This window comes from Streptomyces cyaneofuscatus (assembly GCF_000718135.1).
In the GTDB taxonomy this organism is placed as follows: domain Bacteria; phylum Actinomycetota; class Actinomycetes; order Streptomycetales; family Streptomycetaceae; genus Streptomyces; species Streptomyces cyaneofuscatus.
In genome coordinates this window covers 1-226460 of the sequence record NZ_JOEM01000001.1, presented here as the reverse complement: position 1 = coordinate 226460, position 226460 = coordinate 1, and the positions used below count along the sequence as shown (strand labels likewise).

The 226460-nt window shown below is 72.1% G+C and carries 208 protein-coding genes, 2 tRNA genes, 3 pseudogenes and 1 riboswitch (1 of these 214 running past the window's edge); of the genes and pseudogenes, 118 read left to right on the top strand and 95 right to left on the bottom strand.

Annotated elements, in window-relative coordinates:
* Window positions 1-1137: the 3' portion of a hypothetical protein gene (locus IF17_RS0101115; protein ID WP_032771578.1), read on the top strand. It extends 1074 nt beyond the left edge of the window; the window shows 1137 of its 2211 coding nt (coding positions 1075-2211); its start codon lies beyond the left edge, outside the window; the stop codon is at window positions 1135-1137.
* Window positions 1138-1494: 357 nt separating this feature from the next.
* Here the strand turns inward: IF17_RS0101115 and IF17_RS01000000136050 are convergent.
* A pseudogene (locus IF17_RS01000000136050) lies at window positions 1495-3101 on the bottom strand (coagulation factor 5/8 type domain-containing protein).
* Between the two features lie 320 nt (window positions 3102-3421).
* On the opposite strand from IF17_RS01000000136050, the gene IF17_RS0101105 reads away from it, so the two are divergent.
* Complete coding sequence (locus IF17_RS0101105; RefSeq protein WP_030561180.1) at window positions 3422-3967, top strand: DUF4265 domain-containing protein; 546 nt, start codon at window positions 3422-3424, stop codon at window positions 3965-3967.
* 58 nt (window positions 3968-4025) lie between these two features.
* Here IF17_RS0101105 and IF17_RS0101100 read toward each other — a convergent pair whose 3' ends face one another.
* On the bottom strand, window positions 4026-4592 hold the full coding sequence (locus IF17_RS0101100) for a sugar O-acetyltransferase (protein WP_032771689.1): 567 nt from the start codon (window positions 4590-4592) through the stop codon (window positions 4026-4028).
* Window positions 4593-4660: 68 nt separating this feature from the next.
* Window positions 4661-5920, bottom strand: a complete 1260-nt coding sequence (locus IF17_RS0101095; RefSeq protein ID WP_030561176.1) for an MFS transporter — start codon at window positions 5918-5920, stop codon at window positions 4661-4663.
* 106 nt (window positions 5921-6026) lie between these two features.
* On the opposite strand from IF17_RS0101095, the gene IF17_RS0101090 reads away from it, so the two are divergent.
* From IF17_RS0101090 to IF17_RS0101070, 5 genes are all read left to right on the top strand, one after another.
* Window positions 6027-7004, top strand: coding sequence for an ArsR/SmtB family transcription factor (locus IF17_RS0101090; protein WP_030561175.1), 978 nt, complete (start codon window positions 6027-6029; stop codon window positions 7002-7004).
* A gap of 209 nt (window positions 7005-7213) precedes the next feature.
* Window positions 7214-9850, top strand: coding sequence for a class III lanthionine synthetase LanKC (gene lanKC, locus IF17_RS0101085; RefSeq protein ID WP_030561173.1), 2637 nt, complete (start codon window positions 7214-7216; stop codon window positions 9848-9850).
* A 69-nt stretch (window positions 9851-9919) separates the two neighbouring features.
* Entirely contained in the window at window positions 9920-10051 is a 132-nt protein-coding gene (locus IF17_RS0101080) for a SapB/AmfS family lanthipeptide (RefSeq protein WP_030561171.1), read from the top strand.
* Window positions 10052-10310: 259 nt separating this feature from the next.
* Window positions 10311-12071, top strand: coding sequence for an ATP-binding cassette domain-containing protein (locus tag IF17_RS0101075; RefSeq protein ID WP_030561169.1), 1761 nt, complete (start codon window positions 10311-10313; stop codon window positions 12069-12071).
* On the top strand, window positions 12068-13900 hold the full coding sequence (locus IF17_RS0101070; protein ID WP_030561167.1) for an ATP-binding cassette domain-containing protein: 1833 nt from the start codon (window positions 12068-12070) through the stop codon (window positions 13898-13900). The genes IF17_RS0101075 and IF17_RS0101070 overlap by 4 nt, the downstream gene beginning before the upstream one ends.
* Here IF17_RS0101070 and IF17_RS0101065 read toward each other — a convergent pair.
* From IF17_RS0101065 to IF17_RS0101055, 3 genes are all read right to left on the bottom strand, one after another.
* On the bottom strand, window positions 13869-14486 hold the full coding sequence (locus IF17_RS0101065; protein ID WP_030561164.1) for a response regulator transcription factor: 618 nt from the start codon (window positions 14484-14486) through the stop codon (window positions 13869-13871). The two genes, IF17_RS0101070 and IF17_RS0101065, sit on opposite strands and share 32 nt — an antisense overlap.
* Before the next feature lie 214 nt (window positions 14487-14700).
* Complete coding sequence (locus IF17_RS0101060) at window positions 14701-15582, bottom strand: transglutaminase family protein (RefSeq protein WP_030561162.1); 882 nt, start codon at window positions 15580-15582, stop codon at window positions 14701-14703.
* Window positions 15583-15650: 68 nt separating this feature from the next.
* The gene (locus IF17_RS0101055) at window positions 15651-16664 is read right to left on the bottom strand and encodes a GNAT family N-acetyltransferase (RefSeq protein WP_030561160.1); all 1014 of its coding nucleotides are present in this window, start codon (window positions 16662-16664) and stop codon (window positions 15651-15653) included.
* Window positions 16665-16781: 117 nt separating this feature from the next.
* Here IF17_RS0101055 and fdxA point away from each other — a divergent pair, with 117 nt between their 5' ends.
* Complete coding sequence (gene fdxA, locus IF17_RS0101050) at window positions 16782-17102, top strand: ferredoxin (protein WP_003966501.1); 321 nt, start codon at window positions 16782-16784, stop codon at window positions 17100-17102.
* Window positions 17103-17238: 136 nt separating this feature from the next.
* On the top strand, window positions 17239-18333 hold the full coding sequence (gene dapC / locus IF17_RS0101045) for a succinyldiaminopimelate transaminase (protein ID WP_030561153.1): 1095 nt from the start codon (window positions 17239-17241) through the stop codon (window positions 18331-18333).
* An 80-nt stretch (window positions 18334-18413) separates the two neighbouring features.
* Here dapC and IF17_RS0101040 read toward each other — a convergent pair whose 3' ends face one another.
* Both IF17_RS0101040 and IF17_RS0101035 read right to left on the bottom strand, forming a co-directional pair.
* The gene (locus IF17_RS0101040; protein WP_030561152.1) at window positions 18414-18851 is read right to left on the bottom strand and encodes a hypothetical protein; all 438 of its coding nucleotides are present in this window, start codon (window positions 18849-18851) and stop codon (window positions 18414-18416) included.
* Window positions 18852-19140: 289 nt separating this feature from the next.
* The gene (locus tag IF17_RS0101035; RefSeq protein WP_030561150.1) at window positions 19141-20064 is read right to left on the bottom strand and encodes a hypothetical protein; all 924 of its coding nucleotides are present in this window, start codon (window positions 20062-20064) and stop codon (window positions 19141-19143) included.
* 162 nt (window positions 20065-20226) lie between these two features.
* Here IF17_RS0101035 and dapE point away from each other — a divergent pair, with 162 nt between their 5' ends.
* On the top strand, window positions 20227-21306 hold the full coding sequence (gene dapE, locus IF17_RS0101030) for a succinyl-diaminopimelate desuccinylase (protein WP_030561148.1): 1080 nt from the start codon (window positions 20227-20229) through the stop codon (window positions 21304-21306).
* Window positions 21307-21426: 120 nt separating this feature from the next.
* On the top strand, window positions 21427-22212 hold the full coding sequence (locus IF17_RS0101025) for an LOG family protein (RefSeq protein WP_030561146.1): 786 nt from the start codon (window positions 21427-21429) through the stop codon (window positions 22210-22212).
* A 149-nt stretch (window positions 22213-22361) separates the two neighbouring features.
* On the opposite strand, the gene folP is transcribed toward IF17_RS0101025, so the two are convergent.
* On the bottom strand, window positions 22362-23234 hold the full coding sequence (gene folP / locus IF17_RS0101020) for a dihydropteroate synthase (RefSeq protein ID WP_030561144.1): 873 nt from the start codon (window positions 23232-23234) through the stop codon (window positions 22362-22364).
* Window positions 23235-23299: 65 nt separating this feature from the next.
* Here folP and IF17_RS0101015 point away from each other — a divergent pair, with 65 nt between their 5' ends.
* Together IF17_RS0101015 and IF17_RS0101010 are read left to right on the top strand one after the other, a co-directional pair.
* Window positions 23300-23755, top strand: a complete 456-nt coding sequence (locus IF17_RS0101015; protein ID WP_051883845.1) for a cell division protein DivIVA — start codon at window positions 23300-23302, stop codon at window positions 23753-23755.
* On the top strand, window positions 23752-24345 hold the full coding sequence (locus IF17_RS0101010) for a DNA-3-methyladenine glycosylase I (RefSeq protein ID WP_030561140.1): 594 nt from the start codon (window positions 23752-23754) through the stop codon (window positions 24343-24345). The genes IF17_RS0101015 and IF17_RS0101010 overlap by 4 nt, the downstream gene beginning before the upstream one ends.
* Window positions 24346-24349: 4 nt before the next feature.
* Here the strand turns inward: IF17_RS0101010 and chcB are convergent, their stop codons facing one another.
* Window positions 24350-25162 (bottom strand): 2-cyclohexenylcarbonyl CoA isomerase, encoded by an 813-nt coding sequence (gene chcB, locus IF17_RS0101005; RefSeq protein ID WP_030561138.1) that lies wholly within the window; start codon window positions 25160-25162, stop codon window positions 24350-24352.
* A 317-nt stretch (window positions 25163-25479) separates the two neighbouring features.
* Here chcB and IF17_RS1000000137430 point away from each other — a divergent pair, with 317 nt between their 5' ends.
* Window positions 25480-25647, top strand: a complete 168-nt coding sequence (locus IF17_RS1000000137430; protein WP_003966491.1) for a DUF3117 domain-containing protein — start codon at window positions 25480-25482, stop codon at window positions 25645-25647.
* A gap of 89 nt (window positions 25648-25736) precedes the next feature.
* Here the strand turns inward: IF17_RS1000000137430 and IF17_RS0100995 are convergent, their stop codons facing one another.
* Complete coding sequence (locus IF17_RS0100995) at window positions 25737-26402, bottom strand: O-methyltransferase (RefSeq protein WP_030561136.1); 666 nt, start codon at window positions 26400-26402, stop codon at window positions 25737-25739.
* 177 nt (window positions 26403-26579) lie between these two features.
* Between IF17_RS0100995 and sigE the strand changes: the two genes are divergently transcribed.
* The 5 genes from sigE to IF17_RS0100970 all read left to right on the top strand — a co-directional run bounded on the left by sigE (window position 26580) and on the right by IF17_RS0100970 (window position 31596).
* Window positions 26580-27338 (top strand): RNA polymerase sigma factor SigE, encoded by a 759-nt coding sequence (gene sigE / locus IF17_RS0100990; protein ID WP_179115456.1) that lies wholly within the window; start codon window positions 26580-26582, stop codon window positions 27336-27338.
* On the top strand, window positions 27335-28402 hold the full coding sequence (locus IF17_RS0100985) for an anti-sigma factor family protein (protein WP_030561134.1): 1068 nt from the start codon (window positions 27335-27337) through the stop codon (window positions 28400-28402). Before sigE ends, IF17_RS0100985 begins: the two co-directional genes overlap by 4 nt.
* Before the next feature lie 140 nt (window positions 28403-28542).
* The gene (locus tag IF17_RS0100980; RefSeq protein ID WP_030561132.1) at window positions 28543-30159 is read left to right on the top strand and encodes a S1C family serine protease; all 1617 of its coding nucleotides are present in this window, start codon (window positions 28543-28545) and stop codon (window positions 30157-30159) included.
* 147 nt (window positions 30160-30306) lie between these two features.
* Complete coding sequence (locus IF17_RS0100975) at window positions 30307-30804, top strand: sec-independent translocase (protein WP_030561130.1); 498 nt, start codon at window positions 30307-30309, stop codon at window positions 30802-30804.
* Window positions 30805-30930: 126 nt separating this feature from the next.
* Entirely contained in the window at window positions 30931-31596 is a 666-nt protein-coding gene (locus IF17_RS0100970) for a hypothetical protein (RefSeq protein WP_030561127.1), read from the top strand.
* A 124-nt stretch (window positions 31597-31720) separates the two neighbouring features.
* On the opposite strand, the gene IF17_RS0100965 is transcribed toward IF17_RS0100970, so the two are convergent.
* Genes IF17_RS0100965 through IF17_RS0100955 form a run of 3 tightly spaced genes read right to left on the bottom strand, consistent with a single transcriptional unit; the run spans window position 31721 to window position 34728 of the window.
* A complete protein-coding gene (locus IF17_RS0100965) occupies window positions 31721-32854 on the bottom strand; it encodes an Mrp/NBP35 family ATP-binding protein (protein ID WP_030561125.1) in 1134 nt (377 codons plus the stop codon).
* A gap of 43 nt (window positions 32855-32897) precedes the next feature.
* Window positions 32898-33464 carry a DUF1003 domain-containing protein gene (locus tag IF17_RS0100960; RefSeq protein WP_030561124.1) on the bottom strand — a complete coding sequence of 189 codons (567 nt, stop codon included), beginning with the start codon at window positions 33462-33464 and terminating at the stop codon, window positions 32898-32900.
* Window positions 33454-34728, bottom strand: coding sequence for a magnesium transporter MgtE N-terminal domain-containing protein (locus IF17_RS0100955; RefSeq protein WP_030561121.1), 1275 nt, complete (start codon window positions 34726-34728; stop codon window positions 33454-33456). The genes IF17_RS0100960 and IF17_RS0100955 overlap by 11 nt, the downstream gene beginning before the upstream one ends.
* A 163-nt stretch (window positions 34729-34891) precedes the next feature.
* On the opposite strand from IF17_RS0100955, the gene IF17_RS0100950 reads away from it, so the two are divergent.
* Entirely contained in the window at window positions 34892-35653 is a 762-nt protein-coding gene (locus IF17_RS0100950) for a hypothetical protein (protein WP_030561119.1), read from the top strand.
* 60 nt (window positions 35654-35713) lie between these two features.
* On the opposite strand, the gene IF17_RS0100945 is transcribed toward IF17_RS0100950, so the two are convergent.
* Window positions 35714-36235, bottom strand: a complete 522-nt coding sequence (locus IF17_RS0100945) for a hypothetical protein (RefSeq protein ID WP_030561117.1) — start codon at window positions 36233-36235, stop codon at window positions 35714-35716.
* Window positions 36236-36264: 29 nt separating this feature from the next.
* The gene (locus IF17_RS0100940; protein WP_030561115.1) at window positions 36265-37392 is read right to left on the bottom strand and encodes a magnesium and cobalt transport protein CorA; all 1128 of its coding nucleotides are present in this window, start codon (window positions 37390-37392) and stop codon (window positions 36265-36267) included.
* A gap of 455 nt (window positions 37393-37847) precedes the next feature.
* Here IF17_RS0100940 and IF17_RS0100935 point away from each other — a divergent pair, with 455 nt between their 5' ends.
* Window positions 37848-38432 (top strand): suppressor of fused domain protein, encoded by a 585-nt coding sequence (locus IF17_RS0100935; protein WP_030561113.1) that lies wholly within the window; start codon window positions 37848-37850, stop codon window positions 38430-38432.
* Between the two features lie 19 nt (window positions 38433-38451).
* On the opposite strand, the gene IF17_RS0100930 is transcribed toward IF17_RS0100935, so the two are convergent.
* Window positions 38452-39693, bottom strand: coding sequence for an MFS transporter (locus IF17_RS0100930; RefSeq protein ID WP_030561111.1), 1242 nt, complete (start codon window positions 39691-39693; stop codon window positions 38452-38454).
* Between the two features lie 171 nt (window positions 39694-39864).
* On the opposite strand from IF17_RS0100930, the gene IF17_RS0100925 reads away from it, so the two are divergent.
* The 3 genes from IF17_RS0100925 to IF17_RS0100915 all read left to right on the top strand — a co-directional run bounded on the left by IF17_RS0100925 (window position 39865) and on the right by IF17_RS0100915 (window position 42249).
* The gene (locus IF17_RS0100925; protein WP_030561109.1) at window positions 39865-40542 is read left to right on the top strand and encodes a DUF6758 family protein; all 678 of its coding nucleotides are present in this window, start codon (window positions 39865-39867) and stop codon (window positions 40540-40542) included.
* Window positions 40543-40641: 99 nt separating this feature from the next.
* A complete protein-coding gene (locus tag IF17_RS0100920) occupies window positions 40642-41508 on the top strand; it encodes a PHP domain-containing protein (protein WP_030561106.1) in 867 nt (288 codons plus the stop codon).
* A gap of 135 nt (window positions 41509-41643) precedes the next feature.
* Window positions 41644-42249, top strand: coding sequence for a MarC family protein (locus tag IF17_RS0100915; RefSeq protein ID WP_026241124.1), 606 nt, complete (start codon window positions 41644-41646; stop codon window positions 42247-42249).
* A gap of 125 nt (window positions 42250-42374) precedes the next feature.
* On the opposite strand, the gene IF17_RS1000000139170 is transcribed toward IF17_RS0100915, so the two are convergent.
* The gene (locus tag IF17_RS1000000139170) at window positions 42375-42512 is read right to left on the bottom strand and encodes a hypothetical protein (RefSeq protein WP_167344499.1); all 138 of its coding nucleotides are present in this window, start codon (window positions 42510-42512) and stop codon (window positions 42375-42377) included.
* Between the two features lie 172 nt (window positions 42513-42684).
* On the opposite strand from IF17_RS1000000139170, the gene IF17_RS0100905 reads away from it, so the two are divergent.
* Complete coding sequence (locus IF17_RS0100905; protein WP_018510131.1) at window positions 42685-43578, top strand: NYN domain-containing protein; 894 nt, start codon at window positions 42685-42687, stop codon at window positions 43576-43578.
* A gap of 3 nt (window positions 43579-43581) precedes the next feature.
* Here IF17_RS0100905 and IF17_RS0100900 read toward each other — a convergent pair whose 3' ends face one another.
* The gene (locus tag IF17_RS0100900; RefSeq protein WP_030561104.1) at window positions 43582-44439 is read right to left on the bottom strand and encodes an alpha/beta fold hydrolase; all 858 of its coding nucleotides are present in this window, start codon (window positions 44437-44439) and stop codon (window positions 43582-43584) included.
* Between the two features lie 106 nt (window positions 44440-44545).
* Window positions 44546-46753 (bottom strand): DEAD/DEAH box helicase, encoded by a 2208-nt coding sequence (locus IF17_RS0100895; RefSeq protein ID WP_030561103.1) that lies wholly within the window; start codon window positions 46751-46753, stop codon window positions 44546-44548.
* A gap of 451 nt (window positions 46754-47204) precedes the next feature.
* On the opposite strand from IF17_RS0100895, the gene IF17_RS0100890 reads away from it, so the two are divergent.
* Window positions 47205-47951, top strand: a complete 747-nt coding sequence (locus tag IF17_RS0100890) for a ferritin-like fold-containing protein (RefSeq protein ID WP_032771684.1) — start codon at window positions 47205-47207, stop codon at window positions 47949-47951.
* A gap of 25 nt (window positions 47952-47976) precedes the next feature.
* Here the strand turns inward: IF17_RS0100890 and IF17_RS0100885 are convergent, their stop codons facing one another.
* The 4 genes from IF17_RS0100885 to IF17_RS0100870 all read right to left on the bottom strand — a co-directional run bounded on the left by IF17_RS0100885 (window position 47977) and on the right by IF17_RS0100870 (window position 49853).
* Window positions 47977-48249, bottom strand: coding sequence for a hypothetical protein (locus IF17_RS0100885; RefSeq protein WP_030561101.1), 273 nt, complete (start codon window positions 48247-48249; stop codon window positions 47977-47979).
* A 189-nt stretch (window positions 48250-48438) separates the two neighbouring features.
* Complete coding sequence (locus tag IF17_RS0100880) at window positions 48439-48666, bottom strand: DUF3107 domain-containing protein (RefSeq protein ID WP_018489160.1); 228 nt, start codon at window positions 48664-48666, stop codon at window positions 48439-48441.
* Between the two features lie 159 nt (window positions 48667-48825).
* Window positions 48826-49470: a TetR/AcrR family transcriptional regulator gene (locus IF17_RS0100875; protein WP_030561100.1), complete on the bottom strand. Its 645-nt coding sequence runs from the start codon at window positions 49468-49470 to the stop codon at window positions 48826-48828.
* A gap of 167 nt (window positions 49471-49637) precedes the next feature.
* On the bottom strand, window positions 49638-49853 hold the full coding sequence (locus IF17_RS0100870; RefSeq protein WP_030561099.1) for a hypothetical protein: 216 nt from the start codon (window positions 49851-49853) through the stop codon (window positions 49638-49640).
* 125 nt (window positions 49854-49978) lie between these two features.
* Between IF17_RS0100870 and IF17_RS0100865 the strand changes: the two genes are divergently transcribed.
* The 12 genes from IF17_RS0100865 (at window position 49979) to moeZ (ending at window position 64816) form a co-directional block, all read left to right on the top strand.
* On the top strand, window positions 49979-50944 hold the full coding sequence (locus IF17_RS0100865; RefSeq protein ID WP_030561098.1) for an alpha/beta fold hydrolase: 966 nt from the start codon (window positions 49979-49981) through the stop codon (window positions 50942-50944).
* An 8-nt stretch (window positions 50945-50952) separates the two neighbouring features.
* Entirely contained in the window at window positions 50953-52443 is a 1491-nt protein-coding gene (locus IF17_RS0100860; protein ID WP_030561097.1) for a DUF3152 domain-containing protein, read from the top strand.
* Between the two features lie 78 nt (window positions 52444-52521).
* A complete protein-coding gene (locus tag IF17_RS1000000140195; RefSeq protein WP_309544399.1) occupies window positions 52522-52617 on the top strand; it encodes an Ms4533A family Cys-rich leader peptide in 96 nt (31 codons plus the stop codon).
* 247 nt (window positions 52618-52864) lie between these two features.
* Window positions 52865-54589: an ABC transporter substrate-binding protein gene (locus IF17_RS0100855; RefSeq protein WP_030561096.1), complete on the top strand. Its 1725-nt coding sequence runs from the start codon at window positions 52865-52867 to the stop codon at window positions 54587-54589.
* Between the two features lie 20 nt (window positions 54590-54609).
* Window positions 54610-55641, top strand: coding sequence for an ABC transporter permease (locus tag IF17_RS0100850; protein WP_051883844.1), 1032 nt, complete (start codon window positions 54610-54612; stop codon window positions 55639-55641).
* A complete protein-coding gene (locus IF17_RS0100845; RefSeq protein ID WP_030561094.1) occupies window positions 55638-56627 on the top strand; it encodes an ABC transporter permease in 990 nt (329 codons plus the stop codon). The genes IF17_RS0100850 and IF17_RS0100845 overlap by 4 nt, the downstream gene beginning before the upstream one ends.
* Window positions 56624-58264 (top strand): dipeptide ABC transporter ATP-binding protein, encoded by a 1641-nt coding sequence (locus IF17_RS0100840; RefSeq protein WP_030561093.1) that lies wholly within the window; start codon window positions 56624-56626, stop codon window positions 58262-58264. The genes IF17_RS0100845 and IF17_RS0100840 overlap by 4 nt, the downstream gene beginning before the upstream one ends.
* A 190-nt stretch (window positions 58265-58454) precedes the next feature.
* Window positions 58455-60251: a DUF3492 domain-containing protein gene (locus IF17_RS0100835; RefSeq protein ID WP_030561092.1), complete on the top strand. Its 1797-nt coding sequence runs from the start codon at window positions 58455-58457 to the stop codon at window positions 60249-60251.
* A gap of 37 nt (window positions 60252-60288) precedes the next feature.
* Window positions 60289-61521 (top strand): hypothetical protein, encoded by a 1233-nt coding sequence (locus IF17_RS0100830; RefSeq protein WP_202591665.1) that lies wholly within the window; start codon window positions 60289-60291, stop codon window positions 61519-61521.
* Between the two features lie 194 nt (window positions 61522-61715).
* Window positions 61716-62681 (top strand): NAD-dependent epimerase/dehydratase family protein, encoded by a 966-nt coding sequence (locus tag IF17_RS0100825; RefSeq protein ID WP_018510116.1) that lies wholly within the window; start codon window positions 61716-61718, stop codon window positions 62679-62681.
* Entirely contained in the window at window positions 62669-63538 is an 870-nt protein-coding gene (locus IF17_RS0100820; RefSeq protein ID WP_030561089.1) for a spherulation-specific family 4 protein, read from the top strand. The genes IF17_RS0100825 and IF17_RS0100820 overlap by 13 nt, the downstream gene beginning before the upstream one ends.
* A 99-nt stretch (window positions 63539-63637) precedes the next feature.
* Window positions 63638-64816, top strand: coding sequence for an adenylyltransferase/sulfurtransferase MoeZ (moeZ, locus tag IF17_RS0100815; protein ID WP_030561087.1), 1179 nt, complete (start codon window positions 63638-63640; stop codon window positions 64814-64816).
* A 69-nt stretch (window positions 64817-64885) separates the two neighbouring features.
* Here the strand turns inward: moeZ and IF17_RS0100810 are convergent, their stop codons facing one another.
* From IF17_RS0100810 to IF17_RS0100800, 3 genes are all read right to left on the bottom strand, one after another.
* Complete coding sequence (locus IF17_RS0100810) at window positions 64886-66466, bottom strand: alpha/beta hydrolase (protein ID WP_030561085.1); 1581 nt, start codon at window positions 66464-66466, stop codon at window positions 64886-64888.
* 98 nt (window positions 66467-66564) lie between these two features.
* Entirely contained in the window at window positions 66565-68157 is a 1593-nt protein-coding gene (locus IF17_RS0100805; RefSeq protein WP_030561083.1) for an alpha/beta hydrolase, read from the bottom strand.
* Between the two features lie 75 nt (window positions 68158-68232).
* Window positions 68233-71124 (bottom strand): lysylphosphatidylglycerol synthase domain-containing protein, encoded by a 2892-nt coding sequence (locus IF17_RS0100800; RefSeq protein WP_030561081.1) that lies wholly within the window; start codon window positions 71122-71124, stop codon window positions 68233-68235.
* 221 nt (window positions 71125-71345) lie between these two features.
* Between IF17_RS0100800 and IF17_RS0100795 the strand changes: the two genes are divergently transcribed.
* The 5 genes from IF17_RS0100795 (at window position 71346) to nudC (ending at window position 81266) form a co-directional block, all read left to right on the top strand.
* On the top strand, window positions 71346-71744 hold the full coding sequence (locus tag IF17_RS0100795; RefSeq protein ID WP_030561079.1) for an MGMT family protein: 399 nt from the start codon (window positions 71346-71348) through the stop codon (window positions 71742-71744).
* A 204-nt stretch (window positions 71745-71948) separates the two neighbouring features.
* A complete protein-coding gene (locus IF17_RS0100790) occupies window positions 71949-75308 on the top strand; it encodes an ATP-dependent helicase (protein WP_030561077.1) in 3360 nt (1119 codons plus the stop codon).
* A 54-nt stretch (window positions 75309-75362) separates the two neighbouring features.
* Window positions 75363-78827, top strand: coding sequence for an ATP-dependent helicase (locus IF17_RS0100785; protein ID WP_030561075.1), 3465 nt, complete (start codon window positions 75363-75365; stop codon window positions 78825-78827).
* A gap of 10 nt (window positions 78828-78837) precedes the next feature.
* Complete coding sequence (locus tag IF17_RS0100780; protein ID WP_030561073.1) at window positions 78838-80229, top strand: dipeptidase; 1392 nt, start codon at window positions 78838-78840, stop codon at window positions 80227-80229.
* Between the two features lie 80 nt (window positions 80230-80309).
* Window positions 80310-81266 (top strand): NAD(+) diphosphatase, encoded by a 957-nt coding sequence (nudC, locus tag IF17_RS0100775; protein ID WP_018510106.1) that lies wholly within the window; start codon window positions 80310-80312, stop codon window positions 81264-81266.
* Between the two features lie 57 nt (window positions 81267-81323).
* Here the strand turns inward: nudC and IF17_RS0100770 are convergent, their stop codons facing one another.
* Entirely contained in the window at window positions 81324-81578 is a 255-nt protein-coding gene (locus IF17_RS0100770) for a glutaredoxin domain-containing protein (protein ID WP_030561071.1), read from the bottom strand.
* A gap of 246 nt (window positions 81579-81824) precedes the next feature.
* On the opposite strand from IF17_RS0100770, the gene IF17_RS0100765 reads away from it, so the two are divergent.
* The 5 genes from IF17_RS0100765 to IF17_RS0100745 all read left to right on the top strand — a co-directional run bounded on the left by IF17_RS0100765 (window position 81825) and on the right by IF17_RS0100745 (window position 85776).
* Window positions 81825-84050: an ATP-dependent DNA helicase UvrD2 gene (locus IF17_RS0100765; protein WP_030561069.1), complete on the top strand. Its 2226-nt coding sequence runs from the start codon at window positions 81825-81827 to the stop codon at window positions 84048-84050.
* Window positions 84051-84216: 166 nt separating this feature from the next.
* The gene (locus IF17_RS0100760; protein WP_030561067.1) at window positions 84217-84546 is read left to right on the top strand and encodes a hypothetical protein; all 330 of its coding nucleotides are present in this window, start codon (window positions 84217-84219) and stop codon (window positions 84544-84546) included.
* 164 nt (window positions 84547-84710) lie between these two features.
* On the top strand, window positions 84711-85079 hold the full coding sequence (locus IF17_RS0100755) for a WhiB family transcriptional regulator (protein WP_015611216.1): 369 nt from the start codon (window positions 84711-84713) through the stop codon (window positions 85077-85079).
* Window positions 85076-85435: a hypothetical protein gene (locus tag IF17_RS0100750; protein WP_030561065.1), complete on the top strand. Its 360-nt coding sequence runs from the start codon at window positions 85076-85078 to the stop codon at window positions 85433-85435. Before IF17_RS0100755 ends, IF17_RS0100750 begins: the two co-directional genes overlap by 4 nt.
* 137 nt (window positions 85436-85572) lie before the next feature.
* Window positions 85573-85776, top strand: a complete 204-nt coding sequence (locus IF17_RS0100745; RefSeq protein WP_030561063.1) for a hypothetical protein — start codon at window positions 85573-85575, stop codon at window positions 85774-85776.
* A gap of 7 nt (window positions 85777-85783) precedes the next feature.
* Here IF17_RS0100745 and IF17_RS0100740 read toward each other — a convergent pair whose 3' ends face one another.
* Window positions 85784-87235 (bottom strand): ABC1 kinase family protein, encoded by a 1452-nt coding sequence (locus IF17_RS0100740; RefSeq protein WP_030561061.1) that lies wholly within the window; start codon window positions 87233-87235, stop codon window positions 85784-85786.
* Window positions 87236-87299: 64 nt separating this feature from the next.
* On the bottom strand, window positions 87300-88445 hold the full coding sequence (locus tag IF17_RS0100735) for a ThiF family adenylyltransferase (protein ID WP_030561059.1): 1146 nt from the start codon (window positions 88443-88445) through the stop codon (window positions 87300-87302).
* A 296-nt stretch (window positions 88446-88741) separates the two neighbouring features.
* On the opposite strand from IF17_RS0100735, the gene IF17_RS0100730 reads away from it, so the two are divergent.
* From IF17_RS0100730 to IF17_RS0100715, 4 genes are all read left to right on the top strand, one after another.
* Window positions 88742-89365: a M48 metallopeptidase family protein gene (locus IF17_RS0100730; protein WP_030561057.1), complete on the top strand. Its 624-nt coding sequence runs from the start codon at window positions 88742-88744 to the stop codon at window positions 89363-89365.
* Window positions 89366-89503: 138 nt separating this feature from the next.
* The gene (locus IF17_RS0100725; RefSeq protein WP_030561055.1) at window positions 89504-91153 is read left to right on the top strand and encodes a TerD family protein; all 1650 of its coding nucleotides are present in this window, start codon (window positions 89504-89506) and stop codon (window positions 91151-91153) included.
* 11 nt (window positions 91154-91164) lie between these two features.
* Window positions 91165-91845: an AIM24 family protein gene (locus IF17_RS0100720; RefSeq protein WP_018510096.1), complete on the top strand. Its 681-nt coding sequence runs from the start codon at window positions 91165-91167 to the stop codon at window positions 91843-91845.
* A 17-nt stretch (window positions 91846-91862) separates the two neighbouring features.
* Complete coding sequence (locus tag IF17_RS0100715) at window positions 91863-92618, top strand: AIM24 family protein (protein WP_030561053.1); 756 nt, start codon at window positions 91863-91865, stop codon at window positions 92616-92618.
* A 69-nt stretch (window positions 92619-92687) separates the two neighbouring features.
* Here the strand turns inward: IF17_RS0100715 and IF17_RS0100710 are convergent, their stop codons facing one another.
* Together IF17_RS0100710 and IF17_RS0100705 are read right to left on the bottom strand one after the other, a co-directional pair.
* Window positions 92688-93230, bottom strand: a complete 543-nt coding sequence (locus IF17_RS0100710; protein ID WP_030561051.1) for an NUDIX hydrolase — start codon at window positions 93228-93230, stop codon at window positions 92688-92690.
* Complete coding sequence (locus tag IF17_RS0100705; protein WP_030561049.1) at window positions 93227-94675, bottom strand: zinc-dependent metalloprotease; 1449 nt, start codon at window positions 94673-94675, stop codon at window positions 93227-93229. Before IF17_RS0100705 ends, IF17_RS0100710 begins: the two co-directional genes overlap by 4 nt.
* Before the next feature lie 190 nt (window positions 94676-94865).
* Here IF17_RS0100705 and IF17_RS0100700 point away from each other — a divergent pair, with 190 nt between their 5' ends.
* The 3 genes from IF17_RS0100700 (at window position 94866) to IF17_RS0100690 (ending at window position 98101) form a co-directional block, all read left to right on the top strand.
* Window positions 94866-96023, top strand: coding sequence for an SDR family oxidoreductase (locus IF17_RS0100700; RefSeq protein ID WP_030561047.1), 1158 nt, complete (start codon window positions 94866-94868; stop codon window positions 96021-96023).
* Between the two features lie 111 nt (window positions 96024-96134).
* Window positions 96135-96596: a molybdenum cofactor biosynthesis protein MoaE gene (locus IF17_RS0100695; protein ID WP_018510091.1), complete on the top strand. Its 462-nt coding sequence runs from the start codon at window positions 96135-96137 to the stop codon at window positions 96594-96596.
* Window positions 96597-96997: 401 nt separating this feature from the next.
* On the top strand, window positions 96998-98101 hold the full coding sequence (locus IF17_RS0100690) for a YlbL family protein (RefSeq protein WP_030561044.1): 1104 nt from the start codon (window positions 96998-97000) through the stop codon (window positions 98099-98101).
* Between the two features lie 100 nt (window positions 98102-98201).
* On the opposite strand, the gene IF17_RS0100685 is transcribed toward IF17_RS0100690, so the two are convergent.
* The gene (locus IF17_RS0100685) at window positions 98202-98762 is read right to left on the bottom strand and encodes a PPA1309 family protein (RefSeq protein ID WP_237667184.1); all 561 of its coding nucleotides are present in this window, start codon (window positions 98760-98762) and stop codon (window positions 98202-98204) included.
* A 136-nt stretch (window positions 98763-98898) separates the two neighbouring features.
* Between IF17_RS0100685 and IF17_RS1000000140320 the strand changes: the two are divergent.
* Window positions 98899-101259, top strand: a pseudogene (locus IF17_RS1000000140320) (UPF0182 family membrane protein); the annotation flags it as partial.
* 548 nt (window positions 101260-101807) lie between these two features.
* A tRNA-Met gene (locus tag IF17_RS0100635) sits at window positions 101808-101881 on the top strand.
* A gap of 22 nt (window positions 101882-101903) precedes the next feature.
* Here IF17_RS0100635 and IF17_RS1000000139565 read toward each other — a convergent pair.
* Window positions 101904-104084: a hypothetical protein gene (locus IF17_RS1000000139565; RefSeq protein WP_063830212.1), complete on the bottom strand. Its 2181-nt coding sequence runs from the start codon at window positions 104082-104084 to the stop codon at window positions 101904-101906.
* Window positions 104085-104197: 113 nt separating this feature from the next.
* Here IF17_RS1000000139565 and IF17_RS0100625 point away from each other — a divergent pair.
* Window positions 104198-104271: transfer RNA gene (locus IF17_RS0100625), tRNA-Met, on the top strand.
* A 108-nt stretch (window positions 104272-104379) separates the two neighbouring features.
* Here the strand turns inward: IF17_RS0100625 and IF17_RS0100620 are convergent.
* Window positions 104380-104799, bottom strand: a complete 420-nt coding sequence (locus IF17_RS0100620) for a Fur family transcriptional regulator (protein WP_076965855.1) — start codon at window positions 104797-104799, stop codon at window positions 104380-104382.
* Window positions 104800-104945: 146 nt separating this feature from the next.
* Between IF17_RS0100620 and IF17_RS0100615 the strand changes: the two genes are divergently transcribed.
* On the top strand, window positions 104946-106415 hold the full coding sequence (locus IF17_RS0100615) for a catalase (RefSeq protein WP_030561037.1): 1470 nt from the start codon (window positions 104946-104948) through the stop codon (window positions 106413-106415).
* 91 nt (window positions 106416-106506) lie between these two features.
* Here IF17_RS0100615 and IF17_RS0100610 read toward each other — a convergent pair whose 3' ends face one another.
* Both IF17_RS0100610 and hisN read right to left on the bottom strand, forming a co-directional pair.
* A complete protein-coding gene (locus IF17_RS0100610) occupies window positions 106507-106914 on the bottom strand; it encodes a CBS domain-containing protein (protein WP_030561035.1) in 408 nt (135 codons plus the stop codon).
* A gap of 166 nt (window positions 106915-107080) precedes the next feature.
* Window positions 107081-107881, bottom strand: a complete 801-nt coding sequence (gene hisN / locus IF17_RS0100605) for a histidinol-phosphatase (protein ID WP_030561033.1) — start codon at window positions 107879-107881, stop codon at window positions 107081-107083.
* A 144-nt stretch (window positions 107882-108025) separates the two neighbouring features.
* On the opposite strand from hisN, the gene IF17_RS1000000137410 reads away from it, so the two are divergent.
* Window positions 108026-108634 (top strand): TetR/AcrR family transcriptional regulator, encoded by a 609-nt coding sequence (locus IF17_RS1000000137410; RefSeq protein WP_237667186.1) that lies wholly within the window; start codon window positions 108026-108028, stop codon window positions 108632-108634.
* Here IF17_RS1000000137410 and IF17_RS0100595 read toward each other — a convergent pair.
* From IF17_RS0100595 to IF17_RS0100580, 4 genes are all read right to left on the bottom strand, one after another.
* Window positions 108526-108849 carry a DMT family transporter gene (locus IF17_RS0100595; protein WP_030561029.1) on the bottom strand — a complete coding sequence of 108 codons (324 nt, stop codon included), beginning with the start codon at window positions 108847-108849 and terminating at the stop codon, window positions 108526-108528. The genes IF17_RS1000000137410 and IF17_RS0100595 overlap by 109 nt on opposite strands.
* 124 nt (window positions 108850-108973) lie before the next feature.
* Window positions 108974-109990, bottom strand: coding sequence for a ribosome small subunit-dependent GTPase A (gene rsgA, locus IF17_RS0100590; RefSeq protein WP_030561028.1), 1017 nt, complete (start codon window positions 109988-109990; stop codon window positions 108974-108976).
* 3 nt (window positions 109991-109993) lie between these two features.
* Window positions 109994-111334 (bottom strand): 3-phosphoshikimate 1-carboxyvinyltransferase, encoded by a 1341-nt coding sequence (gene aroA / locus IF17_RS0100585; RefSeq protein ID WP_030561026.1) that lies wholly within the window; start codon window positions 111332-111334, stop codon window positions 109994-109996.
* A gap of 129 nt (window positions 111335-111463) precedes the next feature.
* The gene (locus IF17_RS0100580) at window positions 111464-112177 is read right to left on the bottom strand and encodes a M50 family metallopeptidase (protein ID WP_030561025.1); all 714 of its coding nucleotides are present in this window, start codon (window positions 112175-112177) and stop codon (window positions 111464-111466) included.
* Window positions 112178-112230: 53 nt separating this feature from the next.
* Between IF17_RS0100580 and IF17_RS0100575 the strand changes: the two genes are divergently transcribed.
* The 6 genes from IF17_RS0100575 (at window position 112231) to def (ending at window position 117009) form a co-directional block, all read left to right on the top strand.
* A complete protein-coding gene (locus IF17_RS0100575) occupies window positions 112231-113046 on the top strand; it encodes an SOS response-associated peptidase (RefSeq protein WP_030561023.1) in 816 nt (271 codons plus the stop codon).
* A gap of 45 nt (window positions 113047-113091) precedes the next feature.
* Entirely contained in the window at window positions 113092-113757 is a 666-nt protein-coding gene (locus tag IF17_RS0100570; protein ID WP_030561021.1) for an alpha/beta hydrolase family protein, read from the top strand.
* A 273-nt stretch (window positions 113758-114030) separates the two neighbouring features.
* Entirely contained in the window at window positions 114031-114687 is a 657-nt protein-coding gene (locus IF17_RS0100565; protein WP_018510075.1) for a sigma-70 family RNA polymerase sigma factor, read from the top strand.
* Window positions 114684-115004, top strand: a complete 321-nt coding sequence (gene rsrA / locus IF17_RS0100560) for a mycothiol system anti-sigma-R factor (protein WP_018510074.1) — start codon at window positions 114684-114686, stop codon at window positions 115002-115004. The genes IF17_RS0100565 and rsrA overlap by 4 nt, the downstream gene beginning before the upstream one ends.
* A 296-nt stretch (window positions 115005-115300) precedes the next feature.
* Complete coding sequence (locus IF17_RS0100555; protein ID WP_030561019.1) at window positions 115301-116296, top strand: tetratricopeptide repeat protein; 996 nt, start codon at window positions 115301-115303, stop codon at window positions 116294-116296.
* 74 nt (window positions 116297-116370) lie between these two features.
* Entirely contained in the window at window positions 116371-117009 is a 639-nt protein-coding gene (gene def / locus IF17_RS0100550) for a peptide deformylase (protein ID WP_030561017.1), read from the top strand.
* Window positions 117010-117015: 6 nt separating this feature from the next.
* Here the strand turns inward: def and IF17_RS0100545 are convergent, their stop codons facing one another.
* The gene (locus IF17_RS0100545; RefSeq protein ID WP_030561015.1) at window positions 117016-117993 is read right to left on the bottom strand and encodes a GlxA family transcriptional regulator; all 978 of its coding nucleotides are present in this window, start codon (window positions 117991-117993) and stop codon (window positions 117016-117018) included.
* Between the two features lie 92 nt (window positions 117994-118085).
* Between IF17_RS0100545 and IF17_RS0100540 the strand changes: the two genes are divergently transcribed.
* The 3 genes from IF17_RS0100540 (at window position 118086) to IF17_RS0100530 (ending at window position 119598) form a co-directional block, all read left to right on the top strand.
* Window positions 118086-118295 carry a hypothetical protein gene (locus IF17_RS0100540; protein ID WP_030561012.1) on the top strand — a complete coding sequence of 70 codons (210 nt, stop codon included), beginning with the start codon at window positions 118086-118088 and terminating at the stop codon, window positions 118293-118295.
* Between the two features lie 53 nt (window positions 118296-118348).
* Window positions 118349-119218 (top strand): IS5 family transposase, encoded by an 870-nt coding sequence (locus IF17_RS0100535; RefSeq protein WP_030561010.1) that lies wholly within the window; start codon window positions 118349-118351, stop codon window positions 119216-119218.
* Window positions 119219-119292: 74 nt separating this feature from the next.
* Entirely contained in the window at window positions 119293-119598 is a 306-nt protein-coding gene (locus IF17_RS0100530; protein ID WP_030561008.1) for a hypothetical protein, read from the top strand.
* Window positions 119599-119935: 337 nt separating this feature from the next.
* Here the strand turns inward: IF17_RS0100530 and IF17_RS0100520 are convergent, their stop codons facing one another.
* From IF17_RS0100520 to IF17_RS1000000140085, 7 genes are all read right to left on the bottom strand, one after another.
* Window positions 119936-120589 carry a DUF7691 family protein gene (locus IF17_RS0100520; RefSeq protein ID WP_030561005.1) on the bottom strand — a complete coding sequence of 218 codons (654 nt, stop codon included), beginning with the start codon at window positions 120587-120589 and terminating at the stop codon, window positions 119936-119938.
* Between the two features lie 22 nt (window positions 120590-120611).
* The gene (locus IF17_RS0100515) at window positions 120612-120989 is read right to left on the bottom strand and encodes a hypothetical protein (RefSeq protein WP_030561003.1); all 378 of its coding nucleotides are present in this window, start codon (window positions 120987-120989) and stop codon (window positions 120612-120614) included.
* Window positions 120986-121420 carry a hypothetical protein gene (locus tag IF17_RS1000000138375; protein WP_030561001.1) on the bottom strand — a complete coding sequence of 145 codons (435 nt, stop codon included), beginning with the start codon at window positions 121418-121420 and terminating at the stop codon, window positions 120986-120988. Before IF17_RS1000000138375 ends, IF17_RS0100515 begins: the two co-directional genes overlap by 4 nt.
* A 23-nt stretch (window positions 121421-121443) precedes the next feature.
* Window positions 121444-121812, bottom strand: coding sequence for a hypothetical protein (locus IF17_RS0100505; protein ID WP_030560999.1), 369 nt, complete (start codon window positions 121810-121812; stop codon window positions 121444-121446).
* Window positions 121809-122123 carry a hypothetical protein gene (locus tag IF17_RS01000000136040; RefSeq protein ID WP_030560997.1) on the bottom strand — a complete coding sequence of 105 codons (315 nt, stop codon included), beginning with the start codon at window positions 122121-122123 and terminating at the stop codon, window positions 121809-121811. The genes IF17_RS0100505 and IF17_RS01000000136040 overlap by 4 nt, the downstream gene beginning before the upstream one ends.
* Window positions 122120-122359 (bottom strand): hypothetical protein, encoded by a 240-nt coding sequence (locus IF17_RS0100495; RefSeq protein WP_051883842.1) that lies wholly within the window; start codon window positions 122357-122359, stop codon window positions 122120-122122. Before IF17_RS0100495 ends, IF17_RS01000000136040 begins: the two co-directional genes overlap by 4 nt.
* A gap of 141 nt (window positions 122360-122500) precedes the next feature.
* Complete coding sequence (locus IF17_RS1000000140085) at window positions 122501-122623, bottom strand: hypothetical protein (RefSeq protein WP_256859059.1); 123 nt, start codon at window positions 122621-122623, stop codon at window positions 122501-122503.
* 191 nt (window positions 122624-122814) lie between these two features.
* Here IF17_RS1000000140085 and IF17_RS0100485 point away from each other — a divergent pair, with 191 nt between their 5' ends.
* Window positions 122815-124185 (top strand): NsdA family TPR-like regulatory protein, encoded by a 1371-nt coding sequence (locus IF17_RS0100485; RefSeq protein WP_030560993.1) that lies wholly within the window; start codon window positions 122815-122817, stop codon window positions 124183-124185.
* Between the two features lie 105 nt (window positions 124186-124290).
* On the opposite strand, the gene IF17_RS0100480 is transcribed toward IF17_RS0100485, so the two are convergent.
* From IF17_RS0100480 to IF17_RS0100460, 5 genes are all read right to left on the bottom strand, one after another.
* Window positions 124291-125310 carry a ribonucleotide-diphosphate reductase subunit beta gene (locus IF17_RS0100480; RefSeq protein ID WP_018510062.1) on the bottom strand — a complete coding sequence of 340 codons (1020 nt, stop codon included), beginning with the start codon at window positions 125308-125310 and terminating at the stop codon, window positions 124291-124293.
* A complete protein-coding gene (locus tag IF17_RS0100475; RefSeq protein ID WP_030560991.1) occupies window positions 125310-127724 on the bottom strand; it encodes a ribonucleoside-diphosphate reductase subunit alpha in 2415 nt (804 codons plus the stop codon). Before IF17_RS0100475 ends, IF17_RS0100480 begins: the two co-directional genes overlap by 1 nt.
* A 134-nt stretch (window positions 127725-127858) precedes the next feature.
* A riboswitch (cobalamin riboswitch) is annotated at window positions 127859-127981 on the bottom strand.
* Between the two features lie 191 nt (window positions 127982-128172).
* On the bottom strand, window positions 128173-128376 hold the full coding sequence (locus tag IF17_RS0100470; RefSeq protein ID WP_018510060.1) for a YbdD/YjiX family protein: 204 nt from the start codon (window positions 128374-128376) through the stop codon (window positions 128173-128175).
* On the bottom strand, window positions 128373-130598 hold the full coding sequence (locus tag IF17_RS0100465; protein WP_030560988.1) for a carbon starvation CstA family protein: 2226 nt from the start codon (window positions 130596-130598) through the stop codon (window positions 128373-128375). The genes IF17_RS0100470 and IF17_RS0100465 overlap by 4 nt, the downstream gene beginning before the upstream one ends.
* A 244-nt stretch (window positions 130599-130842) precedes the next feature.
* Window positions 130843-131838, bottom strand: a complete 996-nt coding sequence (locus IF17_RS0100460; RefSeq protein ID WP_018510058.1) for a helix-turn-helix transcriptional regulator — start codon at window positions 131836-131838, stop codon at window positions 130843-130845.
* An 866-nt stretch (window positions 131839-132704) separates the two neighbouring features.
* On the opposite strand from IF17_RS0100460, the gene IF17_RS0100445 reads away from it, so the two are divergent.
* From IF17_RS0100445 to IF17_RS0100400, 10 genes are all read left to right on the top strand, one after another.
* The gene (locus tag IF17_RS0100445; protein WP_030560986.1) at window positions 132705-133733 is read left to right on the top strand and encodes a glycosyltransferase family 2 protein; all 1029 of its coding nucleotides are present in this window, start codon (window positions 132705-132707) and stop codon (window positions 133731-133733) included.
* Window positions 133730-134824 (top strand): lysylphosphatidylglycerol synthase domain-containing protein, encoded by a 1095-nt coding sequence (locus IF17_RS0100440; protein WP_030560985.1) that lies wholly within the window; start codon window positions 133730-133732, stop codon window positions 134822-134824. The genes IF17_RS0100445 and IF17_RS0100440 overlap by 4 nt, the downstream gene beginning before the upstream one ends.
* A gap of 107 nt (window positions 134825-134931) precedes the next feature.
* Window positions 134932-136332, top strand: a complete 1401-nt coding sequence (locus tag IF17_RS0100435; protein ID WP_051883863.1) for an aspartate aminotransferase family protein — start codon at window positions 134932-134934, stop codon at window positions 136330-136332.
* Window positions 136320-137366 (top strand): NAD-dependent epimerase/dehydratase family protein, encoded by a 1047-nt coding sequence (locus IF17_RS0100430; RefSeq protein WP_030560981.1) that lies wholly within the window; start codon window positions 136320-136322, stop codon window positions 137364-137366. The genes IF17_RS0100435 and IF17_RS0100430 overlap by 13 nt, the downstream gene beginning before the upstream one ends.
* A gap of 17 nt (window positions 137367-137383) precedes the next feature.
* Complete coding sequence (locus IF17_RS0100425; protein WP_030560978.1) at window positions 137384-138505, top strand: UbiA prenyltransferase family protein; 1122 nt, start codon at window positions 137384-137386, stop codon at window positions 138503-138505.
* Between the two features lie 52 nt (window positions 138506-138557).
* Complete coding sequence (locus IF17_RS0100420) at window positions 138558-139592, top strand: glycosyltransferase family 2 protein (protein ID WP_030560977.1); 1035 nt, start codon at window positions 138558-138560, stop codon at window positions 139590-139592.
* The gene (locus tag IF17_RS0100415; RefSeq protein WP_030560974.1) at window positions 139589-140695 is read left to right on the top strand and encodes an endonuclease/exonuclease/phosphatase family protein; all 1107 of its coding nucleotides are present in this window, start codon (window positions 139589-139591) and stop codon (window positions 140693-140695) included. The genes IF17_RS0100420 and IF17_RS0100415 overlap by 4 nt, the downstream gene beginning before the upstream one ends.
* The gene (locus IF17_RS0100410) at window positions 140692-141849 is read left to right on the top strand and encodes a glycosyltransferase family 4 protein (protein ID WP_030560972.1); all 1158 of its coding nucleotides are present in this window, start codon (window positions 140692-140694) and stop codon (window positions 141847-141849) included. The genes IF17_RS0100415 and IF17_RS0100410 overlap by 4 nt, the downstream gene beginning before the upstream one ends.
* Window positions 141846-142895 (top strand): endonuclease/exonuclease/phosphatase family protein, encoded by a 1050-nt coding sequence (locus IF17_RS01000000136035; protein WP_106980138.1) that lies wholly within the window; start codon window positions 141846-141848, stop codon window positions 142893-142895. The genes IF17_RS0100410 and IF17_RS01000000136035 overlap by 4 nt, the downstream gene beginning before the upstream one ends.
* Before the next feature lie 2 nt (window positions 142896-142897).
* Window positions 142898-143908 carry an aldo/keto reductase gene (locus IF17_RS0100400; RefSeq protein ID WP_030560970.1) on the top strand — a complete coding sequence of 337 codons (1011 nt, stop codon included), beginning with the start codon at window positions 142898-142900 and terminating at the stop codon, window positions 143906-143908.
* A 182-nt stretch (window positions 143909-144090) separates the two neighbouring features.
* On the opposite strand, the gene IF17_RS0100395 is transcribed toward IF17_RS0100400, so the two are convergent.
* Window positions 144091-144855, bottom strand: coding sequence for a GntR family transcriptional regulator (locus IF17_RS0100395; protein ID WP_018510045.1), 765 nt, complete (start codon window positions 144853-144855; stop codon window positions 144091-144093).
* 279 nt (window positions 144856-145134) lie between these two features.
* Here IF17_RS0100395 and IF17_RS0100390 point away from each other — a divergent pair, with 279 nt between their 5' ends.
* From IF17_RS0100390 to IF17_RS0100375, 4 genes are all read left to right on the top strand, one after another.
* The gene (locus IF17_RS0100390; protein WP_030560968.1) at window positions 145135-146433 is read left to right on the top strand and encodes a sugar ABC transporter substrate-binding protein; all 1299 of its coding nucleotides are present in this window, start codon (window positions 145135-145137) and stop codon (window positions 146431-146433) included.
* A 115-nt stretch (window positions 146434-146548) separates the two neighbouring features.
* Window positions 146549-147556: a carbohydrate ABC transporter permease gene (locus IF17_RS0100385; protein ID WP_030560966.1), complete on the top strand. Its 1008-nt coding sequence runs from the start codon at window positions 146549-146551 to the stop codon at window positions 147554-147556.
* Window positions 147553-148413, top strand: a complete 861-nt coding sequence (locus IF17_RS0100380; RefSeq protein WP_030560964.1) for a carbohydrate ABC transporter permease — start codon at window positions 147553-147555, stop codon at window positions 148411-148413. The genes IF17_RS0100385 and IF17_RS0100380 overlap by 4 nt, the downstream gene beginning before the upstream one ends.
* A gap of 9 nt (window positions 148414-148422) precedes the next feature.
* Window positions 148423-149958 (top strand): glycoside hydrolase family 3 protein, encoded by a 1536-nt coding sequence (locus IF17_RS0100375; RefSeq protein ID WP_030560962.1) that lies wholly within the window; start codon window positions 148423-148425, stop codon window positions 149956-149958.
* Window positions 149959-150094: 136 nt separating this feature from the next.
* Here IF17_RS0100375 and nagB read toward each other — a convergent pair whose 3' ends face one another.
* Window positions 150095-150880 carry a glucosamine-6-phosphate deaminase gene (gene nagB / locus IF17_RS0100370; protein WP_030560960.1) on the bottom strand — a complete coding sequence of 262 codons (786 nt, stop codon included), beginning with the start codon at window positions 150878-150880 and terminating at the stop codon, window positions 150095-150097.
* A 185-nt stretch (window positions 150881-151065) separates the two neighbouring features.
* On the opposite strand from nagB, the gene IF17_RS0100365 reads away from it, so the two are divergent.
* Both IF17_RS0100365 and IF17_RS0100360 read left to right on the top strand, forming a co-directional pair.
* The gene (locus tag IF17_RS0100365; protein ID WP_030560958.1) at window positions 151066-152148 is read left to right on the top strand and encodes an SIS domain-containing protein; all 1083 of its coding nucleotides are present in this window, start codon (window positions 151066-151068) and stop codon (window positions 152146-152148) included.
* A 403-nt stretch (window positions 152149-152551) separates the two neighbouring features.
* Complete coding sequence (locus IF17_RS0100360; RefSeq protein WP_030560955.1) at window positions 152552-154018, top strand: sensor histidine kinase; 1467 nt, start codon at window positions 152552-152554, stop codon at window positions 154016-154018.
* 170 nt (window positions 154019-154188) lie between these two features.
* On the opposite strand, the gene IF17_RS0100355 is transcribed toward IF17_RS0100360, so the two are convergent.
* Together IF17_RS0100355 and IF17_RS0100350 are read right to left on the bottom strand one after the other, a co-directional pair.
* On the bottom strand, window positions 154189-154446 hold the full coding sequence (locus IF17_RS0100355) for a WhiB family transcriptional regulator (RefSeq protein ID WP_003953983.1): 258 nt from the start codon (window positions 154444-154446) through the stop codon (window positions 154189-154191).
* A 320-nt stretch (window positions 154447-154766) separates the two neighbouring features.
* Window positions 154767-155735, bottom strand: a complete 969-nt coding sequence (locus tag IF17_RS0100350) for a diacylglycerol/lipid kinase family protein (RefSeq protein ID WP_030560953.1) — start codon at window positions 155733-155735, stop codon at window positions 154767-154769.
* Window positions 155736-155880: 145 nt separating this feature from the next.
* Here IF17_RS0100350 and IF17_RS0100345 point away from each other — a divergent pair, with 145 nt between their 5' ends.
* Entirely contained in the window at window positions 155881-156330 is a 450-nt protein-coding gene (locus tag IF17_RS0100345; protein WP_030560952.1) for a hypothetical protein, read from the top strand.
* A gap of 44 nt (window positions 156331-156374) precedes the next feature.
* Here the strand turns inward: IF17_RS0100345 and IF17_RS0100340 are convergent, their stop codons facing one another.
* The 3 genes from IF17_RS0100340 to IF17_RS0100330 form a co-directional block, all read right to left on the bottom strand.
* Window positions 156375-157298 carry an RNA polymerase sigma factor SigF gene (locus IF17_RS0100340; RefSeq protein ID WP_026241107.1) on the bottom strand — a complete coding sequence of 308 codons (924 nt, stop codon included), beginning with the start codon at window positions 157296-157298 and terminating at the stop codon, window positions 156375-156377.
* Between the two features lie 23 nt (window positions 157299-157321).
* Window positions 157322-157735, bottom strand: coding sequence for an ATP-binding protein (locus IF17_RS0100335; RefSeq protein WP_018510034.1), 414 nt, complete (start codon window positions 157733-157735; stop codon window positions 157322-157324).
* Between the two features lie 231 nt (window positions 157736-157966).
* A complete protein-coding gene (locus IF17_RS0100330) occupies window positions 157967-158227 on the bottom strand; it encodes a UBP-type zinc finger domain-containing protein (protein ID WP_030560950.1) in 261 nt (86 codons plus the stop codon).
* A gap of 35 nt (window positions 158228-158262) precedes the next feature.
* On the opposite strand from IF17_RS0100330, the gene IF17_RS0100325 reads away from it, so the two are divergent.
* Window positions 158263-159864, top strand: a complete 1602-nt coding sequence (locus IF17_RS0100325) for a Na+/H+ antiporter (protein WP_030560948.1) — start codon at window positions 158263-158265, stop codon at window positions 159862-159864.
* Here IF17_RS0100325 and IF17_RS0100320 read toward each other — a convergent pair.
* From IF17_RS0100320 to IF17_RS0100310, 3 genes are all read right to left on the bottom strand, one after another.
* Window positions 159840-160760, bottom strand: coding sequence for a 1-aminocyclopropane-1-carboxylate deaminase/D-cysteine desulfhydrase (locus IF17_RS0100320; RefSeq protein ID WP_030560946.1), 921 nt, complete (start codon window positions 160758-160760; stop codon window positions 159840-159842). The two genes, IF17_RS0100325 and IF17_RS0100320, sit on opposite strands and share 25 nt — an antisense overlap.
* 41 nt (window positions 160761-160801) lie before the next feature.
* Window positions 160802-161998, bottom strand: a complete 1197-nt coding sequence (locus tag IF17_RS0100315) for a globin domain-containing protein (protein ID WP_030560944.1) — start codon at window positions 161996-161998, stop codon at window positions 160802-160804.
* Between the two features lie 106 nt (window positions 161999-162104).
* The gene (locus IF17_RS0100310) at window positions 162105-162551 is read right to left on the bottom strand and encodes an RrF2 family transcriptional regulator (RefSeq protein ID WP_030560942.1); all 447 of its coding nucleotides are present in this window, start codon (window positions 162549-162551) and stop codon (window positions 162105-162107) included.
* A gap of 175 nt (window positions 162552-162726) precedes the next feature.
* On the opposite strand from IF17_RS0100310, the gene IF17_RS0100305 reads away from it, so the two are divergent.
* The 6 genes from IF17_RS0100305 (at window position 162727) to IF17_RS0100280 (ending at window position 168260) form a co-directional block, all read left to right on the top strand.
* Window positions 162727-164133, top strand: coding sequence for a family 2B encapsulin nanocompartment shell protein (locus tag IF17_RS0100305; RefSeq protein WP_030560940.1), 1407 nt, complete (start codon window positions 162727-162729; stop codon window positions 164131-164133).
* 92 nt (window positions 164134-164225) lie between these two features.
* Window positions 164226-165269 carry a family 2 encapsulin nanocompartment cargo protein polyprenyl transferase gene (locus tag IF17_RS0100300; RefSeq protein WP_030560937.1) on the top strand — a complete coding sequence of 348 codons (1044 nt, stop codon included), beginning with the start codon at window positions 164226-164228 and terminating at the stop codon, window positions 165267-165269.
* Between the two features lie 101 nt (window positions 165270-165370).
* Window positions 165371-165967: a GNAT family N-acetyltransferase gene (locus IF17_RS0100295; RefSeq protein ID WP_030560935.1), complete on the top strand. Its 597-nt coding sequence runs from the start codon at window positions 165371-165373 to the stop codon at window positions 165965-165967.
* 76 nt (window positions 165968-166043) lie between these two features.
* On the top strand, window positions 166044-166784 hold the full coding sequence (locus IF17_RS0100290) for a DUF6304 family protein (protein ID WP_030560933.1): 741 nt from the start codon (window positions 166044-166046) through the stop codon (window positions 166782-166784).
* A gap of 145 nt (window positions 166785-166929) precedes the next feature.
* Complete coding sequence (locus tag IF17_RS0100285) at window positions 166930-167901, top strand: DUF1648 domain-containing protein (protein WP_030560931.1); 972 nt, start codon at window positions 166930-166932, stop codon at window positions 167899-167901.
* Between the two features lie 2 nt (window positions 167902-167903).
* Entirely contained in the window at window positions 167904-168260 is a 357-nt protein-coding gene (locus IF17_RS0100280) for a GntR family transcriptional regulator (RefSeq protein ID WP_030560929.1), read from the top strand.
* 102 nt (window positions 168261-168362) lie between these two features.
* Here the strand turns inward: IF17_RS0100280 and snpA are convergent, their stop codons facing one another.
* Window positions 168363-169019 carry a snapalysin gene (gene snpA, locus IF17_RS0100275; RefSeq protein WP_030560928.1) on the bottom strand — a complete coding sequence of 219 codons (657 nt, stop codon included), beginning with the start codon at window positions 169017-169019 and terminating at the stop codon, window positions 168363-168365.
* Between the two features lie 312 nt (window positions 169020-169331).
* On the opposite strand from snpA, the gene IF17_RS0100270 reads away from it, so the two are divergent.
* From IF17_RS0100270 to IF17_RS0100250, 5 genes are all read left to right on the top strand, one after another.
* A complete protein-coding gene (locus IF17_RS0100270) occupies window positions 169332-170279 on the top strand; it encodes a LysR family transcriptional regulator (protein WP_030560925.1) in 948 nt (315 codons plus the stop codon).
* Window positions 170280-170388: 109 nt separating this feature from the next.
* Window positions 170389-171387, top strand: coding sequence for an NAD-dependent epimerase/dehydratase family protein (locus IF17_RS0100265; RefSeq protein ID WP_030560923.1), 999 nt, complete (start codon window positions 170389-170391; stop codon window positions 171385-171387).
* A gap of 132 nt (window positions 171388-171519) precedes the next feature.
* Window positions 171520-173049 (top strand): choice-of-anchor A family protein, encoded by a 1530-nt coding sequence (locus IF17_RS0100260; RefSeq protein ID WP_244890395.1) that lies wholly within the window; start codon window positions 171520-171522, stop codon window positions 173047-173049.
* Between the two features lie 22 nt (window positions 173050-173071).
* Window positions 173072-173473 carry a DUF952 domain-containing protein gene (locus IF17_RS0100255; protein ID WP_030560919.1) on the top strand — a complete coding sequence of 134 codons (402 nt, stop codon included), beginning with the start codon at window positions 173072-173074 and terminating at the stop codon, window positions 173471-173473.
* Window positions 173470-174351: an NAD(P)H-binding protein gene (locus tag IF17_RS0100250; RefSeq protein WP_030560918.1), complete on the top strand. Its 882-nt coding sequence runs from the start codon at window positions 173470-173472 to the stop codon at window positions 174349-174351. Before IF17_RS0100255 ends, IF17_RS0100250 begins: the two co-directional genes overlap by 4 nt.
* 21 nt (window positions 174352-174372) lie before the next feature.
* Here IF17_RS0100250 and IF17_RS0100245 read toward each other — a convergent pair whose 3' ends face one another.
* The 8 genes from IF17_RS0100245 to IF17_RS0100210 form a co-directional block, all read right to left on the bottom strand.
* Window positions 174373-175563: a DUF1266 domain-containing protein gene (locus IF17_RS0100245; RefSeq protein WP_030560916.1), complete on the bottom strand. Its 1191-nt coding sequence runs from the start codon at window positions 175561-175563 to the stop codon at window positions 174373-174375.
* Window positions 175560-176834, bottom strand: a complete 1275-nt coding sequence (locus IF17_RS0100240) for a DUF1266 domain-containing protein (protein WP_078615755.1) — start codon at window positions 176832-176834, stop codon at window positions 175560-175562. The genes IF17_RS0100245 and IF17_RS0100240 overlap by 4 nt, the downstream gene beginning before the upstream one ends.
* 69 nt (window positions 176835-176903) lie before the next feature.
* Window positions 176904-177578, bottom strand: coding sequence for a response regulator (locus IF17_RS0100235; protein ID WP_030560912.1), 675 nt, complete (start codon window positions 177576-177578; stop codon window positions 176904-176906).
* Window positions 177575-178939: a sensor histidine kinase gene (locus IF17_RS0100230; protein ID WP_051883840.1), complete on the bottom strand. Its 1365-nt coding sequence runs from the start codon at window positions 178937-178939 to the stop codon at window positions 177575-177577. The genes IF17_RS0100235 and IF17_RS0100230 overlap by 4 nt, the downstream gene beginning before the upstream one ends.
* A gap of 37 nt (window positions 178940-178976) precedes the next feature.
* The gene (locus IF17_RS0100225; protein ID WP_030560908.1) at window positions 178977-180182 is read right to left on the bottom strand and encodes an acyltransferase family protein; all 1206 of its coding nucleotides are present in this window, start codon (window positions 180180-180182) and stop codon (window positions 178977-178979) included.
* Window positions 180175-181143 (bottom strand): alpha/beta hydrolase, encoded by a 969-nt coding sequence (locus IF17_RS0100220; RefSeq protein ID WP_030560906.1) that lies wholly within the window; start codon window positions 181141-181143, stop codon window positions 180175-180177. The genes IF17_RS0100225 and IF17_RS0100220 overlap by 8 nt, the downstream gene beginning before the upstream one ends.
* A gap of 140 nt (window positions 181144-181283) precedes the next feature.
* Window positions 181284-182192 carry an alpha/beta fold hydrolase gene (locus tag IF17_RS0100215; RefSeq protein WP_051883862.1) on the bottom strand — a complete coding sequence of 303 codons (909 nt, stop codon included), beginning with the start codon at window positions 182190-182192 and terminating at the stop codon, window positions 181284-181286.
* 102 nt (window positions 182193-182294) lie between these two features.
* Window positions 182295-182768: a MerR family transcriptional regulator gene (locus tag IF17_RS0100210; RefSeq protein ID WP_030560902.1), complete on the bottom strand. Its 474-nt coding sequence runs from the start codon at window positions 182766-182768 to the stop codon at window positions 182295-182297.
* 114 nt (window positions 182769-182882) lie between these two features.
* On the opposite strand from IF17_RS0100210, the gene IF17_RS0100205 reads away from it, so the two are divergent.
* Complete coding sequence (locus tag IF17_RS0100205; protein ID WP_030560901.1) at window positions 182883-183932, top strand: aldo/keto reductase; 1050 nt, start codon at window positions 182883-182885, stop codon at window positions 183930-183932.
* A gap of 184 nt (window positions 183933-184116) precedes the next feature.
* Here IF17_RS0100205 and sodN read toward each other — a convergent pair whose 3' ends face one another.
* On the bottom strand, window positions 184117-184512 hold the full coding sequence (sodN, locus tag IF17_RS0100200; RefSeq protein ID WP_015611295.1) for a superoxide dismutase, Ni: 396 nt from the start codon (window positions 184510-184512) through the stop codon (window positions 184117-184119).
* A 121-nt stretch (window positions 184513-184633) separates the two neighbouring features.
* Between sodN and sodX the strand changes: the two genes are divergently transcribed.
* Window positions 184634-185146: a nickel-type superoxide dismutase maturation protease gene (gene sodX, locus IF17_RS0100195; protein WP_030560898.1), complete on the top strand. Its 513-nt coding sequence runs from the start codon at window positions 184634-184636 to the stop codon at window positions 185144-185146.
* Here sodX and IF17_RS0100190 read toward each other — a convergent pair.
* Complete coding sequence (locus tag IF17_RS0100190) at window positions 185059-185679, bottom strand: CGNR zinc finger domain-containing protein (protein WP_030560896.1); 621 nt, start codon at window positions 185677-185679, stop codon at window positions 185059-185061. The two genes, sodX and IF17_RS0100190, sit on opposite strands and share 88 nt — an antisense overlap.
* Window positions 185680-185767: 88 nt before the next feature.
* Here IF17_RS0100190 and IF17_RS0100185 point away from each other — a divergent pair, with 88 nt between their 5' ends.
* The 3 genes from IF17_RS0100185 to IF17_RS0100175 all read left to right on the top strand — a co-directional run bounded on the left by IF17_RS0100185 (window position 185768) and on the right by IF17_RS0100175 (window position 188027).
* Window positions 185768-186529 carry a class I SAM-dependent methyltransferase gene (locus tag IF17_RS0100185; protein ID WP_030560894.1) on the top strand — a complete coding sequence of 254 codons (762 nt, stop codon included), beginning with the start codon at window positions 185768-185770 and terminating at the stop codon, window positions 186527-186529.
* A 203-nt stretch (window positions 186530-186732) separates the two neighbouring features.
* Window positions 186733-187221, top strand: a complete 489-nt coding sequence (locus IF17_RS0100180; RefSeq protein WP_018509993.1) for a SigE family RNA polymerase sigma factor — start codon at window positions 186733-186735, stop codon at window positions 187219-187221.
* Window positions 187218-188027, top strand: coding sequence for a hypothetical protein (locus IF17_RS0100175; RefSeq protein WP_030560892.1), 810 nt, complete (start codon window positions 187218-187220; stop codon window positions 188025-188027). Before IF17_RS0100180 ends, IF17_RS0100175 begins: the two co-directional genes overlap by 4 nt.
* Before the next feature lie 131 nt (window positions 188028-188158).
* Here the strand turns inward: IF17_RS0100175 and IF17_RS0100170 are convergent, their stop codons facing one another.
* Genes IF17_RS0100170 through IF17_RS0100160 form a run of 3 tightly spaced genes read right to left on the bottom strand, consistent with a single transcriptional unit; the run spans window position 188159 to window position 190879 of the window.
* Window positions 188159-188923 carry an amino acid ABC transporter ATP-binding protein gene (locus IF17_RS0100170; protein ID WP_018509991.1) on the bottom strand — a complete coding sequence of 255 codons (765 nt, stop codon included), beginning with the start codon at window positions 188921-188923 and terminating at the stop codon, window positions 188159-188161.
* Complete coding sequence (locus IF17_RS0100165) at window positions 188920-189888, bottom strand: amino acid ABC transporter permease (RefSeq protein WP_030560890.1); 969 nt, start codon at window positions 189886-189888, stop codon at window positions 188920-188922. Before IF17_RS0100165 ends, IF17_RS0100170 begins: the two co-directional genes overlap by 4 nt.
* Window positions 189889-189916: 28 nt before the next feature.
* Entirely contained in the window at window positions 189917-190879 is a 963-nt protein-coding gene (locus tag IF17_RS0100160; RefSeq protein ID WP_030560888.1) for an ABC transporter substrate-binding protein, read from the bottom strand.
* Between the two features lie 525 nt (window positions 190880-191404).
* On the opposite strand from IF17_RS0100160, the pseudogene IF17_RS0100155 reads away from it, so the two are divergent.
* The 6 genes and pseudogenes from IF17_RS0100155 to IF17_RS0100130 form a co-directional block, all read left to right on the top strand.
* Window positions 191405-192454 (top strand): annotated as a pseudogene (locus tag IF17_RS0100155) (NAD(P)-dependent malic enzyme); the annotation flags it as partial.
* Window positions 192455-192717: 263 nt separating this feature from the next.
* On the top strand, window positions 192718-193686 hold the full coding sequence (locus tag IF17_RS0100150; protein ID WP_030560884.1) for a zinc-binding dehydrogenase: 969 nt from the start codon (window positions 192718-192720) through the stop codon (window positions 193684-193686).
* Between the two features lie 65 nt (window positions 193687-193751).
* Window positions 193752-195200, top strand: coding sequence for a cellulase family glycosylhydrolase (locus tag IF17_RS0100145; protein ID WP_051883839.1), 1449 nt, complete (start codon window positions 193752-193754; stop codon window positions 195198-195200).
* Window positions 195178-195717, top strand: coding sequence for a GNAT family N-acetyltransferase (locus IF17_RS0100140; protein ID WP_030560881.1), 540 nt, complete (start codon window positions 195178-195180; stop codon window positions 195715-195717). Before IF17_RS0100145 ends, IF17_RS0100140 begins: the two co-directional genes overlap by 23 nt.
* A 31-nt stretch (window positions 195718-195748) precedes the next feature.
* Window positions 195749-195958 carry a sigma factor-like helix-turn-helix DNA-binding protein gene (locus tag IF17_RS0100135; protein ID WP_006127526.1) on the top strand — a complete coding sequence of 70 codons (210 nt, stop codon included), beginning with the start codon at window positions 195749-195751 and terminating at the stop codon, window positions 195956-195958.
* Window positions 195958-196536 (top strand): Clp protease N-terminal domain-containing protein, encoded by a 579-nt coding sequence (locus IF17_RS0100130; RefSeq protein WP_030560879.1) that lies wholly within the window; start codon window positions 195958-195960, stop codon window positions 196534-196536. The genes IF17_RS0100135 and IF17_RS0100130 overlap by 1 nt, the downstream gene beginning before the upstream one ends.
* Window positions 196537-196590: 54 nt before the next feature.
* On the opposite strand, the gene IF17_RS0100125 is transcribed toward IF17_RS0100130, so the two are convergent.
* Both IF17_RS0100125 and IF17_RS0100120 read right to left on the bottom strand, forming a co-directional pair.
* A complete protein-coding gene (locus IF17_RS0100125; protein WP_030560877.1) occupies window positions 196591-197625 on the bottom strand; it encodes a PadR family transcriptional regulator in 1035 nt (344 codons plus the stop codon).
* A 1-nt stretch (window position 197626) separates the two neighbouring features.
* Window positions 197627-198484 carry a DUF4097 family beta strand repeat-containing protein gene (locus IF17_RS0100120; RefSeq protein WP_030560875.1) on the bottom strand — a complete coding sequence of 286 codons (858 nt, stop codon included), beginning with the start codon at window positions 198482-198484 and terminating at the stop codon, window positions 197627-197629.
* A 165-nt stretch (window positions 198485-198649) separates the two neighbouring features.
* Here IF17_RS0100120 and IF17_RS0100115 point away from each other — a divergent pair, with 165 nt between their 5' ends.
* Complete coding sequence (locus IF17_RS0100115; RefSeq protein WP_030560873.1) at window positions 198650-199480, top strand: hypothetical protein; 831 nt, start codon at window positions 198650-198652, stop codon at window positions 199478-199480.
* A gap of 12 nt (window positions 199481-199492) precedes the next feature.
* Here IF17_RS0100115 and IF17_RS0100110 read toward each other — a convergent pair whose 3' ends face one another.
* The 10 genes from IF17_RS0100110 to IF17_RS0100065 all read right to left on the bottom strand — a co-directional run bounded on the left by IF17_RS0100110 (window position 199493) and on the right by IF17_RS0100065 (window position 211069).
* Window positions 199493-199678 carry a DUF6104 family protein gene (locus tag IF17_RS0100110; RefSeq protein WP_003966321.1) on the bottom strand — a complete coding sequence of 62 codons (186 nt, stop codon included), beginning with the start codon at window positions 199676-199678 and terminating at the stop codon, window positions 199493-199495.
* A 115-nt stretch (window positions 199679-199793) separates the two neighbouring features.
* Entirely contained in the window at window positions 199794-203618 is a 3825-nt protein-coding gene (locus IF17_RS0100105; RefSeq protein ID WP_030560871.1) for a multifunctional oxoglutarate decarboxylase/oxoglutarate dehydrogenase thiamine pyrophosphate-binding subunit/dihydrolipoyllysine-residue succinyltransferase subunit, read from the bottom strand.
* 291 nt (window positions 203619-203909) lie between these two features.
* Window positions 203910-204986, bottom strand: a complete 1077-nt coding sequence (locus IF17_RS0100100) for a HAMP domain-containing sensor histidine kinase (protein ID WP_026241093.1) — start codon at window positions 204984-204986, stop codon at window positions 203910-203912.
* Window positions 204983-205720, bottom strand: a complete 738-nt coding sequence (locus IF17_RS0100095; RefSeq protein WP_018509977.1) for a response regulator transcription factor — start codon at window positions 205718-205720, stop codon at window positions 204983-204985. Before IF17_RS0100095 ends, IF17_RS0100100 begins: the two co-directional genes overlap by 4 nt.
* Before the next feature lie 258 nt (window positions 205721-205978).
* Window positions 205979-206686 (bottom strand): spermidine synthase family protein, encoded by a 708-nt coding sequence (locus tag IF17_RS0100090; RefSeq protein ID WP_030560869.1) that lies wholly within the window; start codon window positions 206684-206686, stop codon window positions 205979-205981.
* 10 nt (window positions 206687-206696) lie between these two features.
* Window positions 206697-207335 carry a hypothetical protein gene (locus IF17_RS0100085; protein ID WP_244890394.1) on the bottom strand — a complete coding sequence of 213 codons (639 nt, stop codon included), beginning with the start codon at window positions 207333-207335 and terminating at the stop codon, window positions 206697-206699.
* A complete protein-coding gene (locus IF17_RS0100080; RefSeq protein WP_032771539.1) occupies window positions 207332-208681 on the bottom strand; it encodes an ABC transporter permease in 1350 nt (449 codons plus the stop codon). The genes IF17_RS0100085 and IF17_RS0100080 overlap by 4 nt, the downstream gene beginning before the upstream one ends.
* Window positions 208678-209445 (bottom strand): ABC transporter ATP-binding protein, encoded by a 768-nt coding sequence (locus IF17_RS0100075; protein ID WP_030560864.1) that lies wholly within the window; start codon window positions 209443-209445, stop codon window positions 208678-208680. Before IF17_RS0100075 ends, IF17_RS0100080 begins: the two co-directional genes overlap by 4 nt.
* Window positions 209442-210464: a hypothetical protein gene (locus tag IF17_RS0100070; protein ID WP_032771536.1), complete on the bottom strand. Its 1023-nt coding sequence runs from the start codon at window positions 210462-210464 to the stop codon at window positions 209442-209444. Before IF17_RS0100070 ends, IF17_RS0100075 begins: the two co-directional genes overlap by 4 nt.
* Entirely contained in the window at window positions 210461-211069 is a 609-nt protein-coding gene (locus tag IF17_RS0100065; RefSeq protein ID WP_030560860.1) for an RNA polymerase sigma factor, read from the bottom strand. The genes IF17_RS0100070 and IF17_RS0100065 overlap by 4 nt, the downstream gene beginning before the upstream one ends.
* A gap of 264 nt (window positions 211070-211333) precedes the next feature.
* On the opposite strand from IF17_RS0100065, the gene lon reads away from it, so the two are divergent.
* On the top strand, window positions 211334-213751 hold the full coding sequence (gene lon, locus IF17_RS0100060; protein WP_030560858.1) for an endopeptidase La: 2418 nt from the start codon (window positions 211334-211336) through the stop codon (window positions 213749-213751).
* Window positions 213752-213891: 140 nt separating this feature from the next.
* Here lon and IF17_RS0100055 read toward each other — a convergent pair whose 3' ends face one another.
* Complete coding sequence (locus IF17_RS0100055; RefSeq protein ID WP_030560856.1) at window positions 213892-214644, bottom strand: polysaccharide deacetylase family protein; 753 nt, start codon at window positions 214642-214644, stop codon at window positions 213892-213894.
* Between the two features lie 166 nt (window positions 214645-214810).
* Window positions 214811-215656, bottom strand: coding sequence for a lysozyme (locus tag IF17_RS0100050; RefSeq protein ID WP_030560854.1), 846 nt, complete (start codon window positions 215654-215656; stop codon window positions 214811-214813).
* Window positions 215657-215874: 218 nt separating this feature from the next.
* Between IF17_RS0100050 and IF17_RS0100045 the strand changes: the two genes are divergently transcribed.
* Window positions 215875-216357, top strand: coding sequence for a MarR family winged helix-turn-helix transcriptional regulator (locus IF17_RS0100045; RefSeq protein ID WP_030560852.1), 483 nt, complete (start codon window positions 215875-215877; stop codon window positions 216355-216357).
* A 19-nt stretch (window positions 216358-216376) separates the two neighbouring features.
* Here the strand turns inward: IF17_RS0100045 and IF17_RS0100040 are convergent, their stop codons facing one another.
* Complete coding sequence (locus IF17_RS0100040) at window positions 216377-217168, bottom strand: protein phosphatase 2C domain-containing protein (protein ID WP_030560850.1); 792 nt, start codon at window positions 217166-217168, stop codon at window positions 216377-216379.
* A 363-nt stretch (window positions 217169-217531) separates the two neighbouring features.
* On the opposite strand from IF17_RS0100040, the gene IF17_RS0100035 reads away from it, so the two are divergent.
* Genes IF17_RS0100035 through IF17_RS0100015 form a run of 5 tightly spaced genes read left to right on the top strand, consistent with a single transcriptional unit; the run spans window position 217532 to window position 223496 of the window.
* Window positions 217532-220684: a sensor histidine kinase gene (locus IF17_RS0100035; RefSeq protein ID WP_030560848.1), complete on the top strand. Its 3153-nt coding sequence runs from the start codon at window positions 217532-217534 to the stop codon at window positions 220682-220684.
* Entirely contained in the window at window positions 220681-221160 is a 480-nt protein-coding gene (locus tag IF17_RS0100030; protein WP_026241085.1) for a roadblock/LC7 domain-containing protein, read from the top strand. The genes IF17_RS0100035 and IF17_RS0100030 overlap by 4 nt, the downstream gene beginning before the upstream one ends.
* Window positions 221157-221573: a DUF742 domain-containing protein gene (locus IF17_RS0100025; RefSeq protein ID WP_030560845.1), complete on the top strand. Its 417-nt coding sequence runs from the start codon at window positions 221157-221159 to the stop codon at window positions 221571-221573. The genes IF17_RS0100030 and IF17_RS0100025 overlap by 4 nt, the downstream gene beginning before the upstream one ends.
* Window positions 221554-222228 carry a GTP-binding protein gene (locus IF17_RS0100020; protein WP_030560843.1) on the top strand — a complete coding sequence of 225 codons (675 nt, stop codon included), beginning with the start codon at window positions 221554-221556 and terminating at the stop codon, window positions 222226-222228. Before IF17_RS0100025 ends, IF17_RS0100020 begins: the two co-directional genes overlap by 20 nt.
* Before the next feature lie 32 nt (window positions 222229-222260).
* Complete coding sequence (locus tag IF17_RS0100015; protein ID WP_018509954.1) at window positions 222261-223496, top strand: styrene monooxygenase/indole monooxygenase family protein; 1236 nt, start codon at window positions 222261-222263, stop codon at window positions 223494-223496.
* A 41-nt stretch (window positions 223497-223537) separates the two neighbouring features.
* Here the strand turns inward: IF17_RS0100015 and IF17_RS0100010 are convergent, their stop codons facing one another.
* Both IF17_RS0100010 and IF17_RS0100005 read right to left on the bottom strand, forming a co-directional pair.
* On the bottom strand, window positions 223538-224770 hold the full coding sequence (locus IF17_RS0100010) for a C40 family peptidase (RefSeq protein ID WP_030560839.1): 1233 nt from the start codon (window positions 224768-224770) through the stop codon (window positions 223538-223540).
* A gap of 169 nt (window positions 224771-224939) precedes the next feature.
* The coding region (locus tag IF17_RS0100005) for an outer membrane protein assembly factor BamB family protein (RefSeq protein WP_030560837.1) at window positions 224940-226460 on the bottom strand (1521 nt) is incomplete at its 5' end.

The window sequence follows — 226460 nt, the reverse complement described above, 5'->3', positions numbered from 1 at the left end:
CCGGGCGGCCCCGGCGGCCCGTTCCCGGCCGGTCCCTTCCCCGGCGGCCCGGGCGGCCCGGGTGCCTCCGGCGGCTCCGGTGATCCGTTCGCCGGCGGCCCCGACGGACCCGGCGGCCCGGGTGCGCCCGTGCCCGGCCGCTCCGCCGCGCGCCCCGCGCCGACGCCTCCCGCACCCGCCCCCGCGAAGAAGGGCCGCTCCAAGCTGGTCCTCCTCGGCGTGGCCGCGATCGTGCTGCTCGGCATCGCCTACGGCGCCGGGCTCCTGCTGAACCACTCCGAGGTCCCCAAGGGCACCACGGTGCTCGGCGTCGACATCGGCGGCGGCACGAAGGAGGAGGCGGTCACCAAGCTGGAGGCCGCTCTCGGCGAGCGTTCCCAGGCGCCGCTGACGCTGTCGGTGGACGGCAAGGAGCAGAAGCTGGACCCGGCAAAGGCCGGTCTGGTCCTGGACAGCCAGGAGACCGTGCGCGGCGCCGCGGGCAGCGACTACAACCCGGTCTCCGTGATCGGCTCGCTGTTCGGCGGGGCGCGCACGGCCGACCCGGTGATCCCGGTCGACGAGGAGAAGCTCGGCGTCGCGCTGACCGATCTGGCGGGTGTTGCCGGTTCGTCCCAGGACGGCACGGTCCGGTTCGAGCCGAACAAGGCGGTCGCGGTGCCGGGCAAGCCCGGCAAGACCCTCGACGTCGGCCAGTCGCTGATCTCCGTCCGCGACGCCTACCGTGCCCAGGTGCAGACCGGTCAGGCGCGGGTGGTCGAACTGCCCGTCGCCACCCGGGAGCCCACCATCACCCAGGCCGAACTGACCCGGGCGATGAAGGAGTTCGCGGAGCCCGCGATGTCCGACCTGATCACCATCAAGGCGGGCCCGAAGCAGATCCAGTTCGGCCCGGCGCGTTCGCTGCCGCAGATCCTCTCCATGAAGGCCGTCGACGGCCGGCTGGTCGACGTCTACGACAAGGAAGCGATCAACACCCTCCTGGACGGTGTCTTCGACGGCATCGAGGCGGTCAAGGCCGACGGCACGAAGCACCAGGTCGACGCCGACGACGTGGCCCAGGCGATGAAGACGGCGCTGACCGGCAAGACCCCGGCGGAGCGCACGGTCACCATCAACCTGACCGGCGAGGGCTGAGCCTCCCGGCCATGAACACCCTCGACGGCCCCCGCCCGGACACCCCGGGCGGGGGCCGCGGCCGTTCCTCGCCGACGCCAGCGAGGGGTTCACCCCCGCCGACATCAAGCAGGCCGCCCGGACCGTCGCCCAGGCCGTCTTCGAGCGCACCCTCGACACCGGGACCCGGGCGCAGCCCACCACCGAGGACTTCCTGCGCACCATCAGCCGCACCCGGCCCACCGTCACCAAGTTCGCCGATCACACCATCCGGTACGGACGGACCTGAGGGCACGGGGGGAGGCGCGGCGGAGCGGGGCCCGGCGCTCATCAGCAGCCGGACCCCGCTCCCGTACATGTCCCGCACAGGTCCCGCGATTACGGGAAGTTCACCACCTGCGAGGGGGTGGTCTCCGTGCCGGACGTCGGGGATCCGGTCTCGTTGATCACGTGCTCGTACTGGCCGTTGCCGCCCAGCGAGACCACGATCAGGCTGTGGAACTTCACTCCGGGCTTCACCGGTGCCTTGAAGCCGTGCCCCTGCACGATGGGTGTTCGACGAACAGCCCGGTCGCCAGCACGTCGTCACCGTTGACGCGGACGCCGTAGTCGGCCCGGTTGGTCTCCCAGCCCCAGCCCTCGCCGTGGTCCGCGCGCCACACCCAGGTGTGGTCGATGATCACGTCGTCGCTGTTGACGACGATGCTCGTGGTCGCCTTGCCGGGGCCCGCGCCGCCGATCCGTACGAACACGTCCTGGAGCGAGGTGGGGTCGGCCGCGTGGTCGGCCGAGGCGTTCTCCGGGCCGACCTCGATCAGCGTCTCGGAGTTCACCGGGCCCGCGTCGACCAGGAGGCCCGCGAGCTTCACACCGGATACGTCACCGACCTTGATCGCCGTCACCCCGTTGTCCGGGATGATCGTCGCGAGGCCGATGCCGAGGGCCACCGTGTCGGGGCGGTCGATGTTGATGGTCTCGTCGATGTGGTAGACGCCGGGTGTGAAGAGCAGGTGCAGGCCTTGTTCCACGGCCGCGTTGATGGTGGCGGCGTCCGCCCCCTCCTTCACCACGTAGAACTGGTCCAGCGGGATCGACTCGCCCGCCGGCGTGCCGTTCGCCCAGGACGTGCCGCGGGCGTTCTCCCGCTTCTCCGGGACAAAGACCTTGTAGTCGGCACCGTCGAGGTAGAGGAAGGGCTTCTCGCGGGAGATGGGGGTGGTGTCGAGCGTCGTGTACGGCGGCTCCGGGAAGCTGTTGGCCGGGGCGCCCTCGACGCCGGAGAACGTCATGTTCCAGACGCCGTTGCCCCAGCCGCCCACCGAGCTGTCGCGGGTGTACCACTGCTGCTGGGAGTACGGCCCGACCTGGCCGTCGATCCTGCTGTCCGCGATGTAGCCGCCGCTGGCCCAGCCGTACCCGTCGGGCGCCAGGTTCAGCCCGCCCTTGACGTGCATCCGGCGGAAGGGCGCGGCCTGGGAGACCGCCCAGCGGTTGGTGCCGGAGACCGGGTTCAGCGTCAGGTTCTCCGCCGAGCGCCAGAAGTTCTGCGTGGCGTTCCCGTCGAACCAGCCCGCGTCGACCGTCACATCGCCGTTGAACGTGGTGTCGTTCGGGTTGAGCCCGAGGCCCGCGATCGAGGTGTAGAACCCGATCTGCGCGTTGATGTTGTCGTACGTGCCCGGCTTGAACAGCAGCGCGTAGCGGTCGAGGCCGAACTGCGCGGACTCCTGCTTCTTGAAGATCTCGTCGACCTTGCCCTGGATGTCGGGCGTGGACGGGTCGAAGACGTGGACGTTGGGTCCGAGGTCACCGCCGCCGGGGACGGCGGCCTGGACCTTTCTGTCCTTCTGGGACTCTTCGCCGAACGCTGTCTGGGCGGTGGGGACGGCCATGAGCAGTGATACGGCGAGCGCGGCGAACCCGAGAGCTCTGGAGCGGCGGTGCCTGCGGGGTGCGGAGCGCGGTGCGGTGGGGGGAGCATGCATGAAGGTACGTCTCCTGGGTCGTGGTACGCGTGCACGACGGACGGGCGGGAGAGCGCCTGTGGGGAGAATGCGAGAGAGCGCTCTCTCGTTACGGTGATGTTTCCCCGGTGGGCCTGTACGCGTCAAGAGTTGTGCGTGATGCGTCTCGCGCGAGGGGCCTGTTTCGCAACAACTGACGTCAGCGGTGCGGCGATTGACCGATTTCGCGGGCAGTTGGGGCGCTCGTTGACTTCATGAACTGATGTCCCGCGTGGGTGCCGTGGCCCCGGCGGCGCGGTGCCGGACGAGCGGGTGTCCGGCGCAGGGGGGACCATGGGGCCATGAGCTCGCCCGACGCCGGTCCGCCGCGCCCGTCCCGAGACGAGCGCCCGCCCCGCGATGAGCGCCCGTCTCCTGACGCCGGCCGGCGGATCAAGGTCTGGTTCCGCTTCGTCCCGCGCGAGGACTGGCTGCCGTACGAGACCGAGGGGCTGTGGGCGACCCGGCTGAGCGCCGACACCGCCCGGGTCGACAACGTGCCCTTCCTCCAGGACGGGGTCGCCGAGGGCGAGACCGTACGGTTCACGACCGACGCGGACGGGGTGCACTGGTCCACCGGACGGGTGGCCGACTCGGGGAACTGCACGGTACGGGTGCTGCCCCTGCCGGACGGTCCGCTCGGGCGGGACGCCCGCGCCGTGCACGAGCGGCTCGCTCCGTTCGGGCTGGGTGGCGAGGTCTTCAGCGCGGACTTCCCGCTGGTCGCGTTCACCGTGCCGGGCGGTGCGGACCTCCGGGCGATCAAGGAGCTGCTCGTCCGGGGCGAGGAGGAGGGGTGGTGGCACTTCGAGGTCTCGTGCGCCACGGAGGCTTGGCGGGCGGCTTAGGGGCCCGGGGTCGTGGACCCGGCTCGGTCCGGCCCGGTCCACGACTCCGGCTTTACGGTTACGAAGCCCCCGGCCCCGCCTCCGTCCCCTCGCCGATCTTCCGGATCACCCGGGCCGGATTGCCCACCGCGACCACGTTCGCCGGCAGGTCCTTCGCGACCACCGCGCCCGCCCCGACCACCGTGTTCTCCCCGATGGACACCCCCGGGCAGACGATCGCCCCGCCGCCCAGCCACACGTTGTCCCCGATCGTGATCGGCTGCGCGGCCTCCCACTTGGCGCGGCGCGGTTCCGGGTCGATGGGGTGGGTCGGGGTGAGGAGCTGGACGTTCGGGCCCATCTGGACGTCGGCGCCGATCGTGATGCGGGCGACGTCCAGGAACACCGCCCCGAAGTTCACGAACGTGCGCGGGCCCACCGTGGTCCGGTGCCCGTAGTCCACCCGCAGCGGCGGGCGGATCTCGGCGCCCTCGCCCAGCTCGCCCAGCAGCTCGGCCAGCGCGGCGCGGCGGGCCTCGGGGTCGCCGGCCGACGTGGCGTTGAAGCGCTCGTTCAGCAGCGCCGAGCGCAGGGCGTCCGCCGCGATCTCCGGGTCGTCGGCGAGGTAGAGCTCGCCCGCGAGCATGGCCTCGCGCTGGCTGCGCGGCGTCTTCTTCGCTGCGTTCTCGGGGGAGTTGGGGGTGTCCTGGCTGGTCACGAGGTCGTCGTCTCCTTCGTTTCCTTCGTACGGGGTGGTGCGTCGGGTGTTCCGTCGGGTGATCCGTCCCCCTGCAGTCTGCCTGCCGCCTCCGGCCCGCGTCCCGCCCGCAGCCCCGGCGCCAGGGCCACCGTCACCGCCAGCGAGAGCACCGCGACCGCCGCCATCCCGGTCCCGGGCGAGGTCAGCTGGGCGACGGACCCCGCGAGGGCCGCGCCCACGCCCTGCATCGCCAGCATCCCCGAGGAGCTCAGCCCCAGCGCGTGCCCGCTCAGCTCCTCCGGTGTCAGGGCCATCAGCCGTTCCTGGAGCAGCAGGCTCGCGCTGAACCCGACGCTCGCCAGCACCACCGCGACCACCGCCGCCGGCACCCCGGGGTCCAGGGCGAACAGCAGGTACGGGGCGGCCAGCAGCAGCCGCAGCGGAGCGCCGAGCCGGGCGCGCCACCGCCCCGGTACGAACCGGCCCACCAGCGTGTCCCCGGCCAGCATCCCCAGGGCCCCGCAGGCGAAGAGGAGCCCCGCGTGCCCGGGCGCGTAGGCGATGTAGAGGGACTCGCATCCCACCACCAGCCCGTTGGGCACCCACAGGGCGAGGTAGACGGAGCGGCGGGGTGCGGACGACCAGAGGAGCGCGTTGGTCCGCCAGGTCTCCCGGACCGAGGCCCGGCCGGTGGCGCGGGGCGGCCGGGCGGTGAGCCCGAAGCGGGCGAGGGCGGCCGCGACGACGTACAGCCCCGCCCCCACCAGCAGCGTGCCGCGTGCCGAGAGCGCGGTCACCAGCACCCCGCCCACCGCGAACCCGGCGATCTGCATGGTGCCGACGGACATGTTGAGCACCGAGCGGCCGAGCAGGAAGCCGTGCCGGGGCAGGATCTCGTTGAGCAGCCCGTACCGCACCCCGCCGCCCAGCGAGGAGGCCACCCCGAGGGTCAGCAGGACCGCGAAGGCGGCCCACAGCGGCAGCCCGGGGACGGCCTGTACGCCGGTGCCGAGCGCGAACAGCAGCGCCAGGCCGGTCAGCGTGGCGCGCGGCGGCAGCCGGTCCGCCGCCGACAGCAGCGTGAGCGCCCCGGCGACCTGCGCCAGGGACGGGCCGAACATGGCCAGCGCCGACAGCAGCGGTGAGCCGGTCGAGGCGTACACGAGGGTGCCGAGGGCGAGGCCGGTCGCGGTCTGCGCCGCCACCTGCACGGAGACGGTCGTGAAGAAGGGGAGGAACTCCGGGGTGCGGAAGAGTTCGCGGTAGGTGCGCATCAGCGGAGTGTGCGGGGGCGCTCTCCGGGCTCGTTACTCTTTCGCGAGCAGGCGAAACATCACTCTTTCGCGGGCAGGCGAAACACCGAGGATCCGGGGGCGGGCCGTGGGCTGGTGGCAGATCAGCACGGACACCCTCGCCACCAGCCGCTTCGTCGTCTCGCCGCTGGCCGAGACGGTGGCGAGCCTGCGCACCCTGGAGCGGGCCGTCGCCGCGCATCCGCGCGAGCGCGCCTGGCTGGAGCGGTGGCTGCCCGCCTACCGGCGCCGGCAGTCCGAGGAGCCGCTCTCCGCCCGGATCGTCCGCGCCGCCCTCACCCCCCGCTGGAGCGCCGACTTCCTCACCCCCGCCCCCGTGCCCCCGCCCGCCGGACAGGAGCCGGACACCTTCGCCCAGGAGCTGGCGCGGGTCCGGGCGACCCCGCCCGAGCGGGCCCGCGCCGAGCTCGCCGTGGCGCTGCGCCGGCCGCTGCCCGCCGCGCTGGACCGGGACGACCTGGCGGGGCGCAGCGCCGATGTCCTGGAGTGGGTGTGGACGCGTGCCGTGGAGCCGGAGTGGCCCGCCCGGCGCCGGGTCCTGGAGGCCGATGTGATCGCCCGGGCCGCCCAGTTGAGCCGGGGCGGCTGGGCGCAGGCGCTCGACGGGATGCGGCCGGGGATGCGGTGGCTGGGGGAGAGCCGGCTCCAGATCAACACGTACGACAACCCGCCGCGCGAACTGGGCGGCGCCCAGCTGGTGTTCACCCCCGTCACCGCCGACGTGGGCTGGGTCTGCTGGGACATCCCGCACCGCTACGGCGTCGTCTACCCGTGCGCGGGCGTGCTCGCCGACACCGGGCGTGCCCCCGTACCGCAGGCGCTCGGCGCGCTGATCGGCCCGGCGCGGGCGGGCGTCCTGGTCCTGCTGGCCTCGCCGCTCAACACGACCCAGCTCGTGGCGCTGACCGGCCAGGGGCTGGGGTCCGTCGGGCGCCACCTGCGGGTTCTGCTGGACGCGGGACTGGTGCGCCGCCGCAGGGACGGACGGTCCGTGCTCTATTTCCGTACCGCCGCGGGGGACGGGCTGGTGCGCGCGGCAGGCTGATTCCGTACCTGGACGGGGACGGGCTGTTGTGCGCCGCGGGCCGAACACGCCCCGCGCGCGCCCCTGCCCGCACCAGGGAAATCACCGATCGGCGGTGCGGTCCGCATGGATCGCGCGCATGTATGAGTCATGACATCGGTGACTATTGGCGATGCTCATCGTTGTGACAATTTCTCTCTCGCCAGCAACGACCGAGCGGGGGGAATGTCGTGAATCCGGAGTACGCCGCGTACTGCCAGGCGGACCGCCGCTTCTACGACGCCCCCCACCGCTCCCTTCAGGACGGCGCTGAGGAGGGTTCGTTCTACGCACCGGTCCGGGGCGCCGCCCCCCAGGGGTGGACCCGCTCCCGGCGCGGTGACTGGCTCTCCTTCAGTCCGGACGGGCTCCGGCTGCCGGCCCAGGGCTGGAAGATCCACATATCGGCCGCCGCCGACAACGCCGCGTCCGTGCTGGAGCGGGTCGCCGGACACTGTCTGGACCACCGGCTGCCCTTCAAGTGCGTACCGTCGCCCGGCCTGTTGAACCTGCGGAACGCCAAGTACGCGGACCGGGCGGGGAGCGGCAAGTTCATCACCGTCTACCCGCACTCCGAGGACACGTTCCCCGAGGTGTGCGCCGCGCTGATGAAGCTGCTGGAGGGCGAGCACGGCCCGTACATCCTCAGCGATCTGCGCTGCGGGAACGGTCCGGTGCACACCCGGTACGGGGCGTTCGCCGCCCGCTTCTGTACGGGCCCCGACGGGCGGCCCGTGCCCGCCGTCGCCGACCCGCAGGGGCGCCTGGTCCCCGACGACCGGGGCCCGGCCTTCCGGATACCCGCCTGGGTGACGCCGCCCGACTTCCTGCGCCCGCACCTCGAAGCCCGCGCCGCCGTCGGCCTCGGCGATGTGCCGTACACCGTCGAGAAGGCGCTGCACTTCTCCAACGGCGGCGGGGTCTACCTCGGCCGCGACACCCGTACCGGCGAGCAGGTCGTCCTGAAGGAGGCCCGCCCCTACGCCGGGCTCGCCGCCGACGGGGCCGACGCCGTGGCCCGGCTGGAGCGGGAGCGGGCCGCGCTGGAGCAGCTGGCCGGACTCGACTGCGTACCGGCCGTGCACGACGCGTTCGAGGTCGGCGGCCACCACTTCCTCGTCCTCCAGTACCTTCCGGGCACCACCCTCAACACCGTCTTCGCCCGCCGCTTCCCGCTCGCCCGGCAGAACCCGGCCCCCGAACTGCTCGCCGAACACGCGGCATGGGCCGAGGAGTTGTACGGAAAGGTCGAGCGCGCCGTCGGGGCCGTCCACGGCCGTGGCATCGTCATCAGCGACCTGCACATGAGCAACGTCATGGTCGACGAGGAGACCTCCCGGATCTTCCTCCTCGACTTCGAGGCCGCCTCCCCAGCCGGTGACCGGCGCCGCCAGATCGTCGCCAACCCGGCCTTCGTGGCCCCGTCCGACCGGCGCGGCACCGAGATCGACCGGTACGCGCTGGCCTGTCTGCGGCTCGCCCTGTATCTGCCGCTCACCACGCTGTTCGGCATCGACCGCTCGAAGGCCGCCGGTCTCGCCCGCGAGATCGCCCGCGTCTTCCCGGTGGCGGAGGAGAGCCTGCGGCCGGCGGTGGAGGAGATCCGGCGGGGGTCGGAGGAGATCCGGCGGGGTGCGGAACCGCTTGCCGCCCCGGTGCCCGATCCCGGTGACTGGCCGGAGAGCCGCGCCGCGATGGCCCGCGCCATCGCCGCCTCCTGTACGCCCGACCGCGAGGACCGATGTTTCCCGGGCGACATCGCCCAGTTCGCCACGGCGACCGGCGGCCAGTCCTTCGCCTACGGGGCGGCCGGCGTGCTCTACGCCCTGCACGAGACCGGCGCCCCGCGCTGCGAGCCGGCCGAGGAATGGCTGCTGCGGCAGGCCAAGGCCCCGGCCTCCGGCTCCCCCCTCGGCTTCTACGACGGCCTCACCGGCATCGCCTGGACGCTCCACAGGACCGGCCGCACCGCCGAGGCCGCCGACCTCATCCGGATCGTCCTCGACCAGCCCCTGGAGGGCCTGACACCGGGCCTGCACAGCGGGTACGCCGGTATCGGCCTCGCCCTCGACGACCTGGCCCGCACCGCCTCCGCCACCGAAGCCCCGGCGCTCGCCGCAGCCGCGGGCCGGGCCACCGCCCTCGCCGTACGCGCCCTGGTCGACGGCCCGCCGTCACCCCGCACCGGCTTCCTGCACGGTGCGACCGGCGTCGCCCTGCTGCTGGTCCGCCGGTACGAGACCACCGGCGACCCCGCCCTCCTCGACCTGGCGGCCGCCGCGCTGCGGCGCGACCTGGACCGGTGCCGGGCGGGCGACGACGGCGAACTCCTCGTCGTCGAGGGCAAGCGGCTGATGCCCTACCTCGGAGCGGGCAGCGCCGGCATCGCGGCCGTCATCGACGCCTACCTGGCCCACCGCCCCGATCCCGACCTGGAGGCCAAGGGCCGCGCCCTGCTCCCGGCCGCGCTCTCCGCCTTCTACGTCCAGCCCGGACTGCTGCGCGGCTCGGCCGGACTCCTCATGCACCTGGCGGCCACGCCCCTGTGCGACGAGGAGACCCGGCAGCGGGCCGTCCGTCTCCACACCCGCCTCCTGGCCGGCCACGCACTCGCGTACGAGGGCGGACTCGCCTTCGCCGGTGAGCAGTTGATGCGGATGTCGATGGACCTGGCCACCGGGACCGCCGGCTGCCTGCTCGCCCTGGGCGGCGCGCTGGACACCGCGCCGGGCCCGCCCACCACACTTCCCTTCCTCGCCGCCGCTCCACGGGCGGCGCACCCCGGCCGCGCGAGCGGCCCCACGGACCGGCTCCTTCAGGAGTCGTAGCACCACAACCGCTCAACACCCAGCCGGAGCAACGGGTTCCGGTTACCGTCCCAGAAAGGAAACACCATCATGGCGCTTCTTGACCTTCAGGCGATGGAGACCCCGGCCGAGGAGAACTTCGGCGAGCTCGCCACGGGCAGCCAGGTCTCGCTGCTGGTCTGTGAGTTCAGCTCGCTGAGCGTGGTCCTCTGCACCCCGTGACGCCTCGCCGCCCGCTCCGCCGGTGACCGTACCGGCGGACCGGGCGGCCCGTCCGCCGGTCCCGCGCGGTTCGTCCGCCCGGGACCGGCGGCGTCCGTACGTCCGCCCGGAACCCGGGCGTCCGTACCTCCGTACGCGAACGACCCTCCGTACGCGAACGACCCTGCGTACGCGAACGCCCCTCTGTACGCGATCGACGCGGGTCCGGAAAGGGAGACCACGTGCGGACCGACCGCCGCGAGCCGAAAGGCAGGAACACGTGCGGCTGAAACCCCGCCCCCCGACCGCAGCCGGCACCCGGCGGCTCGCCCGCCGCCACCCCGCCGCCCTCCTGGCCCTGTTCCTCTGCTCCACCGGCGGCGCGCTCGCCGCCCTCGCCCTGCCCGCCGCCCTCGGCCACACCGTCGACGGGCTCATCGACGACGGGCCCGTGCCCTGGTCCGGGCTGCTGCTCTGCGCCGTACTGACCCTCGCCGAGACCGGGTTCGACGCCGGCGCGGCCGTCCTCGGCACCAGCACCACCGCCCGGCTCACCGCCCACCTGCGCACCCGCACCACCGCCCGGGTCCTGGCCGCCGAACCGCGCGACGCCCTCGCCGTACCGACCGGCGACCTCACCGCCCGGCTCACCGCCCGCACCGCAGACGCGGCGGCCGCACCCGTCACCGCCGCCGGAGCCGTCGCGGGCGTCCTGCTGCCGCTCGGCGCGGTCACCGGCCTCTTCCTCATCGACCCGTGGACAGCGGCCGCGTTCCTGCTCGGCGCGCCCCTCCTCGTCGCCCTCCTGCACACCTTCACCCGCCGCACCGCCGACGCCGGGGCCGACTACCAGCGCGCCCAGTCCGTCATCGCCCACCGCCTCACCGAGGCCCTCGACGGCGCCGACACCATCCGCGCCGCCCGCACCGGAGCCCGCGAGTACCGCCGCATCCTCGAACCGCTCGGCACCCTGGCCGACCACGGCCGCCGCACCTGGACCGTGTACGGGCGGGCCGCCGGCCAGAGCGCCCTCCTGCTGCCCCTCCTCATGCTGCTGGTCCTCGCGGTCGCCGGACTCCGGCTCCACGCGGGCGCGATCGGCGTCGGCGACCTCGTCGCCGCCTCCCGGTACGCGGCCCTCGCCGTCGGCATCGGCGCCCTCACCGGAGCCCTCGGCGCCCTCGCCCGCAGCCGCGCCGCCGCCCGCACCCTGGACCCGCTCCTCACCCTGGACCCGCTGCCGCACGAAGGCCTCGGCCCGCTCCCCGGCGGCCCCGGCCACCTCGAACTCCGGGACGTGGGCGTCGTACAGGACGGGCAGCCGCTCCTCACCGGCGTACGCCTGACCGTCCCCGGCGGCACGTCACTCGCCGTCGTCGGCCGCTCGGGCTCGGGCAAGTCGGTGTTCGCATCGGTGGCCGGACGGCTGCTCGACCCGGACACCGGGACCGTCCTGCTGGACGGCGTCCCGCTCACCGCGATGGACCCCGCCCTCCTGCGCCCCGAGGTCGCCTACGCCTTCGCCCGCCCCGCCCTGCCCGGCACCACGGTCGAGGACACGATCGCCTTCGGGCCGTGGACCGCGGACCCCGAGGCGGTACGGGCCGCCGCCCGGGCCGCCCGCGCCGACGGGTTCATCGGGCTCCTCCCGTACGGCTACGCCACCCCGCTCACCGACGCCCCGCTCTCCGGCGGCGAACGGCAACGCCTGGGCCTGGCCCGCGCGTTCGCCCACCCCGGCCGCCTGCTGATCCTGGACGACGCGCTCTCCGGCCTCGACACCGTCACCGAGCACCACGTCCGCCGCGCCCTCGACGAGCGGGCCGGGCGCTGCACCCGGGTGATCGTGGCCCACCGGCTCTCCTCGGCCGCCCGCGCGGACCGGGTCCTCTGGCTGGAGGACGGCCGGGTCCGGGCGACGGGGCCGCACGAGGAGCTCTGGACGGATCCGGAGTACCGGGCGGTGTTCCGTACGGAGGCGGCGGAGGTGGCGGAGACGGGGGCGCTTCCCCCGGCCCGTACGGAGGTGGAGGCCCGGTGAAAGCACCCCGCACGGCCCGCCGCGACGGCGCCCTCACCCGCGTCACGCACGACGCCCGCCCCTTCCTCCGCGCCCGCACCGGAACCGTCCTGCGGCTGGCCGGCTGGTCCCTGCTGGAGTTCGTCCAGACCTTCCTGGGCGGATTCGGCGTCGCCAGGGCGCTGGACCACGGCTTCCTCGCCGGACGCCCGCTCACCGGCCTCCTCTGGCTGGCCGTCGCCGCCGTCGCCGTACTCCCCGCCCAGCTCGCCACCCGCGGGGTCTTCGGACGCCTCGCGGACCTGGTGGAGCCGCTGCGCGACGGACTCGTGCGGCGCGCCGTCTCCCGCGCGCTGTCCGGCGCCCTCGCGCACCCCGCCGGCACCACCGCCCGCTCCCTCTCCCAGGTCACCCATCAGAGTGAGATCGCCCGGGACGGCTGGGCCGGACTCGTCCTGACGCTGCGGTCGTTCGTATTCACGGTGGCCGGGGCGGTGGCGGGGCTGCTGGCCCTGGAGCCGAGGCTCCTGCTGATCGTCCTGCCCCCGCTGATCCTGGGCGCCGCCCTCTTCCTGGCCACCCTGCTGCCGATGGCCGCCCGCCAGCGCGACTACCTCACCGCCGACGAGGCGTACGCGGCCCACGCGGGCAAGGCCGCCGCCGATCTGCGGGACCTCGCCGCCGCCGGGGCCGCCGACCGCACGGTGGCGGACTCCCGGGACCTGGCCGACGACCAGGTCCGCGCGGCCCGTTCACTGGCCCGCTGGTCCGGCGTACGGGTGGTGGCCCTGGCGGTCTGCGGCCGCTTCCCGCCCCTGCTGCTGCTCCTCGGCGCTCCCTGGCTGCTCCGCAACGGCCTCACACCCGGCGCCCTGGTGGGCGCGCTGACGTATCTCACCCAGGCGCTCGCCCCGGCGGTCCAGGCGCTGATGACCATGCTCTCCACGGTCGGCGGCCGCCTGCTGGTGGTCCTGGACCGCTTCACGGACGCGCCGCCGCCACCGGCCGAGGACGAGAGCGGCAGCCAGGGACCACCCCCGCGGGACCACGCCCTTGTCGCCGAACTCCGCGCCGTCACCTTCGCGTACGGGCCCGCCGCGCACCCCGTCCTGGACCGGCTCTCCCTCTCTGTCGCCCCCGGCGAGCACCTGGTCGTCGTCGGGCCGAGCGGCAGCGGCAAATCGACGCTCGCCGCCGTCCTCGCCGGGGTGGAGGCGCCCACCGGAGGCACGGTGCTGTGGCGCGGGCGGCCGGTGCGCGGGGCCGACGCCACCTCCGTACGCGTCCTGCTGCCCCAGCACGCCTACGTGTTCACCGGCTCGCTGCGCGACAACCTCCGCTACCTCCGCCCCGACGCGAGCGACCGGTCCATCGCCACCATGATCGACGCGCTCGGCCTGGACCCCCTGCTCTCCCGGCTCGGATCGCTCGACGCGACCCTGGAACCGGACCGGCTCTCGCAGGGGGAGCGCCAGTTGGTCGCCCTCGGCCGCGCCTACCTGGCGGCCCCGCCCCTCACCGTCCTCGACGAGGCGACCAGCCGCCTCGATCCGGCCGCCGAGACCCGCGCCGAACGCGCCTTCGCCGCGCTGCCCGGCGCCCTGGTGGTCGTCGCCCACCGCCTCAGCTCGGCCCGACGCGCCGACCGGATCCTGGTGATGGACGGCCCCCGCACCCGCTGCGGCACCTCCGCCGAGCTGCTGCGCACCTCGGCCCTCTACCGGGACCTGGCCGGACTCTGGGAACCGGATGAGGAGCCCCACCGTGAGAACGGTGAACCGGACCAGGAGCCCCACAAGAGCGGCCGTGGGAACGGGGTCATATCCACCCCGCCTCCTTCGCTCTTCTGATCGCATCGACCCGATTGCGCGCCCCCGACTTCCGAATGGCGGCGGCGAGGTAATTGCGCACCGTCCCCGGCGTCAGATGCAGCCGCTGCGCGATTCCGGAGACGGTTTCCCCGCCCTCGGCAAGGGAGAGCACACTCAATTCCCTGGGAGATAAGGGCATGTCGGCCACCTGTAACAGGCTGAAGGCAAGTGACTCGTCGATATGCCGCCCGCCGTCGGCCAGTTTGTGCATGACTTCGGAGAGGTCGTCCACCGGCCGGTACTTGTCGATATAGCCGCGGGCGCCCGCCTCGTAGGCCCGGCGCAGCCCGCGCGGCCGGTCGCTGCGGGTGAGAACCGCCAGCGGACAGCCCCTGCCGTGCGGTTCGGCCAGCGACCTCACCTCCTCCAGGACGTCCAGCGCGTCCGGACAGTCGAGGTCGGTGAGCAGCACATCCGGTCCTGGTCCCGGCCCGATGCCGGCGAGCGCCGAACGTATCGCGCCCCGGTCGGCGGTCGTCACGTCTATTCCCTGCCCCGCACCGAGCAGGGAGGCCAGCGAAGCGCGCCACAGCGGCACGGTGTGGACCAGCAGAACGGTTGTCATCAAGCTGCCCTCGGCATTTCTCTCCTGGCGCGCGCACTACAGGCGTATCGCAGAATGCGATGGTGTGTGCGCGTCGGGTGACGGGTCTCCAGTGGAGCGCATGAGCATTCGGGTACGCCGACGAATTGGCGGATTCCCGTGCCTGATGGGCGCGGATGGGGGCGTTCGGATGTACAGCGGGAGCGCACGGCCTGGCGGAATGGCCGGATCCGGCTCAGTTCAGCAGGGCCCGGGCCGCCTGGGCCTTGTGCCGGATCGCCTCGGCCGTGGTCGGCTCGATGGCGTCGAGCACCTCCGCGTACTCCTCCATCTCCGCCGCCCCGCGCTGGAACTCCCCTCGCTGGACCAGGAGTTGGGCCCGCTCGTAGCGCAGCCGCGCCGGGTGCGAGGGCAGCAGCAGCGAGAGCTCCACCGCCCAGAGGGCGACATCCGTGCGCTCGGGGCGGGCGGCGGCCCAGGCCCTGATGTTGTTCAGGATCCGCAGCACGATCTCCAGCGGCCGCGCGGGCGTCAGCATGGACGGCTCCAGCGGCGCCCCCGTCGCCGCGGTGACCAGGAGGTCCGCGTCCTGGCCGGTCAGCGGCCCGCCCCCGGTGAACGGATCGACGAGCACCGGCTGTGCCGGGTCCCCGAAGCCGACCACGAAGTGGCCGGGCAGCGCCACCCCGAACACCGGGGCGCCGGCCCGCCGGGCGACCTCGATCCAGACCACCGAGAGCAGGATCGGCAGCCCCCGGCGGCGCCGCAGCACCTGCTGGAGGAGCGAGGACTCCAGCCGTTGGTAGTCCGCCGACGACCCGCAGAACTCGTGCCGCTCACCGAGCAGTTCGGCCAGCGCCGAGGCCCAGGCGACGGGGGAGCGGGCGCCGTAGGGCAACAGCCCGGCGAGCCGGTCCAGTTCGATCTGCGCCGCGTCGATCCCGTACGGGTCGGGGGAGGTCTCCGCCGGATCGACCGGGCGCGGTTCCTCGGGGCCGACCGGGCCTGCCTCCGCACCCACCAGCAGGCAGAGCAGCGCCAGATCCGGCCGCTCGGACCGGGCCTCATCGGCGAACTGCCGCCGGCGGTCGGCCGTACCGGAATCCTGCGCGCTCATATGTGACCCATGCCCCTGCTCGTCCCTGCTGCCGGCTGCACCCGCCCGGCCGGCGGGTCCGGACTCCGCTACGCGGGCCGGAAGTGGTGGTAGCGGTGGTGCGCCGCGAACCCCATGCCGTCGTACAGCGCCCGCGCCCCTTCATTGTCCTCCTCCACCTGGAGCCAGGCCGCCGAGGCGCCCTCCTCCAAAGCCTGCCGGGCCAGGGCCGCCATCACCGAGGTGGCCAGCCCGCGCCGCCGGTGCTCGGGGGCGACCTCGACGGCCATGAACCCGGCCCACCGCCCGTCCACGACACACCGGCCGATCGCCGCGGGCGCCTCCCCGCCGGCCTCCCCGTCGCCCGCGCCCGCCACCGTGGCGAACCAGACCGACGGGCCGCCGCCCAGCACCCGCAGCACATGGGGGCCGGGGGTGGAGAAGCGCTGGTAGCGCGAGAGCCACGCCTCGTCCGGCGCACGGCTCAGCCGCACCGCCGACACGTCCGCGTCCAGGTCACCGACCGGCGCCAGCGCGGCGATCCGCACTTCCGCGGTGACCTCGCGCCGCCAGCCGTGCCGCTCCAGCTCCGCGCAGAGGGCCTCCTGCGTCCCCTCGGCCCCGGTCGCCGTCTGGATGTACGGGGGCAGGCCCCGCTCCTCGTACCAGCGCTCGACCCGCCCGAACGCCTCGCCGAGCGGTAGACCCGGATCGCCGAGCGGCAGCGCGGAGTTGGCGCGCCGGGTGAAACCGCCGGCGGCGCGCAGCCGCCACTCGCCGAGCGGCTCGCTCTCCACCGGCTGCCAGGCGCGGGCGGTGACGGCGGCCAGCTCCGGGAAGGAGGCCGCCGGGCCCCTCCTGCGGGCCGGGGCGGCGGGGACGACCTTGCCCGCGACCAGGGCGGATTCCACGATGTGGACGGACTCCCCGCTCTTCGGTGTGATCGCCACCACACCGTCGTCCCATGATGTGAGAACACCGACCGTATCGGTGAACTCCACGCCCGCGCCGCCCCCTGCGGAGCGCCGTCGCACGGAGACGCGTTTGCCCACGTCAGCCGGTGTGATGCGGACCTCCAGCCGTCCGCCCATGGTGAATTCCACAGCTCAGTTCGCCCCTCCTGTTCGGATCGTGCCCGAGAACGGAGATACTAGGGGCGGGCATCGACGACGCCGCGCTCCCGCGCGAGAGCCAACGCCCTACCGAGGAGGAACGACAGCGTGACCTACGTCATCGCGCAGCCTTGTGTCGACGTGAAGGACAAGGCCTGCATCGAAGAGTGCCCCGTCGACTGCATCTACGAGGGCCAGCGGTCCTTGTACATCCACCCGGACGAATGCGTCGACTGCGGAGCCTGTGAGCCGGTCTGCCCGGTCGAGGCCATCTTCTACGAGGACGACACTCCGGAGGAGTGGAAGGACTACTACAAGGCGAACGTCGAGTTCTTCGACGACCTCGGCTCCCCGGGTGGTGCTTCGAAGCTCGGTCTCATCGAGCGCGACCACGCGTTCGTCGCCGGACTGCCGCCGCAGAACCAGTAAGCGGCAGCGGCACCCTGTGCGCAGCCCGGTCCCGTACGGCTTGTCGCCGTGCGGGACCGAGGCGTTTCCCCGTACCGCTGCCGGTGACCGAACAGTCCGAGAAAGCCCTGAGAAAGCCCCGAGAAAGCAGAGCTCCGTGTCCGCAGTCTCCTCCCGCCTCCCGGTCTTCCCCTGGGACAGGCTCACGCCGTACAAGACGACGGCCCAGGCCCACCCGGACGGCATCGTGGACCTCTCCGTCGGTACGCCGGTCGACCCGGTGCCCGAGGTGATCCGGCGGGCGCTCGTCGCCGCCGCCGACAGCCCCGGCTATCCGACGGTGTGGGGCACCGAGGCCCTGCGCGACGCGCTCACCGGCTGGGTGGAGGGCCGCCTCGGCGCGGTCGGCGTGACCCACGCCAACGTGCTGCCGGTCGTCGGCTCCAAGGAGCTGGTGGCCTGGCTGCCGACGCAGCTCGGGCTCGGCCCGGGCGACAAGGTCGCCTACCCGCGGCTCGCCTACCCGACGTACGAGGTCGGCGCCCGGCTCTGCGGCGCGGAGCCCGTCGTCTACGACGACCCGACCGAGCTGGACCCGGCCGGGCTGAAGCTGCTCTGGCTCAACTCGCCGTCCAACCCGACCGGCAAGGTGCTGTCCCAGGACGAGCTGACCCGGATCGTCGCCTGGGCCCGCGAGCACGGCGTCCTCGTCTTCAGCGACGAGTGCTACCTGGAGCTGGGCTGGGAGGCCGAGCCGGTCTCCGTGCTCCACCCGGACGTCTGCGGCGGCCACTACGACGGGATCGTGGCCGTCCACTCGCTCTCCAAGCGCTCCAACCTGGCCGGCTACCGGGCCGCCTTCATCGCGGGCGACGCGGCCGTCCTCGGCGAGCTGCTGCTGATCCGCAAGCACGGCGGGATGATGACGCCCGCCCCCGTCCAGGCCGCCGCCGTCGCCGCCCTCGGCGACGACGTGCACGTGGCCGAGCAGCGCGCCCGGTACGCGGACCGCCGGCTGGCCCTGCGCGCCGCTCTGGAGGCGCACGGCTTCCGCATCGAGCACAGCGAGGCGAGCCTCTACCTCTGGGCGACCCGCGACGAGCCCTGCTGGGAGACCGTGGCGTACCTGGCCCAGCTGGGCATCCTGGTGGCGCCCGGCGACTTCTACGGCCCGGCGGGCGAGCGCTTCGTCCGGGTGGCCTTCACCGCGACCGACGAGCGGGTGGCGGCGGCGGTCAAGCGCCTGTCCTGATCTCCTGATGTGAACGTACGGGAGGGCCCGGGGAGTGCGCACTCCCCGGGCCCCCCGCATGTACGGCGTACGGCGGTGGGTCAGCCGATCGGCAGACCGCCCAGCGGCAGGCCACCGGTGGGCAGGCCGCCCGCGAGCGCGTCGGTCGGCAGGCCGCCACCGGCCGCACCGGCGATGCCGCCGACGGCCTCGCCCGCGCTGCCCGCGGTCTGGCCCGCGGTGTCCTGGACGGCCGGGGCGGCCACCTTGGCGGTCTGGCCCACGGTCTTGCCCGCGGCCGGAAGCGCGGTGCCGACGAGACGGCCGCCGGTCTCACCGGCAGCCTGGGTGCCCTGCTGGGCGGCGCTGTCCACGGTGTTGCCGAGACCGGCACCGTCCAGCGCGGTCAGACCGCCGAGGTCCGGGGTCTGCGGGAGCTCTGCGGCGCTCGCGGCGCCGGCCGCACCGACCACGGGGGCCGCACCCGCGGCGATCAGCAGCGCGGTACGAGCGATCCGACGGGTCAGGGGGAGGGACATGGTGCTCCTTCGACGGGATGGTCAGTGATCCGGATCCGGTGAGCCGGACGCACTGACAACAGGGCCGAGGGGAGGGAAAGTTGCGGCGAGCAAAGGTAAAGAGTGAGCAATGCGTCCGATAATCCGCAGTGGAGGAACCCGGGCAAACGATCCATTCCGGAGCCGTTCGATGAACCGTCACTTCCCTTGAGCGGCAAGGGAAGCGGTGCGGGATGAACGGACCGGCGAAGAGGCGGCCCGGGAGCCCCGGAGCGGCAGGCTCCAGGGTCCGTACGGGTGACGGGCCGAACTACTGGACGACCCGGATTCCGACGGCGGTCGTGTCCGGTTCCTTATCCTTCGTACGTTCCGTCCGCCAGCCGGAACCGGCCTCCCACACCCGGTCGGCATAGCTCACGCGCTCGATCAGCAGCTCATCGGAGTGCGCGACCGCCCAGGCCGCCAGCTCCCAGCCGCGCTGCGGCGCGCGGTCCTCCGCCGAGGCCCGGGCCGACGCCGGCACGGGCACCGAGACGGTGGCGGCGGCCGACGCGCCCGCCGCCTTCGTCGCGGGCAGGACGTCCTTGCCGAAGGTGCGGATCAGCTCGGCCCGCACCTGCGCCGCGTCCCCCGGGCTCCCGGCGGTCCTCTTCGGCGGCGTGCAGTTCAGCGAGGCGGGCTCGCGCCCGGTCAGCGCGGCGGCCAGCAGTGCGGCGTCCGGCTCGTGCTTCGCGTACGCCTGCGGGAAGCCGCTGCGCTGCACGCGCTGCGCCGCCACGGTCAGCGGCAGCCGCGAGTAGCCCGGGACCTTGGCCAGATGGTCGTAGAACTCCCCGGCCGAGTACACCGGGTCCATGATCTCCGCCACGGTGCCCCAGCCCTGCGAGGGCCGCTGCTGGAACAGGCCCACCGAGTCCCGGTCCCCGTAGTCGATGTTGCGGAGCGTGGACTCCTGGATCGCCGTCGCGATCGCGATGGTCACCGCCCGCTCCGGCATCCCGCGGGTGGTCCCCACGGCGGAGATCGTCGCCGCGTTCGCCGCCTGGTGCAGGCTCATCTCGTAGGTGTGGTCCCCCTCGGGGGCCCGGACCACGCAGCGTGGCGCGGACTCGGTGGTGGAGGAGTCGTACTGAACGGCCAGATAACCGCCCAGCGCGGCGAGCACGGTGAAGCCGGCCGCGTAGCGGAGAAGGCGGCTGCGGCGGCGACGGGCGGGGCTGGCTGTCCGGGACACGGGGCCCACCGTACTGGAGGGTACGGCCGGGGGCCGATACCCAGGTGCCCCGGGACCGATGCCCGGGTCCTGGGGCACCGATGCTCAGGCCCTCCGGGACCGGCGCCCGGGTCCCCCGGGGGCGCTACCAGCCCCTCACCTCGGTCCTCTAGGGTCGTGGCCATGTCCGACAGCACGCTTGACCTGACCCTGGACGGCCCGGCGCTCACCGCCCGGCTCGTCGACATCCCCTCGGTCAGCGGGGAGGAGAAGGCACTCGCCGACGCGATCGAGACAGCGCTGCGCGGCCTGCCCCATCTCACCGTCGACCGCCACGGCAACAACGTCGTCGCCCGCACGGACCTCGGCCGCGCCGAGCGTGTCGTCCTCGCCGGGCACATCGACACCGTGCCGATCGCCGACAACGTCCCCTCCCGCCTCGACGCGGACGGCATCCTCTGGGGCTGCGGGACCACCGACATGAAGGCCGGCGTCGCCGTCCAGCTCCGGATCGCCGCGACGGTCCCCGAGCCCAACCGCGACCTGACCTTCATCTTCTACGACAACGAAGAGGTCGCCGCCGACCTCAACGGCCTCGGCCACATCGCCACCGCCCACCCCGACTGGCTCGCCGGAGACTTCGCCGTCCTCCTGGAGCCCTCCGACGGCGAGGTGGAGGGCGGCTGCCAGGGCACGCTCCGGGTCCACCTCCGTACGGCAGGGGAGCGGGCGCACTCCGCGCGCAGCTGGATGGGGTCCAACGCCGTCCACGCGGCCGCCCCGATCCTGGCGAAGCTGGCGGCGTACGAGCCCCGCCGCCCGGTCATCGACGGCCTCGAATACCACGAGGGGCTCAACGCCGTCGGCATCGAGGGCGGCGTCGCCACCAACGTCATCCCGGACGCCTGCACCGTCGTCGTCAACTACCGGTACGCCCCCGACCGCACCGAAGAGGAGGCCGTCGCCCACGTCCGCGAGGTCTTCGCCGACTGCGGGGTGGCCGAGATGATCATCGACGACCACTCCGGCGCGGCCATGCCCGGCCTCTCCCACCCCGCCGCGAAGGCCTTCATGGAGGCGGTCGGCGGCACCGCCCGGCCCAAGTTCGGCTGGACCGACGTCTCCCGCTTCGGCGGCCTCGGCGTCCCCGCGGTGAACTACGGCCCCGGCGACCCGATCTACGCCCACAAGCGCGACGAGCACGTGGTCGTCGAGAAGATCACCCACTGTGAGGACCGCCTCCGCTCCTGGCTGACCGCCTGACCTCCCGACCGCCCGACGCACGGCATTCCCCCGTACGTAACCTCCGTCGATCTACGCTGGCCGGACGCAGCACGACACAGCCCGGCCCAGGACGACGCGGGTCGGTGGAGGGAGCGGAACATGGGCAACGCCGAGGACGCACGAATCCCTGAGGGTGCGGAGGTCCCCGAGGGCGCGGTCGCCCCGGAGGAACAGTGGCTGGGTCCGGTGGTCCGCCGCAGGGAGCAGGTCCAGCCCGGCACGACCGATCAGCGGCTGCTGGACTCCGAGGGCGACTCCGAGTGGGTGCACACCGACCCGTGGCGGGTCATGCGCATCCAGTCGGAGTTCGTCGAGGGCTTCGGAGCCCTCGCGGAGCTGCCGAGCGCGATCAGCGTCTTCGGCTCGGCCCGCACCCCGGCCGGATCGGCGGAGTACGAGGCCGGCGTCCGGATCGGCAAGGCACTGGTCGACGCGGGCTTCGCGGTGATCACCGGCGGCGGCCCGGGCGCGATGGAGGCCGCCAACAAGGGGGCCCGGGAGGCGAAGGGCGTCTCGGTCGGCCTCGGCATCGAGCTGCCCTTCGAGTCGGGGCTGAACCCGCACGTCGACATCGGCGTCAACTTCCGCTACTTCTTCGTCCGCAAGACGATGTTCGTGAAGTACGCGCAGGGCTTCGTGGTCCTGCCCGGCGGCCTCGGCACCCTGGACGAGCTCTTCGAGGCGCTCACCCTCGTCCAGACCGGCAAGGTCACCCGCTTCCCGATCGTCCTCTTCGGCACCGCCTACTGGGGCGGCCTGGTCGACTGGCTCCGCGAAACGGTGGTCGCGGGCGGCAAGGCCTCGGAGAAGGACCTGCTGCTGTTCCACGTGACGGACGACGTGGACGAAGCGGTGACCCTGGTGACGAAGGAGGTCGGGCGCTAGCCGATCGAGCCCGTCCGGCACAATCCAGCCCGTCCGGCGTTTGAGGACATCTTTTCCGGCCGGACCGGCCGCACTCAGCCCCTCCGGCGCTTGAGGAGCGGGGCCCGGGGGCAGCGCCCCAGGCCCCGCCCGCCGGGCAGGCGGCAGAACTACGCCAGCCCCCGCCGCGCCACGGCCGGAGGCCGATGCCCGGCGATCGACGCCACCATGTCCAGAACCTGCCGCGTCTCCGCCACCTCGTGCACCCGGTACACCCGCGCCCCCAGCCACGCCGACACCGCCGTCGTGGCCAGCGTCCCGATGACCCGCTCCTTCACCGGCCGGTCCAGCGTCTCGCCCACGAAGTCCTTGTTGGACAGGGACACCAGCACCGGCCACCCCGTCTCCGCCATCTCCTCAAGACGACGCGTCGCCTCAAGAGAGTGCCGCGTGTTCTTACCGAAGTCGTGACCCGGATCGATCATGATCCCGTCCGTCCGTACCCCGAGCGCCACCGCCCGCTCCGCCAGCCCCACCGTCACCCGCAGGATGTCCGCCATCACATCCTCGTACGCGATCCGGTGCGGCCGCGTCCGCGGCTCCGCGCCTCCCGCGTGCGTACACACGAGCCCCGCCCCGTACCGCGCGGCGACCTCCGCCAGCTTCGGGTCGACCCCGCCCCACGCGTCGTTCAGGACGTCCGCCCCGGCCTCGCAGACCGCCTCGCCCACGTCGTGCCGCCAGGTGTCCACGCTGATCACCACATCCGGGTGGCGGCGGCGGACCTCGGCGACGAACCCGACCGTGCGGCGCGCCTCCTCCTCGGCGCTCACCTCCTCGCCGGGGCCGGCCTTCACCCCGCCGATGTCGATGATCGCGGCGCCCTCGGCCACCGCCTGCTCGACCCGGGCGAGCGCCGGCTCGTCCCTGAAGGTGGCGCCCTGGTCGTAGAAGGAGTCCGGGGTCCGGTTCACGATCGCCATGATCACCGGCTCGTGCGGACCGAATTCCCGCCGCCCCAGCCTGAGTGCACCGCTTCGCATCCCGTGTTTCCTCCTCGATAGCCCGCCTGCGACCCTAACGTCCCCGCCCTGACTGTCCGTGCCGCATGGCACCATCGGAGCCGGTCGAGGTTTCCACCCCCGGGGAGATGCGCGTGTTCTGGTTCTTGCTGCTCACGATGGTCGTGGTCGTCACGGCGGTCACCCTCGCGGTGGTCGGCGGTGGCGGGAGCGCCGTGCTCCAGGATGTGGAGCCCCAGCGGTTCACCGACCCCCTGCCCACGACCCGCCCGGTCGGCCGGGCGGACGTCGAGGCGCTGCGCCTGCCGATGGCCGCCCGGGGCTACCGGATGGCGGACGTCGACGAGGCGCTGTCCCGGCTCGGCGCGGAGCTGGCCGAGCGTGACGCCCGGATCGCGGAGCTGGAGTCCGCCCTCGCCGGGGCGCAGGCGTCCGCGGTGACGACCGGGACCGACCTCTTCAAGCAGCCCGGGGACCGGCCCACCGGGCCCGGTGACCGGCAGACCGGCGGCCCGGCCCGCGGCGAGGACGACGGCCGATGAGCGGCGGAGCCGTGGCCGCCCCCGACGGCGGGCTGCGCTGCCCCTGGGGCCTGTCCACCGAGGACTACCTCACCTACCACGACACCGAGTGGGGCCGCCCGGTCCACGGGGACGACGCCCTCTTCGAGCGGCTCTGCCTGGAGGCGTTCCAGTCCGGGCTCTCCTGGCTGACGATCCTGCGCCGCCGCGAGACCTTCCGTACGGCGTTCGCCGGGTTCGAGATCGCCGCGGTCGCGAAGTTCACCGACGCCGACCGGGAGCGGCTCCTCGCCGACCCCGGCATCATCCGCAACCGGGCCAAGGTCGACGCCACCCTCGCCAACGCGAAGGTGCTCGCCGACTGGCCGGCCGGGGAGCTGGACGAGCTGATCTGGTCCTACGCCCCCGACCCGGCCGGCCGGACCGCCCCGCGCGAGCTGGGCGATGTCCCCGCCGTCACCCCGGAGTCCACCGCGCTGGCCAAGGAGCTGAAGAAGCGCTCGATCCGCTTCGTCGGCCCGACCACGGCCTACGCCCTGATGCAGGCGTGCGGCCTCGTCGACGACCACCTCGCGGACTGCGTGGCCCGGGGCGATGCCACCGTCGCGTGAGCGGCTACTTCCCCAGGTAGACCGGCTTCTCCTTCGCGAGGAACGCCTCCACCGCGATGGTGTGGTCCTGCGACGCGCCCGCCCGGGTCTGGAGTTCGTCCTCCTTCTCCAGCGTCTCGGCGAGCGTGTGCCCGGCGCCGTACGCCAGGGACTCCTTCAGCGCCGCGTACGCCACCGTCGGACCGTCGGCCAGCGCCCGGGCCACCGCGGCGGCCTCCTCGGCCAGCTTGTCCGCCGGGACCACCCGGTTGACCAGGCCCAGCTCCAGGGCGTCCTGCGCGGAGATCGAGCGCGGGAAGAACAGCAGATCGGCGGCGCGGCTCGGGCCGATCAGCCGCGGCAGCGTCCAGGAGACGCCCGAGTCGGCGGTCAGGGCGACGCCCGCGAACGAGGTGTTGAACGAGGCCGTCTCGGCGACCACCCGGTAGTCGGCCGCCAGCGCGAAACCGAACCCGGCCCCGGCCGCGACGCCGTTCACCCCGGCGACGACCGGCTTGGCCATCTCCGTGATGGCCCGCACGATCGGGTTGTAGTGCTCCCGTACCGTGCTCAGCGCGTTGCCGTCGCCCGCCTCACGCGTCGCCGTCAGCGTGGCGACATGCTCCTTGAGGTCCTGGCCGACACAGAAGGCGCGCCCGGTGGCCGTGAGCAGAACCGCCCGTACGGCGGGGTCCGCGGCCGCCGCCCGCAGGGAGTCCCGGAGCGCGACCTTCGCCGCGGTGTTCATGGCGTTCATCGCGTCGGGTCGGTTGATCGTGATCGTCGCGAGACCCTCGCTGACGTCGTACAGCACGGTGTTCGCCGGCTCGTCGGCCATTGCTGTCCATCCCCTCACTGCTCGGGCATCGTTGCCCCTGGAGGCAAGCATGGCCGACGCGGCGCGGGGCATGGATGTGACCTGCGTCTAACAATTGGCTCTCACCTGGGGCCCCGGGGCGGCGCAGTATCGCAGCCGGATCGCCGAATTAGACGGTTTTGGGGGAGCGCGTTGCGCAAGCGATGCAGAGCGATGTTGGTCATCGGGGTCCCTGATGCGGGATAATGGCGAAGAAGCAATGTGTTCGATGCCGGTGAGGCAGCGCCTGTCATGGGGCCGCCGGTTGCGATGAGCTGGTTTCAGGAAGGGGAACGAGCATGGCGGCCATGAAGCCGCGGACGGGCGACGGCCCGCTCGAGGTGACAAAGGAGGGGCGGGGCATCGTCATGCGCGTTCCGCTCGAAGGCGGCGGTCGGCTTGTTGTCGAGCTGACTCCGGACGAGGCCGATGCCCTCGGCGACGCGCTGAAGAAGGTCGTCGGCTGACGCGGAACGCCCATCACCTTCACCACTGCCCGGTACGGATCTCCGTGCCGGGCAGTGGTGCGTTCACCGGCGTTGTTACGGGTACGGGCTCAGCCGCGCCGGACCGCGCAGAGCAGCCCGTCGCCGACCGGCAGCAGCGTCGGCATCAGCTCCTGGCTCTCGCGCACCGCCCGCAGCAGCTCCCGCAGCCGCAGCACCTCGGCGGGCTGCGCGGCGGAGTCGACGGTACGGCCGTCGGCGAAGACGCCCTCGAAGCAGACCAGCCCGCCGGGGCGCAGCAGGCGCAACGATTCAGCGAGGCAGTCCAGGCTCTCCAGCCGGTCGCCGTCGCAGAAGACGAGGTCGTAACCGCCGTCCGCGAGCCGGGGCAGCACGTCCAGCGCGCGGCCGGGGATGAAGCGGGACCGGTTGGAGGCGAAGCCCGCCTCGCGGAACGCCTCGCGGGCGAACTGCTGGCGCTCGGGCTCCGGGTCCACCGTGGTCAGCACACCGTCGGCACGCATCCCGTGCAGCAGATAGATGCCGGACACGCCCGTGCCCGTGCCGATCTCCGCCACCGCCTTGGCATCTGCCGCGCCGGCCAGCAGGCGCAGCGCGGCACCGGTGCCCGGGGAGACCGAGCGGATCCCCAGCTCACGGGAGTGCTCCCTGGCCCGGTGCAGAGCTTCGTCCTCGGCGACAAAGGCGTCGGCGAGGCCCCAGCTCGTCTGCCGGTTGGCGGTAATGACCCTCTCCTGTCCCCGTAGTTGGCGCAACGGTGACTGTATCCGCTGGACCCGGGAACCCGCAGATGGGACCGGGCGTTGTGCAAGGAGTGGGGAAAGCGCAGTGCCCCGGCCCGCGGATCGGACCGGTGAGCTGCGAGGACGTCCCGGGCGACGCCCGGCCCCAGCAGGGAAAAGTCTTATCCGGAGCTAACGGGCGAGGTGGCTATGGTAGGGGCTCCACTGGACACCACCAGAGCCGATAGGGGAGGTGCGGCTGCGCCTGTGGATCGGGGCGGGGTGCTGCGGCGCCTTCTCAGGTCGGCCGGTGAGCCGAAATCCGTGACCAACATTGCTGACCGTTCTTCCGAAAACTCCGCACCGACCGCGACCTTCGCCTCCGATGCGGACCAGGCGTGGACCCCGCCCTCATGGGAAGAGATCGTCAGCACGCACAGCGGTCGCGTGTACCGCCTTGCCTACCGGCTGACGGGTAACCAGCACGACGCCGAGGACCTCACGCAGGAGGTCTTCGTCAGAGTCTTCCGCTCGCTGTCGACGTACACGCCCGGCACCTTCGAGGGCTGGCTGCACCGCATCACCACCAATCTCTTCCTGGACATGGTCCGGCGCAAGCAGCGGATCCGCTTCGACTCGCTCGGCGACGACGCGGCCGAGCGGCTGCCCAGCCGGGAGCCGTCCCCGCAGCAGGTCTTCAACGACACCCACTTCGACGCCGACGTGCAGCAGGCGCTGGACACCCTCGCGCCCGAGTTCCGCGCCGCCGTCGTCCTCTGCGACATCGAGGGCCTCAGCTACGAGGAGATCGCCGCCACCCTCGGCGTGAAGCTCGGCACCGTGCGCAGCCGCATCCACCGCGGCCGCTCGCACCTGCGCAAGGCGCTCAAGCACCGTTCGCCCGAAGCCCGCGCCGAGCAGCGCTCCCTGGCGGACGCGGTCCTCGCAGGGGAGGGCGGAACGGCGTGAGCGGCACAGGTCTGACCGGTCCCACCCCTGCCGAAGCGCACCTGGGGGACCGGCTCGCCGCGCTGGTCGACGGCGAGCTGAATCATGACGCCCGCGAGCGGGTGCTGGCCCATCTGGCGACCTGCTCCCGGTGCAAGGTCGAGGCCGACGCCCAGCGCCGCCTCAAGAGCGCCTTCGCCATGTCCGCCGCACCCTCGCCCTCCGAGGGGTTCCTGGCCCGCCTGCAGGGCCTTCCCGGGGGTCCTGGCGGCGACGACACCGGCGCCGGCAGACCGTTCGGCTCCGGCGGCCCGTTCGCCGACGAGTTCTTCCCCCCGCTGCGGTCCTCCGGCGCCACCCGCCGCGACCCCGCCGCGTCCCCCGCCCCGCTGGACGACTTCGGGTACTTCCCCGCGGCCCACGGCTCCACCGCCGTCCTCCCCGGCGGCTCCCGCTCCGCCTTCCGCATCCACGAGGTGGCCCGGGACGCCGAGCGCTCGCCCTGGCGCGGCCGGCGCTTCGCCTTCGCCGCGGCCGGCGCCGTGTCCCTGGCGGCCATCGCGCTCGGCGGCACCCTGCCGCTGGACTCAGGCCCCGACCCCCTCCTGCGCGCCGAGGGCAGCGGCAACAGCGTGACGCCGCTCGACGCGGAGACCCGCGCCGGGGGCTCCGAGACGGCGGTCAGCCGCCGCGGCGGCGCCCAGTCGGTGGGCAGTGACCGCCTCGCCGTCAACCGGTCGGCGGCCGATGTGTCCTCGACCGGTGCGCACCGGCCCTCGCCCGCGCTCACCGCACCCCCGGCATCCGCCGCTCCCGTGGTGAAGCCACCCCTGTCCCTGCGGCCGCAGACGACGGCCCCGCCGCTGTTCTCCACCTCGGCCCTGGGCGGACACCCCTTCACGTTCCCCGCGCTGAACGTGTCCGTGCCGCCGCTGATACGCCCGGCCGGTGGCTCCACGCCGCTGCTCGCGGCCGTGCTGGGCAGCGGCTCGACGACGAAGGCGCTCACCCCGCCGACGCCCTCGGGGCCGGGGCGGCCCGCCCCGACCAACGACCTGGCGAGCCCGCTCTCCCCCCGGCGCTGACGGGAATCCGGCCGAACCCCGGCCGGACCCGGACCCTGGCCGAACCACGACGGGACCCCTGCGCGGGGATTCGCAAACCTGGTTGAATCCGGGGAGGGACGCCCCCGGTGGGGCGTGCAGAGGCCAGTGGCGGGGAGAGCATGGACGACGGTAGGCAGGCGAAGTGGTGGAGCCGCCCCGCGACGGGGCGGCCCGGCCGCGACGAGCCGGAGAGCCGGGGCGGCGGCGAGGGCGACGCCCCCTCGGTGCGGCCCGACAGCCCGGCCCCGACCGGTGGAGCCGCGCCCGCGGACGGCCCCGCGCCCCTCGTCGGCCAGGAGCCGCAGGAGCCCGCCCCGACCCGCCCGGCCGGGCCGCCGCTGCACGAGCCCGATGTGTACAGCACCCCGCCGTACGGCGGCCCCGGACCGTGGGCGCCCGCGCCGCCGGTCCAGCGGCCGACCCCGGCCCACGGCACCCCCGTACCGCCGCAAGCCGTACCCCCGCAGGCCGTACCCTTGCCGCCGCAGCCGTCCCCGGTGACCCCGCAGGCCACCCCCGTACCCTCCTCGTCCTCGCAGTGGCTCCAGTACGACCCCTGGGGCGCGCCGGGGCAGCCGCTGACCCAGGTCGGGCCGCCGGCCGGCACCGAGCCGGGGAGCCGGAAGAACCGCCGCGGCGGCGCCTTCGCCGGAATGCTGCTGCTGGCCCTGGTCGCCAGCGGCATCGGCGGCGGCGTCGGCGCGTACGTCGAGCGCACCGGCGGCCTGACCACCGTCGAGCTGCCCCAGGCGAGCCACGACAACGGCGACCGGGCCCCCGAGAGCGTCGCGGGCATCGCCGCCAGCGCCCTGCCCAGCGTGGTCACCCTGCACGTCAGCGGCACCGCCGAGTCCGGCACCGGCACCGGCTTCGTCCTCGACGCCCGGGGCCACATCCTCACCAACAACCACGTCGTCGCCCCGGCCGGATCCAGCGGCGACATCACCGTGACGTTCAGCAGCGGTGAGACGGCCGCCGCCGAACTCGTCGGCAAGGACAGCGGCTACGACCTCGCCGTCGTCCGGGTCAAGGGCGTCTCGGGCCTCAAGCCCCTGCCGCTCGGCAACTCCGACAACGTCCGGGTGGGCGACCCGGTGGTGGCCATCGGCGCCCCCTTCGACCTGTCCAACACGGTCACCTCCGGCATCATCAGCGCCAAGCAGCGCCCGATCACCGCGGGCGGCGAGAAGGGCGACGGCAGCGACATCAGCTATGTCGACGCCCTCCAGACCGACGCCCCGATCAACCCCGGCAACTCCGGCGGCCCGCTCGTCGACACCCAGGCTCATGTCATCGGCATCAACAGCGCCATCCGCGCCGCCGACAGCGGCAAGGGCACCGAGCGCGGCGGCCAGTCCGGCTCCATCGGCCTCGGCTTCGCGATACCGATCAACCAGGGCAAGCGCGTCGCCGAGGAGCTGATCAACACCGGCAAGGCCACCCACCCGGTGATCGGCGTCACGCTGGACATGAAGTTCACCGGCGACGGCGCCAAGGTCGGCGAGAAGGGCCCCGAGGACGGGCCTGCGGTCACCAAGGGCGGCCCGGCCGCCAAGGCGGGCATCAGGTCCGGCGACGTGATCACCGAGGTCCAGGGCCAGCGCGTGCACAGCGGGGAGGAGCTGATCGTGAAGATCCGCGCCCACCGTCCCGGCGACCGGCTGGAGCTGCGGCTGACCCGAGGTGGCGAGGAGCGGTCCGTCACGTTGACGCTCGGCTCGGCGAGCGGCACGTGAGCGACACGGCAAGGTACCGCCCGGACAGGTCGGCCAGGTACCGTTGACGGGTCCGCGCACCCGTCCCACCTGGCCGGGCCGGGCGGAGAAGCCGGGGATCGGTCCGGGACCAGTCGGGATCAGGCGGAGAACACGAGGAGCAGCTAGGTGTTCAATGACATAGGCGCACTGGAGCTGCTGACGCTCGGGGTGCTGGCCGTGCTGGTCTTCGGCCCCGACAAGCTGCCCAAGCTCATCCAGGACGTCACGCGCACCATCCGCAAGATCCGTGAGTTCTCGGACAGCGCCAAGGAAGACATCCGTACGGAGCTCGGCCCGCAGTTCAAGGACTTCGAGTTCGAGGACCTCAACCCCAAGACGTTCGTCCGTAAGCAGCTGATGGACGGCAACGACGACCTGGGGCTGAAGGAGATCCGCGAGAGCTTCGATCTGCGCAAGGAGATCGCCGACGTCACCGACGCGGTCAACGGGCGCACGCCGGCGCCCGATTCCGCCGACAGTGCGGCGAACGGGTCGGCGGGCGCGCCGGGCACCACCACCTCGCCCAGCCTCACCAAGACCGGCGACACCACCCCTGACCTGCTGAAGAAGACCCCGCAGCAGGCGCAGCCCGAGCGTCCGCCGTTCGACGCCGACGCCACCTGACGCCAGGTCAATCCCGACTCGTCCGGACGGTATGGCTATTCTCCATCTGTCCGGTTGCGAGGACGCCCACGCCCGCGGGGGGCGGGCCGCTCCGGATCAGGACTGATCGAGGAGGCGGCCGCTCAGATGGAGACGACGAGTCGGGTGGATACGGACGGTGCCCCTGGCACGGTCACGGCGGAGGAGGTGCCGGCGGCCCGGCGGCGTACCGTCGACGGCTACCTGGAGGCCTCTTTCCCCTGGTACGGGCTGGACGAGGCCTTCACGGGCCCGCGCTGGCTGATGCAGGTCGGCACGGCGGCGGACGGCACCGTGCAGCACGGCTCCACCGGACACGGTGACGAGCCCTCGGTGAAGACGGACGGTTCCGCCGCCGAGAAGGAACGGTTCGCGGCCGTCATCACGGTCGCCGCCAGCCCCGTCAGACGCAGCGGAGACGGTACGGGGGTGCTGGACGCCACCACGGTCTCCTCGGCCGCCTGGCTGGCCGGCTCGGGCCTGCTGGCGTACACGTGGCCGCCGCAGATGGACCACACCCTGCGCGACGACTGGCTCGACCAGCAGACCGAGACGGCGTTCACCCTCGCCGACGACCTCGGCTCCGCGCCCTGGTCGACGCTCTCGCTGCCGGTGGACGGGGTCCCGGTGGAGTTCCACTACCGGGAGTCCGAGTTCGGCTGGGTGCTGGCCGGGTCCGCGCACGAGGGCGTGCACATCGGGGCGTACGGGCGGGGGATGAGCGCGTACGGGCTGGGGTTCGCGGTGATCAAGGACATCACGACGTACGAGTAGGGCCGGGGGCGTCCGGCGGGCCGCCTTCGTCCTCAGGCGCCGGACGGGCTGGAATTGCCCGGCCTCGTCCGGCGCCGGGGACGGGAAAGATGTCCTCAAGCGCCGGACGGGCTGGTCCTGTCTGTCAGAACTTGTTGCGCGGGGTGATCCCCAGCGACATGCCCGACAGGCCGCGCTGGCGGCCGCCCAGCTTCTCCGCGATTCCGCGCAGCGCCTTGCCGGCCGGGGAGTCCGGGTCCGACAGGACCACCGGCTTGCCCTCGTCGCCGCCCTCGCGCAGCCGTACGTCGATCGGGATCGAGCCCAGCACCGGCACCTCGGCGCCGACCGTCCGGGTCAGGCCCTCGGCGACCCGGGCGCCGCCGCCCGAGCCGAAGACGTCGACCATCTCGTCGCAGTGCGGACACGGCATGCCCGACATGTTCTCCACGACGCCGACGATCTTCTGGTGGGTCTGTACGGCGATGGAACCGGCCCGCTCGGCCACCTCGGCCGCCGCTTGCTGCGGGGTCGTGACGACCAGGATCTCCGCGTTCGGCACGAGCTGCGCCACGGAGATCGCGATGTCACCGGTGCCCGGCGGCAGGTCCAGGAGCAGGACGTCCAGGTCACCCCAGTACACATCGGCGAGGAACTGCTGGAGTGCCCGGTGCAGCATCGGGCCGCGCCAGACCACGGGCGCGTTGCCCGGGGTGAACATGCCGATGGAGATGACCTTCACGCCGTGTGCGGACGGCGGCATGATCATGTTCTCGACCTGGGTGGGCTTGCCGTCCGCGCCGAGCATCCGGGGCACGCTGTGCCCGTAGATGTCCGCGTCCACGACGCCCACCTTCAGCCCGTCGGCCGCCATCGCCGCCGCGAGGTTGACCGTCACCGACGACTTGCCGACGCCGCCCTTGCCGGAGGCGACCGCGTACACCCGGGTCAGCGAGCCGGGCTTGGCGAAGGGCACCTCGCGCTCGGCGGTGCCGCCGCGCAGCGAGCTCGCCAGCTCCTTGCGCTGCTCGTCGCTCATGACGTCGAGGGTGACCTCCACGCGGGAGACGCCCTCCACCCGGGAGACGGCCTCCGTCACGTTCCTGGTGATCGTGTCGCGCATCGGGCAGCCGGAGACCGTGAGATACACCGTGACAGCGACTACACCGTCAGGATCGATCTCGACCGATTTCACCATGCCCAGCTCGGTGATCGGGCGGTGGATCTCCGGGTCGTTCACTGTCGCCAGTGCCTCAAGCACCGCGTCTTCCGTAGCCATACAGACGATGTTACGGCGCCGGGCCCTACGGGCGGGTAGCGCGTCAGCGGTCGCCTTCGTCACTCTCGGACGTGAGGAGGATCCGGCGGTCCTCCATGTCTCTCACCATGTCCTGGAGTTCCGAGCGGATCCAGTCCCGGGTGGCGACCTCGCCGAGGCCCATCCGCAGCGCCGCGATCTCCCGGCTGAGGTACTCGGTGTCGGCGATGGAGCGCTCGTTCTGCTTGCGGTCCTGCTCGTGGGTGACCCGGTCCCGGTCGTCCTGCCGGTTCTGGGCCAGCAGGATCAGCGGGGCCGCGTACGAGGCCTGGAGCGAGAGCATCAGGGTCAGGAAGATGAACGGGTACTCGTCCCAGCGCAGATCCTTGGGTGCGTAGATGTTCCACAGCACCCAGACGATGATGATCAGCGTCATCCAGACGATGAACCGTCCGGTCCCCAGGAACCGCGCGATCCGCTCGGAGAACCGGCCGAACGCCTCCGGGTCGTACTCCGGCAGCAGCCGGCGCCGCGGCGACTTCGGCTGGTCGAGCCGGGTGCGCGGCGGGCGCATCAGCCCGGAGGCGCCCGTGGAGGCGGCCTTCGACCGCTCCTCCCGGTCAGCGGCCATGGCGGATACCCCCCTCGCCGTGGAAGTCGGTCTCGCGCCAGTCGTCGGGCAGCAGGTGGTCCAGGACGTCGTCCACGGTCACCGCGCCCAGCAGGGACCCGCTCTCGTCCACCACGGGCGCGGAGACCAGGTTGTACGCGGCCAGATAGCTGGTCACGGTCGGCAGCGGGGTGTCCGGCGGCAGCGGCACCAAGTCGCTGTCGACGATGGAGCTGACCAGCGTGAACGGCGGATCGCGCAGCAGCCGCTGGAAGTGCACGGTGCCCAGGTACTTGCCGGTCGGCGTCTCGTCGGGCGAGCGGCACACGTACACCTGTGCGGCGAGGGCGGGGGAGAGGTCCGACTGACGGACCCGGGCGAGCGCGTCGGCCACCGTGGCGTCCGGGCGCAGCACGATCGGCTCGGTCGTCATCAGACCGCCCGCCGTCCGCTCCTCGTACGCCATCAGACGCCGTACGTCGGCGGCGTCGTCCGGCCGCATCAGGGTCAGCAGCCGCTCCTTGTCCTCCTCGGGCAGCTCCGAGAGCAGGTCGGCCGCGTCGTCCGGGTCCATCGCCTCCAGGACGTCGGCGGCCCGCTCCTCCTTGAGCTTGCCGAGGATCTCCACCTGGTCGTCCTCGGGCAGCTCCTCCAGGACGTCGGCCAGCCGGTCGTCGTCCAGCGCGGCGGCCACCTCGACGCGGCGCTTGGGGGAGAGGTGGTGCAGGGCGTTGGCGACGTCGGCGGGGCGGAGCCGTTCGAAGGTGGCGACCAGGTTCTCGGCGCCCTGCCCGTGCTCCTCCAGCGAGAAGCCGCTGACCGCCGACCACTCCACCGTCAACGTCTCGCCCTTGCGGCGCAGCGCACCGCCGCGCCCCTTGCGGACGAAGTACTTGTCGATCTCCCAGTCCCGGCGGGCGGGCAGCTGCTGGATCGCCACGTCCAGGACGGTGACCTCCTCGTCGCTCTCCACCAGCCGCACGCGCCGGTCGAGGAACTCGCCGAGGACGAGCCGCTCGGTGGGCCGCTGTTCGAAGCGCCGCATGTTGACCACGCCGGTCGTGATGACCTGGCCGGACTCGACGCCCGTCACCCGGGTCATCGGTAGGAAGATCCGCCGTCGGCTGACCACCTCGACGACCAGACCCAGGATGCGCGGCGGCCGTCCGCCGACCCGCAACATCGCCACCAGGTCACGGACCCGGCCGACCTGGTCCCCGTTCGGGTCGAACACGGGCACCCCGGACAGGTGCGAGACGAAGACCCTGGGGGCTCCTGCCGCCATGCTCCGCCTCCTTCCGTGAACAGCCGTACGCCATGATCAGGCTAGCCCCTGCCGTGGTGGCGCGCCCCGGCGGACCCGTCCGTACGGCTGGCTGCCGGACGGTGCGCGGAGCCCGGGTACGCTGCGCTCTGCCCCCCGATCGCAGTTGAGAGGCAGTACGCCCGTGACGTCTTTTGCCCCGGCCGTCCGGAATCATCGCCGGACCGCGCTCGCCGTCGTGCTCTGCGGCGGGCTCATCGCGGCCCTCACCGCCTGCGCGGGCGAGGACCCGGACAAGGGGACCAACGGGGTCGGCAAACTCTCGGCCGAGCAGATCGACACGAAGACCAGAGCGGCGGCCGACAGCGCCGACGGTGTACGGCTGGCGGGCACCCTGGTCAGCAAGGGCGGCACCTACATGCTGAACATGAAGCTCAGCGACAAGGGCGGCACGGGGTCGGTCTCCTCCAAGAAGCGCAGCTTCGTGCTCCTGCGGATCGAGGACGAGCTCTTCATCAAGGCCGACGCCGACTTCTGGCTGCACGAGGAGGACGGCAGGGCGGGCCGCTCCGACCAGGAGGCCGCCGAGAAGCTGGGCGGCAAGTACGTGAAGGTCCCCGAGGACGATCCCAGCTACCGCCAGCTGCGCGGCTTCACCGACAAGAAGGTCCTGCTGGACGGCCTGCTGACGCTGCACGGCACCCTCAACAAGGGCGCCCGGGACACCGTCACCGGCCGCCGCACCATCCAGCTCCTCGGCGGCAAGGGCGAGGGCGGCGCGCTGGACGTGTCGCTGGAAGGCAAGCCGTACCCGGTGCGGGTGGCCCGCGGCGGCGGCGGAGGCACCGTCACCCTGGCCGACTGGGGACGCGCGGTCGCGCTGGAGGCCCCGCAGGACGACGACACCGTCGACTACGGCGGCCAGCTCCCGAAGTCCTCCGGCTGACCCTTTTACGGACCGGCCTCAGCGAGTTTACGGACCGGCCTCAGCGAGCCCGCCGCCTGCTCAGCCCTTCCGCCGCCGCTTCAGCAGCAGCCGGGGAAGCCCGGCCGGTACGGGCTGCCGCGTGGTCGCCCCGGTCGGCAGCGGGGCGGCGGCCAGCGAGGTGTCCGGCAGCTCCGTGCTGACCGCCTCGGGCGTCAGGCGCACCACCGCGCACTCCCGCGCCCACCGCTCCGTCACCACCTCGGCGTCCGGCGCGTTCAGCCGCTTGCCCTTCAGCTCGGCGACGGCCGCCTCCCACTCATCGGAGTGCGGCGCCAGCACCCGTACCGCCGCCGTCCAGGCGACGAGCCGGCCGCCCTTGTCCTTGCTGCGTACGGTGACCTCGGCGCTCCCGCCGTCGGTCAGGCCCTCGGGCAGCGGCTGCTCGCCCGGGCCGTCCCCGACGAGGTGGGCCGCGCCCTCGTGCCAGACGTGCCACACCGCGCGGGCGGGCCCGGCGGCCCGGACCCAGATGAGGCCGGACTTCTTCGTTGCCTCCTCGACGAGGGCCTTCTCCAGCAGGGCGGCGGCAGCATCAGTCATGGGCGGGAGCTTAGACCGGCCGCCGACGCTCAGAGCCAGCCGTTGCGCTTCAGGATGCGGTGGATGGAGAAACAGACCGCGCCGATGAGGCCGAGCACCAGCGGATAGCCGTACTTCCACTCCAGCTCCGGCATGTAGTCGAAGTTCATGCCGTAGACCCCGCAGATCATCGTGGGAACGGCGATGATCGCCGCCCAGGAGGTGATCTTGCGCATGTCCTCGTTCTGGGTGACGGTCGCCTGCGCCAGATTGGCCTGGAGGATCGAGTTCAGCAGCTCGTCGAAGCCGATGACCTCCTCCTGGACCCGGGCGAGGTGGTCGGCGACGTCCCGGAAGTACTTCTGGATGTCGGGGTCGATCAGCCGCATCGGCCGCTCGCTGAGCAGCTGCATCGGGCGCAGCAGGGGCGAGACGGCCCGCTTGAACTCCAGCACCTCACGCTTGAGCTGGTAGATCCGCCCCGCGTCCGAACCGCGCCGGCCGCCCTTGGCCGGGGTGGAGAAGACATCGATCTCCACCTCGTCGATGTCGTCCTGTACCGCCTCCGCCACCGCGATGTACCCGTCGACCACATGGTCGGCGATGGCGTGCAGCACGGCGGACGGGCCCTTGGCGAGCAGCTCCGGATCGTCCTGAAGGCGGTGGCGCAGCGCGCGCAGCGAACCCTGCCCGCCGTGCCGGACGGTGATGACGAAGTCCCGGCCGGTGAAGCACATCACCTCGCCGGTCTCCACGACCTCGCTGGTCGCGGTCAGCTCGGCGTGCTCCACGTAGTGGATGGTCTTGAAGACGGTGAACAGCGTGTCGTCGTACCGCTCCAGCTTCGGCCGCTGGTGGGCGTGGACGGCGTCCTCCACGGCGAGCGGGTGGAGCCCGAACTCCCGGGCGATGCCCGCGAACTCCTCCTCCGTCGGCTCGTGCAGGCCGATCCAGGCGAAGCCGCCCTTCTCGCGCACCTCCAGCATCGCCTCGTGCGGCGTCGGGGTCGCGGACCCCTCCAGGCGGCTGCCGTCGCGGTAGACCGCGCAGTCGACGACGGCGCTGGAGGCGGACGGGTCACGGGTGGTGTCGTACGCGTTGTGGGGGGCGCTGTTCTTACGGAGGGAGGGACGCAGGGAGGGGCGCACGGCAGCGCGCAGGTCACGGATCATCGACATGGCTGGCTCCTTCACGGAGGGCCGTCGGCGAGGGCGTGGAACAGCCCGGAATGGGGACGTGCGCTCACGTCCGCAAAGCGGGCTCCACCGCGCGGGCGCGATGACGGCGTTCGCAACAGACAGGCAAGAGAACGGGAGACTCTTCCGCGGATTCCTGGTGCTCTTCCGGGGGCGAACGACCGTCAGGAGGCCATCCGTGATGGCCGACGAGGCGTCAGTTCAGCGGGAAGTTCAGTGGGAACAACGGTGCGCGGAAGGGTGATCGGTACTGCACGGTCGACTTGGATCCATAGCAGTCCCCACCTCCTCCGGCCGGTCCCCCGTGGGGGACGACGTGTCGTCGGGACGAAGAGAGCGACGCTTCTGCGTGCTGTCCCGACCGGCGGCCAGGCTATCAGCCGTCCCGGACCGAATCCCTTACTTTGCCCACTCCACACGCACTCTATGCTCGCCGGATGGCAGAAATTCTCGCTCTGGTCGAAGCCCGGCTCCGCTCGGCCCTCGGGGAACCGGACGCCCGCGCCGATGTGACGTTCCTCGGTACGGACCGTATCGAGGTGCTCCGCTTCCTCGACGGCGACGTGGTGCGCTACGCCACGCTCGGCATGTCCGGGCAGCCGATGGCCGACCCCACCTCGCCGCTCGCCGACCCGGTGAAGGGCCCCCGCGCCGAGCTGGTCCTCTCGGTACGGGTGGGGCTCGCCGACACCGACCAGGTGCTGCGCCCCCTCGCCGTGCTGGCCGCCTCCCCGCAGGTCGAGGGGCTCATCGTGGCGCCGGGGGCCTCACTGGACCTGGGCGATCCGCTGTGGCCCGGCGCGCCGTTCACCTCGGTGCTGGTGGCGGAGTCCGGGGGTCTGGTGGAGGACCTGGAGCTGGACGAGCCGATGGACCCGGTCCGCTTCCTGCCGCTGCTGCCGATGACCCCCAACGAGGCCGCCTGGAAGCGGGTGCGCGGGGCGCAGGAGCTCCAGGAGCGGTGGCTCACGCACGGCACGGACCTGCGCGACCCGCTGCGCACATCCGTACCGCTGGACTGAGCCCCTTTCCTGCCGGCCCTCACCGGTCGGCGAAGACGCTCACGCTGTCCTCCAGGGCGTGGACCGGCTCCAGCTCCTCGGCCTCGTGGGTCAGCGCCGTACGCCGTACGCCCACGACGGCCGCTCCGACCAGGGCGGCGAGCGCGGCCACCACGAACGGGATGTGGATGTCGGTCCACTCCTCGATCTTCGGGGCGAGGAAGGGGGCGGCCGCCGCGGCGAACCAGCGGACGAAGTTGTATCCGGCGCTCGCCACCGGGCGCGGCGCGTCCGAGACGCCGAGGGCCAGCTCGGTGTAGAGGGTGTTGTTCATACCGATGAAGGCACCGGAGACGATCGTGGCGACGACCGCCGTGGTGTGGTTCCCGTACCCGAGGACCAGCAGGTCGACGGCGAGCAGGACGAGCGAGGCCCCGAGCACCTTGAGCGAGCCGAAGCGGCGCTGGAGGCGCGGGGCGACCAACACGGAGAAGACCGCGAGCAGCAGGCCCCAGGCGAAGAAGACCGCGCCGGACTTGTACGGGGTCATGTCCAGCACGAACGGCGTGAACGCCAGGATCGTGAAGAAGGCGTAGTTGTAGAAGAAGGCCGAGGCCGCCACCGAGGCCAGTCCGCCGTGGCCGAGCGCCTTCACCGGGTCCAGCAGCGAGGTCTTACGGGCGGGCTTCGGCTGCTCCTTGAGGAACGCGGCGATGCAGAGGAAGCCGATCGCCATCAGCGCCGCCGTACCGAAGAACGGGTAGCGCCAGCTGGCGTTCCCGAGGAGCGCGCCGAGCAGCGGCCCGCACGCCATGCCGAGGCCGAGCGCCGACTCGTACAGCAGGATCGCGGCGGAGCTGCCGCCCGCCGCCGCTCCGACGATCACCGCGAGCGCGGTGGAGACGAAGAGGGCGTTGCCCAGGCCCCAGCCCGCCCGGAAGCCGACGAGTTCGGCGACGGAGGACGAGGTGCCGGAGAGCGCGGCGAAGACGACCACGAGCGCGAGGCCGGCGAGCAGGGTCCTGCGGCCGCCGATGCGGCTGGAGACGAAGCCGGTGACGAGCATGGCGACGGCGGTGATCAGGAAGTACGAGGTGAACAGCAGCGACACCTGACTGGGTGTGGCGTCCAGACCCTGGGCGATGGACGGCAGGATCGGGTCCACCAGGCCGATCCCCATGAAGGCGACCACCGAGGCGCCCGCCGTGGCCCAGACGGCCTTCGGCTGGCGCAGGATGCTGGTGGCCGTGGCCCCTTCGTCGAACGGGTCCTCTCCTGGCATGGGTGCTGGCATGGGCCGACTCCTTCTCTCCTCCAGATCGATGTGTCCTCCACAGATTAAGTTAGACGAACTAATAAATGCAAGTTACATCTATTTTCCGGGATGATGGCCACGCTGCGGACGGGTGATCGTCCTTGACGCGGCGACCGGCGGGGAGGACCGTTGGGCTCTATGAGGGGCGAACCCAGTTGCCCGAAGTGCGGTGGCCGGGTCAGGGCGCCCGGTCTCTTCGCCGACGCCTGGCAGTGCTCCGTGCACGGCCAGGTGCACCCGATGCAGCCGGTCGTTCCGCCGAGCGTCGAGGCGCTCGGCGTCGTGGTGCACCGCTCGCAGGTGCCCGTCTGGATGCCCTGGCCACTCCCCGTGGGCTGGCTGTTCACCGGGGTGGCCGGCGCGGGTGACGACCGCAGCGGCGGCCGCGCGACCGTCGTCGCCTGCTCGGGTCCCGGACCGCTGGGCGGCATGGGTGAGCTGCTGCTCGTCGCCGAGGAGCTCGGTGTCGGACTCGGTGCCCGGTACGCCGGGATCGACGGCCTCGACCCCGGCCCCCACCTGAACGTCGACTCCGCCCCCGACGCCAAGGTCCACGCGGCCGGCCGCCCCACCCCGCTCTGGCACGTCCGCAACGCCCCGGAGGACCGGGCCGTCTTCGCGGGCGAGGCGCGCGGCCTGTGGCTGTGGGCGATCCTGTGGCCCGAGCAGTCGGGGCTGCTGATGTACGACGAGCTGGTCCTGACCGACCTGCGCGACGCCGGGGGAGAGGTGGACCTCGTACCGTGCGGGGCCCTGACTCCGCGCCTGCTCGCAGCCCCGGATGCGCCGCCCCGGCAGGCGACGGGCGAGCGCTAGATCACGCCGGACGGGGCGTGATCCCGGCCGGGGGCCTGGTGTGCGGCGGTTATCCTTGAGCGGTCCCCCGTCCGCCCGCGAGCCCTGGAGTCACGCGTCGTGCGCATCGACCTGCACACCCACTCCACCGCATCGGACGGTACGGACACCCCCGCCGAGCTGGTCGCCAACGCCGTCGCCGCGGGCCTGGACGTCGTCGCGCTCACCGACCACGACACCGTCGGCGGCCACAAGCAGGCCATCGACGCGCTGCCCGAAGGGCTGACCCTCGTCACGGGCGCCGAGCTCTCCTGCCGGGTCGACGGCGTGAGCATGCACATGCTGGCGTACCTCTTCGACCCCGCCGACGCCGAGTTCGAGCGCGCCCGGGAACTGGTCCGCGACGACCGGGTGCCGCGCGCCCAGGAGATGGTCCGCAAGCTCCGCGCCCTCGACGTCCCCATCACCTGGGAGCAGGTCGCCCGGATCGCCGGGGACGGCTCGGTCGGCCGCCCGCACGTCGCCGCCGCCCTCGTCGAGCTGGGCGTCGTGGACACGGTCTCCGACGCCTTCACGCCCGACTGGCTGGGCAACGGCGGACGGGCCTTCGCCGCGAAGCACGAGTTCGACCCCTTCGAGGCGGTCCGGCTCGTCAAGGCGGCGGGCGGCGTCACCGTCTTCGCCCACCCGGCCGCCTCGAAGCGCGGTGCAACGGTCCCCGAGGCCACGATCGCCGCGCTCGCCGCCGCGGGCCTGGACGGCATCGAGGTCGACCACATGGACCACGACGAGCCGACCAGGGCCCGGCTGCGCGGTCTCGCCCGGGAGCTGGGGCTCCTGCCCACCGGCTCCAGCGACTACCACGGCAGCCGAAAAACCGTCGGGCTCGGCGAGTACACCACCGACCCCGAGATCTACGGCGAGATCACCCGGCGCGCCACGGGAGCCTTCCCGGTGCCGGGCGCGGGCGGAACCGGCCGCCGCTAGGGCCTGGCCTCCTCGCCTCCACCGCCTCACCGTTCCACTCCTCGCGCCCCTTCACCCCTGCCGTCGTGCGCCGACGGCAGACCGACCGGGCCCGCGCGCCCCCGTACCGCCCGCTCATCTCTCGCAAGGCTCACTGTGTTCGACGTCGCTGTCTTCGGATCCCTTTTTCTCACCCTTTTTGTGATTATGGACCCGCCCGGGATCACCCCGATCTTCCTGGCCCTCACCGCGGGCCGCCCTGCCAAGGTGCAGCGCAGGATGGCGCTCCAGGCCGTCGCGGTCGCCTTCGGCGTGATCGCCGTCTTCGGTCTGCTCGGCCAGCAGATCCTCGACTACCTGCATGTCTCCGTGCCCGCCCTGATGATCGCGGGCGGTCTCCTGCTGCTGCTCATCGCACTGGACCTGCTGACCGGCAAGACCGACGAGCCGACGCAGACCAAGGACGTCAACGTAGCGCTCGTACCGCTGGGCATGCCGCTGCTGGCCGGTCCCGGCGCGATCGTCTCGGTCATCCTGGCCGTGCAGCACGCCGACGGCTTCGGCGGCCAGCTCTCGGTGTGGTCGGCGATCGCGGCCATGCACGTGGTGCTCTGGCTGGCGATGCGCTATTCGCTGGTGATCATCCGCATCATCAAGGACGGCGGGGTGGTCCTGGTGACCCGGCTCGCCGGAATGATGCTCTCGGCCATCGCCGTACAGCAGATCATCAACGGCGTCACCCAGGTCATCCAGACCTCCTGACCCGCGCGGGTGCCCTCCGGACACCACAGCGCCCCCGCACGGTCCTTCCGTGCGGGGGCGCTTCGTCTTTAGCGGCGCAATGCGTGATCAGGCGTCAGTTCACCGAAGCCAAGACCCTTGAAGCGTTACGAAGCCGAGCTGTCGGCCGGCCGGATGTAGATGCGCTGGCCTATGGCTGCGGCCTGCTGCACGATCCGGTTGACGGAGGCGGCGTCCACGACGGTGCTGTCCACGGCGGTACCGTCGACGTCGTCGAGTCGCATGATCTCGAAGCGCATATGGCTTCCCTTCGTCTGATCCTCCTGCTGGAGAACTACTGGCGCGGGCGATACGGCCTACCCGCGAGGATAGGAACGCGAGGCTTCCCTCGCGTTCCACGAGTGTTACAACGGCTTGCCCGGTACAAACATTCCCTACGCTAAGGAAATTTTTTGGATGTCTAAGTACCCGGCGGATATCGTTGAGCGTCTGGACCGCACCAACGAGCTGCTCCAGCGCGTGCTCGGGGAGGTCTCCAAGACCCCTTCCACGCACGCGATCTTCGTGGACGCGGGCTATGTGTACGCCGCGGCCGGGCTGCTCGTCACCGGTACCGAGGACCGCCGCTCGTTCGACCTCGACGCCGAAGGGCTGATCGAGGCCTTCATCGACAAGGCCCGCACGATCTTCGCGGACAGCCGGCTGCTGCGCGTGTACTGGTACGACGGGGCCAGGCGCCGCATCCACACCACCGAGCAGCAGGCCATCGCCGAACTCCCCGACGTCAAGGTGCGGCTCGGCAACCTCAACGCCAACAATCAGCAGAAGGGCGTCGACTCCCTCATCCGCACCGACCTCGAATCGCTGGCCCGGCACCGCGCCATCAGCGACGCGGCCCTCATCGGCGGCGACGAGGACCTGGTCTCGGCGGTCGAGGCGGCCCAGGGCTACGGGGCGCGCGTCCACCTCTGGGGCATCGAGGCCGGCGAGGGCCGCAACCAGGCCGAACCGCTGCTCTGGGAGGTCGACAGCCAGCGCACCTTCGACCTGGACTTCTGCCGCCCGTACGTCACCCGGCGCCCGGTCACCACGTACGAGGACGACACCCCGGCCCCCTCCCGGGAGGACGTCCGCTTCGTCGGCGCCCAGATCGCCGCCGCCTGGCTCGCCGCCCGAGGCCGCGAGTCCCTCGCCGACCTGCTGCCCGGCCACCCCTATCTGCCGGGCTCGGTCGACCAGGACCTGCTGGTGGAGGCCGAACGCCTGCTCCAGCACTCGCTGCGCGGCCACGCGCACCTGCGCCGGGCGCTGCGGGACGGGTTCTGGCAGCACCTTCAGTCGCAGTACTGATCCCTAGAGGGTGACGGTGTCCCAGAACGCGGCGAGCGCCTCGGCGGTCTCGTGCGGGCGGGCGGTGTTGGGGGAGTGCTCGGCCCCGGCGATCGTGGTGCGGTGGGCGCCGAGCCGCCGGGCCATCGCGTCGAACCGCTCCACCGGCCATACGTCGTCGCGCTCGCCGGACAGGACGTGGACGGGCAGCCCGAGGGCGGCCAGCTCGTCCACCCGGTCCGGTTCGGCGGAGAGCTGGGCGCCGGTGGCGATCAGCTGTGCCGGGTTATGGCGCAGCCAGCGGCGGCGCATGTCCTCGCCGTCGCCGGTGTCCGCGTCCTGCGGCGGGTCCAGGGCCCGCATCGCCTCCCACACCTCGTCCATGGTGAGCACGGAGAGCGCGTCGCTCAGCATCTTCACCTTGTCCCGCTGGGCGGCGACGACCTCGGCGGGGCCGGAGGACATCAGCGTCAGCGAGCGGAACGGGGTGGCGTCGAGCAGGACGGCGGCGCGGGCGATCTGGCCGCCGAGCGAGTGCCCGAGCAGGTGCAGCGTCCCCTCACCACCGGTCAGGGCCGCCGCCTGGGCGAGCACATCGCGGGCCAACTCCCCCTGGGCGTAAGCCTCTTGGCGGTCCGTTCCCTCCGACTCGTACTGCCCGCGGCCGTCGACGGCGACCACCCGGTACCCGGCCGCGCACAGCGGTTCGAGCAGCGCGACGAAGTCCTCCTTGCTGCCGGTGTACCCGGGCAGCAGGAGGGCGGTGGCGCGTGCGGGAGCGTTCGCCGGTACGGCGTCCAGGACGGCGAAGTCGCCGCGCGCGGTGTGCAGGACGCGGGAGGTGGCGCAGGCGGGCGGCGTGAAGGTGGGCGGGCGGCTCATGGGCCCGAGGCTATCGCCGGGACGGGGCGGGGGCATCACCGGGCAGCGAGAAGGCCCCGGCCCTCGCATCTGCGGGGGCCGGGGCCTGATGGGTCTCGCGGGACCGTCAGCTCTCGGTCGTCACCGTGGCCTGGCCCGCGGCGCGGGTGGCGCGGCGGCGGCGGGGCTTCGCCTCGGCGGCGGCCTCGCTCACCACGGCCTCGGCCTCGGAGACCACAGCGGCCTCCTGGGTCGCGGTCGAGGTGACGCTGCGGGTCGCCCGGCGGCGGCGCGGCTTGGCCTCGGCCTCCACGGCGGCGGGAGCCTCCGGCGCGACGGCCTCGGCGGGGGCCGCGGCCTTCGCCCTCGATGCCCTCTTCGGCTTGGTCTCGGCCTTGGGCGTCGACTCGGCAGCCGTAGCGGCGTCGGCCTTGGGCCGGGTCACCGTCTTCGGCTTGGTCTCGGCCTTGGGCTTCGACTCCGCCTTCGGCCGGCTCGTGGCGCGGGCCGGGCGGCGGGTCTTCGACTGCGGCTCCGGCTCGGAGGCCGGGGCGATCTGGAAGTCCACCTCGTCGGCGGGCTTCACGATCCGGGTGCGGCGGCGCGGCTTGGTCGGGGCCGGCTCGGCGGCCGGCTCCGCGATGCCCGCGGCGACGGCCACGGTCTGGAACCCGGCCTCGACCGGCGCGGCGACGGGAACCTGCGCCACGGCCTCGGCCACCGGCTTGGCGGCGGCGCGGCTGCGACGGCGGCGCGGCTTGGTCTCCGCGACGGCCTCGGCGACCGGCTCGGCCTCGACGACGGCCACGGTCTCGGCGACGGCAGCCACCGGGGCAGCGGCCGGAGCCTCGGCGACCGCCACGGCGGCCGTCTCGGTCACGGCGTCGGCAGCGCTGACCCGCGTACGGCGACGGCGGCGCGGCGTACGGGGACCCTCGGGGGCCTCGTCACCGGCCGGAGTGACCGGCGTGGCCTCCTTAGCGGGTGCGGGCACCGTCGCGGCGCCGCCCTCCTCGGAGGTCCCGCCACGGGTGCGGCGGCGCTGACGCGGCGTACGCGTCCGGGGCTCGCGCTCCTCACGGGCCGGGGCCGGGGCGGCGGACTTGCGGCCGCGACCGCCGGTCTCGCCGAGGTCCTCGACCTCCTCCGCGCGCAGACCGGCACGGGTCCGCTCGCCCCGCGGCAGCACACCCTTGGTGCCCGCCGGGATGCCGAGCTCCTCGAAGAGGTGCGGCGAGGTGGAGTACGTCTCCGGCGGGTCCGGGAACTTCAGGTCCAGCGCCTTGTTGATCAGCTGCCAGCGCGGGATGTCGTCCCAGTCGACCAGCGTGATCGCGATGCCCTTGGCGCCCGCGCGGCCGGTGCGGCCGATGCGGTGGAGGTAGGTCTTCTCGTCCTCCGGCGACTGGTAGTTGATGACGTGGGTCACACCCTCGACGTCGATGCCGCGCGCGGCGACATCGGTGCAGACGAGGACGTCGACCTTGCCGTTGCGGAAGGCGCGCAGCGCCTGCTCGCGGGCGCCCTGGCCGAGGTCGCCGTGGACCGCGCCGGAGGCGAAGCCGCGCTTCTCCAGCTGCTCGGCGATGTCGGCGGCCGTCCGCTTCGTACGGCAGAAGATCATCGCGAGCCCGCGGCCCTCGGCCTGGAGGATGCGGGAGAGCATCTCCGGCTTGTCCATGTTGTGCGCGCGGTAGACGTGCTGGACCGTGTTCTTCACGGTCGTGCCCTCGTCGTCGGGCGAGGTGGCGTTGATGTGCGTCGGCTGCGACATGTAGCGGCGGGCGAGGCTGATGACGGCACCGGGCATGGTGGCCGAGAACAGCATCGTCTGGCGCTTGGGCGGCAGCATCGTGATGATGCGCTCGACGTCGGGCAGGAAGCCCAGGTCCAGCATCTCGTCGGCCTCGTCCAGGACGAGCCCGCGGATGTGGGAGAGGTCGAGCTTGCGCTGGCCCGCCAGGTCCAGCAGACGGCCCGGGGTGCCGACGATCACGTCGACGCCCTTCTTGAGGGCCTCGACCTGGGGCTCGTAGGCCCGGCCGCCGTAGATCGCGAGAACGCGGACGTTACGGACCTTGCCGGCGGTCAGGAGGTCGTTGGTGACCTGCTGGCACAGCTCACGGGTGGGGACGACGACGAGCGCCTGCGGCGCGTCGGTCAGCTGCTCGGGCGTGGCGCGCCCCGCCTCGACGTCGGCGGGGACGGTCACGCGCTCCAGGAGGGGGAGTCCGAAGCCGAGCGTCTTGCCGGTGCCGGTCTTGGCCTGGCCGATGACGTCGGAGCCGGAGAGCGCCACGGGGAGCGTCAGCTCCTGGATGGGGAAGGGGGACATGATGCCGACTGCCTCAAGGGCTTCGGCCGTCTCGGAAAGAATGCCGAGGTCTCGGAACGTAGTCAGGGTGCTGCCTCTTCTGTGAGACGCGGTCCGAGGCGAACGCTGGGGGTCGTACCGTGCCGGGGTTGGTCATCCGGCCGTGGATGGGCCGGGTGGCGCGGGACCACTGCCGTCGCTCGAGCGCTCGTGCCGCTGAGGGGGCCCCTCATCTGCAGTCGTACGTGTCGTACGCACCGCGTGGAGGGCTGTCGGGTCGGAGCCGATCGGGCCACCGACCGGGCATCCTCATTCAAAGGACGCGCCCCTGGCACAGGAAAATGCTCAGTAAGCGCAATACCACTGTACCCCGGATTCGCGCATGTGTGTTGGACGAATTCATCGGAACGGTGTGATGTCCCCTCCCCACCGGACCCTTCCGCCCCTCGTCGGGCGGGCTATTGTGCGGTTCATGGAGACGCCTGACAACGCCACTGACCACCCCGAAGAAGCGCCCGGAGCGACCGGAATCGCCGCCCAGGACTGGGCCACCGCCTCCGCGGAGCCGCAGTACCGTGCCGCCGTCGTGGACCTGCTGGGCGCCCTCGCCTACGGCGAGCTGGCGGCCTTCGAGCGCCTCGCCGAGGACGCGAAACTCGCGCCGACCCTCGGGGACAAGGCGGCCCTGGCGAAGATGGCCTCCGCCGAGTTCCACCACTTCGAGCAGCTGTCCGACCGGCTCGCGGCGATCGACGAGGACCCGACCGCCGCGATGGAACCGTTCGCCAAGGCGCTCGACGACTTCCACCGCCAGACGGCGCCGTCCGACTGGCTGGAAGGCCTGGTCAAGGCGTACGTCGGCGACTCGATCGCCAGTGACTTCTACCGGGAGGTCGCGGCCCGGCTCGACACCGACACCCGCTCCCTGGTCCTCGCCGTGCTCGACGACACGGGCCACGGGAACTTCGCGGTGGAGAAGGTGCGCGCCGCGATCGAGGCCGACCCCCGGCTCGGCGGGCGGCTCGCGCTCTGGGCCCGCCGGCTGATGGGCGAGGCGCTGTCGCAGGCCCAGCGGGTGGTCGCCGACCGCGACGCGCTCTCGACGATGCTGGTGGGCGGCGTCGCGGACGGCTTCGACCTGGCGGAGGTGGGCCGGATGTTCTCCCGGATCACCGAGGCCCACACCAAGCGCATGGCCGCGCTGGGGCTGGCCGCGTAACACCGCGGGACTGCGGGCCACCGGGCTACTGGGCCGCCGCCGACCTCGTGAGGCGGCGGCCGCGCGGGCGGATCAGCAGGGACAGCGTCACCGCCCCGACGGAGACGGCGCCGATCAGGGTGGCCACGCCGTGGCCGGGGCCCAGCGCGGAATGCGTGAGGAACGCTCCGAACAGCGCTCCCAGCGTGCCGGTGAGATAAACAGCACGGGCGGAGGGGAGCCGGTCGGCCAGTGAGCGGACCGCCGCCCAGGACAGGGCGAGTCCGAGCACGGTGGCGCCGAAGGATTCCCAGATCACTAAGTCACCTCGCTGGGGTGTGCGGGGCGGGCAAATCGGTCGTTGCGGTACTACCCCCGGCCCACGCCGTACAACCCTCCGCCGAGCTGGGGAAACTCTTACGGGTACGGCTTCGCGCCGCACGGCATACGGGAGCGGCCCGGCGGGAAGATCCCGCCGGGCCGCTCCCGTGCTCACCGCGTCCGAGGACTACAGCGCGCCGAACCCCACACGCCGTGTGGTCGGCTCACCGATCTCCACGTACGCGATCCGGTCGGCCGGCACCAGGACCTTGCGGCCCTTGTCGTCCGTGAGGCTCAGCAGCTCCGCCTTGCCGCCCAGTGCGGCGGCGACCGCGCTCTCGACGTCCTCGGCGGAAAGCCCGCTCTCCAGAACGATCTCGCGGGGCGAGTGCTGCACCCCGATCTTGACCTCCACGGCTATGTCCCTCCGACGGTCAGTCCCTGCGCGGCGAACCGCGCCGTACGCAGCCACATTAGCCCGGTGGGACCACGCCTCACGGCCCGACCGGCAACGCCCGCAGCGAACACGCTCCGGGACGCGGCCGCGACAGGGTGTCCACGCCGCCCGGAGGGCTCAGTGCTGCTGGTCGACGCCGTGCAGCGGGAAGCCCGCGATACCCCGCCAGGCCAGCGAGGTGAGCAGCTGCACCGCCGTGTCCCGGGGGATGCTGGAGCCGCTGGAGAGCCAGTAGCGCGCCACCACCTGCGACACCCCGCCGAGGCCCACCGCGAGGAGCATGGACTCGTCCTTGGACAGGCCCGTGTCCCCGGCGATCACGTCGGAGATCGCCTCGGCGCACTGGAGGGAGACCCGGTCGACCCGCTCGCGTACGGCGGGCTCGTTGGTCAGGTCGGACTCGAAGACCAGCCGGAAGGCGCCGCCCTCGTCCTCCACGTACGCGAAGTAGGCGTCCATCGTCGCCTCGACGCGCAGCTTGTTGTCGGTCGTCGACGCCAGCGCCGTCACGACGGCCTGGAGCAGCGACTCGCAGTGCTGGTCGAGGAGGGCGAGGTAGAGCTCCAGCTTGCCGGGGAAGTGCTGATAGAGCACCGGCTTGCTCACGCCGGCCCGCTCGGCGATGTCGTCCATCGCGGCGGAGTGGTAGCCCTGTGCGACAAAGACCTCCTGCGCGGCGCCCAGCAGCTGATTGCGTCGGGCGCGGCGGGGAAGGCGTGTGCCCCGCGGGCGCGCTGCCTCTGTCTGCTCGATGGCGCTCACGCCGCCTCCCAAATGTGTGTTCCAGTACAGCCGATCCGTACACGCTGCGCCGTACAGCCATCGTACTTTTGGGTAACCCCGGTGCGCGCGGCGCGGACGCAGAATTTCACGGACCGGACGCGGGTGGAAGCCACAGTTCTCCGGGGCCCGGGACAAAGCGGGGCGGTCTACCGGTAATCGTCCTCGTCCAGTGGGATCACCCTGCGCTGTTCCGCCGCATCGGCCTCGTTGGCGGTGGCCGGGTCGACGCTCTCCGCCGGTTCGTCCTTCTCCGGCCGGATCTCCGTCCGCTGCTCGGCGGCATCCGCCTCCGGGGCCTCCGGGCCGGGTGCGTCCGGCTCGGTGCTCTCGAAGGTGTCCGGGTCGCTCGGGTCGACCGTCATGGTCACTCCTTTTCTTCCCCTGTAGCCGCTTCCTCTGAAGCGTAGGAGCAACACACCTACCCCGCGATGCGGCCTGTGACCGCGAACACATGAACGGGGGCGTGATCGTCTCGTAACATTGCCGCATGTCTTCGACCGAGCTGCCGGGTACCCAAGCCATCGCCGCCGCGGTGGCTCCCACGGTCAGCGCCGTCCGGGTCGCCGAGGGCGAGCGGCTGCGTTCGGTGGCCCTGCCGGGGCTCACGCTGACCGTCCGTTCGCGGCCCGCCGACCGGACGGGACTGCCGCCCGCGCTCTTCGTGCACGGGCTCGGCGGGTCCTCGCAGAACTGGTCGGCCCTCATGCCGCTGCTGGCGGACGTGGTCGACCCCGACGCCGTCGACCTGCCCGGATTCGGTGACTCGCCGCCCCCGGACGACGGCAACTACTCGATCACCGGGCACGCCCGTGCGGTGATCCGGCTGCTCGACGCGGGGGGGCGCGGACCCGTCCATCTTTTCGGCAACTCCCTGGGCGGCGCGGTCGCCGTCCGGGTCGCCGCCGTCCGCCCCGACCTCGTGCGCACCCTCACCCTGATCTCGCCCGCACTGCCCGAGTGGCGGGTGCAGCGGCCCGCCGTACCGACCGGCCTGCTGGCGGTGCCGGGGGTCGCTCCCCTGTTCGCCCGGCTCACGAAGGGCTGGACGGCGGAGCAGCGGACGCGCGGAGTCATGGCACTCTGTTACGGCGATCCGGCACGGATCTCCGACGAGGCCTTCCGCCATGCGGTGGCCGAGATGGAGCGCCGGCTGGAGCTGCCGTACTTCTGGGACGCGATGACGCGTTCGGCCCGGGGCATCGTGGACGCGTACACCCTGGGCGGCCAGCACGGACTGTGGCGCCAGGCCGAGCGGGTGCTCGCACCGACCCAGCTCGTGTACGGCGGACGGGACCAGCTCGTCTCGTACCGGATGGCACGCAGGGCGTCCGCGGCCTTCCGCGACGCCCGGCTGCTGACCCTGCCCGACGCGGGGCACGTGGCGATGATGGAGTACCCGGAGGCGGTCGCCCAGGCGTTCCGGGAACTGCTCGACGATGGCGGCGGGAGCTGATCCGGGGCGTGGGACGACACAGCCGAAAGGGCGCAGAGGCCACCCGCCCGGACGCCGCAGCGGCGGATCCGGGCGCCTTCCGCGCCGTACCCCGCCCCGCCTCCTCCGGCGGCGGCCGGCGCAGGCGCCAGGGGCCCGTACCCCCCGCCGACACGCACGCACCGCACCCGGACACCGCGTTCCTGAACGCCCCCTACCCGGCCGCGCCCTTCCAGGACGCCCCCCAGGTGCGCGGCGGCCACCCGGAGCAGCATGAGCCGGGCGGCGGCTGGGGCACCGGTCCGCAGCAGACCTACGGCGGCCCCCGGGCCGCCGGGCAGCAGTATTACGGCGCCGCGGCCTCCGGCGGCCCGGCGTACGCGCAGCCGTACGGGGCGCCGGGCCGCCCGGACCAGGACGCCGCGCGTGAAGACGCCGCCCGGGAACAGGCCGTGGCGCGTCAGGTGTACGCCCAGCAGGCCGCCCAGCGCGCCGCCGACGGGCGGACGGGGCGTCAGCAGGCCGCCGCCGGCCCCGAGACGATGCCGGGCCCCCGCCGGGAGTTCGTCGACGCCTTCGACGCCGATGCGCCCGCACCGGCCGACGCGCCGGACACCGGCTCCGGCGCCGAAGCCGCCGGACCTCCGGAGGAGCCGGGCGACGCGCCGGATGCGGAGCCCGCCGAGCGCCATGGGCCCAAGGGCGGCAAGGGGCGCGCCTTCACCGGGATCGCCGCGGCCGCGGTGACGACCGTGCTCGCGGTCGTGGTGGCCGGACAGGTCGCCGAGGACTCCGCCGGCCGGACGGCGGCGGAGCGGGCGGCCGGTGTGGAGCGGGACGGCGGCGAGGGCGCCTCGCGCTCGGACGCCCGCCCGACCCCCGAGCACCCCGCGACGCGGGCCCCCGAGGTCAAGCCCCTGTCGTACGGCGAGAAGATGGCGCAGCCCTTCACGCTCGCCGCGGACCTGAAGGCGACCGGAAAATTCGAGGCCGTCCCCGGACTGGCGAAGGCGCCCGGCAAGGGCCAGAAGTACCGCTACCGGATCGATGTCGAGAAGGGCCTCTCCCTCGACGCCGGGCTTTTCGCCGAAGCCGTCCAGAAGACGCTGAACGACGACCGGAGTTGGGCGCACAATGGTGCGATGACCTTCGAGCGGATCTCTTCCGGGAGCCCGGACTTCGTGATCACGCTCGCCAGCCCCGGGACGACCGGTGAATGGTGTGCGAAATCCGGTCTGGACACGACGATCGACAATGTCTCGTGCGATTCGGCCTCGACCGACCGCGTGATGATCAATGCCTATCGCTGGGCACAGGGTTCCGCCACCTTCGGTCCGAAGAAGCTGCTGCCCTATCGACAGATGCTCATCAATCACGAGGTCGGCCACCGGCTCGGCTACAACCATGTGAGCTGCCGCACGCCCGGCGCCCTGGCCCCGGTGATGCAGCAGCAGACCAAATCCCTGGACATCGACGGGATCAAGTGCAAGCCCAACCCCTGGGTGCACCCCGGTAGTTGACGACGCGTGTCCGCATACCGAGACGGCCGTCCTGTTCCGCTTTGACAGCGGTCAAGGCGGTCGTTCATATTTCTCGGCATGTCACGCAGCCCCGCACCTTCCGAGATCGCCGCCCTTGAGCTGGCGCTTCTCGGCGTGACCGGGCACTGCGTAGCCGACATTCTCTGTCGCTGACGCCTGTCCGAGCGCGCAGCCGGCTTTCTCTTTTCGCGTGACCCGTCCGTGAGCCCCTGAACGGCTCCGACGGCCCCGTGACCGCCGCGCCTGGACTTTCACTCCGTCCGCAGGCGCGGCAATTCCTTTCCCGGTCGGCCCTCTTTCATGCTTTTCAGGCCGGGGGCCTTTCTCGTGCTGTCGCCTGCGCGGATTTCTCATTCCCCTTCCGCGTAGTTTCGCAGTACATCCGAGAGGTCATCTTCCGATGCGTCAACCGTCCGTCATATCGCGCCGCGTGGCTGCGGCCACCGTCACCCTCGTCCTCGCCGCGGGTGCCGCGGCCTGCGGTCCCGGGGACAGCAAGGGCGGCGACAGCGGCTCCGGCGCCGAGGGCACGCCGCAGAAGGGCGGCACCCTCACCGTCCTGAACCGCAACACCCAGCAGGACTTCGACCCCGCCCGCCTCTACACCTCCGGCGGCGGCAACATCCCCTCCCTCGTCTTCCGCACCCTCACCACCCGCAACCGTGAGGACGGCGCCGACGGCGCGCAGGTCGTCCCCGACCTCGCCACCGACCTGGGCAAGCCCAACAAGGACGCCACGGTGTGGACGTACACCCTCAAGGAGGGGCTGAAGTACGAGGACGGCACCGCGATCACCTCGGCCGACATCAAGTACGGCATCGAGCGCTCCTTCGCCCCCGAACTCTCCGGCGGCGCCCCCTACCTGCGGGACTGGCTGATCGGCGGCGCCGACTACCAGGGCCCGTACAAGGACAAGAAGGGCCTCGACTCCATCGAGGTGCCCGACGACCGGACCATCGTGTTCCGGCTGAACAAGCCCGAGGGCGAGTTCCCCTTCCTGGCGACGCAGACCCAGACCACCCCGGTGCCGAAGGCCAAGGACACCGGCACCAAGTACGAGGAGCACCCCGTCTCCTCGGGCCCGTACAAGGTCGTCACCAACGAGAACGACGGCGAGCGCCTCGTCCTGGAGCGCAACCCGCACTGGTCGGCCAAGACCGACGAGGAGCGCAAGGCCTACCCCGACCGGATCGACGTCCGCTCCGGCCTCGACGCCGCCGTCATCAACCAGCGGCTCTCCGCCTCCCAGGGCCCCGACGCCGCCGCCGTCACCACCGACACCAACCTCGGCCCGGCCGAACTCGCCAAGGTCAGCAGCGACAAGAAGCTCGCCGCCCGCGTCGGCACCGGCCACTTCGGCTACACCAACTACATCGCCTTCAACCCGAAGGTGAAGCCCTTCGACAACCCGAAGGTGCGTCAGGCGATCTCGTACGCCGTCGACCGCTCCTCGGTCATCAACGCGGCCGGCGGCTCCTCGCTCGCCGAGCCCGCCACCACCTTCCTCCCCGAGCGGGACTCCTTCGGCCACGCGCCCTACGACCACTTCCCGGCCGGGAAGACCGGTGACGCGGCGAAGGCGAAGGAGCTGCTGAAGGAGGCCGGGTACGACAAGGGCCTGACCGTCACCCTCACCCACTCCAACGCCAAGGACTTCGAGACCAGCCCGGAGATCGCCACCGCGCTCCAGGCCGCCCTCAAGAAGGCCGGCATCACCGTCAAGCTCCAGGGCCTTGAGGACAACGACTACTCCGACACCATCCACGACGCCAAGAAGGAGCCCGGCTTCTTCCTCGCCCACTGGGGTGCCGACTGGCCCTCCGGCGGTCCGTTCCTCGCCCCGATCTTCGACGGCCGGCAGATCGTCGAGAACGGTGCCAACTACAACACCGGCTTCCTGAACGACCCCGAGGTCAACAAGGAGATCGACGAGATCAACAAGCTGACCGACCTGAAGGCCGCCGCCGCCCGCTGGGGCGCGCTCGACAAGAAGATCGGTGAGAAGGCGCTGACCGTGCCGCTGTTCCACCCCGTCTACAAGCGCCTGTACGGCCAGGACGTCAAGAACATCGTCATCAGCGACTGGACCGGCGTCCTCGACGTCTCCCAGGTCGCGGTCAAGTAGCGGGTCGCGGTCACCTCACCATGTCCGAAGCCCTGCTGGTCCAGGAGGCGGGAGCGGCGCCGGCCGTCGCCCCCGCCTCCGGGGCCCGGCTGTTCCGGCGGAGGCTGCGCGCCCAGCGCGCCGCCTTCGCCGCGGCCCTTGTCGTCCTCCTGCTCGTCCTGGTCGCACTCGCCGCGCCGCTGCTCACCGCAGTGGCGGGCCAGGATCCGAACACCTACCACCCCGATCTCGTCGACTCGGCGGCCGGCGGCGTCCCCATCGGCCCCTTCGGCGGCATCAGCGCCGACCACTGGCTCGGCGTCGAACCGCAGACCGGCCGCGACCTGTTCGCCCGGATCGTCTACGGCGCCCGGGTCTCGCTCGGCGTCGCCCTCTTCGCCACCGTCCTCCAGATCACCCTCGGCCTGGTCATCGGCCTCACCGCCGCGCTCGGCAGCCGTTGGGTCGACCAGCTCCTCAGCCGGATCACCGACATCAACGTGGCCCTGCCGATCATGGTCATCGCCCTGGCGCTGCTGGCGATCGTCCCCGAGACCTTCCCCCGGCCCGTCCTGATCGCCCTGGTCATCGGGGGCATCAACTGGGCCGGTACGTCGAAGATCGTGCGGGCCCAGGCGCTGACCCTGAAGTCCCTCGACTTCGTCTCGGCGGCCCGGCTCAGCGGACGCGGGAAGTGGTCCATCGCCCGTCGCGAGCTGCTGCCCTCGCTCGCCGCCCCTGTGATCACGTACGCCGCCCTGGCCTTCCCCACCAACATCATCGTGGAGGCGGCCCTCTCCTTCCTCGGCGTCGGCATCAAACCGCCGACCCCGTCCTGGGGCCAGATGCTCACCGAGGCCGACACCTGGTACCAGGCGGCCCCGACCTATCTCCTGCTCCCGGCCGGGCTCCTGTTCGTGACCGTCCTCGCGCTCACCGTCCTCGGCGAAGGCGTCCGTACGGCACTCGACCCGCGCGCCGCCTCCCGGCTGCGCGTGGGCACAAAGCGGACCCGCGCCGGCACCAAGCAGACCCGCGTCGGCACGAAGCGGACCAAGGAGGACGCGGCATGACCGGCTTTCTCATCCGGCGGCTCGGCGGGGCCGTCCTCGTCCTGTTCGCCCTGACCGCCATCCTGTACGGCATCTTCTACGTCGCCCCCGGCGATGTCGCCCAGCTCGTCTGCGGCCCGCGCTGCTCACCCGCCCAAGTCGCCCAGGTCACCGAGCAACTGCGGCTGAACGACCCGCTGTACGTGCAGTACGGGCACTTCCTCCAGGGCATCGTCGCCGGGCGCGACTTCTCCACCGGCACCGGTGTGGAGCACTGCTCGGCGCCCTGCCTCGGCGTCTCCTACCAGTCCGACCAGCAGGTCACCCAGCTCATCCTGGCCAAGCTCCCGGTCACCGGATCGCTCGTGATCGGAGCGTTCGCGGGCTGGCTGCTGCTGGGTGTGGGCACCGGCGTGCTCTCCGCCTGGCGGCGCGGCCGGCTCACCGAACGCGTCCTGACCTGGCTGACGCTGGCGGGCTCGGCCACGCCCGTCTTCGTGATCGGGCTGCTGCTCATCATCGTGTTCTGCTCCACCCTCCAGTGGCTCCCCGCCCCTTCGTACGTCCCGTTCTCGGAGGACCCCGAACAGTGGGCGTGGGGGCTGCTGCTGCCCTGGGTGTCGCTGGCGCTGATCGAGTCCGCGAAGTACGCGCGGCTCACCCGCAGCGCCATGCTGGAGACCCTCGCCGAGGACCATGTGCGCACCTTCCGCGCGTACGGGGTCGGGGAGCGGGCCATCATCGGCCGGCACGCGCTCCGGGGCGCGGTGGCGCCCGTCATCGCCCTCAGCGCACTGGACTTCGGCACGATGTTCGGCGGCGCCGTGCTCACCGAGTCCCTCTTCGGCATCCCGGGCATCGGGCGCGAACTGGTCAACGCGGTGAAGGTCGTCGACCTGCCCGTGGTGGTCGGCATGGTGCTGGTGACCGGGTTCTTCGTCGTCCTCGCCAATGCCGCCGCGGACCTGCTGTACGCGCTGGCCGACCGACGGGTGGTCCTTTCATGACGACGCGTGAGCTACTGGTCGACGTTTCCGACCTCACCGTCGACTTCGGTTCCGTACGGGCCGTCGACGGGCTCTCCTTCACCCTGGAGGCGGGCGGCGCCCTCGGCGTGGTGGGGGAGTCCGGCTCCGGCAAGTCCGCCTCCGCCTACGCCCTGCTCGGCCTCCACCGGGGGACGGGCGCCCGGGTCGGCGGCACGGTCAAGGTCGCCGGTACGGATGTGAACGCGGCCGACGACGCCGGTCTCAGGGCGCTGCGGGGCGCGAAGGCCGCCATGGTCTTCCAGGACCCGCTCTCCTCCCTCGACCCGTACCACCCGGTGGCCGACCAGATCGCCGAGGTCTACCGGGTCCACCACCGCGCCTCCCGCAAGGCCGCCCGCGCCCGGGCCGTCGAGGTGCTGGACCGGGTCGGCATCCCGGACGCGGCCCGCCGCTCCCGGCTGCGGCCGCACGAGTTCTCCGGCGGGATGCGGCAGCGGGCGCTGATCGCGATGGCCCTGGCCTGCGAGCCCCGGCTGATCGTGGCGGACGAGCCGACGACCGCGCTCGACGTCACCGTCCAGGCCCAGATCCTCGACCTGCTGCACACCCTGCGCCAGGAGACCGGCATGGGGCTGCTGCTGGTCACCCATGATGTGGGCGTGGCCGCCGAGAGCGTGGACGACGTGCTCGTCATGCGGGAGGGCCGCGAGGTGGAGCGCGGACCGGTGGCACGGGTGCTCGGGTCGCCGCGTGAGGCGTACACGAAGGAGCTGCTGGCGGCGGTGCCGAGGGTGGAGACGCGGCGGGTGGTGCCTTCGCAGCGTGTTGCGGAGGACGTGACTCCGCTGCTCGAAGCCGTCGACCTGCGGCGCGAGTTCGGCCGGGGGAGCGGCAAGGTCGCCGCCGTGGGCGGGGTCTCGCTCACCGTGCACGCCGGGCAGACGCTCGGCATCGTCGGCGAGAGCGGCAGCGGCAAGACCACGCTCGGGCGGATGCTGGTCCGCCTCCTGGACCCGACGGCGGGCCGGCTCCGTTACGGGGGTACGGAGATCGGCTCGCTGTCGGAGAAGGAGCTGCGGCCCTTCCGGCGCGAGCTCCAGATGGTGTTCCAGGACCCGGTCGCCTCGCTCAACCCGCGCCGCTCGGTCGGCGAGTCCGTGGCCGACCCGCTGCGGGCCGCCGGGGAGCGCGACGAGGGGCGCGTACGGGACCGGGTGGGCGCACTCCTGGAGCGCGTCGGGCTCGACCCGGCGCACTTCGAGCGCTACCCGCACGAGTTCAGCGGCGGACAGCGCCAGCGCATCGGGATCGCCCGCGCCCTGGCCGCCGAGCCGAAGGTCATCGTCTGCGACGAACCGGTCTCCGCGCTCGACGTCACCACCCAGGCCCAGGTCGTCGCGCTGCTCGCCGAACTCCAGCGCGAGCTGGGCATCGGCCTGGTCTTCATCGCCCACGACCTCGCCGTGGTCCGGCAGGTCAGCGACCGGGTCGCGGTGATGCGCGGCGGCCTGATCGTCGAACAGGGCAGCGCCGACGAGGTGTACGGAGACCCCCAGGACCCGTACACGAAGCAGCTGCTGGCGGCTGTTCCGGCGCTCGATCCCGGGCTGGCGGCGGCGCGCCGGGCGGCCCGCAGGGAACTGGCCGCAGCCTGACCCTCCGTAACAACCGACCGTCGTACCGCGACGGAACGCGACCGGCGCGGGAAAGTTACGACGGTTCACCCCTTTCGGTGGTGCGACGGACAACCGTCCGTCGCACCACCGGCGTATCCGCTTACGGTCGTCCCGCTGCGAGTCGCCGTTCCAACGGCGGCCGCCCACAAGGGAGATCGGGGGTGTACTCGTGCGGATCGGACTGCTCACCGACGGTGGCTATCCGTATGCGACCGGTGAGTCCAGGCTCTGGTGCGACCGGCTGGTGCGCGGGCTGCCGCAGCACGAGTTCGACCTCTTCGCCTTGAGCCGCTCCGCCCACCAGGAGGACCAGGGCTGGGTCAGGCTGCCGCACCACGTCAGCCGGGTGCGCACCGCGCCCCTCTGGACCCCTGAGGACGGCGCCCTGCGCGGCAGCGGTGAACCCCGCCTGCTCGCCAGGCTGGTGACCGGCGGGGGCGTCTCCTACGGACGGCGCGACCGCAAGCGCTTCGCCGCCCATGTGAAGGCGCTGGCCACCGCGATCTGCGCCACCGAGGACACCGGCACGGACCCCGCCGACAGCGCCGGGCTCTTCGCCGAAGGGTTCTACGGGCTCGCCGAGCTGGCCAGGGAGCGCGGCGGACTCCACCTCGCCCTGCGCTCCGAGGCCACCGTCCGGATCCTGGAGGCCGCCTCCCGCGCCCCGGGCGCCGGCCGGACCGTGCAGAGCGCCACCGTCGTGGACCACCTCGCCTTCGCCGCCGAACTGGAGCGCGTCCTGCGCCCGCTCTCGCTCGACTGGTACGAGCCGGAGAGCCTCGGCGCCGTCGACCTCTGCCACGCGGCGTCCGGCGGAGCGGCCGCCATCCCGGGGCTGCTGGCCAAACGCTTCTTCGGTGTGCCGCTGCTCGTCACCGAGCACGGCGTGCCGCTCCGTACGCACTACCTGGCCGCGCCGGACGCCTCCTTCGGCGCTCCCGTCCGTGCCCTCCTCGCCCACTTCCACATGCTGCTGGCCGCCGAGGTCTACCGGCAGGCCGCGCTCGTCACCGCCGGCAACACCCACGTACGCCGCTGGCAGCAGCGGTGCGGCGCCGACCCCGCCCGGCAGCGCACGGTCTACCCGGGCATGGCCGCCGAGCGCTTCTCCGCCGTCGGCGAGGACGACGACGCGGGCGGTCCGGACACCCTGGTCCGGGTCGGCCGGATCGAGCCCGCCAAGGACCTGATCGCCCTGCTCCACGCCTTCGCCGAGGTCCGCCGCGCCGAACCGGACGCCCGGCTGCGGATCTTCGGCGCCCCGGCGGACGGGGACGAGGCCACCACGTACCTCGCGCACTGCCGGGCACTGGCCGCCCAGCTCTTCCCCGATGAGGCCACCGGCGCCCACACCGAAGGCGTCAGCCCGGTCACCTTCGAGGAGATCGGCGGCCCCGAGGTCCCCGGCCTCGCCGAGGCCTACGCGGCGGGCGGCGTGATCGTGCTCTCCAGCGTGGTCGAGGGCTTCCCGATCAGCCTTGTCGAGTCGATGTTCTGCGGCCGGGCCACCGTCTCCACCGACGTCGGAGCGGTCGTCGAAGTCATCGGCGGCACCGGCCTGGTGGTGCCCCCGCGCAACCCCCGGGCGCTCGCGGACGCCTGTATCGCGTTGCTGCGCGACCCCGAGCGCCGGGCGCGACTGGGGGCGGCGGCGCGGGCCCGCGCGCTCGAACTCTTCACCGTCGAACAGAACCTCGCGGCATTTCGCGGCATTTACCTGGAGCTGATCTCGCACGCCCCGGTGCGCCGGGAGGCCGACGCCGTGGACGCCGACGGCGAGCCGCTGCTCTTCGCCGCCCCGGCGGAGGCCCGGCTGCTCGGCCCCTGGACCCAGCCGCAGCCCGCGGCCGTCGGAGCCCGGGCCCGGAGCTGGGCCGCCGCCGGGGCGGAGTCGGAGGGGGAGTCGGAGGGGGAGCCGGGGTGCCTCTGCGCGACGGCCTGCGGACCGGGGGACGGCGATGCGTGACCACCCGATCCGGCCCGACCACGGAGAAGACCCCCCGATGCCCCGCCCTGCCGAGACCCCGTCGAGTGCCGCGGAGATCCCGTCCCGCGCCGCCGAGATCCCGTCGCGCCCCGTCGAGATTCCTGCGCGCCCCGTCGAGACTCCTGCGCGTGCCGCCGAGCTTCCTGCGCGCCCCGAGCGGCGCAGGCCCGCCGCCCCCGCGCGCCGGGGCCCCGCCGACCCCGTGAAGTCCCTCATGCACGACCACCGCGACCTGTGCGAACGGGCCGTCAGCCCGCTGGAGATCGCCGCCGGTCTGGAGGCCCACGGCCTCACCGACCGCACCGCCGCCCGCTACCGCCACCGCGACGTGTTCGCCCTCGCCGAGGAGCTGTACGCCCGCACCCCGGCCCGGCCCGCCGGGCCCGCCGTGGCCGCGCCCCCGCCGCCGGGCCCCGACACCGAGGCCCGCGCCGGGTGGACGCTGCTCGCACTGCTCCCCGGCGCCGCCTGCCTCGCCACCGCCGGGCTGCTCCGGGTCACCGAAGAGGTGCTCGGCGGGGGAGCGCGCGCCGCCGTGACGGTCACCGGCGCACTCCTCGCGTGCCTGGCGCTCCGGCTCTGCCTCGGCCGGGGCCCGCTGCGCGCCCCCGAAGGAGCGGGCCGCGCCGGGATGTACGCCTGCTGGCTACTGAGCTTCGCGGTGTACGGGGAGGGGCTGCTCGCCCAGGTCGTCAGCGGCGGCCCGGACGGCCTCTGGGAGGCCGCCCCCGCCCCGCTGCTCGGGCTCACCGCGGCACTCGCCCCAGCGGCCTGGTGCGCGCACCTCTTCACCGTGCGCGCCCACCGCAAACTCACCGGGAGCCGCGCACTGGAGGAGTTCGGTGCGGGAGTGCGGCCCCTCCTCCTGGCGGCCGTCGCGCTCTTCGTCTGCGCCCTGCTGCCCCTGCTGTTCCTGGCCGACCTCGGCTTCGGCGGCGACGGCATGCCGGTCGCGGCCGCCGCCCTCGGCGTGCTGTTCTTCCTGGCCCGGCTGCTCGCCGCGCACGGACTGCCCGAGCCGGGCACTGTCGCCCTCGCCGCCGCCTGCGCCATGGAGGCCGCCGCCCCCGCCCTCGTCCTCGCCGGACGGCTGCCCGGCCTCGACCCCTTGGCCCGGCCCGTCCACGCCCTCGTCGCGGCGGGCGGCACCGGAGCCGTGCCCGCCCTCGCCTGCGGGGCGGCGGCGCTCGGACTCCTGGTCCACGCCTCCGCCGCGCTCTCCCGGGCCTCGGCCCACACCAGGGCGTGACCGACCCCCGTACCCCCGGAACCTCCACCCCCCGAACCGCACCACCTCACCACCGCACCACCCCGCGGAGCCGACGCCGCGGGCCCTGTCCGACACCCGCACCAACCAGCGAACCGACCCACCAAGGAGAAACCCGCCATGACCCCCCAATCCCCCGCACCGGCAGCCCGCCGTCGGCACCGAGGCGGTGCGCGATGAGGGTGCTGCTGCTCGGAGCCAACGGATTCCTCGGCCGCTTCGTCGCCGACCGGCTGCTCGCCGACCCCGCTGTCCACCTCACGGCCCTCGGCCGCGGCGACGACGCCGACGTCCGGTTCGACCTCGCCGGCGGCAGCCCGGGAGCGCTCACCCGCTTCCTGGACGCCGTCCACCCCGGAGTCGTCGTCAACTGCGCGGGCGCCACCCGCGGCGGCGCCCGTGACCTCACCCGCCACAACACCGTCGCCGTCGCCACCGTCTGCGAGGCCCTGCGCCGCAGCGGCTGCGGGGCCCGGCTCGTCCAGGTCGGCTGCGCCTCCGAGTACGGCCCCTCGCAGCCCGGCTCCTCCACCGCCGAGGACGCCATCCCGCGCCCCGGCGGCCCGTACGGCGTCAGCAAGCTCGCCGCCACCGAACTGGTCCTCGGCTCGGGCCTCGACGCCGTCGTGCTCCGGGTCTTCTCACCCGTCGGCCCCGGCACCCCGGCGGGCTCCCCGCTCGGCCGGCTCGCCGAGGCGATGCGCCGGGCCATGCAGTCCGGCGACGGTGAGCTCAAGCTCAGCGGCCTCGGCGTGCAGCGGGACTTCGTCGACGTACGGGATGTGGCGCGGGCCGTGCACGCCGCCTCGCTCTCCGCCGCCCAGGGCGTCGTCAACATCGGCACCGGGCGCGCCGTCCGCCTCCGCGACGCCGCCGCCGTCCTGGCGCGGGTCGCCGGATACGCGGGCGCGCTCCACGAGCTGGACTCCCCGCCCCCGCGCCTGCCCATCGGCGCCCCGCGCACCTCCGCCGAGTCGGTCATGGAGCACCTCTCGGCGACCCCGTCCCCGTACCCGGACGGCTGCGGGGTCTGGCAGCAGGCCGACGTCCGCACCGCGCGGGACCGGCTCGGCTGGCGCCCCCGGATCAACCTGGAGGAGTCCCTCGCGGACATCTGGATGGAGGCGGCGTGCCGCATCTGACCGCTCCCGCCGACGCCCGCAGGACCGCGGGCGGCGAGCAGCTCGGCTTCGGCGTCCCCGGTTACGCCCACCCGCTGCTCGCCCCCGCCGAATGGGCCGAGCTGATCCGCCCCGGCACCCCGCTGCACTGGGCCGTCCTCAACATCGCGGAGGGCCCCGGCACCCGCCCCGACCCGCACTGCCTGGAAGTGGCCGGCAGGCTCCGTAACGCCCGGGAACGCGCCCTGCACGGCGAGGCCCCGGACGACTCCGTACGCGCCTGCGGCGGCCGGCTCCTCGGCCACCTCGATCTCGCCTACGGCAACCGGCCGTTCGACGAACTGATCGCGGACGCCCGGGCCTTCATCGACTGGTACCGGGTCGGCGGCTTCTACCTCGCCCGCTGCCCCGCCGAGCGGGCCGAACTCCCCGGCGTACGCCGTCTCACCGGCACCCTCCACGCGCTCCTCGCCGAGAGCGACAGCGCGGACGACGGCGGCCGCCTGGTGCTGGGCCACGGCACCCACCCGTACCCCGGGTACGCGGAGGCGGCCGACCAACTGGTCACCTTCCAGGGCCCGTGGACCGACTACCGCTGGTCACAGGTGGCCGAGTGGACGGCGGACTACCCGCCGGAGCGGTTCGCGCACTTCGTCCACGGGGTGCCGCGCACCCATCTCGACGAGGCGATGCGCATCGCCCGCTGGCAGGGCGCCGGGACGATCTTCTTCACGGACCGGGGCGGGCGGAGCGGCGACGGACGGAACGGCGACGGCCGAGGCGACGACGGACGGACCGGACAAACCGATCCATTCGCGGCGCTGCCCAGGTACTGGGACGAAATCGTCTCGCGGATCGGACCCGGTATCTCGGAATGAGAAGGGGCGTGGCAGTGTTACCGGAAGAACAACCGTACGTAGTCGATGTACGCACAGTCGACGTACGTAAATCCGACCACCTGCATTGTTGAGGTTCCTGTGTCGCTGCCACCCCTGGTCGAGCCGGCCGCCGAGCTCACCGTCGACGAGGTCCGCAGGTACTCCCGCCACCTGATCATCCCGGATGTCGGGATGGACGGGCAGAAGCGCCTGAAGAACGCCAAGGTGCTCTGTGTGGGCGCCGGCGGCCTCGGCTCCCCGGCCCTGATGTACCTGGCCGCGGCCGGGGTCGGCACGCTGGGCATCGTGGAGTTCGACGAGGTCGACGAGTCGAACCTGCAGCGCCAGATCATCCACAGCCAGGCCGACATCGGCCGGTCCAAGGCGCAGTCCGCCAAGGACTCCGTGCTGGGGATCAACCCGTATGTCAACGTGGTCCTTCACGAGGAGCGGCTCGAAGCCGAGAACGTGAAGGAGATCTTCGCCCAGTACGACCTGATCGTGGACGGCACGGACAACTTCGCCACCCGCTATCTGGTCAACGACGCGGCCGTGCTGCTGAACAAGCCGTACGTATGGGGCTCGATCTACCGCTTCGACGGCCAGGCCTCCGTGTTCTGGTCCGAGCACGGCCCCTGCTACCGCTGCCTCTACCCGGAGCCCCCGCCGCCGGGCATGGTCCCCTCCTGCGCCGAGGGCGGCGTGCTGGGCGTGCTGTGCGCGTCGGTGGGCTCGATCCAGGTGACCGAGGCGATCAAGCTGCTCGCCGGCATCGGTGACCCGCTGGTCGGCCGTCTGATGATCTACGACGCCCTGGAGATGCAGTACCGCCAGGTCAAGGTCCGCAAGGACCCCGACTGCGCGGTCTGCGGCGAGAACCCGACCGTCACCGAGCTCATCGACTACGAGGCCTTCTGCGGCGTCGTGTCCGAGGAGGCCCAGGAGGCGGCGGCCGGCTCCACGATCACTCCCAAGCAGCTCAAGGAGTGGATCGACGGCGACGAGAAGATCGAGATCATCGACGTCCGCGAGCCGAACGAGTACGAGATCGTCTCGATCCCCGGCGCCAAGCTGATCCCGAAGAACGAGTTCCTCATGGGCAACGCCCTCCAGGACCTCCCGCAGGACCGCCGTATCGTCCTGCACTGCAAGACGGGTGTCCGCAGCGCCGAGGTCCTCGCGGTCCTCAAGTCGGCGGGCTTCGCCGACTCGGTGCACGTCGGCGGCGGCGTGATCGGCTGGGTCAACCAGATCGAGCCCGAGAAGCCGATCTACTAGAGAGTCACGCGGTACCTATGGAGAAGGGGCCGGACCACCTCGGGTGGACCGGCCCCTTTCCCGTGCGCGTCAGCCGCAGGTCGTGCCGTCCTGCGGGACCTTCCCGTCCAGGAAGTAGCCGTCCACCGCCGCGGTCACACAGTCGCCCTCGCCGTACGCCCCGTGCCCCTCACCCTTGTTGGTGAGCATGATGCCGACGCCCTTGCCCAGCTCGTCCGCCATCCGCTGCGCCCCCTCGTACGGGGTGGCCGGGTCCCCGGTCGTCCCGATCACCAGGATCGGGCCCGCGCCCGGCGCACTGGTCTCGGGCGTCTCGTGCTCCCCGTCGACCGGCCACTGGGCGCACCAGCCGGCCGTGTCCCAGGCCAGGAACGGCCCGAACACCGGGGAGAGCTTGCGGAACTCCGGCAGCAGCGCGCGGGCCTCGTCCACCGTGGGGCGGGCCTTGGAGTCGGCGCAGGAGATGGCTCGCTGGGAGTGCGCCTGGGTGTCGTAACGCCCGTCCTCGTCCCGCCCGTTGTACGAGTCGGCGAGCTGGATCAGCCCGTCGCCCGTGCCCTTGTTCTCCGCCTCGTCCAGGGCGGCCGTCAGCGCGGGCCAGCCGGACTGCGAGTAGAGCGGGGTGACGATGCCGGTGACGGCGAGGGACTCCGTCAGCTCGCGGCCGGACGCGGTCGGCAGCGGCTTCCGGTCGATCCGGGCCAGCATCCGGGCGATGCGCTCGGAGCCCGCCTTCGGGTTCTCGCCGCGGTCCTTGAGGTAGTTCTCCAGGGCGCGCTGGAAGCCGGTCGCCTGGTTGCGTGCGTGCCCTATGCCGTCGGCCGTCGGGTCGACGACCGCGTCCAGGACGGTGCGGCCCACGTTCTGCGGGAAGAGGTGCGCGTACGTGCCGCCCAGCTCCGTACCGTAGGAGAAGCCGAAGTACGACAGCTTGTCGTCGCCGAGGACCTCGCGGATCAGGTCCAGGTCACGGGCGGCGTTGGACGTGCCGACGTGCGGGAGGACCTTGCCGGAGCGGCGCTGGCAGCCCGCGCCGAAGTCCGCGCCGTCCTTGATGAACGCCGCCTCCTCGGCCGCCGTGTCCGGGGTCAGGTCGACGCTCCGGAGGGCCTGTTCCTGCTCCTCGTCGGTGCGGCAGTTCACCCCGGAGCTGGCGGCGACCCCGCGCGGATCGAAACCCACCAGGTCGTAGCGGGAGTTGAGCTTCTCGTACGAGGAGGCCGCGCGCGGCAGTATCTCCACGCCCGAACCGCCCGGGCCGCCGAAGTTGAACAGCATCGAGCCGAGCCGGCGGTCCTTGTCCCGGGCCTGCTTGCGGATCAGCGCGACGGCGAGGGTCTCGCCGGACGGCTTCGCGTAGTCCAGGGGCACCTTGACGCTCGTACAGCGCCAGTCGGAGCCGGGCGCGCTGCCGCCGCTCGGGGCCGTACAGCGCTTCCAGTCGGGGCGCTGGGAGGTGAGGGCGGCGGGCAGGGGCGGGGTCTTCGGCGTCTCCTTCAGGCCCGGTGAGGGAGAGGCGGAGGTGTCACCAGGGCGGCCGTCCGCCCGGTCGCTCGACTCCGGTTCCGTGGACAGCAGGCCGCAGCCGGCGAGCAGTCCCGCCGTCAGGAGGGCCGCTCCGGTCCGGAGAACCCCTTGGTGCGCACGCATGATCCGGCATCCCTCCCCGTGGCCCGAAGCCGGTGATGACGACGCGTCGGGCGCGTGTGATGTCCCGTCATGCTAAAGGCTGCCGTCCGGTGGGCGGATCACTCGCAGACGGTGCCCGACTTCGGCACCGTACCGTTCAGGAGATAGCCGTCGACGGCCCCCTGAACACACGTGTTCTTACTGTTGTACGCGCCGTGGCCCTCGCCCTTGTAGGTCAGCTCGACGCCTACTCCCTTGCCGAGTTTGTCCACCATCGCCTTCGCGCCCGCGTACGGGGTCGCCGGGTCGCCGGTGTTGCCGATGACCAGGATCGGGGCGGATCCGGGAGCGCTGACGTCGGGGGTCACCCAGGCGCCCGCGACCGGCCAGCCGGTGCAGCCCATCAGGCCCCAGCCCAGGTACTCGCCGAACATCGGGGAGGCCTTGCGGAAGGCGGGCAGGGCGGCCTTCGTCTGCTCCAGGGTGAAGCGCTGCTTGTTGTCGGCGCAGTTGATCGCGATGTTGGCCGCGTTGGAGTTGTCGTACCGCCCGTCCTCCGAGCGGCCGTTCAGCGAGTCGGCCAGCGCGAGCAGCAGGGCGCCGGAGCCGCCGTCGGCCTCGTCCAGGCCCTGCTCCAGCAGCGGCCAGGTCTCCTTGGAGTAGAGCGCGGAGGCGATGCCGGTGGTGGCCAGCGTCTGCGTCAGCGCCCGGTCGCCGAGCCCGTCGATCGGCTCCTTCTCCAGCTTCGCCAGGAGGTCGGCGATCCACTTCTCGACCTCGGCCCCGGTGGAGCCGGGCAGGGCGCACTTGTCGCCGCGGTCCGCGCAGTCCTTGGTGAAGTTGTCGAAGGCGAGCTGGAACCCCTGGGCCTGGCCGAGGGATGACTGCTCGGCGTCCTTGGTGGGGTCGACCACCGCGTCGAAGACCGCCCGGCCCACCTTGTCCGGGTAGAGGTGGGCGTAGACGCCGCCGAGCTCGGTGCCGTAGGAGATGCCGAAGTAGTGCAGCTTGTCGTCGCCGAGCACCGTGCGCATCAGGTCCATGTCGCGGGCGGCGTTCGTGGTGCCCACATAGGGCAGTTCGGGGCCCGAGTTCTCCTTACAGGTGGCGATGAAGTCCTTCTGGCCCTCGACGAACTCCTTCTCCTCGGCCGCGTCGTCCGGCGTGGAGTCCTCCTGGTACATCGCGTCCAGCTGGGCGTCGTCCGCGCACTCCACGCCCTCGCTGCGCCCCACCCCGCGCGGGTCGAAGCTCACCAGGTCGTACCGGGTGCGGAGCCGGTCGTAGTCCGCGCCGAAGGCCGGCAGGGTCGCGACACCGGAGGCGCCGGGCCCGCCGAAGTTGAAGACGAGCGAACCGATCCGCCGCTGCTGGTCCTTGGCCTTCCCCCGGATCAGCGCCAGCTCGATCGTCCGGCCGTCCGGATCGGCGTAATCCAGCGGTACGTCCATGAAGGAGCACTCCCAGACCGCGCCGCCGGGCAGGGGCGAGGGCGACTCACCACCGCCCTGCGCCACGTTCGGCGCCGGACACGGCGACCAGTCCAGCTTCTGCGACGCCAGTTCCTCTGAGGTGGCGGTGGGGGAGGCGGTCGAGGCCCCGGAGGGCGTGGAGCGGCCCTCTCCGCCCCCGCCGCCGCCCGAGCAGCCCGCCAGGGGCAGCAGCACGGTGGCGGCGAGGGCGGCGGCACGCAGAGCGGGGGAAGTCCTCATGGGCTCCATCGTGCGGCGGTGCGCCGGGGAGCGCGCTGGGGCGCGGTCCATGCGGGTGGTGCGCCCCTCGGATACCTAGAGCTCGCCCTTCCGGGTCAGCTGGTTGAAGGCGATCCACCCCGGCAGCACCGGCAGCCACAGCGTCATCACGCGGTACAGCAGCACCGCCGGCGCCGCGACCTCCATCGGCAGCCCGACCGCGATCAGGCCCAGCGTCAGGGCGCCCTCGACCGCGCCCATGCCGCCCGGGGTGGGCGCGGCGGAGCCGAGCGCGTTGCCCGCGAGGAAGACCACCGCGATGCTCGCGTAGCTCAGCTGGGTCACGTCCGGGCCGCTGAACGCCCGGATCGACGCATCCAGGCAGAGCACGAACAGGCCGGTCAGCAGCAGCATCCCGCCGATCCCGGTGACCAGCTTCTGCGGCCGCTGCACCACGTCCAGCATGCGCGGCACGACCCCGGCGAAGAGCGAGCGCACCCGTGTCACCACGAACTTCCGCAGGAACGGGATGGCCGTCACCACCAGCACCAGCACCGCGACGGTCAGCAGACCGGCGATCACGGTACGGGAGGGGGTGAGGGAGTCCGGGGTCTTCTCCGTGCCCGTGAGATAGCCGAAGAGGGCCAGCAGCAGGATGTGGCAGCCGAGCCCGAAGAGCTGCGAGGCCCCGACGCTCGCCACGGCCAGACCGGGGCGCACTCCGGCGCGTTGCAGGAAGCGGGTGTTCAGCGCCACACCGCCGACGGCGGCCGGGGCGACGATCTTCACGAACGAGCCGGCCACCTGCGCCTGCACGGTCTTCAGGAACGGCACCCGCTCCGGCACGAAGCCCAGCAGGCTCATCGCCGCCGCCACGTAGCTGAGCCCGGAGAAGCCGAGCGCGGCGGCCACCCAGCCCCACTCAGCCTGCTCCACGAGCACCCCGAAGTCGGCCTGGGTGACCTGCGAGATCAGGAAGTACGCGGCGATGGCCCCGGCGATGAAGCTGAAGAGGGTGCGCGGCTTGATCCGCTCCAGGCGGACCGGCTCGACCGGTGCCTGCGGGCGGATCAGCAGCACCTGGCGGCGGATCTGGGCGAGCAGGTCCCCCTCCCGGGCTTCCTCCATCGCGTCGTCCACGGCCCGCTTCTCGGCCTGCTTCTCCGTCCGCAGCGACTTGCGCTCGGCCTTGTGGCCGGGCCTGGGCTCGGCCTGGGCCTCGGCCCCCGCCTGCGCGGCCTTCTCCGCCGCGTCCTGGGCCCGCGCCTCCTTGGCCGCCCGCGACGCCTCCAGCACCGCGTCCCGCTCCTGCTGCGACCGCTCCCGCGCGAGCCGGCGCAGCGTCGCCCGGGTGGACCGGCTCAGCGCGATCGGCTGGAGCAGCGGCAGGCAGTCCGCGACGGCGTCCGGGCCGAGCACGGCCAGGGCGCCGGAGACCGAACGCTCGGCCCCCACCCGCAGCCCCAGGGTGGTCAGCAGCTGCGCCACGTCCATCCGGAGCACCAGGTCACCGGCGGCGATCTCACCGCCGCGCAGGTCCGTCACGAACGCCTTGCCGGAACGATCCACCAGCAGCGCGTCACCGGTCAGCCTGCGGTGCGCGATCCGGCGCGACTGGAGGGCCTTCACCTGACGCCAGGCGCCGCGCACCAGGTCGTCGGTGATCTCCTCGTCCTCCATCTGGTCCAGCGACCGGCCGCCGATGTGCTCGTAGACGAGCATCACCGCGTCCGGGCCCAGCTCGGAGGTGGCGATCAGCTTCGGCGCGTTCGCCCCGGCGGCGATCGCCGCGTACGCGAGCAGTGCCTCCTGCTCCAGCGCCTGCCGCAGCGACTGGATCGAGCGGCGCTGGGTGATGCCGCGCAGCGTGAGGCGGCGCCAGGCCCGGTAGAAGAACCCCTGCGCCTGCTGCTCCCGGTCGACGACCGTCACATCCAGCGGGGGCCCGTCCTCCAGGGTGACCAGATACCGCCGTCCCCGGTCGTTCTGGTCGGTGTTGTCGTTGTCGGGGGCGTCCTCGGTGCGCATCGCGGCGACCGGCCGGAAGCCGACGTGCCGCAGCCCCGCCATCAGGTGCTGGCCGGTGGGGCGGACGTTGGGGGAGCCGACCGCGTACAGCGTTCCGTACGCCACGGTCCAGCCGATCAGGACCGTCAGGATGATCGAGAACGGGGTGGTGTACCCGCCGACCAGCATCGCGAAGGCGTCCAGCAGCAGCACCGCCCAGAGCACGACCCGCCAGCGCGGCCGTCTCGCCATTCCGACGGCGGTCATGTACGCGATCACGGGGGCGAGGTAGCCGTGCACCGGGTCGGTCAGTCCGGCGCCCGGCTGGGGCTGGGTCAGCGCCTCCTGGATGGTGCCGGGCGCGGAGCGCGATACCCAGAGGTCGGTGGCGAGGGTGACCCCGTGGGCGAGCACGGCGGCCAGGACGCCGTCGGCGATGCGCAGCCCGTCCCGCTTGATCAGCCGCTCGATGGCGAAGGCGACCGGCACGAGCAGCACGGCGATGCTGGAGACCAGCCCGGCGATCTTGATCAGCAGATCGGGCGCCTGCTCGGTGCCCTTGGAGATGTCGTCCTCGAGGCCGGTGGTGGTGCCCTGGGCGAACGCGGCGATCGCGAACAGCACGGCGATGGCGGCGATGCCGATGAGCAGCCGCATCAGGTCGGAGGGCCGGTGCACCCGGGCGGGGAGCAGCGGCTCGTCGCCGGAGACCCGGTCGCTCAGGGCGGCCTCGGCCGAGGCGAGCGTGGAGCCGGTGAGGTGGCCGCTGGTGGACGCGGTGGCCGCGGCGGGAGCGTCGGTACGGATCGCCTCGGCGCGCGCCGGAGCGTTCGGCGCGTGCTCCCCGGCGGGCTCCGGCGCACTCGCCGCGCGCTGCCCGGCGGGCTCAGGCGTACGCTCCGCGCGCTCCTCGGCGGCCTCCGGCGCACTCGGTGGGCGCTCTCCGGCATCGGAGGCGTCCGCCGCCTTCGGTGGCTGCACGCCCTGCTCCTTCGTCGCCTCTGGTTCGTCTTCGTGGTCTCGTATCACCGGTCACCGCCCGGATGATGGTGGCACGGCCCGGAGACGGAGGGGGGCATCAGGGTGCGTCGCCCGGGCGCGGGATGCGCAACATACGCCCCTTTGCACCTGCGCGCACGCTCGGTGACCGTACCGAGACGGTTCCGGCCGGGCTGTCGGTGGCGTACGGCAGGATGGGGCGGATGAGCCAGGACGAGACGGACGCGACGGGCGACGGGGCGCAGCCGGCCGAGCTGCCGGAGTACGCGGAGCGGGTCCTCGACGTCGCCGACCTGATCCCGCCGGGCCGGGTCATGACGTACGGCGATGTCGCGGAGTGGCTGGGGGACGGCGGCCCCCGGCAGGTCGGCCGGGTCATGGCGCTGTACGGCTCCGCCGTGCCCTGGTGGCGTGTGGTGCGGGCGGACGGGGCGCTGCTCCCGGGCCACGAGCTGCGGGCGCTGGACCACTACCGCGCGGAGGGGACCCCGCTGCGCGAGGCGTCGCGACAGGCGGACGGCCACCTTCCGCGGCTCGACATGCGCCGTGCGCGCTGGGACGGCGGTCCCGCCGGCGGTCAGGGCGAGGAAACTCACAGGTGACGGCGGACACCGCCGCCCCCGTCCGGCAGGGCGCGGCCGGATACGTGACGAGAGACGCAGCGCACCCGCCGCCTTCCGCGCCTCCGCTGGCGTAGCGTCGTCACCGCGCTCCACGCGCGCCCCCTCTCCTCGTCCCGTCTGGATGACCTTTTTCGGTCTGTATGACCTGTACGACCCGTAACCCCACCAGGACCGGCGATCCACGTGAGCTCCTCCTCTTCCACCCGGCACAGTCCGCACCGTGAGTCACGGCCGCGGACCACGGGCGCGTACCGACTGGTGCGCACCCCGCCGGGTTCCGTGGAGCCTCCTCTCCTGGACGCAGGCCAGCGCGCTGTGGTTGATCACGCCGACGGACCGCTGCTCGTCCTCGCGGGTCCCGGCACCGGCAAGACCACCACGCTCGTGGAGTCCGTGGCGGCCCGGGTGAACCGGGGCGCCGACCCCGCCCGCATCCTCGTCCTCACCTTCAGCCGCAAGGCCGCCGTCGAGCTGCGCGACCGGATGGCGGCCCGGCTCGGCGCGGCGCGCGGCCCGCAGGCCACCACCTTCCATTCGTACTGCTACGCCCTGGTCCGCGCCCACCAGGACGCCGATCTCTTCGCCGATCCGCTGCGGCTGCTCTCCGGGCCCGAGCAGGACGTCACCGTCCGCGACCTGCTCGCCGGCCAGCTCGACCTGGAGAAGGCGGGCCTGGCCCACGTCCGCTGGCCCGACGAGCTGCGCGCCTGCCTGACCACCCGCGGCTTCGCCGACGAGGTGCGCGCCGTGCTCGCCCGCAGCCGTGAACTGGGCCTCGGGCCGGACGCGCTCGCCGCCTTCGCCCGCCGCACGGGCCGGCCGGACTGGAGCGCGGCGGCCCAGTTCCTCGCCGAGTACCTGGACGTGCTCGACGCCCAGGGCGTGCTGGACTACGCGGAGCTGGTCCACCGCGCGGTGCTGCTCGCGGAGCGCCCGGAGGTCTCGGCGCAGCTGGCGGGGGCGTACGACGCGGTGTACGTCGACGAGTACCAGGACACCGACCCGGCCCAGGTACGCCTGCTGCACGCGCTGGCCGGGAACCGGGGACGCGGCACGGACGCGGGGGGCGGGCGCACGCTGGTGGCCTTCGGCGACCCGGACCAGTCGATCTACACGTTCCGGGGCGCCGACGTGAACGGCATCCTCGAATTCCCCGACACCTTCCGGCGGGCCGACGGCACCCCCGCCCCCGTCGGCGTCCTCACCACCTCCCGCCGCTCCGGCTCCGAACTGCTCGCCGCGACCCGGCTGCTCACCCGCCGGATGCCGCTGACCCGGCTGCCCGCCGACACCGTCCGCGCCCACCGCGAGCTGCACGCCGTCCGGGAGGGCGGCCGGGTGGAGACGTACACCTACCCGACCGCCTCCACGGAGCTGGACAACATCGCGGACCTGCTGCGCCGCGCCCACCTGGAGGACGGGGTCCCGTGGCGCGAGATGGCCGTGCTGGTACGGGCCGGAGGCCGCTCGCTGCCCGCCGTCCGGCGCGCCCTCACCTCTGCCGGCGTCCCCCTGGAGGTCGACGGCGACGACCTCCCGCTCCGCCACGAACCGGCCGTCGCCCCGCTGCTGACGGCCCTGCGGACGGTGGCGACGGCGGCGCTGCACACAGGCCGGGCCGACGAGGGGCAGGGCGAGGACGGGCAGGAGGCAGCCCGCGTCACCGCCCCCTGGCTCACCACCGAGACCGCCCTCACCCTCCTCGCCTCCCCCCTCGGCTCCATGGACGCCGCCGACCTGCGCCGTCTCGGCCGGGCCCTGCGCGACGAGGAGCGCGCCGCCGGAATCCGGGTCCCCGCCCCCTCCGACGAGCTGCTCGCCCGCGCCCTCGCCGAGCCCGAACGCCTGGTCACCCACGATCCGGCGTACGCCCACGGCGCCCAGCGCCTCGGCGCGCTCCTGCGCAAGGCCCGCGAGCTCCTGGAAGGCGGCGGAACCGCCGAGGAGGCCTTGTGGACCCTGTGGAACGGCACCCCCTGGCCGGGCAGGCTGGAGCGGGCCGCGCTGCGCGGCGGGACGGGCGGGCGCAACGCCGACCGGGATCTCGACGCGGTGTGCGCCCTCTTCGAGACGGCGGCGCGCGCCGAGGAGCGCACCGGCGGACGCGGGGCGCTCAACTTCCTGGAGGAGGTGGACGCCCAGGACATCGCCGCCGACACCCTCTCCCGGCGGACCGCCAGGCCCGACGCCGTACGCCTGATGACCGCGCACCGCTCCAAGGGCCTGGAGTGGCGGTTCGTCGTCGTCGCCGGGGTCCAGGAAGGGCTCTGGCCCGACCTGCGCCGCCGGGGCTCCCTCCTGGAGGCGGACCGGATCGGCCGCGACGGGCTCGCCGAACCCCTCACGCCCGGCGCCCTCCTGGCCGAGGAGCGCCGCCTCTTCTACGTCGCCGCCACCCGCGCCCGCGAGCGCCTCGTCGTCACCGCCGTGAAGGCCCCTGCCGACGACGGCGACCAGCCCTCCCGCTTCCTGACCGAGCTGGGCGTCGAACCCCGCGACGTCACCGGCCGCCCGCGCCGCCCCCTCGCCGTCGCCGCCCTCGTCGCCGAGCTGCGCGCCACCACCGTCGACCCGGCGGCCTCCGACGCCCTGCGCGACGCCGCCGCCCACCGCCTCGCCCGGCTCGCCGCGCTCACCGACGACGAGGGCCAGGCGCTCGTGCCCGCCGCCCACCCGTCCCGCTGGTGGGGCCTGGACGAACCGACCCGCTCCGCCGTCCCGCTGCGCGACCGCGACCAGCCCGTCACCCTCTCCGGCTCCGCCCTGGACCAGCTCGCCAACACCTGCGCCCTCCAGTGGTTCCTGGGCCGCGAGGTGAAGGCCGACGCCCCGGCCACCGCCGCCCAGGGGTTCGGGAACGTCGTCCACGTACTCGCCGATGAGGTCGCCTCCAGCCGTACGCCCGCCGACCTCGATGTCCTCATGGAGCGCCTGGACTCCGTCTGGAACGGCCTCGCCTTCGACGCCCCCTGGAAGTCCGAGCAGGAGAAGGACCAGGCCCGCGCCGCCCTGGAACGCTTCCTCAAGTGGCACGTCCTGGACCGCGGCGGCCGCACCCCCACCGCGAGCGAGCACGACTTCGACGTGACCCTGGAGGCAGGCGAGTACGCCGTCCGCATACGGGGCTCCATGGACCGGGTCGAACAGGACGCCGAAGGAAGGGCGTACGTCGTCGACTTCAAGACCGGCAAGAGCGCGCCCACCAGGGACGAGGTGGCCGCCCACCCCCAGCTCGCCGTCTACCAGCTGGCGGTCCGCGAGGGTGCGGTCGACGAGGTCTTCGACGGCCGGCGGCCCGAACCCGGCGGCGCCGAACTGGTCCAGCTCCGCCAGCCCGCCCCCAAGAAGGAGGGCGGCGACGCCTTCCCCAAGGTCCAGGCCCAGGAACCGCTGGCCGGGGAGTGGGTCTCCGACCTCCTCGCCACGGCCGCCGGAAAAGTCCTGGACGAACGGTTCACGCCCACCACCGGCACCCACTGCACCCACTGCACGTTCCGCGCCTCGTGCAGCGCGCAGCCGGAGGGGCGGCAGGTGGTGGAGTAGGGCTTTCGTGGGCATCGGCCCGGGTTGTCAGTGGCTCCGGTTACCGTTTCCCCCGTGTCCTCACGCATCACCGATCCCGAGCAGCTCAAGGAGCTCCTCGGGATCCCCTTCACCCCGGAGCAGACGGTCTGCATCACCGCGCCGCCCGCCCCGCAGGTGATCGTGGCCGGAGCCGGGTCGGGGAAGACCACGGTGATGGCCGCCCGCGTGGTCTGGCTGGTCGGCACCGGCCAGGTCGCCCCCGAGCAGGTCCTCGGCCTCACCTTCACCAACAAGGCGGCGGGCGAGCTGGCCGAGCGCGTCCGCAAAGCGCTGGTCGCCGCCGGGGTCACCGACCCCGAGGTCATCGACCCGGACAACCCGCCGGGCGAGCCCACCATCTCCACGTACCACGCGTTCGCCGGCCGCCTCCTCACCGAGCACGGCCTGCGCATCGGCCTGGAGCCGTCCACGCGCCTCCTCGCCGACGCCACGCGCTACCAGCTGGCAGCAAAGGTGCTGCGGGAGGCCCCGGGCCCGTATCCGGCGCTCACCCGCTCGTTCCCCACCCTCGTCAGCGACCTCCTGGCGCTCGACGGGGAGCTGTCCGAACATCTCGTACGGCCCGGGAAGCTGGAGGCGTACGACACCGAGCTGCTGCGCGAGCTGGAGACGGCCAAGCTCAGCAACGCCGACCTGCGCAAGATCCCCGAGACCGCCGAGGCCCGCCTCTCCCTGCTCTCTCTCACCGAGCGGTACCGGACCGCCAAGCGGAGCCGGGACCTCCTGGACTTCGGCGACCAGATCGCCCTCTCCGCCGAGCTGGCCCTGACCCGGCCGGAGGTGGGGGAGATCCTGCGGGACGAGTTCCGGGTGGTGCTGCTGGACGAGTACCAGGACACGTCGGTCGCCCAGCGGCTGCTGCTGTCGGCGCTGTTCGGCAGCGGAAGCGGCAGTAGTACGGAGTCGCAGCCCACCGGCCACGCGGTGACCGCCGTCGGCGACCCCTGCCAGGCGATCTACGGCTGGCGCGGTGCGTCCGTCGCCAACCTGGACGACTTCCCCGAGCACTTCCCGCACGCCGACGGCACCCCCGCCACCCGCTACAGCCTCAGCGAGAACCGGCGCAGCGGCGGCCGCCTCCTCCACCTCGCCAACGGCCTCGCGGAACCCCTGCGCGCGATGCACGAGGGAGTGGAGGCGCTGCGCCCGGCGCCGGGGGCCGAGCGCGACGGCCTGGTCCGGTGCGCCCTGCTGTCCACCCACACCGAGGAGATCGACTGGCTCGCGGACTCCCTCGCCCACCTCGTGCGCACCGGCACCCCGCCGGGCGAGATCGCCGTCCTGTGCCGCACCGCGGGGGACTTCGGGCAGATCCAGGCGGCCCTGGTCGCCCGGGACATCCCGGTCGAGGTGGTCGGCCTGGCCGGGCTGCTCCACCTGCCCGAGGTGGCCGACCTGGTCGCCGTCTGCGAGGTCCTCCAGGACCCGGGCGCCAACGCGTCCCTGGTCCGCCTCCTCACCGGCCCGCGCTGGCGCATCGGCCCCCGTGACCTCGCGCTCCTGGGCCGCCGCGCCCGCCTCCTCGTCCACCGGGCCGCCCAGGGGGACGGTGCCGACCCGGACCGGCGGCTCGCGGAGGCCGTCGAGGGCACCGACCCGGCCGAGGTGATATCGCTCGCCGACGCCCTGGACACCTTCCTGATCGCGGGGGACGCGGCGGACGACGGGCTGCCGTTCTCGGCGGAGGCGCGGGTGCGCTTCGCCCGGCTCGCCCGCGAGCTGCGCGACCTGCGCCGCTCGCTCGCGGACCCCCTGATGGACGTCCTGCACCGGGTCCTGGCCACCACCGGCCTGGAGGTCGAGCTGTCCGCCTCCCCGCAGGCGCTGGCCGCCCGCCGCCGCGAGACCCTCGCCAACTTCCTCGACATAGCGGCCTCCTTCGCCTCCCTCGACGGCGAGGCGTCGCTCCTCGCCTTTCTGGGCTTCCTGCGGACGGCCGCGCAGTACGAGAAGGGGCTCGACAACGCGCTGCCCGGCGGCGAGAACACCGTCAAGGTCCTCACCGCGCACAAGTCCAAGGGCCTGGAGTGGGACGTGGTCGCCGTGCCCGGACTGGTCACCGGCCAGTTCCCCAGCGACCGGGCCCGGGACGCCTGGACCGCCCAGGCCAAGGTGCTCCCGCACGCCCTGCGCGGCGACGCGGCGACGCTCCCGGAAGTGGACACGTTCGACGCCAAGGGCATGAAGGCGTTCAAGGAGGAGATGAAGGAGCACCAGCACACGGAGGAGCTGCGCCTGGGTTACGTCACCTTCACCCGGCCCCGCTCCCTCCTCCTCGGCTCCGGCCACTGGTGGGGCCCGTCCCAGAAGAGGACGCGCGGCCCGTCCGCCTTCCTGGAGGCGCTGTACGAGCACTGCGTGGCGGGCCACGGAGAGATCGAGGCCTGGGCGGACGAGCCCGCCGAGGACGAGGAGAACCCGGCCCTCGCGGCGCCCGACTCCGATCTGGCCTGGCCGCTCCCGCTGGACGCCACGGCCCTCACCCGCCGCCGCGCCGCCCGGGACACGGTGCTGGCCCACCTGGAGGGCCTGGCCCTCCACGGGGACGAGCAGCCACCGGCGTACGCCCCCGGACCCGACGACGTACCTCTCGATGAGGCACCGCCGGACGAGCCACCGTTCGACGAGGACTGGGACTGGGACGCGCTCCCCACCGAACGCCCTGCCGGTACGCCGGACACCCGGGACGACCCGCAGCCCGTACGGGACACCACACCTGACGCATCCCCCCACATCCCCGCCGCCCGCCACCCGCAGGAGGAACCGGCGGACCACCTCACCCCCGAGGAGGCCCGCACCCTCGCCTCCTGGGACCGGGATCTCGACGCGCTGGCCGGGGAGCTCCGCCGCGCCCGCGCCACCGTGCACGACGTCCTCGTCCCCGCCGCGCTCTCCGCCACCCAGCTGCTCCGACTGGCCGAGGACCCCGACGCCTTCGCCAAGGAGCTGGCCCGGCCCATGCCCCGGCCACCGCAGCCCGCCGCCCGCCGGGGCACCCGGTTCCACGCCTGGGTGGAGTCCCGGTACGAGGAGCTGCCGCTGCCCATGCTCGGCCCCGACGAGCTGCCCGGGGGTGATGAGAGCGACGCGGAGATCGCCGACGAGCGGGACCTGGCCGAGCTGAAGGAGGCGTTCGAGCGCACCGCGTATGCGCGGCGCACGCCGTACCGGGTGGAGACCCCGTTCCAGATCACCCTGGCCGGCCGGGTGATCCGGGGCCGGATCGACGCCGTGTACCGCACGGGTGACACCTACGAGATCGTCGACTGGAAGACCACCCGCCACCGCACCGCCGACCCGCTCCAGCTCGCCGTCTACCGGCTCGCCTGGGCCGAGCTGCACGGCCTGCCCCTCGACGCGGTCACCGCCACCTTCCTCTACGTACGCACCGGGGAGACCGCCCATCCCCAAGGGCTGCCCGGCCGGGCCGAGCTGGAGCGGATCCTGCTGGACGAGCCGGCCCCCGAGGACGGATAGGCTCAAGAGCATGAGCGAGACCCCGGACAGCGCCGTCCGTACGTACACCGAACAGCACCGCGCAGCCTTCCTCGACGACCTCGCCGAGTGGCTGCGCATCCCGTCCGTATCCGCGCAGCCGGAGCACGACGGGGACGTACGGCGCAGCGCCGAGTGGCTGGCCGCCAAGCTCAAGGAGACCGGTTTCCCGGTCACCGAGATCTGGGAGACGCCCGGCGCCCCGGCGGTCTTCGCCGAGTGGCCCAGCGAGGACCCGGACGCCCCGACGGTCCTGGTCTACGGCCACCACGACGTGCAGCCCGCCGCCCACGAGGACGGCTGGGCCACCGACCCGTTCGAGCCGGTGATCCGGGACGGCCGGATGTACGGACGCGGCGCCGCCGACGACAAGGGCCAGGTGCTCTTCCACACCCTCGGCGTCCGCGCCCACCTCGCCGCCACCGGCCGTACGACTCCGGCCGTCACCCTCAAGCTGCTGATCGAGGGCGAGGAGGAGTCGGGCTCCCCAAACTTCCGCGCCCTGGCCGAACAGCACGCCGCCCGCCTCGCCGCCGACGCCGTGATCGTCTCGGACACCGGCATGTGGGACGAGGAGACGCCGACCGTCTGCACCGGCATGCGCGGCCTCGCCGAGTGCGAGATCGAGCTGTACGGCCCCGCCCAGGACATCCACTCCGGATCGTTCGGGGGAGCCGTCCCCAACCCGGCCACCGAGATCGCCCGCTTGGTCGCCGCCCTCCACGACGAGGACGGCCGCGTCGCGATCCCCGGGTTCTACGAGGGGGTCACCGACCTCACCGACACCGAGCGGGCCCTCTTCGCCCAGCTCCCCTTCGACGAGGCCACCTGGCTGCGTACGGCGAAGTCGCAGGCGGCCTCCGGCGAGGCCGGGTACTCCACGCTGGAGCGCGTCTGGGCCCGCCCCACCGCCGAGGTCAACGGGATCGGCGGCGGCTACCAGGGCGCCGGCAGCAAGACGATCATCCCGTCCTCGGCCCTGGTGAAGATCAGCTTCCGTCTGGTCGACGGCCAGGACCCCGACCGCGTACAGGAGAGCGTCCGCGCCTGGGTGGAGTCCCGCGTTCCGGCAGGCATCCGGCACCGGATCGCCTTCCAGCCCGCCACCCGCCCCTGTCTGACCCCGCTGGACCACCCCGCCCTCCAGGCGGTGGCCCGGGCGATGGGCCGCGCCTTCGGCAAGAAGATCCTCTTCACCCGCGAGGGAGGCTCAGGACCGGCCGCCGACCTCCGGGACGTCCTCGGCGCCCCCGTCCTCTTCCTCGGCATCTCCGTACCCTCCGACGGCTGGCACGCCCCCGACGAGAAGGTCGAGCTGGACCTGCTGCTGAAGGGCGTGGAGACGACCGCGTACCTGTGGGGCGAGATGGCCACGGCACTCTGAGTCCTCTGCACACCGAGTCCTCTGCACACCTCCACGAACCTGTGCACACCCGATCCACCCAGGGGGAGTAGGAAGCACCTGTGAGCACCTTCGACAACGCCACCGCAGACCGCCCGATCGGCCTCACCGCGCCCAGCGGCATCGACCGCGCGGCGCACCACCGCCTCGACGAGGCGTGGCTGGCCGTGGCGTGGAGCCACCCGACGACCCGCGTCTTCGTCGTCTCCGGCGGGCAGGTGCTGATCGACGACACCCCCGAAGGCGGCACCTCCATCGTGATGACCCCGGCCTTCGAGGCCCCGGTCACCGAGACCCACCGCTACTTCCTCGGCACCGACGAGGAGGGCGTCAGCTACTTCGCGCTCCAGAAGGACTCGCTGCCCGGCCGCATGGACCAGTCGGCCCGCCCGGCCGGACTGCGCGAGGCGGGCCTGCTGCTCGGCCCCCGCGACGCGGGCCTGATGGTGCACGCGGTCGCCCTGGAGAACTGGCAGCGCCTGCACCGCTTCTGCTCCCGCTGCGGCGAGCGCACCGTCATCGCGGCGGCCGGGCACATCCGCCGCTGCCAGGCCTGCGGCGCCGAGCACTACCCGCGCACCGACCCGGCGGTCATCATGCTCGTCACCGACGACCAGGACCGCGCGCTGCTCGGCCGCCAGGTGCACTGGCCCGAGGGCCGCTTCTCCACGCTCGCCGGGTTCGTCGAGCCGGGGGAGTCGATCGAGCAGTCCGTGGTCCGCGAGGTGTACGAGGAGGCGGGCGTCACCGTCGGCGAGGTCGAGTACATCGCCAGCCAGCCGTGGCCCTTCCCCTCCAGCCTGATGCTGGGCTTCATGGCCCGGGCGACCTCCTCGGAGATCACCGTCGACGGCGAGGAGATCGAGGAGGCCCGCTGGTTCTCCCGCGAGGACCTCACCGCCGCCTTCGAGTCCGGCGAGGTCATGCCCCCGTTCGGCATCTCGATCGCCGCCCGGCTGATCGAGCTCTGGTACGGGAAGCCGCTGCCGAGGCCGGGCAGCCTGAACCGCACGAACTGAACGGGACATACGAAGGCCCCCGGCATCCGCCGGGGGCCTTCGTGGAAGCTCGGGGCGTCAGGCGGCCAGGGCCTGCTTCACCTGGGCGAGCGACGGGTTCGTCATCACGGACTCGGTGCCGGCTTCGGAAACGATCAGCAGCGTCGGGACCGTCTGGTTTCCGCCATTCGCCTTCTCGACGAACGCCGCCGAGTCCGCGTCGTGCTCGATGTTGACCTCGTTGTACGCGATGCCCTCGCGGTCCATCTGGCCCTTGAGCCGACGGCAGTAGCCGCACCAGGTCGTGCTGTACATCGTCACAGTGCCCGCCATGTCGGTGGCGCTCCCTTGTCTCGTCCGTCCCGCTGCGCGGCCGGCAGCGTCACATGCGGCCCGGCGGCCTGCGCCGCCTTCCCGCACCGAGTGGAACGTACGGGAGGCGGCCACCATTCCCACCACCGCACCGGAGCCGTCGTCCCCGCGTCCCCGGATCAGTACGTCCCCGCATCAGTACGACGAATACCTCACCCCTGTGGACAACCGCCGCATCCGTCCCTCGGGACCTGGCAGCATGGCGGGGTGACAGCAGCAACGCACTCCACCCTCTTCCCGCAGGTTCCCGAGACCCCGGACGCCGTGCTCGACGGGCTCGACCCCGAGCAGCGCGAGGTGGCTCTCGCCCTGCACGGACCGGTGTGCGTGCTGGCCGGAGCGGGCACGGGCAAGACCCGCGCGATCACCCATCGCATCGCGTACGGGGTGCGGGCGGGCATCCTCCAGCCCGCCACGATCCTCGCCGTCACCTTCACCAACCGGGCCGCCGGCGAGATGCGCGGACGGCTCCGGCAGCTCGGCGCGACCGGGGTCCAGGCGCGGACCTTCCACTCCGCGGCGCTCCGGCAGCTCCAGTATTTCTGGCCGAAAGCAGTCGGTGGTGAGCTGCCCCGGCTGCTGGAGCGGAAGGTGCAGCTGGTCGCCGAGGCCGCCGCCCGCTGCGAGCTCCGGCTCGACCGCAACGAGCTGCGGGACGTCACCAGCGAGATCGAGTGGGCCAAGGTCACCCAGACCGTGCCCGCCGACTATCCGGCCGCCGTCGCCAAGACCCAGCGGGACGCCCCGCGCGACCCGGCGGTGCTCTCCCAGATCTACTCCACGTACGAGCAGCTCAAGCGCGACCGGTCGGTGATCGACTTCGAGGACGTGCTGCTGCTCACCGTCGGCATCCTCCAGGACCGGCACGACATCGCCGACCACGTGCGCGGCCAGTACCAGCACTTCGTGGTCGACGAGTACCAGGACGTGAGCCCGCTCCAGCAGCGGCTGCTCGACCTCTGGGTGGGGGACCGGGACAACCTCTGCGTGGTCGGGGACGCCAGCCAGACGATCTACTCCTTCACCGGTGCCACCCCCGACCACCTGCTGAACTTCCGCACCCGCCACCCCGGCGCGACGGTGGTCAAGCTGGTGCGGGACTACCGCTCCACCCCCCAGGTCGTCCACCTCGCCAACGGCCTGCTGAGCCAGGCCCGCGGCAAGGCCGCCGACCACCGTCTTGAGCTGGTCTCGCAGCGCGACAAGGGCCCCGAGCCGGTCTACGCGGAGTATCCCGACGAGCCCCACGAGGCCGAGGCCACCGCCCGCCGCATCCGCGACCTGATCGCGGCAGGCGTCCCGGCCGGCGAGATCGCCGTCCTCTACCGGGTCAACTCCCAGTCGGAGGTCTACGAGCAAGCCCTCGCCGACGCGGGCGTGGCCTACCAGCTGCGCGGCGCCGAACGGTTCTTCGAGCGGGCCGAGGTCCGGGAGGCGGGCACCGCCCTGCGCGGCGCCGCCCGCGCCGGGCGCAACGACTCCCTGCTCGACGGAGCGGAGGGACTGCCCTCCCAGGTGCGGGCGGTGCTCTCCACGAAGGGCTGGACCACCCGCCCGCCCGCCGGGTCGGGGGCGGTGCGCGACCGCTGGGAGTCGCTGGCCGCGCTGGTGCGGCTGGCGGAGGACTTCGAGGCGGCCAAGCCCGGGGCGACCCTCACCGACCTGGTCCGGGAGCTGGACGAGCGGGCCGCCGCCCAGCACGCCCCGACGGTCCAGGGCGTCACGCTGGCCTCGCTGCACTCGGCGAAGGGCCTGGAGTGGGACGCGGTGTTCCTGGTCGGGCTGACCGAGGGCATGATGCCGATCGCGTACGCCAAGACCGACGAGCAGGTCGAGGAGGAGCGCCGCCTGCTGTACGTCGGCGTCACCCGCGCCCGCCTCCACCTCTCGCTCTCCTGGTCCCTGGCGCGCTCCCCCGGCGGACGGGCGAGCCGCAGGCCCACCCGGTTCCTGAACGGGCTGCGCCCGGGCTCGGCGGCGCTCGGCGCCCGGGGAGGGGCCGGAGGCGGCGGGGGGATCGACCGGGGCACCGGCCGGGCCCCGGCGGCGGCCGCGGGGCGGACCGAGGCCGTCGAGCCCAGGACCCGGCAGACGGCGCGGTGCCGGGTCTGCCGCCGGCCCCTCACCGACGCGGGCGAGATGAAGCTGATGCGGTGCGAGGAGTGCCCGTCCGACATGGACGAGGCGCTGTACGGCCGGCTGCTGGACTGGCGCGCCGGCCAGGCGGCCCGGCTCAGCCAGCCGGACTACTGCGTCTTCACCGAGAAGACGCTGATGGCCATCGCCGAGGCGGTGCCGTCCACCGAGGGGGAGCTGGTCGTCATCGCCGGCGTCGGGAACCGGAAGCTGACCCGTTTCGGAGCCGACGTACTCGCCATCTGCGCAGGTGAGACGGTCGGTGAGGAGCCCGAGGAGGGCGACGGAGAGGGCTGAGAAAAACTCGTCCAGAAAATAGTTTGCGCCCGCACCAGTCGTCACCATAGGTTCTTAACCACGGGAACAGCGACTTCTCTGAAGCCCTGACTCCGTGCTGTACTTATCCGAATACGCGCGACCGGCTCCGGCCGGTCACCCTAGACGCCGAGAGGAGGCGATTGAAGTGATCAGCATCATCGAAACCCAGAAAATGACCGGTCTTTCGGTCGTCTCCGCCTGCTCGCTCGGCCTCACCCGCTCCTCGGTCGCTTCGCTCCGCGCCACCGGTCTGTCCGGCATCTCCGCCGTCAGCCAGCTGTCCCTGGCGAGCCTCCCCGTGATGCGGGAGCGCAATGAGCGACCGATCGAGGCACCGGCGGCAGCAGTAGCGAAGGATGCACAGGCTCAGGCCTATGCCTTTGCGGCAGCCGGTGCCGGAGCCAAGAAGCAGACGCAGCACCACCACACGATGTGGGCCTTCCGTGGGCCTGAACCCTGGAGCGATCCAGCCTGATGCAGCATCAGGCCGGCGCCTCAGGGCCGCGGAACCCCACTCGGGATCCGCGGCCCTTTTGTTTTGTCCGAACGGACGGGACACCCCGAAGGCGCCTCGGGCCAGCAGTACCAGCCGCCAACCGGCCAACAGGCCGGCACGACCAGACGAGGACACCACCCACCGTGCAACTCGAAGCGCACGCCCCGTCAGTACCGCAGTCCGACTCGATCTCCCCGCCCGGCTCCACGGAGGACTCCACCTTGCTCCCCCTCACCGCGCTCACCGCGCTCGACGACGCCATCGAGAACCTCGGCGTACCCGTCCCCTGCCGCTCGTACGACCCGGAGGTCTTCTTCGCCGAGTCCCCGGCCGACGTCGAGTACGCCAAGTCCCTCTGCCGTACCTGCCCGCTCGTCGAGGCCTGCCTCGCCGGTGCCAAGGAGCGGCGCGAGCCGTGGGGCGTCTGGGGCGGCGAGCTCTTCGTCCAGGGTGTCGTCGTGGCCCGCAAGCGGCCGCGTGGCCGTCCGCGCAAGAACCCGGTCGCAGCGTGACCGCCGAATGCGGCGCCCCCGCCCCCACGCGGTGGCTGCGCCTGGGAACCATCGACCGTCCGCAGACCCATGACCCCCGGAATCAGGCACCAATGATCACCCCCACGAAGGAGCCCGTCGGCTCCGCCACCCCCGACGTCACCATCATCGGCGCGAACGACTCGCGTCAGAACAGGACCCGCGAGATGCAACTCATCCCAGAAGCCCTGGCCCGTGCGCATATGCACGACCGTCTGCGGGAGGCCCAGGTGGACCGCCAAGCGGTGCGCCTCGTCGCCGCCCGCAGGATGCAGCGCCGAGCGGAGCGCGCCTCGCTGCGCGCCCGCCGGGCGCTGGCCATGGCCGTCATGCACTGATGGCCGGTACGCACTGAGAGGCCCCGCCTCTCCGCTCCACGCCGGAGCACCACACCCGACCGCGGGGCCGTCCGAACGAGGACGGCCCCGCGGTGCGTTGTGCTGCCGGGGCCTGGGCGCGGGGATATCGTCACCAGGTGGACGAGGACACGCATCCCCCCGAACAACCGCCTGCCGGACCGGTGGTCTGTTCCCGCTGCGGCACCGCCGCCGAAGGCGACACGGCCCCGGTGACCTGGCTCTCCTCCGTGGAGGACGGCCGCCGCCTCCACTTCTGCGAGACCTGCGCCCGCCTCCACATCAGAGCGATCGAGAGCCGCCTCGACTCCCTCTGGTGGTGACCCCGGCCTACGCGCCGCCCTCCGGGACCGACTCCGGCTCCGGCTCCCGGCTCTCCGGCGTGAACACCGGCTCCTCGGACTCCGCCACGAACCCCGGCAGCCACGCTTCGAGTTCGTCCCGCAGCCGGACCGCCGCGCCGAGCTGGCACAGCACCCCGATCGTGCTGAGCGTGACCCGGTGTATCAGAAGGTAGGAGGGAGGGAGGTTCAGCTGCCTGCCGAGCTGGTGGGCGGGGGAACGCGGATCGGCTATCCGGGCCGCCTGGTCCCGCAGCCAGCCCCGGGAGAAGGCGAACTCCTCCACCTGCGCCGGTTCGATGATCGGGAGCAGATAGTCGAGGACCTCGTCCGGCTCCAGGTCGATCGACTCCTTCACGAACCCCTCGGCGCGCAACAGCCCGTACACCCCGGCCGCGTCGCCCTCCAGCGTCATCCGCAGTGACTCACCGATGGTCCCCGGCAGCCCGCCCGGCAGCCGGTCCACCGTGCCGAAGTCCAGCACCCCCAGCCGCCACTCACCGGCCTCGGCACCCTCTTCGTCCGAGCCGTCCGGGTTCTCCGGGGCCTCCTCCTGGGCCTCCGCCGGGGACAGCAGCCGGAAGTTGCCCGGGTGCGGGTCGGCGTGGAGCAGGCCGGTGCGGGCCGGGCCCGAGAAGAGGAAGCGCGCCAGCAGCTGCCCGGCCCGGTCCCGCTGCTCCGCCGTACCCTCCGCGATGACGTCGGCCAGCGGCACCCCGTCCATCCACTCGGTCACCAGCACCTGGTCGGACTGGTGCACCACCCCGGGGATCACCACATCGGGGTCGTCCGCGAACTCCTCCGCGTGGACCCGCTGGGCCTCCGCCTCCAGCTCGTAGTCCAGCTCCTCCGACACCCGGTCGCGCATCTCCTTGATGAGCGGCTTGATGTCCATCCCCGGGACCAGCGGGCCGAGCAGCCGGGCGAAGCGGCTGAGCTGGGTGAGGTCCGAGAGCAGCGCCTCGCCCGCCCCGGGATACTGCACCTTCACGGCGACCTCCCGGCCGTCGTGCCACACCCCCCGGTGCACCTGCCCGATCGAGGCGGCGGCCGACGGCTTGTCCTCGAACTCCAGGAAGTACTCCCGCCAGTCCTCGCCGATCCGCTCGGCGAGCACCGCGTGGACCGTGGCGGCGGGCAGCGGCGGCGCGGCCTCCTGGAGTTTGGTCAGCGCGGCCCGGTAGGGGCCCGCGATCTCCTCGGGCAGCGCCGACTCGAAGACGGAGAGGGCCTGGCCCAGCTTCATGGCCCCGCCCTTCAGCTCGCCCAGGGTCTTGAACAGCTGGTCCGCCGTGCGCTGCTGCACCTCGCGGGCGACCAGCTCGGCGGATCTGCCGCCGATCCGCTTGCCCAGACCCCAGGTGGCACGGCCGGCGAAGCCGAGCGGGAGCGCGGCCAGCTTGGCCGTACGCGTAACCGCCTTCCGGGGAAGATCAGACATGTGCCCCTCCAGTTCCCAGACTGCCGTGCCGCTGGGGCCGCCGGTGTCTCTCCGGCGGCGGCGGTCACCCGGCCATTGTGTCCTGCGCCGGAACGGAGCCGGAGGCCCCTTCCCCCTCGGCGTGCTCGGCCGCCCCGCACGAGCAGTCGGCATGGGGGCCGATCCGCTCGCTCCGCCAGTCCAGCAGGGGCAGCGCGGCCTCCCAGCGCGCCCCGGTGCTGGCCGGCAGCTCCCCGTCCAGGAAGGACAGGGCATGGGCCGCGGCGAGCCCGGCGACCGCTGTGGCCAGCCCCAGATCGCAGGCGGGCACCACACCCCGCCGCCCCGAGCGCCACTGCGCCAGCATCCGGGGCCACTGCGAATCCCGGTCCGCGCGGTGCAGCTCCAGACACCCCGCGCAGCCGGTGCCGCCCGGAAGCACGAGCGGGCCGACCACCCCGGTGGCCTCGATGACTCCCGCATAGAGATGAGGCGTGCCCGACGCGATCCAGGGAGCCGCGGTGTCCGGGACCGGCGCGTACACCGAGAGGCCGTCCCGGGGCGCGACGATGATCAGCGACAGACCGGGCTGCCCGTCGCCCGCACCCCGCTCCGCCCCCGCCGACCGGGGCGCGGGCCCGGCGGCGGCCCGGCGGACGAGCCGGCGGGCCGCCGTGTCCCGCCGTTCCCCCACGGCCGCCGCCGGAAGTCCGGCCGGCGCCACGTCCCCCGGCTCGGCCCGGCCCCCGTCCAGCACCTCCACCTGGCCCACCCCCGAGCCGGACAGCACCGCGGCGATCGACGCGCCGACCCGGCCCGCGCCCCGCACCTGGACCCGCATCGCCCGCCGGGCCGCCATCCGGCGCAGTCCCTCGCCCGGCCCGGGGTGGACGACGGAGAGCGAGGCGACATCGGGGCGTTGACGCTCCATCACCTCGGCCCGGTGGCGCAGGACATCCGCCTGGGGGCCCGCGGCCCGCGGATCGTCGAGAAGGCCCGCCTCCGCCAGCCGCCGGACCAGGACGTCCACATGACGGTCCGACAGGTCCAGGGTCCGGGCCTCCTCCCGCAGCAGCGGCAGGCCGCGTGTCCCGTCGAGCAGCTCCAGAAAGCTCCCCGTCGCGATGTCCACCGGGCCGAGCGTCACGGCGTGGGCGGGGGTCACCCCGAATTGCACGGTGTTCCGTCCGCGCCATGCCCGGCGCAGCGCGGGCTTCAACATCGGATGCAGGACTTCTCCCCGGACTTCTCCCCGGACTTCTCCACCGAGACGCACGGCTTTCCCCCGATCGGTGTCGTGACCGCGAGCTCGGGAGGATTCCCGGCCGCGTCGAGCCATTGCCAGTCGAACCATTGCCAGAATGCGCGCCCGCGACGAAGCGTGCTCGGAGTTGTCCACAGGTAGCGGGATCAGTCATTCAATAGTGCGGCTCATGGTGCGAAGCGAGGTGCGGGGAGTGGAGAGGATCGGTGGCGAACGGACCCGGAGGCGGGACTTCCCCCACTGACAGCGGGTAACGTCGGGGCGTGCCCGCAGACCCGTCACCCGGCGTCGCCGGGGAGACCCCCATGCGCAGCGCCGTGAGCCCTCAGCCCGGCGCGGCCGCCCGTGCGCCCCGCGCCCCGGTGGCGAGCGCGGTCGAGGTCCGCAGGAGCACCCGGCGCAGGAAGTCGGTTTCCGCGTACCGGGAGGGCGGCCGCACGATCGTGCTCATCCCCGCCCGGATGTCGGAGGCGGAGGAGCGGCGCTGGGTGGGCGTGATGCTCGACAAGCTCGCCGCCCAGGAGAGCAAGCGGGTCCTCGGGGACACCGAGCTCACGGAGCGGGCGGAGCGGCTGTCCGCCCAGTATTTCGACGGCAGGGCCCAGCCCGCTTCGGTTCGCTGGGTGACCAACCAGAACACCCGCTGGGGCTCGTGCACCCCCACCGAGGGCAGCATCCGGCTCTCGCACCGGCTCCAGGGCATGCCGGAGTACGTCGTCGACTACGTACTCCTCCATGAGCTGGCCCATCTGCTCGTCCCCGGCCACGGCCCGGGGTTCTGGCGGCTGCTGGAGGCGTATCCCCGCACCGAGCGGGCCCGCGGCTACCTCGAAGGAGTGGTGGCGGCCGACCAGCTGCCCCAGCCGCCCGCCGCACCCGAGGAGTGAGACCGGCGCACGCGGCGCTTCCGATGAGCCGTGTTCGGCGATTCTGTACCGGGTCTGTACCGGCTTGGCCGGATGTCGCGGTTTGCGGTTAGCCTGACGCGACGCATTCACCTTCGGGATGGGGGACGGTCGTTACGTATGGCCAGGGAATTCCAACGAGGCCACAAGGCCAAGATCAGTGATCTCACACCGGGGACAGATCTGTACGTAGGTGTGCAGATCGCCGCCCCTGGACTGACCTTCGACATCAGTTGCTTCGGCCTGGATGCCGACGAAAAGCTCTCGGACGACCGGTATTTCATCTTCTTCAACCAGCCGAAATCGCCCGAGGAGTCGATTCAGCTCCTCGGCCCGCAGTCCGGCGACACCGAGTCCTTCCGCGTCACGCTCGACCGCATCCCGGCCACCATCCACAAGCTCTCCTTCACCGCCACCCTCGACGGTGCCGGACAGATGTCGCAGGTCGGCCCCGGGTACATCCGGATCGTCGCGGGCGGCGAGGAAGTGGTCAGATACGCCTTCACCGGGTCGGAGTTCACCACCGAGCGCGCGGTGATGCTCGGTGACTTCTACCTGAAGGACGTCTGGCGCTTCGCCGCCGTCGGCCAGGGCTTCGACGGCGGTCTCGACGCGCTCCTGAAGAACTTCGGCGGCGAGGTCGCCGAGGAGGAAGAGGCGCCGGCCGCCCCGCAGGCGGCCCCGGGCTTCGCCCCGCCGGCCCAGGCCACCGCGCCCCCGGCTTTCGCCGCCCCGCCCGCACCTCCCGCCCCCCAGGCCCCGCAGCCCGCGCCGTCCTTCGGAGCCCCGCCCGCGCCCGCCCCCGCACCGCAGCAGCCGATGCACGCCGCGCCCACGATCGCGGCGCCGCTCACCCCGCAGGCGCCCCCGGCCCCGGCCCCGTACGGCCAGCCCGCTCACCAGCCCCCGCCGCCCCCGCAGCCGCAGTTCGGCCAGGTCCCAGGCCAGGTCCCAGGCCAGGTCCCCGGCCAGGGCACGCCGCCTTACGGCCAGCCCGCGCCCGCTCCCTACGGCCAGCCGGCCCCGGCCCCGTACGGCCAGCCCGCCCCCTTCGGGCAGCAGCCCCCCGGCGGGCCGCAAGGCGTGCCCCAGGGCCCTCCGGCCGCCGGGGCCGGGCTCCACGCGGCCCTCCAGCTGTACAAGGAGACGCCCACCGGGCAGCGGTGGACCCCGCAGAACAAGCAGCTCATGCGGGTCGACCTGACCATGGGCGGGGCCGGTGTGCTGGCCCGCCAGGGCAGCATGGTGATGTACCAGGGCAAGGTCGACTTCGGCTACAAGAGCGCCGGCTTCGTCGGACGGGCCGTCGGCAACGCAACCGGCCAGGAGATGCAGCTGATGCGCTGTACCGGCCGAGGCCAGGTCTTCCTCGCCGAGGAGGGCTCGTACCTGCACCCCATCGAGCTCCAGGGCGACGCCATCTGCGTCTCCGCCGAGAGCGTCCTCGCCTTCGACGAGTCCCTCCAGTACGAGGTCCGCCGGGTCGAGGGGCACGGCATCCCCGGCGGCGCCCTGTTCACCATGCAGTTCCAGGGCACCGGCACCGTGATCATCAAGACCCACGGCACCCCGGTCGTCCTGCCGGTCACCCCCACCACGTTCGCCGACTGCAACGCGGTGGTGGCCTGGTCGGCCGCCTCCCAGGTGATCGTCTCCAGCCAGGTCCGGCTGCGCCGCAACGCGTACCCGGGACACAGCGGGGAGACCGTGAACCTCCAGTTCCGGGGAGCCCCCGGCAACTTCATCGTCGTCCAGCCCTACGAGGTCTGAGGGAGCCCGTCATGAACCAGCAACTCGCGGGCTTCGCCCCGACCCCCGTCACGGCCCGGATGGAGAACCACGGCTCGGCCATGCTCAAGGTCGCCATGGCCTCCGGGCAGGACCTCTACGCGCGCACCGGCTCGATGGTGGCGTACGAGGGGTTCATCCAGTACGAGCCCAACCCGCCCGCCGCCCGGCAGATCGCCTCGCAGTGGATCACCGGTGAGGGCGCACCCGTCATGAAGTGCTCCGGCGACGGACTGCTCTATCTCGCCGACTACGGCGCCGACGTGGTCGTCATCAACCTGAACAACGAGGCCATCTCGGTCAACGGCACCAACCTCCTCGCCTTCGACGCGCACCTCACCTGGGGCGTCGAGAAGGTCAAGGGGATGGCCAAGTTCGCCGGACAGGGGCTGTGGAACGTCGTCGTCCAGGGCACAGGCTGGGTGGCCATCACCTCCCGGGGCACCCCGATCGTCGTCGACTGCGGACGCGGTGACGACGAGACGTACGTCGACCCGGACGCCCTCGTCGCCTGGTCCACGAACCTCAAGGTGAAGGGCAAGCGCAGCTTCAAGGCCGGCGCGCTGATCGGCCGCGGCAGCGGCGAGGCGTACCAGATGGCCTTCTCCGGAGAGGGCATCGTCGTCGTCCAGCCGAGCGAGGACAGTACGGACCGCCTGCGGATCCGGAACTGAGGGGAGGGGAACACACCATGCAGAGTCCGCTTTTCAACTACACCGAGCAGCAGTCCCAGGACCGGTACACGATCCAGAACCCGCAGCTCCTGCGGGTGGCGCTGACCGGGCAGGACGACATCCTGGCCCGTAAGGGCGCCATGGTCGCCTACCAGGGACTGATGGACTTCGACGGCGAGTACCAGTCGCAGGGCCAGCGGCGCGCCCGCGCGCACACCGGTGAGGGCCTCGACCTGATGCGGGTCTCCGGCCGGGGCACGGTCTACTTCGCCAACCTCGCCCAGTACATCCACGTCGTGGACGTCGACCGGGAGGGGATGACCGTGGACAGCTCCTACGTCCTCGCGCTCGACTCCTCGCTGCACACCGAGGTCATCGCGGTGGACAGCCAGTACGGGATCTCCGGCAGCGGCAAGTACCAGCTCAACATCACAGGCACCGGCAAGGTCGCCCTCATGACCTCCGGCCAGCCGCTGATGATGCAGGTCACGCCCGACAAGTACGTCAACGTGGACGCCGACGCCATCGTGGCCTGGTCCAGCGCCCTGCGGGTGCAGATGCAGGCCCAGACGCACTCCAGCGGCGTCTTCCGGCGCCGTGGCAACACCGGCGAGGGCTGGGAGCTCAGCTTCCTCGGACAGGGCTTCGCCCTGGTCCAGCCGAGTGAGGTCATGCCCCCGCAGAACGCCCAGATCGGCCAGGGCGCCCGCGCCCAGTTCGGCATGGGCCAGCAGGGATCCCACGGCCAGAACCAGAACAACGCCTGGAACTGACCGGCACCGACCGGACACAGCGGTAAGGGGCGGCCTCCACAGAGGCCGCCCCTTACGCACATCTACCTGCTACAGCCGGGACCGCGTCGCCTCCAGCAGCCGTACGACGGAGGCGTCGGCCACCGACGCCACGTCCTCGTAGCCGAACCAGCGCAGCTCCAGGGACTCCTCGCTGATCCGCTCCGCCGCTCCGGCCGGGGCCAGCGCGGCGTACTGGACGTCGAGGTGCCAGTTGCAGGGGGACGGGATGGGGTGCCGGTCCAGCCGGACCGGCCCGCCCGGCAGCAGAGTGAGTCCCGTGATCCCGGACTCCTCCGTCGCCTCACGGAGCGCCGCCGCCTCCAGGGTGGCGTCCTGCTCCTCGCAGTGCCCGCCCATCTGGAGCCACATCCGCAGCTTGCGGTGCAGGGTGAGCAGCACCTTCCCCCGCTCCGGATCGATCACCAGGGCGCTGGCCGTCAGATGCCCGGCCCCGCACGCCTTCCACATGCCGTCCTGGTGGTGCGCCAGGTGGTCGAGGTAGGCCTGACGCAGCTCAGCCTGGTCACCGCCTGCCTCGCCTTCGGGGGCGTAACCCTTCAGTACGAGGGTGGCGTCGTCGTGCAGGGTCACTGGTCGCGGCCGTCCTTGCCGTCTTCCGAGTCGTCGCCGGTGTCCTTGTCCGGGGCGTCTTTCTCCGCGGCGGGCTTCTGCGGGCCCTTCGCGGCCTCGCCGAGCATCTTGTCCAGCTCGGAGAAGTCGGCCTGCTCGTGGTGGACGAAGCCGTCCGGGTCGTCCAGGTCGTGCGCCGTCGGCAGCATGTCCGGGTGCGCCCACAGGGCGTCGCGCCCTTCCAGGCCCCGGGCGTCGGTGAGCGAGGCCCACAGGCGCGAGGCGTCCCGCAGCCGGCGCGGGCGCAGCTGGAGACCGATGAGCGTGGCGAACGTCTGCTCGGCCGGGCCACCGGAGGCACGGCGCCGGCGCATCGTCTCGCGCAGGGCGTCCGACGAGGTCAGCCGGGACTTCGCGGCCTCGTGGACCACCGCGTCCACCCAGCCCTCGACGAGCGCCAGAGCCGTCTCCAGACGGGCCAGGGAGGCCTTCTGCTCGGGCGTGTCCTCGGGCTGGAACATGCCCTGCTGAAGGGCGTCCTGCAGCTGCTCGGGGTTCGAGGGGTCGAACTGGCCGACGACGTCCTCCAGCTTGCTGGTGTCGACCTTGATCCCGCGTGCGTACGCCTCGACGGCACCGAACAGATGCGAGCGCAGCCACGGCACATGGGCGAAGAGCCGCTGGTGGGCGGCCTCGCGCAGCGCCAGATACAGCCGCACCTCGTCCTGCGGGACGCTGAGGTCCTTGCCGAACTGCGCCACGTTCAGCGGGAGCAGCGCGGCCTTGCCCGCCGGACCCAGCGGCAGCCCGATGTCCGTCGACCCGACCACCTCACCGGCCAGCGTGCCCACGGCCTGCCCGATCTGCTGGCCGAACATGGCGCCGCCCATCGACCGCATCATGCCGATCAGCGGGCCCGCCATGGCCTGCATCTCCTCGGGCAGCACATCGCCCATCGCCAGGCCCACCCGCTCGGCCACCGGGTCGACCAGCTGCTGCCAGGCCGGCAGCGAGGCCTCGACCCACTCCGCACGGCTCCACGCCACGGTGGAGAGCGAACCGGAGGGCATCGACGTCACACCGTCCAGCCAGAGGTCGGCCAGCCGCAGCGCCTCGTCGACCGCCGTCCGCTCGGAGGCGCCGACGCTCGCGTCCTTGGTGCCGTCGGCCGTCCCCTGCGAGACGGTCTGCCGGGCGATCTGCTTGGCCATGTCCCAGTTCACGGGACCGCCCTCGTAGCTCAGCATCTGGCCGAGCTGCTGGAAGGCCGCACCGAGATCGTTCGGGTTCATCGAGCCGAACATCGCGGCGAACGGGTTGTCCCCGCCCGCCCCCGGCCCGAATCCGAACGGGCCTCCGGGCCCGCCCGCGCTCTGCCCACCTTCGGTGGGGTCCTTCTTCTTGCCCTCGTCGCCGTTCTCCGGCTCCTCCGGCGGAAGGCCGAATCCGAATGGGGTGTCACTCACGGGTTTCCTCGGCTCGTAGGGCCGCCGGCTCGAACCGGCGGCGACTGCCCGACATCACCATCCAGCGTAGACACCACGCCCGCTTCGGGCCTCAGTGCTCCGCCGACTCCCGGCCTGCGGCAGGATGGACGCCACCTGGTACGTACGCGTCATTCGGGTACGTACTGAAGACAACCGCTGGAGACGCCCGGTGAGTTCCCCAGATCCGCAGGTTCGCGCAGCGCGAAACCTGACCGACCCCCCGCCCGAAAGCACGCCCGAGAAGAAACGCCCCAGGTCCCCCCGGAACCGGGGCCCCGTCGTCGCGGTCACCGGTGCCGCGACCGGCGTCGGCGAGCTGCTGACCGCCCGCCTCGCCGCATCCGACGAGGTCAAGCAGGTCATCGCGATCGACGAACGCCGCGGAGAGGTCTCCGAGGCGACCTGGCACATCCTGGACGTCCGTGATCCGGCCATCGCGGAGAAGCTGCGCGGCGCGGACGTCGTCGTGCACCTGGCGCTCGACCTCGACCTGGAGACCGACCCCGCCGCCCGTACCGCGTACAACGTCCGGGGCACCCAGACCGTGCTCACCGCCGCGGCCGCCGCCGGGGTCCACCGGGTCGTGCTCTGCACCTCGGCCATGGTCTACGGGGCGCTGCCCGACAACGACGTCCCCCTCTCCGAGGACGCCGAGCTGCGCGCCACCGCCGAGGCCACCGGCGTCGGCGACCTCCTGGAGATCGAACGGCTCGGCCGCCGCGCGCCCCGCGCCCACCCCGGGCTCAACGTCACCGTCGTACGCCCCACCGTCCTGGTCGGCGGCACCGACACCGCGCTGACCCGCTACTTCGAGTCACCGCGTCTCCTGGTTGTCGCCGGTTCCCGCCCCACCTGGCAGTTCTGCCATGTCGACGACCTGGTGACGGCCCTGGAGTACGCCGCCCTGGAGAAGATCGACGGCGAGTTCGCGGTCGGCTGCGACGGCTGGCTCGAACAGGAGGAGGTCGAGGAGCTCAGCGGCGTACGCCGGATGGAGCTGCCCTCCGCCGTCGCCCTGGGGGCGGCCGCCCGGCTGCACCGCATCGGGCTCACCCCGTCCCCGGCCGGTGACCTGGCGTACACGATGCACCCCTGGGTGGTCAGCGTGAGCCGGCTGCACGACGTGGGATGGCGGCCGCAGTGGACCAACGAGGAGGTCCTGGGCGCGCTCCTGGAAGAGGTCGAGGGACGCCACACCGTCGCCGGGCGCCGTCTCGGGCGCAAGGACGCCACCGCCGTCTCCGCCACCGCCGCCGGAGCCACCGTCGCCCTGCTCGGTACGGCCGCCCTCGTCCGCCGCGCCCGCAAGGCCCGACGCCGCATCTGACCGCGCTCGCGGGGCGTCGGCAGCCGTCTGTAGGAGGCTCCAACGCGGCCGTGCGTCCGCCGGTCGAACAGGCAATTCCGCGATGTCGGTGCCGTACGGCACGATGGGGGCATGGCACGCACCCAGGACCACCCCGGCGAGCAGGCGGCTTCGGACCCCATCCGGCTGCTGGCGATCCGGGAGAGCGAACTCTCCGTCGACGAGGTCTTCCGTGCCGTCGGGGACGACGCCGCGGGCGGCATCGCCCTCTTCGTCGGCACCGTGCGCAATCACGACGCCGGACAGGACGTCGGTGCGCTCGGCTACTCCTGCCATCCCTCGGCCGAGGACGAGCTGCGCCGAGTGGCGGAGAAGGTCGTCGCCGACTTCCCGGTCCGCGGCCTCGCCGCTGTCCACCGGGTGGGTGAACTGGAGGTGGGCGATCTGGCGGTCGTCGTTGCCGTCGCCTGTCCGCACCGCGCGGAGGCCTTCGCCGCCTGCCGCAAGCTCATCGACGACCTCAAGCACGAGGTTCCGATCTGGAAGCACCAGCGTTTCTCCGACGGTACGGAGGAGTGGGTCGGGGCCTGCTGAGCGCAAACCGGACCGGAGCGCATCAGCCCCGATTTGCGTAACCGCACCCCTGCCGTGAGCGTTGGTCTTCCGGATCGTTAATCTGCAGATCGATCACTCGGTCGCTCACGGGGTAGGGAGGTCGTGATGGCGGCACTCGCTTGGCTGTTGATTCCACTTTTCGCTGCTGTCGGCGGTGCGATATGGGCTTCTTGGGCTGCTCGCAATCGCACGACCGGCGATGTCACCGAACTCGCCGGGTACGCCAGGTTCCGTGACGCGATGGAGAAATCGCACTCCGGTTCCGAGGCTCTCTGAGGCCGTCGAACGCCGCGTGACCACCTTTCCGCCGCGCTCCGGCCGATCCCCGGACGGACCGGCCCCGAGGGTGGACGGGCAGGCCCTTCCCGTACTGTCGTTCCATGCCACGCCGCACCGCGACGATGCTCGCCTCCGCCCTCATCCTCATCGTGCTGTTCTGCGCAGGCCTGCTCATCAAAGTCCCGTATTCGGAGATGTCTCCCGGACCGACGGTGAACACCCTGGGCGATGCGCGTGGCGAACCGGTCCTGCGGATCACCGGCCGCAAGACCTACCCGACCTCCGGGCACCTCAACATGACGACGGTCCGCGTCACCGGGGCGGACTACCGGATGAACCTGGGCCAGGCCGTCTGGGGCTGGCTGGCCCACGACAGCGTCGTCGTACCGCACGACACGCTCTATCCGGACGGCAAGACCGAGGAGCAGTCGACCCAGGAGAACGCCGAGGAGTTCAGCCAGTCCCAGGAGAGCGCCAAGGTCGCCGCCCTGAAGGAGCTGGACATCCCGGTCGCCACTCAGGTCGTGGTCTCCACCGTCGTCAAGGGCAGCCCTTCCGAGGGCAAGCTGCACGCGGGTGACGTGATCAAGGCCGTGGACGGCACCGTGGTCGAGGAGCCCGGTGACGTCGCCGAGCTCGTCACCAAGCACCAGCCCGGCGAGAACGTCACCTTCACCATCGTCCCGGCGAAGGAGGCGGCCGCCGCCGAGAAGGCCGGCCGGGCCCCCGAGGGCGGCCGGAAGATCACCATCACCACCGAGAAGGCGCCCCCCGCGGAGGAGGGCGGCAAGGAGCGGGCTGTCGTCGGGATCAGGGCCGGGACCGACCACACGTTCCCGTTCGAGATCGACATCGAGCTCGCGGACGTCGGCGGCCCCAGTGCCGGGCTGATGTTCTCCCTGGGCATCATCGACAAGCTCACCCCGGGCAATCTGACCGGCGGAAAGTTCGTCGCGGGCACCGGAACCATCGACGACGCGGGCAAGGTCGGCCCGATCGGCGGGATCAACATGAAGCTCGTCGGGGCCCGCGAGGCGGGCGCCCGCTACTTCCTCACGCCCGACGACAACTGCGCGGCGGCCGCCTCGGACACCCCGGACGGGCTGACCCTGGTCCGGGTCAAGACCCTCGACGACGCCAGGAAGTCGCTGGAGCGGATCAGCGCCGGGAAGACCGACGCGCTGCCGAGCTGCTCGGCAGGCTGACAGCGCGTCGGGAGGCGGACGGCGGGCCCGGTCAGGACTCGGACTTCCGGCCGGCCAGGACTCGTAAGCCGACCCGGTCAGGACTCGAACATCAGGCCGGTCAGGACTCGAACGTCGCCGCGAGGGCCTCGGCCAGCCCCGGCACCAGACCCGCACCGGTCAGCACCTCCGTGGGGGAGTCCTTCTCGCGCAGCCGCACGGCGGACTCACGCGCCCCGTCCCGCAGCACGGCCACCGTCATCCGCACCTCCTGCCGGTCGGGGTGCTTGGCGACCCACTGGGTCAGCTGCTTGTCGCTGAGCCCCTCCGGTACGGAGGCCTCGGCGGACGGCGGCAGCATCAGCCGCTCCACGGTCATGGCGCAGCCGGCCACGGAGTCGGGCCAGGCGATGGTGCCGAGGAAGTCGTCCAGGGCGGTACCGGCGGGCAGCTCCTCCTGCTCGATCGGTGTGAGGGAAGCGGTCGTGGAGGCGGCGTCGTCCAGCCCGAGCTGAGCGGCGAGACCCGGCTCCTGGACCCGCAGCCGGGCGGTGTCGACCAGGGCGAACAGCCGGGCGGGCTGGTCCCAGCCGAGGGTGGAGGCATAGGCGTCGATTTCGAGGACGGCGACGGTGAGCGGGCTCGCTGCCATCGGGGGTCCTGCGGGGGAAACGTTGGGCATGGGCAATATCCTGCCTCCTTCGGCCCCGGTATCGGGAACTAGGTAAAGCTTCAGTAAGTTGCATAGGTGGGTTCTAGGACCGCTGGGCCCGCTCCACACGACCGCGAACTTCGAGGTGCGCACGTTGGCTTTCCAGATGCCGGACCGCGGCGGAGGCCCGACCGGGCCACGGATCAGTGTCGGCCGCCCGTCCCGGCGCGTCCGCACCCTGCTCATGACCTTGGGGGTCCTGGCGGTTCTCGCCATGGCCTTCGTCATGTTCGCCGGGTTCTGGACGGACTGGCTCTGGTACCGGTCGGTCGCGTATTCCTCCGTCTTCACCACCACCCTGTGGACCAAGATCGGACTGTTCCTCGTCTTCGGGCTGCTGATGGCCCTGGCCATCGGCGTGAACATCTGGCTCGCGCACCGGCTGAGGCCGCCGCTGAGCGCGATGTCGCTGGAACAGCAGAGCCTGGACCGCTACCGGATGAGCGTCGCCCCCTTCAAGAAGTGGGTGCTGCTCGCCGTCACCGCGCTCATCGGACTGATCGCCGGAGCATCCGCCTCCGGCCAGTGGCGCACCTGGCTGATGTACGTCAACGGGGTGCCGTTCGGCACGAAGGACCCCCAGTTCAAGCTGGACGTCGCCTTCTACGCCTTCGACCTGCCGTGGTACCGCTTCCTGCTGGGCTTCGGCTTCGCGGCGACCGTGCTCTCGCTGATCGCCGCCGCCCTGACCCACTATCTGTACGGCGGGCTGCGCATCACCAGCCCCGGCGCCCGCGCCACCGCCGCGGCCACCGGTCATCTCTCGGTGCTGCTCGGCATCTTCGTCTCCCTGAAGGCCGTGGCCTACTGGCTCGACCGGTACGGCCTCGCGGTGAAGTCCAGTGACTTCAAGGCCGCGGACAACTGGACCGGCCTGCGGTTCGTCGACGCGAACGCCTATCTCCCGGCGAAGACCATCCTGTTCTTCATCGCGGCGATCTGTGCCGTGCTGTTCTTCGCGACGCTGTGGCGCCGCACCTGGCAGCTGCCGGTCATCGGCTTCGGCCTGATGGTGCTCTCGGCGATCCTGATCGGCGGGCTCTACCCGGCGATCGTGCAGAAGTTCCAGGTCCAGCCGAACGAGCAGGCCAAGGAAGCGCCCTTCATCCAGAAGAACATCGACGCGACACGCGATGCGTACGACATCGACGACGCGGTGATGGAGGACTACTCGGGCCAGGCCACCACGGGCGACGACACCAAGCTGAGGGCCGCCGCCAACACGGCCGCCAGCTACCGCGTGATGGACCCCAACGTCGTCTCCCCGGCCTTCCAGCAGCTCCAGCAGCGCAGGAACTACTACCAGTTCCCCAAGACGCTGGACGTCGACCGCTACAAGGGCGAGGACGGCAAGGAGCAGGACACCGTCATCGGTCTGCGTGAGCTGAACATCCAGGGCCTGCCCAAGCGGAACTGGATCAACGACCACTTCACGTACACCCACGGCTACGGCGCCATCGCGGCCCGCGGCACCACCACCGGCACCAACCCGACGGGGTCCCCGGACTTCACCGAGTCGGGTCTGCCGTCCACCGGTGAGTTCGGGAAGTACGAGCAGCGGATCTACTACGGCGAGAAGACCGAGCAGTACTCCATCGTCGGCGGGCCCCAGAAGGAGCTCGACTACGAGGAGGACGGCGAGAAGACCACCAGCTACGAGGGCGACAGCGGGGTCAGCCTCTCCAACACCTTCAACCGCGCCGCGTACGCGGTCTCGTTCAGCGAGCCGCAGATCATGTACTCGGGAGCCATCGGTGACGGCTCGCGCATCCTGTACAACCGCACGCCCAAGGAGCGCGTCGAGGCGGTCGCCCCGTGGCTGACCATCGACGGCGACGCCTACCCGGCGGTCGTCGACGGCCGGATCCAGTGGATCGTCGACGCCTACACCACGACGAACGGCTACCCGTACGCGTCCCGGACGACGCTCGGCGACACCACGGCCGACTCGCTGACCACCAACCAGCGCGCGGTCGTCGCCCAGCAGAACCAGGTCAACTACATCCGCAACTCCGTGAAGGCCACCGTCGACGCGTACGACGGCAAGGTCAAGCTCTACGAGTGGGACACCAAGGACCCGGTCCTCAAGACCTGGCGCAAGGCGTTCCCGGGCACGGTGGAGGACCGTTCGAAGATCCCGCAGACGCTCATGGACCACCTGCGGTACCCGCAGGACCTCTTCAAGGTCCAGCGCGAGCTGCTCACCCGCTACCACGTCGAGGACCCCGCGCAGTTCTACAGCGGCTCCGACGCGTGGCAGGTGCCGGACGACCCGACCAACAAGGAGCCGGGTTCCGTTCCGCCGTACTACCTGTCCATGAAGATGCCGGGCCAGGACCAGCAGGCGTTCTCGCTGACCACCACGTTCACCCCGAGGGGGCGCCCGAACCTCGGCGCCTTCATGGCGGTGAACGCGGACGCGGCCAGCAAGGACTACGGCACGATGAGACTGCTCCGGGTCACCTCCACGGTGAAGGGCCCGGGCCAGGTACAGAGTGAGCTCAACGGCAACGACGACGTCGCCGAGTTCGTGAGGAACCTCAAGGGCACGGACTCCGACATCGAGTACGGCAACCTGCTGACGGTGCCGCTCGAAGGTGGCTTCCTCTACATCGAGCCGGTCTACACGCGCGGTGGCACGCAGAACTACCCGCTGCTGCGCAAGGTGGCCGCCTCGTACGGTTCGAAGATCGTCTTCGAGAACAACCTGGGAGACGCCCTCAACGCGGTCTTCGGGGTCGACGGCGACGCCGACACCACACCGCCCGACCCCAGTGAGCCGCCGGGTGACACCACCAAGCCGCCGGCCACCGGCAGTGACGCGCTCAAGAAGGCCATCGCGGACGCCCAGAAGGCGTACGAGGACGGTGAGGCGGCGCTGAAGGAGCAGGACTGGCCCGCCTACGGCAAGGCCCAGGACGCGCTCCAGGAGGCTCTGGAGCGGGCGGCCCAGGCACAGCCCACGGGCGGTGCCGAGGGCGACAAGGCCGGCACTCCGGAGAAGGACGACGGCGACGCGGGGTGGAGCAGCTCGGTAGCTCGCTGGGCTCATAACCCAGAGGTCGCAGGTTCAAATCCTGTCCCCGCTACTGAAGAACGAAGGCCCGGATCCTATGGGATCCGGGCCTTCGTCATGTCGTCGTGTCTTTCTTGTTCCGTGGGCGTGAAGTGCGGTTCGCTGGGCACCAGTTGGGTTCCGGCGTGTTTGACTTGTCTCTCTGTGGGCATGTCGACAAAACGCTGAAGTGACCTCACTGACCGCGATATACCAGGTGTACGCGGGTTACAGGTGGTGCGACGATGGTATTTATGGGGGACAGGGCAACTCTGTTGGAGACAGGGCGGTTTGTGCAGCGGCGCGGCCAGAAGGCGGACAAGGTGGCAGATGCGGCCTTCGCTGCCGTCATCGCCGGGGCGGCCGGAGCGAGCGCGAGCACACCCGGACCACGGGACGCCACCACCGCCGGTGAGGTGGGACATGTGGACGCGGACGCAGTGCACGCCACCGGCGCCGCGGGCGCCACGCGCGTGACCACGCCGGGCGCCGTCACCCCGGACGCCGACGCGGGCACCACGGACGCCGTCGACGCGGCGGACAGTGCGGAGGCGGAGGCGCGCCACCGCCGGGCCGCCGAGGCCGGGGACACCGCTTCCATGAGCGTGCTGGGCGCGCTGCTGCTGCGCCGGGGCGAGCTGGACGGCGCCGAGACCTACCTGCGCGCCGCCACCGCCGACGGCGACCGGGCCGCCGCCAACAACCTGGGCGTCCTGCTGCACCAGCGCGGCTACCCGGACGAGGCCGCCGGCTGGTGGCGCATCGCCGCGGTGGCCGGTTCCGCCGCGGCCGCGCACGCCCTGGGCCGCCACTTCCGCGAGCGCGGGGACGAGCCGGGCGCGGAGTACTGGCTGCGCCAGTCCGCCGAGCAGGGCCACGCGCTGGGCGCCTACGCGCTGGCCGACCTTCTGGAGCACCGCGGCGACATCGGCGCCGAGCGCTGGCTGCGCGCCGCCGCCGAGCAGGGCCACCGGGAGGCCGCCTACCGGCTGGCCCGCACCCTGGAGCGGAACGCCGTCGAGGACCCGCACGACGCCTTCGGCCTGGGCCGGGGCGCCGGCCGGAGCGGTCTGGGCCTGTCTGCCGACCCGGCCGTCCCCGACGCCCTGAAGAAGAGCGAGCAGGGCACCGGGGAGAACAAGGGCGGAGCCGCCGGCGACAGCCCCGTGGCCGGTCCCGCAGCGGGCCGGGTCGGCGAGGCCGAGCAGTGGTACCGCCGGGCCGCCGCCCGGGGGCACCGGCGCGCGGCCCTGCACCTCGGCGCGATCCTGGAACAGCGCGGCGAGCTCAAGGAGGCGGGCCGCTGGTACCTCACCGCCGCCAAGGACGGCGAGGCCCGCGCCGCCTGCGCGCTGGGCTTCCTGCTGCGCGACGCGGGCGACGAGGAGAGCGCCGCCGTGTGGTGGCTGCGCGCCGCCCAGGACGGCGACGGCAACGCGGCCAACGCGCTGGGCGCCCTGCACGCGGCGCGCGGCGAGCAGCAGACCGCCGAGCGCTGGTACCGGGCCGCCATGGACGCCGGTGACGTCAACGGCGCGTACAACCTCGGGCTGCTCTGCGCCGCCCAGGACCGTACGCCGCAGGCCGAGCAGTGGTACCGCCGCGCCGCCTACGCAGGGCACCGCGAGGCCGCCAACGCGCTCGCCGTGCTGCTCCTCCAGGCCGGGGACCACACCGGCGCCGAGCCCTGGTTCTCCAAGGCGGCCGAGGCGGGCAGTGTGGACGCCGCCTTCAACCTCGGCATCCTGCACGCCGGGCGCGACGAGGACCGTACGGCGCTGGGCTGGTACCAGCGTGCGGCGGCGGCCGGGCACACCGACGCCGCGCTCCAGGTCGCCATGGCCCTGCTGCGCGACGGCGAGGACCGGGAGGCCGAGCGCCATCTGCGCTGCGCGGCGGGCGGCGGCAGCGCAGAGGCGGCGTTCCGGCTGGCCGGGGTGCTCGACGCCCGCCAGCCGCCGCCGGGTCCGCCCGCGCTGGGCGAGCCGATGCCGGAGAAGACGGAGTGCGAGGAGTGGTACGAGCGGGCCGCCCAGCAGGGCCACCGCCGCGCCCAGGTCCGGGTCGGCATGCTCGCCGCCGCGCGCGGGGACGTGGAGAGCGCCGCCCACTGGTACCGGGAGGCCGCCGAGGCGGGCAGCCGCAACGGCGCCTTCAACCTGGGGCTGCTCCTGGCCCGTGAAGGCAGCGAGCGCGAGGCCGCCCTCTGGTGGAGCCGCGCCGCCAACGCCGGTCACGGGCGGGCCGCGCTGCGCCTCGCCCTGCTCGCCGCGCGCCGGGGCGAGCTCACCGAGGGCCAGCGCTGGTGCGCGCGGGCCGTGGAGCTGGGCCCGGCCGAGGTGGCCGACGACGCGGGGTGGAGCAGCTCGGTAGCTCGCTGGGCTCATAACCCAGAGGTCGCAGGTTCAAATCCTGTCCCCGCTACTGAAGAACGAAGGCCCGGATCTCGATCAGAGATCCGGGCCTTCGTCATGTCCGCAAGCGCGTAAGAAGCCGGGTCCGTCTGTTCGAACAGACGGACCCGGCACAGGTTCACGCGGCAGCGGCGCAGCTCGGACAGAGCCCCCGGTACGTCACCTCGACGCCGGAGACCGTGAAGCCGTAGCGCTCCTCCGCCGGCAGGTCCGCCAGCGGGTTGCCCGCCGGGTGCACATCGCGGATGGCGCCGCACCGGCCGCAGATCAGGTGGTGGTGCGGGCGGTGCGCGTTCGGGTCGTACCGCTTCGCGCGGCGGTCGGTGGAGACCTCCAGCACCTCACCGAGGGACACCATCTCGCCGAGGGTGTTGTAGACGGTGGCGCGTGAGATCTCGGGCAGCTTGTCGACGGCCCTCGCGTGGACCTCGTCAGCCGTCAGGTGCACGTGGTCCCCGTCGAGGACCTCGGCCACGACACGCCGCTGCGCCGTCATGCGCCAGCCGCGTCCACGGAGTCGTTCCAGCAGGTCGCTCATGGAGCCCAGCCTAACAGTGGAGGGAACGAGTCCCGATCGGGTGTGACTTTGGATGCTCGCTTGACTTAGACATTGTCCATTGTAGGATTGGCAACGGCATTAGCCAAGGGACAGGGCTGTACAGGAAACAGAAGGCTGTACAGGACATGACGCAGGAGGCGCACGTGACGCAGGGACCGCTCACCACGGAGGCCGGGGCTCCGGTCGCGGACAACCAGAACAGCGAGACCGCGGGCGTCGGCGGTCCGGTTCTCGTCCAGGACCAGGCGCTGCTGGAGAAGCTCGCCCACTTCAACCGCGAGCGCATCCCGGAGCGCGTCGTGCACGCCCGCGGCGCCGGCGCGTACGGCACCTTCACCCTGACCCACGATGTGTCGCAGTGGACCCGGGCGAAGTTCCTCTCCGAGGTCGGCAAGCAGACCGAGACGTTCCTGCGCTTCTCCACCGTCGCCGGCAACCTCGGCTCCGCCGACGCCGTGCGCGACCCGCGGGGTTTCGCGCTGAAGTTCTACACCGAGGAGGGCAACTACGACCTCGTCGGCAACAACACCCCGGTGTTCTTCATCAAGGACGCCATCAAGTTCCCCGACTTCATCCACACCCAGAAGCGCGACCCGTACACCGGCTCGCAGGAGGCGGACAACGTCTGGGACTTCTGGGGGCTGTCGCCCGAGTCGACGCACCAGGTGACCTGGCTCTTCGGCGACCGGGGCATCCCGGCGACCCTGCGCCACATGAACGGGTACGGCTCGCACACCTTCCAGTGGAACAACGAGGCCGGTGAGGTCTTCTGGGTCAAGTACCACTTCAAGACCGACCAGGGCATCAAGAACCTCACCACCGAGGAGGCCGTCCGGCTCTCCGGCGTCGACCCCGACAGCCACCAGCGCGACCTGCGCGAGGCGATCGAGCGCGGTGACTTCCCGTCCTGGACGGTGCAGGTCCAGATCATGCCGGCGGCGGACGCGGCGACGTACCGCTTCAACCCGTTCGACCTCACCAAGGTGTGGCCGCACGCGGATTACCCGCCGATCGAGATCGGCAAGCTGGAGCTCAACCGCAACCCGGAGAACATCTTCGCCGAGGTCGAGCAGTCGATCTTCAGCCCCGCCCACTTCGTGCCGGGCATCGGCCCGTCCCCGGACAAGATGCTCCAGGGTCGGCTCTTCGCGTACGGCGACGCCCACCGCTACCGGGTCGGCATCAACGCCGACCACCTGCCGGTCAACCGCCCGCACGCCACCGAGGCCCGCACCAACAGCCGGGACGGCTACCTCTACGACGGCCGCCACCGGGGCGCCAAGAATTACGAGCCGAACAGCTTCGGCGGCCCCGTCCAGACGGACCGGCCGCTCTGGCAGCCCGTGCCGGTCAGCGGCACCACCGGCAACACCGAGGCTCCCGGCCACGCCGAGGACAACGACTTCGTGCAGGCCGGCGACCTCTACCGGCTGATGTCGGAGGACGAGAAGGCCCGGCTGATCGACAACCTCGCCGGGTTCATCTCCCAGGTCTCGCGCGACGAGATCGCCGCGCGCGCGATCGACAACTTCCGCCAGGCGGACGGTGACTTCGGCAAGCGGCTGGAAGCCGCGGTCCAGGCCCTTCGCGGCTGACCGGTCGCTTGCCGTCGACGGTGGGCCGGCTCCCCTCGCGGGGATCCGGCCCATCGGGCCTTCGCAGGCTCCCCCTACCGGAAGGGCGCCTTTACGCCGACCCGGCGGCCGCCACCGTACGGCGACGGGTCGGCGCCCAGCAGCGGATGATGTCGCGCACCGACACGATGCCCACCGGTCCGTTGCCGTCCAGCACGATCAGGTGCCGGAACCCGCCGTGCGTCATGGCTTCCGCGGCCTCCTCCAGGGTCCAGGCCGGGGCGGCGAACACCACGTCGGTGGTGGTGTGGGCCGACGCGGTCTCCCGATCGGGGTTCTGGCCCGATCCGATCGCGTTGAGGATGTCGCGCTCGGTGATGATCCCGAGCCCGCAGGTGTCCGGGTCGTGGACGACGGCCGCCCCGATGCGGCGGGCCGACATCAGCCGGGCCGCCTGGCGGAGCGTATGGGTGGGGCCGATGGTGAGGACCACCGTGCTCATGGCGTCACGGACGAGCATGAAACGAGCCACCTCCTCGGTGCGCCGACTCTGTGAGTCGATTCACAAGTTCACAAGTGGGGGGACTCTCAGAGTTGCACCCTTGGGGCGGGCCGACAAGGGGTGGACCGGGCGCACACCGGGGGAGTGCGCGATCACGCGCCGCACTCCCCGGCGGGCAGAGGTCTCAGTAACGCTGGTTGAGGTAGCCCAGCAGCTCGTCGTGGAGCAGACCGTTCGACGCGGCCCCGTTGGCGCCGCCGGGCCCGTCGGTCCCCTCCAGGTCGGTGAACCGGCCGCCCGCCTCCTGGACGATGATCGCGTTCGCCGCCATGTCCCAGAGCGAGAGCTCCGGCTCGGCGCAGATGTCCACGGATCCCTCGGCCACCATCATGTACGGCCAGAAGTCCCCGTACCCCCGCGTCCGCCAGCAGGCCCGGGTCAGGTCGAGGAAGCCGTCCAGGCGGCCCTGCTCCTCCCAGCCGCTCAGCGAGGAGAACGCGAACGAGGAGTCCGCGATGGTCTCCACCTTCGAGACGTGCAGCCGGGTCGCGGAGGTGAGGCTGCGCCCGGAGTACGCGCCGGCGCCCTTCGCCGCCCACCAGCGCCGGTTCAGCGCCGGAGCGGAGACGACCCCGACCACCGGCTGGAACCCGTTCTCTCCCGCCTCCATCAGCGAGATCAGCGTCGCCCACACCGGCACACCGCGGACGTAGTTCTTGGTGCCGTCGATCGGGTCGATCACCCAGCGTCGCGGCCCGGTGCCCTCGACCCCGTACTCCTCGCCCAGAATCGCGTCGCGCGGGCGGGCCCGGTGCAGATGGCCCCGGATCAGCTCCTCGGCGGCTTTGTCGGCCTCGCTCACCGGGGTCATGTCCGGCTTGGTCTCCACCTTCAGGTCGAGAGCCTTGAACCGGTCCATGGTCGCCGCGTCGGCGGCGTCCGCCAGTACATGGGCGAGGCGCAGATCATCGTGGTAGTCGGGCATGCCGTCACAGTATCCAGCGGTACGGGGGAGGAGCCACCGGCCCCTGCGCGAACCCGGCCGGTACGCGGACCCTTGACAGTCGCCATGAGCGCATCAACTCTGAACCGCAGGCCCCCGGCACGGCCGCGGGCGTGGGAGGCGGCGATGCCGACAGCGCGAGAAGCCCTGCTGGATGCCGCCCTCAGAGCGCTCGCCGACCGCCCCTGGCGCACGGTGCGGATGGTCGACGTCGCCGCGCTGGCCGGTGTCTCGCGGCAGACCCTCTACAACGAGTTCGGCACCAAGGGCGGCCTGGCCGCCGCCCTGTTACGCCAGGCCGCCGACGGCTATCTGACCGGCGTGGACCGCGCACTGACGGCGCCCGCGCCGGAGCGCCCGGCCGCGGTGGCGCGCTGGACCGTACGGGCCGCCGACGCGGATCCGCTGGTCAAGGGGCTGCTCACCGGGGTCTGGGGCGAGCGGCTGCCCCGGCCCGGCCGCGATGTACCGGGCCGCGACGTGCCGGGCCCGGCCGAACTGCTCGGGCTGGCCAGGGACCGCATGGCGGCCGCGTCGCACCCGATGCCGCCGGTGCGCTGCGAGAGGGCCCTCCGGCTCGCGCTCTCGTACGTGATCGTGCCGTGCCCGCCCGGTGGCGCCGGGACTCAGTGGGCGGAGCCGGACAGCTGGAGTCCGATCACTCCGATGATGACCAGCGAGATCGACACCAGCTTCAGCGTCGAGACCACGTCACCGAGGAAGACCATGCCGTAGATCGCCGTCCCCGCCGCGCCGATGCCGGTCCACACCGCGTACGCCGGTCCGACGTCCAGCTTCTTCAGAGCCATCGTCAGAAGGCCGAAACTGCCCAGGGCGAAAGCGGCGAACGCGATGGTCGGCCAGAGCCGGGTGAAACCGTGCGAGAGCTTCAGACAGACGGCGAAACCGGTCTCCAGCAGCCCGGCGACCACGACCAGCAGCCATGCCATCGTCCGTTGCCTCCTGCGTGGGTGACGGGTCGGACCGATCGGTCCCGCACGGTGCGATTATGCCTTTACCAATCGTTGAATCCGGCAAACATGCCCGGGGCGCACGATCCGAGTGTGCTCCGGGTCAGTCGCCCTCGCGCCGTTCGCGGGTCGAGAGCAGCCGGCGCAGGGAGTCCAGCCGCGCCGGGTCCGCGTGCCCCTCGGCCACCCAGGCGTCCAGCGCGCACTCCGGCTGGTCCGCGTCGTGGGTGCAGCCGCGCGGGCAGTTCTCGGTGCCCGGCTGGAGGTCGGGGAAGGCGTTGATGACGCGCGACGGGTCGACGTGGTGCAGCCCGAACGACCGTACGCCGGGGGTGTCGACGACCCAGCCACGGCCGTCGGGCAGCGGCAGGGCGAGCGCGGAGGTGGTGGTGTGCCGGCCGCGGCCGGTGACCGCGTTGACGATGCCGGTGGTCCGCCGCCGGTCCTTCGGGACCAGCGCGTTGACCAGCGTCGTCTTGCCGACGCCGGAGTGCCCGACGAAGGCGGTGATCTTGCCGTCCAGCTGCTCGCGCACCCGGTCCGCCGCGCCGCCGTTCTCCAGCTCCTCGCGGTTGGTCACGATGTACGGGACGCCGAGCGGGGTGTACGCCTCCAGCAGCTTGTCCGGCGACGCCAGGTCGGACTTGGTCAGCACCAGCAGCGGGGTGAGGCCGCCGTCGTACGCCGCCACCAGACAGCGGTCGATCATGCGCGGGCGCGGCTCCGGGTCGGCCAGCGCGGTGACGATCGCGAGCTGGTCGGCGTTGGCGACGACCACGCGCTCGTACGGATCGTCGTCGTCGGCCGTGCGGCGCAGCACCGTACGGCGCGAGGCGATGCGCACGATCCGGGCCAGGGTGTCCTTCTCGCCGGACAGGTCCCCGACGATGGAGACGGTGTCGCCGACCACGGCGGCCTTGCGGCCCAGCTCGCGGGCCTTCATCGCCACCACGGTCCGGCCGTCGACGAGGCAGGTGAGCCGGCCCCGGTCGACGGTGAGGACCATGCCGTCCTCGGCGTCCTCGTGCTTGGGCCGGATGTGCGTACGCGGCCGGTTGCCCTTGCGGTTGGGGCGGACGCGGATGTCGTCCTCGTCGGGGTTCTTCCCGTAGCGGCGCATGTTCTAGACCCCGAGCATTCCGGTCCACATGTCCGGGAAGTCCGGCAGGGTCTTGGCGGTCGTGCCCACGTTCTCGATCTCCACGCCCTTGACCGCGAGGCCGATGATCGCCCCGGCGGTGGCCATGCGGTGGTCGTCGTACGTGTGGAAGACGCCGCCGTGCAGCGGGCGCGGGCGGATGTGCAGCCCGTCGGCCGTCTCGGTGACGTCGCCGCCCAGCTCGTTGATCTCCTTGGTGAGCGCGGCCAGCCGGTCCGTCTCGTGGAGCCGGAGGTGGGCGACGCCGCTCAGCGTGGAGGGGGAGTCGGCCAGCGCCGCGACCGCCGCGATGCCCGGGGTCAGCTCGCCGACCTCGCCGAGGTCCACGTCGATGCCGTGGATCCGGCCCGTGCCGGTGAAGGTCAGACCGCGCTCGGTCAGCTCGCAGCTGCCGCCCATCGCGGTGAAGATCTCGCGCAGCGCGTCACCCGGCTGGGTGGTCCGCTCGGGCCAGTCGGGGATGGTGACCTTGCCGCCGGTCACCAGCGCGGCGGCCAGGAACGGCTGGGCGTTGGAGAGGTCCGGCTCGATCGTCAGGTCCCGGCCGAGCAGCGCGGAGGGGGAGACCCGCCACACGTTCGGCTCGCCGCCCGTCTCCGGCTCGTCCACCTGCGCGCCGACGGCCCGCAGCATGTCGACGGTCATCCGGATGTGCGGCATCGAGGGGAGGACGGAGCCGGTGTGCCGGACCTCCACGCCCTGGTTGAAGCGCGGCCCCGACAGCAGCAGCGCCGAGACGAACTGCGAGGACGACGACGCGTCGATCGCCACCGGGCCGCCGTCCAGCGCCCCGCCGCCGTGCACGGTCAGGGGCAGCGCCCCGCGCCCGTCGTCCTCGATCCGCGCGCCCAGCGCCCGCAGCCCCTCGATCACGCCGGTCAGCGGCCGCTCGTAGGAGCGGGGGTCGCCGTCGAAGTGGACCGGGCCGTCGGCCAGCGTGGCGACGGGCGGCAGGAAGCGCATGACGGTGCCGGCGTTGCCGACGTCGACGGTGACCGGGCCGTGCAGCCCCGCCGGGATGACCCGCCAGGCCTCGCCGGAGCCGCCGGGCTCGCCCGCCACGGTGGAGCTGGAGGAGATGGTCTCCTCGATACGGACGCCCATGGCGCGCAGCGCCCCGGCCATCAGGAGGGTGTCGCGGGAGCGCAGCGGGCGGCGGAGCCAGCCCGGCTCGGAGGCCAGCGAAGCCAGCACGAGCGCCCGGTTGGTGACCGATTTCGATCCGGGCACGGTGACGGTCGCGTCGACGGCTCCACTCGCGTGAGGTGCGGGCCAGAGGGCGGGGTGCACGGAACTCTCGGTCATGGCCCTTACTTTAGTGGCTCCCTGCCCGGCCCGGTTCGTCAACAAAAGGGCGGAAACCGTCGCGTAACGAAACAATGGTACGGACCGGAGCCCACCCCCTCCGGAGCGGCTCCGAGTCCCCTCCGGCTCTCACCAGCCCAGCAGCCAGCGCCCGCCGCCGATCAGCGAGCACAGCGACACCGCGTGGAAGAGGAAGAGCCACAGCACCGCCGGGGCGTGGGTCAGCCGGGCCAGCTGGTCCGCGTCGGAGTCCGGGGCGCCGCCGAAGCGCCGCTTGGACTGGAGCTCGAAGGGCGGCCGCACCCCGCCCAGCAGCAGGAACCAGACCACCGTGTACGCGAACGCCGACTGCACGTCCGACGAGGTCAGCCAGGACACCAGCAGGAACGCCGTACCGGTCAGGATGACGGTGAGCGCCCCGTACACATTGCGGATCATCACCAGCATCGCGGCGAGCAGCGCGGTGGAGATCCACAGGAGCAGCGTGATCCGGCCGTTGGTCAGCAGCCAGGCGCCGCCCAGACCCAGCAGCGAGGGGGCCGTGTAGCCGGCCGCGGCGGTGAGGATCATGCCGATCCCGGTCGGCTTGCCGCGGCTCACGGTCAGCCCGCTGGTGTCCGAGTGCAGCCGGATGCCCGACAGCTGGCGCCCGGTGAGCAGGGCCACCAGGCCGTGGCCGCCCTCGTGCGCGATGGTGATGGTGTTGCGCGCGAGGCGCCATATCGGATTCGGCACGACGGCGATGAGCGCCAGGGCGGCCGTCACCACCACCAGCCACTGCTCGGGGGCGGGCTGCGTGCCGGTGAGGCGATCCCACAGATCACCCAGTTCGGTGCTGTTCATCGGCCGGGCGACTCCTTGCGGCAGGGGTGGGCGGTCGTGGCAGTCTGGCACTTATGTGCGGACGGTATGCAGCGAGTCGGCGGCCCGAGGACCTGACCGGACTTTTCGGGGTCGAGAAGTGGGAACCCACCGAGACCCTGGAGCAGGACTGGAACGTGGCGCCGACCAAAGAGGTCTACGCGGTACTGGAGCGTCCTGTTAAGGACGCGGACGACCAGCGTCCGGTTCGCCAGCTGCGGACCCTCAAATGGGGACTCGTCCCCTCCTGGTCCAAGACCCCCGAGGGCGCCGCCCGGATGATCAACGCGCGCGCGGAGACCGTCCACGAGAAGCCCTCCTTCCGTAACGCCTTCGCCCAGCGCCGCTGCATCCTGCCCGCCGACGGCTACTACGAGTGGGTCACCGGGGCGGAGGAGCGGCAGCTGGAGGAGAAGAAGGGCAAGAAGCGGGCGCGCAAGCAGCCCTACTTCGTGACCCCCGCCGACGGCTCGGTCTTCGCGATGGCCGGACTGTACGAGTTCTGGCGCGACCCGACCCTCCCCGGCGACCACGAGAACGCCTGGTGGGTGACGTGCTCGGTGATCACCACCGAGGCCGAGACCACCCCCCTGGCCGTCGCCCCCGCCGAGGGCCCCGGCGCGCTCGCCGACATCCACCCCCGGATGCCGCTGATGCTCACCCCGGACCGTTGGGACACCTGGCTGGACCCCACGCACACCGGCCTGGACGAGCTGCGCGCGCTGCTGGAGCCGCCGCCCGGCGGGCTGATGCGCGCCTACCCGGTCGCCACCGCCGTCAGCAACGTCCGCAACAACGGGCCGGAGCTGCTGGAGGAGCTGGCCGCGCCGGAGGAGGCGACCCTCTTCTGAGGGGCGCGCGGCTGTTCTGAGGGGCGCGCGGGGGAGGATGTCCGCGTGAGCCGTGAACCACGTACGCAGAACGTCCCCACCGACGCCGGTGAGGCCCGGATCACCTGGGTCCCCGCCGCGACCGCCACGACCGCACCCGCACCCGCGCCCCGCCTCGTGCTCGCCGTGAGCCACGGGGCGGGCGGCGGCATCGAGGCCCGCGACCTGAAGGCCCTGGCCGCCGCCCTGCCCGCCCACGGGGTCACCGTCGCCCTGGTGGAGCAGCCCTGGCGGGTGGCCGGCAAGAAGGTGGCCCCCGCCCCGAAGACCCTGGACACCGGATGGCGCGGGCTGTGGCCCGCCCTGGCCGCACCCGGACTGCCCGTCGTCGCCGGAGGCCGCAGCGCCGGGGCCCGGGTCGCCTGCCGGACCGCCGCCGAGCTGGGCGCGGCGGCCGTCCTCGCCCTCAGCTTCCCGCTGCACCCGCCGGGCAAGCCGGAGAAGTCCCGGGCCGAGGAGCTGCTCGGCCCGGGCGTGCCCACCCTGGTCGTCCAGGGCGGCAACGACCCGTTCGGGCGACCGGAGGAGTTCCCGCCCGGCGCGTACGAGCTGGCTCAGGTGCCGTACGGCGACCACGGCTTCGCCGTACCGAAGAGGTCCGGCCTGACCGAGGCCCGGGCGTTGGAGGTTCTCACCGGGGCGGTCACCGGATGGCTCACCTCCCTCGGGTGACACGCACCACGGGAATGCGGCGTACGGGGGCGCTGTTGTTCGGGACGTCGGTACAACAACGTCGTACGTGGAGAGGGAGTCCGTCGCATGGGTTCGACCATCTGCCCCAGCCGCTCGAACGCCGCTGACCTGGAGTGGACCGTGCTGCCCGCGGCGAAGACCACTCGTGAGCGGCCGACGGGCGGCGCCGATCGACAGCCCGTCTCGAAGCAAGGTCGACTATTCTCCGAGGCGAGCGGGTCCGGTTTCGGCTCCGCCACATCGTTGGAGGAGGTGGGTCCGGTCACTGGGACCGACACAGGGACCGACGACGGCCGTGCACCGGAGACGACCGCCGAGCGCAACGCGCGCTTCGAGCGGGACGCCCTCGGCTTTCTCGACCAGATGTACTCGGCCGCGCTGCGCATGACGCGTAACCCCGCCGATGCCGAGGACCTGGTCCAGGAGACCTACGCGAAGGCGTACGGCTCCTTCCACCAGTTCCGTGAGGGCACGAACCTCAAGGCGTGGATGTACCGCATCCTCACCAACACCTTCATCAACTCGTACCGCAAGAAGCAGCGTGAGCCCCAGCGCAGCGCCGCCGAGGAGATCGAGGACTGGCAGCTGGCGCGCGCGGAGTCGCACATGTCGACCGGTCTGCGCTCCGCCGAGTCCCAGGCCCTCGACCACCTGCCGGACTCCGACGTGAAGTCGGCGCTCCAGGCGATTCCCGAAGAGTTCCGCATCGCCGTCTATCTCGCCGACGTAGAGGGCTTTGCCTACAAGGAGATCGCGGACATCATGGGGACACCCATCGGTACGGTGATGTCCCGGCTGCACCGCGGCCGCCGTCAGCTGCGCGGCATGCTGGAGGACTACGCCCGTGAGCGCGGGCTCGTCGCGGCCGGTGCCGGTGACTCGGACGATCGGAAGGGCTCGACCTCATGAGCTGCGGAGAGCCGCACGAGACGGATTGCTCGGAGGTCCTCGACCATCTCTACGAGTTCCTCGACCGGGAGATGCCCGAGGGCGACTGCACCAAGTTCGAGGTGCACTTCGAGGAGTGCTCCCCGTGCCTGGAGAAGTATGGCCTGGAGCAGGCCGTGAAGAAGCTGGTCAAGCGCTGCTGCGGTCAGGACGAGGTCCCGACCGACCTGCGCTCCAAGGTGATGGGCCGGATCGACCTGATCAGGGCCGGCGAGGCCGTGCCCGAGCAGGACATCACCGTCGGCGGCACGGATCAGGCCGCGACGGCGCGCGAGTAGCCACCGCACGCGCATAGCCACCGCACGCGCATAGCCACCGCACGCGAGTAGCCACCGCACGCGATTGAGCACCGGGCCGAAGGCGGCATCCCGCCCGCCTTCACGCTCGCCCGCGCCCCCGTTACGTCCTCGCCCGCCGCTGGTCGCCGAGATCCTTGCGAGAGTCCTCCCCCGGGCCGGTCTGACCCGGGCCGGGGCTGGGTAACCCATGGGTAATGAGCGGGCGTCCGGCCGGGCATGGTTGGATGCGAAGGAGAGCGGAAAACGAGGGTGTCCAGTCGGGACAGGCGGGAATCGTGAGGATCTTCGGGAAGGTACGGCATCGGCCGTCCGCCTCTTGGCGGCAGGCCACGGACCGCGCGTTCACGCTGATCGGCGACGGCCGGTACGAGGACGCGGGGGCGCTGCTGACGCGCGCGGCGGATCTGGAGCCCTGGCTCTCGGAGTCCTGGTTCAATCTCGCGCTGCTGCACAAGTTCCGGCACGACTGGGAACAGGCGCGCGCGGCGGGCCTGCGGGCGGTCGCGCTGCTGGACCGTGAGTCCGGCGCCCCGGACTGGTGGAACGTCGGCATCGCGGCCACCGCCCTCCAGGACTGGCCGCTGGCGCGCCGGGCCTGGCAGGCGTACGGCCTCAAGGTGCCCGGCTCCGGGCTGAACAGCGCGGCCACCACCGAGCCCACCGGCATGGAGCTGGGCAGCGCCGCTGTCCGGCTCTCGCCCGAGGGCGAGGCCGAGGTGGTCTGGGGGCGTCGGCTCGACCCGGCCCGGATGGAGGTCCTCTCCATCCCGCTGCCGTCCTCCGGGCGGCGCTGGGGCGAGGTCGTGCTGCACGACGGAGTGCCCAACGGCGAGCGGGTCACCGCCGCCGGACCCTCGTATCCGGTCTTCGACGAGATCGAGCTGTGGGCGCCCTCCCCGGTGCCGACCTGGGTGGTGCTGCTGGAGGCGGCCACCGAGGAGGACCGGGACGCGCTGGAGAAGCTCGCCTCGGACGCCGGGTTCGCCGCCGAGGACTGGTCCTCCTCCGTACGGCTGCTGTGCCGGGCCTGTTCGGAGAGCCGGATGGAGAGCGACGAGGGCGACGGGGAGCACCTGGACCCGCACGACCACAGCGAGCCGGGCCACCCGGGACCGCTCGGCCACCGCACCGCCGGGGCCGGCGACCTCTGGGTACCCGAGCGCGAATGCGGTCTCGCCGCTCCCGCCGGGCTGGTGCGCGGGCTGCTGGACGGCTGGGTCGCCGACAGCCCGGACAGCCGCGAGTGGCGGGATCTCGAAGAAGTCTGCTGACCGCTGCCCGTAGGCTGTAGGCGCACCGATCGCGGTGCGGTTCCCCAGGTTTTGCAGGAAGGCGTACGGCGGACATGTCGCAGCAGGAGACGGACGGGCGGATCGACGTGGACGACGAGGGGTTCGTCGTCGACACCGAGGACTGTGAGGAGCGCGAGGCGGCCTACCGCGCGCGCGGCACCTCGCGTCCGATCACGGTCGTGGGCAACCCGGTGCTGCACAAGGAGTGCAAGGACGTCACCGAGTTCGGCGACGAGCTGGCCCAGCTGATCGACGACATGTTCGCCAGCCAGAAGACGGCCGAGGGCGTGGGCCTGGCGGCCAACCAGATCGGCGTGGACCTGAAGGTCTTTGTCTACGACTGCCCGGACGACGACGGCGTCCGGCACACCGGCGTGGTCTGCAACCCGGTCCTGGAGGAGCTGGCCCCCGAGGCGCGGGTGCTGGACGACTCCAACGAGGGCTGCCTCTCGGTCCCGACCGCGTACGCCTCGCTCGCCCGCCCCGACTACGCGGTGGTGCGCGGCCAGGACGCCCAGGGCAACCCGATCAAGGTGCGCGGCAGCGGCTACTTCGCGCGCTGCCTCCAGCACGAGACGGACCACCTGTACGGCTACCTGTACATCGACCGGCTCTCCAAGCGCGACCGCAAGGACGCGCTGCGGCAGATGGAAGAGGGCACGCCGCGCTACGAGACCGTCCCCAACAGCTGAGGTCTCTCAGGCGACGCCGGACACAGCGCCCGCCGGCCCCCGGAAGGTCCGGCGGTAGGCGTTCGGCGTCGTCCCGAGCGTGCGCACGAACTGGTGGCGCAGGGTCGCCGCCGTACCGAACCCCGTCTGCCCCGCGATCGTGTCGATCGTCCGGTCGGAGGTCTCCAGCAGGTGCTGGGCCAGCAGCACCCGCTGCCGCAGCAGCCAGCGGTACGGCGTGGTCCCGGTCTCCTGCTGGAAGCGGCGGGCGAAGGTGCGCGGCGACATGTGCGCCAGCACCGCCAGCTGCTCCACCGACATCTCCTGGTCCAGGTGGTGCTCCATCCACGCCAGCGTGGAGCCGACGGTGTCGCAGGCGTTCCGGGGCAGCGGGCGGCTGATGTACTGCGCCTGGCCGCCGTCCCGGTGCGGCGGCACCACCATGCGCCGGGCGATCGTGTTGGCCGTGTCCTGGCCGTACTCCTGGCGGACCAGGTGGAGGCAGGCGTCGATGCCCGAGGCGGTCCCGGCCGAGGTGATGACGGACCCCTCGTCCACGTACAGCACGTCCGGCTCCACGATGGCCTTCGGGTAGCGCCGGGCCAGCTCCGCCGCGTGGCGCCAGTGCGTGGTGCAACGGCGCCCGTCCAGCAGGCCCGCCGCCCCGAGGACGTATGCCCCGGAGCAGACGCTCAGCACCCGCGCCCCGCGCTCCACGGCCCGGCGCAGCGCCTCCAGGACCTCTTCCGGATACTCCCGCTCCATGAAGTTGCTGCCCGCCGGTACGGCGATGAGGTCGGCCTCCTCCAGCCGGTCCAGGCCGTGTTCGGTACGGATGGTGAAGCCGGCGTGGGTGCGCAGTTCGGGGCCCTCGGCGGAGACGACCGCGAAGTCGTGGACCGGCAGGCCCTCTTCGCTCCGGTCCAGTCCGAAGACCTCGCTCAGCACGCCGAGTTCGAAGGGGTGGACCTCGTCGAGCAGCAGGACGGCGACGTTCTTCAGCATGGCGTCAGTGTGGCACGAGTGTGGCAGTAATTCGATGCTGTGTGGCAGTGCTGCCACTGACGAATGTGGGCCTGGCGGACGACAGTGGAGCCATGAACCTCTTCCTGAACTACCTGACCGTGGCCGCCCTCTTCGCCTTCGTGGCGCTCCCGGCCGCCATCGGCCTGGTGCGCGAGCGCCGCATCGACCGCCAGCTGCGCGATGCGGAACGGGGGGAGGTGGCACGTACGGAACCGAGGGGCACCGCGCGACCCTATAAGGTCACGCGGCGCTCCTACCCGAAGGGTTGGGCGAAGGCCTAGGCCGTGTTTGAAAGTGGGCTTCGTCCTTCGTCCCACATCGTGATGATCTAGGTGTGGGGCGAGGGGATCTTTCTGACGAGCCGTGGGCGGCGCTGGCGCCGTTGTTGCCAGTGATGGTGTTAGGCAGGCCGCCGGTGGACCGACGGAAGCTGATCGACGGCATCCGCTGGCGGGTGCGGACTGGTGCTCCGTGGCGGGATCTGCCGCGGGAGTACGGGCCGTGGCAGACCGTCTACGGGCTTTTCCGTCGCTGGCAGCGGGACGGCACATGGCCGATGCTGCTGACCAGGCTGCAAGCCCGGGAGGACGCGGCCGGGCTCATCACGTGGGAGGTGAACGTCGACTCCACGATCTGCCGGGCCCATCAGCACGCAGCAGGCGCCCGCCGCGACGGAAGCGCCCAGAAGGAGCCGCCGGGCGGTGTCCACGTCGAGCCGGAGGACCACGGCCTGGGCCGGTCCCGAGGAGGCTTTACCACCAAGATCCACCTGGCCTGCGAACAAGGCCAGCGGCCGCTGTCCGTGCTTGTCACCGCCGGACAGCTCGGCGACAGCCCCCAGTTGGCAGCCGTTCTGGAACGTATCCGAGTCCCGCGCATCGGGCCGGGCCGTCCCCGTGTCCGGCCACTGCGTGTGCGGGGCGACAAGGCGTATTCATCCCGCGCCAACCGGGTCTACCTGCGAAAGCGCGGGATCCGCTGCACCATACCCGAGCCGGCCGACCAGGTCGGCAACCGCAAGCGCCGAGGGAAGGGCGGCGGGCGGCCTCCCACCTTCGACCGCCAGGACTACAAGGCCCGGCACGCAGTCGAGTGCGGGATCAACCGGCTCAAGCGCAACCGGGCGGTGGCCACACGGTTCGACAAACTCGCCCTCCGCTTCGAGGCCACCGTCCTGATCGCCGCGATCGGCGAGTGGCTGTGACTGCCGAAGGGTGTCGGCCTCGCATGCCATGCTGGCCGCGACCAGGTTGAACGGGGCGGGGGGAGATCGCACAGATGGGGGCTCGGTACTACGGCGCCGACAGCGAGAACGGCGACCGCATCGACGACCCGTCCGAGGACGCGCTGTTCATGATGATCAGCGACCTCAACGACTCCGACAACACCTTCGTGGTCGTCCAGCCCGATGAGGACGACCCCGTCTGGTTCGCCTCAGTGTCCGTGCTGGACGAACGCGGCTACGAGATCGTCCGCCGCGACACCACCCGAAACGAGCACGAGGTCACCACCTCGACCAGCATCAACGACATCGCCCGCGACCTCACCATCTGGATGGCCACCCGCAGAATCAGCGCTCGCTAGCCCCGATCTCACCCCGGCGTCGGACCTCTGCGGCCTGCTCCCGCGCCGCGGTTGCCTCTGCTCTGGCCCTGGCCCGGTCCTCCTTGAAGACCAGCACACCAGCCAACGCGTCCAGGGCCTCAGCGATCCTCTCCCGCCAGTCAGCGAACTCGACGGAGTCGGCATCGGAAGGCTGCTGCGACTGCACGAAGCGGAGGTGGCACAGGGCGTGCTTCACCACGGGGTCAACCACGAGGCTTCTTTCGATCGGTACGCGGTCGACCCCATCGTGCACCACTTTCAAAACACGGCCTAGGAGGGCGCCTTTCCGGTCCGCCGTCCCGAAGGTGCTGCCTGATCAGCCGACGACGGAGAAGAAGACCGAGGTGTCCTCGGCCCACCAGAAGGAGCCTTCACCATCGGCCCATTCGGAGTACCAGCCGTCCAGGGCCCCTATCAGCTCCTTCAGTTCGTACCTGAGGTCGGGGTCTATCCGGTCCAGCACCTCGCGGTAGGCCTTGATGGCGGGCCCGGCCTGCTGCATCGGCCAGCACCCGATCTCCGGTGAGCCTTCCAAGGGCCGGGGGATGCGGAACGCGATCTCGGACGGCGGCCCGCTGAAGATGTACTGACTGGGCAGCAGGTCGGCGGCGACGCCGGCCGTGCTCAGTTGGTCGTCCAGCGTGGTGAAGACGGTGATGGGGCTGCGGTAGCTCGCCAGCGTGGACATGTCGCTGCCGTTGTGGTCGATGACGATCTGGAGAGCCGCGTAATAGGCGCTTCCGGCCCATTCGGCGGTGGAGTCGGCACGTCCGGAGACGAGCTGCTCCAGAGCGTCCTGCACCGGCAGGCCCCAGTCCACGTCCTGGCGGTCCAGATCGTCCTGGCGAGCTCGGGCCACCGCCCGCATCTTGTCCAGCAGCTGTATGTCGTCGGCGGTCAGATCCTGTGCGGGAAGGAAGCGCGCGATCTTTCCGCGGTTGGCCATGCTGTAGTTCACGATCTTGCTCATGGGCGCATTCTCCCAAGAGACGTCAGTTTCCGTCCGTGTCCCGGTACTCGGGGAACAGGTGCGGGTGCTGCTTCGCGAGCAACCGGGTGATCGCTTCGTGGGTGGGGTCGGTGATGCCCCAGCTGTGTGCGGAAGGGTGTGCGGCGAAGAGTTCGCATGCTTCATTACGGGGGTCGAGCACGGGACACCGGAGCTTGGCGAGCCCTGAGCCCTTCCACCGGACCCAGACGGCGCTTCCGGGCCGTCCGCCTTCATCCCAGAGCATCGCGGCGTGCTGGTCGTCATGTTCTCCGCCGAGTTCGCAGAGGACGTGCCCGGCTTCGGGACGGTGTCCGGCGGGCGACAGGGCGATGAGGTGGTCCGGAGGCGGGAGAAGAGCGACAGCGGTGCACTGGTTCATGGTTGGGGCCGCTCCCGTGGATCGTCGGAGGCGTCGTCGGTGCTGAGTGGTCCGGCGATGAGGTCCCCGAGCGGGTCGGTGACGTCCCAGGAGTGCCCTGTGGTGTGGTCGTTGAAGAACGAGCACCGTAAGAGGACGTCGGTGTCGAAGTTACGGAGGGTGGCGGGGCACCGGGGCTCGGCCTGGATGCGGTGGGTGCGGTCGGTGCCGGTGCCGCTCCAGAAGAACCAGAGGGCGGGCCGGTCGGGTTCGTCGGCGGCGCTGAGGAGTGCGGCGTGATCGGTGAGGGTGTCGTGTTCGCCGAGTTCACACAGGACGTAGTGGTCGAGGGTCAAGTCGTCGGGAGGGGCGCCGGGTCCGCCGGCCATGGTGACGAGGGCGACGGTCACCTCGCCGAGAGGAATCCGGGTCACGGCGGTGCACTGAAGCACGTGAGGTCTCCTCTGTGGAGGGGCTACGGGCGGTGGGCCGGGGAGGTGTGCCACCCGGCGAGGGTGAGGCTGAGCCCGACGGCGGGGTCGAGGACGGTGAACTGAAGGGGGAAGCCCGCTTCCAGGGTCCGTATCGCGTCGTCCTGGCGGTGGTGGTCGGTGGCCCAGAAGCGCAGCCCTTCGGGAGCGTCGGAGCCGTGGAAGAGGACGGACCGGACGTCGCCGGGTGACTCGTCCCGCACGCCGCTGCCGTGTCCGTCGGCGAGGCGGAGGGCCTGCCTGCGGAGCCACAGCAGGACGAGCCGTCGGTTGCGTACGCTGACCCGGCCGAGCGAGGCGAACCGCTGCCCGGCGGCCAGGGTCACCTCGGCGGCGTAACCGGCGCGCATCATGCGGCACGCCCGTGGTCGCCGCGCTGGACGAGGTCCCGGAGCTGTTCGGCCGCCGCCTCGATCTCCGCCACGACGGCGGTCCGGGTGGCCAGTCGGCCGTGGAGCGTCGCGTCCAACTCGACGCAGAACAGGGCCCGGTAGGCGGGGTCGGATTCGATGCGTACGAGTTCGGCGAAGGGTGCGGTGGGGGTGGCCGGGCGCCGGGTGAGCGCGTACATGAGGCGGGGGAGGCGGAGCCGTAGGTGGATCTCGGCGGCCCCCAGGGCGAGGGTGAGCCGGACCCGTAACCGGGTGAGGGGGCGCGGCGTCACAGCACCTCACCCCGACTGCGGGCGTTGGCCCGGGCGGTACGGGCGCGGAGCTGCTCTATGGGCAGCGCGGGGCGTACGTGCCGGGGCTCGACCTCCCACGTGCGCCCGCCGCCGACGGGGCGGAGGGACCAGTAGAGGCCGGCGGTCCCTCGGAACTCGCCCACGCGGTTGTCGCGGCTGGTGTCGACCAGGAGCGCACCGGCGGTGGGTAGCAGCGACTCCATTTCCACTCGCATTTGTTCCCTTCTCAATGTGGGTATGTCGAACGCCGGTACAAGATCGGTCACGGGGCCGCCGGAGGCCGTACTCGTAGCACGGCCCTTCGCGGGCCGGTGCCCGGTCAGCCTTGGGGTGCTGTCACGTCCGATGGAACGTGGTCAGGCCTTCTTGTACGCGGTGTCGTCGGCCGTGATGAACTGATTCGTTCCGAGGGGCACGGCGACGACCTGACAGGCGCCCAGAACGACGGGAGCGCTGTACTCGTGGGCGTTCTGGCCCATGACGACGACCTCCTGGTCGCGATCTCCGGACGCTCGGATCTGAGCGCTGGCTCGGCTCAGCCGGGCGACGTGTCCGCGGAACTCACTTGCGGGGCGGTCACCTTGCGTGATGAACAGTCAACCCGCAGTAGGGGTATGGCGGTACGGTGACGGGGAGGCCATGCGGTATCACGGGTATCACGGGGGCGGGAATGACCATGAGCGCACCTAACCAGCGGTTGCGGGATCTCATCTCCGAGTCGGGTCTCACCTATGAAGCGCTCGCCAAGGCCGTCCGGCGTGTCGCTGCCGAGTGCGGCGTCGAGTTGGCCACGAACAAAGGCATGATCCGGCACTGGCTCAACGGTGTCGTACCGCAGGAGACGACCGCTCGGTTCTTGGCCGCCGCCCTGTCTCGGCACCTCGGCCGTCTGCTCACGTCGGCCGACCTGGGCCTACCGAGCCCGGATGCGGCAGAGGATGACACCATGGGCCTGTCCCTCGGGGAGGACCCGATCGATGCCCTGGTGCCGATGTGGAGGGCCGAATTGGACCGGCGAACCTTCCTGACCAGCTCCGCCTACTCCGTGGCCGCCGCCGCACTGCCTCTCGACTACGTGCAGGAGGTGGCCGACAGGTCGGCTGCCGCCCGAACCGGACACATCGTCGGAATGGCCGAGGTGCGTGCGGTGAGGGACATGGTCAGGATGTTTTCCGAGATGGACGAACGCCACGGTGGTCGGCACGGGCGCTCCGCCCTTGTCCAGTACCTCCGTGACGACGTCGCACCGCTGTGCCGTGCCCGCTTCCACAACGAGGAGATGCGTCGGTCCATGCTCTCCGCCGCCAGCCGGGGTGTGCACCTCCTGGGCTGGAAGTCCTACGACGCGGGACAGCAGGGACTGGCCCAGCGTTACTACCTTCAGTCCTACGCACTGGCTGTTGAGTCCGGCATCACCGGGCAGGACGGGTTCGTCATGCGCACCATGGCCATGCAGGGTTTGAAGCTTCACCGCCCCGAGCACTGCCAGGGCCTCGCGGAAACCGGACTGAACCGAGCCAAGGGCAAGGTCGACAACGCGACCATGGCTCTGTTCCGTGTCGTCCACGCCCACACCCTCGCCAAGAGCGGGCAACGGCGAGCCGCTGTCGCCGAGGCCGACCGCGCTCGTGAACTCCTCGCCGCCGACAAGGGCGACGAGACTCCTTTCTGGGCCCTGGCCTGGGGGCCACCCGCCGCCTCCGTCTACTCCCGGACGGCCAAGGTGTACGAGACGCTGGGGGACTTCAGCGCCGCTGCGGGCCAGTACGCCCGGGCGGCGACCGCCCGCCCTGCCACGACCTATGCGCGGATCGTCTCGCTCGACCTCGTGGCCGGCGCGGAGATGCAGCTCAAGCGTGGCCGGATCGAGGAGGCGTGTGCGACCTGGAACCGGGCCATCGACCATATGGATGGCGTGCAGTCGATGCGTACACGTAGAGCTGTCAAGAACATGCGGAAGGACCTTGCGCGGTTCCGCGCTCGCGGGGTGCGCTGTGCGGCGGAACTCGATGAGCGCGCGCTCGACTTCCTCGGTCGATGAGTAGAAGCTCGACGGTCGCTGCACGCACGCCGAGCGACATAGGAAAGCTCTTGTGGTGAGGATGTCACTCACCGGACATCCTCACCACAAGAGCTGAGCCGGGGCCTAGAAGTCGTCGTCGAACCCGACCGAGCCCTCGACCGCCACCTGGTAGGCGGACGGGCGGCGCTCGAAGAAGTTCGTCAGCTCCTGGACGCCCTGGAGCTCCATGAAGGAGAACGGGTTCTCCGAGCCGTACACCGTCGGGAAGCCCAGGCGGGCGAGGCGCTGGTCGGCGACGCACTCCAGGTACTGGCGCATCGACTCGGTGTTCATGCCCGGCAGGCCCTCGCCGCACAGGTCGCGGCCGAACTGGAGCTCCGCCTCGACGGCCTCCTTCAGCATGTCGGTGACCTGCTGCTGGAGCGCGTCGTCGAAGAGCTCCGGCTCCTCCTTGCGGACGGTGTCCACGACCTCGAACGCGAAGTTCATGTGCATCGTCTCGTCGCGGAACACCCAGTTGGTGCCCGTGGCGAGGCCGTGCAGCAGGCCGCGCGAGCGGAACCAGTACACGTACGCGAAGGCGCCGTAGAAGAACAGCCCCTCGATGCACGCCGCGAAGCAGATCAGGTTCAGCAGGAAGCGGCGGCGGTCGGCCTTCGTCTCCAGCCGGTCGATCTTCTCGACCGAGTCCATCCACTTGAAGCAGAACTGGGCCTTCTCACGGATCGAGGGGATCTCCTCGACCGCGTCGAACGCCGCCGCCCGGTCGTCCGGGTCGGGCAGATAGGTGTCCAGCAGCGTCAGATAGAACTGGACGTGCACGGCCTCCTCGAAGAGCTGCCGCGACAGGTACAGCCGCGCCTCGGGGGAGTTGATGTGCTTGTACAGCGTCAGCACGAGGTTGTTCGAGACGATCGAGTCGCCCGTCGCGAAGAAGGCGACGAGGCGGCCGATCATGTGCTGCTCACCCGGCGACAGCTTCGCGAGGTCGGCGACGTCCGAGTGGAGGTCGACCTCCTCGACGGTCCAGGTGTTCTTGATCGCGTCCCGGTAGCGCTCGTAGAAGTCCGGGTAGCGCATGGGACGCAGGGTCAGCTCGAATCCCGGGTCGAGCAGGTTCTTCTCTTCGTTGGTGGTGCTCATTACTGGCAGGCCTCGCAGGACTCGGGGTTCTCAAGGGAGCAGGCGATGGCGTCCGCGTCGGGAGCCGACGCCTGCTGTACGGGAATGGGGGCGGCGGCCGACGCCTGGCCGGACGCGGCACGGGCGATCCGGGTCGCCGGGCGCGAACGCAGGTAGTACGTCGTCTTCAGCCCCTGCTTCCAGGCGTACGCGTACATCGAGGAGAGCTTGCCGATCGTCGGCGTCTCCAGGAACAGGTTGAGCGACTGGCTCTGGTCGAGGAACGGCGTACGGGCCGCCGCCATGTCGATCAGGCCGCGCTGCGGGATCTCCCACGCCGTGCGGTACAGCGCCCGCACGTCGTCGGGGATCCAGGCGAAGCCCTGCACGGAGCCGCTGGCCTCGCGCAGCGCCTCACGGGTGCGGGCGTCCCACACGCCGAGCTTCTTCAGCTCGTCCACCAGGTAGGCGTTCACCTGGAGGAACTCACCGCTGAGCGTCTCGCGCTTGAACAGGTTGGAGACCTGCGGCTCGATGCACTCGTACACGCCGGCGATCGAGGCGATCGTCGCGGTCGGCGCGATGGCGAGCAGCAGCGAGTTACGCATGCCGGTCTTCGCGACCCGGGCGCGCAGCGCGTCCCAGCGCTCCGGCCAGTTCAGCTCGGTGTCGTAGTGGTCCGGGTGCAGCACACCGCGCGCGGCACGCGTCTCGGACCACGCGGGCAGCGGGCCCGAACGCTCGGCGAGGTCGCAGGACGCCTCGTACGCGGCGAGCATGATGCGCTCGGAGATCTTCGTGGAGAGCGCGCGGGCCTCGGGGGAGTCGAAGGGCAGGCGCAGCTGGAAGAAGACGTCCTGGAGGCCCATGGCGCCGAGGCCGACCGGCCGCCAGCGGGAGTTGGAGTTCCCGGCCTGCTCGGTCGGGTAGAAGTTGATGTCGACGACCCGGTCGAGGAAGGTGACCGCGGTGCGGACGGTGGAGTCCAGGCGGTCCCAGTCGATCGAGCCGTTCGCCACGAAGGCGCCCAGGTTGACCGAGCCGAGGTTGCAGACGGCCGTCTCGCCGTCGTCGGTGACCTCCAGGATCTCCGTGCACAGGTTCGAGGAGTGCACGACCCGGCCCGGCTCGGCGGTCTGGTTGGCGGTCCGGTTGGAGGCGTCCTTGAACGTCATCCAGCCCTGGCCGGTCTGCGCGAGGGTCCGCATCATCCGGCCGTACAGCTCACGCGCCGGGATCGACTTGCGGGCCAGGCCCTTGGCCTCGGCGGCGCGGTACGCGGCGTCGAACTCGTCGCCCCACAGGTCGACCAGCTCGGGGACCTCGGCGGGGGAGAAGAGCGACCAGTCGGTGTCCGCGTCGACGCGGCGCATGAACTCGTCCGGGATCCAGTGCGCCAGGTTCAGGTTGTGCGTACGCCGCTGGTCTTCACCGGTGTTGTCGCGGAGCTCCAGGAACTCCTCGATGTCCGCGTGCCAGGTCTCCAGGTAGACCGCGGCCGCGCCCTTGCGCCGGCCGCCCTGGTTCACCGCCGCCACCGAGGCGTCCAGCGTCTTGAGGAACGGCACGATGCCGTTGGAGTGCCCGTTGGTGCCCCGGATCAGCGAACCACGGGCGCGGATGCGGGAGTACGAGAGGCCGATGCCGCCCGCGTGCTTCGAGAGGCGCGCCACCTGGTGGTAGCGGTCGTAGATCGAGTCCAGCTCGTCCTTGGGGGAGTCCAGCAGGTAGCAGGAGGACATCTGCGGGTGCCGGGTGCCGGAGTTGAAGAGCGTGGGGGAGGAGGGGAGGTAGTCCAGCTTGCTCATCAGCCCGTAGAGCGCGGCGACCTCGTCCAGCGCGCGCACCGACTCATCCTCGGCCAGACCGGCGGCCACGCGCAGCATGAAGTGCTGCGGGGTCTCGATGACCTGGCGGGTGATCGGGTGGCGCAGCAGGTAGCGGCTGTGCAGCGTACGGAGACCGAAGTAGCCGAAGCGGTCGTCCGCGCCCTCGGCCAGCGTCCGCTCGACCAGCTCGTCCAGCGCCTTGGAGTGCAGTTCCACGAAGGCGGCGGTGCGGTCCGCGATCAGGCCCTCGCGGTGGCCGACGGCGACCGAGGCGGAGAAGGACGTGGCGCCCTGGCCCGCGGCCTCGTCGGCGATCGTACGGGTCAGCAGCCGGGCGGCGAGTTTGGAGTACGCCGGGTCCTCGGAGATCAGGCCCGCCGCCGCCTCGGTGGCCAGCGAGCGCAGCTCGGCCTCGTCGGAGCGGGCGTTGCGCCCGCGCAGCGCGGAGGCGGCGACCCGTCCGGGGTCGGTGTCGGGCAGATCGACGGTGAGGTCGGTCAGGGTCCGCAGCAGGGCGGTCCCGGGTCCGTCGTTCGTGCCTTCGCCGGACGTGGTGGAGGCGGCGGATTCGGTGGCTGAAACCGGATCGGCGGGCGCGATGGTCACTGGGCTTTCCCTCGCTCGGCTGGGGGCCGGCGGCGAGCGGGGAGCCGGGCAGCACAATGCCCGTGAGGGCAGCACTGCTCACGGCGTCCACCGGCCCATCCGCGAGGCCCGGACGTCTGGCGTCCGGTTCGGTCGAGCCGGACGCGCTGTCGACAGGTCTTCGGACTTCGGGTGTGCAAAAGCACACTGATCACACCGTTGCGGGACAGTTCCGGATTCGCACCGGATTCCCCTGCGGCGACAGCGAGGTCGAGCATACATGTGGGGGGCGCTCGTTGAGGAAGCCCCCACATGTTGTGTCGGCGTGAACAGATGTCGGTATGGCGGTCTGGCTTCTTCGCCCGGTTTTCTCCGGATCGGACAGGTGCGGACAGCCCTGTGCGAGGGCGCGAAAAGGGGCCGCCGCGCCCCTGGGAGGGGTGCGACGGCCCCGATCGGCCGGTGGGGGTCAGCAGCAGCGGAAGCCCTCGCGGGGGTCCGCCTCGCGGGCGTCCGTGCGGCTGTGTTCGAAGGCGCGGCGGTCCATCACCGGAGTGTCCGGATCGTGGGCCCTCGCGTGCGCCACATAGCGGTCGTACGTCGACTCGCCGGTCAGTTCCCGGACGTACCAGCGGATCCGTCCCGCCACCCGCCGTACGTCCGCGAGGGTCATGTCCGGCTCCCCGTTCCCGCCGTCTCCTTGCGGATGCCGCCCTCGGGGCCGACGCCGGCGGCGGCCAGTTCGGCCTTCTCCTCCTTGGTGGCGAAGATCGAGGCCGGGGCGACGAGCTTGGACTCCACGTAAGGCGTCTCGTGGAGCTTCACGCTCTCCGGGTCGCGGATGGCGTTGAAGCAGACCCGGCCGGCGTCCACGAGCACCACGATGATGAGGAGCGCGAAGAGGGCGCACAGCACGCCGTCGACGGTGGAGTTGGTGACGACGGTCTGCATGTCGTCCATGTTCTTGGCCGGCGGCAGCACCTCGCCCGCGTCGATGCCCGCCTGGTACTTGTCGCGCTGGGCGAAGAAGCCGACCTTCACGTCCGGCGAGAAGATCTTCTGCCAGCTCGCGGTGAGGGTGACCGCCACGTCCCAGGCGAGCGGGACGGCGGTGACCCACGCCCACTTCAGCCGGCCGGACTTGACGAGCAGGGTGGTGCAGACGGCCAGCGCGACGGCGGCCAGCAGCTGGTTGGCGATGCCGAAGAGCGGGAAGAGCTGGTTGATGCCGCCCAGCGGGTCGTGCACGCCGACCCAGAGGAAGTAGCCCCAGCCGCCGACCACGACGGCGCTGGCGAACCAGACGCCCGGCTTCCAGCTGACCTCGCGGAACGGCTTGTAGGCGTTGCCCAGCATGTCCTGGAGCATGAAGCGCCCGACGCGGGTGCCGGCGTCCACGGTGGTGAGGATGAAGAGCGCCTCGAACATGATGGCGAAGTGGTACCAGAACGCCTTCATCGCGGTTCCGCCGATCACCGCGGAGAAGATCTCCGCCATGCCGAGCGCGAAGGTCGGCGCACCGCCGGTCCGGGAGAGCAGACTCGTCTCCTCGACGTCCTTGGCGGCCTGCGCCAGGGCGTCCGGGGTGATGGTGAAGCCGAAGTGGGCCACGGCCTCGGAGGCGGACTGGACGCTGTCGCCGATGACTCCGACGGGCGCGTTGATGGCGAAGTAGAGGCCGGGGTCGATGATGCAGGCCGCGATCATCGCCATGATCGCCACGAACGACTCGACCAGCATGGCGCCGTAGCCGATCATCCGGATCTGCGTCTCCTTCTGGACCATCTTCGGCGTGGTGCCGGAGGAGACCAGGGAGTGGAAGCCGGAGAGCGCGCCGCAGGCGATGGTGATGAAGACGAACGGGAACATCGAGCCGGCGAAGACCGGTCCCGAGCCGCTGGAGGCGAAGTCGGTGACCGCGGGCATCTTCAGGGTCGGCAGCGCGACGATGACGCCGAGGGCCAGCAGCCCGATCGTGCCGACCTTCATGAAGGTGGAGAGGTAGTCGCGCGGGGCCAGCAGCAGCCACACGGGGAGCACGGAGGCGAGGAACCCGTACACGATCATCCAGATGACCAGCGTGCCCGGCTCCAGCGTGAAGAAGTCCGCCCACGACGACTCGGCGACCCAGCCGCCCGAGACGATCGCCAGGAGCAGCAGCGCGACGCCGATGAGGGAGACCTCACTGACCTTGCCGGGCCGCAGGATGCGCAGATAGACGCCCATGAAGAGGGCGATCGGGATCGTCATGCCGATGGAGAAGACGCCCCACGGCGAGTGGGCGAGCGCGTTCACGATGACCAGCGCGAGGACCGCGAGCAGAATGATCATGATGATGAAGACGGCGATCAGCGCGGCGATCCCGCCGACCGGACCTATCTCGTCGCGCGCCATCTGGCCGAGGGAGCGGCCGTTGCGGCGGGTGGAGAAGAAGAGCGTCACCATGTCCTGGACGGCACCGGCGAAGATGACGCCGACGACGAGCCAGATCGTGCCGGGCAGATAGCCCATCTGCGCGGCGAGCACCGGGCCGACCAGCGGCCCCGCCCCCGCGATGGCGGCGAAGTGGTGGCCGAACAGGACCCGGCGGTCGGTGGGGTGGAAGTCCACACCGTTGTCCAGCCGTTCGGCCGGCGTCGCGCGGTTCTTGTCCGCCTTCAGGACCCGGTTGGCGATGAACCGGGAGTAGAAGCGGTAGGCGATGGCGTACGAGCCCAGCGCCGCCGCCAGCATCCAGGCGGCGGAGACCTCCTCACCCCGCGAGAGCGCGAGGGTGGCCCAGCCGATCGCGCCGACCAGGCCGACCAGGCTCCAGACGGCTATGGACTTCGGGGATAGCGCCCGCCGTCCCGGTGCTTGTGGAACCGGTGGTGCTGGTGTGGGCGATTCCGGCATATCGATCCGTCCCCTCGCGTGATCACTGTCGTAACGTGCGCGAAATCTAGGGGCTCGTGGGCGCTCTCCGGAACCCCTGTCCGCATTCCGGTCAGGTGTCACCGGTGTCGCGCGGCCCCGCACCGCCGTGGTTTCGCGGTTGGGGCACGGATGGTGAGGGGGATCGGTTCACGCGTGACCGGAGGAAATTCACGCGATCCTCAAGGATGTTCACGTGATCCAAGTGGGGAGAGGGGGCCGGGCGTCAGACCCAGCCCCGGCGGGCCGCCTCCGCACCGGCCTGGAAGCGGCTGCGGGCGTCCATGCGGGCGGTCAGCTCCGCGTTCATCCGGCGGACGGTCCGCAGCGAGACCCCCAGGCGGCGGGCGGCGGTGGCGTCCGTGTGCCCCTGGGCCAGGAGGGAGAGCAGTTCGCCCTCCTGCGGGGTCAGGCCGTCGCTGTCCACGGGCGGCCGGGCGCCGAGCGGGGTGGCGGCGGTCCAGAGGCTCTCGAACAGCAGCCGGGCGACCAGGACGGCCCCCTTGCTGCGCAGCTCCAGCGCGCCGGCCCGGCCGTCGTCGGGGTCGAGCGGAACGAGGGCCACCTCGGCGTCGACCACGACCATGATGAGCGGCAGCGTGGGTAACGTACGGCTCTCGGCGCCGAGTCCGCCGATCCAGTTCACGTACCGCAGGGTGTCCGGGTCGTTGCGGAAGCTGTCCTGGTAGATCGAGCGGATGCGGACGCCGCGCTCCAGGGCCTGCTGGTCGAGCGGCTTGCTGGCCGCCAGGGTGTCGGGGGCCTGGGCGCCGCCGGGCAGCAGGGAGAGGCACTCGGTCCTGGCCAGTTCGGCGAGTTCGGTCAGCCGCTCCCGTACGGCGTCGAGCCCCTCCAGCCGCTTGATGACGTCGAACCCGCGCCGCACCCCCCGGCCGCTGTGGGCGGCGAGCGCGGAGACCGCGTCCCGGGCGACCTCCAGGCCCCGCTGCTGGCGCGCCAGTTCGGCTTCCCGCCGGGAGAGCAGGAAGGGCAGGCTGGCGGCCGGGTCCAGGGCGCGGAAGACCGGCGGATCGCCGGCGGCGGAGCGGTCGTCGCGGTTGTCCAGCAGGCAGAGTTCGGCGAGCCGGTCGAGGGCGTCGCGCACGTCCTGCTCGCTGCGGCCCAGCCGCGCGACGATCTGGTCGAGCCGCAGCTCCGGTTCCTCCAGGACGAGCCGATACACGAGCTCCGTCCGTGCGTCCAACCCCAGTACCTGAAACATCTCTGGCTCCCCCGCCGATGTCACGCCGCACCTGAACGCCGCTGCCGGGCCGGGTCCCCGCATCGGCACCGGCGCGAGTTTAAGCCGCAAGGGCCGGACAGGTATAGACCAAGTCCATGGGATGGAATGCGCCATGCGGTCGGGCGGGCACTGTCCGGAGTGTGAACATCCCGTGGTGAAGGTGTGGCCTCTTGGTGCCTGGCCACCGGCTGCCAGCGAGGCGTCGCCGCAGGTGACGGGGGCATGTGCGGCGCGGCGGGCGCTGGCAGCCTGCTGCCGGTAACTCCCGGCCACCGGCAGGGCGTGACCCCCGGACCCCCGCGACGCCATGCTCAGGCCGTGCTCAGACATGCACCCGCTGTTGTCGAGAAGGAGCCCCACATGCAGGCATTCCGTACGCTCTCCCTCCGCATCGCCCTGGCCTGTGCCCTGGCCCCGGTGCTCCTGGCCACGGTCGGCCCCGCCACCCGGAGCGGCTTCTCCTGGGGGTGACCCGGGGAGAAGGGAACCTCCTCCGTGTACCTGGTGACCGCGCTGCTGGTGCGGACCGAGTCCCCGGAGCCCGCCGCCTGGACCGCCCGCGAGCTGGCCCGTCGGCTGCGGGCCTCCTGCACCGGAGCGAGGACGCGGCGACCTGGCCCGGACGGTCCGCGCCCGGCCCACCTGTACGCCGCCTCGTACCTCGGCCGGACCGTCCGCGCCGCTCTCTACATGGAGGACTCCGACCCCCTCCACGCCGAACTGGCCGCCCTGGATTTTCTCCTCGCCTCCCTGGCCGCCGACCCCGGCGCCAGGGGATGGCACCTGGCGGTCCTCGGCCGCCCGGACCTGCACCGCCTGCCCGAACGGAAAGGACCCGACCCGCCATGTCACGGGAGCACCCCACCGTGTCCGTGATCATCCCGAACCACAACTACGAGAAGACCCTGAGGGCCTGTCTGGAATCCGTCTTCGCCCAGACCCTGCGCCCGCTGGACGTGGTGGTCGTGGACGACGCCAGCACCGACTCCTCCCGCGACATCGCCCGGGAATTCCCCTGCGTCCTCGTGGCCCGCCCCGACAACGGGGGCGTCTCCGCCGCCCGCAACCTCGGCGTCGCCGCCTCGCGCGGCGAGATCCTGTTCTTCCTCGACTCCGACATCGCGCTGGCCCCCGACGCGATCGAGAACGCGGTCGCCCTGCTGGGCGCCGACCCGGAGACCGGCTGCGTCCACGGGGTGCTCGACCCCGAACCGCTCTTCGACGACGGGCCGGTGGAGGTCTACCACTGCCTGCACGCCCACTTCTGGCGGCTGCGCAGCACCGGGATCGTGGGCACCGCCTTCTTCGCCCTGGCCGCGATCGAACGCCGCGTCTTCGAGGCCACCGGGCCCTTCGACGAGAACCTGCGGGACTCCGAGGACGTGGAGTACAGCGACCGCCTCGCCGCCACCCACCGCATCCGCCTTAGCGAGCGGGTCACCGGCCGCCACGACGACGTGGACCGGCTGCTGCCGATGCTCGCCGAGCAGTTCCGCCGCTCCCAGCTGCTCGTCCCGGTCGCCGCTGTCGAGCGCCGCCGGGGCGGCGGGCTGCGGGCCAACCGCACGGGCGGGGTCCTGGCCGCCGCCCTGGTCCCCGCCACGCTCCCGCTCGCGCTGCTGACGCCCTGGCTGCTCCTGGTGCCCCTGGCCTGCGCGCTGGCCTTCGCCCTGGCGGACGTGGAGCTCTCCCGCTTCGTGGCCCGCCGCGAGGGGTGGCCCTTCCTCCTCCGCTTCACCGCCCTGCACTTCGCGGTGCACCTGGCCCTGGTCCTCGGCGCGGTCCTCGGGGGCGTCCGCTGGCTGGTGGACCCGGGCTTCGGCCCCTCCGTCCGGCGCCGCGGGGACCGGCGGTCGGCGGTGGTCGCGCCATGAGCACGGCGACGCGGGACGAGGGTGCGGCCGGGACCGCTGAGGCCGCCGAGGCCGTCCCGAGTGGCGGTGCCGCCGAGGCCGTCCCGGGCGCCGTTGTGCCCGAAGCCGCCACCGTACGGCCGTCCCGGCGGGCCCGGTTCCTCCGGCTCACCGCCGCGCTCGTCCTGATCGTGGCGACCTGCTTCGCCGTGGGTGGTTCGCTGCGCGGAGCCGGTACGGAGATGGCGCAGGCGGCCGGACGGCCCGGGGGCGTGCTGCTGCTGACGGCCGCCCTCCTCGCCAACGCGGCCGGACTCGTCCTGTCGATGCTCTCCTGGCGGGTCCTCGTCGTGGACGAGGGAGCGGAGGCGGGCGGCAAGGGCGCGAAGGCCCGTACCTCCGACATCGCGCGGATTTTCTTCATCGGCGTCATCAGCAAGTTCGTCCCCGGCCGGATCTGGGGCGTCCTCGCCCACGTCCAGCTCGGCAAGGCCCTCGGCATCGCCCCCGAGCGGATGATCGCGGCCTTCGGGCTCGGCCTCGTCATCGGCATGACCACCGGCGCCGCCGCCGGACTCCTGGTCGCCCCGGCGGTGTTCGGCGCCCACGCGTGGGTCTTCGCCCCCCTCGTCCTGCTCGCCGCCGCGGCCGTCGTCCGGCCCGGCTGGGTGGGCCGGCTGGTCGCGTGGACCATGCGGCTGGCCCGGCGCCCCGCCCAGGCCGCCGCGTCCTCCCCCCGGGCCCTGCGCGCCTCCATCGGCTGGGCCAGCGCCTCCTGGGCGGTCTCCGGGCTCCACCTGTGGGCCATCGCCGTCCTCCTCGGCGCCCCGCCGCTCCTCTCCCTGCCCGTCTGCGTCGGCGGCTTCGCCCTCGCCACCGTCGCCGGAAGCCTCGCCTTCGTCCTGCCCGACGGCTGGGGCGCCCGCGAACTCGTCCTGCTCGGCCCCCTCAGCGCCGTCATGCCGCTCTCCGCCGCGGCTGCCGCCGTCATCGCCAGCCGGCTGGTCTGCGTGCTGAGCGAAGTCGCCGCCACCGGCGGAGCGCTGCTCTGGGCCCGCGCCGCGGGCCCCCTCCCCACACCCCGACCCGCGCTCCCGGAAGGAGCCGCATGACCACCGCCGCAACACCCCCGCCCTCCGACACCACGCTCCCGCCCTCCGACACCACGCCCCCGGTCACCGGTCTGCCACCGCTGATCACCGTGGACGACTGCGAGGAGATGCCGCTGCGCCGGGTGCACGACCTCTACCGGTCGCACGTCAACAAGAGCCAGGTCTCCCTGATGACCTCCTTCGGCTTCGGCCGGGAGCTCGTCAGCCACGCCGAGGGCTCCTGGATCCACACCCGCGACGGCCGCCGCGTCCTCGACTTCACCGGAGGTGTCGGCGTCCTCAACCACGGCCACAACCACCCCCGCATCCTCGCCGCCCGCCGCCGCTTCCAGGAGCAGCGCCGGATGGAGGTGCACAAGACCTACTTCTCGCCCTACATCGCGGCCCTCGGCCACAACCTCGCCCAACTCCTCCCCGGCGACCTGGACATGTCGTTCTTCCCCAACTCGGGCGCCGAGGCGGTCGAGGGCGCGGTGAAACTCGCGTACAAGTACCACGGCGGCAAGCGGCAGCGGATCCTGCACGCCGACATCAGCTTCCACGGCAAGCTGCTGGGCTCCGGGAGCCTCACCGGCAGCGCGCAGACCGCCTTCGCATTCCCCGGCATCCCCGGCGTCTCCGCCTTCCGCTACGGCGACCTCGACTCCGTACGCGAGAGCGTCGCGGCGGCCCGGAACGCCAAGGGGCGCTGCGATGTGTACGCGATCCTCATCGAGCCGTTCTCCGCCTCGACCATGACGGAGTGCTCGGAGGAGTTCCTGCGCGGGCTGCGGGAGCTGTGCACCGCCGAGGACATCGTGCTGATCTTCGACGAGATCTACACCGGCTGGGGCAAGACCGGCAGCCTCTTCCACTTCATGCGCTACCCCGGGCTCGTCCCGGACGTCGTGACCACCTCGAAGTCCTTCGGCGGCGGCAAGTCCTCCATCTCCGCCTTCGTCGCCCGCGAACCCGTCTTCCGCCAGGCGTACGACAGCCTCGGGGACGCGATGCTCCAGTCGACCAGCACCACCTACTACGGCTTCGGCGAGGAGACCGCCACCGCGCTGGAGGCCGTCAACATCGCGGTGGAGGACGACTATCCGGCCCGCGCCCGCGCCATCGAACGCGTCCTCGCCCCCGGCCTGGAGCGGCTGCGCAAGCAGTACCCCGACATCATCGCGGACGTCCGGGGCGCCGGAGCGCTCTATGGGGTCTTCCTCGACGGCGGCCCCAAGATGCTCGACCTCGCCGCCAAACTCGCCCCCGGAGGGCTGGCGCGCGATCCTCTTCTGCGGACGAAGGTCATCACCTGCGCGGTCGTCAACGCGATGTACCAAGAACACAACGTGTATATGTACTACACGCTCAACGGGCGCAGCCCGCTCGTCGCGGCTCCCTCCCTGGTCGCCGGGGCCGAAGAGGTGGAGATCTTCCTCGACGCCTTCGACAAGACCCTCGCCCGGGGCATGAACCGGCTCCTCGCCGCGTTCCTGAAGGACAAGGCGGTGTCCCGATGGGCCGCCTGACCATCGCCGTCACCGGAGCGGCCGGCATGCTCGGCTCGCACCTGGTGACCCGGCTCGCCGCCGACGGGCACGACGTCATCGGCATCGACCTGCGCGACGACCCCCAACCGCCCCCGGGCGCCCGGCACGTGGTCGCCGACATCCGGGACGGCGCGGTGCTCGGCCGGGCCTTCGCCGGGGCCGACGCACTGGTGCATTGTGCGGCCGCGCTGCCCAGCTACCCCGTGGACCAGATCCGCTCGATCACCGTCGACGGCACCCGTACGGTCCTGACCGCCGCCCACCGGGCCCGGGTGCCGCGCGTCGTGCACATCTCCTCCACCGCCGTCTACGGGCTCCCCAAGCGGGTCCCCACCCCGGAGGACCACCCGCGCGAGCCCGTCGACCCGTACAGCAGGGCCAAGGCCGAGGCGGAGGAGGTCTGCGAGGAATTCCGGGCACGGGGGATGTGCCTGCCGGTGCTCCGCCCCAAGACCTTCCTCGGGCCGGGCCGGATGGGCCTGTTCGCGATGCTCTTCGAATGGGCCGAGGAGCGGCGCAACTTCCCCGTCCTGGGCCGGGGGGACGTCCGCATCCAGATGTTCGGCATGGCCGACCTGGTCGACGCGGTGGTGCTCGCCCTGCACGCCGAACCGGAGATCGCCAACGACGTGTACAACCTGGGCGCCGCCGAGTTCGGCACCCTGCGCGAGGACTTCCAGGCCGTCCTGGACGCCGCCGGACACGGCAAGCGGGTCGTCCCGCTGCCCGCCGCGCCCGCCCTCGGCGTCCTGCGCCTGCTGGAGCGCACCAAGCTCTCCCCTGTCTACGGGCGGCTGCTCTTCAAGCTCCTCGACGACTCGTACGTGGACATCAGCCGCGCCACCGAACGGCTCGGCTTCCGTCCCCAGCTCTCCAACCAGGACGCCATCCTCGGTACGTACGCCTGGTGGCGCACCCAACGGCAGGGCAGCGCACCCGCTGCCGGGGCCGGCCGGACCAGCCGGGACCCGTGGCGCCAGGGCGCGCTGGGCCTCGCCAAGGTCTTCTTCTAGGACCCGGGAGCCCTGCCGTGGACATCACCCGGTCCTCGCCTGCGCCGATGCGCGTGGTGACCGCACCGCCCGAAGCCCCGGACCTCACCGTCCTGCCCGCCGCCGTTCCCCTGCCGGAGCCGCTGGAAACCGTTCTGCCGGCGACCGTCCCGCTGCCGGAGCCGCCGGAGATCGTCCTGCCGGCCGTCGGCCCGCTGCCGGGGCCGCCGGAAGCCGCCGCGCCCGGCCCCGTCCCGCTCAGCGCTCCGCCGCCCGCCGACGGCCGTGGCCTCCTCCGCGACCTCCTCGCCCTCGTGCGCCCCGGCCAGTGGGTGAAGAACCTCGCGGTGGTGCCGCTGGCCCTCCTGGACGTCCGGCCCTGGCACCTCGGCGCGTTCTGGCAGATCGGGTGGGCCGTGCTCGGCTTCACCCTGGCCTCCGCCCTCGTCTACGTCGTCAACGACCTCGCCGACCGCGAGCGGGACCGGCTGCACCCGGTCAAGCGGAACCGCCCGATCGCCTCCGGCCGGGTCTCCACCACCGCGGCCACCGTCCTGGCCGGCCTCATCGCCGCCTCGCTCACCTGCTGGGCGGTGGCCGGGCCCGCCTGGCAGTGGTGGCCCACCGCGCTCTACCTCGCGCTCTCCGTCGCGTACAGCCAGGGCCTCAAACACGTACCGCTGGTGGACGCGTTCATCGTGGCGAGCGGGTTCGTCCTGCGGCTCGTCCAGGGCGCGCTCCTGGTGGGCGGCCGGATCTCCGAATGGCTCGCGCTCTGCGTCTTCGCGCTCTGCCTGATGCTGGCCCTCGGCAAACGGCGGCACGAGATGACGGCGGCCGGCCGCGCCCACCGTCCCGCTCTGCGCGGCTACACGCTCGCCTTCCTGGACCACCTCGTCGTCCTGGTCGCCGTGCTGACGGCCGTCTCCTACGTGCTCTACCTCCGCGACGACGCCGCCCTGGCCGCCGGAGCCTCCTTCGTCACCCTGCTCTCCGCCCCCTGCGCGGTCTTCGGGCTGGCCCGCTATCTGCAACTCCTCCTGGTGGAGGAGGGCGGCGCCAACCCGGTCCATGTCCTCTTCCGGGACCGCGCGACGCTCGTCAACGCGACGCTGTGGGCCGTGCTCGTCTCCGTAGCCCTCCTCCTCTCCCGACTGTGACCGGCCCGACCATGACCGTCTCCCCCTCCGACCCGTCCGAAGGTGCGGCCCCATGAACCAGAAGAAGACACCGTTCGTCTCCGTCGTCATCCCCAACTACAACTACGGCCGGGCCCTGGAGCTCTGCCTGCGCGCCGCACTCGCCCAGACCTACGCCCCCATGGAGGTGCTGCTGATCGACGACTGCTCCACCGACGACTCCGTCGCCGTCGCCGAGGCGTGCGGGGTGCGGGTGATCTCCACCGGGGTCAACAGCGGGGTCGCCACCACCCGCAACACCGGGGCCGCCCACGCACGCGGAGACATCGTCGTCTTCGTCGACTCGGACGTGGCGATGGAACCGGACGCCGTCGCCAACGCCGTCGCCCTGCTCTCCTCCGACCCGAAGATCGGCGCCGTCTGCGGTACGTACGACGCCGAACCCCTCATCAGGGACAGCCTGATCGAGGAGTACCGCTGCCTCCACCAGTACTACTGGCTCGCCGAGACGGAAGGCCGCATCGGCACCCTGCATACCGCGATCTGCGCCATGCCCGCCGACGTCTTCGCCGAGATCGGGCCCTTCAACCCCCGGCTGCGCCACACCGAGGACGGCGACTACGCGGCCAGGATCTGCCGGAGCTACGAGGTCCACAGCTCCACCACCGTGCGCGGGCGCCACGACCACGACGACACCTGGCGTGTCGTGCTCCGCAAGGTCTTCCACCGCACCCGGCTGCACATCCCGCTGTACGTGCGCCGGGGCGACCTCCCCGGCGGCATCGCCACCGGCCCCCGCGCGGGCGCCAGCGTCGCGGCCCTGCTCGCCGTGCTGACCCTGCCGCTGGGCTTCGCCGCCGCGCCCTGGCTGCTGCTTCCCGCCGCCCTGCTCGCCTTCGCCCTGCTGGCCGACACCGCCCTCTACCGCTTCGTCCTGCGCCGCCGGGGCCCCCTCTTCACGGCCTACTTCGCCTTCGTGCACTCGGTGGTCAACGCGGTCATCGCGGCGGGCGCGGGCGTCGGCGTCCTCCAGTGGCTCGCCTCCCGGCGCTTCCGCGGGCTCTACGAGCCGGGGGAGCACCTCACCGCCGTACGGGCCACGACGTGACCCGGACTGCCGTCCTGGACGCCCCTGAGGCCACGCGCGACGCCCCCAGGGTGTGGCCCGGCCGCCTCCTGCTCGCCGTCGCCCTCCTCTGGGCGCTGTTCGTCGCGGCGCGCGCGGTCCTCAGCGGCCGGTGGTGGGGCTGGAACGGCATCGGCCTGGCCCCGCCGGTCGCCCATCTGCTGGTCCCGCTCGCCCTGTTGATCCCCGCCGCGCTGATCCGGCGGGGCAGACGCCTCGCCGTGGGCGTCGTCCTGGCCTCGCTGCTCCTCGGCTCCTGGCAGACGGGACTGCATCCCGGGGCGCTGCTGCGCGGGCAGCCGGCCGTACCCGCCGACGCCCTCAAGGTGGTCAACTGGAACACCTTCTTCTGGGACGAGGACAGCGACACCGACGACTTCTACGCCTATCTGAAGAGCCACTCCGCCGATGTCTACCTCCTTCAGGAGTACCAGAACCGCCGGGGACACGAACCCGCGCCCATCGACGACCTCGCCAGGCTCCGGGCCGAGTTCCCCGGCTACCACCTCGCCACCGAGGGGGAGTTCCTCACCCTGTCGCGCTACCCCATCACCGCCGTAAGGGCGTTGCGGCCGTCAGGGCTCTCCCCGCCGGACACCTCCTGGGCCGACTACTGGAACATCCGCGTCCTGCGCACGGACATCGATGTGGACGGCCGGACGCTCTCCCTCTACAACACCCACCTGCCCGACCTGCTGAACGTCGACCGCAACCCCCTCACCCCCGTCTACCACCGCTCGGTGAAGCAGCTCTCCGACCGGCGGGACATCCACTTCCGGGCCCTGCGCGAGGACCTGGACGCCAACGAGCACCCCGTGGTCCTCGCGGGAGATCTCAACGTGCTGCCCGGCACCGGGGACCTGCGCTGGTTCGACGGGCTCCGGGACACCGCCGAGCTCGCGGGCCCGGTCCACCCGGCCACCTTCCCGGTCCGGGGGCCGGCGCTCTGGCGGCTGGACTGGGCGTTCGTCTCGCCCTCCGTCCAGCTGCACCGGCAGTCCGTCGAGGACCCGCCCGCCGAGCACTCCACCCACAAGCTGATCGACCTCCGCCTCTCCCTGCCCACCGAGAAGGACCGGCCATGACCAGGCGCGCCGCGCCCCCGCCCCGCTTCGACGTGGCGATCGTCCTCACCTACTACCTCCCCTACACCAGCGGCCTCACCGAGGTCGCCCGCACGGTCGCCGAGGGGCTGGCCGCCCGGGGCCGCCGGGTCGCCGTCGTCGCCTCCCGCCACGACCCCGCCCATCCCGCGCGGGAGACCGTCAACGGCGTCGAGGTGTTCCGCGCCCCGGTGGCGGCCCGGATCGGACGCGGAGTGCTCAGCCCCGGGTTCGCCCCGCTCGCCGGGCGCGTCGCCCGTGCCTCCCGGGTGGTCAACATCCATCTGCCGATGCTGGAGGCCGGGGCCGTCGCCCGGCTCGCCGGGGACACCCCCGTGGTGAGCACCCACCACGACGACGTCTGGCTGCCGCCCGGCCGGTTCGCCCCGCTCCAGGTGAAGGTCGTCGACGCCTCGGTGGGCGCGGCCCTGCGCCGCTCGGCCGCCGTCGTCGTCAACAACGTGGACCACGCGCAGCACTCGCGCCACTGGCCCCTCATGCGCGAGCGCAGGCTCCTGGCCATCTCCCCGCCCTGCCGTCGGCGCGAACCCGCCCCCGCCACGTTCCGCGAGACAGCCGGCCCCCACTTCGGCTTCCTCGGCCGGATCGCCCACGAGAAGGGCCTGCACCACCTGGTGGACGCCTTCCGCACGCTCCCCGACCCCGAGGCCCGGCTGCTCATCGCGGGGGACTACTCCAAGGTGGCGGGCGGCAGCGTCGTCGGGGCGCTGCGCACCCGGGCCGGCGGCGACACCCGGATCCGCTTCACCGGCTTCCTCGACGACGCCCGGGTCCCGGAGTTCTACGCCTCGCTGGACGCCTTCGCCCTGCCGTCCGTGGCCGAGGAGTCCTTCGGCATCTCCCAGGCCGAGGCCATGATGCTCGGTGTCCCCTCCGTCGCCAGTGACGCCCCCGGCATGCGGGTGCCCGTCTCCGAGACCGGCTTCGGGCGCCTCTTCCCGCCCGGCGACGCCCACGCCCTGGCCGCCGCCCTGACGGAGGCCGCCGCGTTCCCGCCCGAGCGGCGCGCGGAGGGGGCGCGCGCGACGAGTGCCCGGTACGGGACGGACGCCTGCCTCGACGCGTACGACGCCCTCTTCCGGGAGACCGGGGCCGCTCGCGGGGGCACGGCGTGACCGGGGGGCCGGTGCTGTGGGCCGCCGTGGCCTGGGCGGCCTTCCTCGCCGCCCACCTGGCCCTCAACGGCCGCTGGTGGCTGTGGCTGCTGCCCTCGCTGCTCCCGCCGCCCCTGTTCGCCGTGGTCCCCGCCGCCGTGCTGGTGCTCGCCTGCGCGGTGGGGGACGTGGCCGCCGGGGCGGTGGCGGGGACCGCGCTGCTGATCGGGGCCCGCCAGTGCGGCCTGGTGCCCGGCGCACTCGTCCGCCGGCCGGCCCTGCCGCCCGAGGAGGGCACCGTACGCGTCGTGGCGTGGAACACCCAGCACTGGTGCCAGTCCACCGACCCCGACCCGTTCTACGCCTTCCTGCGTGAGCTGGACGCCGACGTCTACCTCCTCCAGGAGTACCACCACGACGAGTTCGACGGCACCTACCGCCTGATCGACGACGAACGGCGGCTGCGCGCCACGTTCCCCGGCCACCGGGTCGTCATCGCCCGGGGGCTGATCACCCTCTCCCGGCTGCCGGTGGCCGCCGTCGTGGAGACCGCCGCCCGCCGGACCCTGCGGGTGGACCTGGAACTGCCCGGCGGCCGGGGGCGGCTGGCCACCTTCAACGTCCACATCCCGGTGCAGCTGCGGCTCATCAGCCCGCTGCGCGCCGACTTCTACCGCGCGGTGCGTACCCGGGCCGGGGACCGGGCACGCGAGTACGCCGGACTTGCCCGCGATGTGGCAGGCTGCACCCACCCCGCCCTGATCGCGGGGGACTTCAACACCACGGCGGCGATCGGTGACGCCCGGCGGATCGCCCGGCTGGGCGCCGACGCCGTACCCCTGACCGGCCGGCTCTGCCCCACCTCCTGGCAGCCACGCCCCGGCATGCGCTGGTGGCGCCTGGACTGGGTGCTCACGACCCCCGGTGCCCGGGTGCACAGCTACCGCTTCCGCGACCCGCGCGGACTCTCCGACCACAGCGTCCAGGAGGTGACCGTGTCCCTCACCGGACCGGACTCCCGGACGTCCGCAGACATCCGTCCCCGACACCGCAGCGAAGGAATCTGACCATGCGCTACCGCTATCTCGGAAAGACCGGCCTCAGGGTCAGCGAACTCTGCCTGGGCGCCATGACGTTCGGCCGCGAGGCCGACGAGCGGACCAGCCACGCCCTGCTGGACCGCTTCACGGAGGCGGGCGGCACCTTCGTCGACACCGCCGACATCTACTCGGCCGGAGCCTCCGAGGAGATCCTCGGGCGCTGGCTGAAGGGGCAGCGCCGCGACGACGTCGTGGTCGCGACCAAGGTCCGGTACGGCACCGGGGAGGGCCCCAACGACCGGGGGCTGGGCCGCAACCACCTGATCGCCGGGGTGGAGGCGAGCCTGCGCCGCCTGGGCACCGACCACATCGACCTCTACCAGGTGCACGCCTGGGACCCGGGCACCCCGTTGGAGGAGACCCTCGCCACGCTGGACGCCCTCGTCACCTCCGGGAAGGTCCGCTACATCGGGGCGAGCAACTTCTCCGGCTGGCAGCTCCAGAAGGCGGTGGACCTCAGCCGGGCGCACGGCTGGGAGCCGTTCACCGCCCTCCAGCCGCTCTACAACCTGCTGGACCGCTCCGCCGAGTGGGAGCTGATGGAGGTCAGCCGCAACGAGGGCCTCGGCGTGATCCCGTGGAGCCCGCTGCGCGGCGGCTGGCTGAGCGGAGCGATCCGGCGCGGCACGACGGCACCGCCCTCCGGTACCCGGGTGGAGACCGCCGAGCGGCTCGGGTGGGGTGAGTCGTGGAGCGCGTACGAAGGCGATGCGCGGACCTGGCGGGTGCTGGACACCCTGCACGAGGTGTCCGGGCGCACCGGCCTCGCGGTGCCCGTCCTCGCCCTCGCCTGGCTGCTCGGCCGGCCGGGCGTGACGGCCCCGATCGTGGGCGCCCGCACCCTGGAGCAGCTGGAGACCAACCTGGGCGCCGCCGACCTGGACCTCGACCCGGCCGACGCGGAGCTGCTCACGGAGGCGAGCCGGCAGGTGCTCCCGTACCCGTACAGCGTCATCGAGACGGACCCGGAGCTGCGCTGACACGGGCCGGCCGGACCGGTGGCCCGAACAGTCGCCCTACCGGTGACGCGACCGTGATCCATAGGGGTGTTCGGCCGAGGTTCTGACCGGAAACAGCCGGTGGCCAGGGGGCAATCCCCCCGGGCCACCGGCTGTCGGCGTTCCTGCGTCCCTCCGTACGTGTCGGTACGTCGGTACGTCCCTCAGTCCACCGGCCGCTTCAGGCGGGCCACGAACTTGTACCGGTCGCCCCGGTACACCGATCGCACCCACTCCACGGGTTCGCCCTGGCCATCGATGGAATGGCGGGAGAGCATCAGCATCGGCAGCCCCACGTCCGTCCCCAGCAGACCGGCCTCGCGCGGGGTGGCGAGCGAGGTCTCGATGGTCTCCTCGGCCTCGGCGAGGCGGACGTCGTACACCTCGGCGAGCGCGGTGTAGAGCGAGGTGTACTTCACCAGCGAGCGGCGCAGCGCCGGGAAGCGTTTGGCCGAAAGATGCGTGGTCTCGATCGCCATCGGCTCGCCGCTGGCGAGGCGCAGCCGCTCGATGCGCAGCACGCGGCCGCCCGTCGAGATGTCCAGCAGCCCGGCGAGCGTGTCGTCCGCCGTGACATAGCCGATGTCGAGCAGCTGGGACGTCGGCTCCAGGCCCTGGGCGCGCATGTCCTCGGTGTACGAGGTCAGCTGGAGCGCCTGGGAGACCTTGGGCTTGGCGACGAACGTCCCCTTGCCCTGGATGCGTTCGAGCCGGCCCTCGACGACCAGCTCCTGAAGGGCCTGGCGCACGGTGGTGCGCGAGGTGTCGAACTCGGCCGCCAGGGTGCGCTCGGGCGGCACCGGGGTGCCGGGCGGCAAGGTATCGGTCATGTCGAGGAGATGCCGCTTGAGCCGGTAGTACTTCGGTACGCGCGCGGTGCGCGTACCGTTGCCGGTCTCGCTCCCCGAACTGCCCCCGTCGGCACCCATGGCCCGCCTCTCCGACGCTTGCGTTGCTGCCGTCACCGGCTCCTCCGTCTGTCGCGGCTCACATGGTGGCACGGTCCGGTCACGGGTCGTCGCCCTCCCTTAGGTGTCGGTCCTATAACGGACGCGAGTGCACTTCTTATACACCCTTGACACCCCTAAAGGTCTAGGCCAAGCTCCCGGTACTGGTCTAAACCATTAAAGACCAGGTCCAGCCCCAGCAGAACTCGTCGAATGTCTTCGCGGTGGGTGGGGTTGCAGCATCCCTGAGGAGGGTTTGACGTGAAGCGCAAGCTCATCGCGGCTATCGGTGTCGCGGGCATGTTGGTTTCGGTCGCGGCGTGTGGTTCCGACGACAAGGCATCGTCGCAGGACCCGAAGGACCGCAAGGAGACCCTGACCGTCTGGCTGATGGGCGAGGCCCAGTCGACCTGGCCCGAGCTGGTCAAGGACACCAACGCCGAGTTCAAGAAGAAGTACCCCGGCGTCACGGTCAAGGTTCAGTACCAGCAGTGGGCCGACAAGGTCAAGAAGCTTGACACCTCCCTCGGTGGCGACAAATTCCCGGACGTTGTCGAACTCGGCAACACCGAGACCATGCAGTACATCCTCAATGGTGCACTCGGGGAAATCGACCCCAAGAAGTACGAGAACTCGGACACCTGGATCAAGGGTCTGAAGGACACCTGCACCTTCGAGGGCAAGACGTACTGCGTTCCTTACTACGCCAGTGCCCGTCTGGCCGTCTACAACAAGGACATGCTGAAGGCCGGCACCGGCAGCGACGAGCTCCCGCAGACCGAGGACGAGTTCCTCAAGGCGATGGACAAGGTCTCCACCTCCCTCGCCAAGAAGGACAAGCGCGCCTCCTCGCTCTACTTCCCGGGCCGCTACTGGTACGCCGCGATGTCCTACGTCGCCGCCTACGGTGGCCAGATAGCCACCTACGACGAGGGCGCCAAGGAGTGGAAGGGCTCGCTCTCCTCCCCCGAGTCGCAGAAGGGCCTCGAGCACTTCGTCAACCTGGTCAAGAAGTACAACAAGGCCGACCAGACGAAGGACGAGCAGGACCACGCCAACGTCATGGCCAACGAGAAGGCCGCCGTGATCTACGGCCAGGCCTGGGAGGCCGGCAGCGTCACGGGTGGCGAGAACGGCAACCCGAAGCTCGAGGGCAAGATCGCCACGGCCGGTATCCCCGGCCCCGAGGGCAAGGCCCTCCCGTCCTTCATCGGCGGCTCGGACCTCGCGACGATCTCCAAGTCCAAGGTCCAGGACCTCGGCCAGGACTGGATCGCCCTCTTCACCAACGCCAAGGGCGGCGACGTCCTCGCGTCGAAGAACGTCCTCCCGAACAACGAGAAGCAGCTCGAGCCGCTGAAGACGAAGCCGGAGACCGCCGCCATCGCCAACGCGGTGCCGGACGCCTGGTTCACGCCGATCGCCCCGGGCTGGGCCTCCGTCGAGAAGGAGGAGATCCTGGAGAACGTCCTCCTGGAGATCCTCAAGGGTGCCTCCGTCGCCGACGCCTCCAAGAAGGCCGACGACAAGATCAACGCCCTGATCAACAAGAAGTCCTGACCTTCCGGTCGCCAGGCGGGGGCCCGGCATCGCTGCCGGGCCCCCGCCCTCTTCCCGCAAGTGAACGCCGTGAATTCCGGGGCCCGCCTCGGACCCGCGATGGAAGGTCAGCCACGTGTCTGCCGCTGATACCAAGGCCGTCGGGCCGCCGGTCCCCGTACCACCCGACCCGCAGCCGACCGGGAAGTCGTCCTCCGACGGCGATGCGCCCCGGGTACAGAAGAGGAAGCGGAAGAAGGGCGAACTCCTCCCCTACTTCCTGATCCTCCCGGCGATCGTGGCGATCGCCGCCGTCTACCTCTACCCGCTCGGCAAGACGGTCGTCATGTCCTTCCAGGACATGGGCCGACGTGAACTGTGGTCCGGAGAGCCCGCCCCCTGGGTGGGCTTCGAACAGTTCACCAACATCCTCGGCGACTCCGAGTTCTGGTGGGTCACCTTCCGCACGGTCGTCTTCATGGCCATCTGCGTGACGCTGACGATGGGCATCGGGCTGCTGGTCGCCCTGCTCATGCGCAAGCTCTCCACCTGGGTCCGGCTCGTCCTGACGGTGGCCCTGATCGCCGCCTGGTCGATGCCGCTGATGGTCGCCGCCTCGATCTTCCGGTTCATGGCCGACTCCGACTACGGGCTGATCAACACGCTGATCGCCAAGGTCGTCGGCGAGGACTGGCTCGGACACAACTGGTACCTCAACCCGATCCAGGGCTTCGGCATCATCACCCTGCTGGTCGTCTGGGGCGCCATCCCGTTCGTCGTCGTCACCCTGTACGCCGCCCTCACCCAGGTCCCCCAGGAACTGGAAGAGGCAGCGGCACTCGACGGCGCCAGCGCCTACGGCATCTACAAGTTCGTCACCTGGCCGGTCATCAAGCCGGTCTTCACCATGGTCGCCACCCTCTCGGTGATCTGGGACTTCAACGTCTTCGGCCAGATCTGGCTGCTGCGCGGCAACAAGCCCGAGCCGGAGTACGAGACCCTCGGCCTCTACTCCTACTCCAAGGCGTTCGAGTCCACCTCCTTCAGCCAGGGCACCGCGATCGCCCTCATCACGGTGGTGTTGCTGTCCGGCGTGGCCGTGTACTACCTGCGCCAGCTCATGAAGACGGGAGAGGTCGAATGAGCAGCACGACCAAAACACAGGCGCTGCGTCCGGACCGGAAGAAGAGCCGGCTCCACCTGGACATCCTCGGCCTCGGCATCGCCGTCGTCATGATCTTCCCGGTCTACTGGCTGGTCATCAGCTCCCTGCGGCCCAACCGCGAGATCCGCAGCTACAACCAGACGCTGTGGCCCACGTCGATCACCTTCGACAACTTCGCGCGCGCCGTCGACCAGCCGAACTTCACCACCGCCATCCAGTCCAGCCTGATCGTCGCCGTCACCGCGGTGGTCGGCGGCATGATCATCGCGACCCTGGCGGCCCTGGCGATCGGCCGGTTCCGCTTCTTCGGCCGCAAGCCGCTGCTCCTGATCATGATCCTGGTGCAGATGCTGCCGCCCACGGCGATGCTCATCCCGATCTACGCCCAGCTCAACGCCATGGGCGGGATCGACGAGTACTGGGGCCTGATCGTCGTCTACCTGGTCGCCACGCTGCCCTTCGCCACCATCATGATCCGCGGCTTCGTCGTGAACATCCCGGTGGAGCTGGAGGAGTCCGCGATGGTCGACGGCCTCACCCGCTTCGGGGCCTTCCGCAAGGTGGTCTTCCCGCTGCTCGCCCCCGGGCTCGCCGCCGCGTCGATCTTCGCCCTGGTGAACGCGTGGAACGAGTACCTCTTCGCGTACATCCTGATCAACGACAACTCCAAGTACACGCTCAACGTGTGGCTGATGACCTTCACCACCGAGCGTGGAACGGACTACGGCGCACTCATGGCGGCCTCCACCATGATCGCCCTGCCCGTCGTCATCTTCTTCATGATCATCCAGAAGAAGATGGCCGCAGGCCTCACCTCCGGCGCTGTGAAGGGATAGTGCGGGCCCATGACCACCCTCGTTTCCACCACGGACACCCTGACGCGCGACGCGCTCGCGGTGCTCCAGCCCGGATTCACCGGAACCACCGCACCGGACTGGCTGCTGCGCCGCGTCGGTGAAGGGCTCACCTCCGTCGGGCTGTTCGGCCGCAACATCGAGTCGCCCGAGCAGCTCGCCGCCCTCACCGCGCGGCTGCGCTCCGAGCGGGACGATGTCCTCGTCGCCATCGACGAGGAGGGCGGGGACGTGACCCGCCTGGAGGTCAGGGACGGCTCCTCGTTCCCGGGCAACTTCGCCCTCGGCTCCGTCGACGACACCGGCCTGACCCGGGCCGTCGCCCACGAGCTCGGCCGCCGGCTTGCCGTGTGCGGCGTCAACCTCAACTGGGCGCCGTCCGCGGACGTCAACTCCAACCCGGACAACCCGGTCATCGGCGTACGCTCCTTCGGCGCCGACACGGCGCTGGTGGCCCGGCACACCGCCGCGTACATCGAGGGGCTCCAGGCCGCCGGTGTCGCCGCCTGCACCAAGCACTTCCCCGGCCACGGCGACACCGCGGTCGACTCGCACCTGGCGACGCCCCGCATCGATGTGGATCTCGACACCCTGCACGCCCGTGAGCTGCTGCCTTTCCGGGCGGCCATCGCAGCGGGTTCCAAATCGGTGATGAGCGCGCATATCCTGCTTCCCGCACTCGACCCGGACCGCCCGGCCACCCTGAGTCCGCGGATCCTCACCGGTCTGCTCCGTCAGGAACTGGGCTACGACGGCCTGATCGTCACCGACGGCGTGGAGATGGAAGCCATCTCCAGGACCTACGGCATCGAGCGCGGATCGGTCCTCGCGATCGCCGCGGGCGCCGACGCGATCTGCGTCGGCGGCGGGCTGGCCGACGAGGAGACGGTGCTGCGTCTGCGCGACGCCCTGGTGGCGGCCGTGCACAGCGGAGACCTGGCCGAGGAGCGGCTCGCGGATGCGGCCGCCCGTGTACGAGCCCTCGCGTCCTGGACGCAGGGGGCCCGGGGGGACGTCCCGGAGCCGGGCGCGGAAGTGCAGGAGGGGACCGCGCCCGGCACCGGAGTCAGCTCCGACATCGGCCTGGTGGCCGCCCGCCGCGCGCTGAAGATCACCGGCACCGGCGACCGGCTGACCGAGCCGGGTTACGTCGCGGAGTTCTCCGCGGTGGCGAACATCGCGGTCGGCGACGAGACCCCCTGGGGCATCGCCGCCGGACTCACCCGGCTCCTGCCGGGCACGGAGTCGGGCCGGTACACCAGCGAGAGCGCCGACCCGGTGGCCGAGGCGGTCACGGCGGCGGGGGATCGGCGCATCGTCGCCGTCGTCCGCGACGAACACCGCCACGCCTGGATGGGCGCGGCGCTGGACGCCCTGCTGGCGGCCCGCCCGGACACGATCGTGGTCGAGATGGGCGTCCCGGAGTCCACCCCCCGGGGAGCGCTCCACATAGCCACCCACGGCGCGTCGAGGGTCTGCGGCCAGGCGGCGGCGGAAGCGGTGACTTCCAGCCCGTCCGGCGTCTGAGGGCGAGGCCGCAAGGCCGAAAATCGAGCCCGTCCGGCGATTGAGGACAAAGCCTCTCGCCGGACGGGCGGCACAACGGGAAGGGCCAGGACGCCTCACGGTGTCCTGGCCCTTCCCGCACGTACAGGCGTACGGCCTACAACCCCTGCCACGCCGGCTTAGCCGCATACGTGGCGCGGAAGTAGTCCGCCAGCTTCAGCTTCGACGCCGCCGCCTCGTCCACCACCACCGTCGCATGCGGATGCAGCTGCAGCGCCGAGGCCGGCACGATCGAGGCGACCGGCCCCTCCACGGTCTGGGCGACGGCCTCCGCCTTGCCCTCACCGGTGGCCAGCAGGATCGGGTGCCGGGCGTCCAGGATCGTCCCGATGCCCTGGGTGATCACGTGGTGCGGCACCTGGTCGATGTCGTCGTCGAAGAAGCGCGCGTTGTCCACCCGGGTCTGCTCGGTCAGCGTCTTGATCCGGGTGCGCGAGGCGAGCGACGAGCACGGCTCGTTGAAGCCGATGTGCCCGTCGGTGCCGATGCCGAGCAGCTGGAGGTCGACCCCGCCGGCCTCCGCCAGCGCCCGGTCGTACGCCTCACAGGCCGCCTGGACGTCCTCGGCCGAGCCGTCCGGGCCCATGAAGGACGCCTCGGAGAGCCCGAGCGGCTCGACGACCTCACGCAGGACCACGGAGCGGTACGACTCCGGGTGGCCCACGGGCAGCCCGACGTACTCGTCCAGCTGGCAGATCCGGGCGCGCGAGGCGTCGACGGCCCCGGCGGCGACCTTGGCCGCCAGCGCGCGGTAGATGGGCAGCGGGGTAGAGCCGGTGGCAACGCCGAGCAGGGCGTCGGGCTTGCGGCTGAGCAGGGAGGCGATGGCCTCCGCGATCAGTTCGCCGCCTGCCGTGGCGTCCGGGACGATGACAACTTCCACGCTGTGCCTGCCGATCTGATGAGTGGAACCCTGTGGTATAGACCAATCAAAGGCCCAATCTAGCAGAATCGGCCGTCTGTGCGGTGAACGGGCCACGGTTCGGTCCACCCGCGCCGCCCGCTGGCGGACCCCGCGTTTGCCTGGTCGACTTGTCCGGTACGACACCGCATCGGGAGGCACCCTTCATGTCAGCCACCCCTCCGCCCGGCCCCGACGACCAGCGCGATGTGCCCGGCCGCATCATGTCCGGCGAGATGGCCGAGCAGCCCGCGATGCTGCGGCGCATCCTCGACCAAGGCGCGCCCCGCATCCGCGAGGTGGCCGCCGAGATCGCCGCCAGGAAGCCCCGTTTCGTCCTGCTCACCGCGCGCGGCACCTCCGACAACGCGGCGCTCTACGCGAAGTACCTGCTGGAGATCCGGCTCGGCCTGCCCTGCGGCCTCGCCTCCATGTCCACCACGACGGCGTACGGGGCCAAGCCCGATCTGCGGGACGTCCTGGTCGTCACCGTCAGTCAGTCGGGCGGCTCACCGGACCTGGTGGCCTCCACGAGGGCCGCCCGGGAGGCCGGTGCGGTCACCCTCGCCGTCACCAACAACCCGGACTCCGCGCTCGCCGCCGTATCCGAGTTCCACATCGACATCCTGGCGGGCCCGGAGAAGGCGCTGCCGGCCACCAAGACGTACACGGCCTCCCTGCTCTCCCTGTACCTCTTCGTGGAGGGCCTGGCGGGCGTCGACGGTACGGAGGCGGCGTCGGCCCTGCCCGACCTGGCGGGCGCGATCCTGGGCCGCCGGGCCGAGGTCAAGGCGCTGGCCGCCCGCTACCGCTTCGCCGAGCGCATGGTGATCACCTCGCGCGGCTACGGCTACCCCACGGCCAAGGAAGCCGCCCTGAAGCTCATGGAGACCAGCTACATCCCCGCTCTCTCCTACTCGGGCGCCGACCTCCTGCACGGCCCGCTGGCGATGGTCGACAACATCTCCCCGGTGATCGCCGTGGTCACCGACGGCCGGGGCGGCGAGGCCCTCCAGCCGGTGCTGGACCGGCTGCGCGGACGTGGCGCGGACCTCTTTGTGGTCGGACCGAAGGCTCAGGTGGAAGCGGCGTCGGCGGGCTTCTCGCTGCCGACGTCGGGGGTGCCCGAGGAGTTGCAGCCGATCCTGGAGATCCTGCCGCTCCAGATGCTCGCGTACGAGGTCACCATCGCGCGGGGCCAGGACCCGGACTCGCCGCGCGCCCTGGCGAAGGTCACGGAGACCAGCTGAGAAGTGGACCGTACGGCCCGGAAACGTACGGCCCCGGAAACACCCGCGGGCCGCGGCGCCAGGGCGGGACCCTCAGCCCGCCCGGCACCGCAGCCCGGAGCTACCTGGCCGGCGGTGTGCGGTGCCCCCGGCCACAGGAGGCACCGTGGCGCGGTCAGGGCAGAGAGCGCCGGGTGCCTCGGTCCACTCTCCTGTGCGGGGAGAGTGGAGGTCTTGGTGAACTCATTGTGGACTAGACCAATTGCCTGTGTCCATCCATGTGCGCGACATTCTCGGGCCGTACACCGCGCCCTGTCCATCGACATCCCGTCCAACACGGGCGCCTATCCCTGAGGCACGGCTCCCGGCGCCGATCGGTTCGAACACCGCTGTTAACCCCGGGTACGCTCCACAGGTGCCCTCCATGAACGATCTCGTCCGCCAGCACACCGCTCTGAGCGACACCGACCTCGAGTGGCTCCATCTGCTGGTCTCGGAGTGGCAGCTGCTCTCCGACCTGTCCTTCGCCGACCTCGTGCTCTGGGTCCCCACCCGCGACGGCACGCGGTACGTCTCGGTCGCCCAGATGCGGCCCAACACCGGCCCCACCTCCTACCAGGACGACATGGTCGGCCATCTGGTGCCGCGCGGCCGCCGCCCGCTGCTGGACGCGGCCCTGGACGAGGGCCGGATCGTGCGCGAGGGCGACCCGGAGTGGCGCGAGGAGGTTCCCGTACGGGTCGAGTCCATCCCCGTACGCCGTGAGGGCCGGGTCCTCGGCGTCATCGCCCGCAACACCAACCTGCTCACCGTGCGCACCCCCTCCCGGCTGGAGCTCACCTACCTCCAGTCCGCCTCCGACCTGGCCCAGATGATCGCCGCCGGGTCCTTCCCCTTCCCCGGCCAGCAGGTCGACATGGACGCCTCCCCGCGCGTCGGCGACGGCCTGATCCGGCTGGACGCGGACGGGGTCGTGCAGTACGCCAGCCCCAACGGCCTCTCCGCCTACCACCGCCTCGGCCTCGCCTCCGACCTGGTCGGCCACCACCTCGGCACCACCACCGCCGAACTGGCGCCCTCCCGGGGCCCGGTGGACGAAGCCCTGGTCAAGGTGGCCAGCGGGTACGCGCCGCGCGAGTTCGAGGTGGAGGGGGAGGGCGGGGTGATCCAGCTGCGGGCCATCCCGCTCAAGCCCAAGGGCGTCCGCATCGGCTCGCTGGTCCTGCTCCGGGACGTCACCGAACTCCGTCGCCGCGAACGCGAGTTGATCACCAAGGACGCGACCATCCGGGAGATCCACCACCGGGTGAAGAACAACCTCCAGACGGTGGCCGCCCTGTTGCGCCTCCAGGCGCGCCGGATGGACTCCGAACAGGGGCGCGAGGCGCTCAACGAGGCGGTGCGGCGCGTCGGTTCGATCGCGATCGTCCACGAGACGCTCTCGCAGAACCTGGACGAGCGCGTCGAGTTCGACGAGATCGCCGACCGGGTCATCGCGATGGTCTCCGAGATCTCGCCCGGCAAGGTGACCTGCCGGCGCACCGGCCGCTTCGGCATCCTGGACGCCGAGGTCGCCACCCCGCTCTCCATGGTGCTGACCGAGGTCATGCAGAACGCCCTGGAACACGCGTTCGCGGTGGGGGATCAGGGCACGGTGGAGGTCTCCGCCGTGCGCGGCGGCTCACCGACCGAGGGCCGGCTGCTGATCACCGTCACCGACGACGGGCGCGGTCTGCCCGAGGGATTCGACCCGCAGCGGGCCGGCAATCTGGGGCTCCAGATCGTACGGACGCTGGTCGAGGGGGAGTTGGGCGGCACGTTCGGCATGGTCCCGGCGCCGGAGCGCGGCACCCAGGTGGTGCTGGACCTCCCGGTGCGCGGTGACAAATAACTGACGGGACACAACAGAGCGGGCCCGGACCGTGGTGACGGTCCGGGCCCGCTCCGCGATGCTCACGTTGCGATGCGCTCCGGGGTACTGCGCGCTGCGACTCGAAGGCGGGGCTGTGCGCACGCTCTGTACGCGCCGCCTGGCTGAGGCGTGTTCGTGGGGGGCGTCGGTCAGGCGCTGGCGTTACGCGCCCGGTTGCGAGCGGCACGGCGCTTCATCGCGCGGCGCTCGTCCTCGCTGAGGCCACCCCAGACGCCGGAGTCCTGGCCGGACTCGAGCGCCCACTGCAGGCACTGCTCCATGACGGGGCAGCGACGGCAGACGGCCTTGGCTTCCTCGATCTGCAGCAGCGCAGGACCGGTGTTGCCGATGGGGAAGAACAGCTCGGGGTCTTCCTCACGACAAACGGCGTTGTGACGCCAGTCCATGGCTGCTACCTCTCCTTGGTATTACACGCTTGTTGCTTGTGAATGTGAACGCTTTCACGAATCCCCCCACAGATGACGGGCCGACTCCCAGAAGCACTGGGTGTGGTCTGTGATGGTGAGGAGGGGTTCTGGCTCTCAGTGGAGGCCGGTGTTGCGGGCCGTCCCGATCGCCATGTAGAGATTCGCAAACCTCGGCGGCGGATACAACCCCTTCTGGAAAGTTTTTTTTGATTCCTCGGTGTCGACTAGGTCACAGCCGCACTTCTAAGGGGTGGGGGCCAGGCCAAACGTTCGAGTTAAAGGACTTTCGGCCCTTCCACTCACACAATCACACGCAGTGCACGGCGTACGCCTGTGAACGTCACGCTCGTACGCAGTCCCAGGTGGTCGCCGTCCATCTGGAAGGGCAGTGGGACCTTTGAATGCAAGGTGAAGTCCGTGAGGTCATGCAGTGAAACAGCGTGCTTCCCGCGCGGCCCTCTGTCAGGGCTCGAAGTGAGCAGCTGGGTGCCGTAGAGGGCCACCGCCGAGGTCGACAGACGCTTCAGTCCGAGGACGTCCAGAGCGGTGTCGAAGGAGGCCTTCGGAGAGGCGTACACCGGACGATTCCCCAGGTAGGTCCAGGGGGCGGTGTTGCAGATTATGGAGAGCGCGAGGTCGGTGACGGGCTCCTGGCCGGGCACGTCGAGCGTGATCGTCCCGTGTCTGCGGTGGGCCTCGTTCAGGAACTGCCGGACCACCTGGCGCACGTACAGCGCATGCGTCGACCGCTTGCCGTGCTCGCGCTTCTGTTCGACCCGGCCGACCACTCCGGCGTCGAAACCGAGACCGGCACAGAAAGTGAACCAGCGTTCGGGTACGGACTCGTCCTCGGTGCCCGGGGTGCCGGCCGCGAGCCCCAGGCCGACCGTGCGCTCCCTCCGGTGCTCCAGGGCGTCCAGGATCGCGCCCGTCGCCTCCACGGCGTCGTTGGGCAGCCCCAGGGCGCGTGCGAAGACGTTGGTGGAGCCGCCGGGGACCACGGCGAGCTTCGGGACGCGGTCCACGTCCGGGCCCCGGTGCAGCAGCCCGTTCACGACCTCGTTCACCGTGCCGTCGCCGCCAAGGGCGACCACCAGGCCGATGTCGTCGCTGTCGGCCGCCCGTCGCCCCAGGTCCCGTGCGTGACCCCGGTACTCCGTGGTCACCGCCTCCAGCTTCATCTCGCTGGCCAGGGCGTGGATGAGGACGTCACGGGTGCGTGCACTGGTGGTGGTGGCTGCCGGGTTGACCACGAGGAGTGCGCGCATGCCCGCCAGAGTACCTACCGGGTGGTTCGGTACCGAAGTCGCGGTTCGCTCAGCTCAGGACCGGTCACGTTCCGTGACGCCCACCCGGTCGGCGTTCTCCACCCCGGCTTCACTTCCGGAGCCCGGGGATGCCAACCTGAACGGTGTGAGCACTGAAGCGACCCCCTCCACCCCCTCGCCCGCCGCGACGGAGCGCCCGCGAAGGATCACCGCCCTCGCCGGGATCAACGGCCTCGAAGGCGCCGCGCTCGCGGTCAGCGGGCTCTACCTGCTGGTCATGGGGGTGCTCGGGCGCCCCGAGAGTCCGCAGCAGGCGGAGACGGTCGGCATCACGCTGATCGCGCTGGGCGCCATCCCGCTCATCGCCGCCCGCGGCCTGATGCTGTTGCGGAGCTGGAGCCGGGGTCCGGCACTGATCACCCAGATCATGGCGCTGCCGGTGGCGTGGACGCTGCTGCGCTCCCAGGGCGCGCTGATCCCGGCCGGGATCGTCCTGGCGGCGGTCGCCGTGACCGGTCTGGTGTTCGTCCTGAACCCGGCGACCACCCGGATCCTGGGCCTGCGCAGGGGCGCCGGAGCGGACCCGGAAGCCTGAGCCCCGGGACCCGGTGGCGCCCTGCGGAGGGCCGGTCGGCCGTTCTACTCCTCGACGAGCAGGCGCTCGCGGAGCTGGGCCAGCGTGCGGGCCAGCAGCCGGGAGACGTGCATCTGCGAGATGCCGACCTCCTGGGCGATCTGCGACTGGGTCATGTTGCCGAAGAACCGCAGCAGCAGGATGCGCTTCTCGCGCGGCGGCAGGTCCTCCAGGAGCGGCTTGAGCGACTCCCGGTACTCCACGCCCTCCAGTGCCTCGTCCTCGGAGCCCAGCGTGTCCGCGACGGCGGGGGACTCGTCGTCCGTGTCCGGCACGTCCAGCGAGAGCGTGCTGTACGCGTTGGCCGACTCCAGGCCCTCCAGCACCTCCTCCTCGGAGATGCCGAGCCGCTCGGCCAGCTCGTGCACGGTCGGCGAGCGGCCGTGCTGCTGGGAGAGCTCGGCGGTGGCCGTGGTCAGCGAGAGCCGCAGCTCCTGGAGGCGGCGGGGCACCCGCACCGCCCAGCCCTTGTCCCGGAAGTGGCGCTTGATCTCGCCGACGACCGTGGGGGTCGCGTACGTCGAGAACTCCACGCCCCGGTCCGGGTCGAACCGGTCCACGGACTTGATCAGCCCGATCGTGGCGACCTGCGTCAGGTCGTCCAGCGGCTCCCCGCGGTTGCGGAAGCGCCGGGCCAGGTGCTCCACCAGCGGCAGATGCATCCGGACCAGCCGGTTGCGCAGCTCCGCCTTCTCCGCGGAGCCGTCGGGAAGCTCCCGCAACTCGATGAACAGGGCCCGGGCCCCGCTGCGGTCGTGTGGATCGTGGTGCCCGTGCTCGCTCATCTGGCCCGCCCGCTCCTGCGACTGCTCCACCGCGACGTTGAGCCCCTGGGGCCCGTCCGCTCCGTCCACCGGATGCGGCCGGGCCTGTTGCTCCGGGATGCCTGCTGGGCGCACCACCCCGGGTCGGATCGTCTCGTCCCGCACAGGACCGTCCCCGTTCCCGTCGCTCACGCCGGCCCGGGGCCCGCGCCGCGCTGTTTGTAGAGGCTGATGGTGACCGTACGGTCGTCGGCGACCGTCGACTCGACCTTGCCGGCCAGTGCGGAGAGCACCGTCCAGGCGAAGGTGTCCCGCTCGGGTGCGCGGCCGTCCGTCGTGGGGGCCGACACCGTCACCTCGAGAGAGTCGTCGATGAGCCGGAACACGCAGCTGAGGACGGAGCCGGGCACGGCCTGCTGAAGCAGGATCGCGCAGGCCTCGTCGACCGCGATACGGAGATCCTCGATCTCGTCGAGAGTGAAGTCCAAACGCGCTGCGAGACCGGCCGTGGCCGTTCGCAGCACCGACAGGTAGGCACCCGCAGCGGGCAGCCGGACCTCTACGAAGTCCTGATTCCCGGGCTCGCCTGCGATCTGGGACACCCTCACCTCCAAGGTGGCACAAACTCTTTCGAGGTTCCGGGAAGGGTGGCCCGGAGCCATGTGGTCGGTCGACGGTTCTCAGCTCGGCGACGCTATCGGATCCATGATGCAGTGTCGCCCGCACCCCATCCCCCGGCCATCACTCATAGTAAACCCATGAGTACACACAGTGGCTAGGGGTCTGCGGCGTCCAATTACGAAGAACCGGCGCCGGATTGACGTACCCAGACGTCAGACGATCGAACCGTCCTCGAAGCACCAGCGCCAGCTCTCGCCCGGCTCGAAGCTCCGCATCACCGGGTGACCGGTCTCCCGGAAGTGCCCGGTGGCGTGCCGCAGGGGTGAGGAATCGCAGCAGCCGACGTGCCCGCAGGTCAGGCAGAGCCGCAGCTGCACGGGATGGGTTCCCGCGGCCAGGCACTCGGGGCAGGTCTCCCCGAGCGGTACGGGCTCGGGGCGTGGCAGATCCGCTACATGCGCACACTCGCTCATGATGGGCAGGTTACGACGGATCCGAGGACGGTGAGATGGACGCGCTGCCGCTGGTGGCACTGGTCGCGGCCAGTGCGGCGGTCGCCGGGGCGGCGCGCCGCACGCCCGTTCCCGCGCCGCTCGTCCTGGTGGCGGTCGGCCTGATCGCGGGCCTGGTGCCGGGCGTTCCGACGTACCACCTGGACGCGCACATCGTGCTCCCGCTGCTGCTTCCCCCGCTGCTCTACACGGCCGCCGTCGACAGCTCCTACCTCGATCTGCGGGCCAACATCCGGCCGGTCGCGCTGCTCTCCGTGGGCTACACGCTCTTCGCCACCCTCGCCGTGGGCTGGCTGGCGTACCTCGTGATCCCCGAGCTGCCGCTGACGGCCGCACTGGTCCTCGGGGCCGTGGTCGCGCCGCCGGACGCCGTGACGGCCGCCGCGATCGCCCGCCGGGTCGGGCTGCCCGCCCGGGTGACGACCATCCTCCAGGGCGAGTCGCTGGTGAACGACGCCACCGCGATCACCGCCTTCCGGGTGGCGCTGGCCGCGGCGGTGGGGGAGGGGATGACATGGGCCGCCGGGATCGCCGAGTTCCTGCTGGCCGCGGTCGGCGGGGTCGGGGTCGGACTGCTGCTGATGGTGCCGCTGCACTGGTTGCGCACGCACCTGAAGGAGGCCCTTCTCCAGAACACGCTCTCTCTTCTGATCCCGTTCGTGGCGTACGCGGCGGCCGAGCGGGTGCACGCCTCCGGGGTCCTCGCCGTGGTCGTCGTCGCCCTCTATCTGGGACACCGTTCCTGGCAGGTCGACTTCGCCACCCGCCTCCAGGAGGCCGCGGTCTGGAAGATGGTCGCCTTCATCCTGGAGTCCACGGTCTTCGCTCTCATCGGGCTCCAGCTGCCCTTCGTCCTCAAGGGGCTCGAAGCGGGCGGCGCGACCGAGGCGCTCGGCTACGCGGCGATCATCTTCGTCGCGGTCGTCGTGGTCCGCTTCATCTGGGTCTATCCGGCCACCTACCTGCCCCGATGGCTGTCGAAGCGGGTACGGGAGCGGGAGCCCGGCACCGACTGGACCGCGCCCCTGATCGTCGGCTGGGCGGGCATGCGCGGGGTCGTCTCGCTCGCCGTCGCCTTCTCCATCCCGCTGGCCACGCACGACGGCGAGCCGTTCCCGGCCCGCAACCTGGTGCTGTTCCTGACCTTCACCACCGTCATCGCCACGCTGGTGATCCAGGGGCTGACCCTGCCTGTCCTCGTCCGCGTACTGAAGCTTCCGGGACGTGACCCGCAGAAGGAGACGCTCATCGAGGCGCAGGCCCAGAGCGAGGCGTCGGTGGCCGCCGAGGCCCGCCTGGAGGAGCTGCTCGCCGACCCGCACAACAGCCTGCCGCCCCCGCTGGCCGACCGGCTGCGCAACGTGCTGGAGCGGCGCCGCAACTCCGTCTGGGAACGGCTGGGGGCGGCGGACCCGGTCACGGGCGAGTCGGCGGACGACACCTACCGGCGGCTCTCCCGCGAGATGATCGAGGCCGAACGCGAGGTCTTCGTCCGGCTCCGGGACGAGCGGCGGATCGACGACGAGATGATGCGTACGCTGCTGCGCCGGCTGGACCTGGAGGAGGCGGCCGCCTACCGGGAGACGGACGACTCCTGAGGACCCGGCGCATCGGGCGTGCCGGTGATCACCGCGCTCACCCGGGTGCCCGGCGCGAACGCCCCCTCCTCGGCCAGGGCCGTCAGCGCGAACAGCAGCTTGGCCACGTAGACCCGCTCCACCGGCAGCCCGTGCCGGTCCTCGAAGTCCGCGGCGAAGGCGTCCAGTTCCGGGGTCGTACGGGCGTAGCCGCCGAAGGTGAAGCGCTCGTCCAGCGACCAGTCCCCGGCCGGACCGCCGAACGCCTCGTCCTGGAGCGCGGTCACGGCCGCCCCGAGGAAGCCGCCGCGCAGCACCGGTACGCCCAGGGCGCGCTGCCCGCTGGCCAGCCCCGCCGCGAGCCCGGCCAGGGTGCCGCCGGTCCCGCAGGCCACGGCCGCCACATCGGTGTGCCCGCGCAACTCGCGCCCCAGCGCTGCGCAGCCCTGTGCGGCCAGGGCGTTGCTGCCGCCCTCCGGGATCACCTCCACGTCCCCGAACAGCCTCAGCAGCCCCTCCAGGACCTCGGGTGAGGCCTTCGCCCGGTAGGTCGTACGGTCCACGAAGTGCAGCCGCATGCCGTCGGCGGCGCACCGGGCGAGCGAGGGGTTGAGCGGGCGGTGCGCCAGCTCGTCGCCGCGTACGACTCCGACGGTGGGAAAGCCCAGCAGCCGGCCGGCCGCGGCGGTGGCCCGGAGGTGGTTGGAGTAGGCGCCGCCGAACGTCAGCACGGGCCGCCCGGCGGCCGCCTCCAGGTTGAGGGCGAGCTTGCGCCACTTGTTGCCCGGCAGATCGGGGTGGATCAGGTCGTCCCGCTTGAGGAGGAGTGTGGTCCCGTGCCGGGCGAAGCGGTCGTCCCGGACCTCCTGGAGCGGGGACGGCACCCGGGGGCGCAGGAGGGTCTCGGGGCGGTTCACGTGCCTATTGTGGCCCGCCCCGGCGGCACTCTCCTTTCTGCTTATGCGCTCGCCAGCCAGAGGTCCGGGCCGAACACCTCGTAGTGGATGTCGGCCGGGCGCACCCCGGCCTCCAGCAGCCGGGTGCGGACCGTGCGCATGAAGGGGAGCGGGCCGCACAGATAGGCGTGGGTGCCCGGCAGCACGGTGATGCCGTTCAGGTCGACGAGGCCGGTCCGGTGGGCGGGGTGGCCGGCCTCCGGGGACTCGTACCAGAAGTGCGGCTCGGCGGCCGGGAGCCTCTCCGTCAGCCGGACGTGGTGGGCGCGCAGGGCGTGGTCGGCGGGGGAACAGTCGCCGTGCACGACGGTGACCGGGCGGTCGTGGCCCTGCTCGGCCAGGTACTCCAGCATCGACAGCACGGGCGTGCAGCCGATCCCCGCCGAGGCCAGCAGCAGGGGCGCGTCCAGGTGGTCGAGGACCAGGTCCCCGTAGGGGACGGAGACGCGCAGCCGGTCGCCCGCGCGGGTGTGCTCGTGGAGGTGGCGGGAGACCTCGCCGTCGGGGAACTCCTGCCCGCGCACCCGCTTCACGGTGATGGAGCGCAGCCGGGAGCCGGGGGAGGAACAGAGGCTGTACTGGCGTATCTGCCGGGCCCCGTCCGCCAGTTCGACCTGAATGGAGACGTACTGGCCGGGCCGGAAGGCGGGCGCGTCACCGCCGTCCGCGGGGCGGAGGTGGAAGGTGGCGACGTCCTCGGTCTCCTCGACCCGTGCGGCGACCTCCCACTCCCGCCACACGTCGCCCGCCACGACGCCCTGCTGGGCGTAGAGGCGCGCCTCGATGGTGATGAGGGCGTTCGCCATCAGCCAGTAGACCTCGTCCCAGGCCGCGGCGACCTCAGGGGTGACCGCGTCACCCAGTACGTCGGCGATCGCGGCGAAGAGGTGGGTGTGCACCACCTCGTACTGCTCGGGGGTCACCCCCAGCGAGGCGTGCTTGTGGGCGATCCGGTTCAGCATCACGTCGGGCCGGGTGCCGGGGTGCTCGACCAGCGCGGTGGCGAACGCGGCGATGGACCCGGCCAGGGCTGTGCGCTGGTCGCCGGAGGCCTGGTTGCCCCGGTTGAACAGATCGCGCAGCAGCTCCGGGTGGGCCTGGAAGAGCTTCTTGTAGAAGAGGTCGGCGATGTCCCCGATGGCCGCGCCGACGGCGGGAAGGGTGGCACGGACAGTGGCGGTGGACCGGTCGGAGAGCATGCGGAGGGGCTCCTCTGTGTTAATTGGTATCTTGGGTGCTTATTTTTGGGCACGGTGATGCCCGGCCTGGGCCGGTGGGCGTGCTGGACAGGCGGCGGGGCCGGGCTCAGTCCGGTGGTGGCCCGCTGCCGATGCCGAGCAGCAGGGGGCCGGTGGGGGAGGCGACGAGGTCGGTGACGGTGATCGGGTCGAGCGAGGCGTAGAAGGCCTCCTGTGCCCGCCGCAGGGCGCCGCGCAGCCGGCAGCCGGAGCGCAGCGGGCAGGGGGTGTCGCCCTCGCACTCCACGACGTCGTCCGTGCCCTCCAGCTCCCGCACGAGAGTGCCGATCGAGGCGGAGTGCCCGGCGGTGGTGAGGGTGAGGCCGCCTCCCCGGCCGCGGCGGGCGTCGAGCAGGCCCAGGTGCTGGAGGCGGGCGACGACCTTGGCCGTGTGCGTGTAGGGCACCCGCATGGTGTCCGCCACCTCGCGCGTGGTCGGCGGGTCCGCGCCCTCCGCGACCGCCAGCCGCATGAGCACGCGGAGCGCCACATCGGTGAATCTGGTCAGCCGCATGGCTCCACCCTAGATAAATTGCATCTTGGATGCAACTTATGCGGTCCGCGGGGCGACGGGGAGCAACGTGCCCCGACCGAAGGCCGATTAGTCACACTCTTTTGTGTAATGGCGGGCGGCGTCCTCTGCTGAAAGGCTTCTCCAGCAGGTCAGCCCATGATTGAAAGGACGTCAGATGTCCGTTGGTGAAGAGGTTCGCGACACGCAGGCGCCGCCGCAGCAGAGTCTGGGGACGGCGGCTGCGCGGAACCTCGCGACGACCACCAAATCCGCGCCGCAGATGCAGGAGATCACCTCACGGTGGCTGCTGAAGATGCTGCCGTGGGTGCAGGTACAGGGCGGTACGTACCGGGTGAACCGTCGGCTCAGCTATTCGGTCGGTGACGGCCGGGTGACGTTCGTTCAGACCGGGGACCGGGTGTCCGTGATCCCCGCCGAGCTGGGAGAGCTGCCCGCTCTGCGCAACTTCGAGGACGAGGAGGTCCTCACCGAGCTCGCCCGCAGGTGCGAGCAGCGGGACGTGGCCGCGGGGGAGGTGCTCGCCGCGGCGGGGGACGCGGCGGACCGGGTCTTCCTGCTGGCGCACGGCAAGGTCGAGAAGATCGGCTCCGGTCTCTACGGGGACGAGACCGAGCTCGAAGTCCTCGCCGACGGGGCGTACTTCGGTGATCAGAGCCTGGTCGACGGCGACGCCGTCTGGGAGTACACCGCCCGGGCCGTCACCGCGTGCACGCTGCTGACGCTCAGCCGCGCGGACGTGTTCAACCTCGCGGAGCGCGCCGAGCCGCTCCGCGCCCACCTCGCCGGTCTGCTCTCCATCCCGCATCAGCGGACCAACAAGTACGGCGAGGCGGCGATCGACCTCTCCGCCGGCCATGTCGGCGAGGCCGTCGTCCCGCACACCTTCGTCGACTACGACGCCGCGCCCCGCGAGTACGAGCTGAGCGTCGCGCAGACCGTCCTCAAGGTGCACAGCCGGGTCGCCGACCTCTACAACCAGCCGATGAACCAGACCGAGCAGCAGTTGCGGCTCACGGTCGAGGCGCTGCGCGAGCGCCAGGAGCACGAGCTCATCAACAACCGGGAGTTCGGCCTCCTCAACAACTGCGACTACGGCCAGCGGCTCCAGCCGCACGACGGGGTGCCCAGCCCCGACGACATGGACGAGCTGCTCTCGCGGCGGCGCGGATCGAAGCTCTTCCTCGCCCACCCGCGCGCCATCGCCGCCTTCGGCCGCGAGTGCAACCGGCGCGGACTGGTCCCCGAGAGCGTGGACATCGGCGGTCATCACGTGCCGGCCTGGCGCGGCGTGCCGATCTTCCCGTCCAACAAGATCCCGGTCACCGACGCCCGCACCACCTCCATCATCTGCATGAGGACCGGCGAGGCCGAGCAGGGCGTCATCGGCCTCCAGCAGACCGGGATCCCGGACGAGATCGAGCCGAGCCTCTCGGTCCGCTTCATGGGCATCGACGAGCAGGCGATCATTTCCTACCTCGTGACTGCGTACTACTCCGCCGCCATCCTGGTACCGGACGCCCTCGGCGTGCTGGAGAACGTGGAGGTGAGCCGCTGGCGCTGACCCCGTGTCACCCCCGGCGGCCCGGTAGGCCGACACCGGCCGGGCCGCCGGGGCCCCGCCCCATCGCACCGCCCCAGGGAGTGACCGTGACCATGACCAGTACGGACGCAGCGACGGAAGGGCACGAGGCCGCGGCGCTGCTGGAGCGCACCCGCGCCATCGTCGACCCGCATCTGCGATCGGCCGTGGAATCGCTGCCCGGTGGCATACGCCGGATCGCGATGTACCACTTCGGCTGGGAGAACGCCGACGGAACGCCCGCTGCCGGACAGGCGGGCAAGGCCATCCGGCCGGCCCTCGTGCTGGCGGCGGCCCGGGCGCTGGGCGGCGATCCGGAACGCGCCGTGCGCGCCGCCGTCGCCGTCGAGCTGGCCCACAACTTCACCCTCCTCCATGACGACGTCATCGACGAGGACACCACCCGCAGACACCGGCCCACCGCCTGGGCCGTCTTCGGCGTCCCGGACGCGATCATCACCGGCGACGCCATGCTGGCCCTCGCCCAGCGCCTGCTGGCCGAGGACACCCACCCGGCCGCACAGCGGGCATCGGCCCGCCTCTCCTCCTGCGTCATCGAGCTCTGCGCGGGCCAGCAGGCCGACTGCGCCTTCGAGGAGCGCGGCCCGGACGAGGTCACGCTGGACGAATGCCTGACCATGGCGACCGCCAAGACCGGCGCCCTGCTCGGCTGTGCCTGCGCGCTCGGCGCCCTCTGCGCCGGGGCGGAGGACCGGGCGGTCCGCGCCATGGACGGCTTCGGACGGGAGGCCGGCCTGTCGTTCCAGCTCATCGACGACCTGATCGGCATCTGGGGCGACCCGGCCCGCACAGGCAAGCCCGTCGGCGCCGACCTGGCCGCCCACAAGAAGTCGCTGCCCGTCGTGGCGGCCCTGACCTCCGGAACCCCGGCCGCCGCCGAACTCGCCGCGCTCTACCGAGGACCCATGACCACCGCCGCGGAGGTGGACCGCGCCGCCGACGCCGTGGACCGGGCCGGCGGCCGGGACTGGGCCCAGGTCTGCGCGGCCGACCGGATGGCCCGGGCGGTGCACCACCTCTCCCGGGCGGTCCCCGACCCCGACGGAGCCGGTGACCTGCTGGCCCTGGCCGAATTCGTCACCCGCCGCACCAGCTGACCGTCCTCACCGGCCCAGCCCCAGCCCGTCAACTCTAGTATTCCGGAGGTTGGTTGAGAGCAGAGCGTCGAGAGCAGCGGGCGAAGGGGTGGAAGCCGGTCATGGGCATACGGATTCAGCAGGCGGGCCAGGACGACAGGGGACTGGTCGTATCGGTCCTGGAGGAGGCCTTCCACCACGACCCGGTCAGCAGCTGGGTCTTCCCCGACGAGGCGCACCGGCGGGCGGTGCACGGCAAGTTCCTCGGCGTCTTCGCCGACATCACCCTCGCCGAAGGCCGTATCGATGTGGCCGAAGACGGCGCGGCCGTGGCCCTGTGGCTTCCGGTGCCCGCCGGTGCGCCCGAGGAGGAGGACCCCACGCCCGCCCTGATGCGGCAGACCGCCGACCCCGACAACGAGCGGTGCGAACTGGTCGGAAGGCTGACCGGGCAGGTGCACCCGCACGACCGCGCCCACTCCTACCTGCTCATGATCGGTGTCTCCCCGCAGCGCCAGGGCGAGGGTGTCGGGGCCGAGCTCATCCGGGCGGAGCTGGACCGCTGCGACCGCGACGGTGTACCCGCCTATCTGGAGGCGAGCAGCGCCCGCAGCCGTACGCTCTACGAGCGGCTCGGCTTCCGCTTCCTGGGCCGGGCCGTCGAACTGCCGGACGGCCCGTTCATGTGGCCCATGTGGCGTGATCCGCAAGCGGGTTGAGGCCTCGCCAGGCCGCGCCGTGTAGGGAGGAGGGCGGCACCGGAGCCGTACCGGGCAGGGGCTACAGTCCCTGCTCATGACAGATGAGTCGTGGGCCGGCTGGTACCGGGACCGCAACGGTTCCGATTCCGTCGTTCTCACCACGGACGGACAGCAGCTCCGGCTCCGGATCCGAGGGGTCGACTTCGAGGGTGAGAGCTTCGACGACCTGGCGCCGGTGTCGGGCACGCCCCCGGAGAGCGGGATGTTCGCCCTGGCGGACGGCGCCCTCACCGACTGCGTACTGGAGTGGGACCTCCCGCTGCCCGTCCTCGTCGACGGCGCCCTGCGCCAGGCCACCCTCGGCTGCCTGCTCTCCCTGCGCCGGGTCGACCCGGACCTCTACCTCACCCTCCATCTGGACGGCGCGGCCTACGAATCGGCCCGGGCCGAGAGCGACTTCGCCGCCGCGCTGACGGCGATCCAGCGCATCCTCCCGGACGGCATCCAGCTCCAGACCTGTATCGCCTGCGCCTTCTCCGACTACTTCCCGGCCCCCGGCCGCGGCCTCTCCGGCAGCCTCGCCTGCTTCCGCGGCGCCAAGGACGCCTACCGGGGTGTGGAGGGCGAGGACGCGGTGCTGGACCTGTGGGACCGGCGGACCGGCTTCGTCCAGGAGATCTGGAGCTGCAAGGAGTTCGAGGTGCGCCCGTCCCGGGGTGCCGGAACCGGCCACCGGGGAGCCTTCCCCTTGGAGCCCTTGGAGCCCTTGGAGCCCTTGGAGCCCCTGGAACCTCGGGAATCCCTGGGGCCTGTTGGGCCCCTCGAACGCGCCTGACGGTCACCCCGTTCCTGACGGACGCCTCCTCTGCCCCGTACCGCAACTCCGGTACGGGGCAGAGCTGTTCCCGGAACCTGAGTGCCGGTACCGCATTGCCCTTCCTCTAGTTGTTCTACTAACATGCGAACAACGGAGGTTTTCCATGACACGCAAGAACCTTGGCCGCGCCACGCTCGCGGCCCTGCCCTTTGTCCTCGCCTTCCTCGTCGACCTGATCCTCTTCCTCGTCCTCAAGGACCGTCTTCCCACCCGGCTGGCCGGCCACTTCGACGTCTCCGGAGACGTGAACGGCTATGTCGACCGCACCACCTACGTCCTGGTCACCGCCCCGGTGCTGCCCGTGCTCGGCGCCCTGTGGGTACTCATGGTGGTCGGCGGAAGGTTCTACGGGCGGGCCCACCGTCTGCTCATCGGCGGCGGCTGGGCCGTGGCCGCCTTCCTCCAGTACGTGCTGGGCGCCGCCCTGATCGTCAACCTGGACACCCCCGACGGGGCCGCGGCCGGCCGCTTCCCGCTGTGGCACCTCGCCATGGCCCTCGGGGCGGCCGTCCTCGCCGGCGGGATCGGGCTGCTGCTGGCCCGGCTGGTCCCGGCACCGGAGGACCCCCGCGCCGGGAAGAGCCCCGCCGACCGCGAGCGGATCGCGCTCGCCGACGGCGAGGTGGCCGGCTGGGCCCGCACCACCGGCTCCTGGTGGCTGCCGCTGAGCGCCCTGGTGATCGTGGCCACCGGAACGGGCCTCGGCTACGGGGTCAACTGGTTCCTCGGCGTACCTCTCCTGGTCATCGCCGTGCCGGCGATCACCTTCAGCCGCGCCCACGTCACCGTGGACCGGCGCGGCCTCACCGTCTCCGGCCTGCTGCCCTGGCCCCGGTTCCAGCTCCCGCTGGAGCGCATCGAGGCGGCGGACAGTCGGCGGGTCGACGCGGTCGCGGAGTTCGGCGGCTGGGGGTACCGCATCCGCCCGGGCCGCACCGGCTTCATCGTCCGCTCGGGCGAGGCCATCGTGGCCCGGCAGCGCGGTGGCCGTGAATTCGCGGTCACCGTGGAGGACTCCGGCACCGGGGCCGCCCTGCTCAACACCCTCGTCGACCGGAACCGGGCGGGGCGCTGACCATGCTCTTCCGGGTCGACCCCACCTCCACCGTGCCGCTCGGCGACCAGATCGCGGCCTCGGTGCGCCGCGCGGTCGCCGACGGCGCGGTGACCCCGGGCGAGCGGCTCCCCGCCGCCCGGGTGCTCGCCGACTCCCTCGGGGTGAACGTCCACACGGTGCTGCGCGGCTACCAGCGGCTCCGCGAGGAGGGGCTGATCGAGCTGCGCCGCGGCCGTGGTGCGGTGGTCACCGAAGGCGCCTCCCCTCGCCGGGCCCAACTCCTGGAGCGGGTCCGCGAAGTGGTCGCGGACGCCCGGGAACTGGGCCTGACGGAGGAGGAGCTGCTGACGCTGGTCCGCGCCGAACTGGGGGCCTGAGGCCGCCGCCACCGGCGTACGACAATGGCTCCACCCGCCACGGAGGGCCGTTCCGCGTCCGGAACGGCCCTCTTCATGCGGCGATGCGGGTGGCGATGCGGGTCAGGAGGCGGTGCCCGCCAGAGCGGCGGCGAAGCCGTTCTGCCAGAGGTAGTTCACCCGGGCCCGCTCGTTGGCGTCGGGCTGGGCGTTGGTGCAGGACGGGCCGGGGCCGCCGCCGGACATCAGCTGGCTGCACGGACCGGAGTAGGTGTCCGGCAGGCCGAGCACGTGCCCGGTCTCGTGCGTGGTGACGCGGGTCGAGTTGTACTGCTGGTTCTGCCGGTAGTCCAGGAAGATGAAGCCCCGGCCGTGCCCGTTGGTCGAGGCGTACGAACCGCGCGGGTCGTTGCCCTCGCGGTAGGTGAAGTCGGCGTTGGAGCCTTCCTGGAGCCGGACGTTGCTGACCGAGCTGTTCCAGATCCGGGTGCTGTTGGCTATCTGGGTGCGGAAGCTCGGAGCGGAGGCGGCGCTGTACGTCACCGTGACGGCCAGGGCGCGCGGGTTGGCGGCCCGCTTCTCGGCGACTGACTTCATCACCGCGTCGAAGAAGGCCCGGTTCGCGGCGGCGTTCTCGCCCGACCCGTTGTACGCGGCGATGGAGGCGGGGGTGGAGACGGCAGGGGCAGGAGCGGCGGAGACCGCGGGCGCCGTGCCGAGCGCGGCGACGAGGCCGAGACCGGCGATGGCGGAGGCGATGGCGGTCCTGAGGTGTCTCATGGGGGATTTCTCCTACGGTCCGGTGAACCCGCGCCGTGGGGGTTGTCCGCTGAACGGACGGGGCGCGGGGCGGTACGGGGAGAGTGTGGGGGAGCGGACGGCCGTCGGGGATGATGCCAACCGGGGATAACGCGGCCCTATCCCCCGCCTGCCCCCCCCCCGCGCCCGCCTCCGCGCCACCCGCCGCCCGGCAGGGCCGCGCCACCCTGTCACCGCCACCTGACGCTCCGCCCAACACCCGCTGAATTAATGCCCTTTGATGGGGTTGCGGCCGCTGGTGTCAGGGGCATGACCGGTCGTAGTCTCCGCTTCATGGAGCTTGAGGTGAGGCACCTCAGGGCGCTGTGCGCCATCGCCGACGCGGGCAGTCTGCACCAGGCCGCCCGTCGTCTCGGCGTGAGCCAGCCCTCCCTGACCACCCAGCTGCGGCGGATCGAGAACTCGCTCGGCGCCGAGCTGTTCCGCCGCGAACGCACCGGCTGCCGGCCGACCCCGCTCGGCCGGGCGGTGCTCAGCCGGGCCCGGCCGCTCGTCGACGGGATGAGCGCCCTGGTCACCCACGCCCTCGCGGAGGCCGACGCGTCCCGGGGGCCCCGGCTGCGCGTCGGCTCCACCGCGAGCCGGGTCGTCGGGAGCTGGCTCCGCCGGTTGCGGGACGCCCTGCCCGGTACGGAGATCTCCCTGCGGGTCGACGTCTCGGCCCACGCCCTCCTGCGCTCGGTCGAGGCGGGCCGGCTGGACGTCGCCTTCGTGCACGAGGTGGAGGGCTCCCCGCTGACCCTCCCCGACGGCCTGGTCCAGCGGGTACTCCTGGACCGTGAACCGCAGTTCATCTCCCTCTCCCGGGACCATCCCGCCGCCCGCCGCCGGGTCGTGGAGCTCGGGGACCTGGCCGGTGACCGGTGGATGGTCGATCCGACGGTGGACGGCGAGTGGGACGGGGTGCGCCGGGTGCTGGGCGCGGCCGGGATCGACCCGCCGGTCCTGCACGGGGACTACCTCACCGCCGCCTCCCTCGTCGTGCTCGGCGAGGCCGTCGCGCCCTGCCAGCCCACCTCGGGGCCGCGCGACGACATGGCGATCCGCCCGCTGCGTGGCGACCCCCTGGCGGTGCGGCTGCTCCTGGCCTCCCGGCCGGAGACGGACACCTCGGTGGTGTACGGGGAGCTGGAGGCGGCCTATGTGGAGGCGGCCCGGCGCTCCAGCGGCTACTACGCCTGGCTGCTGCGCCACCGCAGCCCCCTCGCGCGCACGCCCTGAACCCGGCCGGCCCTCTCGCGCGCACGCCCTGAGCCCGGCCGGGAGTTCCCCGTTCTGCTGACAGCGTGCGGGTGTTCCCGGGGGCGGCCGGAGCGGGCAGGCTCGGCCCATGAAGCTATTGATGCTGGGCGGTACGGAGTTCGTCGGACGGGCCGTCACCGAGGCCGCGCTGGAGCGGGACTGGGAGGTCACCGTCTTCCACCGGGGCCACCACGCGCCGCCGCCGGGCGTGCGCGCGCTGACAGGCGACCGTACGGGAGGGGAGCGGGGCCTCGCGGCGCTGGCGGACCACGCGGGCGACTGGGACCTGGTGGTCGACACCTGGAGCGGGGTGCCCACCGCCGTACGCGACGCCGCCCGGCTGCTGGCGGACCGCGCGGGCCACTACACGTACGTCTCCAGCCGTTCCGTGTACGCCTACCCGGCACCCGCCGGCCTGGACGAGGACGGGCCGCTGGTGGGCGGCGCCTCTCCCGACGAGGAAGGGGACGTGCCGTACGACCGGGCCAAGCGCGGCGGCGAGCTGGCGGCCCTCGACGCCTTCGGTGACCGGGCCCTGCTGGCGCGGGCGGGGCTGATCATGGGCCCCGGCGAGAACATCGGGCGGCTGCCCTGGTGGCTCACCCGGATCGCCCGCGGGGGCCCGGTGATCGCCCCCGGCCCGCGTACCGCTCAGCTCCAGTACGTCGACGCCCGCGACCTGGCGAGCTGGATCCTGGACGCCGCGGCGGCCGGGCTGCACGGCCCGTACAACACCGTCAGCCGCCCCGGCCACACCACCATGGGCGAACTGCTGGACGCCTGTGTCCGGGTCACCGGCTCCGGTGCCGAGCTGCGCTGGACGGACCCGGACACGCTGCTGGCCGCCGGGGTCGAGCCCTGGAGCGGGCTGCCGGTCTGGCTGCCGGAGGGGGAGCTGTACGACGCGCTGCACCAGGGTGGCCATGCCCGGGCCGAGGCCGCCGGACTGCGCTGCCGGCCGGTCGGCGAGACCGTCGCGGACACCTGGACCTGGCTGCGCGAGCGCGGCGGCACCGCGCCTCAGCGCCCGGACCGGCCGGCGGTCGGGCTCGATCCCCAGCTGGAGGAGAAGCTGCTGGCCCTCTGAGCGTCCCCCGGGCCGGCACCTGCCTTCGCCGACATCCGCCCTCAGGCCGACACCCGCCTATAGGTCGACGCATAGGGGTAAATCCGGCGTGTCATAACAAATGACTAGCATTAAAGATGCATATTGCGCGGCATGGAACAACAGGCGCGCAGGCGCGGCAACGCAATCCGGGCAGCAGTGACAGTGGCCACGGCCGCGGCGATGGTGGGCATGCTGGCCCCGGCCGTCGCCGCAGATCCGTTGCCGGGCGGGCTGGGCCCCTGCCTCGGCAGCCAGTGCCCGGACGTGTGGAACGAACCCAACAGCGGGCCGGTCACCGGTTACGACGAGAACATCAACATCTACGTCGGCGGAGACTTCCTGGTCCGGGAGGCCGCCGCCGAGGCCGAGGGGAAGATCGTCACCCTCGGCCGGTTCGACATGGACAAGCGGGCCGAAGCCTCGCAGATCTACAACGTCGGTGTCGCGGGCGTCGGTTCACGGGTCCCGCCGCCGGACGGCTCCGACTACCTGACGGTGGGCGGGGACATCCTCATCGCCCCCGGCAAGCGTCTTCTCGCGGAGGAGGGCGCCCACTCGGGCCGGGTCGCCTACGCGGGGAGCCTCACCGGCACGGTCAACCCGCTGACGGCCCCGCGCCCCGATCCGGCGGCCACCGCCCCGTTCACCGGCCTGCGCCCGCAGCTCACCGAGGCCAGCCGGTGCTACGCGTACGACGGTGACGCGCACCGCGCGACGACCGGCAGCTGGACGCGGGCCGGTGACACGTTCACCTTCACCGGGGACGACACCTCGCCGATCCAGGTCTTCGACGTGGACGCGGACCTGGTCTCCTCGACGGGCGGCAACGCCGGGTTCACCTTCACCGGCATCCCTGCCGGGGCGACCGTCCTCGTCAACGTCTACGGGGACGCCCGCACGGTCGCCACGTTCATGGGTACCCTCCCCAACCCGGGGCTCCGCGAGCGCCTGCTGTGGAACTTCCCGGACGCGACGGATCTGACGCTGACCGGGCCGGCCCAGTTCCAGGGCAGCGTGCTGATCGGGCAGCCGGCCAGCACGACCACGCTCACCATGAGCGGTACCAACGGCCGCTTCTACACCGTCGGTTCGCTCACCCACACCTCGTCGGGCGCTTCGGGCGGCCAGGAGATCCACTCGTACCCGTTCGACGGCGACCTCCCGACCTGCGGCCCTGACCCGACGCCGACGCCGACGGATCCGACGCCGACGCCGACGGATCCCACTCCCACGCCGACGGACCCGACGCCGACGCCGACGGATCCCACTCCCACGCCGACGGACCCGACGCCAACTCCCACGGATCCGACCCCGACGCCGACGGACCCGACGCCGACCCCCACGGACCCGACGCCCACGCCGACGGATCCCACCCCGACGCCTACGGATCCGACGCCGACCCCCACCGACCCCACTCCCACCCCCACGGACCCGACCCCCACTCCCACCGACCCCACGCCGGATCCCACCGACCCCACACCGACGTGGAAGCCGACCCCCTCCCCGTCCCACCCGGGTGAACTGCCCGACACCGGATCGCGCGGCGGCGAGTGGATCATCGGCTCCATCGCGGCGGCGCTGGTGGCCGCCGGCGGTACGGTCCTCGTCGCCACCCGCCGGGCGCGCCGCCGCACCTACTAGCAGCGCCCGCTAGCGTGGTGCGATGACCGAACCGCTGCTGCACCTCGCCGAAGCACCCCTCTGGGAGGCGGCCCGCGGGACAGGGACGTACGAGATGTCCACCCGCGGCCGCACCCTCCAGGAGGAGGGCTTCATCCACCTCTCCCTGCCCCACCAACTCCCGGGCGTGGCACGGATGCTGTACGGGGACGGGGACGGGGACGGCGGCGGGGGCGGGAGCGAGGGCGGGGCCGGCGGCCATGACCTGGTGGTCCTGGTCGTCGACCCCGCCCGTCTCACCGCCCCCGTGCGGTACGAGGAGATGAAGCCCGGCGGCGAGGAGTTCCCGCACCTGTACGGACCGCTTCCGGTGGACGCGGTCGTGGAGGTACGGCGCCTCGACGACTGGTACCACGACCGACGAGAGGAAGACGAACCCCAGTGAACGGCCCCCTCACCGCGGTGACCGGAGCGAGCGGAGCCGTCGGCGGCCGGGTCGCCGGGCGCCTCGCCCGCGCCGGAGCCCCCGTACGCCTCCTGGGCCGCGACCCGGCCCGCCTGCCCGACCTGCCCGGTGCCGACCGCGCGCCCGCCGCCCCCTACGGCGACGGGGAGGCGATGCGCCGGGCCCTGGACGGGGCGCACACCCTGTTCCTGGTCTCCGCCCACGAGAGCCCCTACCGGGTGCGCGACCACATCACCGCCGTGGACGCGGCCGTGGCGGTGGGCGTGGAGCGGATCGTGTACGTGTCCTTCCAGGGCGCCGCGCCCGACGCCACGTTCACCTTCGCCCGCGACCACTGGCACACCGAGGCCCACATCCGCACGGCCGACGTGCGCCACACGTTCCTGCGGGACAACTGGTACCTGGCGGGGCTGCCCGCGATGACCGGCGCCGACGGCATGTTGCGCGGTCCGGGCGGTGACGGCCGGGTCGCCGCCGTCGCCCATGAGGACATCGCGGACGCGGCGGCCGCCGTACTGCTGGACGAATCGCCCGCCCACGACGACCGCGGCTACGACCTCACCGGCCCCGAGGCGTTCACCCTCGCCGAGGCGGCCGAGGAGCTGAGCCGGGTCACCGGACGCCCGCTCCGCTACGTCCCCGAGACCGTCGAGGAGGCCTACGCGTCCCGGGCCGGATACGGGGCCGAGGAGTGGGAGGTGGCCGGCTGGGTCACCTCGTACGAGGCGATCGCGGCCGGCGAACTGGCCGCCGTCTCCGACGCCGTGCCCACCCTCACCGGCCACCCGGCCAAGAGCTTCGCCGCGTTCCTCGCGGAGAACCCGGACAGCTACCGCCATCTGCTGCCCGGCGTCTGACCGGGGGTCTGGGACCTCCATTCACCGCCACGGGATGTGGCGCCACGGACTGCCCTCGCTCTCCGCCAGCAGGCGGTGGGCGATGACGTTCTGTTCGTAGAACGGGCCGTAGGACTCACCGTCGAACCGCAGCACCCGCCCCAGCGCGTACGAGGCCGAGAACTCCTCCCACGACCGGTACGCCGACTTGCTCAGCGCCCCGGCGTAGACGATCGCCTGCTCGGCCTCGGCCGGGGCGCAGTAGCGGGCCGACAGCCCCCACCGCGCCAGGTTCACCGCCCGCCCGTAGTCGTAGGCGACCGTGGTGCGCACCCGGCCGTCCGGCTCCAGCAGCCCGTCCGCGCGGAACCGGGCCTCGTACCGCATGATCCGGCGTACGAGGTCCTCGATGCCCTTCACCGTGCCCGCGTCGGCCCCGAGGTCCTGGGCGTGACCGGCGGCTGTCTCCCGCCACAGGTCGGCGGATGGCAGCTCACCGAGGCCGGCCGCCAGCTGTTCGCGGGCGCGCAGGACGAAGTCCGGCTCCGGAGGGCTGTTGCGGGCGTCGAGGAGGATGTCCAGCTGCCTGCGCCACCCGGCGTGGCCGGTGATGCCCCAGGAGTCGCGGAGCTGCGCGCGCTCACTCTCGTACTCGCGGTAGACCGTGCCGACCTCGTTCCACGGGACCGCGGCCACGATCGCCAGGTGCGCCCCGCAGGCCAGCCCGTACGCCAGCGGTCCGTGCAGCGCGCCGTGGCGCAGCGCGAGGAGCCGGTTCTCCTGGAGGCGGTCGTTCTCCGCGTACGCCCGCTGCCACAGCGCCCGTTCGGTAGGAGTTGCCGGCAGCAGCAGCTGGCCGGGCGTCCCCACGTTCACGCCCAGGAACATCCCCGCCTCCGGCCAGCCGATCTCGGCGACCCAGCGCAGCGAGACCCCGTGGAAGACCCAGTCCGCGTGCCAGGCGGGCAGCATGCCCCGGGTGAGCACGGGCCGGCAGACGAAGCCCGACGGGTCGTGGTGCGTGCGCCAGGTGACGTTGTCCGGCCTGGCGTCCACCTCGGCGCGCGGGGCCGGGATGTACAGCTCGGCCCCGGCCAGCGCGGCCAGTTGGGCCCGCGCGTCACCGCGCAGCGTCGCCTCGTGGAGGAGCTGCTCGGTCTCGCCGGGCGGGATCCAGGGGGCCGGGACGGGAAAGGCGGCCGTGGGGTGGTTCGGGTGGGGGATCGGGTTCATGACCAGGGGATGTTCCGGTAGGGGCTGGTGGGGTCCTGGGTGAGGATGCGGTGCTCGGCGAGCGACTGCCGGTACGTGGGCTCCGCCGCCTCCGGGCCGTCGTCCTCGGCCCGGTGGACGATGCGGGCCATGAGGTAGCCGAGGGAGAAGTCCGCCCATGAGGTGTAGGCCCCCCGGGCGAGTTCGCCGAGCCGCAGGAGGTCCTGCTCGGCCTCGTGCGGATCGCCGTACCGGGCGCCGAGCGCGAGCCGTACGACGTTGACCGCCCGGCCGAGGTCGAAGGCGGCCAGGGTGTCGACGCGACCGTCCGGGGCGAGCGCGCCGTCGGCGCGGAGCCTGTTCTCGTACAGGGCGATGTAGTGCAGCGACCGGTCGGCGAGCGCCCGGTCGTCGGCGTCGCGCGCGGCGAAGGCACGGGCCACCGCCTCGGCCCACTCCTCACGCGTCGGCGTACGTCCCAGCCGGGTGGCCAGGGTGTGCCGGGTGCGCAGGACGGCTTCCTGGACGCGCCCGACCAGCTGGTTCTTCATCAGCGACGCGAGGCGGTCGCGGTACTCGGCGCGGTACGGGATGCCCCACGGGCTGCGCAGCCGGGCCCGGTCGGTGGCGTAGTCCTCGTAGGCGGCGCCGAGCCGGTTCCAGATGAGGCCGTTGGTGACGGCCAGGTGGGCGCCGAGGGCCAGCCCGTGGGCGAGCGGGCCGTACAGCGGGCCGCCGCTGTCGGTGAGCAGCACGCGGTGCTCGGGCCCGCCGGAGTGCTCGTCGGCCCTGAGCCAGGCCTTGAGGTGCTTGGGCCGGGCGTCGACCATCGCCGCGTACGGCGTGCCGTGGTTCACCGCGAGCCGCCGCACGTCGTACGGCCAGGTCCGGGCCAGCTCACCGAGGCTCACCTCCCGGAACACCCACTCCGGGTGCCAGGGCGGCAGCATCCCCGGGGTCAGCACCGGGACGCAGGTCCGCCGGGAGGCCTCGTCGCGGATCGTGGGCAGCGGGGCCGTCCAGCCGGGGATGTCCGCGTGCAGCCGGGCGACGAGCACGTACATCCGGGTCCGCGCGAGCACCTCCACCACCGCGTCGCCGCCACCGCCCGCGACGGCGGCCTCCAGCGCGCGCTCGATCCCGGTGGGCGGCGCGGGGGGCGGATACGCCGGCGGATTCCCCGCGTACGCCACCCGATTCCCTCCGTACGCCGGTGGTTGCGTCCGGTACGCCCCGTCCGGCGGCGCCACCGCACCGCCGCCCTCTGTTCCCGCCCCGTTCCCCGTGGTCACGGAGCCGATCCTACGAAACGGGCCCCGCGCCCGCCCCGGGTGGTCGGCCCCCGCACCCGGCCCGGGTGGTCAGAGGCCGCCCGGGCGGACCAGCCCCGACTCGTACGCGAAGACCGCCGCCTGGGTCCGGTCGCGGACGCCCAACTTGACCAGGATGCGGCCCACATGGGTCTTCACCGTCTGCTCCGCGAGGATCAGCTGTCCGGCGATCTCCGCGTTCGACAGCCCGGCCGCCACCAGGGACAGCACCTCCGTCTCCCGCTCCGTCAGATCCCCGATGCGCTCCTTCAGCGGGGCGCGCGGGGCCCCGGCCGTCCGCGAGAACTCCGTGATCAGCCGCTTGGTGATGTTGGGCGAGAGCAGTGCGTCACCCGCCGCCACCACCCGTACCGCGTGGGCGAGTTCGTCGGCCGAGGCGTCCTTCAGCAGGAAGCCGGAGGCGCCCGCGCGCAGTGCCTCGTACACGTATTCATCGAGGTCGAAGGTGGTCAGCACGAGCACCTTCACCGTCGAGCCCTCGCATGCGGTGATCCGGCGGGTCGCCTCGATGCCGCCGAGCTCGGGCATCCGGATGTCCATCAGCACGACGTCCGGAGCGAGTTCGCCGGCCTGGGCCACGGCGTCGAGACCGTTGACGGCCTGCCCTACGACCTCGATGTCCGGAGCGGCGTTCAGCAGGACCGTGAAGCCCTGGCGGACCATCATCTGGTCGTCGGCGATCACTGCGCGGATGGGCGGTGTCATGGCAGGTCCTCGGTGTCTCCGGTGACGGGCAGGATGGCGGTGACTTCCCAGCCGCCGCCGGGGGCGGGGCCGGTGGCCAGGTCGCCGCCGAGCATCGTCGTGCGCTCGCGCATCCCGAGCAGCCCGTGCCGGACCCCGTGGGAGGTGTGGGCGGGGCGCAGCGGCGCGGTGTTGGTGACGCGGACGGTCAGCCCGGCGGCCCGATGACCGATCTCGACCCGCGCACTCGCCCCGGGGGCATGCCGCATCACGTTGCTCAGCGCCTCCTGCACGATGCGGTACGCCGACAGCTCGACGCCCGGTGGCAGCGGGCGCGGCTCGCCGGTGGTGGAGAGGGTGACGGCCAGACCGGCGGAGCGCACGGAGGCGACGAGCGCGCCGAGCCGGTCGAGGCTGGGCTGCGGGGTGTGCCGGGCGCTCTGCGAGGGCGCCTCCTCCGAGCGCAGGACGCCCAGCACCCTGCGCAGCTCGGCGAGGGCCTCCAGGGCGTTCTCGCGGATGCCGGTGAGGTTCTCCTTGAGCTCGTCCGGGGGATCCCGCACCAGGTGCGGGGCCACCTGCGCCTGGATGGAGATCACCGACATGTGATGGGCCACCACGTCGTGCAGCTCGCGGGCTATCCGGTGGCGCTCCTCCAGCAGGGTCCGCCGGGCCCGCTCGTCGGCGGTCAGCTCGACCTGGTCGACCAGGTCCTGACGGGCCAGCCGCAAGCTGCGCAGCGCGGTACCGAGCACGAGCGCCGTGGAGAACACGAGCACGGACGCGGCCAGGCCGATATGAGGCACCGGTGGCGTGCGCAGGGCCAGGAAGAGGGCCAGGGCCATCGAGAGCACCAGCGCGGCCACCGCCCGGCGGGGCCGCACCCGCAGCGCCAGCAGGAACAGGGCACCGCCTTGCAGCGCCGCCCCCGCGAAGGGGGAGGGGTAGAGGACTTGGGGACTCAACGGCACCATGCTCACCAGCGGGTACGGCAGTTCGGACGGAGCTCCGGCCACGACGACCAGCACCGACACGACGGTCAGCGCGGTCGCCGCCCACCACGCCCCCACCGGACGGCCCATACCGGCCACCAGCACCGCGGACTGCGCGACGGCCACCAGCACCGCCAGCCCGCTGATCGTCGCTCCGTGCGGAACGAGTTCGACGGTACGGATCACCGTGACGCCGACCGCGGTGATCACCAGCATCACCAGGAACACCGGCCGCCACACCGGGGCACCGGCCTCGCCCATGCGCGGCACCCGGTCGGCGGGCGCCGCCCACAGGTCCTCGTACAGGGCGCGCGGAGCCCGGCGCACCGCGGCCCGCAGCCGCACGCCCCACGCTGCCTTCACGTCCCCCACCGCACCTGCTGCCCCCATGCCCCCCACTGCCCCTCCGGTCTCACCCGCGTTCAGATTAGGCACGACGCACCTCCTGCTTCCGCCCGGGGGAGGACCCGGGGGACGACTCCCGTACGAGGAGGGAGCGCGTGCCCTCCCGCCGCCCGCCCTGCTCATGACCCCGGAACGCCGCCCAGCACACGACCAGCGCCAGCGCGAACACCGGCAGCCAGAGCAGCCGGGCGACCACCCAGCCGGCGCTGTCGGGCACGGTGTGCAGTCCCGGCAGCGGGCCACCGGCGACCAGCAGCGCGCTCGCCGTGACGACGATCATCGCGGTCTGGTGCCAGAGGAACACGGTCATCGCCGCCAGGTTCACCATGGCCACCGCCGCCCAGGCCGCGGGTCTGCGCAGTGCCCGGCGCAGCGGCCCGAGCAGCAGCAGCGCCGCCCCGCACTGCGCCAGTCCGAAGGCCACGGCGGCCAGGCTCGGCGGGTCCAGATTGGAGATCCGGCCGCCCGGAACGCCGACCATGGCCCCCGGATACCCGGCCCACAAGACCAGCGCGACAGCCGCCGCACCCCCGCAGACCAACAGCGCCCACCGATTCCCCCGGCCACGCAGCCCGCCCCGGGCGACCAACGCCCCCAGGCAGTACGGCACCAGCCACCCCGCGATCACGTTGATCCACCCCAGCTCCCGCGGACCGCCCAGCACGAACCGTACGAGGTCGACGTGCAGCACCACCACGAGCGGCCACAGCGGGTGGAGCCGGGCCACCAGCGGCGTCAGCGCGGTCAGCGCGGCGAAGACGAGCAGAAACCACAGCGGCGACCAGACCAGCTTGGCCAGCGCCGACACCGTCGGCTCACCCACCCCGGCCACCAGCATCACGCCCGCCGCGAGCGACCACACCACGACCACCGCCGCCACCGGCCGGAACAGCCGCGTCAGCCGGCCGCCCACCCACCGCCCGTACGGCACACCCCGCTCACGCGCCGAGGCCCAACTCCGGGCCGCCACCTGCCCGCCCACCAGGAAGAACACCGCCAAGGTCTGGAACACCCAGGAGACGGGGGTGAGTTCCGGCAGATGCGTCAACGGGCTCGCCCCGCGCACGGTGCCGCTGTCGGCGACCAGCGCGGTCACCAGCCAGTGGCCGCCCACCACGCCCAGGATGGCCAGGGCCCGCAGGGCGTCCACGGCCCGGTCGCGGCCGGGCGGGGTGGCGGCCTCGATGCGTGCGACGAAGCGCCGCGCCGGTCCACGTACGTCAGTCACGACCGGCCTCCGACGGGGCGCGGCCGGAGGCTATCCGGGCCAGGTTCGTCAGAGAACGCGACCGGGGCAGCAGATAGTCGCTGTGGCCCCCGCCGCCCGCGTCGAACACCTCGGCCCCGAACCGGTCCGCCACCGGGTCCGTCCCGAACCCCACGGCCCCCACGAACGGCACCCGCACCCGGACATGGGGCACCCGGGCGATCCAGTCGCCGCCACCCCGCCCGGCCCACACCCGCGCCCCGGTCCGCAGGGCGGCGACATCCTCGGCGCCGGTCCCCGGGCTGCCGTAGAACACGATGGCGTCGGCCCGGGTCCCGGAGGCGGCCCGGGCGCAGATCACGGAGCCGTAGGAGTGGCAGAGCAGCGTGACCCTGGCCCCCGGCAGCACGGCACCCAGCCGGTCCACCAGCTGCCGCAGCCTCGGCGCGGCCTCGGCGGCGCGGCCGTCGGTCACCGAGGCCGGGCTGAGGGTGGCGGGCGACCGGTACCCCAGCCAGACGACGACCGCTCCGCCCTCCCCCAACTCCCTCTGCAACGCCACCGCCCCGCGCCGCAGCCGCCCGTACGCGTCGAGCCCGACACCGGCCCCCGGCACCAGCACCGCGACGCGGCGGGCCCCGGACAGCTCCCCGAGGACCTCCACGCTCCGCCCCCCGTCCCGCCCGTCGAAGGAGAGGAACTGCCGCCCGGGCGCGGCCATCGCCCGCAGGGAGGCCGCCCGCTTGAGGTCCCCGTGCCCGGAGGCCGCCCGCCCGGCCGCCCGGATATCGGCCCGGCTCACCCCGTACCGCTCCTCCAACGCCGCCGCGCTCGCCTCCCGCAGCGGCCCGAGCACGGTCGGCGCGGGGGCGGGCACAGCGGCGGGCCGGGCCGCCCCGGACACCGGAACGGCCACCGAGAAGGTGACGAGAGCGGTGAGCAGGGTGCGGCGCAGACGGCGTCTGGGCGGGCGGTGCGCCATGAGGGTGGGGTCCTTCCGTACCGGATGTTCTGCCTGTGTCCGATACAGAAGTTACGGAGAGCGACGGATAGTTGCCGTCCCGCTGGAGAGTGGATCTTCGGGGTAGCTCTCAGGTATGACGCGGCGTACGCGAAGCGGCGTCAGCCCCGCCCGGTGCGGTCCGCCCGCCCAGTCCGGTCCGTCCGCCCGGTGTGTTCCAGGATCGCGCCGGCGAGCGGTGCGTGCACCTCGCGGGGCAGGGCATGCCCCATCCCGGGAATCTCGACGAGCCGCGCGCCTCGGACCGCCTGGGCGATGTGACGGGCGTGGGGCGGCGGGTAGACGGGTTCGGCGGGCGCGGAGACGACCAGGGTGGGGACCTCGGTCCGTGCCAGGGCTTCCGTCCGGTCCATCCCGGAGGTGTCGGCCCGGGCGTGCGCGGTACCGGCATGGTGGTGCCCGGTGTGCGCGATGATCCGGCGCTCCTGCTCGCGGGCGTAGGAGGCGTCGAAGGGAATCCGGTCGCCACCGAGGGCCCGCGAGTGCTCGACCCGCCGCTCCAGCTCCGCCTCCGGCCCGTGGTCCTCGACGGGCCGGCTCCACAGCTCCAGGAGGGCGGGCAAGGCGCCGGGCAGCTCCTCCGCCGGGATCCTGGTCCCGTCCGGACGCTCGTACGGTACGGAGCTGAGCGCACCGGTCCCGATCAGCGTCGCGCTGAGCACCCGCTCGGGCCGGTCCGCGACGGCGAGCTGGACCAGCATTCCGCCGAGCGACATCCCCACCAGATGCGCCCGTTCGACCCCGAGGGCGTCCAGCACCCGCACGCTGTCCTCGGCAAGTGCGGTGAGCGGATAGGGCTGCTCGTCGAAGGACCAGGTGGAGCGCCCGGTGTCGCGATGGTCGTAGCGGATCACGCGGTGCCGTTCGGCGAGCGACTCCACCAGCTCGTCCGGCCACCCGAGCCCGGACGCCAGCGCGCCCATGACCAGCAGGAGGGCGGGGGCGTCGGGGGCGCCGCGTTCCTCCACCCAGAGGCGGACACCGGGGGCGACATCGACGAAGCGTTCCATGGTGAACCTCACCGCTTATGAGACGAGACGTATCGTTTCGTGTTCATGGTAGCGGGCCTGCGGACGGCAGGCGAGGGGAAACGACAGGTGGAGCGGTGCCCCCTACTCGGCCAGCACCTCGCGGCGCCGCACCGGCGAGCGTTCCTCCCCCTCGGCCGCGGTGGACGGGCCGTGACAGTCGTGGGCGGCCGCGCTGCCCTGGTCGACGATGTCCTCGTACACCGCCGCCTTGAACCTGATCAGGTCCAGCGACTCGGTGAGCCTGCCGATCCGGCCGGTGACGCGCGCCTCGTGCTCACGCATCAGCGCGAGCCGCTCCTCCTCGTTGCCCGTGCCTTCCCTGACGAGGCCGGCGTACCGGCGCAGCTCGGGCAGGGGCATGTCCGATGCGCGCAGGATGATGCAGACGGTCAGCCAGGCCACGTCGTCCTCGCTGTAGACGCGGCGGCCGTCGGCTCCGCGGCGTACGGGGGTGAGGAAGAGGCCCTCGTTCTCGTAGAAGCGCAGCGCGTGCACGCTCAGGCCGGTGCGTTCGGCGACCTGTCCGATGCTCAGACGTGGGGTGATCTCGACCATGGCGGCCAGCGTAGACGGGAGTTGACCTAGAGCCGGGTCTAGCTCCTAGGGTCCCCGTGCCGGCCGAATCCTCCGTCGCCCGGCATCCACGGTCACTCGGCAAGGGGCATCACCATGCGCTATCGCACGCTCGGCGGAACCGGTATCGAGGTCAGTACCCACTGCCTCGGGACCATGATGTTCCAGGCGGGCTTCAACCCCGATCACGACGACTGCGCCCGCATCGTCCACGCGGCCCTGGACCACGGGATCAACTTCGTCGACACCGCAGACATGTACGGGCAGGGCGAGTCCGAGGAGATCGTGGGAAAGGCACTGCGGGGGCGCCGTGACGACGTCGTACTCGCCACCAAGGTGCACTTCGCGATGGGCGAAGGCCCCAACCGCGGCGGCAACTCGCGGCGCTGGATCCTCAAGGCGGTCGAGGACAGCCTCCGGCGCCTGGACACGGAGTGGATCGACCTGTATCAGGTCCACTTCCCCGACCACACCACCGACATCGAGGAGACGCTCTCGGTCCTCGGCGACCTCGTGCGGGACGGGAAGATCCGCGCCTTCGGCTGCTCGAACTTCCAGGCCGACGAGATCGTCGAGGCGCACCACGTCTCCGAGCGTCGCGCTCTCGGCCGCTTCCGTACCGCCCAGCCGCCCTACTCGATCCTGGCCCGCGGGGTCGAGGCCTCGCTGCTGCCCGCCTGCGAGCGCTACGGGATGGGCGTCCTGGTCTGGAGCCCTCTCGCCTTCGGATTCCTCACCGGCAAGCACCGCAAGGGCCGGCCCATCGACCTGGAGGCCGGCCGGGCCGCGATCCGGCCGGCGTTCTTCGACCCCGCGATCGCCGAGAACGCGGCCAAGCTCGACGCGGTGGAACAGCTCGTCGAACTCGCGACGAGCATCGGCTGCACCCTGCCGCAGCTCGCCGTGGCCTTCACGGTGGCCCACCCCGCCGTCACCTCGGCGATCATCGGGCCGCGGACCATGGAACAGCTGGAGGGACTGCTCCAGGGCGCCCCGGTCACCCTGGACGACGCGACCCTCGACCGGATCGACGAGATCGTCCGGCCCGGGGTGAACCTCTACAACCCCGCCGCCGCGCTCCCTCCGCGGTCCCTGACCGAGACCGCCCTGCGCCGCCGCCCGCTCGCCGAACGCGCGGCCGCCTGAACGACTGCCCCTGGGCGCCCCGGCTTCGGAAAGCCCGGGCGTCCCGAAGAAGAACCCCGGTGACCCGGCGCGAACGACCGCACCCGGCCCGCCATGGACGCCGTTGTCGGCGGCCTGCGGACCGGGTGCGGTCGTGCGGGCTGTCCGGACGCGCGCGAGCGCGGGCCGGGCGGCCCGGGGAAGATCAAGCCTTCTTCGTCTCCCAGAAGATCCGGTCGACCTCGGCGATCAGGTCCAGAGCCTTCTGACCCGTCTTCGGGTCGTTCGAGCCCTTGGCCGCGGAGAGCGCCTTCAGGGTGTCGTTGATGAGCTGGTGCAGCTCCGGGTACTTCTCGAAGTGCGGGGGCTTGAAGTAGTCGCTCCAGAGCACCGACACGTGGTGCTTCGCGAGCTCGGCGCGCTGTTCCTTGATCAGAATCGCGCGGGTGCGGAAGTCCGCGTCCTCGTTGGCCTGGTACTTCTCCTGGACGGCCTTGACCGACTCGGCCTCGATGCGGGCCTGGGCCGGGTCGTAGACGCCGCAGGGCAGGTCGCAGTGGGCGCTGACCTTCACCTTGGGGGCAAACAGGCGGGAAAGCATGGAGCTGTCCTCCTCGTGATCGTCTTCTCAGGTGGGACATTACTCCGTGGAGCGCCGCTTTCCGTGGCTGCCCCAGGGGCTTAGGTCAAAAGTCCGGGGTGGGATTCGGGCCGTCGGCCGAATGTACGGAGCGGAACGCGGTACGCGGGACGGTGTGCCGGAGGAGGACCGGGAGGTGGCCGAGGTGCCGGAGTGGGGACGGGTGTCCGGAGGCGGACGGGCCGGGCGGCGGCGGCCGTTGCGGGTGGTGGAGGTGACGGGGCCTTCGATGGTGCCCACGCTCTACCACGGGGACCTGCTGCTGGTGCAGTACGGCGCTCCGGTGCGCCCCGGTGACGTGGTGATCCTGCGTCACCCCTTCCAGCAGGACCTGCTGGTGGTGAAGCGGGCGGTCGAACAGCGGCCGGGCGGCTGGTGGGTGCGCGGCGACAACACGTTCGCGGGCGGGGACAGCACGGATTACGGGGTCGTACCCGAGGAGCTCGTACTGGCCCGGGTGCGGGCCCGCTACCGGCCGTTGCCGAAGGGGCCGACGAGTGCGAAGGGTCAGCGGTCGGTGACCGAGCTGCTCGGCTGGGCGGTCTCGGCGGTGAGGCCGGTCCGGTCCGCCTCCGCGCGCTTGCGGGCCCGGTAGGCGGCCACGTTGGCCCGGGTCGCGCAGCGGTCCGAGCAGTAGCGCCGGGACCTGTTGGTGGAGGTGTCGAGGTAGGCGTTGCGGCACGGGGCCGCCTCGCACAGGCCGAGCCGGTCCACGCCGTGCGAGGTCAGATGGAAGGCGAGGCCCATCGCCGCGATGGCCGCGTATCCGGCCGTCGCGTTCGACGGGTGGTCGGCCAGATGCATGTGCCAGTCCGGCCTGCCGTCCTCGTCCCGGGTGTCGTGGCCGGAGATCTGCGGGCTCACCGGGAACTCCAGCAGCAGCGAGTTCAGCAGGTCGACCGCGAGCGTCTCGTCACCGCCGTCGGCCGCCTCGAAGACCGCGCGCAGCCGGGCCCGTACGGAACGGAAGCGGGTCACGTCCGCCTCCGCCGTCCGCCGTGCCGCCTGCTGGTTGGCGCCGAACAGCTCCCGTACCGCCTCGACCGAGGTGAGGGCGTCCTTGTTACGGGCCGGCTCCTCGGTGTTGACCAAGCGCACGGCGTAGTCCGAGTAATAGGCCAGTTCCACTTGTAGTCCTTACCGGGTCGGTCTAGGGTCGGGGTGTCGGTCAGTGTAATAGGTGGCCGACATTCATGAGGCTTACTTGGAGGTTGGCGTGACGGAGACGGGGACGAGCACCGACTGGCAGTCCTGGCAGGAGAGCTGGGACCGGCAGCAGGAGTGGTACATGCCCGACCGCGAGGAGCGGTTCCGGGTGATGCTGGACATGGTCGAGGCGGTCGTCGGCCCCGCGCCCCGGGTCCTGGACCTCGCGTGCGGTACGGGAAGTATTACGGACCGGCTCCTCAAGCGGTTCCCGGACGCCACGAGCACCGGCGTCGACCTCGACCCCGCGCTGCTGGCCATAGCCCGCGGCACCTTCGAGGGCGACGACCGGGTCACTTTCGTCACCGCCGACCTCAAGGACCCGGACTGGACGACCGGGCTGCCCCACACCTCGTACGACGCCGTCCTCACCGCCACCGCCCTGCACTGGTTCCACAGCGAGCCGCTGGCCGTGCTGTACGGGCAGCTCGGCGGGCTCGTCCGGGACGGCGGCGTCTTCATGAACGCCGACCGCACCATCGACCCGGACACTCCGCGCATCAACGCCGCCGAACGCGCCCACCGGCACGCCGCGATGGACCGCGCCAAGGCCGCGGGCGCCCTGGACTGGGCCGAGTGGTGGGCCGTCGCCGCCAAGGACCCGGTCCTCGCCGGACCCACCGCCGAACGGTTCGCCATCTACGGCGAGCACGCGGACGGCGACATGCCCTCCGCCGCCTGGCACGCCCGCACCCTGCTCGCCTCCGGCTTCGGCGAGGCCCGCGCGGTCTGGTCCTCGCCCTCGGACAGCCTGATCCTCGCCGTGAAGTAGGCGGAGGCGCGGAAGGGGGAGATGCAGGAGGCGGAGACGCGGAGGGCGCAGGGGCGGTACGGGTCGGTCATCGGCCCGTACCGCCCTTTCGTGTCGCGCTGCAACCTGCCCGGTTCCCCGACGCACTGGAAGGGTGAGACGGTCCGCATCGGCGGGCCCGGGGGAGAGGGGGCGGTCCATGCGGATCCGGGAATGGGGCCGGGATGCGGACCGATGACGACGCCGCGCTGCACGACTTCGTGGAGGGCAGACGCACCGCGTTGTTCCGTAGCGCCTATCTGCTGTGCGGCGACCGGCACGAGGCCGAGGACCTGGTCCAGAGCGCGCTGGTCAAAGTCGTCCTCGGCGGCCGCCGGTACGGGCGGCTCGACAACATCGAGGCGTACGCCCGCAAGACGCTGGTCAACACCTTCATCGCGAGCCGCCGGAGGTTCTGGCGGCGCGAACAGGCGTACGGCGAGTTGCCCGACCGCCAGGGGCCCGTGTCCGACACGGAGACCGGCCTGGTGGTCCGGGCGGCTCTCGCCCGGCTCTCGCCCAGGCAACGAGCGGTGCTGGTCCTGCGCTACTGGGAGGACCTGAGCGTGGAGGCCACGGCCGAGGCGCTGGGGATGCGGACGAACACGGTCAAGAGCCACGCGGCTCGGGGCCTGGCGGCGCTGCGCGCCGGGATGGCGGAGGAACTCGTATGAACGACGTCCACGAACTGCTCGGCCGCGCCGCCGACGACGCGGGCACCCCCGCGCTCTCCACCGGCACGGTGTACGCGAGGGCCGCCCGGATACGCCGGCGCCGCCGGGCCCTCGTCTCGGCGGCGGCACTCACCGTGGTCGCGGCCGGGGCGCTCACGGTGGCCCGGGCCGGTGAGCAGGGGGACACCGCCCACTCCTCGGTGGCGACGACGCCCCGGCCGACCGGCTCCCCGGCGACGAGCGCCGCCCCGGCCCCCGCGCTCACCAAGACCGAGCGGCTGGCCGCCCTGCTGCCCCCGGACGTGGGGGAGATCGAAGAGGTCCTGCTGCTCGCCCTCATCAAGGGGAGCCCGCCCGAGCACGCGCAGGGGCCCCTCCTCGGGCCGCTGGACGGGCAGTACGCGTTCCGCAAGGACGGCGGCGTGGGCTATCTCGTCCTCACCTACGAGGACCGGGAGGCCGTGACGGCGAAGGAGGGCCGACCGGCCGATCCGGACACCGACCTCTGCCCCGAGCCGGGCCAGGAGACGAGCCGTACGGAGTGCGTACGGGAGGCGCTCCCCGACGGCCGGGTGCTGACCCTGTGGAAGAGCGCGATGCCGTTCCGGGGCGGGGACGAGGTCCGCTGGGGTCCCGAGCTGACCGGGCAGCTCGTCCAGCGCGACGGCTCCCAGCTCCTCGTCCGCTCCAGCACCGGCTTCGAGAGCACCGGCACCCAGGGGCCGCTGCTCGATGAGCCCCCGGTCTCCCGCGAGCAGCTGAAGGCGCTGCTGACCGGTCCGGAGGTGCTGCCGGAGAAGCCCTGAACACGCCCCGGACGCGCGGGAGGGCGGCACGGACGTCGTGTCCGTACCGCCCCCTCCGAACCACTCTCTCAGTACCGCCCTCTCGGACAGGAGGAGCTCAGGTCGAGCAGGAAGAGCTCAGGTCGAGCCGGCTACAGCACCTTCGACAGGAACGACTTCGTCCGGTCCTGCTGCGGGTTGCCCAGCACGTCGCGCGGGTGGCCGGACTCGACCACCACGCCGTCGTCCATGAAGACCAGCGCGTCACCGACCTCGCGGGCGAAGCCCATCTCGTGGGTGACGACGATCATCGTCATGCCGTCCTCGGCCAGACCGCGCATGACGTCCAGGACGTCACCCACGAGCTCCGGGTCGAGCGCCGAGGTCGGCTCGTCGAAGAGCATCAGCTTCGGCTCCATCGCCAGCGCGCGGGCGATGGCGACACGCTGCTGCTGACCGCCGGAGAGCTGGGTGGGGTAGTTCTTCGCCTTGTCGGCGAGGCCCACCCGGTCCAGCAGCTTCTCGGCGCGGGCCCGGGCCACGGCCTTGGCCTCGCCCTTGACCTGGATTGGCGCCTCCATGACGTTCTCGAGCGCCGTCATGTGCGGGAACAGGTTGAAGCGCTGGAAGACCATGCCGATCTCGCGGCGCTGGAGGGCGACCTCGCTGTCCTTGAGCTCGTAGAGCTTGTCGCCCTTCTGCCGGTAGCCGACCAGCTCGCCGTCGACCGAGAGCCGGCCGGCGTTGATCTGCTCCAGGTGGTTGATGCACCGCAGGAAGGTGGACTTGCCGGAGCCGGACGGGCCGATCAGGCAGAACACCTCACGCGGGGCGACCTCCAGGTCGATGCCCTTGAGGATGTGGGCGGCGCCGAAGGACTTGTGGACGCCCTCGGCCTTCACCATGGGGGTGGTCATGCGGAGACACCTCCGGAGGGCCGGTTGCTGAAGGAGGCGAGGTTCACCTTGATGCGCTGCAGCGGCGTGAGCGGCAGCGAGCGCAGCGAGCCGCGGGCGTAGCGGCGCTCCAGGTAGTACTGGCCGACGCTGAACACGCTGGTCATCACGATGTACCAGATGGACGCGACGAACAGCATCTCCATGACCGCGTACGACGTGGAGCCGATCTGCGAGGTGGAGCGGAGCAGCTCGTTGTAGGTGACCGCGTAGACCAGCGAGGAGGTCTTCAGCATGTTGATGAACTCGTTGCCGGTCGGCGGGATGATCACCCGCAGCGCCTGCGGCAGGACCACGCGGCGCATGGTCTTCGCCTGGGTCATACCGAGCGCGTGCGACGCCTCGGTCTGGCCCTCGTCCACCGACTGGATGCCGGCGCGGCAGATCTCCGCCATGTAGGCGGCCTCGTTCAGGGCGAGCCCCAGCAGGGCGCACATGAACGGGGTCATGACGTCCGTCATCTCGTCCTTGTAGATGAACGGGATGTTCAGGACCGGGAAGATCAGCGCCAGGTTGAACCAGAGCAGCAGCTGGACGTAGACCGGGGTGCCCCGGAAGAACCAGATGTACAGCCAGGCGACCCAGCTGGTGACCGGGTTCTTCGAGAGGCGCATCACGGCCAGGATCACACCGAGGATCACGCCGAGCACCATGGCCAGGACGCTGATCAGCAGGGTGCGGCCGGCTCCGGCGACGACGTTCTTGTCGAACAGCTTGTCGCCGACGGCCTGCCACTGGATGTTGCCCTGCGAGAAGGCGTACCCGAGGGCCACGAGGAGGCCGATGACCACGATGCCGCTGATCCAGCGGCCGACGTGGCGGACCGGGATGGCCTTGATGTTCTCCGGGGCCGTGGTGGCGCCCTTGGAGACCGACACCTGGCCGGCCGGTGAGCCGGGGGGTGTCTTGTCGAACTTGTCAGTCATGGTGACTGCCCTTCGGTGAAGCGTCCGGTCACTTGCCGCCGTTGATGGCGGCCTTGTCGATCGCTCCCGTGCCGGCGCCCCACTTGTCGAGCACCTTCTTGTACGAACCGTCGGCGATGATCGCGTCGACGGCTTCCTTCAGGGCGTCCCGGAGACCGGTGTTGTCCTTCTTGACGGCGATGCCGAACGGGCCGGCGTCGATCTGCTCGCCGACGACCTCGAAGGCGTTGCCGCCGTCGGCCTTGCGGGCCAGGTCGACCGCGACCGGGTAGTCGTTGACACCGGCGACCGCACCGCCGGACTTGACCCGGGTCTGGGCCTCGGTGTCGTTCTCGAACGACTCGATCTTGACTGCCTTCTTGCCGCCGTCCGTACACGCCTTGGACTGCTTCTTGAGGGCTTCCTCGTAGGTGGTGCCGCGCTGGACGGCGGCGGTCTTCCCGCAGAGGTCCTCGATGGACTTGATGTTCTGCGGGTTGCCCTTCTTCGTGTACACGGCGGTGCCGGCCAGGAAGTAGTCGACGAAGTCGACGCCCTCGCCCAGCTTCTTGCCGGAGTCGTCCAGGCCCTCCTGGCGCTGCTTGTTGTCCGTGATGGACGACATGGCGATGTCGTGGCGGCCGGAGTTCAGGGCGGTGATCAGCCCGTCGAAGGAGCCGGAGGTGAACTCGAACTTCACGCCCAGCTGCTTGCCGAGGGCCTCGGCGATGTCGGGGTCGACGCCCACGATCTTGCCGTTCTCGACGGACTCCATCGGGGCGTACTCGGCGTTCGTGCCGACCTTGATGACACCCGACTTCTGGTACTTCGCCGGCAGCTTGGCGAAGAGCGGGGCGCCGGCCTTGGTGGCCGTGCTGTCGCCGCCCTCCGAGGAGGCGCTCTCGGTCTGGTCGCCGCAGGCGGTGAGCAGCAGAGTGCCGGCGACCGCGATGGCGCCGACCGCCGCAATCCGGGACTTCGCGGTCTTACGACGCATGATGCTTGCGGTCATGTCGGGATCCTCCGGCAGGTGAGGGTGAGGGTGCTTTCGGGGAGGCTTGGCACGCACCTTCGAGTGTCGTCACCTCGTTTGATGACGGCATCCTGCCATTTGGACAGGCCTATTCAGGGGCCCAGCCATGTCAAAATCGGATAACGGGCGACACCCGAACTCGCGCGGCCGGTACCTCGGGGCCGGACCATCTGTCGCGAACCCTCCATGCCACCGGAGAATCTCCGGCGCGCCATGAGAGAGGGTGGCATTTATGCCGGTTTGCCGACTTGTCCAGATATTCGACTATGAGTCACGTCACCGCATCGGAATGGACTCGTGCGTAACAGGGTTGGTCCGGTAAGAAAGACGTTTACACCCCTCATCCGGGGCTCAGGGCGCGTGTGCGGCGCGCCCGCGCGTATGTACCTCTCCCTGCCAGGGCGGGCCAACCGCTCGGCGCAGGGCACGTACGCGGTGCCCGCCCACCCCTCCTCAACCAGGAGTGGCCACCCTCAAACGATGAAGACTTAAGGGGTCAACACCATGGCAGCGGAGATCGTCAATCCTCGCAGCGACAGCACCACCGACAGTGGCATCCAGCGCACGAGCGCAGCGGACACCGGGGCCGACGAGCCCTTCGATCCGGCCTTCGCCCTCCACCGGGGAGGGAAGATGGCCGTGCAGTCCACCGTCCCGATCCGGGACAAGGACGACCTTTCCCTGGCCTACACGCCCGGCGTGGCCAAAGTGTGCAGCGCCATCGCCGACAACCCTGAGCTCGTCCACGACTACACCTGGAAGTCCCAGGTCGTGGCCGTCGTGACGGACGGCACCGCCGTGCTCGGCCTCGGTGACATCGGGCCCGAGGCGTCCCTCCCCGTGATGGAGGGCAAGGCCATCCTCTTCAAGCAGTTCGGCGGCGTGGACGCGGTGCCGATCGCGCTCGCGACCACGAGTGTGGACGAGATCGTCGACACCGTCGTCCGGCTCGCCCCCTCCTTCGGTGGGGTGAACCTGGAGGACATCTCGGCCCCCCGGTGCTTCGAGATCGAGCGCAAGCTTCAGGAGCGGCTGGACATCCCGGTCTTCCACGACGACCAGCACGGCACCGCCGTCGTCACCCTCGCCGCCCTGCGCAACGCCGCCAAGCTCTCCGGGCGGACGCTCGGTGACCTGCGCGGCGTCATCTCCGGCGCGGGCGCGGCGGGCGTGGCCATCGCCAAGTTCCTGCTGGAGGCCGGCATCGGCGATGTCGCGGTGGCGGACCGCAAGGGCATCGTCAGCCGGGACCGGGACGACCTGACCGACGTCAAGCGCGAGCTGGCCGAGCTCACCAACCGGGCCGGGATCTCCGGGTCGCTGGAGAAGGCGCTCGCCGGTGCGGACGTCTTCATCGGTGTCTCCGGCGGTACGGTTCCGGAGGCGGCGGTGGCGTCGATGGCGCCGGGCGCGTACGTCTTCGCCATGGCCAACCCGAATCCGGAGGTCCACCCCGAGGTCGCGCACAAGTACGCGGCCGTGGTGGCGACCGGGCGCTCGGACTTCCCGAACCAGATCAACAACGTGCTGGCGTTCCCGGGGATCCCGCGGGGGGGGGGGGGGGGGGGGCCGGGGGCCCCCCCCGGGGGGCTCTGCCCCCAGACCCCCGCTCCTCAATCGCCGGAGGGGCTCGATTGGTTCGGGCCTCCGCTGCTCAAACGCCGCAGGGGCTTGATTGGCGCGCCGGAGGTGCTGGAAAGGGCCCCGACGGGGGAGGGCGGCGCGCAGCGGCTGTATCTGGCCGACGTAGGAGCACTTGGTGTGCGTCACATGCGCTTTCGGTTACGTCGTCGGTCCGGCCCGCCTATCGTCTAGCCATGTTCGCCGCCTACGCAGCCCGCATCGACCCCGACCAGCCCCTCGACGGCCTTGAGCTGGGCGAACGCCCGGCCCCGGAAAAGCGCCCCGGGTGGAGCACCATCACCGTCCGGGCCGCCTCCCTCAACCATCACGACCTCTGGTCGCTGCGGGGCGTGGGGCTCTCGCAGGACCGGCTCCCGATGATCCTCGGCTGTGACGCCGCCGGTATCGACGAGGACGGCAACGAGGTCGTCCTGCACTCCGTGATCGGCCAGTCCGGGCACGGGGTCGGGCCGAAGGAGCCGCGCTCCATCCTCACCGAGCGCTACCAGGGCACCTTCGCCGAGCAGGTCACCGTGCCCACCTGGAACGTGCTGCCCAAGCCGGAGGAGCTCTCCTTCGAGGAGGCCGCCTGCCTGCCGACCGCCTGGCTCACCGCGTACCGGATGCTCTTCACCAACGCCGGGGTCCGGCCCGGCGACTCGGTGCTCGTCCAGGGCGCGGGCGGCGGGGTCGCCACCGCCGCGATCGTCCTCGGGAAGGCCGCCGGGCTCCGGGTCTTCGCCACCAGCCGCGACGAGACCCGGCGCAAGCGGGCCGTGGAGCTCGGCGCGCTCGCCGCGTACGAGCCCGGCGCGCGGCTCCCGCAGCGGGTGGACGCCGTCATCGAGACCGTCGGCGCCGCCACCTGGTCCCACTCCGTGAAGTCGCTGCGCCCCGGCGGCACCCTCGTGATCTCCGGGGCCACCAGCGGCGACCGGCCCTCGCACGCCGAGCTGACCCGGATCTTCTTCCTGGAGCTCAAGGTCGTCGGCTCCACCATGGGGACCAAGGACGAGCTGGAGGACCTGCTCGCGTTCTGCGCGACCACCGGCGTCCGCCCGGTCATCGACGAGGTGCTGCCGCTGGACCGGGCCCGTGAGGGGTTCCAGCGGCTGGCCGACGGGGAGCAGTTCGGGAAGATCGTGCTCCGGCCGACCGAGTAGTCCCGCAGAACTCGTCGCCGCACCATACTTGAACAAGTGTCAGCTTTGCTGATGGGATGCCGCCCATGCGTATGGGCAGAGCACTCATAGCACTTGTCGTCGCGTCCGTCCTGGCGGCGGGAGCCCTCGCTCCCGCCGCCTCCGCGCGCCCGGCATCCACCCAGGTCCCCGCCCCGTCGACGTACGAACACGCCATCCCGCCCCTCACCGACAGCCGGGGCCGCGCCCTCACCCTGCGCGGCTGGAACGTCGAGGACAAGGCGAACCGGGGCGAGGCCGCACTGAGCGCCATCACCGAACGCCACTTCCGCGACCTGCGGGCGAACGGCTTCAACTTCGCCCGGCTGCTGGTCTTCTGGGACGACCTGGAGCCCCGGCGCGGCCGGTACAGCGAGCGCTACCTCCGGAAGATCGAGCGCATCCTGGGCTGGGCCCACCAGCACCGCGTCCAGGTCCTCATCGACGCCCACCAGGACGTCTTCGGGCCCGCCTTCGGCCACCGGGGCATCCCGGAATGGGCCACCAGGACCGACGGGCTGCCGTTCACCCCGAACCCCGACGACTGGTTCTCCGAGTATTTCCAGCCCGCCGTCCAGCGGGCCTTCACCCACCTCTACGAGGACCCCGACCTGCGCCGCGCCCAGGCGGCCATGTGGCAGGTCCTCGCCGAACGGTTCCGCGGCCACCCGGCCGTCATCGGCTACGACCTGATCAACGAGCCGATGGGGGAGCTGCGCGAAGGCGAGGACCTGCCCACCGCCGCCCGCCGTATCGAGGCCCAGCACCTCACCCCGATGTGCAACCGGCTCGCCCGCGCCATCCGCGCGAAGGACCGTTCCACCTGGCTCTTCGTCGAGCCGACCCCCATCGTCGGCGAAGGCGTGCCCACCGGGCTCGGCCGGATCCACGACGGCCGGACCGTCTACGCGCCGCACTTCTACAACACCGCCATGGAGGCGGGCGCGGACTACGACCCGTCGGCCGGCTGGATCGAGGCGTACGAGGCCGCCGTCACCGCCTACCCGGCCCGCCACCGGATGCCCGTGGTCGTCGGTGAATGGGGGCCGCTCAACAACTCCCTCCCCAACATGGGGCGCTTCTACCGCGAGGCCGTCGCCTCCCTCAACCGCTACAGCTCGGGCTGGGCCGGATACGTCTGGTGCTACGGCGGCGGCTACTGCGCGGTGGACGAGCGCGGCCGCTTCCGTACGAACAAGGAGCAGACGGCGACCCCGTACGCCCCCGCCGTCGCCGGCACGGTCCGCTCCGACACGTACGACGCCACCACCCGCTCCTACCGGCTCGCCTACCGTGCGGCCACCCGCCCCGGTCTCACGGAGCTGTCCCTGCCGCCCTCCTCCCGGAGCTGGCGCGTCTCCGTCACCGGCCGGGCCGCCCGCGTCCTCGGCAAGGCGCCGTACGGGGGCCGCCTGACCGTGGTGGCGTGGCCCGGGGCGGAGGTGGTGGTGACCGTGCGGGAGGCTGGCCCGTATGGACGAACTGACCGCCCCTGAAGGGTTTCTGCTGCGCCCCTGGCTCCCCGCCGACGCCTCCGCCGTACTCCGCGCCTTCGCCCCGGCCGAGATGGACCGCCAGAGCGACCGGCCCGTCTCCGACCGGGCCGATGCGCTGGCCTGGATCGCGGACCGTACGCGGGAGTGGGGAGCCAGGACCGGCTACTCCTGGGCCGTCGTGGGGGAGGAGGGCGAGGCGCTCGGCTGCGTGGCCGTCCGCGCCGTCAATCGGGCCCATGACACGGGCTGGGTCTCCTACTGGACCACCGAGGCGGCGCGCGGCCGGGGCGTCGCCCCCGCCGGAGTGCGGGCGCTGGCGCGCTGGGCGTTCGGCGAACTCGGCCTGTACCGGCTGGAGCTGGGCCACCGCACCGACAACCCCGCCTCCTGCCGGGTCGCCGTACGGGCCGGGTTCGCGCCCGAGGGGATCGAGCGGGGCAAGCTGCGCTACGGCGACGTGCGGTACGACGTCGAGCGGCACGCCCGGCTCGCGGACGATGTTGTCAACTTTGATTGACGGCACTCGCGTGTCAATGTACGTTGACATCATGACCGAAGCAACGGATCTGGCCGCACGCGCCGGTGACCGCGACCCGCGCGTCGGGCTGCGGGCAGTGGCAGCGCTGCGGCGGCTGCTGGAGCAGCTCGAAGCCGTACAGGTACGCAGTGCCCGCGTCCAGGGATGGTCGTGGCAGGAGATCGCCGCCGAGCTGGGTGTCAGCCGGCAGGCCGTGCACAAGAAGTACGGGAGGCGCTGATGTTCGAACGGTTCACCCGAGGAGCCCGCGCGACCGTCAAGGGAGCCGTGGCGCAGGCGGAGCGCACCGGGGCCGGATCGGTCACGGAGGAACATCTGCTGCTCGCCCTGCTGGAACAGGAGGGGAGCCGGGCCTCCTTCGCCCTCGCCGCCCTCGGGCTGAGCGGCCGCCGCGCCTCCCTCGACGCCTCCTTCGCCGAGGCCCGCCGCCGGGGCGGGCTGACGAAGGCCGACACCGAGGCCCTCGCGGGGATCGGGATCGACGTCGACGCCATCGTGGGCCGGGTCGAAGGGGCTCACGGCGCGGGCGCTCTCGACGCCGGCCGGGGCAGCCGCCGGTGGTGGTCGGGCCACCGCCCCTTCACCCCGGGGGCGAAGGGCATCCTGGAGAAGTCGCTGCGGGTCGCCCTGGGGCGCGGCGACCGCTTCATCGGCGAGGAACACCTGCTCCTGGCGCTCACGGCGGCCCCCGGGACCGTCGCCGACGTCCTCGCCGAGCACGGGGCGACGTACGCGACCGTGCACCGCGCGCTGTACGGGCCCGAGGCCGACGGGCAGGGGCACGCCAAGGCGGGGTGAGGACGCGGGGGCGGGGGGCTGCACATGCCCCCCGCCCCCGTCCGCCCTCTCCCCTCAGCCCTTCTCGTCGCCCGCCGGCCTCAGCAGTGCCTCGATCCGTGCCGCCGCCGCGCCCAGGTGGCCGCGGGCCTCGGCCAGCTGGTCCCCCGTCACCCCATGGTCGCGGGCGGTGTCCCGTACGGTGTCGCGGAACCGGTCCAGCAGGCGGTCCAGGTCGCGGGCCGGGTCATCCGTGACCGGGACGTCCGTGCCCCAGTCGGAGGCGGACGCGGACTCATGGGCCTCGGTGGCCTCAGCGGTCTCGGTGGCCTCGGACGGTCCGGGCCTGCCGAACGAGGACCAGCCGCCCGCCCGCGCGAAGCCGCCGAGCTGCCCGGTGATCTCGGCCAGCCCCTCCCGTACGCCGGCGGGCCAGTCGCCCCGGGCGAAGTGCTCCTGCACCTGGCGGGCGGCGTTCTGCATCTGCTCGCGGGCCCTGTCCTGCGCCTCCTTGGCCTGGCGGCGGGCCTGCTGCGCCTCCTCGCGGGCGCGGCGGGACTCGTCCTTCGCCCGGCGCGCCTGCTCCTGCCACTCCTCCTTGGCCCGGCGCGCCTCCTCCTTGGCCGCGCGCCACGCCTTGCCGTCCGTGAGGTCGCCCAGGTTGCCGAAGTCCCCGAAGTCGCCCAGGTCCCCGAAGGGGGAGGACTGCTTGCCCTGGTCCGTACGGGACTCGGAGGCGGCGGCCCGCATGTCGCTGCGGAGCCGGCCCGCGGCCCCGCGCACGTCGTCGCGGATCTCGGCGGCCAGCTCGGCGAGGGAGTCGCGGATCTCCAGCTCCAGGTCGGCCAGTTCGCCGCTGCGGCCCGCCAGCTCGGCGCGTCCGGCGTCCGTGATCGAGTAGACCTTGCGGCCGCCCTCGGTGGCGTGGGTGACCAGGCCCTCGGCCTCCAGCTTGGCCAGCCGGGGGTAGACGGTGCCCGCGGAGGGGGCGTACAGGCCCTGGAACCGCTCCTCCAGGAGCCGGATCACCTCGTAGCCGTGGCGCGGGGCCTCGTCCAGGAGCTTGAGCAGATACAGGCGCAGTCGGCCGTGGGCGAATACGGGGGCCATGTCAGAGAACCTTTCCGGTCGGCTCGGCACCGTGCGTGTCGTCCTCGGCCGGGGGCCTGCGCAGCAGGGCGATCGAACCGGACACGGTCGTCGCCCGCAGGGTCCCCGTGCCGGCGCCGAGCGTGCCGGTGATCTTCTTCGCGCCCCACTGCCCGCCGACCCGGAGGTCCTCGAAGGCGTTGGAGACGGTCCCGCTCGCGGTGTTCGCCTCGACCCGGGCGTCCGCCGGGTGCGGCAGCCGGATCGCGATCGCGCCGGAGACCGTGGTCAGCCGGATGTCGGTGGGCTTCCCCGACGGGTCGACGTCCAGCACCATGTCCCCGCTGATCGACTCGGCCCGGACCGAGGCGCCCGCCCCGTCCACCACCGTCAGATCACCGGCCACGGAGTGGAAGCGCAGGTCCCCGGTGACGCTCTGGGCCTCCAGGCTGCCCGAGACGGAGTCCCCGCGGACGGTGCCGGTCAGGCCGACGAGCGCGATGTCACCGGTGATGCCGCGTACGTCGGTGCGGCCGCCGATCCCGGAGACGACGGCCCCGGCGCCGACCACGCCGACCTCCACCGAGGCGGCGGCCGGCACGACGAGCGAGACGACCGCGCTGCGGCGGCGCCCCTGGGGGTCGAGCCAGCGCAGGAGGTCCTGCCAGGGGAGGTCCTCGTACGCCACCGTCAGGCGGCCGTCCTCATGGGTGACGAGGAGCGGCGGCCCCTCGATGGCGGAGACCTCCAGCCGGGCGCCCGGCTCGTCGGTGCCGACCACGTTGACCGTGCCGCCGACGACGCGGACGTGGAGCGAGGTCACCGGGTCGTCGAACGTGAGCTTCTGCGGCTCGGCGACGGTCCGCTTCGACACAGCCATGGACAGGACCTCCCGGAGAGAACAGCAACGCAACATATCGCGTCTCGTAAGGAACACGATATATCGCGGATTGGGGAAGTCAAGCGCCACCCCATGGGCGCCTCAGGTGGCGAAAAGAGGAACAAAAGCCATCAGGATGGGGCAAATTCGCCTAGCGTGTGGCCCATGAACGCGACATCCACGGGGGCGCTCCTGCTGTGCCGCGCCGACCCCGAGACCGTACGGCCGCTCGCCCACCTGCTGCGCGAGCAGATGCTGCTGACGCGCGCGGGCGAGGAGTGGAGCGTTCTCGTTCCGGAGGGAAAGCCCTGGCGGGTCACCGGCCCCTCCGGCGGCGGTGACCCCGAGCCGGTCGACCGGGTCCTCGGCGGCTGGGCCACCGCCCTGGCCGTCGGCTCCAGCTGGCCGGTGCTCGCCCTGTGGTGGGACGCCGACCGGGCCGGCTACACCCTCGCCGCCGGATTCCGCCGCCCCGTCGGCTACGTCTGGCTGACCGACGGCACACCCGTGGGCGAGGACGAGGCGATGCGCACCTTCGCGGCCCGGCTCGGCCTCGATCCCGTACTGGACCTCCAGGAGCTGGAGGAGCTGACCCGGCCCGACCCGGAGTCGGACGCCGAGGCCCGGCTGCGCGGCCTGCTCGCGGTCCTGACCCGTACGGGACTCACCCTGCCGACGGGGCTCGGCCCGGGCGAGAGCGCCGACCGGCTGCGCAGTGTGGCGGCGGTGCAGCGCGGGGTGGAGCGCGTCGAGTGGGCCGGGTGGCGCGATGCCGTACGGGTCGAACTCGACGCGGTGGAGAGCAGCAGCCTCGGCCCCTGGGTGCGCGGCCCGCGGGCCCGGGCCATCGCCGCGGCCCAGCTCGCGGCCGGGCTCCCGCTGCTGCTGTGGGGCGCCCGCCGCCGCAGCGGGGGATGGGCGGCCGCCGGAGCCGTACTCCTGGCGCAGGGCGCGCTGGGGCTCGCCTACCACCGGGCCCGGGCGGGGGTCTCCTGAGCGGCTCGCGGGTTACGCGTCCTCGTCGTCCTCGTCGTCCAGCCGGGCCAGCCAGGTCGCGAGGCGCTCGACCGGCACCTCGAAGTCGGGGTTGAGATCGACGAACGTCCGCAGCTGCTCGGCGAGCCACTCGAAGGTGACCTCCTCCTCGCCGCGCCGCTTCTCCAGTTCCTCGATGCCACGGTCCGTGAAGTACATGCGCACAGGATAACGAGGCTCAGGCAGCCCCCGGAACGCCGGAGGCCCGGCCCCGCGACAAGCGCGGGACCGGGCCTCGGTGACGTACGAACAGGTCGTACAGCCGTGACGGTCCTCAGGCCTCGAAGACCTCGTTGACCAGCTGCGCCTGCTCCGCCTGGTGACGCTTGGCCGAGCCGACCGCCGGGGACGAGCCGTGCGGCCGCGAGATGCGGCGCAGCCGCTCGCCGTGCGGCACGTCCGCGCCGACGGCCAGGTCCAGGTGGTCGATCAGGTTGAGCGCGATGAACGGCCACGCACCCTGGTTGGCCGGCTCCTCCTGGGCCCAGAGGTACTTCTCGGCGTTCGGGTACTTGGCGATCTCGGCCTGGATCTCCGCGCCCGGCAGCGGGTACAGGCGCTCCAGGCGGATGATCGCGGTCTCCGTGTCGCCGCGCTTCTCCCGCTCGGCGTCCAGGTCGTAGTAGAGCTTGCCCGAGACGAACACGACCTTGCGGACGTTCTCCGCCTTGACGCTGTCGTCACCGATCACCGGGCGGAAGCCGCCGACGGTGAACTCCTCGATCTTCGACGCCGCGGCCTTCAGACGCAGCATCGACTTCGGGGTGAAGACGATCAGCGGCTTGTGGTGCGGGTTGTGCACCTGCCAGCGCAGCAGGTGGAAGTAGTTCGACGGCAGGGTCGGCATCGCGACCGTCATGTTGTCCTGCGCGCACATCTGGAGGAAGCGCTCCGGGCGGGCGGAGCTGTGGTCCGGGCCCTGGCCCTCGTAGCCGTGCGGCAGCAGCAGCGTGACGCCGGAGGTCTGGCCCCACTTCTGCTCGGCCGAGGAGATGAACTCGTCCACGACGGTCTGGGCGCCGTTGACGAAGTCACCGAACTGGGCCTCCCAGATGACCAGCGACTCCGGGCGGGCCAGCGAGTAGCCGTACTCGAAGCCCATCGCCGCGTACTCGCTGAGCAGCGAGTCGTAGACGTTGTAACGGGCCTGGTCCTCGGTGAGGTACAGCAGCGGGGTGTAGTCCTCGCCGGTGACCTGGTCCACCAGGACCGCGTGGCGCTGGCCGAACGTGCCGCGGCGGGTGTCCTGGCCGGCGAGCCGGACCGGGGTGCCCTCCATCAGCAGCGAACCGATGGCCAGGGTCTCGCCCATGCCCCAGTCGATCGTGCCGTTCTCCACCGAGGCCGCGCGACGCTGCATCTGCGGCATCAGACGGGGGTGGACGGTGATCGACTCGGGGATGTTGACCTGGGACTCGGCGATCCGCTTCACGACCTCGGCGGAGACCGCGGTCTCCACGGCGACCGGGAACGCGGCCTGCGGCTCCGGGATGTGCGGGGCGGCCGGCTGCGAGGTGGCCTCGCGAACCTCGGCGAAGACCTTCTCCAGCTGACCCTGGAAGTCCTGGAGCGCCTGCTCCGCCTCTTCCAGCGTGATGTCGCCGCGACCGATGAGGGACTCGGTGTAGAGCTTGCGCACCGAGCGCTTCTTGTCGATCAGGGTGTACATCTGCGGGTTGGTGAACTCCGGGTTGTCGCCCTCGTTGTGACCGCGGCGGCGGTAGCAGATGAGGTCGATCACGACGTCCTTGTTGAACGCCTGCCGGAACTCGAAGGCGAGCCGCGCGACGCGGACCACGGCCTCCGGGTCGTCACCGTTGACGTGGATGATCGGCGCCTCGATCATGCGCGCCACGTCGGTGGCGTACATCGAGGAGCGCGAGGACTCCGGGGCGGCGGTGAAGCCGACCTGGTTGTTGATCACCACGTGCACGGTGCCGCCGGTGCGGTAGCCGCGCAGCTGCGACATGTTGAGCGTCTCGGCGACGACGCCCTGGCCCGCGAAGGCCGCGTCGCCGTGGAGCGCGATCGGCAGGACCGTGAAGTCCGTGCCGCCCTTGTTGATGATGTCCTGCTTGGCGCGGGCGATGCCCTCCAGGACCGGGTCGACCGCCTCCAGGTGCGAGGGGTTGGCGGCCAGCGAGACCTTGATCTGCTCGCCGTCCAGACCGGTGAAGGTGCCCTCGGCGCCCAGGTGGTACTTGACGTCGCCGGAGCCGTGCATCGAGCGCGGGTCGAGGTTGCCCTCGAACTCGCGGAAGATCTGCGCGTACGACTTGCCGACGATGTTCGCCAGCACGTTCAGCCGGCCGCGGTGGGCCATGCCGATGACGACCTCGTCGAGGCGGGCCTCGGCGGCGGAGTCGATGACCGCGTCGAGCAGCGGGATGACGGACTCGCCGCCCTCCAGCGAGAACCGCTTCTGACCGACGTACTTGGTCTGCAGGAACGTCTCGAACGCCTCGGCCGCGTTCAGCCGGCGCAGGATGCGCAGCTGCTCCTCGCGCTCGGGCTGCTGGGTGCGGGGCCGCTCCACGCGGTCCTGGAGCCACTTGCGCTGCTTCGGGTCCTGGATGTGCATGAACTCGATGCCGGTGGTGCGGCAGTACGACTCACGCAGCACACCGAGGATGTCGCGGAGCTTCATCATCGACTTGCCGGCGAACCCGCCGACCGCGAAGTCCCGCTCCAGGTCCCACAGGGTGAGGCCGTGCTCGGTGATGTCGAGGTCGGGGTGCTTGCGCTGGCGGTACTCCAGCGGGTCGGTGTCGGCCATGACGTGGCCGCGGACCCGGTAGGAGTGGATCAGCTCGAATACCCGCGCGGCCTTCGTCACGTCGTTGTCGTGCGACGCGTCGATGTCCGTGAGCCAGCGGACCGGCTCGTACGGGATGCGCAGGGCCTTGAAGATCTCGTCGTAGAAGTCGTTCTGGCCGAGCAGCAGCTGGCTCAGGACCCGCAGGAACTCGCCGGAGGCGGCGCCCTGGATGACCCGGTGGTCGTAGGTCGACGTGAGCGTCATGACCTTCGAGATGCCGAGCTTGTTCAGGGTGTCCTGGGAGGTGCCCTGGAACTCCGCCGGGTAGTCCATCGCGCCGACGCCCATGATGAGGCCCTGTCCGGGCATCAGGCGGGGCACCGAGTGGACGGTGCCGATCCCGCCGGGGTTGGTCAGCGAGGCGGTGACGCCGGAGAAGTCGTCCATGCCGAGCTTGCCGATGCGGGCGCGCCGGACGATGTCCTCGTACGCCTGCCAGAACTCGAAGAAGTTGAGCGTCTCGGCCTTCTTGATGGCCGCGACGACCAGCTGGCGGTCGCCGTTCGGCTTCACCAGGTCGATGGCGAGACCGAGGTTGACGTGCTCCGGCTTGACCAGGGTCGGCTTGCCGTCCTTCACCGCGAAGGAGTAGTTCATCGACGGCATGGCCTTGAGGGCCTGCACCATCGCGTACCCGATGAGGTGCGTGAAGGAGATCTTCCCGCCGCGGGCGCGCTTGAGGTGGTTGTTGATGACGATGCGGTTGTCGAAGAGCAGCTTCACCGGGACCGCGCGGACGGACGTGGCCGTCGGCAGCTCCAGCGAGGCGTTCATGTTCTTCGCGACGGCGGCCGAGGGGCCGCGCAGCGTCACGTACTCGGGGCCGGCCGGGGCCTCGGTGGACTCGTCGGCCTTCGGCTTGGCCTTGGCGGGCGCGGCGGCGGGCTTCGCCGGGGCCGGAGCCGGGGCGGCCTTGGCCTCGGCGGGCTTCGCCTCGGCCGGCTGGGCCTGCGCCGGGGCCGCCTTCGCCGGAGCCGGAGCGGCTGCGGTGGTGGCCGGGGCCACGGGCTGCGCCGGTGCGGCGGCGGCCGGGGTCTCGGTTGCCGCAGCCCCCGAGGCTGCGGCGCCGGGAACGGGCTTGTCCGCCGTGCCGGAGGAACCCGGCTTGTAGTCGGCGAAGAAGTCCCACCAGGCGCGATCGACCGAACTGGGATCCTGGAGGTACTGCTGGTAGATCTCGTCGACGAGCCACTCATTGGCGCCGAAAGCGGCGGCCGGGTTGGTGCCCGGGCTGGCTTGGTCGGTCGAGATGCTCGAGTTACTGGGGGACTGAGACGACACGGCGGCAACCGCCCTCTTCCGCTTCACAAGGTGATGGACAGCGGAAATCAAGGCTACGCCCCCCAAACCGTTCCTTGCAGACCGGGCCGGTGCTTCGTCGTGCACATCACATCGCAACGCGGGTTTCGGCGCAGGAAATGGCGGGAAACAAGCGAGGTTCCACTGCACTTCGGGTACGCAGGACCGTGGATACGGTCGTCTGACCGTATCCCCTTGAGATCCCCTTCGGGCTGGACACGGAGAACGTGCCCTTCCGGTTCGACCTTATGTCAACGACGGTCGGCCGTGTCGTCAACCGCGTCGCTCGGACAACCCCGGGAGGGTGACCTGGATGCGGCAGCCCCGAGCGGATTCGGCCACTCCGATCCGGCCGCCGTGCAGATCCACCGCCCAGTGGGCGATCGCGAGCCCCAGCCCCGTACCGCCGTCGCTGCCCGGACCGTGGGGTGAGGGGGCCTGGCCCCGGTTGAACCGTTCGAAGACCCGGTACCGCTCCGCCTCCGGGATGCCGGGCCCCTCGTCGATGACCTCCAGCTCCAGCGACTCCGGGTACGCCCCGCGCCGCGCCAGGACCGTCACCCGGCCGTGCGGCGGGCTGTGCTTGACCGCGTTGTCGATGAGGTTGGCCACCACCTGGTGCAGCCGCTCGGCGTCCGCGTGCGCGGTGAGTTCCGGCGGCGAGACGTCCAGATGGAGGTGGACGTCCGTACGGGAGTGGTTGCCCGACCCCGACGACAGGCGTCGCTGGGACGCGGCGAGATTGGCTTCTTTCAGTACGCCCGAGAGATACGGCCACACCTCGAAGCGGCTCGCCCTGAGCGTCACCACCCCGTTGTCCAGCCGGGACAGGTCCAGCAGCGTCTCCACCAGCCGGCCGAGCCGCTCCGTCTGCTTCAGCGCCGTACGCATCGTCTCGGGATCGGCGGCCGAGACCCCGTCCACCACGTTCTCCAGCACGGCCCGCAGCGCCGCGATGGGGGTGCGCAGCTCGTGGGAGACGTTGGCGACCAGCTCCTTACGGTGCCGGTCCTCCGCCTCCAGGTCGTCCGCCATGCGGTTGATCGTCTGGGCCAGGTCGCCCAGCTCGTCCCGCCGCCCGGCGCCGCTCACCCGGCGCGTGTAGTCGCCGTGCGAGATCGACCGGGCCACCGCCCGCATCTCGTCCAGCGGCGCGGTCAGCCCGTGCGCCACGAACTGGGTGATCAGCAGCGTCGCGATCACCGAGAACACGGTGATGAACTGGAACTCGGTCCGGGTCCGCAGCGCCACGATCAGCAGACCGGTCGTGATGAAGACCGAGACCACCACGAGCGTGCCGAGCTTGGCCTTGATGGAGAAGGGCCGCATTCCCGACCCTGGCCGGGTCATGGGGCCGGGGTCTCCAGGGCATAGCCCACGCCGTGCACCGTACGGATCCGCTCGGCGCCGATCTTGCGGCGCAGCGCCTTGATGTGGCTGTCGACCGTACGGGTGCCCGAGGCGTCCGCCCAGTCCCAGACCTCGGCCAGCAGCTGCTCCCGGGAGAGCACCGCGCGCGGGGTGTTCGCCAGGCAGACCAGCAGGTCGAACTCGGTCGGCGTGAGGTGGACGTCCTCGGCGCGCACCCGGACCCGGCGCTGCGCGTGATCGATCTCCAGCTCGCCGAGGCGCAGTATCCCGCTGCGCGGGGTGACGGCGGCCAGCGCGGCCCGCTCCACCCGCCGCAGCAGGACGTGCACCCGGGCGGCCAGCTCCCGCATGGAGAACGGCTTGGTCATGTAGTCGTCGGCGCCGACCCCGAGCCCGACCAGCATGTCGGTCTCGTCGTCGCGCGCGGTGAGCATCAGCACCGGCACCGGGCGCGTCGCCTGCACCCGGCGGCAGACCTCCAGGCCGTCGAAGCCGGGAAGCATGATGTCGAGCACCATCAGATCGGGCTGCCATGCCTCGGCCGCGTCGACGGCCGCGGGCCCGTCCAGCGCGGTCTGCACCAGAAAGCCCTCCGCCCGCAGCCGGGCGGCAATGGCGTCGACGATCGTGGCGTCGTCCTCGACCACCAGCACCCGGCGTTGAGCCCCTGGGGTGGCCGCGACGCCGTTGTGGGTGGTGTGTGTCTGTTCCATCGCCCCGCCCCTGCCCGTTCTCGCGGGGGGCGAACCCCCGCAAGGCACGGTCTTCGCTCGTGGATTTCGTGGGTGATCCCTATGTGCCGGTCAGCAGCGTAAAGGCAGCGGAGGGCTCCCGGCTACGCAGGGTGTTGTCCCAGGGGTTTGAGTTCGGCTCCGGCGGGGCGGCGGATCGTCGGCCTTGTGAAGGTTGCCCCGTCTCCTACCGGACCCGTACATACCGGGAGGGGGCTTTCAGGGCCCTTGAGCGGCCCCTCAGAGACTCCTCGATGCGAGATGGACCACGTCCGGCACACCTCGGGCAACAGCCACTTCTTCGGTCCTAACCCTGGTGAACCCGGCATTCCGCAACGCCTGTTCGAAGGCCGGGGACGGCTGCGCGGACCAGACGGCGAGCACTCCGCCCGGGGTCAGCCGGTCGTGGCAGTGGGCCAGGCCGGTGGGGGAGTAGAGGCTCCCGTTGTCCTCCGTGACGGTCCAGTCGGGCCCGTTGTCGATGTCCAGGCAGAGCGCGTCGTAACGCTCCGTGGCGGTACGGAGGTGGGCGACCAGATCCGTGTGCACGACCTCGGTCCGGGGGTCGGCCAGCGCCGCCCCGGAGATCCGGTCCAGCGGGCCCTGCCGGTGCCAGTCGACGATGGCCTGCTCCCGCTCCACGACCACGATCCGCCCCCAGCGCTCCTCCTCGGCGGCCCGCACCAGCGAGAAACCCACCCCGAGCCCGCCGATCAGCACCGAGGGGCCGGTCCGGCCGGCGGGCAGGGAGCGCAGGGCGGCGTCGATCAGCAGCCGCTCGGAGCGCCCGTCGGAGGTGTCCATCAGGAAGCAGCCGTTGGCGATGATCTCGAAGTGCTCCCCGCGCTCCCGCAGGACGACCTCGCCGAAGGGGCCTTCGCGGCGGTCCAGGGTGAGGGGGGCGGGGGGAGTCGTGGCGCGGGGGTAGGTCTGGGTGTCGGGCTCCATGGACCGGATTCTAGGAGGGCCGCCCGCTTCCGTGGTCGCGGTCCGGGCGCGGGCCGCGCAGTGCCAGGAGCGCCGCCCCCGCCACGTACGCCGTCCCGGCCATCACCCAGGCCGCCACCTCCGGCCCCGGCTGCATCGGCCACGCCCAGTACGCCGCCGCCCCGCCCGGCGTCCGGGGCGCGGCCAGGTAGACCGCGCCCCCGTAGACCGTCATCGGCAGCCAGCTCGCCCGGGCCCCCAGGAGCGCGGCCGCCGCTGCCGTCACCCCCGTCGCCCCCACCACGTTGCGGACCATCGCCGGGGCGCCGAACTGCTCCGGATGACCCGGCACGGCCAGCGCCAGGGCCCCGGCGGTGAGCGCGGTGAGGACCAGCAGGTACGTCAGCCGCCGGGGCCACCAGCGGCGTACGGCCGTGCGGTCCAGCTCCTCGGTGTGCGAGAGGAGCCCGGTGCCGATCGCGGCGGCGGCGAGCAGCGGGGCGAGCGCGAGGACCGGGACGCGGGCCGTGTGGTCGAACTCCGGCCGGTCCTGGAGCCGGTCGGCCGCCCACGCGGCGAGCACGGCGATGGCCGCCAGCGCGGCCAGGGTCGCCGGCAGGGCCCGGGAGCGCAGGTAGAGCACGGGCAGCCCCAGTCGTACGGTCGTCACAGCGCCGGCACCGCCTTCGGGTCGCAACTCGTACGGGTGGCCAGATAGCGGCCCAGCCAGGCCCGGCGCTCGGTGTCGCCCATGGCGGTGAGCCGGTTCAGATACACCGCGCCCTGGGCGGGGTCGAGCCGCGAACTGCCCCAGGGGGCCAGCCAGTGCACCACGGCGTCGTCGGTCTCCCGCATGCGTACGGTGGCAGGGTCTTCCTCCACCTCCTCCGTCACGGACTCCGGACAGTCGCGTTCGGTGAGGAAGTGCGCCGTCTCCCAGGCGTACCCGGCGGGATCGGCGATCCGGTCACGCACCACCGTCCAGCCGCGGGACGTGTAGGGCAGCCGGGAGGTGTCCGGCGGGAGCCGCCGGCTGTCGGAGGTCTGGACGTACCGCACGGGCGCACCCGGTACCCCCTCCAGTCGGGAGACCAGCCCGGTCAGGGCGTCGGACGCCGGGGACAGCAGCGGGCCGTCGAGCCCGCCCACACAGACCTGCGGCACCGCCTCCGTACAGATCAGCCTCTCCGCCACCGGGTCCTCCCGGAACAGGTCCTCACCGCTGCTCACGATCAGGGGCGCGACGAGGGCGGCAACCGCCAGGGGGACGAGCGCGAGGAACCGGCGCCGCACGGCGTAGCCGGTGACCAGGGCGAGCACCGGAGCGCCCGTCCAGAGGACCATCACGGGCACGAACCACGCCACCGGCACCCGGTCGGTCAGGTAGTACTGCTCGGCCGGGTTCAGGAAGCGGAGGTCGGAGGAGGTGTACGTCGGGGCGCCCAGGACGAGGTACGTGGCCGCCGCGAGCACCGGCGCGGCCAGCCGCCACCGGCACACGCGACCCACCACGAACCCGGTGAACACGGCACACACCGGGAACCAGGCATCCAGGACGATCATGCCCACCGAGGGGCCGCCGGCCCCGGCGTACGGCCAGCTGGCGGCCAGCACCCCCGCCACGGCCACCAGGTGGCCGACGACCGCCCACACCGCGACCGGCAGCGCGGCCATCACCAGCTGCGCCGCCCGCGAGCGAGGCACCGAGAGGCTCAGCCCGACGGTTCTGCGCCGGTGCTCCCGGCCGCCCTGCCAGCACCCGGCGGCCGCAGCCAGCGGGCCGCCGATCAAGGTGGTCAGCGAATGCAGCAGCCCCTGCGTCTCGCCCCAGCTGCCCTGCCACTGAGCGGCCTTGGTGATCATCGGCACGGCGATGGTGAGAGCCATGGCGGGTGCGATCCAGGGAGCGATCCCGTGCCGCAGCTCGGCCCGGAACGCTCCACGCGCCGGATGGCCGATTCGGGGCGGGGAGGCGGCCGGGGCGGTGGGCTCCGGCGGGCTCAACGTGTCCGTCATGCCCCCACCGCCGTACGGTGGGCGCGCAGGGCGGCGGTGTAGCCGCGCTCGATCGGGTTGCCGCCGAGCTCGTCCGCCGCGTCGCCCAGTTCGATCAGTTCGGCGGTGGTGCCCCGGTAGGCGATCCGGCCCGCCTCGATCAGGGTCACATCGGAGCAGGCCGCCGCGACGTCCTCGACCAGATGCGTGGAGACGATCACCGTGGAGGTCCGGCCCACCTCCCGCAGCAGGGCCCGGAACTCCACGCGCTGCTCCGGGTCGAGACCGGCGGTCGGCTCGTCCAGCAGCAGGAGCGCGGGTTCGTTGACGATCGCCTGGGCGATGCCGACCCGCCGCACCATGCCGCCGGAGAGCGTCTTCACCTTGGCGTCGATCCGCTCGCCGAGCCCGACCCGGTCCACGGCCCGTTCCACCGCCGCCGCGACCTGCGCCCCGTCCATCTCCTTGAGCCAGGCCACGTAGCCGACGAACTCGCGGACGGTGAACCCCGGGTAGTAGCCAAATACCTGCGGCAGATAGCCGAGCCGGCGCCGTACGGAGGCGCGCTCGCGGTGATCGGCTCCCCGGCCGACCTCGGTGCCGAGCAGCTCCACCTGCCCGGCGTCCGGGGGCGAGACCGTGGCCAGCACCCGGATCAGGGAGGTCTTGCCCGCCCCGTTGGGCCCGAGCAGCCCGTGCACGCCCGGAGCGAAGTCCAGATCCACGGCATCCAGGGCGGTGTTCCTGCGGTGCCGGACGGTCAGCCCGGTCACTTTGGCGCTCACGGTGTCTCCAGATGGTCGAAGGATCGGCGGCGGGCGGCGAGCAGCAGCGCGCACGCCACGGCCCCGGCGGCCCAGCCGCTCTGGACGGCGGGGCCGGCGAAGTAGGGGGAGGCCCCCGCCATCAGCGCGGCCCCGGCCGGCCCGCCGGCGGCGGCGGGGGCGACGACGAACGCCAGCCAGGCGGCCCCGACGGCGGCCGCCCCCCGGCGGCCGCCGACGAAACTGCCCAGCGCGAGCGCGGCGAGCGTCAGCGCCAGCCCCGGCAGCAGCCAGGCGGCCGCCCCCGGGCCGCCCGCCGCGACCGGCAGCACGGCCCCGGCCAGGGTCAGCGCCGGGACGCTCACCGCGAGGACGGCGGCGGCCCGGGTCAGCAGCAGCCGGAGCCCGCCGGCCGGGGTCGAGGTGGCGATCTCGTACAGCGGATCGGCGTGCAGCCCGTAGGACAGGGCCACCCCGGCGAGCGGCAGCACCGGCGCCGTCACCAGCAGCAACGGCCGCACCGAGGCCCCGAGCCCGGCCCCGTACGACAGGGCGACGGCCCCGAGGGCGACGATGACGAGCGCCACCAGCCAGGCCCCCCGCAGGGCGGGCCCGGCGGCCCACACGACCCGGGCGGCCCGTGACAGGCGCGGGGGCACCCCCGTGGTCCCCGCGCCTGTCACGGTGGTCGTGCTGGTTGCCGCGCCTGTCACGGTGGTCGTGCTGGTTCCCGCGCCTGTCACGGTGGTGCCGATGGCCGGGCCGGTGCCGTTGTTGGCGTACGCCCGGGAGCCGACGCTCTCGCGCGGTTCCTGGACAGCCCGCTCCAGCACCGCCGCCCGGATGCCTGCAAGCAGCGGGCCCGTCTCCGGCCCCGCCCGGACGGCCGACGAGACCACGGCCGCGCAGGCGCCGCACGCCTCGACGTGCTTCTCCAGCGACCACGCTTCGCTCTCGGCAGCCGTACCGGCGGCGTACCGCGCGGCCAGCTCCCCGCCCACGTGCCAGTCCGGTCCCAGGCCGGAACGTTCCCGCCTCATGCCGTACCTCCCAGCGCTTCGCCGTCCGGCGTCAGCCGTTCCAGTGCGGCCCGCAGCTCACGCCGGGCCCGCATCGCGCGGGTCTTGACCGTGCCCTCGGGGATGCCGAGCAGCGCGGCCGCCTCCCTCGTCGACAGCCCGTCCACGACCGTGGCGCGCAGGACCTCGCGCAGCTCCGGCGAGATCCCGGCCAGCGCGGTGCCCACGTCCCCGTACTCCAGGCCCGCCAGCACCCGGTCCTCGGCGGAGGGGGCGGCGGTCTCCGGTACCGGGCCCGGTGCCCGGTCGGCGCGGGCGCCCGCCCGCAGGGTGTCGACGAGCCGGCGCGAGGCGATCACCCACAGCCACCCGCCGACCTGCGCGCCCCGGTGCGAGCCGGCGGAGCGCCACACGGTCACGAAGGTGTCCTGGAGCACTTCGCGCACGGTCTCCGCGTCCGCGCACCGCCGGGCGAGCCGGGCGTGCAGCCACCCGGCGTGCCGGTCGTAGAGCGCGCCCAGCGCCTCCGCGTCCCCGCCCGCGACGGCGCGCACCAACGCCGCGTCGTCGCTCTCCGTCTCCGTACCGTCATTCCGGTCTCCCCCCGCAGGGCGCAACAGCCTCACACCCTCCCTATCGACGGCCGGACGCTATCCGGTTCACGGGTTCACGGGTTCGCGGGCTGACGGGCTGACGGGCTCACCAGGAGATTCACCCAGGGCGGGAGAGCGGCCCGGGGAATAGCCGTTCCGCGCCCGACGCTCCCGTGGACAGGGGGCTCACCAGGCTCCCGGGTCTTGATCGCTCACAGCGAACACCGCTCGGGGAACATTCGGCGGCTCACAAGCATTGAGTCCACATAGCTCAACTTGCCTGCCGAAGGGGAGATCATGACTACCGAGTCCAAGGCGTTCACACCGATCGACCTGCCCGTGCTGCCGCTCGACGACGAGGTCGTCCTGCCCGGCATGGTGGTGCCGCTGGACCTGTCCGACACCGAGGTGCGCGCCGCCGTCGAGGCCGCGCAGGCCGCCGCCGGTCCCGGCGGCGGGAAGCCCGAGGTGCTGCTGGTCCCGCGGATCGACGGGACGTACACGGGGACCGGTGTCCTCGGGACCATCGAGCAGGTCGGACGCCTGAGCGACGGTGACCCGGGGGCGCTCATCCGGGCCCGTGACCGGGTCCGGATCGGGGCCGGGACCAGTGGGCCGGGGCGGGCGCTGTGGGTCGAGGGGACCGTGCTCGACGTCGTCGTGCCCGAGCCGCTGCCCGGTTCCGCCGCCGAGCTCGTCAAGGAGTACAAGGCGCTCGCCACCAGCTGGCTGAAGAAGCGCGGCGCCTGGCAGGTCGTGGACCGGGTCCAGCAGATCGACGACATCTCCGCGCTCGCCGACAACTCCGGATACTCGCCGTTCGTCACCACCGCGCAGAAGGTCCAGCTCCTGGAGACCGTGGACCCGGTCGCGCGGTTGAAGCTCGCCACCCAGTGGCTGAGCGAGCACCTCGCCGAGCAGGATGTCGCCGAGTCCATCGCCAAGGATGTCCAGGAGGGCGTGGACAAGCAGCAGCGCGAGTTCCTGCTGCGCCGCCAGCTGGACGCCGTACGCAAGGAGCTCTCCGAGCTCAACGGCGACCCGGAGGACGAGTCCGACGACTACCGGGCCCGCGTCGAGGCCGCCGACCTGCCCGAGCACGTCCGGACGGCCGCGCTCAAGGAGGTCGAGAAGCTGGAGCGGTCCAGCGACCAGTCCCCTGAGGGGTCGTGGATCCGCACCTGGCTGGACACCGTCCTCGAACTGCCGTGGACCGAGCGCACCGAGGACGCCTACGACATCCGCGGCGCCCAGGAGGTCCTGGACGCCGAGCACGCCGGCCTCGCCGATGTGAAGGAGCGGATCACCGAGTACCTCGCTGTGCGCAAGCGGCGTGCCGACCGGGGGCTGGGGGTCGTGGGCGGCCGCCGTGGCGGTGCCGTGCTCGCCCTCGTGGGCCCGCCCGGCGTCGGCAAGACCTCGCTCGGGGAGTCCGTCGCGCACGCCATGGGCCGTAAGTTCGTCCGCGTCGCGCTCGGCGGTGTCCGGGACGAGGCGGAGATCCGGGGCCACCGGCGTACGTACGTGGGCGCGCTCCCCGGACGGATCGTGCGGGCGATCAAGGAGGCCGGTTCGATGAACCCGGTCGTCCTGCTCGACGAGATCGACAAGGTCGGCTCCGACTTCCGGGGCGACCCGGCCGCCGCCCTCCTCGAAGTCCTCGACCCCGCGCAGAACCACACCTTCCGCGACCACTACCTGGAGGTCGAGCTCGACCTCAGCGACGTCGTCTTCCTGGCCACCGCCAACGTCCTCGAAGCCATCCCCGAGGCCCTGCTCGACCGCATGGAGCTGGTCCGGCTCGACGGCTACACCGAGGACGAGAAGGTCGTCATCGCCCGGGACCACCTGCTCCCGCGCCAGCTGGAGCGGGCGGGTCTGGAGAAGGACGAGGTCGCCCTGGAGGAGTCGGCGCTGCGCAAACTGGCCGGCGAGTACACCCGTGAGGCGGGCGTACGGAATCTGGAGCGGTCCGTCGCCCGGCTGCTCCGCAAGGTCGCTGCCCAGCACGAACTGGGCGACCGCGAGCTGCCGTTCACGGTGACCGACGCGGACCTGCGCGGCCTGATCGGGCGCCCGCACCACGTGCCCGAGTCCGCCCAGGACCCGGCCGAGCGCCGCACCGCGGTGCCGGGTGTGGCCACCGGGCTCGCGGTGACCGGGGCGGGCGGTGACGTCCTCTTCGTCGAGGCGTCGCTCGCCGACCCGGAGACCGGGGCGTCCGGACTGACCCTGACCGGTCAGCTCGGGGACGTCATGAAGGAGTCGGCGCAGATCGCGCTGAGCTTCCTGCGGTCGCACGGCGCGGAGCTGGAGCTGCCGGTCGCGGACCTCAAGGACCGGGGCGTGCACATCCACTTCCCGGCCGGCGCGGTCCCGAAGGACGGCCCGAGCGCGGGTATCACGCTCACGACCGCCCTGGCCTCGCTGCTCTCCGGACGCCTCGTCCGTACGGATGTGGCGATGACCGGTGAGGTGTCCCTGACCGGGCGCGTCCTGCCGATCGGCGGCCTGAAGCAGAAGCTGCTGGCCGCCCACCGTGCGGGCATCACCACCGTGGTGATCCCCCAGCGCAACGAGGCCGACCTGGACGACGTCCCGGCCGAGGTGCTGGAGAAGCTGGACGTCCACCCGGTCACCGACGTCCGCCAGGTGCTGGAGATCGCCCTCGCCCCGGCCTCGGCCCCGGCGGAAAGGATCCCGGCCGCGGCCTGACCGCCACGCAGTGACGGGCGCGGCATCAGGTGCACGGCCGGTACGGACGGCCCGCTTCCCGAGTCAACGGGGGCGGGCCGTTCCGCGTGCACGGCGGCAGGGTGCTCGGCGGCGGCCCGTTCCGCTCTTCCCGGGAGCGCTCAGGGGCGGTAGATCGTGCCCGGCTCCGGCACCGCCGGGGCCATCAGCTCAGGGACGGTCACGAAGGTGTAGCCGTCCTTCTGGAGCGTGTCGATGATCCCCGGCACGGCGGGCACGGTGCCCTGGTAGATGTCGTGCAGCAGGATGATGCCGTCCTTGCTCGCCTGGTCCACGATCCGCTTCGTGATCAGCGCCGAGTCGTTCGTCGAGTAGTCCTTGGCGGTGGCGCTCCACAACACCTGGGAGAGCCCCAGCTCCTTGCTGATCCCGGAGACCTTGTCGTCGGTGCGGCCCTGCGGCGGGCGCATCAGCCGGGGCTTCTTCCCCGTCACCTTCTCGATCGCCACCTGGGTCTTCTCCAGCTCGGCCCGTATCGCGTCCGGCTCCTCGTCGGTGAGGATCTTGTGCGTCCAGGTGTGGTTGGCCACCTCGTGGCCCTCGTCCTGGATGCGCCGCACGGTGTCCGGGTGCTTGAGGACGTGGTGCTTGCCCAGCAGGAAGAAGGTCGCGTGGACCTTCTTCTCCTTCAGGATGTCCAGCAGCTCCGGGGTGTCCTTGCCCGGCCCCGCGTCGAACGTGAGGGCGATGCACTTCGCCTTGCGGCAGTCCGCCCGCCCGAAGGAGCCCTTGGCGTCGGGCGCCGCGTCCTGCCGCGCCGAGCCCGGAGCCGTCGTCTCCATCGAGCACCCGCTGAGCGCCAGTGTGAGCGTCGTCACCAGCGCGGCGGCCAACCCGCCGCCGAACACGGTCATCTTCTTCGACACGGCACACCACTCCTCTGCGCGGAAATATCCGCACAGGTGTGCGGTACGCCGAGGACTATACATAGTGTGTATACGTTGAGTGCATAGCGGGGTGCGGGGCAGCGCGAAGCCCCGGTGACCTGCGAAGAGGTGACCGGGGCCGGTTCAGGTGGGGTCAGCCGTTGGCCAGCGCCTGTACGCGGTCGAGCGCGCCGTTGAAGCGGTTGTGGTCGCCGACCGTGGGGCCGGTCGAGGTGTACTGCCACATCGTGTGGACGGGCCAGCCGGCCGGCAGTTCGCCGACCGTCGTGTTGTACCGGGCCACCCAGAGCGGGTTGACGGCGCCGAAGCCCGCGTTGTTGCCGGTGCAGTCCTTCCACCAGCTGGTCGCGGTGTAGATGACCGCGTCCCGGCCGGTGCGCGCCCGGTAGGTGGTGGTGAAGTCCCGGATCCAGTTCACCATTGCGGCCTGGCTGAGGCCGTAGCACTGGGCGCCGTACGGGTTCCACTCGATGTCGAGCACCCCCGGCAGGGTCCGCCCGTCCCGGGACCAGCCGCCGCCGTTGTCCACGAAGTAGTTCGCCTGCGCGGCGCCGCTCGCCGTGTTCGGGGTGGCGAAGTGGTACGCGCCACGGATCATGCCGACGTTGTACGAGCCGTTGTACTGCTGCGCGAAGTACGGGTTCTTGTAGTACGTCCCCTCGGTGGCCTTCACGTAGGCCCACTTCACGCCGCTGTTCCACAGGGTCTGCCAGGCGACGTTGGACTGGTGGCTGCTGACGTCCACGCCCTCGGTCTGGACGACCCGGGGATCGCGGGGCAGTCCGCCCTGGCCGTCGTGCTCGATGACGCCCTGGCCCATCCTGGCGGTGCCGCGGGCGGGCGGGGCGTCGGCGGTGTCCGGGCCGGCGGTGGCGGCGCCCGGCAGGGCGAGGAGGAGGGCGAGGGCGGCCAGGAGGGCTCCGCCGACGGTGAGGCGCGAGCGGTGGGAGGTGCCGGATCTGTGACGGTGCAGGGGCATGGGTGTGCCTCCGGGGTGGGGTGGTGGCTGTCCACAGTCATGGCGTGCTCATGTCATGCGTACGATCCGGTGACGACGCTACGCACGTAGACCCGGGGTGCGGAAGAGGGCCTGGCCGCCGCCGTTGGTCTACGCCTGCGAAATACTGGCCGAGCTGCGGCGTTGACCGGCCGTGGAAGAAACTTTCATCGGCAGGAAACCGTACGAGGGGTGCTGACGTGCACGGGAGCGAGAGGGCGCGGGAGCCGCGCGCGACTGCCGGGACTGGTGTGGACCACGAATTCCTGGCGCTGGAGCGCGAGCTGGCGGTCTTCCTGCGCCGCGCCCGGGCCAGTTCGGGCGAGATGGCCCGCGAGGTCCACCCCGAACTGGAGCCCGCCGCCTACGGCTTGCTCGTCCGCCTGGAGTCGGCCGGCCGGCAGCGGGCCACCGAGCTGGCCGCCTACTTCGGCGTCGGCAAGGCCACCATGAGCCGTCAGCTGCGGGCCCTGGAGGAGCTCGGTCTGGTCGCCCGCGAACCCGACCCGGCCGACGGCCGCGCCTGGCTCGTCCGGCTCACCGACGAGGGCCTCGCCCGCTTCCGCAGCGTCCGCGACGCCCGGCGCGGGCAGTACGTCCGCAAGCTGGCCGACTGGGACCGGGCCGAGGTGGCGGAGCTGGCCCGGCTGCTGCACCAGCTGAACACCCGCGCGGAGGAGTGACGGCCCGCGCCCCCGCCCCTTACAGCTCCACGAACACCGCCGTCGCGTCGTCGTGGGTCTTGCCCCGCCGCAGCCGTACGCGCCCGGCGGCCGCGTCGGCCCTCTCCAGCTCCCGTACCCGGTCGATCAGCCCCTGGGGCCCCGCCTTGCGCACCAGCTCCAGCAGGGCCGCCCAGTCGCCCTCGCGGAACACCTCCGCCCACCGGCTCGCCCCGTCCGTCAGCGCGGCCAGTGAGCGGACCCGGTCCGCCGGGACGGTGCCGGTCACCGCGCGTGCGGCCACCGCGGGGTCGGCGGCGGCGGTGAAGAAGCCGCCCTCCTTGTTGCGCAGCCGGGCGTCGACCGTCGCCACCGAGGCCAGCGAGCCCGGCGGCAGGCGGTCGAGCCGGTCGTCGAGGACCGCCCGGACCGCGCCGTCCGCCCCCTCCAGCAGGAGCACCGCGTCGGAGAGCACCAGATACTCGATCGCGTGTTCGTTCCAACGCGCCAGGGCCACGGTCGCCTGAGGCGTCCGCACGTGAGAAAGGTCACAGGTCGACCGGTGGGCGTCGGCGGTGCGCCGGATGGACTCCGACAGGATCTCGGCCAGGTCCATATCTCGCCGTGAACCCGACAGTTCCACCAGTGCGCCGCCCAACCGGGCGGTGAACCAGGGGACGGAGTGCACACAACCGTCGTCCCCCTCCGGTGGCGTGACACCGTCCAGCACCACCACCACTCCCCCCTGGCCGGACGCGGGGACGGCGGCCGATGCCCAGTCCTCGTCGGGGCGTTCGGGATCGCCGGGGACGGTGACGAGTTCGCAGCGCATGACGCCAGTCTGCACGAGGTCTTCACGCGCCCCGCACGGGAGCGGTTTCCGGCCGTACCAGCAGGTCAAGGCGGGCCTCGTACGCGGAGGGCAGGGCTCCGGGGGAGTGCGGGCGGGCATCCTGCCAAAGGCGGCGCCGAAGTTCCACCCCGCGCCCTATGCATGGTCAGGGGCGCCTCTGGGGAGACTTGTTCGCCAACTCAAGAGTGATGTTCACTCGTTCGAGTGGCGGAGCGGTTGTTGCGCGCCCCCCTCTCAAAAGCACTGGAATGGTCAGAAGCCGTACCAGGAGCGGGGGGTCCTTCTACGTGACCGAGCGTCACCTCTGCTTCAAGGGTGGACGAGTCAAGATTGCGAGCACCGGTGCAGAAGAAGCGGCCGCGGAGCCAGGGCAGCACGCGCGACGGTTCCGGGGCGACGCCTCCGGCTCCGGTCGCCACCAAGCGGACCGTACGGGTACGGAGCCGGCTGGTCGCCGGTGTCGCCGTCGTCGGGGTCATCGTCCTCGCGGCGGGCGCTCCCGCCGCGCTGAGCGCCTCCTCCGATCTGGCCGAGTCCCAGCGGCTGGTGACCCTCTCCGAGCTGAACCAGCGGGCCGTCACCCTGGCGCACTCCCTCGCCGACGAGCGCGACGCCGTCACCGCGTACATCGCGGGCGGCCGCGCCGATGACGGCCAGGCCGGTGCCCAGAGCCGCCTCACCCGCACCACCCGCGTCGACCAGCAGATCGACGAGATCCACGAGCCGGCCCCCGCCGCCCTGCGGCGCGACCTCTCCACCGTGCCCTCGCTGCGCCGGGACGCCCTCACCGGCAAGGGCTCGGCACTGGAGGCCCACCAGGCGTACTCCGAGGTCATCGCCAAGCTGCACGGCATCGCCGCCGAGCTGGCCGACAAGACGCCGCCGCGCGCCGCCGACGCCACCCGCGCCCCGCTCGCCCTCGGCGGAGCCGTCGAGCAGGCCTCCGCCACCCGCGGGCTCCTCCTCGCCGCCCTCGCCGTACCGGCCCCCGAGCCCACCACTCCGCAGATCGACCCCTTCACCGGGCTGCCGGTCGAGGGCCAGGACGACGCGACCAAACGGGCCGACCGCGACCGGGACGAGCTGAGCGCCGCCGCCCAGCAGGCCCGGGTCCGGGAGCTGGCCTCGCTCGCCGAGTTCGACCAGGCAGCCAACCCCGTCGCCCGCGACAAGCTCTCCGCCACCGTCACCGGCCCCGAGGTCAACAGCGCGGAGAAGTACCTCGCCCGCCTCACCGACCGTCCCGAGCTCTCCGAGAGCGAGCGCACCACCAACGCCAAGAAGCTGGAGTCCGCGCTCTCCGCCCGGGTCGACCGGATGCGCGGTGTCGAGTCGGCCCTCGCCACCACCCAGGTCCAGCGCCTGGAAGGGTTCCGCGACGACGACGTCACCGCCCTCGAACTGAGCATCGCCCTGCTCGGCGGCTGCTTCCTGCTCGCCGTCGGCGTCTCCACCGCCGTCGCCCGCACCCTCACCCAGCCGCTCGCCGTCCTGCGCATCGGCGCCGCCCGCCTCGCGGACGAGCCCGCCACCGCCGAACCGGTCCGCTACACCGGCCGCAACGACGAGTTCGCCCAGGTCGTCCGGTCGATGAACACCCTGCACGCCAAGCTCACCGGCCTCCAGCAGGAGTTCACCGGCCGCTTCGAGAACCTCAACGCCGAGCGCGCCGAACTGATCGCGGGCCGCGAGGCCCTCACCCTCCAGCGCGCCGAACTCCAGGTCCGGGCCGCCGAGCTCGCCACCCAGCTGGAGCGGCTGAAGAACACCGTCCACCACACCTTCGTCAACCTCTCGCTGCGCAACCTCGGCCTCGTGGAGCGCCAGCTCGGCGTCATCGAGAGCCTGGAGGAGCGCGAGCAGGACCCGGAGCGCCTCGCCACCCTGTTCAAGCTGGACCACATGGCCACGGTCATGCGCCGGCACAGCGAGAACATGCTCGTCCTCGCGGGCGCCGAGCACGGCCACGGCCACGCGGGCCCGATCCCGCTGGTCGACGTGGCCCGCGCGGCCGTCAGCGAGATCGAGCGGTACGAGCGGGTCACCATCCAGTCCCTGCCGCCGCACGCCCAGATCGCCGGGTTCGCCGCCGACGACCTCAGCCACCTCCTCGCCGAACTCCTGGAGAACGCCACCTCCTTCTCCCCGCCGGACTCCCATGTCGAGCTCTCCGGCTGGCTGCTGGAGACCGGCGAGGTGATGCTCTCCGTGCAGGACGAGGGCATCGGCATGTCGAGCGTCCGGATGAGCGAGCTCAATGCGAGGCTGGCCGACCCGGCCTCCTTCGAGGCGGGGGAGCAGAACGCCGACGGCGCCGGACTCGGCCTCCAGGTCACCTCGTTGCTGGCCGCCCGGCACGGTGTGCGGGTCCAGCTGCGCGAGCAGAAGGGGAGTGGAGTGACGGCCGTCGTCGTCCTGCCGCAGACCCTGCTGCCCAACACCCTCCCCGCCTCCTCGCCGCCCGCCGTGCAGCTGCCCGGTGAGGCGCCGACGCTCAACCTGCCGGGCTCGGTGGCCGAGGCCAACTCCAACGCCCTGCCGAGCCGTACGCCGATCCTGCCGCCGGTGACCGCCGAGCCGACGCCGCCCGCGTCCGGGGCGCCTGCCGAGGGGGCCTCCGGGGCGGCTTCCGCGCAGACGCCCGGTGCGACGAGCGAGCCCGAGCCGGCCGTGGAGCCCGAGCCTGCATCTGCCGCTGAACCCATCGCTGAACCCGCCGCCGAGCCCGCCGTCGACCCGATGATCGCCGCCGCCGAGCGCGCGATCCACGAGGCCGGCACGCAGGAGCAGGCGCCCGCCGGGGGCGCCGAGACGCCGGAGGACCCCGAAGCCACCGCCGTACCGCAGCAGAGGCCCGAAGCGGACGCACCCGCCGAGTCGGACTCCGAGGTCACGATGCAGGTCCGGCTGCCGATGCCCCCGGCAGATCCGGCACCTCCGACAGCTCCGGCATCCCCGGCTGTGACCCCCGAGACCCCGCAGCCCTCCGACCCGTACGCCATCGGCCCCGACCGTCACGAGCGTCCGGCCGAGAGTACCCCGGGCGGCCAGGAGCCGGACGGCCCCGAGTTCCGCCCGACCCCCCGTGCCGAGGCCGCCGCCGACACTGTGCCCGGCCCCCGGCGGCCGCAGGCCGAGCGGGTCACCGACAAGGGGCTGCCCAAGCGCACCCCCAAGGTGGTCCGGCCCGAGGGCGCCCCCACCACCGGACGCACCGGCAGCCTCGACAAGGACGACCTGCGGCGCAGGCTCGGCAGCTTCCACCAGGCGGCGAAGGAGGGCCGGCGCGATGTCGAGGCCGAGATCGCCGAGTCCACCGGCTCCGTCGCCCTCGCCGACCACGAGGGCGTAGCCACCGGCCGTACCGGGCACGAGACCACCACCGCACCCGTCACGGGCACCGCACACGACACAGGGACCACCGAGCAGACCGGCGGCCGCACGGACCGCCGGAACGGAGAGACGGGGGACACAGTCGAGGAGGCACGCAGTTGACTGCGCCCAGCACGTTCGGGCTGAGTACCGAGGCCCGGAACCTTCACTGGTTGCTGAGCAATCTCGTGGAGGAGGTGCCAGGGGTCCACTCGGTCACCGTCGTCTCGTCCGACGGGCTGATGCTGCTCTCCTCCGACCCCGGCCATCACCGGGCGAAGGAGGCAGGACCGTCGGACGGCCCCAGGGGCTCCAGCGCCGACCTGGCCACCATCGTCTCCGGCATCGGCTCGCTGACTGTCGGAGCCGCGAAGCTGATGGACGGCGGCGGCGTCAAACAGACGATGGTCGCCATGGACGAGGGCAGCGTCTTCGTCATGTCGATCAGCGACGGCTCCCTCCTCGGCGTCCACGCCACCCCTGACTGCGACATGAGCGTCGTCGCGTACCACATGGCCCTCTTCGTCGGCCGGGCCGGACACGTCCTCACCCCCGAACTCCGCAGCGAGCTGCGCACATCGATGGAGAGCGCCCAGTGACGACCGCCGCAGCCGAGCCCTCCCCCCGCCTCCCCGTCCGCGGCGCCGACAGGCGCCCGGCCAGGGTCCGCCCGTACTCCCTCACCGGAGGCCGCACCCGGTTCGGGCACGTCCTGCTCGTCGAGACGTTCGTCGCCGCCCTCGAAGCACCCGAGGAGCGCCGCGAGCTGACCAACGGCAACCTGGCCTCGCGCGTCATGCCGGAGCTCCAGGCCATCGTCGAAATCTGCCGCCGGATGCGTACGGTCGCGGAGATCTCGGCCCTGTTGAAGATGCCGCTCGGAGTCGTCCGGGTGCTGCTCAGCGACTTGGCCGACCAGGGAAAGATCCGCGTGTACGGAACCGGTCACGGCACCGGTCAGCCCGACCGCGCACTGCTCGAAAGGGTGCTCAATGGACTCCGCCGTCTCTGAGGCGCCGCTCTTCGCCCCGCGCCAGCCGGGGCCCCGGGACGACCAGCCGTCCCGGCCCCAGGACCAGGCCGAGGAATCCCTCCAGGCCTGGCAGCTCGACCACACCCGCGCCCCCACCGCGACCAAGATCGTGGTGGCGGGCGGCTTCGGCGTGGGCAAGACGACCTTCGTCGGCTCGGTCTCCGAGATCACGCCGCTGAAGACCGAAGCGCTGATGACCCAGGCCAGCGAGGAGACCGACGACCTCTCCGCGACGCCCGAGAAGACCACCACGACGGTGGCCATGGACTTCGGCCGCCTCACCCTCGACGACGACCTCGTGCTGTACGTCTTCGGCACGCCCGGCCAGCAGCGCTTCTGGTTCATGTGGGACGACCTGGTGCGCGGGGCGATCGGCGCGGTCGTCCTCGCCGACACCCGGCGCCTGGAGGACTGCTTCCCGGCGCTCGACTACTTCGAGAGCTGCGGGCTCCCGTACATCGTGGCGGTCAACCACTTCGAGGGGACGCCCGGTTACGAGGCGGAGGACGTCAGGGAGGCCCTGACCGTACCGCCGCAGGTGCCGATAGTGATCATGGACGCGCGTAACAGGATCACGGTCGTCGAGTCGCTGCTGGCCCTCGTCGGCCATGCTCTCGACGTCACGCCTGCCTAGACCTCCTCGATCACACACAACGGAGAGCCGCGATGCGGAAGATACTCATAGTCGGAGCCGGACAGTCCGGGCTCCAGCTGGCCCTGGGGCTCCAGTCCAAGGGCTACGAAGTCACCCTGATGTCCAACCGCACCGCCGACGAGATCCGCACCGGCCGGGTCATGTCGACGCAGTGCATGTTCCACACCGCGCTCCAGCACGAGCGGGACTACCAGCTGAACTTCTGGGAGTCCCAGGCCCCGAAGATCGAGGGCCTCGGCGTCTCCGTCGCCGCCCCCGACTCCTCCCGGGCGATCGACTGGGTCGGCAAGCTGGACGGGTACGCCCAGTCCGTCGACCAGCGGGTGAAGATGGCCGGCTGGATGGAGACCTTCGCCCAGCGCGGCGGGCAGCTAGTGATCCACGGGGCGGCCGTCTCCGACCTGGACTACTTCTCGCGTACGTACGACCTGGTGATGGTCTCGGCCGGCAAGGGCGAGCTGGTCTCCATGTTCGGCCGGGACGCGGCGCGTTCGCCGTTCGACGCCCCGCAGCGCGCGCTGGCCGTCGCGTACGTCCACGGGATGGGGCCGCGCCCCGAGCACCCGGAGTTCGACGCGGTCCGCTGCAATCTGGTGCCGGGCGTCGGCGAGCTGTTCGTGATGCCGACCCTGACCACCTCCGGCCGCGCCGACATCCTCTTCTGGGAGGGCATCCCGGGTGGCCCGCTGGACGCGTTCCAGGGCATCAAGGACCCCTCCGAGCACCTGGCGAAGACGCTGGAGCTGATGGAGAAGTTCACGCCGTGGGAGTACGCCCGCGCCACCAAGGTCGAGCTGACCGACGCCAACGGCACCCTCGCCGGCCGGTACGCCCCCACGGTCCGCAAGCCGATCGGCCGGCTCCCCGGCGGCGGTCTGGTCCTCGGCGTCGCGGACGTGGTCGTGGCCAACGACCCGATCACCGGCCAGGGCTCCAACTCGGCCTCCAAGTGCGCCAACTCCTACCTGGACTCGATCCTGGCCCACGGCGACAAGGAGTTCGACGCGGCGTGGATGCAGTCCACCTTCGACCGCTACTGGGAGACCGCCCAGCACGTCACGAAGTGGACCAACGCGATGCTCGGCGTCCCGCCGGAGCACGTCCTGAACCTGATCGGCGCCGCCGGCCAGCTCCAGCCCGTCGCGGACCGCTTCGCCAACGGGTTCAACGACCCGGCGGACTTCGACAACTTCTTCTTCGAGCCGGAGAAGACGAACGCGTACCTGGCCTCGGTCTCCGGCGCCTGAGCGACCTGTCGTCCTGGTGGCCGTTGCTTCGGCCACCAGGACTACTCCGGCGCCCGGTCCACGCCGTACCCCGTGTCCGAGCCGTCGCGGGCGCCCTCGGGGAGCTCCGGGCGGGTGTACGTGGACAGGGGTGCGGCGTCGGGGTCGGGGCGGACGGCGCCCAGCAGCGGGTTGGACGCCACCGGGGAGACCTTCACCTTGGTGCCGGGGCGAGGGGCCTGCACCACCAGGCCGTCGCCGATGTACAGCGCCACGTGGGTCGCCTTCGGGAAGTAGATCACCAGGTCGCCGGGGCGCAGTGAGGAGACCGGCACCTTCGGGAGCTGCTTCCACTGTTCCTGTGAGGTGCGGGGGATCGGCCGGCCTGCCGCCGCCCAGGCCTGGGAGGTCAGGCCGGAGCAGTCGAACGAGTCGGGGCCCTCGGCGCCCCAGACGTACGGCTTGCCGATCTGCTCGATCGCGTACGTGATGGCGTCACCGCCCTGCCGGGTCGGCGGCCGGGTGGAGCTGAGCGCGCCGGAGGCGGCCAGTTCGCGCTGGGCCGCCTCCACGCCCCGCTGTTCGAGCCCGGCCAGCTGGGCCAGCTGCTCGGCGGAGAGCGTGGCCAGCAGCGTCTCCACCTCCTCCAGCTTGCCGCGCACGGTGTCGCGCTGTTTCTTCTGCCGCGCGGCCAGCTTCTTCTGCTCGTCGACCGCCTTACGGGAGGCCGCCGCCAGGGCGTCGGCGCGGCGGGCGTCGGCGGTCAGCCGTTCCACCGTCGCCGCGCGGCCCGCCGCCACCCGCTCGACGACATGGCTCTGGTCCAGGGCGCGCAGCGGGTCCCGGGCCAGCAGGAGCTGGAGGTAGGCGGAGAACTCGGTGCGCCCCTGGTACTGCTCCCGGGCCAGCCGCCCGGCGTCCCCCCGGCTGAGCTCCAGCGCGGCCCGGGCCTTCGCCAGCTCGGCGTTCACCTTCTTCGCCTGCGCGGTCCGCTGCTTCAGCTTCTCGGCGGTGGCGTTGTAGGTCTCGCTCGCCTCCTCGGCCGCCTGGTAGCGCGTCTGGAGGTCGCGGAGGAGCGTGGTGATGGCCTGGGGAGCGGCCCCGGCTTCGGGGGCTGCGAGGGCGGTCTCCGCGTCCACCTCTGCCGCGTCGTCCCCGTCGGGGCGTACGGGCTCCTCGGACGGTACGGGTACGGGTACGGGGTCCGGCTCGGCCGGGGCGGCGGTGGCGGGGGAGACCGCGAGGGCCGTGGCGAGTGCGGTCGCGCAGACCGCGCGCAGGAGCCTGCCTGACACGACATCACCTCCGTGACGGAGGGACGGGACCCGGAAGATGCGGGCTCGTCCACAAGTGAGCGAGCTGATCCGATTAATCCGGTCATCCGGTGTCAGGTGATGCAAGCACCGCAGGGCGTGCCGTCCGGGGGATGCCCCGGACGGCGGAATCAGCGTGGTCGCCTCAGGCTCAGGCCACCGGGAAGGCGTAGAAGGCCCGGTCCCGCTGGACGATGATGTGCGCGCCGACGGCGAGGGTCCGGTACGGGGCGCTGACCGTCGCCCCCTTCGGTTCGGCCGCCCCGATGTCCTGGAACTTCCACAGCCGCTCCCCGTCGGCCGCCGAGAACGCGGTGACCTGGGTGGCGTCGGAGGCGAGCAGGGTCTTTCCGCTGCTGCTCAGGGTGAGGGCGGGCGCGCTTCCGATGCCGGGCACCTCCGTCGAGCGCCGCCAGACCAGGCGCCCGCTCTCCCGTTCCACCGCGCCGACCTGCCGGCTGCGCTCGGTGGTGTGGAGGACCGGACCGGCCACGAGCGGGGTGCCGAAGGCCGAGCCAGCCGTGCCGTCGACCCGCCACAGCGGCTTGCCGGTGTCCGCGTCGAACGACTGGAGGTGGACGCCGGCCCCGGCGTACAGGATCCCGTCCTCGTCACCCGTGACTGCAGCCTCGGGGCCGGCCGTGCCGTACTGCTTGGTCCACCGCAGCTTGCCGGTCTGCTGGTCGAAGGAGCGGATGGAGCCCTTCCCCTTGGCCGCCTTGACCTCGGCCGCCGTCAGGGTGACCGCGTCCTGCCGGACGAGGAGATCGGCCGAGCGTTCCGCGACCACCCGGTAGAGGGGCGTGCCGGGGGCGCGGCCCGCCGGTACCTGCGTACGCCAGACCTCGGCGCGCCGGACGATGTCGTACGCGAAGAAGTACGCCTGGACGACCCGCTTGTCCGCCGCCTTCTTCTTGCCCTTCTTCGGCTTGGGGGCCTTCACGGTGACCGTGCGCGAGCCGGTGAACCAGATCACCGTCCCGGAGTGGCCCGCCAGCCGTCCCACCTGAAGGTCCGGCAGGTCGGTGAAGCCGTCCGCGTACCGCACGCGGTGCACGACCGTGCCGTCCTTCGGCGCGAGCCAGAGGAACTCCGTCGGGCTCGCCACGAAGCACAGGTCACCGGCGACCACCGCCGCCTGGCCCTTGGCGGCGTCGGCGCGCTGCCAGACCCGCTTGCCGGTGCTCACGTCGACGGCGCTGGCCTGGCTCTCGCTGGTCACCACCAGCAGCCGGTCCCGCCAGAGCGCGGTGGTCAGCGGGGCGGACTCGGAGGCCGGGTGGGAGTAGCTCCAGCGCGGCTCGGGGGGCTGGCCGGGGAGCGTGCGGCGCGGCTTCGGCGCCGGGGGCTTGGCGTCCGTGGCGGCCGCGGTCTCCCCGCCGCCGATCGCGGCGACCGCGCCGCCGCCCACGACGAGCCCGCCGACCGCCGCCGCCGCGATGGCGATCAGGGTCCGGCGGCTGGTGGCGGAGCCCTCCGGAGGGGCGGGCGCGGGCGGGAGGGGCAGCGCCACCATGGGGCCGTTGCCGTTGCCGTTGTTGCCTTGGGCTGTGGTCGCGGAGGGCGGGAGTGCCGCTGCCGGATAGGGGGCGGGGCTGCCGTAGGTGTGGTGGTGGGACGGTGCCGGGAGCTGTCTCTTATACACATCTGACGCTGCCGACGAAGGCTTAGG

Excerpts from the sequence above, each read along its gene's own strand:
- IF17_RS0100350 (WP_030560953.1), bottom strand. The coding sequence starts at position 155,735 with ATGCGCGCACTCCTCGTGGTCAACCCGGCAGCCACCACCACCAGTGCA.
- IF17_RS0100715 (WP_030561053.1), top strand. The coding sequence starts at position 91,863 with ATGCAGAGTCCGCTTTTCAACTACACCGAGCAGCAGTCCCAGGACCGG.
- sodN (WP_015611295.1), bottom strand. The coding sequence starts at position 184,512 with ATGCTTTCCCGCCTGTTTGCCCCCAAGGTGAAGGTCAGCGCCCACTGC.
- IF17_RS0100505 (WP_030560999.1), bottom strand. The coding sequence starts at position 121,812 with ATGATGCGCGCCGGTTACGCCGCCGAGGTGACCCTGGCCGCCGGGCAG.
- IF17_RS0101100 (WP_032771689.1), bottom strand. The coding sequence starts at position 4,592 with ATGCTCGCGGGCGAGCTCTACCTCGCCGACGACCCGGAGATCGCGGCG.
- IF17_RS0100485 (WP_030560993.1), top strand. The coding sequence starts at position 122,815 with ATGACCATGAGCGCACCTAACCAGCGGTTGCGGGATCTCATCTCCGAG.
- IF17_RS0100090 (WP_030560869.1), bottom strand. The coding sequence starts at position 206,686 with ATGGAGCCCGACACCCAGACCTACCCCCGCGCCACGACTCCCCCCGCC.
- IF17_RS0100770 (WP_030561071.1), bottom strand. The coding sequence starts at position 81,578 with ATGGCGGGCACTGTGACGATGTACAGCACGACCTGGTGCGGCTACTGC.
- aroA (WP_030561026.1), bottom strand. The coding sequence starts at position 111,334 with ATGACCGAGAGTTCCGTGCACCCCGCCCTCTGGCCCGCACCTCACGCG.
- IF17_RS0100420 (WP_030560977.1), top strand. The coding sequence starts at position 138,558 with ATGAACCAGAAGAAGACACCGTTCGTCTCCGTCGTCATCCCCAACTAC.
- IF17_RS0101080 (WP_030561171.1), top strand. The coding sequence starts at position 9,920 with ATGGCGCTTCTTGACCTTCAGGCGATGGAGACCCCGGCCGAGGAGAAC.
- IF17_RS0100725 (WP_030561055.1), top strand. The coding sequence starts at position 89,504 with ATGGCCAGGGAATTCCAACGAGGCCACAAGGCCAAGATCAGTGATCTC.
- IF17_RS1000000140195 (WP_309544399.1), top strand. The coding sequence starts at position 52,522 with ATGTCACGCAGCCCCGCACCTTCCGAGATCGCCGCCCTTGAGCTGGCG.
- IF17_RS0100135 (WP_006127526.1), top strand. The coding sequence starts at position 195,749 with ATGACCGAAGCAACGGATCTGGCCGCACGCGCCGGTGACCGCGACCCG.
- IF17_RS0100300 (WP_030560937.1), top strand. The coding sequence starts at position 164,226 with ATGACCAGTACGGACGCAGCGACGGAAGGGCACGAGGCCGCGGCGCTG.
- IF17_RS1000000137430 (WP_003966491.1), top strand. The coding sequence starts at position 25,480 with ATGGCGGCCATGAAGCCGCGGACGGGCGACGGCCCGCTCGAGGTGACA.
- IF17_RS0101095 (WP_030561176.1), bottom strand. The coding sequence starts at position 5,920 with ATGCGCACCTACCGCGAACTCTTCCGCACCCCGGAGTTCCTCCCCTTC.
- IF17_RS0100290 (WP_030560933.1), top strand. The coding sequence starts at position 166,044 with ATGACAGATGAGTCGTGGGCCGGCTGGTACCGGGACCGCAACGGTTCC.
- IF17_RS0100905 (WP_018510131.1), top strand. The coding sequence starts at position 42,685 with ATGTCTAAGTACCCGGCGGATATCGTTGAGCGTCTGGACCGCACCAAC.
- IF17_RS0100360 (WP_030560955.1), top strand. The coding sequence starts at position 152,552 with ATGAACGATCTCGTCCGCCAGCACACCGCTCTGAGCGACACCGACCTC.
- IF17_RS0100220 (WP_030560906.1), bottom strand. The coding sequence starts at position 181,143 with ATGGCGCACCGCCCGCCCAGACGCCGTCTGCGCCGCACCCTGCTCACC.
- IF17_RS0100445 (WP_030560986.1), top strand. The coding sequence starts at position 132,705 with ATGTCACGGGAGCACCCCACCGTGTCCGTGATCATCCCGAACCACAAC.
- IF17_RS0101060 (WP_030561162.1), bottom strand. The coding sequence starts at position 15,582 with ATGAGCGCGCAGGATTCCGGTACGGCCGACCGCCGGCGGCAGTTCGCC.
- IF17_RS0100070 (WP_032771536.1), bottom strand. The coding sequence starts at position 210,464 with ATGAGGCGGGAACGTTCCGGCCTGGGACCGGACTGGCACGTGGGCGGG.
- IF17_RS0100870 (WP_030561099.1), bottom strand. The coding sequence starts at position 49,853 with ATGACGGTCGACCCGAGCGACCCGGACACCTTCGAGAGCACCGAGCCG.
- IF17_RS0100855 (WP_030561096.1), top strand. The coding sequence starts at position 52,865 with ATGCGTCAACCGTCCGTCATATCGCGCCGCGTGGCTGCGGCCACCGTC.
- IF17_RS0100365 (WP_030560958.1), top strand. The coding sequence starts at position 151,066 with ATGTCAGCCACCCCTCCGCCCGGCCCCGACGACCAGCGCGATGTGCCC.
- IF17_RS0100470 (WP_018510060.1), bottom strand. The coding sequence starts at position 128,376 with ATGACCCTCGCGGACGTACGGCGGGTGGCGGGACGGATCCGCTGGTAC.
- IF17_RS0100110 (WP_003966321.1), bottom strand. The coding sequence starts at position 199,678 with ATGTACTTCACGGACCGTGGCATCGAGGAACTGGAGAAGCGGCGCGGC.
- IF17_RS0100125 (WP_030560877.1), bottom strand. The coding sequence starts at position 197,625 with ATGGCCCCCGTATTCGCCCACGGCCGACTGCGCCTGTATCTGCTCAAG.
- IF17_RS0100465 (WP_030560988.1), bottom strand. The coding sequence starts at position 130,598 with ATGCCGGAATCGCCCACACCAGCACCACCGGTTCCACAAGCACCGGGA.
- IF17_RS0100115 (WP_030560873.1), top strand. The coding sequence starts at position 198,650 with ATGAACGCGACATCCACGGGGGCGCTCCTGCTGTGCCGCGCCGACCCC.
- IF17_RS0100375 (WP_030560962.1), top strand. The coding sequence starts at position 148,423 with ATGACCACCCTCGTTTCCACCACGGACACCCTGACGCGCGACGCGCTC.
- IF17_RS0100515 (WP_030561003.1), bottom strand. The coding sequence starts at position 120,989 with ATGAACCAGTGCACCGCTGTCGCTCTTCTCCCGCCTCCGGACCACCTC.
- IF17_RS0100175 (WP_030560892.1), top strand. The coding sequence starts at position 187,218 with ATGAACGACGTCCACGAACTGCTCGGCCGCGCCGCCGACGACGCGGGC.
- IF17_RS0100430 (WP_030560981.1), top strand. The coding sequence starts at position 136,320 with ATGGGCCGCCTGACCATCGCCGTCACCGGAGCGGCCGGCATGCTCGGC.
- IF17_RS0100695 (WP_018510091.1), top strand. The coding sequence starts at position 96,135 with ATGGCACGCACCCAGGACCACCCCGGCGAGCAGGCGGCTTCGGACCCC.
- IF17_RS0100895 (WP_030561103.1), bottom strand. The coding sequence starts at position 46,753 with ATGTCCCCCTTCCCCATCCAGGAGCTGACGCTCCCCGTGGCGCTCTCC.
- IF17_RS0101015 (WP_051883845.1), top strand. The coding sequence starts at position 23,300 with ATGGCACCATCGGAGCCGGTCGAGGTTTCCACCCCCGGGGAGATGCGC.
- IF17_RS0100575 (WP_030561023.1), top strand. The coding sequence starts at position 112,231 with ATGTGCGGACGGTATGCAGCGAGTCGGCGGCCCGAGGACCTGACCGGA.
- IF17_RS0100170 (WP_018509991.1), bottom strand. The coding sequence starts at position 188,923 with ATGACCACCCCCATGGTGAAGGCCGAGGGCGTCCACAAGTCCTTCGGC.
- IF17_RS0100235 (WP_030560912.1), bottom strand. The coding sequence starts at position 177,578 with ATGACACCGCCCATCCGCGCAGTGATCGCCGACGACCAGATGATGGTC.
- IF17_RS0101065 (WP_030561164.1), bottom strand. The coding sequence starts at position 14,486 with ATGACAACCGTTCTGCTGGTCCACACCGTGCCGCTGTGGCGCGCTTCG.
- IF17_RS0100850 (WP_051883844.1), top strand. The coding sequence starts at position 54,610 with ATGTCCGAAGCCCTGCTGGTCCAGGAGGCGGGAGCGGCGCCGGCCGTC.
- IF17_RS0100395 (WP_018510045.1), bottom strand. The coding sequence starts at position 144,855 with ATGGGTGCCGACGGGGGCAGTTCGGGGAGCGAGACCGGCAACGGTACG.
- IF17_RS0100615 (WP_030561037.1), top strand. The coding sequence starts at position 104,946 with ATGACGCAGGAGGCGCACGTGACGCAGGGACCGCTCACCACGGAGGCC.
- IF17_RS0101010 (WP_030561140.1), top strand. The coding sequence starts at position 23,752 with ATGAGCGGCGGAGCCGTGGCCGCCCCCGACGGCGGGCTGCGCTGCCCC.
- IF17_RS0100410 (WP_030560972.1), top strand. The coding sequence starts at position 140,692 with ATGACCAGGCGCGCCGCGCCCCCGCCCCGCTTCGACGTGGCGATCGTC.
- IF17_RS0100080 (WP_032771539.1), bottom strand. The coding sequence starts at position 208,681 with ATGACGGACACGTTGAGCCCGCCGGAGCCCACCGCCCCGGCCGCCTCC.
- IF17_RS0100380 (WP_030560964.1), top strand. The coding sequence starts at position 147,553 with ATGAGCAGCACGACCAAAACACAGGCGCTGCGTCCGGACCGGAAGAAG.
- IF17_RS0100260 (WP_244890395.1), top strand. The coding sequence starts at position 171,520 with ATGGAACAACAGGCGCGCAGGCGCGGCAACGCAATCCGGGCAGCAGTG.
- IF17_RS0100020 (WP_030560843.1), top strand. The coding sequence starts at position 221,554 with ATGGACTCCGCCGTCTCTGAGGCGCCGCTCTTCGCCCCGCGCCAGCCG.
- IF17_RS0100315 (WP_030560944.1), bottom strand. The coding sequence starts at position 161,998 with ATGCTCTCCGACCGGTCCACCGCCACTGTCCGTGCCACCCTTCCCGCC.
- IF17_RS0100845 (WP_030561094.1), top strand. The coding sequence starts at position 55,638 with ATGACCGGCTTTCTCATCCGGCGGCTCGGCGGGGCCGTCCTCGTCCTG.
- IF17_RS0100780 (WP_030561073.1), top strand. The coding sequence starts at position 78,838 with ATGAGCGAGACCCCGGACAGCGCCGTCCGTACGTACACCGAACAGCAC.
- IF17_RS0100140 (WP_030560881.1), top strand. The coding sequence starts at position 195,178 with ATGGACGAACTGACCGCCCCTGAAGGGTTTCTGCTGCGCCCCTGGCTC.
- IF17_RS0100270 (WP_030560925.1), top strand. The coding sequence starts at position 169,332 with ATGGAGCTTGAGGTGAGGCACCTCAGGGCGCTGTGCGCCATCGCCGAC.
- IF17_RS0100810 (WP_030561085.1), bottom strand. The coding sequence starts at position 66,466 with ATGCGTGCGCACCAAGGGGTTCTCCGGACCGGAGCGGCCCTCCTGACG.
- IF17_RS0100935 (WP_030561113.1), top strand. The coding sequence starts at position 37,848 with ATGGCAGAAATTCTCGCTCTGGTCGAAGCCCGGCTCCGCTCGGCCCTC.
- IF17_RS0101040 (WP_030561152.1), bottom strand. The coding sequence starts at position 18,851 with ATGTCCCTCCCCCTGACCCGTCGGATCGCTCGTACCGCGCTGCTGATC.
- IF17_RS0100230 (WP_051883840.1), bottom strand. The coding sequence starts at position 178,939 with ATGGGGGCAGCAGGTGCGGTGGGGGACGTGAAGGCAGCGTGGGGCGTG.
- IF17_RS0100120 (WP_030560875.1), bottom strand. The coding sequence starts at position 198,484 with ATGGCTGTGTCGAAGCGGACCGTCGCCGAGCCGCAGAAGCTCACGTTC.
- IF17_RS0100305 (WP_030560940.1), top strand. The coding sequence starts at position 162,727 with ATGTCCGTTGGTGAAGAGGTTCGCGACACGCAGGCGCCGCCGCAGCAG.
- IF17_RS0100180 (WP_018509993.1), top strand. The coding sequence starts at position 186,733 with ATGCGGACCGATGACGACGCCGCGCTGCACGACTTCGTGGAGGGCAGA.
- IF17_RS0100940 (WP_030561115.1), bottom strand. The coding sequence starts at position 37,392 with ATGTCGATGATCCGTGACCTGCGCGCTGCCGTGCGCCCCTCCCTGCGT.
- IF17_RS0100690 (WP_030561044.1), top strand. The coding sequence starts at position 96,998 with ATGCCACGCCGCACCGCGACGATGCTCGCCTCCGCCCTCATCCTCATC.
- IF17_RS0100945 (WP_030561117.1), bottom strand. The coding sequence starts at position 36,235 with ATGACTGATGCTGCCGCCGCCCTGCTGGAGAAGGCCCTCGTCGAGGAG.
- IF17_RS0100040 (WP_030560850.1), bottom strand. The coding sequence starts at position 217,168 with ATGCGCTGCGAACTCGTCACCGTCCCCGGCGATCCCGAACGCCCCGAC.
- IF17_RS0100205 (WP_030560901.1), top strand. The coding sequence starts at position 182,883 with ATGCGCTATCGCACGCTCGGCGGAACCGGTATCGAGGTCAGTACCCAC.
- IF17_RS0101025 (WP_030561146.1), top strand. The coding sequence starts at position 21,427 with ATGGGCAACGCCGAGGACGCACGAATCCCTGAGGGTGCGGAGGTCCCC.
- IF17_RS0100355 (WP_003953983.1), bottom strand. The coding sequence starts at position 154,446 with ATGGACTGGCGTCACAACGCCGTTTGTCGTGAGGAAGACCCCGAGCTG.
- def (WP_030561017.1), top strand. The coding sequence starts at position 116,371 with ATGTCGCAGCAGGAGACGGACGGGCGGATCGACGTGGACGACGAGGGG.
- IF17_RS0100400 (WP_030560970.1), top strand. The coding sequence starts at position 142,898 with ATGCGCTACCGCTATCTCGGAAAGACCGGCCTCAGGGTCAGCGAACTC.
- IF17_RS0100130 (WP_030560879.1), top strand. The coding sequence starts at position 195,958 with ATGTTCGAACGGTTCACCCGAGGAGCCCGCGCGACCGTCAAGGGAGCC.
- lon (WP_030560858.1), top strand. The coding sequence starts at position 211,334 with ATGACTACCGAGTCCAAGGCGTTCACACCGATCGACCTGCCCGTGCTG.
- IF17_RS0100325 (WP_030560948.1), top strand. The coding sequence starts at position 158,263 with ATGGACGCGCTGCCGCTGGTGGCACTGGTCGCGGCCAGTGCGGCGGTC.
- IF17_RS0100825 (WP_018510116.1), top strand. The coding sequence starts at position 61,716 with ATGAGGGTGCTGCTGCTCGGAGCCAACGGATTCCTCGGCCGCTTCGTC.
- IF17_RS0100685 (WP_237667184.1), bottom strand. The coding sequence starts at position 98,762 with ATGCCCAACGTTTCCCCCGCAGGACCCCCGATGGCAGCGAGCCCGCTC.
- IF17_RS0100160 (WP_030560888.1), bottom strand. The coding sequence starts at position 190,879 with ATGACCGCAAGCATCATGCGTCGTAAGACCGCGAAGTCCCGGATTGCG.
- IF17_RS0100310 (WP_030560942.1), bottom strand. The coding sequence starts at position 162,551 with ATGCGGCTGACCAGATTCACCGATGTGGCGCTCCGCGTGCTCATGCGG.
- IF17_RS0100960 (WP_030561124.1), bottom strand. The coding sequence starts at position 33,464 with ATGGCCGCTGACCGGGAGGAGCGGTCGAAGGCCGCCTCCACGGGCGCC.
- IF17_RS0100805 (WP_030561083.1), bottom strand. The coding sequence starts at position 68,157 with ATGAGGACTTCCCCCGCTCTGCGTGCCGCCGCCCTCGCCGCCACCGTG.
- IF17_RS0100145 (WP_051883839.1), top strand. The coding sequence starts at position 193,752 with ATGCGTATGGGCAGAGCACTCATAGCACTTGTCGTCGCGTCCGTCCTG.
- IF17_RS0100495 (WP_051883842.1), bottom strand. The coding sequence starts at position 122,359 with ATGCGAGTGGAAATGGAGTCGCTGCTACCCACCGCCGGTGCGCTCCTG.
- IF17_RS0100540 (WP_030561012.1), top strand. The coding sequence starts at position 118,086 with ATGAACCTCTTCCTGAACTACCTGACCGTGGCCGCCCTCTTCGCCTTC.
- IF17_RS0100055 (WP_030560856.1), bottom strand. The coding sequence starts at position 214,644 with ATGACCGTGTTCGGCGGCGGGTTGGCCGCCGCGCTGGTGACGACGCTC.
- IF17_RS0100955 (WP_030561121.1), bottom strand. The coding sequence starts at position 34,728 with ATGGCGGCAGGAGCCCCCAGGGTCTTCGTCTCGCACCTGTCCGGGGTG.
- IF17_RS0100595 (WP_030561029.1), bottom strand. The coding sequence starts at position 108,849 with ATGGCATGGCTGCTGGTCGTGGTCGCCGGGCTGCTGGAGACCGGTTTC.
- IF17_RS0100165 (WP_030560890.1), bottom strand. The coding sequence starts at position 189,888 with ATGACTGACAAGTTCGACAAGACACCCCCCGGCTCACCGGCCGGCCAG.
- IF17_RS0100440 (WP_030560985.1), top strand. The coding sequence starts at position 133,730 with ATGAGCACGGCGACGCGGGACGAGGGTGCGGCCGGGACCGCTGAGGCC.
- IF17_RS0100095 (WP_018509977.1), bottom strand. The coding sequence starts at position 205,720 with ATGGAACAGACACACACCACCCACAACGGCGTCGCGGCCACCCCAGGG.
- IF17_RS0100925 (WP_030561109.1), top strand. The coding sequence starts at position 39,865 with ATGAGGGGCGAACCCAGTTGCCCGAAGTGCGGTGGCCGGGTCAGGGCG.
- IF17_RS0100795 (WP_030561079.1), top strand. The coding sequence starts at position 71,346 with ATGAGCCAGGACGAGACGGACGCGACGGGCGACGGGGCGCAGCCGGCC.
- IF17_RS0100720 (WP_018510096.1), top strand. The coding sequence starts at position 91,165 with ATGAACCAGCAACTCGCGGGCTTCGCCCCGACCCCCGTCACGGCCCGG.
- IF17_RS0100740 (WP_030561061.1), bottom strand. The coding sequence starts at position 87,235 with ATGTCTGATCTTCCCCGGAAGGCGGTTACGCGTACGGCCAAGCTGGCC.
- IF17_RS0100215 (WP_051883862.1), bottom strand. The coding sequence starts at position 182,192 with ATGGAACGCTTCGTCGATGTCGCCCCCGGTGTCCGCCTCTGGGTGGAG.
- snpA (WP_030560928.1), bottom strand. The coding sequence starts at position 169,019 with ATGAGACACCTCAGGACCGCCATCGCCTCCGCCATCGCCGGTCTCGGC.
- IF17_RS1000000139170 (WP_167344499.1), bottom strand. The coding sequence starts at position 42,512 with ATGCGACTCGACGACGTCGACGGTACCGCCGTGGACAGCACCGTCGTG.
- IF17_RS0100840 (WP_030561093.1), top strand. The coding sequence starts at position 56,624 with ATGACGACGCGTGAGCTACTGGTCGACGTTTCCGACCTCACCGTCGAC.
- IF17_RS0100830 (WP_202591665.1), top strand. The coding sequence starts at position 60,289 with ATGCCCCGCCCTGCCGAGACCCCGTCGAGTGCCGCGGAGATCCCGTCC.
- IF17_RS0100970 (WP_030561127.1), top strand. The coding sequence starts at position 30,931 with ATGGAGACGACGAGTCGGGTGGATACGGACGGTGCCCCTGGCACGGTC.
- dapE (WP_030561148.1), top strand. The coding sequence starts at position 20,227 with ATGTCCGACAGCACGCTTGACCTGACCCTGGACGGCCCGGCGCTCACC.
- IF17_RS1000000137410 (WP_237667186.1), top strand. The coding sequence starts at position 108,026 with ATGCCGACAGCGCGAGAAGCCCTGCTGGATGCCGCCCTCAGAGCGCTC.
- IF17_RS0100900 (WP_030561104.1), bottom strand. The coding sequence starts at position 44,439 with ATGAGCCGCCCGCCCACCTTCACGCCGCCCGCCTGCGCCACCTCCCGC.
- IF17_RS0100255 (WP_030560919.1), top strand. The coding sequence starts at position 173,072 with ATGACCGAACCGCTGCTGCACCTCGCCGAAGCACCCCTCTGGGAGGCG.
- IF17_RS0101105 (WP_030561180.1), top strand. The coding sequence starts at position 3,422 with ATGAGCTCGCCCGACGCCGGTCCGCCGCGCCCGTCCCGAGACGAGCGC.
- IF17_RS0100620 (WP_076965855.1), bottom strand. The coding sequence starts at position 104,799 with ATGAGCGACCTGCTGGAACGACTCCGTGGACGCGGCTGGCGCATGACG.
- IF17_RS0100545 (WP_030561015.1), bottom strand. The coding sequence starts at position 117,993 with ATGCTGAAGAACGTCGCCGTCCTGCTGCTCGACGAGGTCCACCCCTTC.
- IF17_RS0100245 (WP_030560916.1), bottom strand. The coding sequence starts at position 175,563 with ATGAACCCGATCCCCCACCCGAACCACCCCACGGCCGCCTTTCCCGTC.
- IF17_RS0100580 (WP_030561025.1), bottom strand. The coding sequence starts at position 112,177 with ATGAACAGCACCGAACTGGGTGATCTGTGGGATCGCCTCACCGGCACG.
- IF17_RS0100100 (WP_026241093.1), bottom strand. The coding sequence starts at position 204,986 with ATGACCCGGCCAGGGTCGGGAATGCGGCCCTTCTCCATCAAGGCCAAG.
- hisN (WP_030561033.1), bottom strand. The coding sequence starts at position 107,881 with ATGCCCGACTACCACGATGATCTGCGCCTCGCCCATGTACTGGCGGAC.
- IF17_RS0100865 (WP_030561098.1), top strand. The coding sequence starts at position 49,979 with ATGTCTTCGACCGAGCTGCCGGGTACCCAAGCCATCGCCGCCGCGGTG.
- sigE (WP_179115456.1), top strand. The coding sequence starts at position 26,580 with ATGGTAGGGGCTCCACTGGACACCACCAGAGCCGATAGGGGAGGTGCG.
- IF17_RS0100295 (WP_030560935.1), top strand. The coding sequence starts at position 165,371 with ATGGGCATACGGATTCAGCAGGCGGGCCAGGACGACAGGGGACTGGTC.
- chcB (WP_030561138.1), bottom strand. The coding sequence starts at position 25,162 with ATGGCCGACGAGCCGGCGAACACCGTGCTGTACGACGTCAGCGAGGGT.
- IF17_RS0100280 (WP_030560929.1), top strand. The coding sequence starts at position 167,904 with ATGCTCTTCCGGGTCGACCCCACCTCCACCGTGCCGCTCGGCGACCAG.
- folP (WP_030561144.1), bottom strand. The coding sequence starts at position 23,234 with ATGCGAAGCGGTGCACTCAGGCTGGGGCGGCGGGAATTCGGTCCGCAC.
- IF17_RS0100930 (WP_030561111.1), bottom strand. The coding sequence starts at position 39,693 with ATGCCAGGAGAGGACCCGTTCGACGAAGGGGCCACGGCCACCAGCATC.
- IF17_RS1000000140085 (WP_256859059.1), bottom strand. The coding sequence starts at position 122,623 with ATGGGCCAGAACGCCCACGAGTACAGCGCTCCCGTCGTTCTGGGCGCC.
- IF17_RS0100890 (WP_032771684.1), top strand. The coding sequence starts at position 47,205 with ATGGAGACGCCTGACAACGCCACTGACCACCCCGAAGAAGCGCCCGGA.
- IF17_RS0100435 (WP_051883863.1), top strand. The coding sequence starts at position 134,932 with ATGCCGCTGCGCCGGGTGCACGACCTCTACCGGTCGCACGTCAACAAG.
- IF17_RS0100330 (WP_030560950.1), bottom strand. The coding sequence starts at position 158,227 with ATGAGCGAGTGTGCGCATGTAGCGGATCTGCCACGCCCCGAGCCCGTA.
- sodX (WP_030560898.1), top strand. The coding sequence starts at position 184,634 with ATGTACGGAGCGGAACGCGGTACGCGGGACGGTGTGCCGGAGGAGGAC.
- IF17_RS0100480 (WP_018510062.1), bottom strand. The coding sequence starts at position 125,310 with ATGAGCACCACCAACGAAGAGAAGAACCTGCTCGACCCGGGATTCGAG.
- IF17_RS0100150 (WP_030560884.1), top strand. The coding sequence starts at position 192,718 with ATGTTCGCCGCCTACGCAGCCCGCATCGACCCCGACCAGCCCCTCGAC.
- IF17_RS0100285 (WP_030560931.1), top strand. The coding sequence starts at position 166,930 with ATGACACGCAAGAACCTTGGCCGCGCCACGCTCGCGGCCCTGCCCTTT.
- IF17_RS0100210 (WP_030560902.1), bottom strand. The coding sequence starts at position 182,768 with ATGGTCGAGATCACCCCACGTCTGAGCATCGGACAGGTCGCCGAACGC.
- IF17_RS0100980 (WP_030561132.1), top strand. The coding sequence starts at position 28,543 with ATGGACGACGGTAGGCAGGCGAAGTGGTGGAGCCGCCCCGCGACGGGG.
- IF17_RS0100965 (WP_030561125.1), bottom strand. The coding sequence starts at position 32,854 with ATGGCTACGGAAGACGCGGTGCTTGAGGCACTGGCGACAGTGAACGAC.
- IF17_RS0100530 (WP_030561008.1), top strand. The coding sequence starts at position 119,293 with ATGGGGGCTCGGTACTACGGCGCCGACAGCGAGAACGGCGACCGCATC.
- rsrA (WP_018510074.1), top strand. The coding sequence starts at position 114,684 with ATGAGCTGCGGAGAGCCGCACGAGACGGATTGCTCGGAGGTCCTCGAC.
- IF17_RS0100610 (WP_030561035.1), bottom strand. The coding sequence starts at position 106,914 with ATGCTCGTCCGTGACGCCATGAGCACGGTGGTCCTCACCATCGGCCCC.
- rsgA (WP_030561028.1), bottom strand. The coding sequence starts at position 109,990 with ATGCGCCGCTACGGGAAGAACCCCGACGAGGACGACATCCGCGTCCGC.
- IF17_RS0100460 (WP_018510058.1), bottom strand. The coding sequence starts at position 131,838 with ATGTTTCAGGTACTGGGGTTGGACGCACGGACGGAGCTCGTGTATCGG.
- IF17_RS0100015 (WP_018509954.1), top strand. The coding sequence starts at position 222,261 with ATGCGGAAGATACTCATAGTCGGAGCCGGACAGTCCGGGCTCCAGCTG.
- IF17_RS0100265 (WP_030560923.1), top strand. The coding sequence starts at position 170,389 with ATGAAGCTATTGATGCTGGGCGGTACGGAGTTCGTCGGACGGGCCGTC.
- IF17_RS0100050 (WP_030560854.1), bottom strand. The coding sequence starts at position 215,656 with ATGCCCCTGCACCGTCACAGATCCGGCACCTCCCACCGCTCGCGCCTC.
- IF17_RS0100520 (WP_030561005.1), bottom strand. The coding sequence starts at position 120,589 with ATGAGCAAGATCGTGAACTACAGCATGGCCAACCGCGGAAAGATCGCG.